Source organism: Hymenobacter glacialis, assembly GCF_001816165.1.
Taxonomy (GTDB): Bacteria; Bacteroidota; Bacteroidia; order Cytophagales; family Hymenobacteraceae; genus Hymenobacter; species Hymenobacter glacialis.
In genome coordinates, this window is the sequence record NZ_MDZC01000057.1 from 1 (window position 1) to 228,321 (window position 228,321).

Consider the following 228,321-nt stretch of genomic DNA (forward strand, 5'->3'; position numbering starts at 1 on the left):
AAGATGCTTCGACAAGCGGGCTCCGGATAAAGCATGACCGCCTTTTTAGCTACGGTTGCGTGATTACTTTGTCTGGGCAACCGACGGCGTATCACAAAAGAAGAGGCCCTGCTTGTGAGCAGGGCCTCTTCTTTTGTGATAGCTGAGATTATACTATGGAAGTGCTGAAGAGCATAGGCTGCAAAGCAGTACCCTACTTAATCATGTCCACTTCGGCCTTAATCATGGCGTTGTAGCGCCGGCCCTGGCCGTTGGCCAGCGTGAGCAGGTTCCAGCCCTTGCCGATGGTGTAGCTCCAGGTGCGGCTTTCCTTGTACTCGAAGGTAGGCCGCATAATCTGGCCGTAGGGCGTGTAGTTGTCCATGAAGTTGGTGGTGTAGAACTTGTCGCCGCCCACAATCCATTCCATGGCCACAAAGAAGCCTTCTTCCGGAGCAGCAATGTTGTAGGTGCTCAGGTCGATGGTGTACCATTCGCCACCGCGGGAAGCCGACACCACTACGTTTTCGGTGAGCAGGTCGGTGTTGGGGGCGTTGTAGTTGCCATCGGCTTTGTAAATGCGAACGCGGAACGGCTCACGGGGAAAGCCGTTTTCGCCGATGTAGAACGACACCGTGCGCACGTTGCCAAGTTTCTTCTGCTTGTCGTTTTTCACGAAGAAAGCGTACTGGCTGCCGGGCAGGCCCTGAATCATGCCTTCGCCGGGGCTATTGGACTTGGAGCCGAGCTCCAGGTTCTTCAGCTTGCCACCTTTTACCATCACGTTGTCGAGAACCACCGTGCGCTTCTTGAGCTCAATGATAAGGTCTTCGGTGCTGCCACGCTTGATGAACACAGCGCTACGCTCGTAGCCCAGAGTCATCACAATCAGGGAGTCCTGGCTGTTTTTTTCCAAGCCAGCCAGCTGAAAATAGCCGTACTCATTGGTAAGAGCGCCGGTCCCTTCCTCGCGCAGGCCAATGGAAGCAAAGGGAACAGGGTCTTTGGTTTTGGCATCTACCACGCGGCCCGTAATACGGTTTTCTTGCGCCCAGCTAAGTGCGGGCAATAGCAATAGAACCCATAAAGCAAGAAAATGTAAGCGTTTCATCATTGTCGAAAATAATATAATGAATGGTAGACTGGCAAATTTACAAATTCTCTGTCATTATATCGCCATCTCTGAGTAATGAGCGTAGTAAATGATTTACTGGTAGCAAAATAAAAACACAGCCGTAACGAATGTGCTGTGATTTTATTTCTATTAATCTATGCTATAGCTGTTTTGTTTGGCTAATTATTACTAAGCTAACGACATGACTGTTACAATAAAAAGGGCGTGGGAAATCGCCGTGAGCTTATGGATGGGGGTTTTTTGTCCTACTGTGAGTTAAAGTCGTTCAGCTAAAAAACTTTCCCCTTATTTTTCTTTGACTTTGTACTAGTGCCTGGTATTGCGGGGGGCTGCCCGTCCCCTGGAATAGGATTATAATGCGGTGGAGTGTAGCGCCGGCGGGCTCCTATGGCATCGCGAAATATGCATCGGCAGGCACAGGCCTGCAGGAGGTACACGCAAAACATAGCTAACCCTAACGGTGTGGGACGCACGTGGCGGGGAGCGCACCAAAATGCTCGCGGCGCCTACCTAATCCCTCTGGAGCTGCTTCTGGCTACGCATCGCCGCCGGCATCAATGCAACAACCTCATCTTGTTGCATTGATGCCGGCGGCGATGAGTGCGTACCTTTAGGGTGCCATAATTCAATTTAATGCGGTTATAAGATGATGAGGGGTTTGATTTCGGTTCTCGTGCTGTTGTGCTTGCTGTGCAATGGGAGCACGGAAGCCAGTGCAGGTACGCCCAGAGCAGAAGGATTTTCTTTGGGAGGAATATGGAAGGGAAGCCTGCCATTGCTAGGTGGCGAGCTGGATGTAACCATCAGCATCGTGCCGCTGGCAAACGGCAGGTATTTCGCGGCTTTGGATGTGCCCGCCCAAAAAGTAGGCCGCATGCCCACCGAAATCACGGTGCGTGGCGATTCGGTGCTGATGCGGATGCCAGCGGCTGGTAGCCGCTACGCCGCCCTGCTTGATACCGTTAAACGCGAGATGGTGGGCGTGTGGACCCAGGCCGGCGTACAGTCAAAAGTGCTGCTGCGCTACTCGCCGATGCCCACTACCTCGGGCCCCGGTACCCGCTTGGCGCCACCGTACCGCGAAGAGGAAATCGTGTTCACCAACCCGATGTCGCGCCTGAACCTGAGCGGCATGCTGACGGTGCCAGCCGGGCCGGGCCCTTTTCCGGCCGTGGTGCTGGTGAGCGACCTGGGCGCGCAGGACCGCGACGGCACCGTGGGCAACTACCACATGATGGGCTCGCTGGCCGACTACCTCACCCGCCGGGGCATTGCCGTGCTGCGCTACGACGACCGTGGCGTGGGCCAGTCGGAGGGCAGCACCGAAACGGCTACCACGCAGGCCCTGGTGAGTGATGTGCAGGCGGCCGTCAATTTTCTGCGCGCGCGGATTGAAATCAACATCAGCCGCATTGGCGTGATAGGGCACGGCGAGGGCGCCAACGTGGCCCTGCTCGCGGCTGGCCAGCCATTGCCGCCCGCCTTTGTGGTATCGTTGGCGGGCTACGGCCTTACCGGGCAGCAAACGCTGCTGGAACAGCAAGTGGCGCTGCACAAAGCCAGCAAGCTGAGCCCTGCGCTGGTACAGGCCGCCTACGAGCGCAAGCGCACCATGTACGACATCATTCGGCTGACCGCCCCGGCGCAGGCTCTCTCCATTGTGAGCAACATGCTCCGGCAGGACCAGCCCGCCCTTGATGCCTCGGCTGCACAGGCCGCCGCCCGGCACCTCCTCACCCCGTGGCACCGTTACTTCCTGTCCTTCGACCCAATTGAGCAGCTCGACCAGATACGCTGCCCGGTGCTGCTGCTGAGCGGTACCAGCGACCTGGAAGCTCCGGCGGACCTGCACCAAACCCAGTTGGAAAAGGAGTTGCGCAGCTTCAATCACAGCACCACCGCCAAGCGGCTGCCTGGAGTAAACCACCTGTTCCAGCCGCCCAAAACGGAGTGGACCCTTATGAATGGGGAAATGAAGCCATTGTTTTCGGCAGTTGCCCAGGAAACGATGCGGGAATGGATAATGGGGCTGATGGTAAAGAAATAAGGCCTCTTTTGTTGATGATTGGGTTCAAAAACAGAGACGCCCCGCTTGGGAGCGGGGCCGTCTCTGTTTTTGTTGCGCTGGGCCTGTCCGGCCCAGGCGGGACAGGCTTACTTAATCATGTCAACCTCGGCCTTAATCATGGCGTTGTAACGCAGGCCCTGACCGTTGGCGGCGGTAATAAGGCTCCAGCCTTTGCCCATGGAGTAGTTCCAGGTGCGGCTCTCTTTAAACTCGAAGGTGGGCCGCATAATCTGACCGTAGGGCGTGTAGTCGTCCATGAAATTGGTAGCGAAGAACTTGTCGCCGCTCACCACCCATTCCATGGCCACAAAGAAGCCTTCTTCGGGCGCCATGATGTTGTAGGGGGTGAGGTCGACGGTGTACCACTGGCCGCCCTGGGGCGCCGACACCACTACGTTTTCGGTGAGCAAGTCGGTGTTGGGGGCGTTGTAGTTGCCATCGGCTTTGTAGAGACGCACGCGGAATGGCTCGCGGGGAAAGCCGTTTTCGCCGATGTAGAACGACACCGTGCGCACGTTGCCGAGGCGTTTTTTCTTGTCGTTTTTCACGAAGAAAGCGTACTGGCTGCCGGGGAGGCCCTGAATCATGCCTTCGCCCGGGTTGTCGCTTTTGGCGCCCAGGCCCAGGTTTTTGATTTTGCCTGCCTTCACCACCACGTTGCCCAGGGCCACGGCCCGCCGGGGCACCTCAATGGTCAGGGTGGGCAAGCTGGCACCCCGCTTCACCAGCACCGCCTGGCGTGCATAGCCCAGCGCGGTTACGATGAGGGAGTCGGTGGCATTCTTGGTAGGGGCCGGCACCATGAACTGCCCGTGCTCGTTGCTGAGCGCACCAATCTGCTCGTTTTTCAGTCCGACAGAGGTGAACGGCAGGGGTTCTTTCGTGTCTTTATCCACAATAACTCCCTTGATTTGAAGCTGCTGAGCCCAACCGGAAGTTGTAGTACTGACTATGAATAATACTATGAGGAGTAAGCGCATTAACATATAGGTGCAAGGCAGAGTGCACAAAATTACAAATTGCCGGCAGAAAGTTATCAGAAAATATTAGCACTGGCAAACCTTGCTTTAATCCAGAAGTGTAATGTGTGCGAATTAGTCGATGAAGTGCACATAATACCGGACCAAAAAAACTCTTGGAAGGCGGTAAGCGTTTGGTGGTGTACCTTTGTTTGTATTCTTTCTAAATAAGCTTTCTCCTCTTTCCTGCCCGTGGCATTCTTCCGCAATTCCTCCCCGCTTGTTGCTGCTGGTGTGGCCGCCCGCCGCACCGCCAAAGACCTGCGTCTGGGCGAAGCCGGGACCATTTGCTGTCTCGAAGACCCCGAAATGGCGCTCAAGCTGCTGGAAATGGGGTGCGTGCCGGGCGTGCAGGTGCGCCTGAGCGGCCGGGCGCCGCTGGGCGACCCGCTTATGCTGGTGCTCGGCGACCAGGAATACACGCTGTCGGTTCGGGCCAGTGAGGCCGCTACAATTTTATTGAAAGAATAAGGCGCAGCGTATGGCGGCGATAGAGAGCAACCCCGCGACGGCCGAGTCCCTCGCCCCGCTGGCCGGCCCGGCTACCAGCCCGCGGCCGTTGCGCATTGCCCTCATTGGCAACCCCAACAGCGGCAAGACTTCGTTATTCAACCAACTCACCGGGCTCAATCAGAAGGTGGGCAACTTTCCGGGCGTGACCGTGGACCGCAAATCGGGCTTTGCGCAGCTCACGCCGGTGCAGCAGGCCGAGATTGTGGACCTGCCGGGCACGTACTCGCTCTACCCCAAGAGCCTGGACGAGAAGGTGATTACGGACCTGCTCTACGACCGGGCCGCCGGCAACTACCCCGATTTTGTGGTGGTGACCGTGGACGCCAACAACCTGCGCCGCAGCCTGCTGCTCTTCACCCAGCTCGGCGACCTGGGCCTGCCGGCCGTGCTGGCCCTGAACATGATGGACGTGGCCGAGCGCCACGGCATCCGCATCGACTTGCCGGCGCTGGAACGGGAGCTGGGCGTGCCCATAATCCCAATGAACGCCCGCAAGGGCATTGGCGTGGCGGCCCTCAAGATTGTGATGGCCCAGCGACTGGATGCGGCACCGGAACGCTTCTGGGAGCCCGATGAAACGCTGCTGCCGCTGGTGCGGCAAATCCGCTACTACTTCGACCTGCACAACGACTACCTGGCCCTGCACTACGCCCAGCAGTACCGCCACATCGGCTTCCTGAGCGCTGATGATAAGGCGTACCTGCAGGAGCTGACGCACAAGTACGAGTTCGACGCCACTGCGCGGCAGGCCGCCGAAACCATCGCCCGCTACGGCCGCATCAACGAAATTCTGCTCGAAACCGTGACGGTGACGCGCACCGAAACCCGCGAGCCGATTAGCAACCGCATCGACAAGGTGCTGACCCACCGCATTGGCGGCTACCTGATTTTTCTCAGCATTCTGTTCCTGTTGTTTCAAGCCATTTTTGCTTGGGCGCAGTACCCCATGGATTGGATTGACCAGGGCATTTCGTCCCTGAGTGCCACCATTCAGGACAATTTCGACGGGCCGCTGGTGCGCCTGCTCACCGAGGGCGTACTCGCGGGCCTGGGCGGGGTGCTGATATTCATCCCGCAGATAGCCCTGCTGTTCGGCTTCCTGGCCGTGCTGGAGGAAACGGGCTACATGGCCCGTGTTACGTTCTTGATGGACAAGCTGATGCGGCCGTTTGGCCTCAGCGGCAAAAGTGTGGTGCCCATGATATCGGGGCTGGCGTGCGCGGTGCCGGCCATTATGGGCGCCCGCACCATCGAGAGCTGGAAAGACCGGATGATAACCATTTTCGTGACGCCGCTCATGTCGTGCTCGGCGCGCATTCCGGTGTACACGGTGCTGGTGGCGCTGGTGGTGCCCGACCAGGCCGCGTGGGGCATTTTCAACCTGCGCGGCGTCACGCTCATGGGACTGTACCTGCTGGGTTTGTTTTCGGCCCTGGGCTCGGCCTGGGCGCTGAAAATCGTGCTCAAAGCCCGAGAGCGCAGCTATTTCATCATGGAGTTCCCGGTGTATCAGTGGCCGCGCTGGAAAAACGTGGGCTTGACCATCTACCAAAAAGTGCAGGCCTTTGTGATGCAGGCGGGCAAGGTGATTGTGGCCATTTCGGTGCTGCTGTGGGTGCTGGCCACCTACGGCCCCGGCCAGCAGCAGGAAACCGCCGAAGCCCAGGTGCGCCAGCAGGTAGCCACCCAGGGCTGGAACGAGGAGGAAGCCAGCCGCCGCGTGGCCTCGGCTCGCCTCGAGAACTCCTTCGCCGGCTCGTTTGGCCGAGCCCTGGAACCAGCCATCCGCCCGCTGGGCTACGACTGGAAGATTGGCATTGCGCTGCTCACCTCGTTTGCGGCGCGGGAGGTGTTTGTGGGCACCATTTCCACCATCTACAGCGTGGGGCAGGACGCCGACATGGGCACGCTGCAAGACAAGCTGCGGGCCGAGAAAGACGAGAACGGGCAGCCGTTTTTCACGTCGGCGCGGGCGTTTTCACTGCTGGTGTTCTACGTGTTTGCCATGCAGTGCATGAGCACACTGGCCGTAACGTACCGCGAAACCAAAAGCTGGAAGTGGCCCACGGCCCAACTGGTGTACATGACCGGGTTGGCCTATGCGGCGGCTTTCGTGGTGTACCAGGTGCTGGCGTAGCGAGGGCGTTGCCTGGTTGGCGCCCGAGCACGCCCGCACAATGAAAGGGCTTCGCCCAATCAACCACGACTGTCCGGTTATCGCCACAGTGTCCGCAATCGGACAAGTTTTTGGTGGGTATTTAGATTGATATTTTACCCAATTAGCTGAAAAACAGAATTATACACGAATGGCATGACGATTGGCAATAACTAGTGGAATCATACCCACTACCGCCCGAAAATGGACAGAGCCATTGCCCCATCAATTCAATCTCAGCGACAGCGGCGCCGCTGGCTGCTGGGGGCGGGCATAGTATTGGCGCTGTTGGTGGCGGTGCTGGCCTTCCGCACGGTTCTAAAACCCAGCATCAGCCGCAACGACATTCTGACGGCGCGGGTCGAAACTGGCGATGTGGAAGCTTCGCTCACGGCGGCGGGCACCATTATTCCGGGCCGGGAAGCGGTGCTAACCAGTCCCATTCAGAGTACGATTCGTCGGGTACCGGTGGCGGTGGGCGACGAGGTGAAGCCCGGCCAAACCATTCTGGAACTGGACAAGGAACTGGCCAATTCGGCCCTGGCCAAGCTCGACGACGAGCAACTGCGCAACCAGAACAAAAACTCGCAGCTGCAGCTGACCCTGGAACGCAGTCTCAACGACCTGCGGGTGCAGGCCCAGGTGCAGGCCGTGAAGCTGCGTAGTCTGCAATCGACTTTGCGCGACGAGCAGCAGCTGTTGCAGCTGGGCGGTGGCACTGCCGAAAGCGTGCGCCAGGCCGAGCTGAACCTGGCCGTGGCCCAACTCGAATCCCAACGCCTGACCCGCCAGATTCAGACCCAGCAGCGCTCCAACACTGCCGATGTGCGCGAGCTGGGCTATACCGTGTCGATGCAGCAGCGCAGCATTTCGGAGTTAGCCAGCAAGCTGCGGCAGGCCAACATCAGCAGCCAGCAGACAGGCGTGCTCACGTGGGTAAACGAGAGCATTGGCGCTACGGTGCAGGCCGGCGACCCGCTGGCCCGCGTGGCCGACCTGAGCAGCTTCCGGGTGCGGGCCACCATTTCGGACACCTACGCCGATGCCCTGCACGCCGGCGACCCGGTGGTAGTGCGCATCAACGAAACCGATTTGCGCGGCAGCGTTGCCAGTATCAGTCCGAGTGTGGACAAAGGCGTGCTCACGTTTTACGCGCGCCTCGAAACCCCCCGGCACGCGGTGCTACGACCTAACCTGCGAGCCGATGTGTTCGTGGTGACCCGCGCCCACCACGGCGTGCTGCGCCTGAAAAACGGCCCGTTTTACCAGGGCGGCAAGGAGCAGGCCGTGTACGTAGTGCAAAACGGCAAGGCCGTGCGCCGCACCGTGCGCTTTGGCGACAGCAACTTCGACCACGTGCAAATCCTTGACGGCCTGCTGGCTGGCGATGAGGTCGTGGTGTCGGACATGAAAAGCCACGCCGAAACGCCGGAGCTTCTTATTAAGGAATAACAACCGCCCGGTGATGAAACTTCGACTCCTTTTTCTGCTTGGGTTGCTGGCGCTGCTGAGGCCGCCGGCCGGTGCCCAACCCTACGCCAACGGCCTTACTTTGGACGGCGTGATTGCCCTGGCGCTCGACCAGTCGGCGGTGGGCCGGCAGGCCTACACTACCCGCGAAACCAGCTACTGGGCTTGGCGTGGCTACCAGGCTAACTATCGGCCGCAGCTGGGCATGCAGGGCACGCTGCCCAATTTCAGCCGGGCCATTGCGCCGGTGGTGCAGCCCGATGGTACCACCAGCTTCCAGTCGGTACGCATCAACAACTCGGATTTGGGTCTGACGCTGAGCCAGAACATTGGCCTCACCGGTGGGCAGGTGTTCGTGGGGTCGGTGGTGCAGCGGTTCGATGATTTCAATGGCCAGCTGCGGCGCTACAACAACCAGCCCTTCACCGTGGGTCTCGCGCAGCCGCTGGGCCAATTCAATGGTCTGCGCTGGGCACGGCGCCTGGAGCCGCTGCGCTACCAGGAAAGCCAGCGCGAGTACGTAGAAGCGCGCGAAACCATTGCCCAGCGCGTCACGGAGCTGTATTTTGATGTGCTGCTGGAGCAGGTAAATGCCGAAGTAGCCCGCCAGAATGCCGAAGCCACCGCCGAACTGCTGCGCATTGGCCAAGAGCGGTTCCGGCTGGGGCGGCTCTCGCAGAGCGACTTGCTGCAGCTGGAGCTAAACCTGCTTGACGCTCGCCAGGCCCAGACGCAGGCCCAGCTCAACGCTCAGAACGCGACCGTGGAGCTGCAAGCCTACACCGGTCTGGCCGAGGCCCCGGCCCTGGCTGAGCCGGCCCCGGCGCCGCAGCCAGTGGTGGCGCCAGCCCGCGCCCTGGAGCAGGCCCGGCTGCACCGCAGCACCACACTGGCCTTCCGGCGCCGGCTGCTGCAGGCCGAGCGCGACGTGGCCCAGGCCCGCGGCACCACCGGCTTCCGGGCCACCCTCACGGCCAACCTGGGCTACGTGAACCAGGCCACTTCTTTCACCGATACCTACGCCAACCTGCAAAATCAGCAACAGGTAGGCCTGGTATTTTCCGCCCCTCTCGTGGATTGGAGCCGCCGCAAAGCCATCGTGAAAACCGCCGAGCTGACCCGCGAGCAGGAGCAGCGCGCCATGGCCCAGGAGGAGCGCAGCTTCGAGCAAACCGTGCTCACGCAAGCCAGCCAGTTTGCGGCCCTGGCCGAGCAGCTGCGTCTCGCCGAGCGGGCCGATTCGCTGGCCCAGCGCCGCTACGACATCACGCGGGCCACCTACCTGCTGGGCCGCCTCAGCCTGACTGATTTGAGCCTGGCCTCCAACGCCAAGGACAGCGCCAAGCGTAACCGCATTTTTGCGTTGCGGGCGTGTTGGGTGGCGCACTACCGCCTGCGCGCCCTTACGCTCTACGACTTTGACAAACAGGCACCCATCGTGGCTATTCGCTGATTAAGACTTATTTGTTGCCCGCGCTTTTCACACCTTTTCTGCATCTTTCGGCTTCTGCTTATCTCTCTTTTTCTCATGGAAAACCTGCTCGCCACCCCAACTCAATCCCGCCCGCAGCCGCTTCTGACCAGCCCGGCTGCTGGGGGAACGCCGGTGCTTCAGCTCACCAACATCGAGAAGGTGTACCAGACCAGCACCATTGAAACGGTGGCGCTGAACCGGGTGAATCTGACCATTAACCGGGGCGAATTTGTGTCCATTATGGGGCCCAGCGGCTGCGGAAAGTCCACGCTGCTCAGCCTCATGGGGCTGCTCGATGAGCCCACCAGCGGCACCATCGCCGTGGACGGCCGGCTGGTGACCTCCTACTCCGACCGGGAATTGGCCGGGCTGCGCAACCTCAAAATCGGCTTCGTGTTCCAGAGCTACCATTTGATAAACGACCTGTCGGTGGTGGACAACGTGGAAGTGCCGCTGCTCTACCGGCCCGGCATGGGCGGCAAGGAGCGCCGGCAGCGGGCCCTGGCCGCGCTCGACAAAGTGGGCTTGGGCGCCCGCACCGGGCACTTCCCCGGACAGCTCTCGGGCGGGCAGCGGCAGCGGGTGGCCATAGCGCGGGCCCTGGCCGGCGGCCCCGAAATCATTCTGGCCGACGAGCCCACCGGCAACCTCGACTCGGTGATGGGCGAGGAAATTATGGACCTGCTCCTGGGCCTCAACCGCCAGGATGGCGTGACCATCGTGATGGTGACCCACGACGAGCAGCAGGCCCTCAAAACGCAGCGCGTAGTACGCTTCTTCGACGGCAGCCAAGTGGGGTGATTTTAATTATGAGTTATGAATTACGAGTTATGAATTGGGGCAGTACGTCTTCATTCAGTGGGCTTTAAAGAATTCATAACTCGTAATTCATAACTCATAATTAAAAAAGATGCTTTTCTCTTACTTAAAAATTGCCTGGAAGGTGCTCATGCGCCGCAAGTTCTTCGCCTTCATCAGCCTTTTTGGTGTCAGCTTCACGCTGATGATTTTGCTGGTGGTGATGGCTATGTTCGACCACTTGGTGGGGCCTAGCACTCCTGCCAAGCGCGTGGAACAGATGCTCTTCGTTAACAGCATCAGGCACGAAATAGTGGACGGCCGCGGCTGGATGAACATGCCGGCCAGCATTCACTTCGTGGACGACTACGTGCGGAGGATGAAAACGCCCGCAAAAGTGGGCATTAGCACGGGTGCTTCCAACGCCACTGCCTTCACCAAGAGCAAGTTGCTGCCGCTTGACCTATCATACACGGACGGCAATTTCTGGCAAATCATGGACTTTGACTTTTTAGGTGGCCGGGCCTTCACCGAGGCCGAGGTAAAAGCCGCCCAGCACGTATGCGTGCTGAATGAGGCCACCGCTCGCGGCTACTTTGGCACTGCCGACGTGGTGGGCCGCACCATCGAAATTGACTTGAAAAGCTACCGCATAGCCGGCGTGGTGCACAACGTGTCGGCCGCGCACATCTTTGCCTATGCCGACGTGTGGGTTCCCTATACCTTGAGCCCGCAATACTACAAGGACAACCGCATCAGCGGGGAGTTTCTGGTGGTGATGCTTGCCCCTTCGGCCGCGGCGGTGCCGGCGGTGCGCGAAGAATACCGCCAGATGATGCGCCGGGTAGAAATCCCTAACCCGAAGGAGGTAAAAGCGCTTTTTTCCTATGCCGACCCCATTCTGGCCAGTTTCACTCGTGCCATGCTCAACCACAAAGACCAGAGCGTTGACGACGATAACTTGGAAGCTTTTTACCTGATATGCGGCGGGCTGGCGCTGCTGTTTATGCTGCTGCCGGCCCTGAACCTAGTGAACCTGAACGTGACGCGCATTCTGGAGCGCTCGGGCGAAATTGGCGTGCGCAAGGCCTTTGGGGCGACGGGACACGATTTGGTGGGGCAGTTTCTGGTTGAAAACGTGGCGCTGGCTCTGGTGGGCGGACTGCTGGGCCTGGGGCTGGCCGCCGGCGCGCTGGCGCTGGTCAACGACGCCTACCCCATTGCCTACGCGCACTTCTCGCTGAGCTGGCGGGTATTTGGCTGGGGCATGCTACTCACCCTGGTTTTTGGGTTGATGAGCGGCGTGTACCCGGCGTGGAAAATGTCGCGCCTCAACCCCGTGGTGGCCCTGCGCGGCGGTGGTGACCAGAAGTGAGTGAAAGAATAACGCGGAGAGAACGTCATGCTGAGCGCGCCGAAGCATCTCTACTGCGACAGTAAATGATTACTACCACACGCGTAATGCTTCGGCGGCGCTCAGCATCATGGCACTTTTTGTTCCCTTCTTATTTCCACCACATGCTACGCCACTTATTCACCCTTATCTGGAACCGCAAGCGTGCCAATCTGCTGCTGATATCCGAAGTGTTTTTCTCTTTCGTGGTGCTGTTTGGGGTGAGCGCCGTGCTCATCACCACAGCCAAGAACTACTTGGCGCCGCACGGCTTCGACTACGAACAGGTGTGGCGGCTAGAAGTGCGCGCCGGGCAGGGCCTGGAGATGCCTCGCGCCGAGTTGGACGACGTGCTGCGGCAGGTAAAAGCCCTGCCCGGCGTGCAAACCGTGGCCCTCACCAGCGGCAACATGCCCTTCATCTTCAACACCAATAATTCAATATTTCGCTATAAAGGCAAGGAGTCGCCAACGACCAATGTATACGATGCCGACGACCACTACGCCGCCGCCATGCAGCTGCAGCTGCGCGAGGGCCGCTGGTTTGCGCCCACCGACGACGGCAGCAACCACCGCCCTGTGGTTATCAGCCAAGACCTGCGCGAGAGCCTGTTTGGCGACGCGCCGGCCCTGGGCAAGGTATTTACCTACGGCGTGCCCGGTGCCGAAATCAAGCCCGAAAATGAATTTCTAGTAACGGGCGTGGTCGAGAACGTGCGCATGTCCAGCGACTTCAACGCGGCTGAGCCCGCTGTATGGCTGCGCCTCTTGCCCTACGACACCACCCACTGGGAAACGGCCAACGTGCTGGTGCGCGTGGCCCCCGGCCAAGGCGGCGAGCTCCAGGAAAAAATTGCCCGCACCGTGGCCGGCGTCACCCGCCAGTGGACCACCGAAGTGCGCGTGATGAACGACGACCGCCTTAGTAAGCGCCGCTACACGCTGGTGCCGGTGGTAGGCCTGTCCATCATGGGCCTGTTTCTTATTGTGAATGTGGCGCTGGGGCTTTTTGGCGTGCTCTGGTACAACATCAGCCAGCGCCGGGCCGAAATTGGGCTGCGCCGGGCAATGGGTGCTACCGGGGCCAGCATCAGCCGGCAGTTTCTGGGCGAAATGCTGGTCGTGACCACGCTGGGCGTGCTGGGCGGCGTGCTGCTGGCCGTGCAGTTTCCGCTGCTGGGTGCCTTCGACCTGCCCGCCCAGCGCTACCTGCTGGCCATTGCGGCGGCCACGGTGGCGGTGTACGTCATCACGGCGCTGTGCGCCTGGCAGCCCAGCCGGCTGGCGGCGGCCATTCAGCCGGCCATGGCGCTGCGGGAAGAATAAACGCTCGATTAAGTCAGCTTTACCCTTTATTTTATGAGAAAGGGCAGCGAACCGTGGAATTGCAGCTGGCCAGGGCAACCCGTCGCAATCGGAACGCATCTGGGTAGTCAAACGCAGTTCTTTTTCTCATCCTTTTCTCCTTTTTTCGCATGAAAAACTTCACTGCTCTCGCTCTGTTCTGGTTGCTGGCCCTAGTGCCCGCCCTGGCCCAAACCGCGCCCGAAGTCCGCTCTTTGGGTAATTTTACCGCCGTTGATGTTTCCGGCGGGGTACAGGTAATCCTGGCTGTGGGCCCCACCCAGCGCGTAGAAGCCAGCGCCGATACCCCCGAGCTGCTGGCCCGCCTCAAAACAGAAGTGCGCGACGGCGTGCTCAAGATTAGCTTCGACCACAAGCTCAGCGAAGCCTGGAGCAAAGACAACCGCCCCCGCAACCTGCGGGTGAGCATTGTGGCCGCTCCGCTCACGTCCCTGGAAGTGGGCAGCGGCTCAAGAGTAGAAGTGAAAAACGGCTACGCCGCGGGCGATTTCCGGCTGGGAGTAGGTTCGGGCGCCGTCGTCTCGGCTCCGGATTTTACGGCCAAAAGCGTGCAGGCCCGCGTGAGCAGCGGCGGGGTGGCCACCCTGACCGGGAAGGTGGAAAGCCTGACCGTGCAGGCCTCCAGCGGCGGCGTATTCAAGGGCGACAACCTGCAGGCCACCGCTTGCGAGGCTTCGGCTTCGAGCGGCGGCACCGTGGCCGTGGCCGTGCAGGAGAAGCTGACCGCCAATGCCTCCAGCGGCGGCGACGTGCGCTACGGCGGCTCTCCGCAGGCCATCACCAAGCACACCAGCAGCGGCGGCAGCGTGAAGAAACGGTAAGTAATTAGTGGTTAGCGGTTAGTCTTTTAAAGTCATCCACAAGCCACCCGCTGACCACTAACCGTTAACCACTAACCACTAATCTTCTACCTCGTGTTGCTTATTGTTGACGATGACCTTGCTGTCCGGACTTCCCTCAGGCTGCTGCTGAAGCAGGCGGGCTACGAGGCGCAGGCCGTGGCCACTGCCGCCGAAACGCTGGCCGTGGTGCGCGCAACACCGCCCCGGCTGGTGCTGATGGATATGAATTTCTCCCTCGCCACCACTGGCGCCGACGGCCTGGCCCTGCTGCGCGAAGTGAAAGTGCTGGCCCCGCAAGTGCCCGTGATTCTCATCACCGGCTGGGGCTCCATCGGGTTGGCCGTGGAGGGCATGAAGGCGGGTGCGGCCGAGTTCGTGACCAAGCCCTGGGACAACGAAACCCTGCTGCAAACCATCCGCACGGTGCTGGCCCTGAACGCCGGCCCGACTACTAGCGAAACCGACCTCCCGGAAACCGACAGCCCGGCTGCCACCCGCCGCCAGCTCGACAAGCAGTACCGCCTGGGCGGCATCATCGGCCACGACCCGCAACTACTGCACGTGCTGCGCCACGTGGGCCAGGTGGCGTCCACCGACGCGTCAGTGCTAATTGAGGGGGAAAGTGGGACCGGCAAAGAACTTATTGCCGAAGCCATTCATCAGAACAGCCACCGCCGCCAGCAGCCGTTTGTGAAAGTGAACCTGGGCGGCATTTCGACCTCGTTATTTGAAAGCGAGATGTTTGGGCATCGGCGTGGGGCTTTTACCGATGCCAAGACCGACCGCGCGGGCCGCTTCGAGCTGGCCAACGGCGGCACCATTTTTCTTGATGAAATTGGGGAGTTGGAGTTGGCTTCGCAGGTGAAATTGCTGCGCGTGCTGCAAGACCGCACCTACGAAGTGCTGGGCGATAGCAAGCCCCGTCGCCTCGACATCCGCGTTATTGCCGCCACCAACCGCAACCTGGCTGAGATGGTGGCGCAGGGCCTATTCCGCGAAGACCTATTCTACCGCATCAACCTGATTACGGTGCGCCTACCGGCCCTGCGCGAGCGGCCCGCCGACGTGCCGCTGCTCACCCAGCACTTCGTGGACCAACTGCGCGCCACCTACCACCGTCCGGCCCTGCGCGTGAGCACCCGCGCCCTGCACTGGCTCCGTGAGCAGCTACTGCCCGGCAACATCCGCGAGCTTAAAAACCTGGTGGAGCGCGCCGTACTCGTCAGCGGCAAAGAAGAGCTGGGGCCCGAAGATTTTCAGGCCAACGCCCAGCACCTGCCCGCCCGCGCGCCCGCGCCCGGCGAACTGCCCGCACCCGGCACCATGACCCTGGACGAGCTGGAAGCCCACATGATTCGGCAGTCACTGAGCCACTACGACGGCAACATCAGCCGCGTAGCCAAAGCCCTGGGCCTGAGCCGGGGCGCACTATACCGCAGGCTGGAAAAGCACGCCATTCCCTTCGAGTAGGAACGCGCCTCGGCGCGTTCAATCGTTGAACGTGCCATATTGGGTTCCGCAACTGAACACCGCGCGTCGGGTTCAACGATTGAACGTGCCGAGGCGCGTTCCTATCAGTATGACGCTTCGTATCCAATTTCTGCTTTTCGTATTCATCATCCACGCCGTGCTTATCGCGCTGGCGGCGCAGCTGCGTACCACCAATCCAGCGCTATTTATCGCGGCTGAGGTGCTGCTTCTGGTGAGTATTGTCCTCACCATACGGCTCTACCGGGGCTTCGTGCGGCCTTTTGAATTGATTGCGGCGGGCACGGCGGCCATCGAGGCCAAGGATTTTTCGATGAAGTTCGTGCCCGTGGGCCAGCGCGAGATGGACCAGCTCATTCACGTGTACAATCAAATGATTGACGCCCTGCGGCAGGAGCGGGTGAGCCAGCATGAAAAGAGCTTCCTGCTCGAACGCCTCATTCAAGCCTCACCGGCGGGCATTCTGATTCTGGATTTTGATGGGCGCATTGAGGGCGTAAACGCCGCAGCCGAGCAGTTCCTTAATCAGCCGGGCGCGGCGTTGCTGGGCCAGTTGCCGGCAGAACTGCCGGGCGCCTGGGGCCCCGCGCTGGCTGGCCTCGCCGACAACCAGCCCCAGGCCCTGCGCCTGTCCGGCCTGCAAACGTTCCGGGCCCACGCCGCGCACTTCCTCGACCGCGGTTTCACGCGCCGCTTCATCATGCTGGAGGAGCTGACGCAGGAACTGATTCAGCAGGAAAAAGAGGCTTACGGCAAGCTGGTTCGCATGATTTCCCACGAAATCAACAACTCCATCGGGGCCATCAACTCCATTCTGCACAGCTTCCACCACTACGCCCCCCAGCTCCGCGCCACCGACCAACCCGATTTCACACAGGCCCTGGACGTGAGTATTGCGCGCAACACGCAGCTAGCCAACTTCATTGCCAACTTCGCGCACTTGGTACGGCTGCCCCCGCCCACGCCCCAGCCCACCGACTTACACGCCCTGCTGCGCGGTATCAGCCGGCTGCTTCAGCCTCAGAGCGAAGAGCGCCGCATCAAGTGGCATTTGGCGCTGCCCGCTCATCCGCTCGTCCTCAATTTCGATGCCCAGCAGCTGGAGCAAGCCCTGCTCAATATCACTAAAAATGCGCTGGAAGCCATCGGGCGCGACGGCAACGTGTGGGTACGTACCACCACCCAGCCGCCCGCCGTGTTCATCGAAAACGACGGTCCCCGCCTCACGCCGGAGATGAGCCAACGACTCTTTACTCCCTTTTTCAGCACCAAGCGCGACGGCCAGGGCATCGGCCTGACACTGGTTCGGGACATTCTCATGGCCCACGGATTCGCTTTTCAACTGAACTCAGAGAAAAACGGCCGCACTGTTTTTACCATCCGCTTCGGGTGAGTAATGGAGCGCAAACAACAGTATGAGCAGTGGCTGAGCATGACGACGCTACGTCCCAATCACAAACACCGTGGGAATCTTATGCAGTTCAGGCGCTGGCAGGCGCCGCCAGTCGCTCACGGGTAGGGTTTTGATGAACTCGCCCGTGCCGGTTACATCTGCTGCCACGCACAAGCGGGTGCCAGGCTGCAGGTGCGCCACCAAATCGGCGAACAAAGATCCGTTGCGGTAGGGTGTTTCAATAAATAGCTGCGACTGCTGTCGCTGCTGTCCTTCCCGCTCCAGCGTTTTGATGGCCGCGATGCGCGGCGCCTTTTCGATGGGCAAGTAGCCGTGAAACGCAAACTGCTGCCCGTTCAGGCCCGACGCCATGAGGGCCAGCAGCAGCGACGATGGCCCCACCAGCGGCACCACGCGCAAACCCAGGCGGTGGGCCTCGCGCACCAGCGCCGCGCCGGGGTCGGCAATGCCGGGGCAGCCGGCTTCGCTGAGGATGCCGCCGTCGATGCCCTCTTTCACCAGCGGCACCAAGGCGGCGCGCACCTCAGCATCGGTGCTGTCCTTGTCGATGACGGTGAACCGGATGTCCTCAATCACACGGGCCGGGGCCACGCTTTTTACGAAACGGCGGGCCGTGCGTGCGTTTTCTACCAGGAAGTAGGGCAGAGCCGCCACGGCTGCCAGCACCTGCGGCGGCAGTACTTGTGGGGCCGTGTCTTCGGCCAGGGGAGTAGGGAGGAGGTATAGCGTAGCAGGCATAAGCAGTGGATTGAGCGCGCAAAGGAACAGCCCAGCTGCTTGGAACCCAGCCCCAAGTTGCGCCTACTCGCTTCTACTGCTGCACAAAGGCTTTTACCAGTTGGAAAACCTCCTCGGGTTTTTCGGCGTGCAGCCAGTGGCCGGCATCCACCACGGTTTCCACCTGCGAGTTGGGGAAGAGGGCCGGGATGCTGTGGAGCTTGTCTTCGGCGGTTATGTAGTTCGACTTGCCACCCCGCACAAACAGCGCGGGCTTCAGAAATGGCTGCACGGCTGTGGTTTCCTCGCCCACGGCCGCCATGGAAGAAGCCAGGGTTTCCAGGTTGATGCGCCAGACAAAGGAATTGTCGTCGCGGCGGTAGAGGTTTTTGAGCAAAAACTGCCGCACGCCCACATGCGGAATGTGCACGGCCATGGCCTCGTCGGCTTGCTGGCGGCCTTCGAGCGTGGCCAGGGGCACGGCCTGCAGGCCCGCCAGAATGTCGTCCTGGTGCTGCATGTCGGAGAAGCGTGGGGAGATGTCCATCACCAGCAGGTTGGCCAGGCGGTCGGGGTAGTCGAGGGCGAAGCGCATGGCCACCTTGCCGCCCATGCTGTGGCCCAGCAGCGAGGTATCGGGCCCCAGCTGCAGGTGGTCGAACAGCGCCAGCACGTCCTGGGCCATAAGGTCGTAGGAGTGCTCCGGGCTTTGAAAGGAGCGCCCGTGATTGCGCAAATCCACGCTGATAACGCGCAGGTCGGCTTCGGTAGCCCAGCGCCGGGCCAGTGTCTGCCAGTTGTCGAGTGTGCCGAACAGGCCGTGAAGAATAACCAAGGGCTGGCCCTGGCCTTGGTCGAGGTAATGAAGAAGGGAGGACATGGGACAAAATTAGGGCAACTCGTGCCGGTGAGCGGCGAAAGCACTTTTCTGGGTGCAAACAGTAAACCAAGGTGCCGTGTGAGGCCCGTGTCCTGTCCCAGGTCATTGGTTAAGCTACTTGGTATTCACAGCAGGCAATCCATGCTGTCATATCGCGTGCAACGCCCCGTTGCTGGCTGCGGGGCTGATGGTTAGCATTGGCGAGTGCCTGGGTTTAGTGCATAAATCGCCACCAATAGCATCATTCAAAGTGTAAAATTCGGGCATATGAGTGGCTATTCGGGCTGCCGGGGGCCCGGCGCCGTACCTTTGCCAGACTGTTTAGCGCGCTATAATATCCCACCCAACACCACCCTGTGTATCTTCATCATGTGGCAGCCTACCTCCCGGAGGCAGTCGTAACCAATGCTCACTTCACCCGCCTGAATGGCCTTGCCAGCGAGTGGATAGTTGAGCGAACCGGCATTGAGGAGCGCCGCAAAGCCGCTCCGGGCGAAAACGCCAACACCATGGCCATTGAGGCCACCCGGGCCGTATTGGCCGCCGCGCCTTCCTTCGCCCAGGATTCTATCGACTTGGTCGTGGTGGGTACCTACACGCCGCACGATACTATTTTTACGGCCGCTCACGCCGTGCAGCGCTACCTCGGCATCAATGAAATTCCGACGGTCAGCATCTCCTCGGCGTGTTCCTCTTTGCTTAATGCCGTGGAAATCGTGGAAGGCTATTTTGCCATGGGCAAAGCCACCCGCGCCATTGTGGTGGTAACGGAGCACAACACTGCTTACAACAACGAGGAGGACACCATGGCTGGCCACCTGTGGGGCGACGGCGCCGCGGCGCTGCTTCTTTCCAAGGAGCGCATCAGCCCCGACGACCTGCACATTACCGAAGTTATCACGGGCGGGGCCGCGCCCGTAGGCAAAGCCGACGAAGCAGTGACCCTCAAGCCGGTTGAAAAGGGCATCGTGATGCCTTTCGGCCGCGACGTATTTCAGCAGGCCTGCACGTACATGGCCAAGGTGACGCAAACCCTGCTCGATAAGCACCACATTGCTACGGCCGACCTCACGTACCTCATTCCGCACCAGGCCAACCTGCGCATCTCCAAAAACGTGGTGAAGCAGCTGGGCCTCGACCCCAGCCGGGCCGTCAACAACATCGACCGCCTGGGCAACACCGGCTGCGCCGGCGCCGCCATCGGCCTCTCAGAAGTTTGGGACACGCTGAAAGGGGGCGATAAGGTGATTATCACCGTGTTCGGTGGTGGGTATTCCTACGGTGCCATGCTGCTCAAAAAGGGTTAATTTTTGATTATGGAGGGTTGAATGCCTTCGATTTTCAACGCAACGGTCAACCCTCAAAACTCAACATTCCTGCTGTGTTGCCGCCCGCTAGTGCTTTTCTGCCCGAAATAACGTTTCAAACCAGCCGCTCGAGCGGCCCCGGTGGTCAAAACGTGAACAAGGTGGAGTCGCGGGTGGAGCTGCGCTGGCATCTGCAGGATTCGCAGGTTTTAACGGAGGCGCAAAAAGGGTTGATTCTGGAAAAGGTAGCCAATCAGCTTACTGCCGAGGGCCTGCTGCTCATCACGGCCCAGGACGACCGCAGCCAGCTGCGCAACAAGGAAATTGCCCTGGCCCGCTTCCACGAGCTGCTGCTCAAGAGCCTGCGCCGCCCCAAGCCCCGTAAGGCCACCAAGCCCAGCAAAGGCGCCGTGCGCAAGCGCCTGGAAAGCAAGAAGAAAGACGGGGAGAAAAAAGCCAACCGCCGCCGGGTAGAGTAGCACTTGCTGCAACGCCGGTACCAGTCAAACTGGTCACGCCAGATGCATTACAGCCGCCTGCAAACCATTCGGATAGGTATTGCTTTGCGCTGGCAAAGGAGGTTACAGCAACGTGCCGCTTAGAAACAACAGCGCGAAAGCGAAGTAAATAACGACCCCGGTTACGTCGACCAGCGTGGCCACGAAGGGGGCCGAGGAAGTGGCCGGGTCGGCGCCGAGGCGCTTGAGCAGCAACGGTAGCATGGAGCCGCACAGCGAACCCCACAGCACGATGCCCACCAGCGACGCCCCCACCGTGAGGCCCACGCCCCAGTAGTACTCGCCGTATTCGCCCGGAAACAGCTTCGACCACAGCAGAATGCGCGACAAGCCCACCACGCCCAAAATGGCCCCCAGCATGAAGCCCGTGGCCAGCTCCCGGCGCATCACGCGCCACCACTCGCCCAGGCTCAGCTCACCCAGGCTCATGGCCCGAATGATGAGCGACGTGGCCTGCGAGCCGGCGTTGCCGCCCGCGCTGATAATGAGCGGAATAAAGAGCGTGAGTACCGCCGCTTTGGCAATTTCGTGCTCGAAGGACTTGAGCGCCGTGGCCGTAAACATCTCCCCAATCAGCAGGATAACCAGCCAGCCAGCGCGTTTCTTGAGCATGCTCAGCAGGGGCGTGGCCAGGTAGGGCTCGTCGAGGGCTTCGGAGCCGCCCAGCTTTTGCATGTCCTCGGTGTCTTCCTGCTCGCGAATGCTCAGGATGTCGTCAATGGTGACAATGCCGAGCAGAATGCCCTGGTCCGAGACCACGGGCAGGGCGTTGCGGTCGTTGCGCCGGAATACGTCGATGGCTTCTTCCTGGTCCTGCACGGCGGTGAGCTGCACAAAGCGGCGGTCCATGAGGTCGCGCACCCGAATGGTGGGCGCCGAGAGCAGGAACTCCCGAATGCGAATGTCATCAATGAGCACGCCGTGCGCGTCGGTTACGTAGAGCATGCTCAGCGTTTCGGACTGCCCGCCGTGCTGGCGCACGTAGTCCAGCACCTGCTGCACCGTCCACGTCTCGCGAATGGCAATGTAGTCGGGCGTCATGAGGCGACCCACCGATTCTTCGGGATACCCCAATAGCTGCAGGGTCACGCGGCGCTCTTCTTCCGAGAGGCTCTGCACCAGCTCGGCCACAAAGTTGGCGGGCAGGAATTCGAGCAGGGTGGTCCGGTCATCCGGCGACATCTCGTTGAGGATGTCGGCCATCTTGTCCTGGGCCAGGTTGTCGAGAAAGTGCCGCTGAATCTCCAGGTCCAGGTATTCAAACACCTCGGTAGCCAGCTTCAGGGGCAGCAGCCGGAAGATGATGAGCTGCTCTCGTTCTTCTTCCTCTTCAATGAGCGTGACCAGCTCCGAGGGTTGAAACTCGCGGAGAACCTGCTTTAGCTTGAAAAATTCGCCCTCCTGAATCAGGGACGTGATGGTTTCCACGGTCTGCGGCTGCATGTAAAGAGGAGGGAGGGTGCTTCGCTAGGCTAGCGGGATTGAGGGGAGGGAGAAGTAGCCCGACAAAAGTAGGGCTAAAGCATAGCTTTGGATCGAAAATAACCGTTAAGTGATAAAGGCGATGGCTGTGTTGTAACCAAAACCGCCATCTTGCTGACTTAAATTCATTTTGATGCCTTCTACTTCTTCTTCGGGTACACCGCGTGGCACCCTGGTCATGCTAGGCGGTGGCGACGACGACCCCATGCTGGCCCTGCTGGCCGGACTCCTTCCCGGCCAGTCGGCCATTATTGAGGTGCTCACCACCGCTACCCGACGCCAGCCGGCGCGCACCGCTGCCGCCTACGCCCACTCCTGGCACCAACTGGACTGCCCGCACGTGCGGCACCTGCGCGTAGACGAAACCCACCCCGCCGACGACCCCGCCACGCTGGCGCGCCTGCGCAAGGCCACGCTCGTCTTCATGAGCGGCGGCGACCAGGAGCGCCTCACGGAGTTCCTGCTTAACACCGAGTTTCTGACTATTCTCAAGGACAAGTACCTGCACGAAGACGGCTTTGTGCTGGCTGGCACCAGCGCCGGAGCGTCGGCCATGGCCGAGTACATGCTGGTGTACGGCCACGGCTGGCGTAGTCTGTTGGGCGGCCGCGTTGAGGTGATGCCCGGGCTGGGCCTGCTGCCCGGCGTGGTTCTCGACCAGCACTTTGCCGAGCGGGGCCGCTACCCCCGCTTAATGCACGCGGTGCTGGCCCAGCCCGGTCTGTTGGGCATCGGCCTAAGCGAAGAAACCGGCCTTATTGTGCATCCCAACCAACCCGCGGTGGTGTTTGGCGAAGAAGTGGTGGTGGTGGTAGACGCCGGCGATACCACCCACAATAATCTGCCAACCATCGCCGAAGGCCAGCCCATCAGCGGGCACGGGCTGCGGCTGCACCTGCTGGTAGCAGGCCAGCGCCTGAATGTAGCGACCCGGAGCGTGGAGTATTGACCCAAGCCAGTGGCTGCGTGGCCGCTGCCGGCCCTCCCTTTATTCACCAACTTGCTCCCTTACCAGCAGGGGCACCAAACCGGTATACCTTTACGTTAGTGCCGCAAAATCATCCCGTGCGATTCATGCCTACTTCCCGTTTGTGGCTGCGGCCGCTGCGTTTCCTGTCTTTTGCGCTGCTGCTGGCCACCTTGCTGCCGTGGGCGTGCACCCGCAAAGCGGTTTCCTTCAATAGCAATCCGGAGCAGGCCGTAACGGTGCTGGCTTCGGACACGCTCACCCGCACCGCCGACACGCTCAAAGGGAGCCCGTCGCTCAGCACGGCCCGCAAGGTGGTGATTAGCAAAGAGCAGGAGCGTGCCGCCAAAGAGGCCGAAAAGGCAGCCCAGCGCAAGCCCAGCAAGAAAAAGAAGGTGTTTCTGGGTGAAAAAATCAAAAAGGGCTTTGCTAAATCCGGTGCCAAGGGCCGCAATCAGATTATCGAAGTTTTCTACTTTCTGAAGTATCCGCTGCCGCTCAATGCCTATGCGCCGGCCCACTACTACTACGATACCAAAAAGCACAAAATTCTGAAGCTCGCGGCCATTGAAGATGACATTGCGAGCCTGAAAATTCTGCACGGCCCCTACAAAAAGCTGCAAAACAACAAGGTGATAGAGACGGGCTACTATGCCCTGGGCACCCGCCACCTGCGTTGGGAGCGGTTTGACCGAAACGGGGTGCTGCTCACCAAAATTCACTACGAAATGGGCTTCCCGCGCGACGCCAACGTGAGCTACTACGGCGAAGACCGCAGCCTCATCAACGAAGTGGTGCCCTATGTGAACGGCAAGCTGGAAGGCGACTACGCCAAGTTCCTCATCAATGGCCAGGCCGACTGGCGCGGGCAGTTTGAAAACGGCAAGCGCGTGGGCACCTGGACCAAGTACTGGGGCTTCCGCAACCGCCGCCACTACGAGTACCAGTACGCCGAGTCCGGCTACGACCCGGAAGTGACTGAGCCTGAACTCGTGCGGGAGTACAACCGCAACGCCACCATCATTTTCGATAAGGATAAAAACATCGACAAGCGCGGACAGCCTGAGGCCGTGGACCGGCCCGGCCTGCGCCGTCCCGTGCCCCGCGCCGCGCCCAAGGTGTTGCCGAAACGCGCCAAGTAAGTGGCAGTGCTACTGGGGTACATCGCCCCAACAGCTGCTGCTCAGCCATTTAATAGAACGCATCTTCGAAGTGCTCGAGGCGGAATCCCTGGCTGAGCAGGGTGAGGGCCAGGATGTCGAAGCGGATGTCGCCGCGCCAGTCCATTTCTTCCTGCAGGTGAGTGGCCGCTAGTCGGAACAGCTCCTTTTTTCGGGCCGAGACGAACGTTTCGGGTGCCCCGTACTGCCCCGAGGAGCGGGTCTTTACCTCCACAAATACCAGCAGCGCCGCGCCGCGCCGCACCACCAGGTCCACCTCGGCGCGGCCGTGCCGGTAGCTGCGCGCCACTACTTCGTAGCCCAGCGCCAGGAAATGGTCGGCCGCGGCGGCCTCGCCGGCACGGCCTAACTCGTGGGGGGCATGGGCCATTGGTCGAGAGGGCAAGGAATGAGCCGACTGCTATAAAGAAAGCGCCGGAGAGCAGCCGCAAGCTAGCCGCTGGCCGGCAAACCCCCGGCTATGTTGAGCTCGTAGGTTGCGAAGCGGAAAGCGGGAAGCCCGCAGAAGAAGGAACCGGGAAAGCCTACGGTGCTTAGTACCTTTGCGTCCCGTTACCATTTTCCACGCTCATGGCCTCCTCCGTAGACCAGTTACCCCACCAACTGCTCGACACCCTCCCCGCCGCTGAAGGCACGCCGGTTCCCGGCCCGGCCCTGCGGGTGCACCGCCTCGGGCTGGTGGAGTACGTGCCCACCTGGGACTACCAGCAAGAGCTGATGGATGCCACACTGGCCGTGAAAACCCACAACCGCCTGGCCGAAACCACCGGGGCCGCCCCGGCCCCTACGCCCAACCACCTGCTGCTCTGCCAGCACCCGCACACCTACACCCTAGGCAAAAGCGGCAAGCCCGAGCACCTGCTCCTCAACGATGCCGCTCTGGAGGTGCACGGAGCCAGCTTCCACCGCATCAACCGCGGCGGCGACATTACTTACCACGGCCCCGGCCAGTTGGTGGGGTATCCCATTCTCGACCTCGACAACTTCCGGCCCGACATCCACTGGTATTTACGTACCCTGGAGGAGGCGGTCATTCGCACCCTGGCCGAATACGGCCTGCGCGCCGGCCGCATTGCCGGGCTCACCGGCGTGTGGCTGGATTGGGAAGAGGGCGCCCCTAACCCTCGCAAGATTTGCGCGCTGGGTGTGAAGTGCAGCCGCTGGGTCACGCTGCACGGCTTCGCCCTGAATGTCAATCCCGACCTCCGCTACTTTGGCCACATCGTGCCCTGCGGCATCACCGACAAAGCCGTGACTTCTCTGGCACAAGAGTTGGAGAACGGTGCGTCCGTATCGGTTGCCGACGTTCAGGAACGGCTGGTGCCTCACTTACTCGAATTGCTCGGAGCCACCGAGGTCCGTGCGTAGCCGCCTGCAAGCGCCTGCCACCTTCTCCCAACCCGTAGAAATTGCCTAAAGTCCGCTTCCTTGAAACAAAACATTTCCTTTGACCCCGTAGAAGGCGTTTCGGTAGCCATCATTCCCGACGAGACGGCCCTAACGTCCGAAGGCCAAACTATTTGGCAGGTTTACCTGCTCAATCACAACGCCTTTCCGCTGCAAAACGTCATTGTGAATGCCAATGGCTACGGCCTAAAGGACGACGGGGAGAAGGTGCGCACATCCACGCTGCGCTACGTTTTCGAAGAAGTACCGCCCCACACCGCGGTGCCCGTCGAACCCATCGACTCGGCGCTTTTTCATCTAAATAATCAGTACTGGGTCAGCTACTACAATGGCCCCCAGATTTTTGACAAGAAATTTATTTTCGTGCCCGACTCCATCGTAGCCGATAACTTTACCCACATTGCTTTGCTCGACCGGGCAGGGGTTTTACATAGCTAAGGTTTTAATTAATGCTCCGCTTCGGTTTGTTAAAAACTTGACTTTCCCGGGTGGCCTATTGGATACTTTATGACCCATTTTGATATTCCCTTGGTACTCTCCTGGATGTGGGCGCTGCTGGTGTCCCTCTTCGCGGTGCCGTCCATCATCTACATTGCGCACCTCAAAAACATGCTCGACACGCCCAACGGGCGCACGGTGCACCAGTCGCTCACGCCGCGCCTGGGCGGCGTGGCCGTGTTTGCGGGGTTCATGTCGGCCCTCACCATTTTCGGCCCTCTCCAGAACGGCGCCAAAGAGCTGCTGGCTGGCTGTATCATCCTCTTTTTTGTGGGGTTGAAGGACGACCTGGTAGGCATGTCCGTTTCCAAGAAATTTGTGGGCCAACTCCTGGCCACGGGTATTGTGATGATAATGGCCGACGTCCGCATCACCAGCTTTCAGGGCATCCTGGGCATCTGGACCCTGCCAGTAGGCGTCAGCTTCGCTTTCACCCTGGGCGTCATCGTGGGCATTACCAACGCCATCAATCTCATCGACGGCCTCGACGGCCTTGCCGGCACCATTGTGCTCATTGTCTGCAGCACGTTTGGGTACTACTTCTTTAAGTACGGCGGCCCGGCTTTCAGCAACTACGCTTACGTAGCGGTGTGCCTCATTGGCGGATTGATGGGCTTTTTGCGCTATAATTTCCACCGGGCCCCCATTTTTATGGGCGATACGGGCTCCCTCGTGTGCGGCTTCATTGTGTCGGTGCTGGCCATCCAGTTCATCGAAATGGGTGCGCGGGTAGGAGAGCCGTTCGGCTCCTCGTCGCCCTCAGTGGCTGTCGGCATCCTATTTGTGCCACTGTTTGATACCCTGCGGGTTTTCTCCCTACGCATGCTGGCCGGGCGCTCCCCCTTCTCGCCCGATAAAAACCACATCCACCACCGCATTCTGGCTATGGGCTTTCAGCAAATCAGCACGGTGCTGCTGCTGGGCTTGCTCAATATTCTGGTTATCCTGTTCGTCATTCGGTTTGCTGCCTTGGGCAATACCGTGCTCATCGTGGCCCTGGCAGCTTTCTCAGCTCTGTTAAGCATCTTCTTTGGGGTGTACCAAAGCCGCATCTCACGCCGGCAGCTGCAGGCCGCCGAAAGCAGCAATTAACACGCTTCGTTTCATGGCACTGCCGGGCTCCTTGCGCACCTCCTGGCTGCTGGTTTGCAGTCTGTTGCTGGCTATGGCAGCCTTGGTAACGCCTGCGCAAGCCAGCGAGTACAAGCAGTTGCCGCCATCATCGCCTTCTGCCCTGTCGGAAGACTGGCTCATCCACGATGCCACGCGCAACCTGCTGGTGCTGTACCTGCCGGGGTACCACCAGCCAGCCCATGCCTACTACCAGTGGGTACGGGTCGAGCGCGACCAGTCTTTCCCGCTCTCCTTCGCGGCCCAGCCCGGCCTGAGCCTGTTTCTTGATAATCAACTCGTTTTTTCGGCCCGCACGGCCACCACGTATTCCCTCGACCTGTCGCAGCTCCTACCCGCTCAGCTTGCCCCCGGCACGCACCTATTGGCCGTGTGGCAGCCCGACGGCGAGCCGGCCCTGGCGTCCTTCTCCGGGGTGAGCGAGAGCAGCGCTGTTGCGGGTGTTCCCCGGGCTCAGGCGGGGCAAGCCCAGCCCCGGGTTCCCGGGCCGCGGGGCCAGAACGTGTACCTGGGGTTTTTGCTGGTGCTGGGCCTTTCCTATGGCGCGGTGCGCACCACCTACCAGCCCGGATTGTCCCGGGTTTTTCAGCTCGATGAGTTGTTTGGCACCGGCAGCGACCAACAGGCCTTTTTGGTTAAACCTGCTTTCTCGCTGCTGAATCTGTTGTTGGTGGTGCTCTTTGCCCTGTCGTTCGGCTTGTTGCTCACCGCTATACACACCGATTTGCAGAACCTGCCGCTATTGCGTCGTTTTTTCAACGTGCCCGAAACGGCAATCGTCGCCCGCGTTTTTCTATATACGGGGCTTATCACGGCATTTGTTTTCGCCAAGTACTTGTATGTTAATATTCTAGCTTATATTTTTGGTTTGCAGGGGTTGGTCAATGTGCAGTATCGGGAGTTTCTGCGCACCACGTTGCTCAGTGGCTTGTTTCTGCCCGTGGCGCTGCTCCTGTACCTCAGCCTCAACGCCAGCTACCCCCGCGCCGTAGCCTGGGCGGCCAGTGCGGTTATTGGCATCGTGCTTGTCGGTACGGTTCTGCGAGTTACCCGCACGCTGCACACCCACGCCTCTCTCCTGAATCTACATTTGTTTGCTTACCTTTGCGCCACTGAAGTGTTGCCTTTACTGGTTTTACTTAAACTTATCGTCTTTACATACTGATTGACTGCTGTCGATTACTGTAGCAACAACTCATACGCCTCCTCTTATTGTCCTAACATTACCCTTTATTTTCCTTTCCTGTATGGCCGAGAGTGCAGACAAGCCGGGTACAGGCCGGCATGCCAAGCGAATCAGCAGCATCCTGGTTACCCAGCCCAAACCTACCAGCGACGTATCCCCCTACTTCGCCATTGCTGAAAAATACGGCATCAAAGTCGATTTTAGAGAGTTTATTGACGTACAGCCCGTATCCTACAAGGATTTTCGGCGCGAAAAAGTAAACATCTCGGAATTCACGGCGGTGATTTTCACCAGTCGGAACGCCGTCGACCACTTCTTTCGCATTTGCCAGGAAGCCAAGTTGGAAATGCCCGCCGAGATGAAGTATTTCTGCATCTCGGAGCAGACCGCTAATTACCTGCAGAAGTACATTGTGCTACGCAAGCGCAAGCTCTTTGTGGGCCAGCGCACCGCCGCCGATTTGTTTGAGGTCATCAAGAAGCACAAGGGCGAGAACTTCCTCTACCCGTGCTCCGACATCCGCAAGGACGACCTGCCGGTGTTCATGCGTGCCAACAATCTGAAGTTTTCGGAGGCCGTAATCTACCACACAGTAGCCAGTGACCTGTCCGACCTTTCGGATGTGAAATACGACTGCCTGGCGTTTTTCAGCCCCTCGGGCATCAGCTCGCTGTTAATCAACTTCCCTAATTTCGTGCAGGACGGTACCCGCATTGCTGCTTTTGGGCCCACCACCGCCAAGGCAGTAATCGATGCGGGTTTAATCTTGGATATTGAAGCCCCGCACCCCAATGCGCCTTCCATGACCGGGGCCATTGAAGCGTATATCCGCCAGCACACGCAGGCAGAAGTTGGCAAGACCAGCCAGAAAAACGGCAATTCAAACGGTTAGCCCGGTATGGCATCGGGAACCGACTAAATTCCTGTTTGGACAGGGATTTAAGGTAGGTGTGCAGAAGCATGTTTTTGGCTTACATTTGGAAGCTAGTATCCTTCTTGCGCCCGCTACCTTTCTTTCCCACACTGCCGCCTGACCGCCCTTATGAAAGTAACGCTATTCGCGACTTTGCTGCTTCTGGCAGTAGCTGGTACTGCGCTCGCTCAGCAGCAGCCCCAGTTTACCCACTACGGGCTCAATGGCATGTACTTGAACCCGGCGTACGCCGGTATTAAAGGGCAGGGGGAAGTTGGCCTTATTCTGCGCTATCAGTACCTTAACTACAGCGGTGTGGACGCCGGCGGCTCCCCCCGCACGGGCCTTGTTACGCTTTCGCTGCCGGTGCTGGCCCTGGGCGGGGGCGTGGGCGTGGCGGTGTACTACGACCAGGCCGGCCAGGCCAAGATGACCAATGCCGCGCTTTCCTACTCGCAGCACATCAAGCTGGGCTCGGGCAAGCTGGGCGTTGGCATCCAGGGCATCTACACCTATCTGGGCAAGGGCACCTATCGTGCTATCGACCCCGACGACATTAACGTGCCCCGCGACGCTTCCGACAACAAGTTTGATTTGGGCGCCGGCCTGTGGTACGAATCGCCGAAGCTCTACGCCGGCCTCAGCCTGAACAACCTGGTCCGTTCCGAATACTCGTTCAAAAGCGCGGGCACCAGCGGCAACAAAAGCAACTACCTGGCCGAGAACCATGCCTACTTCACGGCGGGATACAATATAGACGCCACCTCAAACGTTGTGGTCACACCTATGGTGCTGGCAAAGGCCGTATTACCAGGTGATTTTTCCAGCGCCAGTAAATTTAACAACGCAAAGAACTACTCTTTCGAAGGCGGCGTTCGTGCCACTATCGACGATAAATATTGGATAGGTGCCAACTATCGGCACGAAGAATCTATCTCGGGCCTGCTTGGCCTGAGCTTTTCGAAGGACAACGCCATGCGCGTTGGCTACGCATTCGACTTCATTGCCTTCAACCAAGATGCCCGGGCGCTTAGCTCACATGAAATTATGCTCTCTTACCGGTTGCCCAAACCAGGACTCCTTATCCGGCCGGCTATCCGCACGCCACGCTACAGCTTCTAATTTTCCTATTTCTCGGCACTATATTTACGAGGCGATTATTTGCCTAGGGTAGGACAAATTTTAGGCTGCCCCAAAAAAAATAAAACAGATTAACAGAGTTATTTGCGCTATTCAGCGTGTTTGCCCCGAATTTGGCCGTGTGCAGAAAATGATAGGTATTGCACATCACCCTAAATACATGTAGATTTGCCAACCTATCCAAATGCACTTTAGCGGTATTGGTAATTAAAACAGAATTTCTAACTCTCATGAACAAGCTTCTAGCACTATCCCTTTTCGCTATCTCCGGAGCATTATTGGGTGGATGTGGATTTGGCAAAGGACCTCAGGGTGACCTGGTTGGTTCGGATGACCGGCCCATCTTTAACCCCCAGGAAGTGCCTTTTGGCATGGTTCCCTGCCCAGGTGGCACGTTCCACATGGGCCAGACGGACCAGGACATCTCCGCTTCTATGGTTAACATGAACAAGCAGGTGACTATCGCCGGCTTCTACATGGACGAGACGGAAATTACCAACAACGAGTACCGCCAGTTCATGGACGCCATCAAGATGGATTCCTTGGACGTGCTGGGCGAAGAGTATGTGATGACGGAGCTGTACCCCGATACCACGGTGTGGGTGCGGGACTTCACCTACCACATGGGCGACCCCCTGCTGGAGTATTACTACACCCACCCGGCCTTCGACGAATACCCGGTGGTAGGCGTGGACTGGTTTGCGGCTAAATATTTCTGCAACTGGCGCACCAAATTCCGGAACGCGGCACGTGAAGAAAGCGGCTACGCCAACGACCCCAACTTCCGTCTTCCCTCGGAAGCCGAGTGGGAATACGCCGCCCGCGGTGGCCGCGACCTGGCTACCTACCCATGGGGCGGCCCGTACTTGCGCAACAGCAAGGGCTGCATGCTGGCCAATTTCAAGCCCGGCCGCGGCGACTACGCTTCCGATGGTTTTTCTTACACTGCGGAAGTAGGCTCATACTTCCCGAACGACTTCGGCCTGTACGACATGGCGGGCAACGTATCGGAGTGGTGTGATGATGCTTACATGGAGGCTTCGGTGCCGGTGGTATGGGACTTGAATCCCACCAACCCCGACGACAACGAGCCCCGCAAAGTAGTGCGCGGCGGTTCGTGGAAAGACATTGCGTACTTCCTCGAAACCGGTACCCGCAACTTTGAATACCAGGACTCGGCCCGCTCCTACATCGGCTTCCGCTGCTCGATGATTCAGATTGGCATGGGTTCGAATCGTTCCCTCAACTAAGCTTTATTATAACAGCTAAGTACCTGTTTCATCACCCCCTACAACACCTACATTAACACCTTTCAATCAGTTAAAATCTCATGGCAGCTAAAGGAAGTTTTCTCTACGATACGTTGATGCCCAAAATCTATGGCATCGGTGCAGCAGTTGTTATTATCGGCGCATTGTTTAAAATCGAGCACTGGAAAGGTGCCGACGAAATGCTTATCGTAGGCCTGGGCACAGAAGCTATTATCTTCTTCCTGAGCGCATTCCAGCCCCAGTCCAAAGAGCATGACTGGTCGCTTGTTTACCCCGAGCTGAACGAAGGCTACGACCCTTCGACTGGCAACAGTGCCATTGAGAGCAGCAATGCTAAGGGCTTGACCATGAAGCTCGACGACATGCTGAAGAATGCCAACGTAACGCCGGAGGCACTCACCAACCTGGGCCAGGGCCTGAACCGCCTCAGCACCACCACCTCGCAGCTGGCGCAGCTGGGCGAGGCTACCAACGTAACCGATGAGTACACCAAGAAAGTACGCACGGCGGCCGATTCGCTGGACAAAATCAACGTGGCTTACGGCAACACGGTAGAAGCTATTTCGGCCATGTCGAACGCTACTTCGGACGCCAAAGAGTACCACATGCAGGTGCAGAACGTGACCAAGAACCTGGGCGCCCTGAACGCAGTGTACGAAATGGAACTGCAGGACGCCAACACGCACCTCAAGTCCATGAACCAGTTCTACGGCACGCTGAGCAACGCCATGGAGAACATGACCCAGGCTGGCAAAGACACCGAGCAGTTCCAGAAGCAGGTGGCTGACCTGACCGGCAACCTCACGTCGCTCAACCGTGTGTACGGCAACATGCTGAACGCCATGCGGGCTCCGGCCCAAGCCTAATTGCTGGACAGCAATTCAGTTCTTCATCCAATTTTTAGAGGAAACAGATAATGGCAGGCGGAAAAGAAACCCCGCGGCAGAAGATGATTGGCATGATGTACCTCGTGCTAACGGCCCTTCTGGCGCTTCAGGTGAACTCAGCAATTTTGCTGAAGTTCAAGTTCATCGACGACAGCTTGCTGAGCGTCAATGACAAGACCTCGGTAGCAGCCGACGGTACCGTGAAAGGTATCCAGGCGGCCGTGGTGAAAAACCAAAACCAGGCCCGCGACAAAGCAGTATTGGCCCAAAGCGAAGAAATTCGTCAGAAAACCAAGGAGCTGGTGTCGTACCTGCGCGGTGTGCGCGAAGAGCTGTTGAAAGCGACTGAGAACACCGCCACTGATGTGAAAAACATGAGCGGCGAGGACAAAGTGGCCATCACCATGCTCGGCGGCAAGAAGAACGGTATTGCTTATACCACGATGAAGCCCAAGCTGAACGAGTACGCTGCTTACATGAAGCAGTTTGTGCCCGATGCTTCTCCTTTGGCACTCGACGGCAAAGAAGATAGCCGCGTAACGAAAGACCAGCGCACCAAGAACTTCGCGGAGCTCAACTTCGAAAACACGCCGGTGGTAGCCGCTTTGGCCACCATCTCGCAGAAGGAGACCGAAATCCTGAAAATGGAAGCTGAGGCGCTCCAGAAGCAGGCGGAGAAAGTAGGTGCCAAGACCATCGTATTCGACAAAATCGGGGCCTTTGCCAGCGCCGAGTCGAACACGGTAGCCGCCGGCACCAAGTACAAAGCCGAGTTGTTCCTGACGGCTTCGGCCACCAGCATCAGCCCCCGCATGACTTTGAACGGCAGCCCGCTGTCGGTTGGTCCTGATGGCAAAGGCAAGGTGGAATTCACGGCTCGTCCCGGCAACTTTGATGCTTCGGGTAGCGCTAAAAACTCCTGGACTGGCACCATTCGCTTCAACCAGAACGGCCGCGACACCACCTTCACGGTGAAAGTGCCTTACACGGTGACCAAGCCGGTAATGCAAATCCAGTCGGCTTCGGTGCAGGCGCTGTACTTCAAGTGCGGCAACAAGCTGAACGTATCGGTGCCCGCACTGGGCGCTCAGTACAAGCCCAGCTTCTCCGCCTCGGGGGCTTCGGTGCTCTCCGGTGCTAAGACCGGTGATGTGACGCTGGTGCCTAACTCCAAAGAAGTGACCCTGAACGTGAGCAGCGGCGGCAACGCCATTGGCTCGCAAACCTTCCAGGTTCGCCCCATCCCTAAGCCTACCATTGAGTGCTTCGTGGGTGGCCGTCAGGTGAACGAAAAGCAAGGGACTCCTGGCTCTGCCATGCGCTCGATGACGCTTCGTGCCATTCCGGATGTAGGCTTTGCTACCTTCCTGCCCGACGACGCTAAGTTCCGCGTGTCGAGCTATGAGGTAACCTTGGTGCGTGGCCGTCGGCCCGCCCTGCAGACCCGCACCATCAACGGCCCTACGGCTGACTTGAGCGATGTGGTGAATGCCTACCGCGAAGGTGACCGCCTCTACATTGAAGTGAAGGGCGTGCAGCGCCAGAACTTCCAGGGTACTGTGGAGCCGGTGAATGTATCCAAGCAATTTAACGTTCCCCTGTTGTAATATCTTCGGCCCAGGCCGCGTTATCGAACTATCTTAAAGTAAATCTGCTTTTGCCTGATATGAAATCCATTCACACTTTGGCCGCTATTGCGGCAGGCTTGACGTTGTCGTTGACGGCGGCGGCCCAGGAGCAGGCCACCACGGCCAGCAGCACGGGCTCGCACCGCCCGATTCCGCCATCCGACCAAATGTTCCGCAAGAGCATCTGGCGGCAAGTGGACCTGCGCGAGAAGCAGAACAAGCCGATGTTTTCGGAAGGCAAAGAAATCAGCCGCGTTATCCTGGAAGCAGTGAAGCGCGGTGAGTTGCAGGCTTACAAGAGCGATTCGCTAACTACTACCCTTAATGCACAGGAAGTAACAGGTAATACTTCTTTCGTTGACGAAGGCTTCAAACTGAGCGACGAAGAGAAGGCAGCCGGTTTCAGCGAAAAGGACCTGAACGGCGGCGGTGATGACTGGGGCGCTCCGGCCCCCAAGAAAGCTGCTGCTGTGAAAAAGGTGGCCAAATTGGACGCTAATGGCCGCCCAATGAAGGACAAGCGAGGCAAAACCATTATGGTGGCGGCGGCTCCGGCTCCCGTAGCGGCTCCGGTTGCCCTCGGCAACCAGTACCGCTACAAGGACCTGTATTCGATGGAATTGAAAGAGGATATGATTTTCGACAAGAAGCGGTCGAGAATGTATCACGACATCAAGTCCATCACGCTGTACGTCCCTTCGACCTTGGCTTCGAATGCTTCGGGTATTGAGAAGCCAATCGCGACGTTTAAGTACAGCGACCTGGTGAAGATGTTCCGCGCCAACCCGGAAAAAGCTATCTGGTTCAACTCCGAGAACGATGCCCAGCACAAGAACCTCGCTGACGCTTTCGAGCTGTGGTTGTTCAACTCGTACATCACCAAGGTATCCAACGTAAGCGACAGCCGCCTTGATGACATCTACGGTGGTGCCCAGCAGGGCATCCTGGCTGCTCAGCAGACGGCTGCCGACCTGATTGAGTACGAGTACAACCTGTGGAGTTTCTAGACCACGGATTAGCTCGGATTTTAGCGGATTACACGGATTTTGTAGTCGGCTGCAGTTAAGCGAATGAAAAAGACCCTTGCTTGTGCGAGGGTCTTTTTTTGTTTGGTTGTGGCTAGCTAAGGGAATTGGGTTAGCTGGGGAGCTGGCGGGCGGGCATGGGGTGGGAGGGGGCGTCGTTTTGGGCGAAGTAGTTTTGGAGGACTTTGGCTTTGGCTTTGCCCACTTCGGCAATGAGTTCGGCTTCAGTGAGCTCGCGGATTTTCTTGACGGACTTAAACTTGTTAAGGAGCTTGTCGGCGGTGACGGGGCCGAGGCCTTTCACGTCGGTAAGCTCGGTTTTGAGAGTGGCGGCGTCGCGGCGGGAGCGGTGAAAGGTGATACCGAAACGGTGCACTTCGTCGCGCATGCGCTGGAAGAGGCGCAGGGATTCGCTCCGCTTGTCGATGTAGATGGGTAGCGGGTCGTTGGGTACGTAAATTTCCTCCAAGCGCTTGGCGATGCCGATGACGGGAATCTGGCCCCACAGGTTGAGGTCTTTCAGGGCCTTGACAGCCATGCTGAGCTGGCCCTTGCCGCCGTCCACGATGACGAGCTGGGGCAGGCTGGCTCCTTCATCTACTAAGCGGCGGTAGCGGCGCGATACCACCTCGTACATGGAGTCGAAGTCGTTGGGGCCGATGACGGTTTTGATGTGGTAGTGGCGGTAGTCCTTTTTGCTGGGCTTGGCGTTGCGAAAGCACACCATAGCAGCCACGGGGTTATCACCCTGGAAGTTGGAGTTGTCGAAGCATTCGATGTGCTTGGGCAGCTCGGTGAGGCGCAGGTCCTTTTTTATGGTTTCCATGATGCGCACCTCGTTCACGTCCTTGCTGCGCTCGTTCATGCTCTCCTTTTCCTTACGGGCGTAAAGCACGTTTTTGAGGGCCAGCTCAATGAGCTTGCGCTTGTCGCCGATTTGCGGGACGGAGAGGGTGACGCCAGGCAGCGGCAACTCGATGGTCACGTTGGTCATGATTTCGCGCGACTCGCTTTCGAACTCCTGGCGCATCTGCATCACGAGCGGCGCAAGGATTTCGGCGTCTTCCTCGTCCAGCTTCTTGGTAACTTCCAGGGACTGGGTGAGGATGATGGAGCCGTTCATAACCTTGAGGTAGGTGATGAAGGCCGACTTTTCGTTGCTGGCGATGGCAAACACGTCGATGTTGGTGAGCGTAGCCGAGACGATGGTGCTCTTCACCTGGAAGGCCTCAATCTTGTCGAGCTTTACCTTGAACTGGTGGGCCAGCTCGTACTGCATGTCCTGGGCGGCGGCGCTCATCTGCTCGCGGAAGTACTGCTTGGGAATGCGCAGGTCGCCGTTGAGAATGTTGCGGATTTGCTGGATGTAGCCGTTGTAGCGGGCCTCGTCCTCGTGGTTCTCGCAGGGGCCCTTGCAGTTGCCGAGGTGGTATTCGAGGCAGACTTTGAACTTGCCGGCTTCCACGTTTTCCGGGCTCAGGCGGAAGTTGCAGGTGCGCAGCGGGTACAGCGCCCGGATGAGCTCTAGCAGCACGTTCAAGGCCGTGCCGTTGGCGTAGGGGCCGTAGTAGCGCGAGCCGTCGTTAATCTTGTTGCGGGTGGGAATGAGGCGCGGAAACCGCTCATTGGTTAGGCAGAGGTAGGGGTAGGTTTTGCCGTCCTTCAGCAGGATGTTATACTTGGGCTGATGCTGCTTGATGAGGTTGTTCTCCAGCAAAAACGCATCGGACTCTGAGTCCACGATGGTGAATTCCAGGCGCTTGATATTGCGCACCAGCTGCTGGGTTTTCTTGTTGTGGTCCTGCTTGGTGAAGTAACTGCTCACGCGCTTGCGCAGGTCGATGGCCTTCCCGACGTAGATTATGCCCTCGTCGTCAAAGTATTTGTATACACCCGGCTTGTGGGGCAGGGCGTTGATGAGGGCTTGCAGTTCGGGTTTGGCTGCCATAAATCGCTGATTACCGCTGATTGATTTGATTACGCTGATTCGAAGGGCGCGTTGGAGGGAATACGGGGCGCGATTGGAAACTGCTGCAGAAGGCGCTATTTGTAACAAAAAATGACCGGCAAAAGTCGCCGGTCATTTCTGCTTAACGCTAACAAACCTGCTGCCTAACCACCTCGCCGAAGAAAAAATCAGCGAAATCACTTTAATCAGCAGAAATCAGCGATGCTAGATGTCCTCATCGCTGAGGTCGACGGGGTCGCGGCGGTTTAGCTTCTGGGCGTCAGGGATGGTATCGCGCTGGCCACCGTAGTATTTCGAGCAGTCGAGCTCGATGCCGAGCGGCGCGGCAGGCTTGGGAAACGGCGCGGTGCTGATGCCGATGCTCTTGTCCTTGTACACCTTCTGCATAAACAGGCCATAGAGCGGTAGCGCCAGGCGCGCGCCCTGGCCGTAAGTACCCGAGCGGAAGTGAATGCTGCGGTCTTCGCCGCCCACCCACATGCCGCACACCAAGTCCGGGGTGATGCCCATAAACCAAGCGTCGGAGTAGTTAGACGTGGTACCGGTTTTACCGCCTATTTCATACGGGAACTTGAATCCGGTGTGCAGAATGGTGCTGGTGCCGCCGGGCTCGGTGGTGCTGGCCTGCAGCATGTTGGTCATCACATAAGCCGTTTCTTCGCTGAGCACCTCACGGGTGCGGGGCACAAATTCGCGCAGCACATTGCCGTTCTTGTCCTCAATGCGGGTGACCATGGTGGGCGAAGTCCAGACGCCCTTGTTCACGAAGGTGGCGTAAGCGCCGCACAGCTCGTAGATGTTAACATCCGACGACCCGAAGCCGATGGCCGGCACCGCGTCAATCGGCGACTCAATGCCCATGCGCTTGGCGTAGCCGGCAATGGTTTCGGGCGTGAGCTTCATCACCAGCCACGCCGTAATGGAGTTCATGGACCGGGCCAGGGCCTGCCGCAGCGTGAACACCCGGCCCGAGAAGTTGCCCTCAAAGTTCTTGGGAGTGTAGGGTGCCCGGCCGGCCACGGCCGGGAAAGTAGTGGCCACATCGGGCCGCGGGTAGCAGGGCGAGTAGCCCTGGTCGATGGCCGCCGTGTACACAATGGGCTTGAACGTGGAGCCGGGCTGGCGCTTGCCCTGGCGCACGTGGTCAAACTTGAAGAACTTGTAATTCGGCCCGCCCACCCAGGCCTTAATCTGGCCGTTCAGGGGGTTCATGGCCATGAAACCGGCGCGCAGGTAGCGCTTGTAATACGCCAATGAGTCGAGCGGCGACATCAGCATTTCCTTTTCGCCCTGCCAGGTAAATACCTGCATCTTGTACTTCTTGCGCAGGTAGTAGTTCACCGAGTCGCGGTTGCCTTCGTAGGTGTTCATCAGCGACCTGTAGCGCTGGGTACGGCGCATGGCAATGTTCAGGAACTCGGGAATCACCTTGCCGTTTTCGTCGCGCCAGGGCAGCTGGCCTTTCCAGTGCTGGGTAAACCACTTCTGCTGCAGGGCCAGGTGCTCGGCCACCGATTTCTCGGCGTACGTCTGCATGCGCGAGTCGATGGTGGTGTAAATCTTCAGGCCGTCGGCGTACAGGTCGTGGTCGGTTTCGCGGGCCCAGGCCACCAGCGACTTGGCCACCTCCGAGCGGAAGTACGGCGCCAGGCCCTTGGTGGGGTTTTCCACGGAGTAGTGCAGCACAATGGCCTTGGCAGTATCCTGGGCCAGCTGGGCATCGGTGATGTAGTTCGACTTGGCCATCTGGCGCAGCACCCAGTTGCGGCGCTTGCGCGAGCGTTCGGGGTGGTTGATGGGGCTGAAACGGCCCGGCGCGTTCACAATACCCACCAGCGTGGCAGCTTCGGCGTTGGTTAGGTCCAGCGGCTTTTTGTTGAAAAAAGTCTTGGCGGCGGTGTTGATGCCAAACGAGTTCGAGCCGTATTCCACCGTGTTGAGGTACATGCGCAGGATTTCGCGCTTGGTGTAGTTGCGCTCCAGGCGAATGGCCAGAATCCACTCCTTGGCCTTGGTGATGAGCAGGCCCACCTTGCCGTTGCCGTTCAGCGACCCGTTATTGAGGTCTTCGGCGCGGGTCTTAAACAGCACCTTGGCCACCTGCTGGCTGAGGGTGGAGCCACCGCCGTTGCGGTTGAAAGTAACCACGCCCACCACGGCCCGGGATACGCTTTTCAGGTCGATGCCCGAGTGCTGCTCAAACCGCACGTCCTCGGTAGCGATGAGGGCATCAATCAGGTTTTGGGGCAGTTCGTTGAACTCGACCGGCGTGCGGTTTTCGCGGAAGTACTTGCCCAGCAGCACCCCATCGGCGGAGTAAATTTCTGATGCCAGCTCCGAGCGCGGGTTTTCCAGCGTTTTCAGGTTGGGCATGCGCCCGAACAGGTTCAGGAAGTTGCCGCTCACGGCCAGCACAAACAGGCCCAGGCCCACCACGCCCGCGCCAAACAGCACCCACATGGTGCGCGTGAACGCCGCAAACCGACCAGTACGCACGGGCTTCAGGGGCGTCGGCTTCGAACGGTGGGTAGGAGAGGAGGTTGGCATTTTTAGAGTTAAGGGTTAGGAGTTAAAAGTTATGAGTTAAAACTCAAGCAGGCCTAACCACGGCGCAAAGGTCCGACTGCAAACCCATAACTCATAACTCCTAAATTTTAACTCATTTATAAACGCGCTGATAAAAGCTCAAATACCCGGCCAAATCACCGGTGGCTTGCAGTAAGGTGAGATTTTCGAGGCTGATGACCACCGTCTGGTAGCCGGCCCCGCGCAACCGTGCCAGCGGCGATTGCGGCCCCCGCAGCTTGGTGGCGTAGCTCTGAGCCACCTTGGCGCCGGGCAATGCCTGCACCACCACCAGGTCCTGGTCGGTACCGAGCGGCGGTGTTTCCACGCGCAGGTTGTTGGCCCGGAAAAACCGGTTGTTGTAGGTGCCCAGCTGGGTGGTTAAATCGGCAGCGGCCGGTGCGGCCTTGGGAAACACCAGCACCACCGCATGGGCGCCGCTTAGCTGCGTGACGTAGGCCGTGGCAGGCACATCTGCAGGAGCCTCCACCGCAGCGGGAGTGGGCGCCACCAGAGTTGTCACAGCGGGCGGTGTGCCGGCCGCTGGGGGCACCGCCGCAACGGAGCCCGGCGCCGGTGCGGGAGCCTGAACAGCAAGAGCAGGGGCAGAAGCAGGAGAAACGCCCGCGTCGGGCACGGCAGCGGCTGCAGGAGCACCAGCCAGCGGCTTGGCAGGTGTGGCGTTGGTTGCGCTTGCCTTGCGCGTACCCGGCAAGCCCGCCGCAGTGGGAGAGGTAGGCGCAGGCGGCGCGGTATTCAGCGCCTTGGCAGGAGTCTCGTCTTCGCGGTACTGAATGCGCAGGCGGTTGTCTACCTCACCCGGCCGGAATACGGACACCACGGGTTTTTCGGTTGAGGCCAGTGCGCCGGCAATTTGTCCGGCTCCCTGCTTTTTGTAGGTTTCAGCCAGCGCCTGGGCTTGAGGCACGAGCGGGCTGTCGGGGAACTTAGTGTAGAACGCCTCCACCGAGGAGCGAGCCGCGAGCGGGGGCTGGGTACGAATGACCAACAGCGTTTTCAGGTAAGCCACCCGGTCAGCAAGGTCGCTCTTGGGGTACAGCTTTTCGCTGCGGGCCAGCACGGCCGTGGCCTTCCGGAATTCCTGGTTTTTGTAGAGCGTAAAGGCCGAATCCACGCGGCTTGCCACGGCGTTGTGCAGGGCCAGCTCATGCTCGCGGTACAGCGGGTCAGCAATCAGCTTGGCATAAATGGAAGTGGGAAACTCCCGTTGCAGGGCCGCGGCGTACTGGGCCATTTTGGCGGCATCGGGCTGGTCTTTGTAGTGCAGGTACAGCAGGTAGTAGGCATCGGGGGCGTGCACGCCCGTGGGATAGCGGCCCACCTGCTTCTCGTAGGTCTCGAAGCCCTTTCCCCGCTCTTTCAACTGCTCTTTGTAGATGCCGGCCAGCTCGTATAGTGCGCCCTCCACCTGCATGTTGGAGGCTTGCAGTAGTTCCGGCGTGGTGGGCAGGGTACTGCGGTATTGGGCTACCAGCGTCCGCTTTTCGGCCTCTGGGTCGGCGGGTGGGGCTGGGGCAGCAGAGGCAGATTGCCCGCCGTTCACTGCAGTCTGGTCGTTGCCGGTGATGGCAACGGGCACCCCACCGTTGGCAGTCGTATTGGGGGAGATGCTGGCTTGGCTGCTCGTGCGCCAGTTGTCCTGCAGCTGGCGGTTGCCCCACTTCCGGATAAAGTCGGCCCGGGCGGTGCCCAGCGTGGCTGGGTTGTCGAAGTACCATTTGGCTCCCGTGCCGGCGGCGGTGGGGTCGAAGGCCAGCAGGTCGTCGCTGGCCCGGCCCGTGGTCCCGTCCGGCGAGAAGCCAGCAGCGCTGCTGGTGGTGCGGGAGGCAAATTCGGCGGCCCGGTCGTTCACCTTTTGCAGCGCCGCAAGCCGGGCCACCTCCTGTTGGGCCACCAAGATAGCCGCATCAGCATACAGGTTGAGCTTCTCGTCCAGTGCTCCGGCGGGCAGCCGTGCCAGGGCCTGCAGGCTGTCCTGCGTTTCAATGATGGTGTACTGCTTCGCGAAATCCCGCAGAATGTCACTGCGCTCCTTGATGTCGGCATAGGTTTTGGCATCCTGCGCCAGGTTCTGCACCGTGCTGTCGTAGTAAGCCGCCGCGAGGCGGTACTTCTGCAGGTCTTCGTAGTAGATGCGGCCCGCCAAGAGGTAGGTGTAGCTTTTTTGCAGCCGGTTGGTGGTGGTGGCCTGCACAGATTGCCGCAGCAGCTTGAGCGCCTCGGGAATGTTCTTCTCGCGGTAGTTCAGCCGCGCCATCTCGTAGTAAATCTTGTCGCGGTAGTCCTTGTTCTTCGTGTCCTTCAGCAGCGCTACAAAATTTTTGTCGAGCCGCACCCGGTCCTTTTCGCTGAGGTCCGACACCTGCGCCAGCAGCAGCTTGGCCTGAAAATCCAGCTCATACGGCGGGTTACGCGTCAGCAGTTGGTCGAGCTGCTCGTAGGCTTTCTTGTTCTCGCCCGCGTTCTGGTAGAGCTGGGCCAGCAGGTAACGCGTCCGCGACCGTTCGTTTTTCAGCTCAATGAGCGGAATGGCCCGCTCCAACTGCGGAATGGCCTTGGCCGGCTCGTCGGTGCGGATGTAGTAGTCGGCCCGGGTCAGAAACAGTTGGCGTGCATCTTCGGGCAAGCCTTTTTCCTTGTCCAGCAGGTCCGATACCGCTTTGGCGCTCTCCATCTCGCCCTGCTCCACAAAGGTGCGCATCAGCCCAATCAGCGCTTCGTGCTTGGCATTGGGGTCTTTGCTGGTGGAGTTAACGTATTTAAAGGTCAGGGCCGCGTCGCTGAACTGCATCTGGTAAAAGCGCGACCAGCCCACCAGAATGTAGGCGTCGTCCGTCCAGTCCGACCCCGGCCGGTGCTGAATCGGCATTGATGCCTTCTTAATAACGTCGTTCAGCTCCGCGCGGTTGGCCCGTACGCTGGCACTGTCCAGCGTGGGAAACAGCGACAGGGGCTGGTTGTAGTCGTTGATGCGGCCTGCGTAGAGCTTTTCTTCCGTGGCTTGCAGCTTCTCCCGGGCAATGAAATAAGCATTGTCCCGCGCCGCCACGTTGTTGAAGGCGTGCGCCACCAGGTTTTTATCCGAAGCACAGCCTGCTACCCCTACTCCCAACAGAAAGAGAAAGAGCGCCGGCCAGCGGGGTATCAGCAGATGTTGTGTCAAAGCCAAGGAGAATGAAAAAAGGCAGCCAATTGCCTCCGCAACGCCGGAAGCAACCCGAAATGTTCGTTGTAGCAGGCAAGTGCCAGCCGGCTAACGAAGGCGAACGGGTAAAATTACGTTTTTCCCGGACCAAAAGGTCCTTCGCCCCCGCCGTACCTTTGCGCGTCGTTCCACTTCGCCCTTTCCATGCCCACTCCGCCTGTTCCTGAGCCCGCCGACAAGCCCGCCGAGGGCTCCAACCGCGTGCGCGCATTCGCCAAGTATTCGGGCATTGCTTTCCAAATGCTGGGCATCATCGGCGGCTTCACTTGGCTGGGCATGTGGCTCGACGAGCGGTACCAGTCCGAAAACCCGTGGTTCACGGTGGGACTCATGCTGGTGGGCGTATTTCTTGCCATGTTCCAGATTATCCGCAGCCTCACCAAAGAGTAGTGAACAGTGAGCAGCTATTAGTGAGCAGCAAAACAATGTTTCACTGATAACAGCTCACTGTTCACTAAACCGAACCGCCTTTCTATGATTCGATTTCTGCGCCAGTTTTTCTTGTTCGGTGCTGTGATGGGGGTGCTGCTTTACGCCTTGCATTTGCTCTACGGCCCGGCCGTTATTCACCGGTACACGGGGTTGCTGTTCGGCTTCATGGCGGGACTCACATTCCTTATCTATAGCCTCACGGCGCGCCTCGTGGCGGTCTCGCCTACCAACCTGGGCATCGGCTATCTTATTGGCATGACGGTTCGGATGCTCACTTCCCTTGCCTTGGTCACGGTGCATCTGGCCCGGGGTGCGCCCAGGAAGGGCGCGGCCTCTGGACCTTCCTTGGCGCCTTCTTCCTGCTGTACTTTTCGTGGGCTGGGTTTGAAATCTGGGCTATTTTTAGTAACTTGCGGCCGATTTCGAAAAAGCAAGTGGCGCAAACATAGCGCTTTAGCCGGAAATCTCCAATTAATTCCCTTTGAATGAAGCGTTTACTTTCGATACTTCTTTGCTTTGTATCCCTGTCCGCTTTTGCGAACGAGCCTGCCGCTGAGGCTTCCAAAGGGGAAGGCTTCAATCCCGGCGAAATGATTTTGGAGCACATCGGCGATTCGCACGAGTGGCACTTGGCTACCCTCGGCGAGGGCGAGCACGCCACTCACGTTAGCGTGCCGCTGCCCATTATCGCTTACCAGCCCACCAAAGGCCTGAGCATGTTCTCGGGTGGCCAGCTGGCCCACGGCCACAGCCACAACGGCCTGAAGCTGGAAGAAGACAAGCTGGTGGCCGAAGACGGCAGCAAAGTATACGACTTCTCCATTACCAAAAACACCGCTTCGCTGCTCTTCAGCGCCGCACTTATGCTGATTGTGTTCACGGCTGTAGCCCGTGGCTACAAGAAGAACCACGGTCGCGCGCCCAGCGGCCTGCAGTCGTTCTTCGAGCCCGTTATCATCTTCATCCGCGACGAAATTGCCCGGAAGAACATCGGCCCCAAGTACGAGCGCTACATGCCGTACCTGCTCACCGCCTTCTTCTTCATCTGGTTCAATAACCTGCTGGGCCTCATGCCCGGCGCGGCCAACCTGAGCGGCAACATCGCCGTGACCCTGGTGCTGGCCCTGATGACGCTCGTTATCACGCTGGCTTCCAGCAACAAGAACTATTGGGCGCACATTTTTGCTACGCCCGGCGTGCCCAAGCCCCTGCTGCCCATCATGATTGTGGTGGAATTCCTGGGCATCTTCACCAAGCCCTTCTCCCTGATGATTCGTCTGTTTGCCAACATCACGGCCGGACACATCGTGGTACTGAGCTTCATTAGCCTAGTGTTCATTTTCAAATCGTGGGCTGTAGCGCCGGTTACCCTGGCTTTCGGCTTGTTTATCAACATTCTGGAATTGCTGGTAGCCATTCTGCAGGCCTTCATCTTCACCCTGCTTACCGCCATGTACATCGGCGCGCCGTAGAAGAGCACCACGATGCCGACCACCAGATTGGTGGCGGCGACGGGGCCGACCAGGCCCACGCCCCTTTGCACGCACACTAATTCATACGATTTAACCAGGCGGGCCCAGTGCCCTACCTGCTGGCTGTTTTAGTCAGACCGCAGCACCCCTCCCCCCCCCGCTGCGGGATTGGCTAGCTTTTTCTCTTCCCCCTTTTTCTTTTTTTATGCTTCTTTCTTTGTTTTTGCAGGCTGCTGTTGAAATGGCTGCCAACTACGGTCCTGGTTTGGCTGTAATGGGTGCCGGTATCGGTGCAGGTTTGGTTGCTTTGGGCGTAGGCCTGGGTATTGGTCGCATTGGCGGCAGCGCTATGGATGCCATCGGCCGTCAGCCCGATGCTTCCGGTAAAATCCAGACGGCTATGATTATCGCCGCCGCTCTGATTGAAGGCCTTGGCCTGTTCGCAGTCGTAGTCTGCGTACTTATCTGGACCAAGCTCTAAGATGATTTGCCGGGCCGCAGTGCCCGGAAGTAGTTGGAAGCCCGCCGCCCGCTGCTGCCTATGCAGTTGGCGCGGCGGGCTTACCTGCTCCTACAAGATGTAGCAAGCTTAACCAGCCTCAACCGGCGGTTCCCTAATACTAAATTCCCTATGCCAGCTTTCTTAAATCCTGAACTCGGCCTGATTTTCTGGCAACTGGTTATCTTCCTGTTGGTGTTGTTTCTGCTGGGCAAATTTGCCTGGCGTCCCATCCTGCTGTCGCTCAAAGAGCGGGAAGACACCATTGACAACGCCCTGCGCATGGCCGACCAGGCCAAAATTGAAATGCAGCAGCTGAAAGCTGGCAACGAAAAGTTGCTCGCCGACGCCCGCCACGAGCGCGACCGCATGATGCAGGAAGCCACCGTGATGGCCAACCAGCACCGCGACGCCGAAAAGGCCCGCGCCACCGACGAAGCCAACCGCATTATCACCCAAGCCCGCGAAGCCATCCAGCAGGAGAAAAACGCGGCCCTGGCCGAAGTTAAAAACACCGCTGCCAAGCTGTCGGTCGACATCGCCGAGCGCATCCTGCGCCGCGAGCTCGCCGAGCCCGCCGCCCAGACGCAGCTGGTTGATTCGTATTTGAAAGACGTTAAGCTTAACTAACGTCTGTCATGCTGACGAAGGAAGCATCTTATCACGGCTGCTTTCGTCAGATTTAGTTTACCGAGCCCTGCGAACCTGATAAGATGCTTCGCAAGCTCAGCATGACAAAAAAAACAATAACCAATGGCTGACCAACGAGTAGCGGCCCGCTACGCCAAGTCGCTCCTCGACTTGGGCAAGGAGATGGGCACGCTGGAGAGCGTGAAAGAGGACATGGACCTGCTGAGCAAGACCATGGCCGAAAGCCGCGAGCTGCGGCTGTTGCTGCGCAATCCGATTGTGAAGCACGACAAGAAGCTGGCCATCCTGACCGCCATTTTTGGCGGCAAGGTATCGGACATGACCATGAAGTTTTTTGCCATTCTCACCCAGAAAAACCGGGAGTCGGCGCTGGAAGGCATGGGCACCGAGTTTCAGGTGCAGTACAACTCCATGCAGGGCATTCAGATGGCCGAGGTGACTTCGGCCACTCCGCTCACCGCCGCCTCGCGAGCCGAGATGGAAAAGCTGGTAACCCAGCAAACTGGCCTTACCGAAGTGAAACTGACCGAAAAGGTGGACGCCGACCTAATTGGCGGCTTCATCCTGCGCGTGGGCGACAACCAGCTAGACGATTCCGTGCGCACCAGCCTCCGCAAAATGCGCACCTCTTTGCAAGACACTACGTTTCAACAAAAGGTGTAAGCCGATAGTCGGTGTTGTGCGAACGCAGTTGTTCGCGTCTCCGCGCCGACAGCATTAATTCAATTGGCGCAGGCACGCGAAGCACCGCTTCGCGCTACTGACTACTCAATACTACATACTCAATTCCCAAAAAAATGGCAGAAGTACGTCCGGACGAAGTATCCGCAATCCTGCGGCAGCAACTGTCCAATTTCAAGTCCGAAGCCGAGCTGGAAGAAGTCGGCACCGTGTTGCAGGTTGGCGACGGTGTGGCTCGCATCTACGGCTTGAGCAAAGCCCAGGCGGGCGAGCTGATTGAGTTCGAGACGGGCCTGCAAGGGCTGGTGCTCAACCTCGAGGAGGACAACGTAGGTGCCGTATTGCTCGGCGACTACTCGGGCATTCAGGAAGGCGCCACCGTGCGTCGTACCAACAAAATTGCTTCCATTAAAGTAGGCGAAGGCATCGTGGGCCGGGTGGTAAACACCCTCGGCCAGCCCATCGACGGCCGCGGCCCCATTACCGGCGAGCTGTACGAAATGCCCCTCGAGCGCAAGGCTCCTGGTGTAATCTACCGTCAGCCCGTAACCGAGCCGATGCAGACCGGCATCAAGTCGATTGACGCCATGATTCCGATTGGCCGTGGCCAGCGCGAGCTGATTATCGGTGACCGTCAGACGGGTAAGTCGGCCGTGGCCATCGATACCATCCTGAACCAGCGCGAGTTCTTCGAAGCTGGTAAGCCCGTGTACTGCATTTACGTGGCCATTGGCCAGAAGGCTTCTACCATCGCCCAGGTGGTGCAGTCGCTGACCAAAGGCGGTGCCATGGACTACACCGTGGTGGTAGCTGCTCCGGCCGCCGACCCCGCGCCCCTGCAGTTCTACGCCCCCTTCACCGGTGCCGCCATTGGCGAATTCTTCCGCGATACGGGTCGTCCCGCCCTCGTGGTTTATGACGACTTGTCGAAGCAGGCTGTGGCTTACCGTGAGGTGTCGCTGCTGCTCCGTCGTCCTCCCGGACGCGAGGCGTACCCCGGCGACGTATTTTACCTGCACAGCCGTTTGCTGGAGCGGGCCGCTAAAATCAACGCTTCGGACGAAATCGCTCAGAACATGAACGACCTGCCCGAAAGCATCCGGCACCTGGTGAAAGGTGGCGGGTCGCTCACGGCCCTGCCCATCATCGAGACGCAGGCTGGTGACGTATCGGCCTACATCCCGACGAACGTGATTTCCATTACCGACGGCCAGATTTTCCTCGAGACCAACCTGTTCAACTCGGGTGTTCGCCCTGCTATCAACGTAGGTATTTCGGTGTCGCGTGTGGGTGGTAACGCCCAGATTAAGTCGATGAAGAAAGTGGCCGGTACGCTGAAGCTCGACCAAGCCCAGTTCCGCGAGCTGGAAGCTTTTGCCAAGTTCGGCTCCGACCTCGACGCCTCGACCAAGCTCACCATTGAGCGTGGCCGTCGCAACCTCGAAATCCTGAAGCAGCCCCAGTTCTCGCCTGTGAAGGTGGAAGACCAGGTGGCCATTGTGTACGCTTCTACCAACGGCCTCCTCGACACCGTACCTGTGAATCGGGTGCGTGAGTTCGAGAAGGAGTTTGGCCAGGTGATGAACTCCCGCTACCCCGACGTGCTGAAGGCGCTGAAGGCTGGCAAGCTGGAGGACGCCGGTACCAAGGCCATCCGCGAGGTAGCCAAGGACGTAGCGGCGAACTACGCGGCGAAATAAGAATTAAGTTAAAGAACGTCATGCTGAGCTTGCCGAAGCATCTCTACCGCTTCGTTGAATCAGCATTGATTACTACTGCGGTAGAGATGCTTCGGCAAGCTCAGCATGACGTTCATTTATCCCCATTATGGCAAGCTTAAAAGAAGTCCGCAGCCGCATTCAGTCGGTGAGCAGCACGCAGCAGATTACCAAAGCCATGAAAATGGTGGCGGCGGCCAAGCTGCGTCGTGCCCAGGACAACATCATCCGGATGCGGCCTTACGCGCAGCGCCTGAACACCATTCTGGCGAACCTGACGCGCACGACCGACAATGACATTGTGAGCGAATATGGCGTGGCCCGCGAGGTGCGCCGGGTGCTCATTATTGCCGTTACGTCGGACCGTGGTTTGGCGGGTGCCTTCAACTCGAACGTGTTTAAGGGTGTGAACGCGGCCATTGCGGAGCGCTACGCCAACCTGCCGGCAACCAGCATCTCGATACTGGCCATTGGCAAGAAAGCCCACGACTACTACACCCGCAAGGGCGGTGTGGTGGGCAACTTCACCCACGTATTTGCCAAGCTGTCGTTTGAAACGGTGCGCGAGGCGGCAGAGCTGGCCATGGACAGCTTCCGCAACGGGCAGTACGACGAGGTGGTGATGGTGTACAACGAGTTCCGGAACGTGGCCACGCAGATTATCCGCACCGAGCAGCTGCTGCCGCTGGTGAAGACGGAAGCGCCCGTTACGGCTTCGGCCACTGCCAACGTGGATTACGTGTTTGAGCCTTCGAAAGAAGAAATCATTCAGACGCTGATTCCGCAGTCGCTGAAAATCCAGCTTTACAAAGCGGTGCTGGAAAGCAACGCTTCGGAGCACGGCGCCCGCATGACGGCCATGGACAAAGCCACCGACAACGCCGGCGAGCTGCTCAAATCCCTCAAGCTGACCTACAACCGGACGCGTCAGGCGGCCATCACGACCGAGATTCTCGAAATCGTGGGCGGTGCCGAGGCCCTGGCGGCTGGCTAGCAGTCGAATACATAAGAAAAAGCAAAGGCCCGTCTCCGTTGGAGGCGGGCCTTTTTCGTACGGTTGAGACTATGGGGAACCCCGGTACATGAGGGGTAAGGCGGTTGTATCGGATTCGTCGCGAAATAGTACGAGTTGGGCGCGAATGTGAGCAGGTTTGACAAGGCTGACATACGGCTTGGCGCAATGTCGCGTTGAATCGGCATCGCCGCGCTGCCGGCGAAGCCGTCGCTTCTATTATTTCCACCTTATTCGCACCATGCTATGTTTGCCATCACCTCCTCCGCTATTCTAACCAGTGGGCGGCATCTGGCCATGCCGCTGCCGTTGTTTATGCTGCTGGCGGGCCCGGCGGCCCGTGCCCAGTCCCCCACTGCGCTGGCCGACCTCACGGTGTACCCCAACCCGGCCCACATTCGGGCCACGGTGGCGGTGCCGGCCGTAGCGGGCACCACCCGCGCTACCGTGACGCTGAGCGACGCCCAGGGCACGGTGGTGTTTGAGCAGCCCGTAAGCCTGACCGAGGAAGGTGGCAAAGCAGAGGTCCCCCTGTTGGGACGGGCGCCGGGCCTGTACCACGTGGTGGTGCAGGCGGGTAGCCAGCGCGTGGCCAAGACGCTGACGGTGGAGTAAGGGCTGCGGCGTGTGTTCTACAGGTTCATGTATTTCCGCTGGGCGCGCTGCTTGTCGGGCTTTGGAACTTGCGGTTGTGTCTTCAACAACTCCTGCAGCCGCTCGGGGGAGAAGCCTGTGAAGTTCTTAATGTACGCGCACGGGTTTTGGAAGTCCTTTTCTTTCAGCGAAGAGCCCACGGCTACCACGCGCATGCCCACTTTGTAGGCAGCCTGCTCGCCCAACACGGCGTCTTCAAACACGATGCAGTCCGCGGGACGGGCGCCAAGCTTAGCGGCGGCCACGGCAAAGGTGTCGGCGTGGGGCTTGCCCTTGGCCACATCGGCTTTGCCGATGACCACGTCGAAGTAACGGCGCAGGTCGAGGTGGTCGATGATGTAGCTGATGGTTTCGGGGGGCGAGCCGGTGCCAAGGGCGATTTTGTGCCCGGCGGCGCGGGCGGCCTCCAGAAACGCCACGAGGCCGGGCATGGCGCGGCGCTTGTTCCAATACAAGGTGCGATAAAGAAACTCCCGCTGGCTGGCGTATTCTTTTAATTGCTTATCAGGTATGGGGTTGTGGAACACGGTTTTAAGGATGTTGGTGGCGGGCATGCCGTTAAGGCGCTGCAGCAGCTGGCGTGCATTAGTGGTCAGGCCCAGGTCGCGAAACAGGAGCTGGAAAGCGCGGGCCTGGTAAGGCGTGTTGTCGACGAGTACGCCGTCCATGTCGAAGATGAGGGCAGGGAACATAGGGGAGGGGAGAGGTGATGAGCAAAAGGACCATCATGACGTTCAACTCAACATCACGTTCTATGAGCATCAGGGTCTTTCTACATTACTTTCTTTTTTAACGCTTGTCTTTGCTGGGGTATCTTTGCGGCCGCTTAGCATTACCTGTTTCCGCTTGAAAAAGATATTACTGTTTGCGCTCACGGCCCTGGTCGCCGTTCCCGCCCTTGCCCAGAAAGCTGGCCAGCCCGTGCCGCGCCCCAAGCTGGTGGTGGGCATTGTGGTGGACCAGATGCGCTACGACTACCTCTACCGCTACTGGGCTAAGTACGGCACCGATGGTTTCCGGCGGCTGCTGGGGCAGGGGTTCAGCTTCGAGAGCTGCAACTACAACTACGTGCCCACCTACACCGGGCCGGGCCACGCCAGCATCTACACCGGGGCCACGCCCTCGGTCAATGGCATCATTGGCAACAACTGGTTTGAGCGCGAAAGCGGCCGCGACACCTACGTGACCGAGGACAAAACCGTGCAGCCCGTGGGCGGCTCGGTGGCGGCGGGGCAGATGTCGCCGCGCCATATGCTGAGCACCACCATTGGCGACGAGCTGCGGCTGGCTACCAATTTCCAAAGCAAAGTCATTGGGCTGAGCATGAAGGACCGGGGCAGCATTCTGCCAGCCGGCCACTCGGCCACGGCTGCTTACTGGTACGACGGCACCAACGGCGCCTTCATCACCAGCACCTTCTATATGCCGCAGCTGCCGGGTTGGGTGGTGGCCTTCAACCAGCAGGAACGTGTTGCGCAATACCTGAGCAAGCCCTGGGAAACGCTGCTGCCCCTGGCCCAGTACACCGAAAGCACCCCCGACGACGTGCCTTGGGAAAGCAGCTTCCGGGGCGAGAAAACGCCCACCTTCCCCCACGACCTGCCCACCCTGAGCGCCGCGCCGCCCGCCGCCGTCACGGCCCTGACCAAAGCCGCCGGCGAGCCCACGCCCAAAGCCACTCCCCGTAACCTCGACCTCATCCGGTCCACGCCCTTCGGCAACAGCCTCACGGCGGATTTCGCCCTTGAAACCCTACGGGCCGAACAACTGGGCCAGCGCCCCGGCATCACCGACATGCTGGCCGTGAGCTTCAGCAGCACCGATTACGTAGGCCACCAGTTCGGCCCCAACTCCGTGGAAGCCCAGGATACCTACCTGCGCCTCGACCGAGACATAGCCCGGCTGCTAAGCGAAATAGACAAGGCCGTGGGCAAGGGCAACGCCCTGGTGTTCCTCACCGCCGACCACGGCGCGGCCAACGCCGTGGGCTTCCTGCAGGAGCACCGCATGCCCGCCGGGGGCGTGGGCAACACGTCCATGCGCGACTCGGTGCAAAATGCTCTCGCGCGCCGCCACGGCCCAGGCAACTGGGTGCTCGACTTCGGCAACCTGCAGGTGTACCTCAACCGCCCCCTGCTGGCCAAAAAAGGCCTGGACCTGGCCAAAACCCAGGCCGAGGTGGCCGCCCTGCTGCTCCCGTTGCCTGGCGTGGCCCAGACCCGCACCGCCACCGACCTGCAAAACGCCCACTGGAGCGAGGGCCCCGGCATGCTGCAGGAAAACGGCTTTTTCGCCCCCCGCTCCGGCGATGTGCTGGTGACGCTGCTGCCCGGCTGGCTCGAAGCCTACTCATACCCGGTTATCAAAGGCACCACCCACGGCACCACCTGGGCATATGATACGCACGTGCCGTTACTTTTTTGGGGCTGGCGCGTAAAGCACGGCGAATCGGCCACGCCCGTCCGAGTCGTGGACATCGCGGCTACCGTGGCGCGTTTCCTGCACATTCAGGAACCAAGCGGCAGCAGCGGGGTTCCACTCGTGGAAGTGCTGAAGTAGTAGCTATCCCACACTCCCTTCCTTTTTTAAGGAGGGGATGTTTCAGCCAACGGCTGAAACGGGGGTGGTCCTTCTTGTTGCACGAAACCTGGGCAACGTAGCCCTCATCGTTCGCCCATCGTTCAACGAGGGGCACCACCCCAGCCGGCGCTTCGCGCCAGCGTCTCCTCCTCAAAAAAGGAGGGGAGTTTGTTCTGTCTTTCTCAATCCATTTAAGGTTACATGAAAAATACCTATTTCAACCCCTGGCACAACGTTTCGCGCGGCGATAACAACCCACAGGTTGTGCAATCCATCATTGAAATTCCCAAGGGCAGCAAAGGCAAATACGAGCTTGACAAAGACAGCGGCCTGCTGAAGCTCGACCGCGTGCTGTTCTCGGCCGTGCATTACCCGGCCGCCTACGGTTTCATCCCCCAAACTTATTGCGACGACAAAGACCCGCTGGATATTCTGGTGCTCTGCTCGGTCGACATCGTGCCCATGTGCATCGTGGAGGCCAAGGTCATCGGCGTGATGCAGATGGTGGACCAGAACGAAGAGGACGATAAAATCATCGCCGTGGCCGCCCACGATATTTCGGTGAATCACTACAACGACATCAGCGACCTGCCCCCGCACACGCTGCTGGAGATGCGCCGCTTTTTCGAGGACTACAAAGCCCTCGAACACAACAAGCACGTGGTAGTGGAGCGCTTCATGGGCAAGGAAGATGCCTACCGCATCATCAACGACAGCATCAAGCTCTACGACGAAACCTTCGGCCAGCTGCAGGCTGCCATGTAAAGTATAAGAATGGCGGGCGCGTGTCTGCGTAGCGCCAGCTAATCTTTCTGCCTAAAGGCGAAGCACGAACGATTGACGTTCGGCTTCGCCTTTTTTGCGCTTGCTACCCAAAAGCAACCCCGTGAGTACTACCTCCGCTGAAACCAACCGGTACTGCAGACGGCGGCACTAATTTTACCCGTGGCCAATCTGCACCTGCCTGCTTGTCTTGTTGCTGCCCGCCACCCGCTGGGCCGCCTGCTCGATGCTGTGCTCTATAGCAGCGCGTGGCTGGCGGCGGCGGCGGCGGCCCAGACGGCCGCCACCCTGCACCAATGGCCGGCCATCAGCAGCGCCGGGTACCGGCTGGTGGCGCTGGTGTTTGCCGCTACACTGCTCGTCTACAACCTCGATGCTGCGCTGCCTTTTAAGAACCGCGAGCCGGCCGGTACTTCGGCCCGCAAGGCCTGGCAGCAGCGCCACCGCCCGCTTCTGCTGGGGCTGGCGGGCGGGGCGGCGGCGGCGGCCGGGTACTTCTTTTTCGTGGATGGCTGGTGGCGCTACTGGCCGGGGCTGGCGCCGCTGGTGGCGCTGGCGCTGCTGTATTCGTGGCCGCTGTGGCCGTGGCACGGGCGGCGCCGGGCCCTGCGCGAAATCCCGCTGCTCAAAGGCTTCCTCATTGCCCTGGTGTGGACGGCCGTGACTGTGGGCCTGCCGATGCTGCTATTGCGCCACTCCGTGGCTGATGTGGCCGGGCTGCTGGGCCAGCGCTTTTGCCTGATAATGGTCATCACCATCGTGTTCGACGTTCGTGATTACGGGCGCGACCGCCGGGCGGGCACCCGCACTTTTCCCGGCGTGCTGGGCGTGGCCGGGGCTCGGCGGCTGGCCCTGGGGTTCCTGCTGGCTTCGGTGGCGCTGGGCCTGGTGCGGGGCGCCCCGCCGCTGGCCGTGCTGCTGCCCGGCGCGCTCACCGCCAGCGTGGTGAGCGCCGCCGAAGAAACCCGCAGCGACTACTTCTACGCCCTGCTCACCGATGGCCTGCTGCTGGTACAGGCCGCCGCCTACTTTGTGTTTTAAGCCGGCTGGCTGCATTGGCGCAGCGCCGGGCCAATGTGGCGCACAATATCGCCGGCTACCAGCCCGGCTTCGCCGGTTTGGTGAGCAGCCAGGTCGCCGGCCAGGCCGTGGGCGAACACAGCCAGCCGCACGGCCTCGAAGGGCAGGAGCCGGGCATTGGCGCGCAGGGCCAGGAGCAGGCCGGTGAGCACGTCGCCGCTGCCGCCAGTGGCCATGCCAGGGTTGCCGGTGCTGTTGAAGTGCAGCTCGCCACTGGGTGTGGCCAGGCAGGTGTAGGCGCCTTTGAGCACCACCAGGCAGCGGTGCCGCTGGGCAAATTCGCGCAGCAGCTCCAGGCGGTGGTAGTCGTTGCGGGCGGGCCCGGTGAGGCGCTCGAATTCCTTGGGGTGGGGGGTGAGCACGGTGTTTTCGGGGAGCAGCGCCAGTAGCTCGCGGTGCTGGCCCAGCAGGTTCAGCGCGTCGGCATCGAGGACGAGGGGCAACGACTGCCCGGTTTTTTCGCGGTGCTGGCTGGCCGCTTTCAGTAACTGGCGCAACACGGCGAGGCTGGCAGCGTGCTGCCCCAGACCCGGGCCGATGGCAACCGCCTGGTACGGCTTCAAGTCAGGAAGCTCGCTGATGTGGTCGGCCTGCGGGTCGGTCAGGCACATGGCTTCGGGCTGGCTGGTTTGGATGATGTCGTAGCCGCAGGCCGGGACGTGGGCCGTGAGCAGGCCCACGCCGCCGCGCAGGCACGCGCCTGCTGCCAGCACGGCCGCGCCCATTTTGCCCCGGCTGCCGGCCAGCAGCAGCGCGTGCCCAAATGTGCCCTTGTGGCTGAACCTGGGCCGTGGCGACAGCTGGCCAGCCACAACGGGCTCATCGGTGTATTGCCAGGGCGTGGTGGCACTGGCAATAAAACCGGTACTCAGCTCAATATCTTCAACCTGCCACTCGCCCACAAACTCCGCATTTTGTGGCAGCAGGAAAGCCAGCTTGGGCAGGCCGAAGCTCACGGTGTGCTGCGCCCGCACCACGGCGCTATCGGCCGGCTGGGGGGCATCGGCGAAGAGGCCGCTGGGCATATCTACGGCCACCACGCGGGCCTGCGACTGGTTGAGGTGCTGCACCACGGCGGCGGCCAGCCCCGCCAGCGGCCGGCTCAGGCCGGTGCCAAACAGGGCATCGACCACCACGATATTGGCGGAAATGGCGGGCAGGGCTTCGGGGCTGATTTCGGTGACGGGTACGGCGGCGGGCAGGCGCTGGCGGTTGTGTTGCCAGTCGGGCGAGTAGCGACTGGCAGGCAGCAGGGCCACGCGCACCGAATAGTTGGCTTCGTGGAGCAGGCGGGCCAGTGCCAGTCCGTCGCCGCCGTTGTTGCCGGGGCCGCAGAGCAGCAGCGTGTCGGCAGGCACCCGACCATAGCCGTACTGGTCATGGAACCAGAACAGCAGCGCCTGGGCGGCGCGCTCCATGAGCTGCGCCGAGCTGAGGCCCTGCTCGGTAATGGTGGCCTGGTCGAGGGCGCGGGTTTGAGCGGCGGTGAGAATTTTCATGTGAGCGTTTGCTGGGCTTGTGTCAACCTCACGTTAACGTGAGGTTGACGTGAGGACGGTGTACTTTTATACATGCAAGAAACCACCCGCGTCTTCACCGTTCCCGGCCTCGGCAGCTCGGGCCCCGACCATTGGCAAACGTATTTTGAGCGCACGCAGCCCGACATCACCCGCATTGAGCAACGTGAATGGGACGTGCCCGACCGCGCCGAATGGGTGGAGCGCCTCGAAGCCGCCCTCGACGGCCAGGACCTGAGCCAGGTGGTGCTGGTGGCCCACAGCCTGGGCTGCATCACCATTGCGCACTGGGCCGGCAAGTACGGCCACCGCATCAAGGGCGCGCTGCTGGTGGCCCCCAGCGACGTGGAAACCGCACGTTTTGCCACCTTCCCCACCACCGGCTTCGCCCCGATGCCGCTGGCCCGGCTGCCCTTCCCCAGCAAAGTGGTGTGCAGCCAGAACGATGAATGGGTGACGCCCGCCCGCGCCCGGCAGTTTGCCGAGGCCTGGGGCAGCGAGCTGGTGGACCTCGGCGAGGCCGGCCACATCAGCACCGACAGCGGCTACGGCGACTGGCCGGCCGGGCTTACGCTGCTGCAGGACTGGTGGTAGGGAGCGCCCCAGGCCCGGCCCCACGCGGGAACCTCCCGGGGCCGGGCGCGTTTACCTTACTCCTACTGTTTCTTCTGAATAATCACTGTTGACATGCAAACCTGGAACGACGTTATCCGCCTAGCCAACCACCCCGTGCCCTCGCCGCGCCGGGTAGAGAAAACCCCCGCCGAGTGGCGCCAGCAGCTCACCGCCGAGCAGTTCCACGTCACCCGTGAGCACGGCACCGAGCGCGCCTTCACCGGCGAGTACTGCGAGGCCCACGAGGCCGGCCTCTACGCCTGCGTGTGCTGCGGCACGCCCCTCTACGACTCGCGCACCAAGTTCGAGTCGGGCACCGGTTGGCCCAGTTTCACGGCGCCTGTCGACGAAAGCGCCATCCGCTACAAGAAGGACACCAGCTACGGCATGACCCGCGTGGAGGCGCTCTGCAATGTGTGCGACGCCCACCAGGGCCACGTATTTCCCGATGGCCCGGCCCCCAGCGGCCTGCGCCTGTGCATCAATTCGGCCAGCATCAAGCTAATGACCGAAGCCGATAAGTAGCCTGCTCACTGAAAACCAGCACGTCGTGCTGAGCGAAGTCGAAGCACCTCTACCGCAGTAGCAAATAAATTACGCTCGCAGTAGAGATGCTTTGACTTCGCTCAGCATGACGCTCTACTTTTGTGCGTGTTCGCGTTTGCACGCTTTCCCGTTTCCACTCACTTTCAATCCCACCCGCGCCATGTCCCTTCTCTTCAACGATTTTGCCTCCTGGGGCGCGCACTGTGCCGAAACCGGCGAACCGCTCTACCAGGCCGTATTGGCTTACGAAATTGAGCAGAAGGGCCGCACAGAAGAAGAAATATGGAACGGCCTGCAGCGGGCCTACGATGTGATGCGTGACGCCGTGCATGAAGGCCTGACCGGCGACATGACCTCACGCTCGGGCATGATAAACAACGGGGCCAAGAAGATTGCCGCCTCGCCCGTTACCGTGCTCTCGCCCGAGTTCAAGCAGCTCATCACCCGCGCTTTGGGTGCCAAGGAGGTGAATTCCTGCATGGGCCGGGTGGTGGCCGCGCCTACGGCCGGCGCCTCCGGCATATTGCCCGGCGTGCTCGTTACCATCCAGGACCTGCACAAGCTCAGCGACCGCCAGATTCTGGAGGGCCTGCTGGTGGCGGCCGGCATTGCCCTCATCATCGAGCAGAATGCCTCCCTGGCCGGGGCCGTGGGTGGCTGCCAGGCCGAGACCGGCAGCGCGGCGGCCATGGGCAGCGGCGCCATTGTGTATTGCCTGGGCGGACCGGTAGAGCAGGTGTTTGCGGCCGTGGCCGTCACCATTCAGTGCATGTTGGGCTTGGTCTGTGACCCCGTGGCGGGCTTGGTGGAAGTGCCCTGCGTGGTGCGCAATGCTTCGGCGGCGGCCATTGCGTTTTCCTCGGCCCAGATTGCCATTGCGGGCATTGACCCCGTTATCCCCGTGGACCAGTGCGTGGCGGCTCTGGGCGAAGTGGGGCAGGCCATGGAAACCCGCTACAAGGAAACCGCCCTCGGCGGCCTGGCCAACACCACCCGCGGCCGCGAAATTGAGCAGCGCGTGCTGGTGCAGGACATCAACATTCTTCCCGACGACGGGGAGTAGCTGCTACCGCAGCGGCCGCGGCTATCGGGTGCTGCTGCTCACGCCCGAGAGGCCCGGCGCCATGGTCAGGCGTGCCAGAAATTGCAGGGCCGTTGTGTAGCGGTTCCGCAGGTCGCAGTAGTGGGTCCAGGCCGCTTCGTGGTCTTCGAGCAGCGTCAGGCCTTTACTCTGCAATTCGTGGCAGGCCGACTCAAAGTCGGCGCGGCTGGGGGGCTTCAGGCCATCGCCCGGCCCGAGGTAGTCGGGTTCGGCATTGGCTTTGTCATCGAAAAAGCGGTATACCCGGTTCAGGGCGAGGCAGCCAGCCTTGAAAGTGATTTCAACCTGCCGGGGCCGGGGGCCGTCTACTACCGCAAAGAGCAGCGCCGCCGTGTCCAGAATCAGCCCGCTGCTGGCCACCCAGGAGCGGCCGGGCTGGGGCGAGCGAAAGAAGGCAATGATGGGCAGCGACGTGTGGCTTTCTTCAATCTCCACAAACCACCGCTCCCATTCACTCCATTGCTGTTCGTCGTTCTGCACCGAGCCGTCGTGGTTGAGCCAGCCCAGCAGGCAGGCGGCCGTGGGCGGGGTGCCGGCCCGCAGTTCCAGCAGCCCCACCGTCACCTCGCGCCGCGAAAATGCCTGGTAGATAGTGGGCAGGTAGGAAAGCAGTAGGGTGAGCAGCAGCAGGCCCAGGGCCGCCTCGGAGTACGTGAGCACGGCGATGCCGATGTGCCGCGTGCTGGTGGTGCCCAGGGTCATCAGGGAGCTGCTGCTTAGTTCGTAGCAGCGTTCCCAGCTGCCCTCGCCTAAGGCCCAGTAGAGGCTGGTGTAGCCCAGGCCTACCAGCGCCTCCCACACCACCGGCAGCGCCACCAGTGCCACCGGCGCGTAGTGGGCCATGATGCGGTCGCGCCGCTCGTAGGAATTGGCCAGCTTGGCTGTGGCCTCAAACAGCACCCGTATCCACACAAAAACCTTCACGTTCATGGACACCACCTCGTTGCGGGGCAGCACAAACGAGCGAATGGCCGCCGATACCGTGGTGATGACCAGGATGACGCCTCCCAGTCCAGTGACCACGCGCAGAATAAGCAGCAGAGTTGGGTGCATAAAAGGTTAAAATGCCTGTTACGCACCACGCCACCAAATAGCTGGGCAACCAAGGGCTTGGAATGCCTAAAAGGTTGCTGCTCTGTTCTTCCACATGTCGTGGAACGAGGCCGGGGCCACGGCCAGCGCGGCGCGGCGCTTGCTCCAGCCCACCTGGCCCAACAGGCGTCCCAGGCTCCAGTCCTTCACCTTGGCGGGCAGCAGGTCTAGGGCCCAGCGGTGCTGCATGCTCCATTTCCACAGGCCAATGGCAAGCCGTTCTTCGGTGGGTGCATGGCCTTCCTCCACGCTTTGCTTGCGGTTGAGTAACAGTAAATTATGCAGGGGGATGCGCACCGGGCACACGGTGGTGCAGGCCCCGCACAGGCTGCTGGCGTAGCTTAGGTGCTTGTGCTCGGGCAGGCCGCTCAGGTGTGGGCTGATGACCGAGCCGATGGGGCCGGAGTACGTGGTTTCGTAAGTGTGTCCGCCGATGTTCTTGTACACCGGGCATACATTGAGGCAGGCGCCGCAACGAATGCAGCGCAGCGCGGCGCGCTTGTCGGGCTGGGCCAGCAGGTTGGTGCGGCCGTTGTCAAGCAGGATGACCACCATTTCCTCGGGCCCGTCTACTTCGCCGGGCTGGCGCGGGCCGAAGTACACCGTGTTGTACACCGTGACTTGCTGGCCGGTGCCGCTGGTGCTAAGCAGGGGCCAGAACAAGTCCAAGTCGGTTAGCTTGGGAATGATTTTTTCGATGCCCACCACCGCGATGTGCAGCTTGGGGAAGGTGGCCGAGAGGCGGGCGTTGCCCTCGTTCTCGGTTACGGCCACGGCGCCCGCGTCGGCAACGAGGAAGTTGCCGCCGGTCACGCCCACTTCGGCGGCGGTGTACTTGCCGCGCAGCAGGTGCCGGGCCGTGAGCACCAGCTCCTGGGCGTCGTCGGTACTCTGGGTGCCCAGGTGCTTCACGAAAATGTCGTTGATGTCGGCCTTGCTCAGGTGCATGGCCGGCGTCACAATGTGGTAGGGCCGCTCACCGTTTAGCTGCACGATGTACTCGCCCAGGTCCGTTTCCACCGATTCCACGCCCTGCGATGCCAAGTACTGGTTGAGGTGGATTTCCTCGGTGGTCATGCTTTTGGCTTTCACCACCGTTTTGGCGTTGCGAGCCTTGGTCAGCTTCCCTATTTCGGCCAGGGCCTCGGCCGCGTCTTGCGCCCAGATTACCCGCCCGCCCCGGGCCGTGAAGGCAGCTTCAAATTGCAGCAGGTACTGGTCCAGCTTTTCGAGCACGGTGGCTTTGAGGTAGGCGCCGCGGTCGCGGGCCAGCTCATGCTGGTCGTAGAGCTTGAGGCCCGCGTTCACGGCCGCGTCGTACTTGCCGATATTGAACCGGATTTTGCGGCGGTGCTCGCGGTCGAAGGCCTTGGCTTCGGCGTCTTTTTGGAATTGTTCGGCCTTCATTCGCGCAAGGTTTCGCTAAGTTTTAGAATTAAGTTTCGCTAAGACAGAGAGCAGCCAGCGCTTAGCGGAGGTTGTTGGCTAAGCGGATGATGTTGCCTTTGAGGGATTCCACATTGAAATTGAAGAGTAGGCCGAGGCGCAGGTCAGCTAACCGCAGGTAGTTGAGAAGTTGTTTTGAGTGGATGGGAATCAGGTTTTCGCAGGATTTCAACTCCAAAATGACCTTGCCTTCCACTAGCACATCCAGGCGAAAACCAATGGCCAGCTTCACGCCATCGTACACTACCGGAACGGGTACCTGCGTCTCAACTTCGAGGCCCTGCTTGCGCAACTCATGCGTGAGCGCAGCCTCATAAACCGACTCCAATAGCCCGGGGCCCAAAGCACTGTGCACCCGAAAAGCAGCATCAAGTACCACTTTCGAAATCTCGTTCTCGCTCATGAAAACAAACTTAGCGGGACTTGATTTTTAAACTTCGCGAGACTTTGCGCTCAGGGTTTGTTCGAGTCCACCACCACGCGCCCCTCGCGGTTGGCCAGTTCCCAGGCCAGGTGGAACACCAGCCGCGCGCGCTTCTCCATTTTCGGAAACTCAATCTTGCTGATTTCGTCGCTTTCCTTGTGGTAGTCGGCGTGCACGCCGTTGAAGAAAAAGGCCACCGGCACCTTGTTCACCGCGAAGTTGTAATGGTCGGAGCGGTAGTAGAAGCGGTTGGGGTCGGCGGGGTCGTCGAAGCGGTAGTCCAGGTCCAGCTGCGTGTACTGCTTGTTCTGGGCTTCGTTAATCACCTTCAGCTCCGAGGCCAGCTTGTCGGACCCGATAACGTACACGTAGTCGGGCTTGCCCTCGTGTGCCACGTCGGTGCGGCCTATCATGTCCACGTTCAGGTCGGCCATGGTCACGGCCATCGGGAACACCGGGTTTTTCGAGTAGTACTCCGAGCCGAAGAGGCCCTTTTCCTCGCCGGTCACGCTCAGGAAGAGCAGGCTGCGACGTGGGCCGTGGCCGTCTTTCTTGGCTTGCGCAAACGCCTCGGCCATGGTCACAATGGCCGACGTGCCCGAGCCGTCGTCATCGGCCCCGTTGAACACCACCCCGTTCTGAATGCCCAAGTGGTCGTGGTGCGCCGACAATACAATGATTTCCTCCTTCTTATCGCTGCCCTCAATAAAGCCCAGCACGTTCTCGGTTTCCAGCGGTACGCGCTTGCGCACGGCCTTCACCTGCATGGGCAGCACCTTGAATTTGGACGCTACCGGCTGCTTGGTCTGATTAATTTTGGCCAGGTAAGCCTTCATATCGGCTGCATTGGTGCCCAGCAGCTGCAGCGCCACGGCCGGCGCCAGAAAGAACGACGGCGTGCGGCTCGGCTTCTCGGTCACCATCACCGTGGTGGGCCGGCTGATGAACGGACCCAGTCGCGCGGCCTGCTTGGCAAAATTGGTATTCGGGTCGAAGCTCACGAAGAATACCGTGCGGGCACCTTTCTGGGCCGCCATCTGGGCCTTGGCGCGGTAGTCGTTGCCCCATTTCGTGGGCGAGCCGTCGGCGCTCAGCAGCGCTTTGCCATCGGGGGCCGTGGGTTCGCCCAGGGCAATGAGCACGTCCTTGCCGGCCACGTCCAGCCCGGCGTAGTCGGAGTAGCCGGGCTGCTCAATGCCGTAGCCCGCAAATACCGGTTTCACCGTGGTTTCCTCCGCAAAAGGCGAGTCGCTGAGGCCGTAGAAATCCACGAGCCACTTGTAGCTGGTCTTGCCAATTTTCAAGGAGTTGCCCTCGGCCCAGGTCACCTGCTCCACGTTGAAGTGCTGCTGGTAGGGGTCAGCCGAGTTGGGCATGGGACCAGTCAGGCCGGCGTTTTTGAACTGCTCGGCAATGTAGGCGGCGGCCATGTGCTGGCCTTTCATGCCGGTTTCGCGGCCCTCGTACTCGTCCGAAGCCAGCACGGCCAGGTGCGTGCGCAGGCGCTCGGCGTTCACCATCTCAGCGTATTTGGCGCTCCAGTCGGTGGCGGCGGCAATGGGAGCGGGCGCCGGGGCAGGCGCCGTTTTACCAGGCTTGTGCTTGATTTTTACCTTGCCCTGAGCGTGTGCGGGGGCCGCGCTGGCCAGGGCAAAGAAGGCGAGTAGGAGGGACGTTTTGTTCATGCGAATAGCAGGGATGGGAATTTGAAAGGTCGGATAGGCGCTGGCTGGCGCGGCCGCTAGTTTTTTTGAATGAGCACCGTGGCATAGGCGGCCACGCCTTCTCCTGTGCCCACAAACCCTAGTTTTTCGGTCGTGGTTGCCTTAATGGAAATATCGTCTTCGGCAATGCCCATCACGGCGGCCAGCACGCGCTGCATTTCCGGGATGTGGGGGTTCACCTTGGGCCGCTCCAGGCAGATGGTGGAATCAATGTTGCCCACTTCGTAGCCGCGTTCGCGCAGCAGGCGCATCACCCCGGAGAGGAGTTTTTTGGAGTCGATGCCCTTGTACTCCGGGTCGGTATCGGGGAAGTGGAAGCCGATGTCGCGCAGGTTGGCCGCGCCCAGCAGCGCGTCGCAGATTACGTGGATGAGCACGTCGGCATCGGAGTGACCGAGGGCGCCGTGGGTGTGTGGCACCTGAATGCCGCCGAGCCAAAACGGCAGGCCTTCCCGCAATTGGTGAACGTCGTAGCCGAAGCCGGTGCGAATTTTCATGAGGTTGAGTGAAATAGGGCCGACGCGGCCGCTGCAAAAGTACCCGGCGCGGCGTTCATCGGCCACAAAATGCCACGAGCCACCCTTTACAATCACCAGGTTTACGCAAGGAAGCCTTTTGGGCTAAAATGCTTGTCTTTGTAGGGCTACTATGATTAGCTGAAGATGCCAGCCGAACCGCGAATTTTCTCCGCGAGGTGTAAAGCATTCAGTAAGATTTTGCGTCATCTAATGATGAAAAGTGCCCGATACTGCTTGAAACGCTGAAAAAGAAAATGGAAACTTTGAGAACAATTAAAGTTTCCATCGTATCTTTGCAGCGTTAATTATGGAAATCAAAGACCGAATCCTGAACCGCGCGCAACAGCTTTTCATGCGCAATGGCATCAAAAGCGTGAGCATGGACGACATCGCGGCCGAGATGGCCATGTCGAAAAAGACTCTCTACAAGTGGTTTGAGAACAAGGACCAGATTGTGGAGGCCTCTATGAGCCGGCACCTGCAGGGCACGCAGTGCGACTGCACGGCAATGATGGAAACGGCCACCTCGGCCATCGACGAGCTGTTTCAGATGATGGAGTGGACACGGCAGCATTTCAGCACCGTGCATCCCAGCATTTTCTACGACTTGAAGAAGTTTCACCCCAGCACCTGGCAGTTGTGGCTGGCGCACAAAAACCAGTTCATCCTCTCCCAAATCATCCAGAATCTGCGCCGGGGCATTGACGAAGGCTTCTTTCGGGCCGACCTCGACGTGGATGTGATTGCGCGGATGCGCCTGGCCCAGATAGACATCATGTTCAATTCTGATGTGTACCCGCACCTGCTCTACCCCAGCGAGCGGGTGTCGCAGGCGCTACTCGAGCACTTTATGTTGGGCGTGGCCACCCTCAAGGGCCACAAGCTCATCAACCAGTACCGCCACGTGACCGAAGAAGAATAACCCGCTTACCCCCGACTACCCGTTTCCTTTTTGCTGATTATGAAGATGCTGTTTCGATCAAAAACCCTGCTGGTGGCGGCCCTGACTGCCGCCGTGCCGCAGGCGCTGCTCGCCCAGACGTCGGCTTCGGCGCTGCCAGCCGCTCCGCCCACCACGGGCACCATGCCCCTGAGCCTGCAACAGGCGGTGAACTACGCCGTCCAGAATAAGTCGTCGCTGCTGGCCACCCGTCTGGGCGAGGCCGCGGCGGCCGCCAAAGTAGGCGAAATTAAAAGCGCCGGCCTGCCCCAGGTGAACGTAGGCGCCACCGTGTCCGATAACTTCAAGCTGCAAAAGAGTCTGGTAAGCTTCCCGGTGCAGCAAACCGTGCTCACCCCTGGCAAAGTGGCGGATGCTTCCGGGGGCCAGGAAGTGGTGCTGGACCAGCGCCGCTTGGCCGTGCCGCCGCAGCCGTTTGCGTTCGGCCTGCAATTCGCCGGCAACACCAGCGCATCGGTATCGCAGCTGCTCTTTGACGGTTCTTACCTGATTGGTTTGAAGGCGGCTAAGGTGTACACCGAGCTGGCCAAAAAGCAAACCCAGCAGGCCGAAATCGACGTGGTGGAGCAGGTAAGCAAGGCTTACTATAGCACGCTGGTGGCCCGCTCGCGCCTCGCCCTGCTGGCCCGCAACGTGCAGCGCCTCGACACGGTGCTGTTCCAGACCAACCAAACGTACAAGGCCGGCTTTGCCGAAAAGCTGGACGTAGACCGCTTGCGCGTGCAGCGCAACAACCTGGTGGTGGAGCAGCAGAAAGCCCAGCGCCTCACCGAGTTGAGCGTGGGCCTACTCAAGTTTCAGATGGGCCTGCCGCAGCAGCAGGGCATTCAACTCACCGACTCGCTTGACGCGGCCGTGGTGGATGCCGGCGCCCTGCGCCAGCGCCTCGGCGTGGCCAGTATGAACACCGGCGGCGGTGTGAACGGCCTGGGCGACGTGCCCACCGCCCCAATCCCGTCCGGCAGCGACAACACCGCTGCCCAAAACCGCCTCGACCAGCAAAACGCGCTGTCCGGTGGCCAGCCCATTGCGGCCCGCGGCGCCCTCAACTACAACAACCGCATCGAATTCTCGACCCTGGAAACCCAGCAGGCGCTGGCAGGCCTCGACCTGCGCAACCGCCAGGCTGGGGCCTACCCGCGTCTCGTGCTCACGGGGGCCTACGGCTTCACGGGCTCGGCCAAAACGGGCAGCGAACTATTCGCCTTCCGCGGGCCGGATTCGCGCAACTCGGCCGGTTTTGCCAACCAGAACTGGTTCGGGTTCGGCAACGTGGGCCTGAGCCTGCAGGTGCCGGTGTTTGATGGCTTCCGCCGCAAGTACCTGGTGCAGCAGAGCCGCCTGCAGCAGCAAACCATCGAGAAAGGCTTCGAGACGCTGAAGCAAAGCATTGACTTGCAGGACGCCCAGAGCCGCACCACGCTCATCAACGCGCTGGACGTGTTGGACAACCAGCAGGCCAACCTGACCCTGGCCACCGACGTGGCCCGCGTCACGCGCATCAAGTTCAACGCCGGCGTGGGCTCCAACCTGGAGGTGATTACGGCCGAAACCGACCTGCGCTCGGCCCAGACCAACTACTACGGCGCCATTTACGACGTGCTGGTGGCCAAAGTAGACCGCGACAAAGCAACCGGCGAACTGTATAAGAATAGCCGTTAGCCAGCAGCTGTTAGCCGTTAGCTTTTCCCTCTGTAAAACCCAAGAATGCCCTACGATGAAATTGTCTTTCAACAAAGCGAATAGCCCGCAGCCTAAAGCTGGCAGCTTCCTTAAAAAGGCTATCAGCTACCAGCTAATAGCTATCAGCTTAATCACTGCTTCCTGCGGCGGCGACAAAGACCCCCAGGCCGAACTGGCCAAGCTCAAGAAAGAGCAAGCCGACACGCAGGCTAAAATTGCTGTCCTCGAAGCTAAAAATGGCCCTTCGGAAGCCGCTGCTGCTACTCCGGTGAGCGTGATGAATGCCAAGCCGGAAAGCTTTAAAAGCTACCTCGAAGTGCAGGGCCGCGTCGACTTTGACCAGAATGCCACCGTGGGCAGCCGCGCGGCCGGCACCCTCACCAGCCTGCGCGTGCAGCGCGGCGACCGGGTGCGCAAGGGCCAGGTGCTGGCCACCGTGGATGCCAGCATTCTGGATGCCAACGTGGCCGAGCTAAAAACCCGCATGGACCTTGCTCGCGTGATTTTCGAGAAGCAAAAAAGCCTTTGGGACCAGCAGATTGGCACCGAAGTGCAGTTCCTGCAGGCGCGCAACAACTACCGCGCCCTCCAGAACGGCCTCAATACCCTCTACCAGCAAAAGGCTCTCTACAACGTGACCGCCCCCTTCTCGGGCACCGTGGATGAGGTGCTGCCCAAGCTGGGCGAAGTAACCACGCCCGGTGCGCCGGTAGTGCGCCTGACCAGCGGCACGGGCGGCAAGATTCTGGCCGAAGTATCGGAGGCCTACAGCAACAGCATCAAGGCCGGCGACAATGCCGTGGTGACCATTCCGGACCTGGGCGGCACCGAAATTCCGGCCACTGTGCGTGTGGTGAGCCGCAACATCAACGCGACCAGCCGCACCTTCACCGTGGAGCTGCGCCTGCAGGACAAAACCACCGACCTGCGCCCCAACATGGTGGCCACGGTGCGCATTCAGAACTACGCCGCCACCAACGCCACCGTGATTCCGGTAGACCTGGTGCAGCGCGACGAGCAGAACAGCTACGTGTACGTGGTGGGCAAATCCGGTGGCAAAACGACCGCCGAAAAGCGCATCATCAAAACCGGCAATACTTACAACGGCAAGGTGGAAGTGACCAGCGGCCTCACAGCCGCCGACCAGATTATCTCGGCCGGCTACCAGAACCTGAACGACGGCCAGCCGATAGCTGTGCAAGGGGCGTAGCCCCGCCCGCCATTGAAGGATTGTTGAACGAAAGCCCCGGCGGGGCGACACATCGGTAGTAATACCGCCAAGTTAAAACAATGAAGCCCCAGTGGGGCGACACTCGCCAGACGAATGCCGCCCCGCTGGGGCTCAAATAGCAAAGCAACCGCCGCTACTACCGATATGTCGCCCCGCTGGGGCTTCACCATCACCGGCAACTAAGCAACCTCAGGCTTTTACAGAAGAACCATGCAGGACATAGAGAAGGAATTCGGGCCCACTAGTTGGTCCATTGATAACAAGACCAGCATTTACATTATCACGGTGATTTTGTGTATCGCGGGCATTTTTGCTTACCTCAAGCTGGGCAAGGAGAAATTTCCGGACATCGTGATTCCCCGCATCATTGTGGCCACGGTGTACCCCGGCACATCACCCACGGACATCGAGAACCTGGTGACGCGCCAGCTCGAAAAGCAGATCAAGAGCGTGAACGGGGTTAAGCACATCAACTCTACTTCGAACCAGGACTACGCCATTGTAGACGTGGAGTTTACCTCCGGCGTGGACGTGCAGGCCGCCAAGCAACTCATTAAGGACGCTGTGGACAAAGCCAGCACGGAGCTGCCCAACGACCTGCCCTCCGCGCCCCTGGTGAAGGAGGTGAACATCTCCGAGCAGCCCATTATGTACGTCAACCTGGCCGGCAACCTCCCCGCCGCCCAGCTCAAAAAGTTTGCCGACGACTTCCAGGACAAGATTGAGGCCCTGCCCGAAATCACCCGCGTGGACATCATCGGTGCCCTCGACCAGCAGGTGAACGTGGACGTGGACCTGAACAAGCTGCGGGCTTCGCGCCTGGGTTTCAGCGACATTTCGCGCGCCATCGGGGCTGAGAACGTTACCGTTTCGGGCGGCACCATTGACGTGGGCGGGCAGAAGCGCGCCGTGCGCGTGGCTGGCCAGTACGTGCGGGCCGAGGACATTGCCAACATCCAGATTAAGAACCTGAGCGGCGCGCCCGTGCGCCTCGGCGACATCGCCACCGTCACCGACGGCTTCAAGGACCGCGAAAGCTATGCCCGCCTCGACGGCAAGCCCGCCATTACCCTGAACGTGGTGAAGCGCCAGGGCGAAAACCTGATTGACGCCAGCGACAAAATCAAGGTGATGCTTGCCGACTCCAAAGCCAGCCTGCCCAAGGAGTTGACCATCACCGTGACCGGCGACACCTCGAATGACACCCGCGTGACGCTGCACGACCTCATCAACACCATCATCATCGGCTTTTTGCTGGTGACGTTCATCCTCATGTTCTTCATGGGCACCACCAACGCCATGTTTGTGGGCTTGTCGGTGCCGCTGTCCATGTTCCTGGCCTTCCTCATTCTGCCGGCCTTCGACTTCTCGCTGAACATGATTGTGCTTTTCGCCTTCCTGCTCGTGCTGGGCATTGTGGTGGACGATGCCATCGTGGTCATCGAAAACACCCATCGCCTGCTGCACGAGCACCCCGAGCTGAGCACCGAGAAAGCGGCCAAATTCGCCGCTGGCGAGGTGTTTATTCCGGTACTGGCCGGCACGCTCACCACCATTGCGCCGTTTATTCCGCTGCTGTTCTGGCCGGGCATCGTGGGCTCGTTTATGTACTACCTGCCCGTCACGCTCATCATCACGCTCATGGCGTCGCTGCTGGTGGCTTTCGTGATGAACCCCGTGTTTGCCGTGAGCTTCATGCAGCGCGAAGAGCATTTTGAAGAAGACCTGCACAGCCGGCCCAAGGCCACCAAGGGCTTCATCATCACCATGGCCGTGCTGGTGGCGCTGGGCGTGCTGTTCAACGTGCTGGCTTTGGGCAAGACGCCCGAAGTAGGCCCCGACGGCGAAGCCGTTGGCCTGCTGGGCCATTTCCTCGGCAACCTCTTTCTAGCCCTGGCCGCCTTCATTGCCCTCGACCGGTACGTGCTGGTGAAAATGATTGCCTGGTTCCAGACCCGCGCCCTGCCCCGGTTCCAGAACGGCTACGCCAAGCTGGTGGGCTGGTCCATTAGCCATCCGGCCATTGTGATGGTGGGCGTGCTCATTCTCTTCATCGGCTCCTTTGTGGCCGTGGGCATCCGCAGTCCCGCCGTGCAGTTCTTCCCCAAAGGCGACCCCAAGTTCGTCTACACCTACCTGAAAATGCCCGTGGGCACCCGCGTGTCCGTCACCGACTCGGTGACGCGCGTGCTGGAGCAGCGCATCTACGGCGTCATCGGTAAGAATAATGCCGACGTGGAATCGGTCATCAGCAACGTGGCCATCGGTGCCGGCGACCCCGGCGAGGCCACGGCTTCGGGCGTGTCGCAGTCGCACCTGGGCAAGATTGGGGTGGCTTTCAAGGAAATGAGCGACCGCACCGGCCCCGCCACCAGCACCTACATGAACAAAATCCGGGAGGTGGTGAAGGGCATTCCCGGCGCCGAGGTCTCGGTGGACCAGGAGGCCAGCGGCCCGCCCACGGGCAAGGAAATTGCCATTGAAGTAGCCGGCGACGACTACCCCAAGCTGGCCGTGCTTTCCAAGAAGGTGACCCGCTACCTCGACTCGCTCAACATTGGCGGCGTGGAGCAGCTGCGCTCCAACCTGGAAGACCGCAACCCCGAAATCGCCGTGAACATCAACCGCACCCGCGCCAACCGCGAGGGCATCAGCACCGGCCAGATTGGCCTGGAAGTGCGCACAGCCATCTACGGCACCGAGGCCAGCAAATTCAAAACCGCCGACGACGAATACCCCATTCAGGTGCGCTACGCCGAGCCCTACCGCTCCGACGTGGACGCCATCGTGAACGCGCCGCTCACTTTCCGCGACGCCACCGGCGCCATTCGCCAAGTGCCCATCTCGTCGGTGGCCGACGTCACCTACGGCAGCACCTACGGCGGCATCAAGCGCAAAGACACCAAGCGCGTCATCACCATCAGCTCCAACGTACTGGGCGGTTTCACCGGCCCCGACGTGGTGCGCAACATCCAGACGGCCCTCAAATCCTACCCGCTGCCGCCCGGCTACACCATCAACATGGGCGGTGCGCAGGAAAACCAGAAAGAAACCAGCGACTTCCTGCCCCTGGCCGGTATCGGTGCACTGGGCCTCATTTTCCTGATTCTCGTCACGCAGTTCAACTCGTTCAGCAAGCCGCTCATCATCCTTTCGGAGGTGCTGTTTTCCATTGCGGGCGTGTTCTGGGGCCTGGCCATCACGGGCCAGAACATCAGCATCGTGATGACGGGCGTGGGCATCATTGCCCTGGCCGGCATCGTGGTGAAAAACGGTATTCTGCTGGTTGAATTCACCGACATGCTGCGGGCGCAGGGCATGCCCCTGCGCGAGGCCATCGTACTGGCCGGCCGCACCCGCCTCAACCCCGTGGTGCTCACGGCCACGGCCGCCACGCTGGGCCTCATCCCGCTGGCCATTGGCCTGAACATCGACTTCTACGAACTGTTTGCCAGCGGCAACGCCCACTTCTTCATTGGTGGCGAGTCGGTTACCTTCTGGGGCCCGCTGGCCTGGACCATTATCTTCGGTCTGGTGTTCGCCACGCTCATCACCCTGGTCGTAGTGCCGGTGATGTACCTGCTGAGCGAAACCCTCAAGGGAAAAATAACCGGAAAAAACCCGGATGCCCTTGCAACCATTACCGAAGAGGTGGACTCTGAAGAAGTACAGGCGGCTACGCCACCGATACTAGTTTAACATTTTTTGCGTTGTTGGCACCCGCTGGCTGGTTTTTGTTGCAGCAAAAACCGCCGGTGGGCTCCTTCGCAGCAGCGTTGAGGCCAGCCTAGGCTCCACCCCTTTTTTTACTGCCTATAATGTACGTATCCGCCATTAGCCCCGCCGCCCACACGCCTACTATTGAGCAGCAGGTATTCCGTATCATCAGCAAGCGCAAGGCCATTCGGGCCAGCCGCGTGCGCAAAACCGCCAGCCTCTCCCGCGACCTCCGCTTCGACACCGTCGATGTAGTTGACATCATTCTGGAGCTGGAGCGCAACTTCAGCATCACCATCCCCGACGAAATTCCCCTAACCACCGTAGGCGATTTCGTGCGCTATGTACGCGACCACGCCGTAGCGGCATAAGCTGCGCAGCGGGTTGTCAGTTGTCAGAGATAGGTGAAATAATGGCTGACAACCAGCAACCTATTCACTTCAGAAAGGCGGCAAACAAAAAATCCCCGGCAACCTGAGTTGCCGGGGATTTTTTGTTTGCCGCCTTTCTGTTTCTAGCGAACATTGCCACCCGTATCGAGGGCGCCGGCATCTGATGCGTTGCGGCTACCGTCCCAGGTGCGCACCGTGGGGCCGTTGGTAGGGCCGGTGGGCTTGGCATCGGGGCCTGCCTCATGCACGGGGCGCGGGCTGCTGCTTTGGGGTGAACCCAGGCCGGCATCGGTGGCCGACTGGCCGCCCACCTCAGGCGCACCGGGCAGGTCGACGGTGCCATGGGACTTAGCCGATTCTTTGGAAAGTACCGCTCCCCCCGACAGTGCGGTGGTGCCAGTACCGGCATTGCGGCTACCGGCCGATGCGGCCGCCTGCTCATCGAGCGCGTCGGCGTCGTGCTTCACCTCGTTGCTAGCCGTAGCGTTGCCCGAAGCAGCTACGTCGGCGGCCGAAGCGTGCGTTTCCTTATCCGTAGCGGCATATGCATTATGGGTGCTGCCCGTGACGGCTACCACGCGGGCACTGCTGGTTTCCCAGTCCTGAAACTTGTCCATCTCGCCCTTCAACGTGGTTGAGAACCACGCCACCAGCGCCACGTCGTCGAGCAGGCCCAGCACCGGGATGAAGTCCGGAATCAGGTCAATGGGGCTCAGGAAATAAATGAGCACGGCCACGGCCGCCAGCACGGTGGTGCTGGGAACCCCGGTGTACTCGCCCGATATCGACGCTTTGATGAGCCGGAACATAGTCTGCAGCGTTTCCCAGGCTTCGTGAGCCAGTGAGCCCACGTCGTTTTTGTCGCTGGCTTTTTTGTAAGCGTCCGTCAGGAGCTGCTTCATGCGGGTGGGCTGGCGAATGTAGCCTTCGGCAGTTCCCAGGAACTTCTTGAAAATGGCCGAGCCAGCCACGTTATCGCCAGTGGGCGGGGTTTGAGAGTTTTGAGCCACGGAGTGGGGGGTTAGGTAGTGCGAAAAGAAAGGAAAAGCCAGAATCGCCTTTCCAATCCTAAATACTACGTTCGGGCAGCCAAGGTTGCTGCTGTGGCTCGCTTTTGCCCCGCCGGCGAAGCGAATGCCAGCCTAAGGGCCTGCGGCCATCAGGCAAAAGCACTCGTTGCCTCCCGCCCTAAAAAGGAAACGGCCCGTTTCTGATGAAGAAACAGGCCGTTGCAGGGGCTTGGGTGGCTGTCAGCCAAGGCGGCTATTCAAAAACCTTTACCACGAAAACGTAGTCCCGCAGCTTCGCCACTTGCTTGGGGCGCCCGGCGCCAGCCAGTTGGCCGAAGCGCGGCAAATGGTAAGGTGCGCCCGATTTGGCGGCGTCCAGGGAATCAACCAGCCGTACCAAGTACGACGACTTGGTGGCAAAAGCCGCACTCTGGGCATCGTTCTGGCGGCCGCTCACTACTCCAATCAGGTTGCCGCGCTCGTCGAGCAGCGGGCCGCCCGAGTTGCCGGGGTTCACGGGAATGCTCACCTGGTAAAAGGCCGTGTCGCCCTCAAAGCCCGAGCGGGCACTCAGCGCACCTTCGCCGTACACCACGTCCTCGCGCGGGTAGCCCAAGGTAAACACCCGTTCGCCCAGGTCGGCCTGGCCCGCCTTGATGGCGTAGGGCAGGCGGCCAAAGCCAGTGAATTTCTTGTCGGTAATGCGCAGAATGGCCAGGTCGTGCTTCACGTCGGAGTACACAGGCTCGGCGTGGTAGCGCTGCTTGTCGCGGCCCTCAATCAGCACCGAATCGGCCCCCTGAATAACGTGGTAGCTGGTCACAAGGTACCCTTCCGAAGTCAGGGCGAAGCCCGTGCCGCTAATCGTGCTTTCCTTGGGCGAAGCCGCCGCCGAGCTAGGGCGTCCGAATTGATTAAGGCTGATGGTCAGGTCTTTTTGGCTCTTTTTAATGCGCTCTACTTCGCGGCGCAGCACCGTGTAGCCATACAGCGACGGCTTGATTTTGGACGTCCGCCACAGGTCCAGGCCCAGCAGGGTGCTGAACACAGCCAGCACGGCCACCGAAGCGGCCACGCCCACCGTGGCGCGGTGGCCACTCCAGAACTGGCGCAACCGCCGCTCGGTGCGCGAAATGCTCAGCATCGGGTTTACGGTGTGGGTTAGCCTGGCCGGTTCCTCTGTGGCAACAGCGGGAGCGGCTGGCTCTTCGGCGGCCAGCATGGCGGCGTGCATGCCGCGCAGCTGCTGGCGGGTGGCCTGGCGCTGGCCGTAAGCCCGCAGGGTACCGGTCATCTCCGTGAAGTCCGCGAAGCGCAGGGCCAGAGCCGGGTCGGCGGCCAGGCGAGCTTCGAAGTTGGCACGGGAAGGCCCGGCCAGCTCGCCATGCGCGTAGGCTTCAAATAAGGCGTAGTAATCGGCTTCGGTCATCATGGGCAATACTGGCGGCGCCGGGGAGCGACGGCAGGTAACAAATGGGTGTTCCGATGGGAAAAACCCCCGCCGGCAACGGGCATTAAATGGGCTCTTCCTTGTAGTGGGTGAAGAAAAGCTTTTTCAAGCGCACGAGGCACTTATACTTTTGATTTTTAGCATTATCGGCGTTGGTATAGCCGAATTCGGTTGTCAAATCCTGCATCGATTTGTCGAGCAGGTAAAATCCTTCCAAAAGCGAACGACAAGGTTCTCCCAGGTGGTTCAGGGCCTCGCTCATGGTACTGAAGCGGCGGTCCTGCTCCTCAGCAGCCAGCAAGTCGTCCTCAGCCCCCGTGTTCAGGTAGGGGCCGTGCTCCTCATCGTCGAGCAGGCGCACGCCGAAGCGGCTTTTGCTCGTCAACCGTTTCAGCCACAGGCGCCGGCACACAGCGTAGAGGTAGGTTTTAATCTGGCAGCTAAGCTCAAGGGAGCCGTCGCGAACCTTTTCATAAAACACCACCACGCCTTCCTGGTACACGTCCTGGGCATCGTCTTCCGAACCGCTGTTTTGCAGCACGAAATGCGATACCATGGGCCAATGCAACCGGTAGAGGTGCGACAGGGCCCGCTCATCGCCGCTGCGGATAGCCGCAATCAGCGCGTCGTCGGTAGGAGTCAAAGAAGAGGAAGTTGAATTGCCCCTGCTCATTCACTTTGGGGGTTAATACAAATAAAGGCCACAAGTAACCCGGCCTGAAAAAACATTTTGCCGGGCGGGTTACCTTTTAGCTAGGACAGGATAAAGGGCGCTTTTTAGTTAACCCACTTTCAAAATTACCTCAAAATGAACAACCTGTTCAAAGTTGCTGCCCTGGGCCTGGCCCTGACCGCTGGTCTGTCGTCGTGCGAGTCGAAGACCACCGAAACCACTACCGTTGAAGCTCCTGCTGCTACCGGTATGGAAACCACCACCACTACCACCGATAGCACCATGACCACGGCTCCTGCTGATGGCGCAATGGCTCCTGCTACCACTGAGGCTTCTAGCACCACCACCACCACCACCGAGACGCCTAAGTAGTTGATTGCTGGCCCCGTGCCAGCTTCATACCACTAGCTAACATAAAAAAGCCCGGATTTTCCTGATGGAGAATCCGGGCTTTTGTGGTTTTAAGACAATTTCTGAACCAGCCTCTCAACCTCGTTTAAACAAATGGCTACGCTACCAGTCCCAGCAGGTCGGCCGCTATGCCTTCCCACGGCTGGTGCAGGTTGAGGGTGAACACTCGCACGGGGTGGCCGCCCAGGGTGTACCGCACATTCACGGCCGGGGCGGCATCTGAGTCGGGCCCGGCTGGGTAGAGCAAAATGCCCTCCAGTGCCTGGACTGGGCCGGGCCGCTGGTTCTGCAAGTAGGCGTAGAGTTGGTAGAGGTGGGGCGCAATGAGGCGCTGCCGGTCGTAGCGCGGGCGCAGGGCCGCCGCATAGTACTTGGTGTCGAGGATGATTTTTCGGTCGGCTGCCTCCAGGGTGGTGTCCGTGAGCATGGTGGGCAGCAGGGCCAAATCGTCGGTTTCGCTTTCGGCCTGCCAGGCAATGGTTTCGGCATACACGCGGTAGCGGCGCTGCTCGCGGCGGTAGAAGTTGCGCGTGAATTGCTCAAACAAGCGCGCCATCAGCACCTCGTCGCGCCGAAAGTCGGTGAAGCGGCTGCGTCCCTGGGCCGTGGGTTCGGGCAGGGCCATCTGCCACACCAGTTCGCACACGTGCAGCAGGAAGGCCGCCTGGCTGTCCGGCCGTTGCCGCCGCAGCGCCCGGAACGTGGCGGCGGTGGGGCGGGCTGCATCCGGCACGGACGGCAGCCGCTGGCGTATTTGGCCAAGCTCGCGGCGCAAAGCCGCTGGCAAGGCCGTGGCCCGCGCCAGCACGCCCAGTGTTTGGGCCAGCAGGCGGTGCAGCGCCGAATCGGTGCTCAGTTCATCGTAGGTGCAAATGGCCCGGCCCCGCTCCAGCAGCCCGCGGCCCAGGCTGGGCGCCAGCTCAATGCGTCCCCGCAGGCTGGTCAGCTCGGCCTCCTGCGTCTGAAACGTACGCGGCAATCCGGCCCGCAGCAGGCGGCGGGTGCCGTGCAGCAGTACCTGCGCCAGCAACCCCAGCGGCCGATGAAACGGCGCGGCCTCGCTGGCCTGCAGCACGGCCGGCTCGGGCAGCCGGTTCCAGGCGTAGCACAGAAAATAGTAGAGTGTAGGAAGTGGTATCACAGGGGCTGAAGCACAAGAAAGAGCCGGAAATTAAGGGCAGTAATGCAGGTGTGGTTTTTTAGCCCGCGTGCCCTACGCTAGCAGCTTGCGCAATTGTGCCGCCGCCGTGGCTGGCTGTTCGCGCCAATAGTCCGATAACAGCGGACCGATTTCCTGCTCTATTATCAGTTTCAGCCAGCGCTCAGCTTCTTTTGCCTGAGTAGGCGGCTGGCAGAAGTAGCTGTGGCCGATAACGAAGTCGGGGCCGAGCTCGGGGTCATCGGCAATGGTTTGGTTGAGTGCGGCCATGCGGGTGCACAGCTGTTCGATAAGGGTAGCGGGCACTTGCCGGGCGGCCAGAAGGCGCCGCAGCGGTGCGCCAAACTGCGGCTCAAGCCCCACGAAGGCGAAGCGGCGGCGCAGGGCGTAGTCCAGCGGGCTCAGGGACCGGTCGGCGAGGTTGAGGGTGCCGATGACGTAGAGGTTGTCGGGCACGAAAAAGCGCGGGGCATCCGGCGGGGCGTAGGGCAGGCGCAGGGCGTGGGCGGGGCCGCGCTTGTCGGCTTCGAGCAGCAGTAGCAGCTCACCGAAGATACGAGGCACGTTGCCGCGGTTGATTTCGTCAATCAGCAGAAAATACGGCCGGTCGGGGTCGAGGGCGGCGCGCTGGCACAGGAGCGGCAGCACGCCGGGCACCAAGTGGAAGCGCCCTTCGGCATCGGGCCGGAAGCCCAGCATAAAGTCCTCGTAGCCGTAGCTGGGGTGGAACTGCACCAGTTCCACCCGGCTTTCGTCTTTGGCCCCCAGCAGCAGCCAGGCCAGCCGGCGCGCCAAAAAGGTTTTGCCGGTGCCGGGCGGGCCCTGCAGCAGCAGGTTGCGCCGCCGGGCCAGGCCAGCCAGCGCTGCATCAAGCTCGGTTTCCGTGCTGAACACCTCCACCAAAGCCTCGGCACGGGTGTAGGCGGGCGCCTGGTAGGCCGTGGTGGGCTCGGCGGCGTGGGCGGGAGTGGGGTGGTCCTTGGTCTCGCGTGGCAGGCCGGTGTAAAGGTCCTCGGTCTGCTGGCGGGCGCTTTCCTCGCCGTCGTGGTTCGAGCCGGAGGTGAGCACCGGCCGCTTGGTGCTAATGGTAAAATCCAGGCCCTCCAGCAGGCTGTTGGTGGGTGCGCCGGCCGGCCGGGGCCATGGGGCGGCGGGGTTGCCGGTGGCCAGGCGGTAGGCCAGCTCGGCCACGGCGCGGGGCGGGTAGCGGCGGCCCCGGTACACCAGCTCGTACACGGTGCCCGCGGGCAGTGGCCGGCCCCCGCGCGCTATCTGGCGCAGGGCGCGCAGCACCTGCTCGCGGGTGAGCAGCGGGAGGGAAGCAACGGGGGCAGGAGGCATGGCGAGGGAGGGCCGGAATAATAAACTGCTGTAACCGAAAAAGCCCCTTGGCGGGGCCAAGGGACTTTTTCGATTTTTTTTATTCAGGGAAGCCACCTTATACGCATTCAACAAGTAGGAATGCGCAAGGGAAAGGCCCGGAAGTAAGCTACGGATTGACCGTGAACGTGCGGGTAACCGAGTTGAAGGTGCCGGGAATGAGGGTGCCGCTGCTGTTTACCAGCTCCAGCTTCACGGTGTTTTCGCCGGCGGGCAGGCCTTCCATCTGGTAAGGCAACCAGCGGTCGAGCATGAATTCGGTGCCGTTGATGGTGGCGCGTACGCGGTTTCCGCCGGGCTCCAGGGTGGTATTCACCAGGTAGAAGTCCAGCATGATGCGCTTGGCATCGGCGCCGGTGTACGTGTCTTTGGGGCGGCTATAGAACAGGTTCGGCGCATTCACGTCGACGATGGGCGTAGCGCTGGGCGTGGCATTGCCCACGTTGATAATGCGCAGGTCGTAAGCACCGCGGTGCTTCAGGCTTTCGTGGTAAGAACGCGACAGAAACGACAGTATGGCGTGCTGCCCATCGGCCAACGGCTTGCTAAAGCGGGTTTCGTAGTGCGCGGTGTAGGGCTCGTTGTCCACGATGTTGTGGATGTGCTGGCCTTTCTCCGAGTTGGCCATTAAGGCCATGTTGGGCCCGCCGCTCATTTTGGTGAGCTGGAAATTCGTGGTCTGGTAATCAAAAGGAACATTGCCGCTGGGCAGGGTGGCGCCCCCAATGGGGTTGCGCAGCTTCATTTGCGCCTCCGGAAACTTGGGCGAATCGGAGAGGGGAGTCAGCCGGATGCCGTTCGACTCCATGCTCTCGGCGTTGGTGCTGGTGCTGCCCACGGGGGCATTAACACCAGCCGAAGCGCTAACATCGGTGGCGGGCTTACTGGTCTCGCAGCTGGCCAACAGTGCCAAGGTCAGAGTCGTGCTGCAAAGCAGCCAAGTAGAACGTTTCATGTAGTAGGAATCAAAAAAAGGATGTCAGCTGTTTATACGAGAATCGAATAACAAATAAGCTGGGCTGCTTACGGCAGGTACCCGGTGCAGGGTTTTGCTTAACTTGCATCGTTGCCCATCGTGGGGCTTACTCAGCCTCAAAGTAAACCTAATTTTTCCATGCAAGACCAACTTCTTGACCAAATCCCCTCGCTCGACCTGGCCGACTTCCGTTCCGGTGACCCTGAGCGCAAGGCTCGTTTCGTGCAGCAGCTCGGCGAAGCCTACCAAAACATTGGCTTCGTAGCCCTGAAAAACCACGGCCTCAACGACGAGCAGACCAAGCAGCTGTACGCCGACGTGCAGGCTTTCTTCCAACTGCCCGACGACGCCAAGCAGCGCTACGAAAACCCCGAGCTGGCCGGACAGCGTGGCTACATCAGCAAAGGCAAGGAGCACGCCAAGGGCCGCAACACCGGCGACCTAAAGGAGTTTTACCACGTGGGCCAGGAAGTGGAGGAGGAAGACCCCATTAAGAACGAGTACCCGGACAACATCTGGCCCGCAGAAGTGCCCGGCTTCCAGAAAAGCACCTTTCTGGCCTATCGCACGCTGGAAAGCGCCGGCCAGGACGTGCTTCGTGCCATTGCCATTTTCCTGGAGCTGCCCGAAAACTACTTTGATGATAAGGTGAAGCACGGCAACAGCATCCTGCGCCCCATTCACTACTTCCCCATCGAAAACCCCGACGCCGTGCCCGCCGATGCCGTGCGCGCCGCCGAACACGGCGACATCAACCTGATTACCCTGCTCATGGGCGCCAGCGCCGATGGCCTGCAGGTGAAGCGCCGCGATGGCAAGTGGATTGCCATTACGGCCCTGCCCGACCAGATTGTGGTGAACGTGGGCGACATGCTTCAGCGCCTCACCAACGGCGTGCTCAAGAGCACCATTCACCGCGTGGTGAACCCCGCCCGCGAGAAAATGAACACCTCGCGCTACAGCATTCCGTTCTTCATGCACCCGCGCTCTGAAATGAGCCTGGCTGCGCTGGAGCACTGCGTGACGCCCGACAACCCCAAGAAAGAAGCCGATATCACGGCCGGCGAATTCCTGAACGAGCGCCTGATTGAGCTCGGCCTGAAGAAGAAGTAACATCTGGGAGGTAACGTCAAAAACTAGAACGTCATGCTGAGCTTGCCGAAGCATCTTTACCACGAGAGTAAATCATTACTTCAGCGGTAGAGATGCTTCGGCAAGCTCAGCATGACGTTCTTTATTTTTCTGCATGACCGTTCCTACGCCCCCCACTTCCCCGCCCTCCGCCGCCCCCGTTTCGCTGGAGCCGCCCCCGCGGCGGTCCGGCATCCGCACGCGGCGGGTGCGGGGTATTATTTTTTTGAAGGACGTGGCCGCGTTGGCCTTCACGGCCTTTGGGGGACCGCAGGCGCACCTGGCCATGATGTTCCGGCTGCTGGTGGACAAACGGCGCTACATCACCTCGGCTGAGCTGCTGGAGCTGCAGGCCCTGTGCGCGCTGCTGCCGGGGCCCACGTCTACTCAAACCATCACGGTTATCGGGTTTCGGCTGGGCGGGCCCAACCTGGCCTACCTCACGCTCCTGGTCTGGATGACGCCGTCCGTGACCCTGATGACCCTGGCGGCGCTCACCCTCAGCCACCTCGACCCGGTGCGCGTGGCGGCCCTGGTGCAGTTTGTGCAGCCCGTGGCGGTAGGTTTCGTGGCCTTTTCGGCCTACCGCATCGCCCAAAAAGTCATTCATACCAAAACGGCCGTCGGCCTGATGGTGTCGGCGGCATGATGGCCTATTTTTTCCAGCTGCCCTGGATGCTGCCGCTGCTGCTGGTGGCCGGCGGCGCCGTAACCACGGTGCGCTACCGCAAGCACGCCATTGTGCAGGAGAAAAAGCCCTTGCGTGTGGAGTGGGCCAATTTTATACTGTGGCTGGGGATTTTGCTGGGCGCGGCATTGCTGGGGCACTACACGCGCTGGCTGCCCGTGCGGCTGTTCGAAAACTTCTACCGCAACGGCTCGCTGGTGTTTGGCGGGGGGCAAGTGCTGGCGCCGCTGCTCTACGCCGAGTTTGTGGAGTTCAAAGGCTACCTCACCGGGCCCGAATTCCTATCGGGCCTGGGCCTGGTGCAGGCAATGCCGGGGCCCAATTTTTCGATAGCCGCCTACATTGGGGCGCTGGCCATGCGGCCGGAGGGCGGGCCGGGAATGCAGGTAGTAGGCGCGCTAGTGGGCACAGCGGGTATCTTTTTGCCCGGTACCTTTCTCATCTTCTTCGTTATTCGTTTCTGGGACCGGCTGCGGCAGTACCGCGTGGTGCAGGCTTCGCTGGAAGGCATCAACGCAGTGAGTGCCGGGCTGGTGTACGCGGCTACGTTCCTGCTCTACCACCCGCTGCCCGACAAGTACCTCGCGCTGCCCTTCCAGTGGGGGCCCGTGCATACCCTGCCGGTAAATCCGCTGCTGGTGGGCACCACGTTTCTGCTGCTGCTGTGGGAAAAAATGCCGAGCGTGGCCATTGTAGCCACGGCGCTGCTGGCGGGTGCGCTTATCGGCTAGCCGGCGTCGCTTTCGCGGGCGGGCCGGCTAGGGTTTCCATTTGAACGACTGCGCGTCCAGCGCCCGCATGGTGCAGAGCACGCCGTCGAGGTGGTCGCATTCGTGCTGCAGCAGCTCTGAGAGGCCGTCCTGCACGGGCCAGGTCTGGGGCTGCCAGTGCTCGTCGCGGTAGCGCACCGTGAGTGCGGTGTGCCGCCGCACGCGCACCAGCAGGTTGGGAAAGCTCATGCAGTCGTCCCAGAGCTCAAACTGTTCGTCGCTCGGCTCGGTCAGCTCGGGGTTCAGCAGCACCATGGGCCGGTCGATATTCAGGTACACCAGGCGCTTCATGATGCCCAGCTGCGGGGCCGCAATGCCGCGCCCAAACCCGTACCGGGCCCGTACCTCGCGCATCACATTGTCCAGGTCGGCTACCCAGCCGGCTACCAGGGGCAGGTCGGCCTCGGTTACCGGGGCACACGTTTCGTAGAGGCGCGGGTCGCCCAGCAGGAGCAGGTCAGCCAGGGTTTTCATGGGAGCCAAGGGCAGTTTGTGGAAAGCAGACAACTAGGGGTTTCGGCTAATTGGTGTAATAATGGCGATTATTACGCTGAAATTATAGCTTTGCGGGCTTGAGGATTTTTCAAGCCGGGGTACATTAGCCGTTTTCAAGCGCCACTTTTTGATTTTCAGCAGGCTCAAAATCTCCTGTTTATGCTTTGCTTTTATGCCCTTACGTGAGGAGTTTGAACGAGACGGCAACTGGCTGTTCCAGAGAAGAAGTTGGCTGCCCTTGTTCCTGTACCCCTTCGTTATAGCAGTTATTTACTTCTACCCTGGCATTGCTTACGGCCATCTCACCAGTACTTTTTGGGGGCCGCTCTGCCTGGCGGTGAGCCTGCTGGGCCTGGGGGTACGGGCCCTCACCGTGGGCTTCACACCCAAGGGCACTTCGGGCCGGAACACGGAGCAGCAGGTGGCGGAAACACTCAACGAAACCGGCATTTACTCCGTGGTGCGGCACCCGCTCTATCTGGGTAATTTTCTGATGTGGCTGGGCATCATGCTGTTTCCGGGGGTCTGGTGGTTTGCCACCATTGGGGCCCTGGCATACTGGCTGTACTACGAACGGATTATGTACGCGGAGGAAGCCTTCCTGCGGCACACCCACTCGGCCCGCTATGAGGCGTGGGCCAGCCGCACGCCGACGTTTCTGCCCCGGCTGGGGGGCTGGGTGCCCTCCCGCCTGAGCTTTTGCTTACGCAACGTGCTGAAGCGCGAATACAATGGCTTGTTTGCTGCCATCACTTCCTTCGTGCTGCTCAATGCCATCGCCCACCTGTTCGTCGACTGGCGTTTCGCCATCGACTTCTTCTGGCAAGTGGTGTTTGGGGTGAATGCGGTGGTGTTTGTGGTGCTGCGCACCTTGAAAAAACAAACCAAAATACTCGACACCGAAGGCCGCTAACGGCCGAAATCTCTCACTTATACGCCGGGCGGGAGCGGGCTGTCGCTTCCTACGGGCCGGCCCAGAAACTCGGCCCGGGCTTCCTGCAGCTGGCCCACCAGCGCGGCCCGCTGCCGCAGCAGGGCCGCTAGTTCGGTGGGAGCGCGGCGCGACAGGCGCAGGGCCCGGAGCGCTCGACGCGGGATGCGAGGCTCTCCCAATAGCCCAGGGCGTAGAACCCCGCAAAGGGCAGGCTCAGCAGGTACAGCGCCGTCAGGCGCCAGTCGTGGGTGAGCCAGTGGTTCACGGCCAGGGCTTGCAGGGCATAGGCCAAGGGAAAGGTTATCATGCCCACCACCAGCATGATGGGGGCCACAAATTCTACTTCTTTAGTTGCGCGCTGGGCCACCACCGAAGGCAAAATATAGGGCAGGAAATTATTGAGCACGCCGTAGAGCCACACGGGCAAACCCAAAACCAGGTTAAACAGGCCGGCCACGGAACCCCGCCGCTGCTCTTCCAGAGCGCTGTCGGTGAGGCCGTGCCGGCGCAGGTGGTCCAGGTAAGTCTGCAGTTCCAGGCGCATGGCCGCGAGGCGGCCGGGCGCGTGCTGCTCAAACCAAGCCAGGGCCTGCAGCAGGGTCTGGCTCAGTTGAAAATTGTCGTACAGCGTGTCGGGGTCGTCGTCCGGGTTCAGGTGGTTGGCGAAAGTCCGTTCCAGCTGCTGCACAAACGCGTCTTCGTCAGCATTGCGTGCAATGATGAGGTGCCGCTCCAGGGCTTGGCGAATGTCGTCGGTGAGCTGGTCGGCGGCGGCTTCGGGGTCCTGGGCGTACCGGGCGGCGTAGTCGGCCACCACAATGGGGCGGGCAATGTTAAGCAGCACGTCGGACCGAAAACGGGCGGGGTCGAAGTAATTGATGGCAATGGGCACCACCTTCAGGCCCAGCCGAAACCGGTACCGGGCCTCGGCGCCCAGGGCAATGCGGGCGGCGCCGGTTTTCAGGGGCCGCAGGCGGCGTTCGCTCACGCTGGTGCCCTCGGGAAAAATCATGAGGGTGCCGCCCTGGCCCAGGTAGTCGTAGCAGCGGCCGAAGGTGGCCTCGTTCTGGGCGGCAAGCTGGGCGTGCGTGGCGGGCTCGGCGCTGGGCTCGGCGTCCTGCCGCCGGTAGATGGGAATGGAGTTGCCGGACTGCAGAATGGCGCGCGACACGGGGTTTTTGAAAAACGTGCTTTTGGCCAGAAACGCCACCGGCTGGCGGCGGTTGATGGCCACCAGCAGCGGGTCCATCAGGGTGTTGGGGTGGTTGCTGGCAAAGAGCAATGGCCCCGGCAGCGCCAGCCGCTCGCGATAACGCAACTCGATGCGGTGAAAAAACACCCGCAGCGCCACCTGCACAAACGGTTTGATAACGGTATAAAAAAGCATGGACCAAAGAGCGTTAGTCCCGCTAAGGTAGGCCAGCCGCCCGTGCTGCGCGGGTCGGGACTCCCGAAACAAAAAAAATCCCCGCCACATCCGAAAAGGGTGGCGGGGACTGCTGCGGCCGGAAAGGCCGGACTGTTAGGGCTAGCGCTTGGACTTTTCTTTGTCTCTGGCCCGCTTCTCAGCGATTTTGGCTTTGTCCTCGGCCAGCTTGGCTTTAACCTTGGCTTTGCGCTCGGCGTCTTCTTCCATTTTCTTGCGCTTGCCAGGATATTTCAGGTCGAAGGAGCGGGCCTTGGAAAGGCTGTCGGCTACCACAATGGAGCGGCGGGTAGTGACCCGTCCCGTGAGCGAAACCAGGTCGCCCTCAGTCAATTGAGTGGTGGTGCCATCGGTGGCCGTCACCAAGCCAGTGGTGCTGATGACAACGCCGTTCAGCAGCTTTTTGTCGGCAGTGGTGGGGTTGCTGATGCCCAGCTCCGTAAGGATAATGCGGCCATCCTTCATGGTGAGGCCATCTTTCATGCCGGCGCCCATGTTGGTGGGGCGAGGGCGCGGTGCCACCGCGCCGGGCCGGCGAGCGGGAACGCGCGTTTGGGCCTGCGCCGTGGTGCCAGCCAGCAGGGCAATACCAATAATGAAGCTAAAGAGAAAACGAGTATTCATGGAAAAATGTAAAGTAGAATTTGTTGAATTAATATCAAAAGGCTAATAAGCGCACAATATACAGCTTATTTGTCTTGTACTATAACACTGCTATAATCTGTGAATGCAAAAAACGAGTTAAAGTCTAAATGACTCAGTTATTAACTTTCAGCAATTGCATGCGTTCAAACAACTCCTTTCTAATATGATGCCAAAACTTCGGCGCCAGCCGTATATCACCTAAATATGTGCCTGCAGCTGCGCAATACAAAAAAGTAATTTCGGGCCTGTGCCTTCCGGCAGCCGGCACGTACTGCATAAGCACAAGCCGCTTAGATTGCCAGCGCCAGCGCTTACACCCGTTTAAGGTGGAGGCGGGAAGCAGTGAAAAAAGTGCTGCAACTGCCACATTAGTGGCCTGCTGCAGATTTTAGTTTCAGAAGCCCAATACCTTGCGCATTTCGCTCAGCCATTATGGATTATAAAGACTACTACAACGTGCTGGGAGTGGAAAAATCAGCTACTAAAGAGCAGATTAAGAAAGCGTACCGCAAACTGGCCCGCCTGCACCACCCCGATGTGAACCCCGACAACAAGGTGGCCGAACAGAAATTTAAGGAAGTAAACGAGGCGCACGAAGTACTCATAGACCCCGAAAAACGGAAGAAATACGACCAGTTTGGGGCCGACTGGCAGCGCTACCAGCAGCAGCCCGGCGGCGCGGAGCGCGGCGGCCGGCCCGGCGCGGGCTTCGACTGGAGCCAGTACACCCAGGGCGGGGGCAGCCAGGGCCAGGGCAACCCCTTCGGTGAGGGCGAGGACTTTTCCGACTTCTTTGGCTCCATGTTCGGCAACATGGGCGGCGGCCGGGCGGGCAGCCGCCGGCCCGCCGCCGGTGCCGACTACCAGGCCGAGCTGGAGCTGAGCCTGGAGGAAGCCTACCACGGCGGCCCCCGCACCATTGCCGTGAACGGCAAAAACCTGCGCCTGACCATTGCGCCCGGCGTGGCCGATGGCCAGTCCATTCGGCTGCGCGACCAGGGCGGACCGGGCCGCAACGGCGGCCCCAGTGGCTCGCTGCTCATCACCTTTCGCATCCGGCCCGATGCCCGCTACGCCCGCACCGGCGACGACCTGACCCACGATGTGCCCGTGAGCGTGTACAAGGCCCTGCTGGGGGGCGAGCAAACCGTGGAAACCCTCAGCGGCCCTGTTAAAATCAACATCAAGCCCGAAACCCAGAACGGCACGCGCCTGCGCCTTCGCGGCAAGGGCTTTCCGGTGTACAAAAAGCCCGGCGAGTTTGGCGACCTGTATCTGCGCCTCAGCCTGGCATTGCCCCAGCACCTTACCCCCCAGGAAAATGAATTAATCCGGCAGCTGGCCGCCCTGCGTCCCGACGCCTAATCCCGAAGCCCTGCAAACATGGCAACTTCCATTCTCACCCTTACTTACCACGAGTGCTCGGTCCGCTACGGGCTGGGGCCGGCGGCGCTGCACGCTTTTTTGCAGGCCGGCCTGCTGCGCGCGGCGCCCGCCCCCGAAACCGTCATTGTGGACGAGCCCGACGACCTGCCCCGCCTGGCCCGCCTGCACCACGAGCTGGAACTGCCCCCCGAAGCTCTCGACGTTATCATGGCCATGCGCCAGCGGCTGGTGGAGCTGCAGGCGCAGCTAACCCACGAGCGCGCCCGCACCCGGCAGCTCGAAGACTTCTTGCGCGGCACCGGCCCCTTGGAGGAGTTGTAGCGTTTCCATAGGCAATGCAATGAGCGGCAGTGCATGGCTTTTGAAGCAGCTTTCAGGGTTGCGCTGCTACCTTAGTACCTGCTCTACTCCGAAGCCGCGCCAATGCTTTTTAGCTACAAACCACTGCCATTTGCCACTGCTTGCACGGCGCCGTTCTCGGGCCGCTACCGACTACACAACCAAATAAAGCCAGGCCTGGGCCCAGGCCTGCTGGGCCGCCGGGCTGCCTGGCAGGGGCTGTTAGCCGGACTGGTCCTGGCCTTGTCGGCTTGCAAGGCGAACCAAGCGGGCCCGGGAGCGGCGGCCCGGTTGGCTTCAACGGAAGTCGGGCGGCCTTTCGACCCCGCGGCGGTGCGGCCGCAATTAGCCCTTGCGCCGACTCAGGTACTGGTATTGGGCCTCACGCACCTTGATACCGCACCCGCTAACTTCCAGGTTTCGTGGCTGGAGCCCGTTTTGTGCAGGCTGCGGGCGTACAAACCGGATGTTATTCTGACCGAGGCCATGTCTGGGGAGCAGGTAATGGCCCTGGATGCCTACGCTGCTTACCACGGCACCGCCGGACGATACGCCGGCCCGACGCTGAGCATGGCCAAAGCCGCCCAGGCCGACTTAAAGCTTACGGCTTCCCAAGCGTTGGTTGAGGCAAATTCATTGTGCCAAAAAGGGGGATTGACGCCGGCAAACCGTCGGCATCTGGCCAGTCTATTCGTTGCCGCCGCCGAGCCTTTTTCGGCCACTGTGCAGTGGATGCGCCTAGCTCCGGCAGAGCGAATAGCGGCCGACGGTGTTTCGCCGGCGCTGGTCAAAACTCTTAATAGCTTCGCCGGCCTGCGGAATGAGATAGTATCAATGGCAGCCCGTGTGGCGGCCGACGTGGGATTGGAGCGTCTCTACGGAGCCGGCGACCACCTGAGCGACGTGGCATCGCCAAGCAGTGAGGCGATGAAGGCCGTGGTCGCCGCCGAGCCCGGCCTCACGGACTTGTTCAACCACAACACGCCCGAGTTTCGCGCCGTGCCGGAGGAAGCCATGAAGCTGGCCGCCGCTTCCGAAATCATGTCCGTTTTTAAATGGAAGAACTCCTTGCGCTTCGGCAGACTAGACGCCGACGCCCAATGCCAGTCGATGCTGCGCAGCGACAAGGCAGGCCGCACCGGCCGGCAATGGGTAGCGGCCTGGGAAGCCCAAAACTTGCGCATGGCCGTGGCAATTCGGGAAGCAACCGCGCCGATTGCGGGGGGCAGGGCGCTTCTAATCGTGGGCGCGGCCCACAAGCCCTATGTGGAAGCCTATCTGCGCACCTTCGCTGACGTGGAGCTGGTTTCGGTGCCGGCCATGCTGGAGGCCAAGCCAGCCGGCTGCGCCGAGTAGCCGCACTACGGTCATAGCAAGTGCCAGCGAGTCATTTCATCTATCATAAATCGGCTGGTTGGGGCACCCGTGGAGCGTAAACGCGGACTGCCGAACGCTTGCTTACTCAGCCATCGGCCCGCCTACGCCACGGCCAGCGCCAGCAGCAGACCGGCCAGGGTAGCGCCCAGTTTGGGCCAGTTCAGCCGGTGCTCGGGGCTGGTTTCGAACAGGATGGTGGTGGAAACGTGCAGGAAATTGCCGGCCACCAGGCCCAATAGCGCCGCGTAAAGGCCGCCGCTCAGCAGCTCCGAGAGCACCACGTAGTTGCTCAGCACAATGCCCACCGGCGAGGCCAGCGCAAACAGCAGCAGCCAGGGCCACACCCGCCGAAAGCTGCCCAGCCGTAGGCGCAGCAGCGTGGCCAGCGCAAAGGCCGCCGGAATATGGTGCAGCGCCACCCCCACCACAATGGCGTAAAAGTTCTGGCTCATGTGGCCCACTTCCGGCGCGTGCACCAAGATGCTGCCTTCCAGAATGGAATGGATGACCAGCGCGCCCAGCAGCAGAAATGGCACGCGTCCGCCCGTATCGTGCGGTCCGTGGGCGGCTTCGTGATGCACATGGCCGTGCTCCACTCCCTGCGAAAACACTTCCAGCAGCAGTTGCCCAAAAAAACCAGCCAGCACCCAGTAGCCCACCTGCGCGGGGCGGTCGGGCAGCATTTGCAGGGCCTCCGGCAATATGTGCGTGATGGTGAGGGTGAACAGGTATGCCCCGCTAAAGGCCAGCAGCGGCTTCAGCCACTGGCTGCCCCGGGCCACCGGCACCCATGCCGCCGCCGCGCCCGCGCCCAGCACCGTCACCAGCAGCAGAAAAATAGCAAACCCCATGGACGGATAGTGAAGAATGAGGAATGAAGAATGAGGAACTGCGCGGTGGGCAATTCCTCATTCCTCATTCTGCCTTCCAAGAAAGCGGCAGCTTTGCTACCGCCAGCCGGCGGGCAAAGCTGCCACCCAAATAATGTGTAGTAACGACGAAACCGGCGGCTTACTTCCGCTCAGTACCGGAGTGGGCCTCCTGGCTCGACTTGCCTGCATCGTTGAGTTTGCCACGCTTGCGCATGCCTTCCTCCGCGTTGGCGCTCATGGCGCCTTTGGCCGAGGGCTTGGCGCGATGGTCCAGGTCAACCCCGGAACTGATGGGCTCGGCAATGGCACCGCCCCTGGCTTGGTGGGGAGCGTGGGCCGCGTGCGCCTCGTCGTAGCTTTCGGAAATGCGGGTGCCAGGTGCTACCATGTCCAGCGATACTTTGTCGTCGGGGCGCCAGTCAGAAGGCTCGCTGCTGCACGAGGTCAGGGCCAGGGAGGCAGTGGCCAAAGCCAGCAACAGGGTGTGAGTCAATTTCATCAGAAGAAAAATTAGCAGGTAAACAAGGTCAAAGAAAGCAGGGATAACAACGCCGCGCCGGGCTTACACAAACGGCCTACCGTCCTAAACGGTTGTGGCGCCGGCTTCGGTGGGCAACAGGTTTTTGCGGCGCAACAAGGCCTCAAACAGCTTCACGTCGTTCGGCGAATTGAAGATGCGCTGGGGCAAATGTAAAAACACCGGCACATCGAACGTGCGCGCCACCCACAGGCGCCAGGGGGCCAGGTCGCCGGGCGGGGTGCCGGGCTTGAGGTACAGCAGGTAGGCATCGCCGTCGCGGCGGGCGCGGCCTATCATGTCCCAGGTCAGCTGCATGGCTTTCTCGGGGCCCACGCGCAACAGCAGTTGCTTCTGGTCCATCTCAAAGTTCATGCGCTCAAACAGGGGCTTGCTCTGCTCCATCTGCGTCACACCCGTCACCTGGGCCGAGCGAAACAGCACGAATAGCACCGTGAGCACCACGGCCAGCACCAGCCACCACCAGGAATGCACAAAAATGGCAGGCAGTATCCCCAGGGCAAAGGGAATCAGGGCGTACACCCAGTCTTTTTTCCACACCTCAGCCATGGCAATGCGGGTGTAGGTATTGGTGTCGAACTGCGTTTTTTTGGTGCGGATGGCCAGCGGCGAAGCCTGTTGGGCCTGGCGAAAGCCGCCGCCACCGCCGCGTTGGTTGGGTTGGTTCATTGTTAGTGGTTAGTGATTAGTGGTCAGTGGTTAGTGATAAACGGTTAGGGGAATTCAGTAATAGAATGTCCAACACTAACCGTTTATCACTAACCATTAACCACTAGTTTAATATGCTTTCAGGCTTAAGTCCAGGCTTTTCACACTGTGGGTGAGGGCACCTACCGAGATGTAGTCCACGCCGGTGTGGGCCACCTGGGCAATGGTCATTTCGGTGATGCCGCCACTGGCTTCGGTGGGGAAGCGCCCGGCCACCAGGGCCACGGCTTCGCGCAGCTGCTCGGGGCCCATGTTGTCGAGCATGATGCGGTCGATGCCGCCGGCGTCAAGGGCCTGCTGCACCTCGTCGAGGGAGCGGGTTTCAATTTCGATGGGCAGCTGCGGCCTGTTTTGGCCAGGTAGGCGTGGGTGGCGGCAATGGCCTCGGCCACGCCCCCGGCGTAGTCCACGTGGTTGTCCTTCAGGATAATCATGTCGAACAGCCCGTAGCGGTGGTTCACGCCGCCGCCAATGAGCACGGCCCATTTCTCGCAGATGCGGAAGTTGGGCGTGGTCTTGCGGGTGTCGAGCAGCTTGGCCTTGGTACCCGCCAGCAGGGTGTTGAGGTAAGCCGTGTAGGTGGCAATGCCGCTCATGCGCTGCATGCAGTTGAGCACAAGGCGCTCGGCCGTGAGGATGCTGCGCGCGGGGCCTTCCACGGTGAAGGCGATGTCGCCGTATTTCACGGGGGTGCCGTCGGCGAGCAGCGCGTGGAGCTGCAGGCTGGGGTCGACTTCGGCAAAAATGAGGGGCGCCAGGGCCATGCCGGCCAGAATGCCTTCGCCCTTCACCAGCAGGTGGGCCCGGTTGCGGGCATCGGCCGGAATCGAGGAAAGGGCCGAATGGTCGCCGTCGCCCACGTCCTCGGCCAGCGCCGTGCGGATGAAGCGAGTCAACGCCTCGGGCGTTAAATAGGAAGGAGTGGGAGTTTGCACACCGCAAAGGTACGGTCCCTGCGGCGCTAGTGAAAGCCAAGCCGTCTGTCATCCTGAGCCCAGCGAAGGAGCTTATAACTAAAGACCAATTTGCAGTAAACAGCTGCTAACACTGCCGGAATAAAGTCCTTCGGCTCTGCACGAATTATAAAATGATGGCGATTTCAAACGCACAAAAAAGCCCCGGCCTAGTGAGGCTGGGGCTGAGTTTTTGGCGAGCAGGCGGAAATTTATTCCTTCGTGAAGTCAAGGGTGTCAATCTGCGGCGCGCCCTTCGAGGGCTTCAGCTTCACATACACCCGGTACACGCCGCTGCGGCCGGTGTAGCGGCCAATGGCGTAACGGATGCCTTCCTTGCTTTCGCCCTGGTGGATGAAGTCGAAGCCGGTGGGGCCGTTTTTAGCGAAAAAGTCTTTGATGACAATCTCAGCCTGGGTTGCGTTGTAGCCCTGCTTGTCGCCATCGAAACCCACCTCAACGGTGGAGGCGAAGTACTGCGACAATTCGCGGGCGGAGCCGTTGCGCAAAGCAGAGCGCACGGCCCCGAGGTTGTCGGCCTGGGCGTGAGCAGCTACTCCGGTAAATAGAAGCATCCAGCTTAAGAATAAGGTCCTAAAAAAATAGCGTTTCATTAGTAGAGTAATTAGTGCGTCATACGCATCGAATGGAAAGCTAAAATGGTGCCAGGAAGTAAGACCATACCGACGGCCGCTGGAGAAGCCGCTCAAAAAAAGGAACGGCGGAGGAACATTCAAAGGTAGATAATTCCAACCCATGCCCGGGCTGGCCGTATCTTTGGGGCATGGATAAACAGGTTTTGTTGGTGATTCTGGATGGGTGGGGAATTCCCCAGAATGCGGCGGTTTCGGCCGTGGACGCGGCTAATACGCCGTTCTACCACGAGCTGTTGCAGCGTTTTCCGCACAGCAAGCTACAGGCCTCGGGCGAGGCCGTGGGCCTGCCAGAGGGCCAGATGGGCAATTCGGAAGTGGGCCACATGAACATTGGGGCGGGCCGCGTGGTGAACCAGGAGCTGGTGCGCATCGGCAAGGCCATTCGCGAGCGCAAGCTGGGCCAGGTGCCAGCCTTGGTGAAAGCCTTCGAATACGCCATTGCCAACGACAAGCCCCTGCACCTCATCGGCCTGCTTTCCGATGGCGGCGTGCACTCGCACATCGACCACGTGAAGGCCCTGTGCACCATTGCCCACGAAGCCGGCGTGCGGCGCGTCTTCGTGCACGCCTTCACCGACGGCCGCGACACCGACCCCAAGAGCGGCGTGCGCTACGTGAACGAGCTGGAAGAATCGATAGTGCGCAGCGGCGCCAAAATTGCCTCGGTGGTGGGCCGCTACTACGCCATGGACCGCGACCGCCGCTGGGAGCGGGTGAAAGTGGCCTACGACGTGCTGGTAAACGGCATCGGCACGCCTTCCCAAAACCTCATTCAGACCATTCAGGAGCAGTATAAGGAAGACGTGACGGACGAATTCCTGAAGCCCATCGTGAAAACCGGAGCCGACGGCCAGCCGCTGGCTACCATCAAGGAAGGCGACGTGGTGCTGTGTTTCAACTTTCGCACCGACCGCGGCCGCGAAATTACGGAGGTGCTCACCCAACAGGACATGCACGCATTCCAAATGAAGCGCCTGAACCTGCACTACCTCACCCTGACTAACTACGACGACACGTTTGCGGGCGTGACGCCGGTTTTCGAAACCGACAACCTCAACAACACCTTGGGCGAGGTGCTAGCAGCGCACGGCAAAACCCAGATTCGCATTGCCGAAACCGAGAAGTACCCGCACGTCACGTTCTTCTTTTCGGGCGGGCGCGAAAATGCTTTTGAGGGCGAAACGCGCATCATGCGGCCCTCGCCCAAGGTGGCTACCTACGACCTACAGCCCGAAATGAGCGCCGCCGACCTGGTAGCGGCCCTGGTGCCCGAGCTGCAGGCCAATGCCGCCGATTTTGTGGTGCTCAACTTTGCCAACCCCGACATGGTGGGCCACACCGGCGTGTTTTCGGCAGTGGTAAAGGCCGTGGAAACCACCGATGCGTGTGCCCGCGCCGTGGTAGAAACTGCCCTGGCAGCCGGCTACGCCAGCATCGTCATTGCCGACCACGGCAATGCCGAGTTCATGCGCAACGCCGACGGCTCGCCCAACACCGCGCACACCACCAACCTGGTGCCCTGCCTCCTGGTAGACAACGACTACGTGGGCACCCTGGCCGATGGCAAGCTGGGCGACCTGGCCCCCACCATTCTGGAGCTGATGGGCGTGGCCCAGCCTGTGGAAATGACTGGGCAGAGCCTGCTGCGCCGCAGCCTAGCCCCGGTGCCGAATGCGTAAGCGCCGCGCAGGTCTCGTCCTAAGCTCGGCGGTGCTGGGCGTGCTGGGGCTGGTGGGCTGCGCCGATGTGGGCCCGGCCGCCCCCGCGCCGCGCCGCCCGCTGTACTTCGATGTGAAGGGCCTGGTGACGCAGCAGATAGAGCAGTTGGCCCAGCGCAAAGCGGCCGTAACCAAGCAAGTGCGCGTGCGCAGCAACCCAACCGAAACCGTGCGGGTGCCCGCCGCAAACTGGAACAAAGAGCTGCAGATTTTCCTGCAGGCCGACATCAACAAAGCTGCCTTGCGCGGGGCCTACACCGTCGATTCCGTGGCTTTGCCCGGGGGCTTGCTGCGCCGCACCTACACCCGCCTGCCGGGCCAGCCCAACGCTCCGGTAGCCGTGCTCACGGTGGTGCAGCAGAGCGTGGTAGCCCAGGAGGTGACCGCCACCATTGAGCAAGACAACGCCCTGTTTGCCGCTCGCAAGCGCCTGCGCTTCCAGCTGCAAAACGGCCAGCTGCAGCGCTACGAGGTGGTGGGTACCCAGAAACTGGTATTGTTTGACACCCTGCATTACGCAGCGGCGGGGCTGGTAGAATAGCTGGCCCGCAGCCGCGTGCCGCTTACTTGGACTCGTAGGCTCCCAGGCTGGGCGCTGCGGCATTGCGCGGCAGGTTGAGAATGTCGCGGGCGGGTGCGGCCCCGGCCCGGAGGCGCTTGGGGGTGATGGCTGGCGAGGTGGGCTGCAGCATAAAATCCAACGGGCCAAAGCTGTTCAGCGGGTTGCGCTTGAACAGTGGGTCCACGTTGAGCAGGTTATCGGCGGGGCCGCCCACTACGGCGGCTATGGTAGCATATTCCTTGGTGCGCAGCAACGTGTTGCGAATGTTCAGGGAAGTGTATTCGGCGTAGTTTTTTACGAATAACTCGTCGTTCATCTCACTGCCCAGGTTGGAGCCCCACACAATGGAGTTGCGCAGGCTAAGCGTGAGGGGCAGCTTGGTGGCGGGAGCAGTAGCCTTCTCGTTGGTGAAGGTGAGGGACTGCGTGTCGCGGTTGAACCCCGGCGTGTAGTTGGCGAAGGTGCAGAAGTTGAAGTCGTAGATGCCGCCGCCCACGCCCAGCACGGCGTATTCACCGCAGTTGGTAAGGAGGCAGTTGGTGGCCTTCACATCGCCCGAAATACTTACGATGCCGCCGGGCAGCTCCAGGTTGTTGACGTAGGAGGGATTGGCACCGGAAATATTCCTGATAACGGTGTTTTCCAGCGTGATATCGGGCCGCGGCGTGCGGTTGTCGGGGTTGGAGAGAAACACCCCGGCATTGGCGTTCTTTATTTCGGCGTAGCGAATGACGTTGCCCCGGCTGGTCTCGGTGAATACGATGCCGGCCCATTGGCCCGGTACGTTGGCGTAGAAGGATTCCAGCCGGTCGCCCTGAAAACGCACGATGTCGCGGTTGTTGGCCTTCACGGTATCGGTAGCGCCGGTGCCGGGCTGGTAGCCGTCGTTCACCAGCAGCGTGCCGGCCACCACCAGGGCTGCCCCCGCGTGGCAGTAGATGCGCGCGCCCTTCGGAATGCGGAGCGTCACGTTGGGGTTCACCTGCACGCCCACCGAAAAAGTCCGGCCGCCCTGCACCACATCCGCGTTGATGATGACGTGCGGCTTATCGGTGGCCCAGGTGGTGTTCCGGCTGACGAAATCGGCCCGGTGGAAGTACGCGTTCTGGCCGTAGGCCACCAGCTTCACGTCCTGCTCGTTGCCGTTGGTGCGGAACTGCAGCTGGTCGACGAGCAGAAAAGGCTTGGCGGCGCTGCCGTTGTCGCCCAGCACGGCGCGCACCAGCACCAGTATACTGTCCTGGCCCCGAATGGTCACATCAGGCGCCGATGGCGTGGCGTCGCCGTTGATGACCAGGGAGTACGTGTTGCCAGCAGTGCCGGCCAGGTTAATGGCCGTTTTCACCGCGCCGCGGTTGCGGTTGTACACCCACAACCGCTTGGTTACGGTTTTCACCGTGGTAAACACCGTGTCGAAAACCACCGTGTCCCGGTCAAACTCCAGTCGGCCAGTTGTTTGCAGCAGGTCTACCTTCGGCTCACAGCCGGGCAGAAAAGTGAGCAGGCAGCTTACAAGCAGTAACAGCGGAAACAGGTGGCGCATAAATAGAACGTCAACTCCCCTCCTTTTTTAAGGAGGGGATGTTCGAGCCGACGGCTCGGACGGGGGTGGTGAAGTCGTTGAACGACTACGGAGCGGAAATAGTACCCGAAGTAGCGAGCCGGCGCGGGTGTCGTGCAACGACTGCACTACCCCAGCGGCTGCTTCGCGGCCGCGTCCCCTCCTTAAAAAAAAGAGGGGAGTTTGACCGTTCAACGGTTCCGGTTACTTGGCTACGCCTTCCTGCAGGCGCTCGGCGCTTTCGGCCAGGCGCAGCTGCTCTACGAAGTCGTCCACGTTGCCTTCCATTACGCTGGACAGGTTGTAGACCGTGTAGCCGATGCGGTGGTCGGTCACGCGGCCCTGGGGGTAGTTGTAGGTGCGGATTTTATCGCTGCGGTCGCCGCCGCCAATCATGCTTTTGCGCACCAGGCCGTCGGCTTCGTTCTTCTTGGCCAATTCCATGTCGTACACGCGGGAGCGGAGCACGGCCAGGGCCTTGTCGAAGTTTTTGAGCTGCGATTTCTGGTCCTGGCACTGGGCCACGAGGCCGGAGGGCAGGTGGGTGAGGCGCACGGCCGAGTACGTGGTGTTCACGGACTGGCCGCCGGGGCCGCTGGAGCAGAAGTAGTCCTTGCGGATATCGCCCATGTTCAGCTCGATGTCGAACTCCTCCACTTCGGGAATTACCACGATGGAAGCGACGCTGGTGTGAATGCGGCCCTGGGTTTCGGTGGCCGGCACGCGCTGCACGCGGTGCACGCCGCTCTCAAACTTAAGCTTGCCATACACGTCCTCGCCGCGCACGGCCACAATGATTTCCTTGTAGCCGCCGGCGGTGCCTTCCATGGCGTCGATGAGCTCCATTTTCCAGTTCTGCTTTTCGGCGAAGCGCATGTACATGCGCTGCAGGTCGCCGGCAAACAGGGCCGCTTCGTCGCCGCCCGCGCCGGCCCGGATTTCCATAATCACGTCCTTGGAGTCGTTCGGGTCCTTGGGCAGCAGCAGGTCTTTGATGAGGGTTTCGAGCCGCTCCTGCTCGGGCTGCAGCTCGTCGAGCTCGTCCTTGGCCATCTGGCGGAAGTCCTCGTCTTTCTCCGTCGAAATCACCGAGCGGGCGTTTTCGATGTTGCTGAGTACGCCCTGGTAGTTGCGGTACTCGGCCACAATCTTGCCCAGCTCCTTATATTCTTTGTTCAGGGCCTTGTAGCGTTTCAAGTCCGACATCACATCGGGCTGCATCAGCTCTTCGTTTACATTATTGTAGCGCTGGCTGATGGCTTCTAGTTTATCAAGCATCGGGTGTTCCGGATTTAGTCAATAGTCTGCAAAGATACTGAATCTAAACACCGCTATGTAGGCCGGACGTTCCGTTGGGGCCGGAAGCGGACCCTGGCCCACCACCGTGTGTGCCCCACGCACCGCGCACTACCCACCGCCTTGCGGCCGAGCTGCCCCGATGGCCGGTTGCAGACCTAAAGCAGCAGGCCATAAACTGCCCTGATTAGTAGTAGCTTGCTGGGGTAAATTCAATTTTCACTCAAATTAATTCTACACCACAAAGCAGCCCGCTGCGTGGTGCCTCTTGCTGCCTATGCGCTACTTTCTACTGCTGATGAGTTTGTGGCTGCTGGCTCCGGCTGCCGGAGCTACGGCCCTGCCACCCGATTCTACCATTCTAGTTATCAACCACCTGCCCGCCGATGGCCTGATGCTTAAAAAAGGCTGGCGCTACCACGCCGGCGACGACCCCGCCTGGGCTCGGTCCGACTTTGACGACAGCGCCTGGGACACGCTTAATCCTACCCGGCCCCGGCGCGAGTTGCCGCAGGCCCTGGGCACGGGCATCAGCTGGCTGCGCCTGCGCTTCCGGCTCGGCGACAGCCTGCGCCGGCACGACCTGCTGGTGAATTGTGGGGAACGCGGCGCCGTCGAGGTGTACCTGAACGGCCGGCTGGTGCAGCGTCAGGGAGTAATCAATGCCGACCCCGCCCAGGTAGTGCCTCGAGGCCGCTTTCCGCAGCCTGGGCAGGTGCCAGCGGGTGGGCCAGCCGAGCAGGTGCTGGCCGTCCGCTACGCGCCCTGGCAGTCGTCGCTGTTGGTGGGCATCGACCGAACCCCGCTGCTAACGTCTGTCCTATTTAACCCTCAGGTGTTTTGGGAGGGACAGGGGAAGGAAAAGAATAACTCCCAGATTTATCTGGTGCTGCTAGGATTTTCGGCGCTCCTGGCGCTCCTGCACTTTGCTTTTTATCGTTACAACCCCGCCCAGCGAGCCAACCGCTACTTTGCTCGTTTTGCCCTTGCGTCGGCGCTGGCCTCATTCGGGGCGCATTGTATGTACACCCTGACTTTCGACTCGTTAGGGCCTTACCTGGTGCTGGCTGCTACTACCAACTCGCTGGCTTCCATGACCGGCTTGTGGTCTGTGCGGGCCTTATACGCTTTGTTCAACGTCCGTCCCGGCCGCATTTACACCGGTTTATGGGTGGTTTATGGAGGCGTAGTGCTGATGTTGGCGTTGGCTCCTTATCTCCCGGCGACTATTTTTCTGTGGTCAGGCCTGAGTATCTTATTTATCGCTGAGGAACTGCGCTTAACTGTGCGGGCCGTGCGGCAACGTCGGCGCGGGGCCTGGATTATCGCAGTTGGCTTTGCGGGCGGGCTGCTGGCTGCGATAGGATATGTCGGCATACATGCGCTGTCGGTATCGGTGCTAGCGGCTAATCTCTGCATTGTAGGAATCTTTGTGTTGCGGGCGCTGGGCATCTCGCTGTTTCTAGCGCGGGAGTTTGCCCTCGATGCCGGGCTGCTACAAGTCAAGCTGGGCGAGGTGGAACGCCTTTCGGCCCAGACCATCGCGCAGGAGCAGGACAAGCAGGCCCTGCTGGCCGCCCAGAATGAGACGCTGGAGCAGCAGGTGACGCAGCGCACCGGCGAGCTGCAACGCTCCCTCACCGAGCTGCGCGCCACGCAAGCCCAACTCATTCAGAAGGAGAAGATGGCCAGCCTGGGCGAGCTCACGGCCGGCATCGCCCACGAAATCCAGAACCCGCTCAATTTCGTCAACAACTTCTCGGAAGTGAGCGCCGAGCTGTGCCAGGAAGCGCAGGAGCTGCTGGCCACGGCGGCCCTGCCGGCGGCCGACAAGGACGAGCTGACCGAGCTGCTACGCGACCTGGAGCAGAACCAGGCGAAGATTACCCAGCACGGGCGGCGGGCGGCGGCCATTGTGCGCGGCATGCTGGAGCACAGCCGCACCAGCCCCGGCGACCGCACTCCGACCAACCTCAACAGCCTGGCCGACGAGTACCTGCGCCTGGCTTACCAGGGCCTGCGGGCCAAAGACAAAACCTTCAACGCAGCCCTCCGCACCAACTTTGCTCCCGGCCTGCCCGACGTGCCGGCCGTGGGCGCCGACCTCGGCCGGGTGTTGCTCAACCTGTTTGGTAACGCGTTCTACGCCGTGCACCAGCGCCAGCAAGCGGGCGAGGCGGGCTATGCGCCCACCGTCAGCCTCTCGACCGAACGGGTGAACGGGCACGTGGCCATCCGGGTGACGGACAACGGCACGGGCATGAGCCCGGCGGTACAGGCCAAAATCTTCCAGCCCTTCTTCACCACCAAGCCCACGGGCGAGGGCACGGGCCTGGGCCTCTCGCTCAGCTACGACATCATCACCAAAGGCCACGGCGGCACGCTCAGCGTGCACTCCACCCCGGGCGAGTCCACCGAATTTACCATCACCTTACCTGTTTAGCTGTGCCGTTTTTCCTGCTACATCTGCCGCCGCGTTCCCGCCGGGGCTGGCTGCTGCCCCTGCTCCTCCTGCTGCTTAGTGGCCCGCTGGCCGCCCAAACCACGCCCGCCCACCGCTACTGGGAAGCTGATGGCGACTCGCTGCGGCGGGTGCTGGCTACGCAGCGCGCCGATACGGCCCGCCTGCGTACGCTGTTGCACATGTTTTATGTGGGGGGATATCGGTCGCCGTCCGACTACGACTCCTTATTTCAGGAGCGGATACGTCTCCTGCGCCGGCTGAAGCGGCCCGAAGCCCGCGCCCATCAGCTCTTCTACGCCGATTACCAGCTATCCAAGGTCAAAGCTGACCCCGCCACACGGCTTCGGAATCTACAAGCTACCGTGGAAGCGTTTGACAGCGTGGGCCGGCCCGCGTCGGGACCGTTATCGGGAATCGGGGCCTTGTTCAGAGAGCTCAATCAAGTGGAGGCGCGGGAGACGTATCTGCTAGCCAAGGTGGCGCAGTATGAGGCCCGCGGGGCGCGGGAGAACTTGGCCTCTTGCCACCATCTGCTGGGGTTTCCCTTTGCGAAACGGGGCGACTATAACCAAGCCATCAGCCACTACCTACGCGCGGCCGACCTATACAGCACGTTCAGAAGGTCGGGCCAGGAAAATGAGCTGAAAGTGGTGGGTGCCTCATACGCCGACTGGGGCAACCCGGTCAAGGCCCTGCTCTTTCTGCGCCAGTCGCTGGCCGTGGGTGCGAAGCTGCCCCGGCGCAAGGGCATAGACCAATACGCCTTCACCTACCGCAACATGGCCCAGGCCTACAGGCAGCTGCGCAACTACCCCGCTGCCCTGCGCTACGCCGACAAGGCCCTGGCCGGCGTACCCACCGATACCACCCAGAACTACGCGACTTTACTTCCCATTCAGCGCGCTTACGGACTGGTACTCAAAAGTGCAGTGCTGCTCGACCTGCGCCGCGGGGCTGAAGCCATCTCCCTGCTGGTGCGGGCGCAGCAGCTGGCCGATTCGGTGAAAATACCGATTAATACTACCCACGGCGACCTGGAGCTGGATGCGACCTGGGCGCGCTACTACGCCGTCAGCGGCGAGCCGGCCCGCGCTGAACAGGCCTGGCTCACGGCCTACCGCAAGGCCCGCGAGCTGAAAATTGTGCCGCTACGCCTAGCCTACCTGCAAGAGCTGGCCGACTTCTACGCCCAGCGCGGGCAGGACGCGCCCGCCGGCCGCTACGCCCGCCTCGGCCTGGCCCTGAGCGACTCGCTGCGCACCCAGCAGGGCCGGTTTCAGGTGGCCGGCTACGAGGCCGAGCGCGCCGAGCAGGCCCAGCAGCAGCGCATCGCCGCCCTGCGCCTAACCCAGGTGCAGGATGCCGCCCGCGCCCGCCGCCAGCGCTACGTGCTGGGCGCCACGCTGGCGGGACTGGCTTTGCTGGCCAGCCTGGGCTTCGTGCTCTGGCGCGCCAACCGCCAAAAGCAACAAGCCAACGAGCAACTCAGTCGGCTCAACGAGGCGGTGACCAGCCAGAAATACGACTTGCAAACCCAGCGCGACCAGCTTGATACCAGCCTGACCAAGCTGCGCGCCACCCAGGCGCAGCTGATTCAAAAGGAAAAGATGGCCAGCCTGGGCGAACTCACGGCGGGCATCGCCCACGAGATTCAGAACCCGCTCAACTTCGTCAACAACTTCTCGGAAGTGAGCACCGAGTTGCTCGAGGAGCTTGCCGAGGAACAGGCCCGACCCGCGCGCGACGCCGGTCTGGAAACCGAGCTGGTCGGCGACCTGCGCCAGAACCTAACCAAAATCACCCTGCACGGCAAGCGGGCCGCCGGCATCGTGCGCGGCATGCTGGAACACTCGCGCACCAACAGCGGCGAGCGGGCGCCGACGGACGTAAACGCGCTGGCCGACGAGTACCTGCGCCTGGCTTACCAGGGGCTGCGGGCCAAGGACAAGTTTTTCAACGCCGCGCTCCAGACCGACCTGGCGCCGGGTTTGCCCTTGGTTGAAGCCGTGGCCGGCGACCTGGGGCGCGTCTTGCTTAACCTGTTCAGCAACGCTTTCTACGCAGTGCAAAAGCGCCAGCAAGCGAGTCAGCCAGATTACATCCCCACCGTGAGCGTGTCCACGAAGCGGGTCGGCGACACGGTCGAAATCCGCGTGATGGACAACGGCACGGGCATGCCGTCAGAAGTACAGGCGAAAATCTTCCAGCCCTTTTTCACGACCAAGCCCACGGGCGAAGGCACCGGGTTGGGGCTTTCGCTTTCGCACGACATCATCGCCCTGGGCCACGGCGGCACGCTCTCCGTGGAGAGCCAGCAGGAGGGTGGGGCCGAATTTATAATCTCCTTACCCTGCTAGCGCATGTTCTCTCCCTCATTTTACCGCGTGGCGGCTGGTCTCGTGCTTGGGCTCCTGGTGCTGGGCCGTGGGCCGGTAGCGGCGCAACAATCGGCGGCTGCCCGCTACCTCTACTGGGAAGCCGACCCTGATTCGCTGCGGCAGGTGCTCAGCGGCCAGCAGGCCGACACGGCCCGCCTGCGCACGCTCATGCACCTAGCCGATGTAGCCCCCACAGCCACTTACTGGACCGCGGCAAAACCTACTCATGTGGAGGTGATGGCGGAAGCCGCCCGGCTCAGTAAACGGTTCCGTCGCCCCGAGCAGTGCGCCTACCGGTTGCTGGTGAGCGGCAACCGACTCCTCCAAGCCAACACCGTGGCTCCCGCGCTCGACAGCCTGCGGGCAGCCGTGGCGGCCTTTGACCGGCTAGGCCGGCCCATACCCACGCTGCTGGGAGCCCTCCGCGCTCCCTATGCCACGCTGAATCAGCCCGAGGCCCAGGCGCGCTACTTCCGCACGAAGCTGGCGTATTATCAGCAGCGCGGGGCCACCGAAAACATCGCCCCGTGTCTCCTCGCCCTCAGCGGCCACTATTTGAGCCAAGGCGACTACAACCAGTCTCTAAGCTACACCCTGCAAGAGGTCGCCCTCTATCGCTCCTTTCATCGATTGGCATACTACACGCAGCTGGCGGCGGTCGGCAGCCGCTATGCTGACTGGGGCAACACCGCCAAAGCCCTGCACTACCTCCAGCCAGCGGTGGCCGGTTTGCGCCAACGCGGTGGTGACCCCTTTCTACCTTACATATCCATGGCCAAAGTGTATGTTCGGCGGCATGACTACCCGGCCGCCTTGCGGACCCTCGACCAAGCGCTTCTGTCGTCCTCTAAACGGAACGTTACCCCCCCGGGCACCAAGAAAGCCAATGTCTTTGTGCTTCGCAGTGCGGTACTGCTGGCTCAGGGCCACCCGAAAGAAGCCTATCCGTTGCTGGTTGCCGCCCAGCACCTGGCCGACTCGCTGCAGCTGCGTCTCGGCAGCTTCCTAGAGTTGGATGCGACGTGGGCACGGTACTACGTGGCCCAGGGCGACGCGGCCCGGGCCGAAATGTTCTGGCTGGCGGCCTACCACAAGGCCCGGCAATTCCACAGCACGCCCCTGCAACTGGCGTACCTGCGGGAGCTGACCCGCTTTTACCAGCCGCGCCAGCCCGCAAAGGCGGCCCCCTATGCCGTGGTGGCCATGGCGTTGGCCGACTCGCTCGACACTAGGGAAGGGGCCTTGCACGTGGCCCGCTATGAAATCGAGCAAGCCGACCGCGCCCAGACTTCGCGCATTGCCGGCCTGCGCCAGGCCCAGCAGCAGGACGTGGCCCGGGCCCGGCGCCAGCGCTGGGTGCTCGGGGGCGTGCTCGTGGTGCTGGCGCTCATTGGCGGGTTCGCGTTTTTGCTGTGGCGCAGCAACCAACTCAAGCAGCGGGCCAACGCCCTGCTCAGCCAGCAGAAAGCCGAAATCCAGGCCCAGCGCGACCAAACGGCGCAGGCCCTCACCGAGCTGCGCGCCACGCAGGCCCAGCTGATTCAAAAGGAGAAGATGGCCAGCCTGGGCGAACTCACGGCCGGCATCGCCCACGAAATCCAGAACCCGCTCAACTTCGTCAACAACTTCTCGGAAGTGAGCGCCGAGCTGGTGGAGGAGCTGCAGGAGGCCCTGGCGGCCCGCGATACGGCCGAGGCCACCGCGTTGGCGACCGACGTGGCCCAGAACCTGACCAAAATCACCGAGCACGGGCGGCGGGCGGCGGCCATCGTCAAGGGCATGCTCGAGCACAGCCGCACCAGCGCCGGCGAGCGGGCCCCCACCGACCTCAACGCCCTGTGCCAGGAGTACCTGCGCCTGACCTACCAAGGGCTGCGGGCCAAGGACAAAAGCTTCAACGCGACGCTGGAAACCAAGCTCGCGGCCGACTTGCCGTTGGTCGACGCCGTGGGGTCCGACCTGGGCCGGGTCTTGCTCAATCTGTTTGGCAACGCCTTCTACGCCGTGCGCCAGCGCCAGCTGGCCGGCGAGCCCGGCTACGCGCCGGTAGTGGGCGTGCACACCCGGCGGGTGGGCGGCGGCGTTGAGATTCGGGTGACGGACAATGGCGCGGGCGTGCCGGACGATATCAAGGCCAAAATCTTTCAGCCCTTTTTCACCACCAAGCCCCCGGGGCAGGGCACCGGCCTGGGCCTCTCGCTCAGCCACGACATTGTGACCAAGGGCCACGGCGGCGCGCTTGCCGTGGAAAGCCACGAGGGCCAGGGCACCGCTTTTTCCCTGATGCTACCCAGCGCCTCCGCGCTTTAGCCAAGAGCGGGTTACGAGCCGGAAAACGGCGGCTAAAATAACGGGAGCCGTGCTGTTTTGCGTCTCCATGTTAGATTCGCTGAACTACGGCTGCTGTGGCTGTTTAGTGTTGCGATTGTGATGCGTTGCGGTGTGCTGCATGACCATTCTTTTGCCCATTTAAAATCCTTGATGCCCGATTCTGTACTCGTTCATTCTCCTGCCACGCTTTCTAACCTGGGCTGTGGCTTTGATGTGCTGGGCCTGGCTCTGGCCGCCCCCTACGACACGATTCGCGTCACCCGCGCTGCCGAGCCGGGCGTGCGCATCCGGCACCTCGACTCCTACAGTCTGCCCACCGAACCTGCCCGCAACGTGGCCGGGATGGCCCTGCTGGCTCTGCTAAAAGAAGTGCCCGAGCCGGTTGGGTTCGATGTAGAAATTACCAAAGGCATCAAGCCGGGCAGCGGCGTGGGCAGCAGTGCCGCCAGCGCGGCGGGCGTGGTGGTAGGCGCCAATGCCCTGCTGGGCAACCGGTTTACTAACCTGCAGCTGGTGGATTTTGCCATGGCGGGCGAGGTGGTGGCGTGCGGGGCCCGGCACGCCGACAACATTGCCCCGGCCATATTCGGTGGCTTCACGGTGGTGCGGGCCTTGGAGCCCGCCCTGGATATTTTGGCGCTGCCCGCCCCACCGCTGTGGGTAGCCGTGGTACACCCCCAAATTGAGGTGAAAACCAGCGACTCGCGCAAGGTGCTGCCCACCGAAGTGCCCCTGGGCCTGGCCGTGCGCCAATGGGCCAACGTGGCCGGGCTGGTGGCCGGCTTCCTCACCGCCGATTACGCCCTGATTGGGCGTTCACTTGATGACTACATCGTGGAGCCGGCGCGGCTGGCCCTTATTCCAGGGCTGGCGGAGGCGCGAAAGCGGGCCTTGGCCGCCGGGGCCATCGGCGGGGGCATTTCGGGCTCGGGGCCATCGATATTTATGCTGAACGAAACCGAGACCGTTGCACAGGCGGTAGGGGAGGCCTTGGGCAGCGTATTCGCAGAGATGGGCATTGAATTTAACGTGTATGTGGGGTCGGTGGGCGCCGCGGGTGCGCGGGTGGTTTCGGTAGATTAAAGAAAATACAAGTAGAACGTCATGCTGAGCGCAGCAAAAGAACGTCATGCTGAGCGCAGTTGAAGCATCTCTACTGCGCAAGTAATCATGTTTACTACAGCAGTAGAGATGCTTCGGCAAGCTCAGCATGACGTTCTTTTGCTCCCTGCTCCCTGCTCCCTGCTCCCTGCTCCCTGCTCCCTGCTCCCTGCCAATGAAATACTATAGCCTCCGCCACCAGTCGCCGCCGGTTGACTTTCGTACGGCCACCATCACCGGGCAGGCACCGGATGGCGGGCTCTATTTCCCCGAAACTATTCCGAAGCTGCCGGCGGGCCTGCTGCGCGAAATGCGCAGCCTGAGCAAAGCCACGGTGGCGGTGAACGTGATGCGTCCCTACGTAGGCAATACCATTCCCGACAGCGACCTGCAGCGCATCTGCGCTGAGGCCGTGGATTTTGACTTTCCGCTGGTGCCGGTGCAGGAGGGCGTGTCGGCGCTGGAGCTGTTTCATGGGCCTACGCTGGCGTTTAAGGACGTGGGGGCGCGGTTTATGAGCCGGGCGCTGGGCTACTTCGCCCAGCGCGGCGACACCCCGCCCGTGACGGTGCTGGTGGCCACGTCCGGCGACACGGGCGGGGCCGTGGCCAGCGGTTTTTTGGGCGTGCCGGGGGTGGAAGTGGTGATACTTTACCCCAAGGGTAAGGTGAGCCCCGTGCAGGAGCAGCAGCTCACCACCCTGGGCCAAAACATCACAGCGCTGGAAGTGAGCGGCACTTTCGACGATTGCCAGGCCCTGGTGAAGCAGGCGTTCCAGGACCCCGAGCTGGCGCGGCGGCGCTTTTTGACTTCGGCCAATTCCATCAACGTGGCCCGGTGGCTGCCGCAGCAGCTCTACTACTGCTTTGCCTGGCAGCAGTGGCCTGCCGGCGCGCCCGCGCCGGTGGTGGCGGTGCCGAGCGGCAACTTCGGCAACCTGTGCGCCGGGCTGCTGGTGCAGGCTTCGGGATTGCCGCTGGGGCATTTTATTGCGGCCTGCAACGCCAATGAGCCAGTGCCCGCTTATCTGCGCACCGGCACTTTCGCGCCCCGGCCGGCGGTGCCCACTTTCTCCAACGCCATGGACGTGGGCAACCCCAGCAACTTTGCGCGCATTCTGGAGCTGTTTGGGCACAACGTGAGCAAGCTGCGGGCCGCCCTGAGCGCCGATACCGTGAGCGACGCCGATACCGTGGCCGCCATCCGGCAGGCGTGGACGGAGCACGGCTACCTGCTGGACCCCCACGGCGCCGTGGCGTACGCGGCTTTGCGGCGCTACCAAACGGCGCATTCGGGCGCGGCCGGGTTGCTTTTGGCTACGGCGCACCCGGTCAAGTTTCCCGCGGTGGTGGAGCCCATCATTGGCCAGGCCATTCCACTGCCGCCCGCGGTGCAACACCTGCAAAACCGGCCCAAACGAAGTGTGCCCTTGGCGGTTGATTACGAACAACTCCGAGCCCACCTTCTGCTTTAGGAACGCGCCGGGCCGTGTTCCGGCTTTCTGCACTAGTATGTCACACCTTCTCTTGAAAAATTGGTTTTACCTGTTCGCGCTGCTACTGCTGGCCTCCGCCTGCCGGCCAGACCAAATCGAACACCTCAAAGACTCAAAGCGCATCGGCATCGAAACGGCCAATTGGGAGGTGAAGCGCATCATGCCCAAGGACTTGCTGAAGGCCGCGCGCTGGGCCGGCGACTCCCTCACGGCCACCGCCGACACCCTGCTGCGGCAAACCATGGCGCGCGAGCTGGCCGCTGGCGGGGTGGCCCAGGCCGTTGGGTTTTGCCGCCCCGAAACCTACCGCCTGGTCGATTCGCTGGCCAGCGTGATGAAAGCCACGGCCCGGCGCGTGAGTGCGCGGCCCCGTAATGTCGCCCAGCAGGCCACGCTCACGGCCGCCGCCATGCGCACCGACACCACCCGCACCATTACCCGGGAGTCGCAGGAGGTGTTTTTCTACCAGCGGCCCATTGTGCTGAACAACGCGCTGTGCCTGCGCTGCCACGGCAGAGTGGGCACCGACATTGCCGCCGCCGACTACGCCCTTATCAAAAAGCAATTTCCGCAGGACCAGGCCACGGGCTACCGCCTGGGCCAGCAAATGGGCGCGTGGCAGCTCAGCCAGCGCCGCGATGGCGTGGCGGAGTTCTGGACGATGAAAACGCGCAAGAAGTGGAAAGAGCGCAAGATGCCCAAGCTGTTTTAGGGCGGCGGCGGCGGCTGCCCGTTTTCCTGCGTAAGGCAGGGTAGCGGCTGGCACTTTGCCGGTGGCAATGGCCGTTGTTTTTCTGATTTAGGCAACATTCCCACCTGGGCCGGGTTTCTGGTGCCAGCATTTTCTTCATGAGCTCTTCAAAACCCATTATTATCATTGGCGCGGGCATGGCCGGCCTGGCCTGTGCCACGTGGCTGCACCGCGCCGGCCGGCCGGTGGTTGTGCTGGAAGCGGCCGACGCCGTGGGCGGCCGCGTGCGCACCGACGTCACCGCCGACGGCTTCCGGCTCGACCGGGGCTTCCAGGTGCTGCTTACCAACTACCCCGAGGCGCGGCGCATTTTCGATTACGGGGCGTTGAATCTAAAGGCATTTCGTTCCGGTGCCGTCATTCGGCTGGCCGATGGCTCTGATACCACCCTGCAAAACCCGTTGCAGCGCCCCACGGCCGCTTTTTCGGCCCTCACATCGGCCATTGGGTCGCTGCCCGACAAGCTGCGCATTCTCAGTCTGGTGCGCCACGTGCTCAAGCATACGCCCGAGGAACTGTTGGCCCGTCCCGCCACCGACACGCTCTCTTTTCTGCGGCGCTACGGCTGGAGCGAGCAGATGATTAACAACTTTTTCAGGCCGTTTTTTGGGGGCGTGTTTCTTGACCGCAGGTTGACCACTGCCAGCAATTTCTTCGAGTTCGTGTTTCAGCAGTTCGTGACCGGCGAGGCGGCCATTCCCACGCTGGGTATGCAGCAGCTGCCCGAGCAGCTGGCCGCCCGGCTCCCTGCCGGCGCGGTGCACCTCAACAGTCCCGTGGCCGGCATCGACGGCACGCGGGTGCGCCTCACTTCCGGGCAGGTACTGGAGGGTGCGGCCGTGGTGCTGGCCACCGACGGCCTGGCCGGCCTGCGCCTGCTGGCCGGCCGCAGCGGCAACGCCGACGAGAGCCTCGCTTCCCAGGCCGGGAGCTTCCCCACGGCGGCCCGCATCACCACCTGCACGTATTTTGCCACTCCAGGCGGCCACTCGCCCGGCCGCAACGACAAGCTTCTGCGCCTGAATGCCACGCCCGGCGCCCTGGCGCACAACGTGAGCTTCCCGGCCGATGTGAGCGGGGCGTATGCACCGGCCGGCCGGGCCCTCGTTTCGGTGAGCACCCACGGCGAGCGCAGCCTCTCAGAAGCCGAGCTCACGGCCGGGGTGCACGAGGAGTTGGTGGCGTGGTTTGGCCCGGCAGCCCGGCAGTGGCAGCACTTGCGTAGCTACCGGATTCCGGCTGCCCTGCCCCTCTACCTGGCCGGCCAGCCCGCCCGGCAGCCGCTCAAGCTGACAGAGGACCTGTACCGCTGCGGCGACTGGGCCGCGTATCCCTCCCTAAATGCCGCCCTCGCCACAGGGCGCGAAGTAGCCGAAGCATTGCTGCGTAGCTAGCGAAGCTCGACCATGACAAGGCACTATGCAGGTGCGCCTACACTTCGGGATTGGCCTGGCCCAGGGTATTATACCCCAGCGTCACGGCGGGTTCCTGCAGGGGCAGGCGGTTGTCATCGTCCACGTCTTTCACGCGTAGTGTGAGCAGGCCGGCCAGCACCATGGAAGCGCCGCCCAAGGCAATGGTGTGCAGGGTATTGCCCTGGAAAAAATGCATGGTGAAATAGCCCAGGATGGTGGCCGCCACAATCTGCGGAATCACAATGAAGAAGTTGAACACGCCCATGTAGTAGCCCATGCGGTTGGCGGGCAGCGAGCCGGCCAGAATGGCGTAGGGCATGGACAGGATGCTGGCCCAGGCAATGCCCACCATGGCCATCGACACGATGATGAAGTCAGGGTTGGTGATGAGCTGGAGGGAGAGCAGGCCCAGGCCGCCAATGAGCAGGCAGAGCATGTGGGTTTTGCGCCGGCTGGTGCGCGCGGCAATCATCGGAATGAGGAAGGCAAACAGCGCGGCCACGCCGTTGCGCACCGACGACGTGAGGCTGAGCCAGTCGGCGCCGTCGTTGAACTCCTGCTTCACGCGCTGCAGCGTGGCCTGCTCGGCGGGCGTGGGGCTGCCGTTGGTAGCGTAGTAGTTGGCGAGGTTGACGGTGAGAATTTTGTTGGGGTTTTCGGACTGAAACTGCTTGATTTCCTGGGTGTCCTGTTGCAGCGACTTCAGCTCTTTCTGCTCTTTCTCGGTGGCTGGCTGCTGGGCGCGATTGTCAATGAAGCCACTTATTTTGGTGAAGAAGGCCGTGTCGACCTTCATGTTGTAGATGTTGCTGGTGACGGCGTTGGTGGAATAAATCCACATTGAAAACAGCGCAAACCACGTGAAAAACTGCACCAGTGCCAGCTGGCGCATGGCGGTGGGCATGGAGAAAATGCCCATAAAAGACTCCTTAATGCCCTGCCCAATGCTCACCTCCGCGTTTTCACGCCGAAACTCCTCCATGTTTTCGGGTGGGGTTTCGGTGCTGGTAAACACGGTGTACATCACGGCCAGCAGGAAGGCGCCGGCGCCGAAATAGAACGACCACTTCACCGAAGGCGGGATTTCGCCGCTGGCGGCGGTATTGCTCAGGTGAAACCAGTTGGTAAACACCCACGGCAGCAGCGCCGCAATCACCGAGCCCACCCCAATGAAAAAGCTCTGCATGGCAAAGCCGGTCGTGCGCTGCTCGCTGGATAGCTTGTCGCCCACAAACGCCCGGAAGGGCTCCATGCTGATGTTGATGCTGGCGTCGAGAATCCAGAGCATGCTGCCGGCCATCCACAGCACCGACGAATTGGGCATGATGATGAGCGCCAGGGTGGCGAGCACGGCCCCAATGAGGAAATACGGCCGCCGCCGCCCCCAGTACGGGTGCCAGGTGCGGTCCGAAAAATAGCCGATGATGGGCTGCACCACCAGGCCCGTGAGCGGGGCGGCAATCCAGAGAATGGGAATGTCGTCCTTGTTGGCCCCCAGGGTTTCAAAAATGCGGCTTATGTTGTTGTTCTGCAGCTCAAAGCCGAATTGAATGCCCATGAACCCGAAGCTCATGTTCCAGATTTGCCAGAAGCTGAGGCGGGGTTTCTGCTGGGTGCTGGCCGAGGAAACGGCGGTGGATGCAGCCATTTAAGAGAAAAAGGAAAAGGTGAAGGCCGCGCGGCCCCGGAATATGGGGGCAGCACGGCCTTCAAACTTACTAATTTCGGACCGGACTCCGGTAACGCTACCGGGGCTTAATCTCGAAAATATAGGCCGAATTCGGTTCCAGGGTCAGGTTGAGCGCATTGCGTGGCTCGCCGCTGTTTAGCAGGTCGGTGTAGGTGTAAACCCGGGACGCGCTCAGACCCATGGCCCGCATGGCCGCGGCCGGTATGGTGATGACGGGCCGGTAGGTTTTGTCGGCGCTGAAGTTGACCACCACCAGCACCTGCTGGGCCGCGGTGTGGCGCAGGTAGGCGTAGAGGTGGCGCTGGTTGTACTCCTTGCCCAGGTTGTTGGCGTCCTGCAGCTCGTAGAACCGGCCCTTGCGAATGGCCTCGCTGCTGCCGGCCACGTTCAGCAGGCGCGTGTAGAAGTCGCGCAGGTCCTTTTGCTCCGGGCTGAGCCTGGCCCCGTCAAATTTGCCCTGGTTCAGCCACTTCTGGTGCTCGGGCACGCCCCAGTAGTCGAAAATGGTGGTGCGGCCGTCTGCGCCGCTGAAGCCTTCGGCCCCGTTGGCGGGCTCGCCCACTTCCTGGCCCGAATACAGCATCACGGGGCCGCTGGCCAGGGTGGCCGTCACGGTCATGGCCGGAATGGCGCGGCGCGGGTCGGTGGCAAAGTCCTTGGAAGCAATGCGCTGCTCGTCGTGGTTCTCCAGGAAGCGCAGCATTTTCGAGGAAAAGCCGTTGCTCTCCTCTTTCCAGACCTTGGTGATGTCCTCGGTGGTGCCCTGCTGCTGCATCAGCTTCTTCAGGTTGTCGTAGAGGCCCACTTTGTCGTAGAGGAAGTCGAATTCGCCCTTGGTGAGGTAGGCGTTGTATTCCTTAGGATTGTAGGCTTCGGCAATGAAAATAATGTCGGGATTAACCTTTTTCACCTCCGGAATCACGTAGGCCCAGAACTCCAGCGGCACCATCTCGGCCATGTCGCAGCGGAAACCGTCCACGTTTTTGCCGGCCCAGTACACCAGGATGTCGCGCATCTTTTTCCAGGTGTCGGGCACGGGCGCAAAGGCGGTTTTACGGCCGTTCTGGTAGTCCACGCCGTAGTTCAGCTTCACGGTTTCAAACCAGTCGTTGATGCTGGGCGCGGCCGAAAACACGTCGTTGCCGGTGGCTTTGGCGGGTACTTCAAAGAACTTGCCGTCCTCGCGCGGGCCTTTCAGCGGGCCCAGCGGGTTGTAGCCGGCGGGTACCGTAAAGCTTTTGCCGGGCAGGTAGTAGAAGTTGTTGTTCGGCGCGAAGGCCTTGGTTTTATCATCCAGAGTGCCCAGGTCCACCACGCCCAGCGGCTTGGCATCGGACCGGTAGGAGCGGGCCACGTGGTTCGGAATAAAGTCCATGAGCACCTTCAGTCCTTTTGCGTGGGTGCGCTTGATGAGGGCCTCGTACTCCGACATGCGGTTTTTTACCACCACGGCCAGGTCCGGTGCCACGTCGTAGTAGTCCCGAATGGCGTATGGCGAGCCCGCGCGGCCTTTCACCACGTCGGCGTCGTCGGCCGGAATGCCCTGGCTGGAGTAGTCCGTCATGGTGGCGTGCTCAATCACGCCGGTGTACCACACGTGGCTCACGCCCATCTTCTTGATTTCGTCGAGGGCCTTTTGGGTAATGTCGTTGAACTTGCCGCAGCCGTTTTCGGAAATCGAGCCGTAGGGCTTGTTGAGGGCCACTTTGTTGCCAAACAGGCGGGGCATCAACTGATATATAATCAGCTTGTTATCCTTCGGGACTTCGGTAGTTGTGTTGGGGTCGGTAGCAGTCTGAGCCACGGCAGTAGTTGCAGGCAAAAGGTAAGACGCCAGCACGAGGGTTCCGGCAGCAATGAAGAGATGTGTACGCATAAGGGCCGTAAGATAACGGGTTTGTCCCTTGGTAAAGCACCAATAACCCGGAATTGTGGCCGGGCAAGGGCTTGGTTATGGCCAGCTTCGCCCGGCAATAGTGCTACCACTCCTGCGTGAGGGGGTGCAGCATGAGCTCATCTATTACCACGTGGGACGGGGCCTCAAGCACGTAGCGTACGGCCTGGGCCACGTCGGAAGGGCGCAGGTGGGTCTTTTCGGCCTCCGGGCTGCCCGGGGTGGTGTCGTTGAAATACGTGTCGACCAGGCCCGGGTAAATGGTGCTCACTTTCACGCCGTGCGGGCGCACTTCTTTGCGCAGGCTGGCCAGCACGGCGTCCTGAGCAAATTTGCTGGCGCCGTAAGCCGTGCCGTGGGCAAACGTGCGCTTGGCCACGTCGGAAGTAATGCCCACGATGTGGCCTTTTTTCTGGGCTTTGAAGTGGGGCACCACCGCCTTGCACATGAGAAAGGTGCCCTTTACGTTGGTGTCGAAGATGCGGTCCCACTCCGAGGCGGTGAAGTGTTCCAGCTCATTGAACGAGCCTACGCCGGCGTTGCACACCAGAATGTCGAGCCGGCCGTAGTGCAGCAGCGTGCTTTCCACCACCTGCTGCGCGTCAGTTTCCAGGGATACGTCGGCTATCAGGCTCAGCCCTTTGGTCTTGTGGGTGAGCTCGGTTAGTTCTTCTTCGCTGCGGGCCACGGCCACCACTTTGGCGCCTTGCAGGGCCAGGAGCAGGGCCACGGCCCGGCCAATGCCGCGGCTGGCGCCGGTTACGATGGCAACGTGGTCGGTGAGGTCGGTCATTCGTTCAGGTTTTTTTAGCCCGCAGAGGGCGCAGAGGGTTGCGCGGAAGTCGCAGAGGGTTCTTCTAAGCCGTTTACTTTTCGGAAAATACCGTTTTTGATGTATGGTACATTGAAGTTGATGAGAAGGCCTAGCTTGTGGCCCGAAAGCTTCAGGTACGTGAGCAATTGCATGTGATGTACTTCGAGCAGAACCTCAACGGACTTTAACTCAACCACTACTTTTTGCTCTACCACTAAGTCCATACGAAAGCCATTTTCCAGTGTCAGGCCGTCGTACACTACGGGTAGCGCCACCTGTGTCTGCACCTGTAGCCCCAGTTTGCGCAGTTCATGGCACAGCAAGGTTTCATACACCGATTCCAGCAGCCCCGGTCCCAAAGCCACATGAATGGTGTAGGCCGCTTTCCTCACTAGGAAAGAAATATCGTTCTCGTGCTTCTGCGTCATCTGCGTAAACCTCTGCGCCCTCTGCGGGCTAAAATCCAAAAGAACAATTATTTCCGCAATTCCACCACCCAGGCCGTCCGCCCCGGAATCTTCAGCTTCCGAAGGTCCGCAAGGGCCGCACCCGAAGTCACCTCCACGCCCGAGGTGAAGCCGTTCAGCCGCTCCGCAAACCGCGTCAGGTCCACTGCTTTCTCGTCTTTGCCCGAGTTCATCATCACCATCACCGTACCGGCGTCGGAGTACCGGAAGTAGGTGTACACCCCCGCATCCGGAATAAACTGCATGAGCTTGCCGCTGTGCAGCACGGGGTGCGTGCGGCGGTAGGTGGCCAGGGTGCTCACGTAGCGAAAAGCCTCCTGCTCCTGGGCGTTGCGGCCGGCGGCCACAAACAGGTTTTTCTTATCGCCGGGCCAGCCGCCGGGGAAGTCCTCGCGCACCTTGCCGTCGGGGTCGCTGAAGTTCTTCATCAGCACCTCGGTGCCGTAGTAGAGCTGTGGAATGCCGCGGCACGTCAGCAACCAGGCCAGGCCCATCTTGTATTTCTGGAAATCTTCGCCGATTACCGAATAGTAGCGGCTCAGGTCGTGGTTGTCGAGAAACAGCACGTTGCGCATGGGGTCCTGGTACATCCAGTCGGCCTGCAGCGTGTAGTAGAGCTTGTTGATGCCTTCGGTCCAGCCCGCGTCCTTGGTCAGGGCCTCGTTGAGGGCGTAGTAGAGCTGGAAATCCGTGACGCCGGGCAGGTTGGACTTGAAGCCCTGTACCTCCGGGAAAATGTTCTGCGCAAAGTAGGCCTGCTGGGCCGTGCCCTGCACCCACGTTTCACCAAACATGCCCAGCCTGGGGTACTCCGCCTGAATGGCCGCGCCCCACTGCATCAAAAAGTTGCGCTCCGAATATGCATACGTATCAATGCGGTAGCCGTCGAGCCCCGTGTTCTCCACCCACCACAGGAAGTTCTGAATGAGGTACGTGGCCACCAGCGGGTTGCTCTGGTTCAGGTCGGGCATGTGCAGGTCAAACCATCCGTCGCCGAACAGCTTCCGGTCCTGCGTGGCGGCGTAGGGGTCGTTGAAGGCCGCGTCGCGGAAGTTGCTGCGCGTGTAGCCCGGCCACTGGTGGAACCAGTCCCGGGCCGGCCGGTCCCGAAACAGGTAGTTCTGCGAGCCCATGTGGTTGAGCACCACGTCGTGAACCACTTTCAGGCCCTTGGCATGAGCATTCTTCACAAAGCCCACGTACTCGGCATTGGTCCCGTAGCGCGGGTCCACGGCGTAGTAGTCGGTGAGGGCGTAGCCGTGGTAGCTGGCTTTGGGCTGGTTGTTTTCCACCACCGGCGTGGGCCAGATGGCCGTCACGCCCAGCTCTTTGAGGTAGTCAAAATGCTGCTCAATGCCCTTAAGGTCGCCGCCGTGGCGGGCGTACATCGAGTCGCGGGCCACATGTCCCACAAAAGTGCCCTTCACCACGTCATTCTTCGGGTCGCCGTTGGCAAACCGGTCGGGCATGAGCAGGTACACGAAGTCGGCGCTGGTCACGCCCTGGGTGCGGTTGGGGTCGGTGTTGCGGGCCCGTAGCTCGTACTCGTATTTCGCCTTTTTACCTCCCTGAAACTGCAGGGTGAGCTTGCCCGGCTTGGCCGTAGGGGCAATGGTCAGGTTCACCAGCAGGTAGTTGGGGCTTTCCATCTTCTGCACGCCGTCCAGCGTCACGCCATCGTAGTTCAGCGTTACGGTGCTGCTCCCAATGCCCGGGCCGTGCACCAGCAGCTGCAGCTTGGGGTTTTTCATGCCCACCCACCAAAAGGTGGGGTCGATGCGGCTGATGGCGGCAGGCTTTGCCACGGCCTCGGCGGCGGTGGGCGGCGCGGCGTCGGCCGTGGTGGCCACGCCCGGGGCGAACAGGGTACCCGCCAGCAGCGGCAAAAAACGGAGAATTTTCATAGGTAAGCGAAGCAACGTGGGCAAAGAACCGGCAAGGTACCCTTGCTTCATGTGGCATCCAATATCCCGCGCGTGGCTTCGGCGCACCGCCCATATGGCCATTCCCCAACTGCAAAAAGCCCCGCTACTTACGCAGCGGGGCTTTTTCTAAAAATAAAATGGGGCGCAAGGCCAGCCAGCCTTTACTGCAGGTAGGCCAGGCACCTTAGGTGGTCGGGCCGTTGTCGACCTGGGCTTCCACCGCCTGCTGCACGCTGGTGGGCAAAGCTGAAAGCACGTCGAGGCCGGTGGCAGCCTCAATGGCATCGACGCTGGTGCGATACTGGCCCCAGTTGCTGGTCAGCCCCTGCTGATTGGGCGTGTCGATGGCGATGATGCGGGTAGCAGTCGACACCCGGCTCACATCGTTGTTGCCGACGGGCAGCACCACGATAACCTTCCACACGCGTGCCGGTACCTGGATGCGGCCTTGGTCAATGGTTTCGAAGTAGCCGGCCGAACCAGTGCCGCCGCGGCCGTAAACGCCCATGATGATGTAGAGCTCGTTACCCTGGTCCATGAGCGTGCGGGAGTAGTTTTCCAGCGCCGCCCAGGTGATTTGGTTGTTGCTGGGCGCCTGGGGAATCATGTTGGTCATCAGGAACGTGGCCGAGTTGTCGGCCACGGTGCTGGTGCGGTCCGCGGAGGGGCAGTTGTGGCCACGGTCGAAGCCGGAGCCACTGTAGCTGGTGCCCTGCACCTGGTACCAGCCGGCGGGCAGGGTGTTGTCGGCCCTGAAGTCATCCTGGCGGGCGGCGGTGCCACGCCAGCTGGCATCCAGGTGCCAGCTCACCCAGGTAGGAGTGCCCCGGTCGCGGTGGTAGCTCAGCGCATACTGCGGCTTATCGAGCAGGTAGTTGGTAGTCATGCTAATGTTGGCCGCCGCCCCGCTGGGGTTACCCATGGTCAGGTGCTGGTTGTCGCCAGCCACAGGTGGTGGCGTCGTGGTTCCGCCGTATTGCTCCACCGTGATGTTATCGAAGTTGAGGCGGTTGGTGCCACCCGAGGTCTTGCGGATTTGCAGCCGTACCGTGCCGGTCAGGTTCACGTTGATGGAGGCCGTGCTAAGCGCGGTGCTGCTGGTAGTGATGGTGACGCCCTTCTTGATAAAGGTGCCGCCATTCTGGCTGGCCCACAGCTCCCACTGCGACGAGGCATCGGAACCGTACAGGGCGTGTTGCACCGTCACGACGCCCGCGCCGGTGGTCAGGTCGAAGTTGGTGGCCAGCGAACCGGTGTTGCGCACCCGCGCCGACTGCGTGCCGGTTTTGCGGTCGGAGGTGGTGTTGCCAATCAGGGCATCGTTCAGGGTCCAGGAGCCCGAGCCCAGGGTCACGCTGCCGGTGGTATAGGCGGTTTTGGTGCCGGTTTCAAATCCCTCGGGGAACCCGGCAGCAGCAATTTGCTGGGCTACAGGAGCCACCGTTGGAATCTCTGGCGTGTACTCCGATTTGGAGCAGCCGGCAAATAGTACTGCACCCAGCAGCGGAGCTACCAGGTAGCGGGCGGAAAATGACATTCGCATACGTTTCAACTAAGTTTGGTGATGGTTTAGAACGACACAAAGCTAACGCCATTAGCTAGTTGTGTAACTAGTGTTCAGATTATAAGATTGTGTCATTTTGGTTATTCAAGTACGTGAGAAGCAGTGATATTTATATGGTTTATTTAATAAATAATGTTCATTGAAAATGCCTGGTTATTAAGCTGCCGCAGCGCCCGGTAAGCCGTTGACCGGATACAAGCCTGCAACGTTTGCACATCGCCGTATGCCCCGGAGGAACACAGGTGTCAGAAAAGCCTGGCCAATGATGCACGTGGCCGAAGAAGGACCCCGCCCAACGCCGACGCTTGCCCAACAATCACAGTATTCTTTGCTTTACTTAACCGATTACTTCGGACCTTTCGGTTTCGTCAGCCTGTGGTTTAGGTGGCGTGCGTACTTCTCAAAACCAATATTTTTTAAAGCGCTGGCCGTAGCCGGCGCGTTGCATACCTATGGCTTTTACCTTTAAACCTTACGCGCCCGCTGCCAAATTCAAGACGGCGGCCGCGTATTTCTCCATGGAGTTTGGCATCGACCAGGCCCTGAAAACCTACTCCGGCGGCCTGGGCTTCCTGGCCGGCTCGCACATGCGCTCCGCCTACGAGCTCAAGCAAAACCTCGTCGGCATCAGCATTCTGTGGAGCTTCGGCTACTACGACCAGGGCCGCAACCCCAACCAGACCATGCACGCCGAATTCCGTCGGAAGCACTACTCCTTTCTGGAAGATACCGGCCTGGTGTTCCCCATCACCATTCACGGCGCCGACGTGTTTGTGAAGGCGCTGTACCTGGCCCCGGAGGTGTTTGGCACGGTGCCCATGTTTTTCCTCACCACCGACATTGCCGAGAACGACCACCTCTCGCGCACCATCTCGCACCACCTCTACGACCCGGACGCTGCCGCCCGCGTGGCCCAAAGCATTCTGCTGGGCGTGGGCGGCGGGCGCCTGCTCGACCTGCTGGGCCGCAAAACCGACGTGTACCACCTCAACGAGGGCCACGGCTTGCCGCTGGCGTTCTACCTCTACGAAAAGCACGGCCGCGACCTGGCCGAGGTGCAAAAGCGCCTCGTGTTCACCACGCACACCCCCGAGCTGGCCGGCAACGAGGAGCGCCCCATGAAGCTGCTCACCGACATGAGCTTTTTCGGCGAAGTGCCCGAGGAGGAAGTGCGCCGCGTGGCCCGCATCGAGCACGATGCGCTTAACTACACCCTCACCGCCCTGCGCTTTGCCCGCAAGGCCAACGCCGTGAGCAAGGTGCACGGCCTCGTGAGCCTCGACATGTGGGGCCACTACGAGGGCATTTGCCCCATCATCCCCATCACCAACAGCCAGAACGGCGCCTACTGGCGCGACCCGCAGCTGGCCGCCGCCCTCAAAAGCAAGGACGACGCTGCCCTGCTGGCCCGCAAGCAGGAGCTGAAAAAAGACCTGTTCAAAATAGTAGCCGACCAGACCGGCAACATCTTCGACCCCGAAGTGCTGACCGTGGTGTGGGCCCGCCGTTTTGCTGGCTATAAGCGCGCCGACCTCATCCTGCGTCACTTCGACCGCTTTGTGCAGCTGGCTACCGATTCCAAGCGGCCCATTCAGATGATTTGGGCCGGCAAGCCGTATCCGAAGGACTTCGGCGCCGTGGATTTGTTCAATGAAATCATCAAGCGCACGGCCCATTTGAAAAACTGCGCCGTGCTCACCGGCTACGAGCTGGGCCTGTCGGCCGCCATGAAAAAAGGCTCCGACATCTGGCTGAACACGCCCCGCTTCCCGCGCGAAGCCAGCGGCACCAGCGGCATGACCGCCGCCATGAACGCCAGCGTCAACCTGAGCATTGCCGACGGCTGGATTCCCGAGTTCTGCCGCGACGGCGAAAACGGCTTCCTCATCCCGCATTCTGACGAGCACCTGCCCGAAAATGTGAAAGACGACCAGGAGGCCACCGCCCTGCTCGACGTGCTCGAAAACACCGTGGTGCCCATGTACTACGACCAGCCCAAGCAGTTCCTGAAAGTGGTGAAAACCGCCATGAAGGACGTAGAGCCCGAGTTTGAGTCGGGCCGCATGGCCAAGGAGTACTACGAGCTGCTGTATAAGTAAACACTCGCAATACTGAGGTAAAAACCGGTCATGCTGAGCGCAGCGAAGCATCTTTTCACGTTTGAAATCGTTGAGGAATAGCAATTATTTCTCATCGCCGGCGAACGTGAAAAGATGCTTCGCTGCGCTCAGCATGACAGTTCTATGTGTGGCCGTTATACCTTCATCGCTCCAGCGCCTGCCGTGGAGCAGCGTTTCGACGCCCGCTTTGCGGAGCCGGCCCCCACTAACTACAACGCCGCGCCCTCCCAGCGCCTGCCTATCATCACCAACGCTACGCCCGGCCAGATTCAGCTGCTGAGTTGGGGCCTGGTGCCCAGCTGGAGCAAAGACCCTACCGCCGGCCCCAAGCCCATCAACGCCCGCGCTGAGACGCTGGCCGAGAAACCCTCGTTTCGGCAGCTGCTGGGACGACGGCGCTGCCTGGTGCTGGCCGATAGTTTCTACGAGTGGCAGGCCACGCCCGCCGGCAAGGTGCCGCACCGCATTCTGCTGCGCGACGAGCAGCCCTTTGCCTTCGCCGGCCTCTGGGACGAGTGGCTGGACCGCAGCACCGGGGAGCTGCACCCCACTTTCACCATCATCACCACCGAGCCCAACGCGCTGATGGCCAGTATTCACAACCGCATGCCCGTCATTCTGCCCACCCGCAGCGCTGAGCAAGCTTGGCTCGACGATGGCCTGGGCCCGGCCGCGCACCAGCAGCTGCTGGTGCCCTACAGCGCAGCCGCCATGCGGGAGTACGTCATCAGCAAGCGCGTGAATTCGCCAGCCCACAACGATGCCGACGTGCTAACGCCTGCGGCTTAATGAAGAGTGAAGAATGAAGGATGAGGAATTGCAGACCAGAAATGCCTCATCCTTCATTCCTCACTCTTCATTAAGCCGCAGGCGTTTACTTTGCCCGCATGAATTGGCGTAATCCCTGGCTGCTCCTGCTTCTCATCCTCGTGCTGTCCTCCGCAGTGCAGCTCGACCTGCCCTGGTGGAGCATGGCCGTGGTGGCATTTGCCATTGGGTTCGGCCTGGCGCCCTCAGCCTGGGCGGCCTTTGGGGCGGGGTTTGGCGGCACCGGCCTGAGTTGGCTGATTCCCGCCGCCTGGCTTTCGCACCAAAACGACAACCTGCTAGCGGGGCGCGTGGCTCAGCTGCTGCCGCTGGGGGGCTCGGCCGTGGCCCTGCTGCTGCTCACGGGCGTGCTGGCAGGCCTGGTGGGTGGGCTGGCGGCGCTGGCGGGCACGTGGCTACGCCAAGCGGTGCGTCCGGCGCAACAGGCTGTAAGTTAGCGCTTATGCGTCAGCTTGTTTTATTGCTTTACCTGTTGCAGTACCCACTCACTGATGCTTTCCAGTGCCTCCGATGACACCATGGTCTGCTCGTAGGCGGGCGCCTGAAAGGCGTGGTTCACACCGTCCAGCTTCAGCGTTTTCACGCGCTTGTTGCCTTTGAGGCCTTTTTCGAGCAGGGGCAGGTTGAGGGCGCTGGGTACTTGCTTGTCGGCCGTGCCGTGGAGCAGCAGCGTGGGGCAGCTCACTTTCTGAAGCTCGGGCTGGGGGTTGAAAACCAGCAGCGAGCGATACCAGGGGCTGGTTAGCTGCCCGGCCCGAATATGGGCCGTGGCGGGGGCCAGATTCGGGTAAATCTGCTTCAGCATATTGGCCACAATGGCCTGGGCCTGGGAGTTGTCCGGCGTTTGCCGGATGATTTCGAGCATGGCGTACTGGCGCTTGTACAAAGCGTCGCTGCGCTGCTTGGCCAAGGCCTCCAGGTGATATTGCTGCCGGGCCAGCTGGGCCTGGGCTGCCGGCGGCGACAAACCAACCGTCAGTTGTCTGGCGCGGTCCATCACTTGCATTTCGCGGAGCGACCACGCCGCCTGCGCGGTATCGGCCTCACCGGCCTGGTTTACCAGCGAGGTTTGCCGGGCCAGCAGCTCCTGGCCGTTTACGCCCGCCGCACCCAGTGCCACCAAAAATGCCGGAGCGGGCGCTTGCGTAGCAGCTACCAAGGCAATGTTGGCGCCCGCGCCGTGGCCCAGTATGCCCACCTGCATGGGGTCAATGCCGGAATGCGTGCGCAGGAATAGCAACCCTGATTGCGCATCGGCTACCAGCTCGGCGTTGGAGCTGGCTACTGGCAGGGCCATCGAGCGGCCCTGGCCGCGGCTGTCCAGGGTGAGCACCGCCATGCCCTGGCGCGTGAGGTAGTCGGCAAGTTCGTCGAGCAGGTTATGGCCGGCGTTGGCCGGGCTGGCCGTGCTCTCGTCTGAGAGTAGCATCACTGCCGGAAAGGGCCCTTGCCCCATGGGCATGCGCAGGCTGCCACCCAAGCCCGCTGCAACGGGGAGGCTGTTGGTGCTGGTGACTTGCACGTCTTCGGTCATGTACACAGACGTTCCTCTTGCTTCGGCGGCTTTGCGGCTTTTGGGCGACGCAGGCGAGGCGGCCCGCTCTTCTGAGGCTTGCACCCGCGCCAGCACCAACGTGGTGCGGAAACCGGGCTGCTGCCACTGGCCGCGCAACCGCTTGCCGTCGGCCAGCGGCTGGGCCACGAAGCGGTAGCCAGCATTATCGGCATAAAACACCACGCTGTCGGCGCTGCGTACCACACGCAAGGCAATGTTGTCGAGCTGTGGCTCGGCGGCGTGCAGCACCGCTGCCGTAGTGCCGTTGGCATACTGGTTGATGGTAATGGACACCGCCTGCCGGCCCCCCGGCAACGTCAGTGGGCCAGTCCAGGTACCCGTCAGGCGGGCCTGCTCGATGGTGCTTGCCTTGGCTGCGCCAGTCAGGCTGAGGCCAAAAAATGTCAGGGCACTGAATGCTAGAAGGAGTCGGGATAGATTCATAGTAGTGGTCTGGCCAGGCAACGTAACGCACGATGGCAACTTTCGCAGAAGCACTTTCATGCTGTCATCCAAAAGTATAAAGAAATGCATGTAAAATAATAAGATTTACTGTTGAATATGTGCTGGCTTCGTTAAGGCAGGTTTATTTAAAATAGGAATAGTTATACGTTGCGTTTGTTCCTTTCCCTTTTGAAGCGGATGAGGTCGGAGGCGTCCTAAATGCAGCCGAGGAGTAAGGACATAAAAAAAACTCCCCACGTGTTGCTGCTTCAAGCAGAACCGTGGGGAGGCGATGTTTCGGTGCCGTAAAACGCGCCGCAGCCAGCCAGAGGCTGGCCGCGGCGCCGGGCGCGAGCGGAGGCTATTTGTAGGTATACCAGTCCAGCACTTCTAGGCCTTTGGCGTTGTCCTCGGCTTCCACTACTTCGTCGAGGACGTACTGGATTTCTGCTTCTGACCAGCCTTCGTCTTCGGCGGCGGCCACCCACAAGTCGAGGGCGGCGTAACGATTGGTGCCGGGCGGGAGCGTCCAGCGCACTTTCTTGCGGATGTTCATAAAGGGGAAGTTGATAAAGTCGGCAATCGGGCTAGCGGGAACTGTCGGGCCGTTTGAGCACCGTGACGACCACCGGCACCACCCCGGCCTCGATGATATCGAGCTGCACGGCGGCGCGGCGCGACACGTCCACGATGTAGCCTTTGGTGTGCGGGCCGCGGTCGGTCACGGTCACGTCCACGAAGCGGCCGTTGCGGGTGTTGGTCACGCGAATGAGGGTGCCGAAGGGCAGCGTGAGGTGGGCGGCCGTCATTTCGTTGGGCCGGTAGATGGTGCCGCTGGCCGTGGCCGGCCGGCAAATTTGTTGGCGTAGTACGAGCCCAGGCCCTTCTGGGTGTAGGCACCGCGCGGAGCAGCGGGGCTCGTCGCAGGGCTTTTGGTAGCGCTGCGTGTGCTGCCGCACGAAGCCAGGAAACCCAGCACCAGCAGTGGCAGCAGGCGGAACCCCCACCGGTAAAGCTGTAAAAAACGGGTATTCACGAAGTCCTGCATCTCATCAAAAATAGCAGAAAACTCCCGGCCTGTTCCGGTTCAGACCCACCGTCGGCGCTGCTTGCCGGAAGAATTTTAATCTCAGCTTTGCGGCAACGTGCTCAGCGGTAGTTGAATTAGCGCCGAGTAGCCTTGGCTGGTGGCGCCACGGCAGCGGGCACGCGCAGGGCCTGCAAGGCTTTGAAATTGCCCTGGAACACGTTGAAATCGACCACGCCGCGAATGCCCGGCACGTAGGCTTCGTCGGAGTGCTGCCAGATTATCCACTTGGTGGAGGCCAGGGCGGGGCGTGCCACCTCGTAGTGGGCCAGCCAGAGCGGGTAGTTGTCGAAGTGCCCGGCCAGGTGGCGCTGGTAAAAGCTGTGGTTGGAATACAGAATGGGGCGCACGCCGTAGTGCGCCTCAATGAGGCGCAGCCAGCGGGCCACTTCCCGTCGCATCACGGCCACGTCGTGGAAATTGGAGGCTTCCACGTCGAGCACGGGCGGCAAATCGCCGGGCTTGAGGGGTACGGTGCGGGCAAACAAGTCGGCTTGTGCCTGGCCGCTGCGCTTGGGATGGAAGTAATGGTAGGCCCCGCAGAGCACGCCCGCCTTGCGGGCCTCGCGCCAGTTGCGGGCAAAGCGGGCGTCGCGCAGCGTAGCGCCCTCACTGGCCTTGATGAAGGCAAAGCGCACGTTGTGGCGGGCCACTTGGGGCCAGTCGATGCGTCCTTGGTAGGACGAAACGTCGATGCCGTGCACGGTGTAGCCGGCCAGCAAGGGGGTTCTTTCGCGGCCCGTGAGGCCGTCCTGCGTGAAGGTGGCCCAGGTGCGGCGGGCGTATCGGTTTATCTGCACGCGGTGGCGCAGGTAATACGCCGCGCCCAGCATCAGTCCCAGCATCAGCCCCAGCACCAGCCCGGCCAGCAGGGCGCGCCGCCACTGGCGGCGGGGCGTGCGGGGGGCGGGTTTGGCTTTGCGGGAGGCGCGAGGAGGAGGCGGCATAAGAGGGCGTGGCCCAAAAATAACGCCGGACCGGGACGCATCGTGCGTACGAGCCCGGGTTTTTGCGAACTTTGCCCTTCTTTCAGCTGCTCCTATTCCTATGTCTTTCCTCCGTGCTGCCGACGCCCGCGACGAATCCGGCCACCTCATCCGCGAGCTGCACGGCGTGACGCTCGCCCAAATTCTGGAGTATTTGGTGGCCGCCTACGGCTGGCCCGAGCTCGATGCCCGGCTGCGCATGAACTGCTTTGCCGAAAACCCCAGCATCAAGTCGAGCCTGAGCTTTTTGCGGCGCACGCCCTGGGCCCGCACCAAAGTGGAGGAGTTCTACATCAAGGCGCGCACGGCGGAGGTGCAAGGCCGCCCCCGGCACTAATTGACATGGCAGATATCAGCGAAAAATCCTCGAAATCGGCCCTGGTGGCCGGGCTGCTGTATTTTGTGGCCTTCGAAACCGTGGCTTTTTTCAGCCTGCAGTTTCTCACCTCGGGGCTGGGCGAGGCCAACCAATACCAGGAGGAAAACACCATTGTGAGCAACTGGGTGAAAACCATGGTGTTTGTGGTGGCGCACTTGCTGTTGGTTGTCGCGGCCATGCTGGTGCTCAGCAATCGGATGCCGCGCCGCTACCGGGGCCAGCTTATGGGGTGGTTTTACCTGTCGCTGGTCATGACTTTTGTGCTGATTATCCCGCTCTTCTAGACCACGGATTGGCACGGATTTAAGCGGATTTCACGGATTTTGTGCACGTCTTCGACCATTGCCGGACACGAAAGAGGCTTGCCATTTGGCAAGCCTCTTTCGTGTAACGTCACCGCTTTTCGCAGAGCCGGATGCCAACAATCGTCTACAAAATCCGTGAAATCCGCTTAAATCCGTGCCAATCAGTGGTAAAAAGCAAAACCACCGCTGTAGGCGGTGGCTCAAGGGTGAAATCTAGAAGTAGAAGTAGCACCCGGTCGGTCCCGGTGTTATGAATGGACTGCGGTGCCGGTCGGTCCCGGCGTTATCAAGCTAAATAATAATGGATGGTAAGTGTGGAAAAGCATAGCGCGCCGCGGGCGGCAACATAGCTCCCGGCTTAGTTGTGCCGAATGTCAATTTCGCGCTGCTGGTCGGTAGAGTTGAGGAAGGGAATGCGCACGCGCAACTCGTTGGCCTCGTGCACGGCATCGATGCGGGCCAGGTTGAGGTTGTCGGGCAGGTCGAGGGTCTGCACGAAGAGCGGAGCGGCCAGCTGGTCGTCGGGCTCGTGGCGGTACTCGCCAAACACGGTGAGGCGCTGGTCGTTGAGCACCACCCGGAAGCTGTCGGCGGTAACGGTGGGCATGGCCACGCGCACAATCACGCCTTTGGGGTGCTGGTCGATGCGCAACTTGGGCTGGGCTACGCCCCCGCCAATGGTGTTCAGCAAGTCAAGCTGCGGGGCAATGGTGCGGATAAATTTCGGGCTGATAAATTTCATAGTAGGGGGCCGAATTTCAGGTCGGCTTCACCCCACTATTACAAACGATGTACCAATCTGAATTCGGGGTTACCTGTGCTGTAAATCAGCCTTATTGACGTGTTTCTAATGCCGTATCTGCCCAGTTCGGTCAGGGTGGCGCACTGTTGCGGTTACGCCGAATTTTTGCAGACGAAATGGCGGGTTGCGGTAATGCCTCGACGTATTTCGGGAGGCCTTAAAACCGGCTGGTGAGGCCAAAGTGTATTTTGGAAGTGCGCAGCTCAAATGGCTGCTCGTTGGCCCGCCCCACCGAGTACACGAACTGAAAAAGCCCCGCCGCCGTGCGGAAGCTCAGGCCCGCCCCCAGCCCGGTGGGTTGGTCGGGGCCAATGGGGGAATTGGGGACGTCGTAACGCGTATAGGCCTGGTCAGCAAATAGAAACACGTACGAGTCGGTCCCAATAAACTGCCGAAATTCGGCTGTGGCCACGGCATAGGAGCTGGTGTAGAACTGGTTTTCGTTGAAGCCGCGCAGCGAGTTGAGGCCGCCGAGCCGGAACAGGTCGTTGGTAAACAGGCGAGGGTTGAGCAGGGATTCGCCCCGCAGCCGCAGGAGCAGCACCCCGGCCCGCTTCACGGGGAAGTAGCGCTCGGCCCGCAGGCCAAACGAGTACTGCGTGGTGCGCAGGGCCAGGCCACGGTAGAGTTCGGGCGCCAGCTGCGCGTTGAGGCTGATGGTTTTGGTGCCCACAGCTCCCTGGGCGTTGAGGAGAAAGCCCCGGCGCGGGAAAAACAGGTCGTCCAGGCTATTGAGCGCGTAGCCGATGCCATAGGAATTGTACTGCGAGTCCAGGTTCTGCGGGAGCCGCGTGGTGTCCTGCAGCGCGTCCAAAAAAGAGCCGCGCTGCTCGGCAAAGAAGCTCACGCGCCCCGCCCGCGCCGTGGGGTACGTGACCTGCAGCCGGGGCCGGATGGTGGTGAAGTCGTTGGTTTGCTTGTAGAGGTTGAAGCTGCCGGCCACCTCCAGCGGCGAGCCGAAGAAGTTGGGGTGCACGTACTGGGCATCGAGCAGCTGCGAAAACGCGTCGGTTTTGCGAAACTGCAGCCCAAACTGCTTGCCGCCGCCCTTGATGTTGCGCAGGTTGATGGTGACGTCGCCGGTGATTTGCACGCCGGTTTTGCTGGCATCGGCATTGGGCAGAATGCCCACAATGGCATCGAACTGGTTAGACGGCCGCTCATCGAGCAGCAGGTACACCCGGGCCTTGCCCCGCGCAAAGCGCACTTCCGGCTCGGCCTGCAGGCGTATGTAGGGCAGCTGGCGCAGGAGCCGGGCCGCCGCCGCCACCCGCTGCTGGCTGAAGGGCTGGTTGGGGAAAATCTGCAGGTATTTGGTCAGAAACCGCTTCTTGGTTTTGGTGGTGCCCACAATCTCCAGCGAGTCGAACACCACCGCCTGCCCGCGCCGCAGCACCACCCGCCCCGAAATGTCGCGGTCGCTGAGCTGAATGGAGTCCAGCCCCACGGTGGCAAACGGGAAGCCCTGGTTTTCGGCCTCGCCCAGCACCCGCTCCTGCAGCTTCACCCAGTCGGCGGGCACAAAGGGCGTTTGGTTGAAGAACTTCTCGCGGTAGCCGGCGCGTGCCAGCAGGCCGTCGCCCAGGTTGCCGTTTTGCAGGAAAGCCCAGCGGAACGGCTGGCCCACGTACAGGCGCACCCGCACCGTGTCGCGCGTCCAGCGCAGCTCGTCGGCCGAGGCCGTGAGGTAGGCATCGCCCTGCAGGCCCAGCACCAGCTCGCGCACCACGCGCAGGGCGGTAAGGGAATCGGGCACGGTGGCACGCACCTTGTAGCGGCGCAGAATGGGGCGGTCGGTGGCTTCGGTTTCCAGCACCAGCACCCGCGGGCGGCCGGGCACCCGGCGCGAGGCAGCCACAGGAGCCGGGGTGGCGGGCGGCACCGGCGGGGGCGCCAGGCCGGGCTGATTGGGAGCGTTGGGGCTCAGCGAAGGCGTTTGGGCCCACCCGGCAGACATCCCCACCAACCCGCTGAGCCCTAGCCACGCTACCCAGCACAATAGAAGCCGCTTACCCATTCGAACACACAACGCGAAAGCCGGCATTTAATTTCCCGAAGGTAACGGCCCACTCAGTCGCTTTTGGCAAGTGTTTGGGTTTTTGTTCAAACATATACTGTTAGGTGTTTCCGGGACCGAAGTCCATCCGGTAGCCGCGCGCCTTGTTGTTTGTTGAAGGGCTGTTCCGCTTCAGCCAAGCCGGGCCCGTGAAGCACACTATCCGTGCGCACGCCATCGGGCCGCCGCGCCACCTGTCCTTTCTTCGGCATGCCGGACATGGTTGGGCCACGCCCGCGAGCGCCAAGCGCTGCCCCGGAAGTGCTTGGCGCATTTCCGGGGCAGCGCCGAGGACGGTTCTTGCGGGTCCCTTGGTTGGGCGCGTGCGCTGTCTGCTCAGCGGCGGTCCTGCAGTTGCAGCGTCACGCAGGAGTCGCTGCGCAACAGCACCCGGGTGCGGTAGTAGCGCTGCCACGTCCGCTGCGCGGGCTCCCCGCAGGCCACCACCACACGGGGCGCCGCCGCCCCGGCCACAGCGCTCTCAGGCGTCACGCGGGCAACGCGGTGCCCGTGCTGGTACCGTTGGACGGCTGCGTAGAACTCGGGGCTGTCGTTGAGCCGCCCGTCGTCGTGCAACGCATAGTCCCGCAGACCGGGCAGCCGTTGGGTTTGAGCCCGCAGGTGCCCCCCGTACATCAACGCCGCTTCCTGCAAGCGTGCGTCCGTGGAACCGCGCGTGCGCACGAGCTGGGCGCTGTAGGGCACCGCGGCCACCAGCAGCACGGCCAGCAGGCGCACCGCGGGCCGCGGGTAGCGGCGCCCCTGCGCGGCCACGGAGGCGGCCACCAAGCGGCCCAGTCCGATGAGGCCGGCAGCGGCCAGCAGGGCCAACAGCGGGTACGCCGGCGCATCGTACCAACCAAGTTTGGTGGGCACCAGCGAAATAACAAGCAGCATGGTTCCGGCCGTCGCGCCAAGCACCCGGCACAACCACCACGCCCGGCTCTGGCGGGGTGCGGCCCAGCCCAGCCCCGCGCCCGCCAGCGCCGCGGGCAGCCAGTAGCTGAACTTGGCCGTGGCCAGTTCCCAGGCGTACCAGTGCACGGGGGTAGCCGTGCCCCCTCCAGAGCCCCCGCGGCCGGCCCCGCCCACTTCGTACTGCCACACCCCCGGCCAGGTAGCCCGGGCGCTGCCCGCCTCGCGCCCCCACGTACCAGGCCAGCGCGGTCCCGGCCACCACCCCCAGCCCGGCCCAGGCGCGCCGGCGCGCAGCCGCCGCAGTTGCCCCGTCAACCATAGGGCCGCAAGCAACCCGGGGCCGAAGAATAAGCCCGCGACGCCCTTGGTGAGCACGGCCAAGGCAAATGCCGCCCCGGCCCCCCAGGCGTGGCGTGCGCGGCCCGTGGCCGCGTAGGCCAGCCAGGCCAGGGCCCCCAAGGTGGTCCAGAGCGTGAGCAGGGCGTCGTAATCGCCGGTGCGCGCCACGTGCAACCGGACGTAGCCTGGGGCGGAGAGCAGCACCAGAGCGGCCAGCAGCCCCGCCCGCCAGGACCCCAGCCAGCGGCTGCCGGCGCGGTACACGGCCCCCACCGTTGCCAGCGCGGCCAGCGCCGAGGGCAGGCGCAGCGCCAGTTCGGTCGGGCCCAGCACCAACATGCTCAGCGCCTGCAGCCAAGGCAACAGCGGCGGCTTGCTGTTCCACAGGTCGGGCACGCCCCGGTGGGTGAGCACCAGCGCGTCGCCATTGACCAGGATTTCAAGCGCGTTCAGGCCCGTACGCGCCTCGTCCCACTGCTGGGCCGGCAGCCGGCCTAGCAGCCAAAACAAAGGGCCTGCCGCCGCCAGCCCCACCACCAGCCCCCGGGCCAGCCGGTGCGCGAGGGGAACAGAAGAAGCGGCGCGTGTCACGCCAACGCGCCCGAGGCGCTAAAATGTACTGCCATAGGGATAAAGAAGCGGAGCCTTCCCGCAACAAGCGGGGCTTGGCTACACCCAAAAATAAGTACGTGTCGCTGCCCGTAAAAAATTTGGAAGCCGCCACGGGTGGTCTTTCGTCACAGCCTTAATGGAACCGGCTTCGGGTGCCGCCGCCCGGCAAAGGCATGGCGGTGCCAGTTAGCGGTCGGAGAGATTTTCGGCGAAAAGCGGTTGAAATGCCTCTGAAAATAGCTTTTTAATTCCGAAGTCAATTCGCCAACAGTATCCAATAACAGGCAATTGCGTTGGATGCTTGGTTCGTTTAAATTGAGAAAGCAACGGCCAGCCAGGCGCCCGGAAAGGCAAGCACAGGCACGTTCTACTGCGGCAAAAACAGCCGAAACGTAGTGCCCTGGCCTACTTCGCTGCTGGTTTCTACGCGCCCGCCGGCCAGGTGTACCAGGCGGTTCACAAGGTACAGGCCCACACCCGACCCGGCCACGTCGGGGTGGAAGCGCCGAAACAGCTGAAACAGCTCGCCGCCGTGGCGCTCCAGGTCGATGCCGCGCCCGTTGTCCTGCACGCTCAGCACCGCCATGCCGTCGTGGTAAGCGGTGCGCACGGCTATGCGCGGGACCTGGCCCGGCTGCGCGTATTTCAGGGCGTTACTGAGCAGGTTGTAGAGCACGCTTTGCAGGCCGGGTCGCGCCATGTGCAGAGTGGGCACCGCCCCAAAATCCAAGGTAAACACCGCTTCCGGCTCGCCAACCGCCGCGGGCAGGCTGCGGATAATTTCTTCAGTGAAAGCCTGCAGCTCCACGGCCTCCGCGGGGGCCTGCTCCAGCTCCCGCTTCCGCTGCACCACTTCCGTGAGACCGTCGATGGTGGTGAGTAGCTGCTGCAGGGCTCCGTGGAACATGCCCACCATATTGCCCGAAGCCGGGTCGTGAAAGGTGGCGCTGCGCTCAAACTCCTGAAACAGGCCGGCCAGGTTGTGCACCGGCTGCCGCAGGTCGTGCGAGGCCGTGTACACGAAGCTGTCTAGGTCGGCATTGATGCGGATAAGCTCTTCGTTTTGGGTGCGCAGCTGCTCGCGCTGCGCCTCGGCTTCGGCCTTGCTCCGGAGCAGCTCCTGCTCGTACTTGCGGCGGTCGGTGATGTCGAACAGGGTCACGCGCACCACCAGTGGGTCGCCGTTGGCGTCGCGCAGCAGCACGGCGTTCAGCAGCACCGGCACGGCGGCACCGGCTTTGGTGCGCAGCGAATAGCTGATTTCGCGGATGTGGCCCTGCAGCAGGAGCAGGGGCACGCCGTGCATTTCGAAGTGCAGGCGCCCACCCACCGTCAGGAGCTGCTGCAGGCAGTGGCGCGCCACCAGCTCTTCGCGCTGGTAGCCCAGCCATTGCAGCAGGGTGTGGTTGAGCTTCACCAGCGTGCCATCGGGCAGGCAGGAGCAGTAGCCGCAGGGGGCGTTATCGTAGAGGTCGTCGAGGTTTTCCTCCGTCAGGCGCAGGTCCAGCGCCGGCATATTCATAATATCGCCCTCCTTCATACCTGCGCTATACGCGCTGGCTCCAGAAATAGGTTGATGGCGCTGATGGTTTGCTGCGGGGCACTGAGGTGGGGGCAGTGGCCCGAGTTGTTGAGAACCGTGAGCTGGCTCTGGGCCAGGTGCTGGTGCAGGTACTGGCCCACGGCCAGCGGCGCCAGGGCGTCCTGCGCCGATTGCAGAATGAGCGCCGGCGTGCGCACGTGCGGCAGGTCGGCCCGGTTGTCGGAGAGAAACGTGACCCGGGCAAAATGCTGGGCAATGGCCGGGTCGGTGTTGCAGAAGCTGTTGTTGAGCTCCTCGCTAAGCTCGGGCCGCTCGGGGTGGCCCATGATGACCGGGGTGATGCCCGCCGACCAGCCCAGGTAGTTGTTGTCCATGGTTTCGAACAACTCCTCGATGTCAGCCAGCTCGAAGCCACCGGTGTAGCCGGTGTCGTTGAGGTAGCGCGGCGAGGGCGCCACCAGCACCAGCCGGGCCACCCGTGCCGGCTTGCGAATGGCCACCAGCACCGCAATCATGGCACTCACCGAATGGCCCACCAGCACAATGTCGTGCAGGTCCAGCGCCTGCAGCACGTCCAGCACGTCTTCGGCGTGGGCATCAAGCGAGCTGTAGCGGGCCGGGTCGTAGGCGGTGAGGTCCGACTTGCCCGCCCCCACCAGGTCGAGCAGTATCACGCGGTACCGGTCTTCAAAAGCAGGCGCCACCAGCCGCCACATGTGCTGGTTGCAGCCAAACCCGTGCACAAAAACCATGGCCTGCTGGCCCGTGCCCGTCACCGTTACGTTGTTGCGATTCAAAACATCCATTGCGTCTTGCCGTTGTGTAAAGCGGCCTCTGCAGCCGCTGCCCGCTGCCAGATGAGGCATTCGAATATGAAAGGTAGCTACGGATGGCCTTGCCCTGGGCACCGGAGTTACCTTTGTGGAGCGCGGGCATTCCGTGGCTAGGTGTTACCCCGCATTTGCGCTTTCATGGCCGGCCTCTACCTCCACATCCCCTTCTGCAAGCAGGCCTGCCACTACTGCGACTTCCACTTCAGCACCTCGCTGGGGCTGAAAAGCCGCTTGGTGGAGGCCATTGTGCGGGAAATTGAGCTGCGTCGGGACTACCTGGGCGCTGTCCCGGCACTGGAAACCATCTACTTCGGCGGCGGCACGCCCTCGCTGCTCACCGCCTTGGAGCTGGAGCAGATTTTTGCGGCCATTCACCGCCATTTTGCCGTGGCGCCGCAGGCTGAAATCACCCTCGAAGCCAACCCCGACGACCTGAGCGCCACCAAGCTGCTGGAGCTTCGGCAGGCGGGCGTCAACCGCCTCAGCATCGGCCTGCAGAGTTTCTACGAGCCGCACCTGCGGATGATGAACCGCGCCCACACCGCCGAGGAATCGACCACGGCCGTGCGCCGCGCCCAGGACGCGGGCTTCGAAAACCTGTCCATCGACCTGATTTACGGCGTGCCCGCGCCCGGCCACCACATCTGGGAGGCCGACCTGGCCAATGCCTTCGCGCTGGGCGTGCCCCACGTGTCGGCCTACGCCCTCACCATTGAGCCCGGCACGGCCTTCGGTCACCGCCTGCAGAAGGGCACCTTCCGGGCCGCGCCCGATGAGTTTGTGGCCACGCAGTTTGAGATGCTGCTGGCGGCCATGCGCGCCCACGGCTACGAGCAGTACGAAATCAGCAACTTCTGCCGGCCCGGCCGCGAGAGCCGCCACAACGGCAACTACTGGCGCGGCGTGCCCTATCTGGGCCTGGGCCCCAGCGCCCACAGCTACGACGGCCGCAACCGCCAGTTTACCCTGGCCAACAACCCACAGTACGTGGCCGCTGTGCTCGAGCGCGGCGAAGTGCCCGTGACCGTGGACGCCCTCACCGCCACCGACCGGGCCAACGAGTACCTGCTTACCACCCTGCGCACCGCCCGCGGCTGCGACCTGGCCCACCTGCGCGCCCACCTCGGCCTCGACCTGCTGGCCACGCGCCCCGCCTACCTGGCCGAGCTGCAGGCCAACGGCTGGGCCCGCCTGTCCGGCGAAGTCCTGACCCTGACCGACGCCGGCAAGCTCCTGGCCGACCACATCACCCTGGAGCTATTTGTCGCGGATTGACGCGGATTTGGCGTATTTCACGGATTATTGGTTGGCGCTGACGCACTGCGCCCCGAAAAAAGCTCCTGTCCGCACAGCCAATGGCCCGCGTCATCAACCAAATCTGCCTAAATCCGTGATTCTATGAAGCTATTGAGCGACAGCATTGCCGACGATGCCGACTTCTTCGTGGAGCAAATTCACCTTGTGGCCATCGTTTTCGACAATACCGACGACGTGACCGTGTGGGCTACCACGTTTTTCGACAACGACAGCCACTTTTTCCACCTCGCCCTGCCTTTTAAGTTGCTGGACGTGCTGCTGGGCCTGGCGCACACTCGCGCCGCCGACCTGCAGGAAGAAGTGGCCGATGCCCTGGCCGCCGCCGAGTGGCCCGCCCTGCTCGAATACAACGCCGACGACAAGCTGCCCGTGCCACTGCCCAGCGTTGCCCTCAAGCTGTCCGTGACCTACCCCGCCATTGAGGACGACGAAAGCGGCGACGAAGAACCCGACGACCCCCAGCCCCACAACATCTTCTACCTCGAAGGCGTGTTTGTGCGGCTTGATACTTAAGGGCAGGGCACTGCTGCCGACCTCGCCCGGGCGCCAGAAAATGTAAAAATGGAAGCTTCACCCGCCGTCTTTTATCTCATTCCCGGGCTGGGGGCCGACGAGCGGGTGTTTCAGTTCCTGCGCCTGCGGGGCGAGGTACACGTGTTGCACTGGCTGCCGCCCCAAACCCCGCGCGAGCCGCTGCTGCACTACGCCGCCCGCCTCGCGGCGGCCGTGCCCGTAGCGCAGGCCTGCTGGCTGGTTGGCGTTTCTTTCGGGGGCGTGCTGGCATTAGAAGTAGCGCAGCTACGTCCGCTGGCCCGGGTCGTGCTGGTGTCCAGCTTTGCGGGGCCTGCCGAGCTGCCGTGGGTGGCGGACCTGGCCCGGGCCACCGGTCTGCACCACCTGCTGCCGCCGCAGCTGTTGCCGCGCCTGCCGCGGGTGGCGCAGTGGTTTTTTGGGGTGAAAAATGGTAGCGAATACCAGCTCCTTCGGCAGATTCTGCAGGATACCGACCCGGGTTTCACGCGTTGGGCCATCGCCCAGCTGGTGCAGTGGCCGGGCCGGACGCAAGCTGCCGCCGTTCGCATTCACGGCACTTCCGACCGGCTGCTGCCCAAAGGGGCCGCCCGCAGCCAGTACCGGCTGCCGGGTGGCCACCTTATTATCGTGAGCCGCGCCGCCGAAATCAGCCGCATTCTCAATCAACTGGCTGACGCCGTTCCCGTGGAGCCAGCGTAATTCTTGGTTTATTTCATCAAGCCATAGGCCGCTACGCGAGTACTCGTCCTCGGCACAACGCACCATTAATATCCGTTAGCAATGCTTCCCACTTACCCCTACGCCGGCCGCACCTACTCTTTCGACCCCGCCGCGCCCATTGATATTTCCCTGCCCCTGGCCCCCGGTCCCGACCAGGTAAACTGTTTCTGGGCCGAGCCCGTGCAGTTCGACACCATTCGGGTGGGCAGCTTTGTGGGCAGTGTGGCGCTGGGGGGCAGCACCAACTACCAGCGCGTGCACCTCACGCCCCACGGCAACGGCACCCACACCGAATGCTACGGCCACATCTCGCCCGACCCGGCCGCCACCCTCAACCAGTGCCTGCGCCGCTTCCTGTTCGTGGCCCGGCTGGTGAGCGTGGCCCCAGTGCCCCAGCCCAACGGCGACTTAGTGGTACTATTGGCCGACGTGCAAGCTGCCCTGGCCCTGCAGCCCGACCGCTCCCTGCCCGAAGCCCTGGTACTGCGCACCCTGCCCAACGACCCCGCCAAGCGCACTCGCCAGTACTCCGGCACCAACCCCACCTACATCGAGCCCGCGCTGGCGCATTTTCTGGTAGCGCATGGCGTCGAACATTTCCTCCTCGACCTGCCCAGCGTGGACCGCGAAGAGGACGCCGGCCAGCTCCTGGCCCACCACGCCTTCTGGACCTACCCCGCCGCCCCCCGCTGCAGCGCCACCATCACTGAGCTAATTTTTGTGCCCGATGAAGCGAAGGATGGATTATACCTTCTCAATATCCAAGTCACTAGCCTTGAGCTGGATGCCAGCCCCAGCAAGCCCGTGCTCTACCGCTTGGAAGTGCTGGCTACTGCCTGAATTTGGACTGTTCGTGCAACCGTGCCGGCCGCCACGGAATCTACCGCACGAACCTTTCCCTCATTCACATGCCCGTTATGCGTGCCCTTCGCCTTTTTCTGCCCGGTGTTCTGCTGGTTGCCAGCGCTATCCATAGCTCAGCCCAAACTGCGCCGGTGCCGGCAGCCACGCCGGGTGCCGTACCGTTGCTACCAACGGCGGGACCGGCCCCAACCAATGCGGCTTCCGATAAACTCTTGCTCAAAGTGGGTCTGAATGCCGGGCGCGCTATCACCATGGGGGGCTATGACGGCTTCCTGGGCCGGGTGCCGTTGTCGGTAGGAGCGGAGGTTGCGCTAAGCTCTAAGTTCACCCTGTACGGCCAGGCCGATGCCGACTTCAGCCTGCGCCGCCGCACCTTCTACGGCGGAGAGCGCAGCAACCTGATTCCCGCCGGCGCCGTGGGCCTGGGCGGGCGCTACTACTACAACCAGGCTGGCCGGGCGCGCAGCAACCGCGCCCACGGGCAGTTCATCGGCAATTACGTGGGCCTTGAAGCGCACGCCGAAATGCGCCGCCTCTACGGCCGCAGTGTCCAAACCATGCCTTCCCTGAACTTGCTCTGGGGCATGCAGCGGCGCATCAACCGCAGCCTCCTGTTTGACATCAATGCCGGGGTGGGCGCCGGAGCCAGCTACAACCGCGCCGTACTGGGCCTTTCTTCGGCCCCCCTCACCCTCACTACCCAACTCAACGCCAGCCTTTACTTTGGGCGGTAACGGCGGCAAGTGGAGTGCTACAGCATTGTGCAACAAAGCATGCACACCGACCCACAACGCGAAAAAGGCTGCTCCGTGAGGAGCAGCCTTTTCTATATCAGGCTGGCAGCAATTAAGCTGGAACCGAAACTACTTCGCGGGGCAGAACCGTTACGAACGAACGGTCTTTGCGGCCTTTCTTGAACTGAACTTCGCCGTCAACGAGAGCAAACAGCGTATGGTCCTTGCCCATGCCTACGTTCTCGCCGGCGTGGTGCTTGGTACCGCGCTGACGCACGATGATGTTGCCGGCAACGAGGGCCTGGCCACCGAAGATTTTTACGCCGAGACGTTTGGAATGCGATTCGCGGCCGTTGTTGGACGAGCCGACACCTTTCTTGTGAGCCATATTTTTAAAGAATTATGAATTACGAATTATCAATTATGAAATGGTAGAGTTGCTCGAACAGCAATTCATAATTCATAATTTTTAATTCATAATTGGCCTTAGCCAATGCTGTTAATCATTACTTTGGTGAACGACTGGCGGTGGCCGTTCATCTTCTGGTAGCCCTTGCGACGCTTCTTCTTGAAGACGAGAACTTTGTCACCCTTCACGTGAGCGAGGATGGTGCCGGTTACGGCGATGTTCAGCTCGGGGGCACCGATGGTCAACGTGCCGTTGTCGTCGGTCAGCAGGGCGTTGCCCAGCGTAACCACGTCACCGACGTTGCCGGCCAGTTTGTGAGCGTAAACGAATTTGTTGGCCTCAACCTTGGTCTGCTGGCCAGCTATGTTAACAATTGCGTACATCAGCTTTCGCGGGTTTTTCTGAAATGGGAAGGCAAAAGTACGACTATGGTTTGGGATTTCCAAGCCTAAGTTGTTAATCGTCATTGGCTGTTTGCCGGAGCTCCCGTCAGAACCGCCTTCAGGCGGAGGATGGGCGGATTACGGACACCCTGGAAATTTACACCAATACGGATGTACAGCCTGCCATTTTGGGGACAAGCGGGTTTATCCACAGTCAAAATGTGGATAAGTGGAAGAAAAGCGGCTGATTTTGAGGGTTTTTTGAGTCGCTGGAGCAAGGAAGCTTGGGCGGAATGCCGCAGTTGCCCGGTGGGAATGGATGCGTTCTTAGCGAAAAATAAACGAATAAAAAACCAAAAAACTGTGGCAATACCCCTCCCGGGTCGGGCTATATTTGGTGCTGGAAGGCTAGCTGCTTTTTTGAGACGCCAGCCAAACATCTGCCGGATAACGGCAGTTGACTGTTCCCTTTCCCCGACGAAACCTGCCACTAAGACCCCCGCTATTTATGGAGCCGCTCCTCGCCGAAAACCCCAACCGCTTCGTGCTATTTCCCATCCAGAACGATGAGGTGTGGCAGTTCTACAAGAAGTCGCAGGCCTCGTTCTGGACGGCCGAAGAAATTGACCTCTCGCAGGACCAGAAAGACTGGAACAACCTGAACGACAACGAGCGTCATTTCATTAAGCACGTGCTGGCCTTCTTCGCCGCCTCCGATGGCATCGTGAACGAGAACCTGGCCGTGAACTTCATGCAGGAAGTGCAGATGCCCGAGGCGCGCTGCTTCTACGGCTTCCAGATTATGATGGAAAACATTCACAGCGAGACTTATTCGCTGCTGATTGACACCTACATCAAAGACCCCAAGGAGAAGGACTACCTCTTCAACGCCCTCGAGACGGTGCCCGCCGTGCAGAAAAAAGGCGAGTGGGCCCTGAAGTGGATTAACTCCGAAAACTTCGCCGAGCGCCTCATCGCCTTCGCGGCGGTGGAAGGCATCTTCTTCTCCGGCTCGTTTTGCAGCATCTTTTGGCTGAAAAAGCGCGGCCTCATGCCCGGCCTCACCTTCTCGAACGAGTTGATTTCCAGGGATGAAGGCCTGCACTGCGACTTCGCCTGCCTGCTCTACAGCTACCTGCAAAACAAGCTGCCCGAAGCGCAGGTGCAAGGCATCATTGCCGATGCTGTGCGCATCGAGCAGGAATTCGTGACCGATGCGCTGCCCGTGAGCCTCATCGGCATGAACGCCAAAACGATGGCACAATACATTGAGTTTGTGGCCGACCGCCTGCTGGTGTCCCTCGGCTGCGCCAAGATTTACAACGCCACCAATCCTTTCGACTTCATGGAGATGATTTCGGTGCAGGGCAAGACCAACTTCTTTGAGAAGAGAGTCGCTGAGTATCAGAAAGCTGGCGTGATGAGTGAACGCAACGACAACGTGTTCTCGCTCGACGAGGATTTCTAGAAGCTGAATATTCAGCGTCTGTCACGCCCCCTGTCATGCTGAGCCTGCGAAGCATCCTCTCACCGCCGCACGATTCGTTGTGGCGTGAGAGGATGCTTCGCAGGCTCAGCATGACAGGGGGCAAGACAGGGGGCGTGATAGGATGCTTCCTTCGTCAGCATGACATATAGCCATGGCCTACTTCGTTTACATCACAACCAATCCGGCTAAAACGGTGCTGTATATTGGGGTGACGGGTAGCCTGAACCGCCGACTGGCGCAGCACTACGACAACCGGGGCGATGCCAAAACTTTTGCCGGGCGCTACTTCTGCTACCATTTGCTGTATGCGGAGCAGTTTGCGGATATCACCTCAGCTATTGCGCGGGAGAAGGAACTCAAGGGGTGGACGCGGGCAAAGAAAGATGCACTGATTGAGTCGGTTAACCCCGAGCGGGAGATCCTGACGTCCTATTGATGGCGTGCCCCTTGCCGTGCTGCGCCTCCTGTCATGCTGAGCGCAGCGAAGCATCCTCTCACTGGTGTACGATTCGTTCAGCGGTGAGAGGATGCTTCGCTGCGCTCAGCATGACAGGAGGCGCAGCACGGCAGTGCGCGAAATGGGTACGGCGTGAGAGGATGCTTCGCTGCGCTCAGCATGACAGGAGGTGCGAGGAGTTGCATTTTCCAAAAAGTGGCTGGGCGGCTTCCGTTGGCCGTCTGTGGAAAACTTCCCTATTTTTTCCTTGCCCCCCCCAAATCCAGGCGGTAATTTCCGGGATTGAATACCCCCGGGCCTCCACAGCCCGCTGCCTTCCCCGCTGCTATTTCCACAACTGCTTCAACGATTTGCCGCCGGCCCCGCGCCGCGCCGGCTACTTTCCATACGCAAAACCCCACACCAAAACACTACTGGTATGCTAGTAATTAAACGCGACGGCCGCCGTGAATCCGTCAAGTTCGACAAGGTAACCGCCCGCATTGAGAAGCTCTGCTACGGGCTGAACATGGATTTTGTGTCGCCCATTGCGGTGGCCATGAAGGTGATTGACGGCATCTACGACGGCGTGACCACCGTGGAGCTCGATAACCTGGCCGCTGAGACCGCCGCCTCGCTCACGACCAAGCATCCGGACTACGCTATTCTGGCGGCCCGCATTGCGGTGAGCAACCTGCACAAGGTGACTTCTAAGTCATTCAGCAGCACCATGAAGCGGCTCTATACTTACGAGGACCCCAAGAACGGCGACAACGCTTCGCTGCTGGCCACCGATGTGTGGGAGGTGATTCATAAGAACGCCGCCACCCTGGACTCGGCCATTATTTATGACCGGGACTACAACTACGACTTCTTCGGCTTCAAGACTCTGGAGCGCTCGTATTTGCTGCGCCTGGAGGGCAAGGTGGTAGAGCGGCCCCAGCATATGCTGATGCGCGTGTCAGTGGGCATCCACAAGGAGGACATTGACTCGGTTATTAAAACCTACAACTTGCTGAGCGAGCGGTGGTTTACCCACGCCACGCCCACGCTGTTCAATGCGGGCACGCCGAAGCCGCAAATGTCGAGCTGCTTCCTGCTCACGATGAAGGACGACTCCATCGACGGCATTTATGATACGCTGAAGAACTGCGCGCTGATTTCGCAGTCGGCGGGTGGTATTGGCTTGTCGGTGAGCAATGTGCGGGCTACGGGTTCTTACATCAAGGGCACCAACGGCAACTCCAACGGCTTGGTGCCCATGCTGAAGGTGTTCAACGACACGGCCCGCTACGTGGACCAGGGCGGCGGGAAGCGCAAGGGCGCGTTCGCCATTTACCTGGAGCCCTGGCACGCCGACATTTTCGAATTCCTGGACCTGAAGAAGAACCACGGCAAGGAGGAAATGCGCGCCCGCGACTTGTTTTACGCCCTCTGGACGCCCGACTTGTTCATGAAGCGCGTGGAGGAAAACGGCGACTGGACGCTGATGTGCCCCCACGAATGCCCCGGCATGGACACGGCCTGGGGCACGGAATTTGAGAAGCTGTACCTGAAGTACGAGCGCGAAGGCCGGGGCCGCAAGACCATTAAGGCGCAGGAGCTGTGGTTTGCCATTCTGGAAAGCCAGACCGAGACGGGCACGCCCTACATGCTGTTTAAGGACGCAGCCAACGGCAAATCGAACCAGCAAAACCTGGGCACGATTAAGTCGAGCAACCTGTGCACCGAGATTATTGAGTACACCGACAAGGACGAAATTGCGGTGTGCAACCTGGCTTCGCTGGCGCTGCCCCGCTACTTGGTGACCGACGCCAAGGGCAACACCACCTTCGACCACGACAAGCTGTACGAGGTGACCTACCAGGCCACGCTGAACCTGAACAAGGTGATTGACGTGAACTACTACCCGGTGCCCGAAACGCAGAAGTCGAACTTCCGCCACCGGCCCATCGGGCTGGGCGTGCAGGGCCTGGCCGATACGTTTATTGCCCTGCGCATGCCCTTCGAGAGCGACGAGGCGTGCGGGCTGAACAAGGATATCTTCGAAACCATCTACTTCGCGGCTATGACGGCCTCGAAGGACCTCGCCATCAAGGACGGGCACTACGAAACCTTCCCCGGCTCGCCCCTGAGCCAGGGCAAGTTCCAGTTCGACCTCTGGGGCGTGACGCCCGACTCGGGCCGCTGGGACTGGGAGAGCCTGCGCGCCGAGGTGGTGAAGCACGGCGCCCGCAACTCGCTGCTGGTGGCGCCCATGCCCACGGCCAGCACCGCCCAGATTCTGGGCAACAACGAGTCGTTTGAGCCCTACACGAGCAACATTTACGTGCGGCGCGTGCTCTCAGGCGAGTTTATGGTGGTGAACAAGCACCTGCTGAAGGACCTGGTGGCCCTGGGCCTCTGGAACGACGGCATGAAGCAGGAAATCATCGCGGCCAACGGCTCGGTGCAGGGCATTGCCCGCATCCCGCAGCACATCAAGGACCTGTACAAGACGGTGTGGGAGATTTCGCAGCGCCGCATCATCGACCAGGCCGCCGACCGCGGGGCCTACATCTGCCAGAGCCAGAGCCTGAACCTGCACGTGCAAAACGTGAACTTCGGCAAGCTCACCAGCATGCACTTCCACAGCTGGAAGCGCGGCCTGAAAACCGGCATGTACTACCTGCGCACCAAAGCCGCCGCCGACGCCATCAAGTTCACGGTGGAAAAGCAAGCCGCCGAAACTCTGGAGCCCATGGCCCTAGTGGAGCAAAACCAGTCCGACATGAGCTGCTCGCTGGATAACCCGGACGGCTGCGAGGCGTGTGGGTCGTAAAATGTTTTAAACTTTTAAGTGTTGAAAATGGAAACTATACCCGACTATAACATGGAACTAGGAAGTTCTTTTACGCTCCTTTTTGGCTCGCTTATAATAACTAAGGCGCAGAATGAGGTGATTATCCGGCTTCTTACTGAACAGAAAGCGAAGCAGGAAGGAAGAACGTTAGAAGAGGTTACCAAAGTCGTAGATGAGATGCTTAAGGAAGAACAGAGCGAGCAGATGCGAATTCATGAAAAGCAGATAGCGCTTTTAGGAAAAGCAGTCTAAAGACCGATAAAAAACAAAGCCCGTCTTAGCCAAGACGGGCTTTGTTTTTTATCGGTCTTTAGAAATTAGGGCTCGCAGCTATGAGTTAATAGTAGTTTGTAATCTGATTCAATATGGATTGCCAAGCATATTCAACCATTCTTCAAGGCTATTTCTTTGGTACAGGAAAAGGATGTCTTTAAAAGTGTCCTTATCGTGTTGGAGGTGTTGCCGCAGGTGAGCCAGATAACCTGGGGCAGCGGGCCGAAACGGTCAAGCAGGGGCCGAAAGTCGGCGGCTTTGGCGGCCCGGAATATTTCTTCGTCCTCGGCATCGCGCAGGCCCAGCGTGCGAAGGGGCACGGCCTCAACGGGGAACTTCCACTTTATCCACGCCGCGATGAGGGGCGAGAGATGGGCATCAATCCAGATGGTCATGCGGCCAGGCGCGGGTAGTCGAGTTAGCGGGCGGCGTATTGCAAGGCGTCTTGCAGGTCGGCCGCTTCGAGGTCGGGCATCTCGGCCAGAATCTGCTCGGCGGTGAGGCCGGCGGCGAAGAGTTGGAGCACGTCGGCCACGCGGATGCGCATGCCGCGAATGCAGGGCCGGCCACCGCACTGGCGCGGGTTGGTGGTGATGCGATGCTGCAAGGATTCCATGCGGTGAAGATACCAGCGTTTCATTCAGCCGCTGCCGCCTTGGTCGCGGCGGGTGGGCGAGTTGGGGTCAATGAGTGATAGGGTAGTTGGATAGTAATAACAATGAATTATTATATTCGACTTTCCGCTCATGCACATGGTGTTTTCCAAAACAGTAATCGGGCTGCTGGTTTTGTTCTGCTTAGGCTGGAGCAACTTAAGCTATGCCCAACAAGGGCCGCCCCTTGTTCCCCTCGCCACGAGCAGTCCCCTGCTCACCGCCGCCGACACCGTGGCGGTGCTGCAGGAATTGTTTCGAGCCAAGCGCAAATCCAGCGCGCTGTTTCTGGCGGCCTCGCCTGTGGCAATTGGCCTGACGGGGGCGGGAATGGCAGTGGCGGCTCTGGGCCAAAGCGGCAGCAGCCCGAGTACAGTTCCGATACTATTGGTTCTGGGAGGAGGCGCCACGGCCACGGTGGCGCTGCTACAACGCTACCTCCGCTATACCAAAGCCAGTGAGCGAGACCTGTTGAGCGACTACCAACGAACCCACCAGCTGCCTGGGTGGGCGAAGCGAAATCTGGCCGAGTATCGAGCCGAGAAACCCTAGCCACTTGCTGCATGGTGCCCCGCAGGCCCTTGGTGGCCACTGGTAGGCGGCTGGGGCCATGAGGCAGGGGCGGAAGCCCGCCGCCTGTCTTGCTGGGCCTGCGCAGCATCTGCTCACCGCCGCACAAGCCGTGGGGGCGGCTGGTAGTTGGGGCCGTGGGGCGGGCCTGAATGCCCGCCGCCGAGCTTATCTCAAACAACAGTTGGCCGGCTAAAGCCGTACAGGGGCTACCAATCATTCTTTGCCGCGCCCCGGCGCCCCCGTACCCCTATGATAAACCGCCTTACTTATCTCTTTGCCGCCGGCCTGCTGCTGGGCGGTTGCAGCCAGGAACAGGAAAAACAGCGTCAGGCCGACGAGGCCCGCAAAGACGCCATTGAAGCCCAGGCCAAAGCCGACGCCGAACGCGCCCGGGCCGAAGCCAAACAGGTGCTTGCCGATGCCCAGGCCCGCGCCAACGACTTGGAGCAACGCGCCGATGCCGTAGAAAAAGCGGCCGACAACCCGACCGTCATCACAGAAGAAAAAAAGACCATTCGCTACGAAACCCCGGTTCGCCGGCGCTAGGCCCGTAGTGGGCTTTGTATAAAAAGCAGCCGCTTCCGCTAGGGGGCGGCTGCCTTGCTTTTGGGGCTGCGGGCCATGCCGGCAGTCCGGTGGCGATTTGGGCTGCTGGCGTGGCCAGCCCACGGCCTGGGCAGGGACGTGGGAGCAACGGTGGGGAAGCGTGTATGGCCATGAATACAGAGACGCGCTGGCTGCATCTTTCCGGGGAATATTGCCGTAGAGGGAGCCTTATGAGCGATAAGACCACCCTCACCGAACCGTACGGAACCATTCAGCTGGCGCCCGAAGTGCCAAGCATTGTGCTGACATGGACGGGCTTTGCCAACAGCGAGCAGCTCCGCAACCTCATGGATGAAACCCTGCGCCAGTACATCGGCGAAACCAAGCGGCACAAAGGCCCGGTGGGCTGGATAGCCGACTTGCAAGGCCTAGGCGCCGTGAAACAGGTCGACCAGGAGTGGCTGCTTACCCACTGGAACCCCCGGGCCTATGTGGCTGGTGTGCGCTACATCGCCTTTGTCGAGGCCGAATCGGTATTTGGCAAGATTTCTGGTAAGCAATATGTGACCAACGTAGCCCAGAGCGAGGAGTTCACCTTCCATATCCGTTACGTGCCTACGCTGGCGGCCGCGAAAGCCTGGCTGGCCGAAGTATTACCCATTACCCCTACTGTTTAGTCACATGCGTCAGGAATTAAGAAGCTCTCTGGGAAAAACTTACCTCGCAATAGAGCCCGTCTCCACCGACCGCTGGATTGACGTAAACTGGATGGGCTACCTCACCGGCGACAACATCCGGACCGGAGCAGCGGCCTACACGGCCGCCCTGGCCGAGTCGGGCTACCACGCCGTGCTCAACGACACCCGCTCCGTGCTGGGCCCCTGGGAACATTCGCTCGATTGGGTGATAAACACCTGGGCGCCCCAGGCCGCTGCGGCGGGCCTCACCCATTTTGCCATGGTCACCACCAGCGAGTCGATGGCCGATGCCACCGCCGTGGCCTTCTACCAGCAACTCACGGCCTTCAAAGCCGAGCTATTCTCAAACATGGAAGAGGCCAAGAAATGGCTGCGGCAGTTTTCGCTGGCCCGGTAGTCCATTCGCCCTCCGGTACGCAGCGGCCGGCCGCGCCGCCGGCCCTCTTGCCGGTAGCGCCGTATAGCTGACGCATCACCCTAGCCGACTGCCATGGCCCCGCAACGGTGCGGGCCGCGGCGGGCGCTTTGCTTTTTTGCCAATGTCCTTCTATACCATCGCGCTGCTGCTGCTCGGCGTTGCCATTCTGGGCGTGGCCTGGCTGCCGTCGCTGCTGGAAAAATACCCGCTCTCGTACCCCATTCTATACATTCTGCTGGGGCTGGGGGTGTATAGCCTGCCGCTGCACCTGCCCCTGGCCGACCCACAGGCGCACATTCCGCTGGTGACGCACCTCTCGGAACTGTGCGTGATTGTGGCCCTCACGGGCACGGGCCTGAAGATTGACCGGCCGTTTTCGTTGCGAACCTGGCGCTCGCCGCTCCGGCTGGTGCTGGTGCTCATGGTGCTCACCATTGCCGGGCTGGCGCTGGCGGGCCACTGGCTGGTGGGGCTGGCCCCGGCGTCGGCGGTGCTGCTGGCCGCGGCCCTGGCCCCCACCGACCCCGTGCTGGCCGGCGACGTGCAGGTGGGCGACCCCGGCGAAGGCCGCGAAGACAACGTGCGCTTCGCGCTCACGGGCGAAGCCGGCCTGAACGACGGCCTGGCCTTTCCCTTCGTGTACCTGGCCCTGGCGCTGCTGCCCGCCGCCATGCCGCTGTCGGAGCGGCTGGTGGAGTGGCTGGTGATGGACGTGGGCTACCGCGTGGGGGCGGGCGTGCTCATGGGCTGGCTGTCGGGCAAGTTCCTGGCCTACCTCATCTTCAGCTTGCCTAAGCGGGTCAGCATCAAAACGGAAGGCTATGGCTTTGTGGCGCTGGCGGTCACGCTCACGTCCTACGCTGTCACGGAGCTGCTGCATGGCTATGGGTTTCTGGCCGTGTTCATTGCCGCCATCACCCTGCGCGGCCACGAGCGCCGGCACGAGTACCACCGCCAGATGCACGCCTTCACCGACCAGATGGAGCGCCTGTTCATTGTGGTTATCCTGCTCATGCTGGGCGCGGCCATTGCCGATGGCCTGCTGAGCGCCCTCACCTGGCAGGGCGCGGCCATGGGCTTGCTGCTGGTACTGGTGCTGCGCCCCCTGGGCGGCATGCTCTCCCTGCTGGGCTCCTCGCGAATGAGCACGGACGAGCGGGTCGTTATCTCATTTTTTGGCATACGGGGCATCGGCTCAGTCTTCTACGTGGCCTTTGCGCTGGGCAAGGCCGATTTTCCGCAGGCCCGGCAGATATGGGCCGTACTGGCCTTCACCATGCTGCTGTCCATCACGCTGCACGGCGTGATGGCCACGCCCGTGATGAACTGGCTGGACCGCCGCCACGGCCGCAAAACCGCGGCCGAGATTAAAGAAGACGCTGAAAATGAAGACACCGAGAACGAAGACGTCAAGAACGAAGCCTCCTCGGGATAATAGTCTGCACGAATAGGCTGTCATGCTGAGCGCAGCCGAAGCATCTCTACCGTGCAAGTAATCAATTTTACTATTGCGGTAGAGATGCTTCGACTGCGCTCAGCATGACGTTCTCATGCTCCGCAGGACGTTCTGGTTTGGCTTATCTGGATAGCTTCCACGTTGCGCCAGTACCGGGGGCAGCCGCTACTCCTTCATCACGCGCTGGGTTTGCTGAAAGCCCTGGCCGCGCAGCTTGAGCAGGTAGATACCCGGCGCCAGGTGGGCGGTGTAGCGGTCGAGCTCGGCCTGAAGCATGCCGGGCGAGCCCTTCAGCGAGAGCAGCCGAAGGCCCTGGGGCAGCGAAAAGTCCAGGGTGAGGCGGCCGGCACTGGCCGGTATGGTGGCCAGGCTGAAGGCCACGGGGCCGGCGGCCGGGCTAGGGTACACAAACAGGCGCGTGGTGCCCCGGGCCGTGGCCGCGTTGCTGATGCCCGCGAAGTTCACGCCAATGAGCACGGGGTCGTGGTCGGAGCTGCGGAACGGGGAATTTACATCGGTAGCCTCGCCGGCCTGGTCGTATTCCAGCATCGCGGGCTCGGCCGAGTTGATGTGCCACTTCTGCACGTCGAGGAAGCCCACCAGGTTGGACGTAATCACGGCGTGGTCGAGGGAGCCGGTGAGGCCCTTGTATACATAGGAGGCGCTGGTGGGCGGCGTGGCGGGCACCAGCCCGGCGGCCCGCATGATGTCGATGGGGTCTTCCTCGTAGTTGGCGTTGTAGTCGCCGGCGCTCACCACCCGCGTGGCCCCGGCCGGTACCACGGCCTCGTTGATGAACGCCACCAGCGCCGTGGCCTGGGCCTTGCGGCGGGCGTTGGAGCCGCCCTGCCCGTCGTTCTGGTCGGCATCGGCCCCACTGCCGCTGCCCTTGCTCTTGAAGTGGTTCACCACAAAGCCCAGCGTATCGGCCCGGGCCTTGCGCTTGGTGACGAACACCTGCGCCAGGGGCGGGCGCTCAAACACGCCCTGCACGGTGGCCACCAAAGGCGGCCCCAGCGGTGCCACCACCGCGGGCTTGTAGATGATGGCGTTGTGAATGAGGTCGGTGTTGTTGGGCTGTTTGTTGGCGTCGCCGTCGTTCACAAACACGTAGGTGTTGGCGCCCATCACCTGGTTCAGGCCGTTCACCAGGTCCTGAATAGCCGAAGTAGAGCCGTTGCCGTCGTTTTCAATTTCGGTGAGGCCCACCACGTCGGCATTCATCTGGCGAAGCGCGGCAATGATTTTGGTGCGCTGGCGCAGGAAGTCGGCCGGAGTTTTGGCTCCGCGCGCCGTGGGAAAGCCGCCGCCCTCGCCGTCGCCGTTGAAGTAGTTGAGCACGTTGAAGCTGGCCAGCTTCAAATCGAGCGGCCCGAAGGCGGGCGGGGCCGTGGGGCGCACCGTGCGCACGGTGGGCGCCTGGGCCCCGGCCAGCGGCTGCAGGCGCCACTTGCCAAAGCCGTAGCCCATGATGCCGCGCAGGTTGCTGATGGTGCTGCCCACCCGCACCGTGCCCGATTTGGGGTCGAGGTAGGGGATGGGCGTTGGGTTGGAGGCCGAACTGCCATCGTCAAGAACCAGACTGCGGTTGTCGTTGGCGGTCTGAAAGGCATTCACGGCCGCCAGGTTGCGGGTGCCGGTGCTGCTGGTGCCGGTGGCCGGGTCGTCGTTGGGGTCAATGAACTGCGTGGGCTGGTAGGTCACGCCTTCAACCGAGAGCGTGAGCTCGCCGCGCAGCTTGAGGCTGTAGTTGTCGATAACGGTGAGCGGCAACGCAAACTGCACCAGCATGCCTTCGTAGCGCTCCGCGTTTTTGGCCGAAAAAGCGTCGTTTTGGAGCATGACAAACGCTGGCAGCGCATTGCCACTGCTTAGCACGGTTATCTGCGGTTCCAGCAGCACGGCCTGGGTAAAGGACGGCGCGCGGGCATCTTCCCGCACCGAGCCGGTAATGCGCACTTTGTCGCCCACGGCCACTGTGGGGTCTTTTTGCACCACAAAAATGGCGTCGGACGTGGCGGGGTTGCCGTCGGCGGTGGCCGTTTCGTCCTGCACGTAGAAGCCAGCCGGGTTCAGGCCTTTATACACGCCCGTTACCACTGCTTCTATGGTGTGGGTGCCAGCTTTGGCCTCATTGCCAGTGCCCTGAATAGTGCCAATGGGAATGGCGCTGACCTGGGCCGCAGCCAGAAAAGAAATAGCGGAGAGGACGAGCTTGCAGCGCATCAAAAACAGTAAATAAGTGAGAATCGAAATAAATATAGGCTCCGCAATCGGACTCGCGCGGCTGGTAGCGGCGGCAGGAGGCTGGCGGCAGCGCTGCCGCCGGGCGTGAGGGTGCCGGCGGGCACGTCATGCTGCCGGTTTCTACCAGATTCACAGCAGTGAAATAACCGGTGGCCGGGGCCAGTGAAGCAAGGAGGGGACTGCGGAGCAAGCTGTGCCCGCTAGGTGCCGTTCGGGGAAGTGGCCGGAGCCGGGCAGGAAGCATGCACGCTGGTGAGCCACTCATAAGCGTCCGCTATTTCATCGAAAACCGCTACCTGGGGCTTTTGGTCGCTGAAAGACGACATGAGGCCCAGATTGGTCCGGCAGCTGAGCAGCGGGCTGCACACCCAGGCGATGTACTCCAGGCCGGCAGCGGCCACTTGCGGAATAAAATCATAGCCCACCCACCGCGTCAGGTCCCAGCTGGTTTCCGTGATGTGGGTGTTGTCGTTCAGCGCTTTCTTAGCCCCGGTTTGCTTGATAAAGACCAGCACATCCTGGCAAGCAGCCTGCACCAACTCCAACTCCTGCGGCCCTTTCCAATCCAGATAAAGCCAGGCGTTTTCGGCGTCGTAATGCAGGTCAAGTACATCAGACGTGAGCAGAAGCGCAATAGGCATGTACGGAGACCAATGGGTGCGGGTGAGCAAATCGGATGAGCAAATAAAGATACACGGAACCTTTCCAAAAAATCAGGCCCGCGCTGTTGGGGTTCAACTTTTTGCTTTGATAGGCGGTATCAGATAGAATAATGGGCTTTCGGGTGGCGCGGCGCGGGTTTCGCCGCATTCCGGCGCCCGGGCCCGGCTGGCTTCCACGTGTGCCATTATTTTTTAGTATGATTCCCTTAATCACCCACACCCCCCGCCTGCTGCTGCTGGCAGCCAGCCGCGCCCTGCTCACGGCCGAGCTGCACAAGCCCCAGTACTTTCCGGTGCTGCTGGGCGCCGCCCTGCCCACCGACTGGCCGCCCGGCCGGCACACCCGCGAAGCCATGACCTACTCGCTGGAGCAGCTCACGGCCGGGGGGCGCACCGCCGCCGGCTGGTACGGCTGGTACGCCCTGCGCAAAGCGGAAGGCGAAGTGCCGCGCACCCTCATCGGGGCGGGCGGCTTTATGGGGCCACCCGATGCGGCCGGGCTAGCCGAGATTGAGTTTTCCATTGCCGCGGAGTGGCGCGGCCAGGGCCTGGGCACGGAGCTGGTGGCGGGCCTGGTGCAACAGGCAGCCGCTACCGGTATGGTGCTGCAGCTGGTGGCCCACACCGCCACCGCCGACCTGCCCGCGCAACACGTGCTGGCCGGCAACGGGTTTGAGCCAGAGGGCACCACTCCCGATGGCCGACTGCGCTTTGAGCGCGCGGTGACGCCAGCAGCCGATGCAGCACTGGGAGCAGCCGGCGCGTAGCGGGCACAGCAATTCGGGCTTACCCGCCAGCATCCCCGGCAAGCAGAAACAAGCTGCTGCCGCAGCTAAGCGGACGCGGGCAACGTAGAAGGCAAAAAGCCCCTTCCTTCCACCCAAGCCTTCTTCGCCATGTACCGTTTCCTGTTTCTCTTACTGCTGTTGGTCTCGGTGGCCTTTGCAGGGCCTGCGGCCGCGCAATCCGGTGCCGGAGGGCTGCCGCCCCGGCCAAACCCCTTCAAATTTGTGAACGACCAGGCCGGACTGATGGAGCCGGCCGACGCCAAAAAGCTGGAAAACGGCCTGCGGCGCTACGCCGATAACACTGGCACCCAAATAGTAGTGGTAACCGTGCCCACCCTGGGCGGGCGCAGCGTGGCCGATTACGGCCGGGCCCTGGGCACAGCCTGGGGCGTGGGCCAGCGCAACAAAAACAACGGCGTGGTGGTGCTGCTCAGCGGCCAGGAGCGCCAGGTCACCATTCAGCCCGGCAGCGGGCTGGCCGGCACCATTACCCCGGCCGTGACCAACCGCATAATCTCCGAAATGACGCCCGGCTTCAAACAAGGCAACTACTTCGCCGGGCTGCGCGCCGGCCTCAATACCCTGATGGTTATGGCCAACCCGGACTCGGCCCCGCAGGCAGCCCAGTCGACTACCCCTAATTCCAACGACGCGCTGGGCGCTGCGGCAGGGACTGATGCCACTGGTGCCAACCTGTCGGGCACGGCTGAAACCCCGGTTGGCAGCACTCCCTACGACCCAATGCTGTCGTCTCCTTCCGAGCCTGAATCGACGGGGCCGGGTATGATGACGCTGCTGCTTGGGGCGCTGGCCGTGGGCGGGGTGCTGTGGTTTCTGGTGCGCATGTTTCGGCGCCGCAGCGCCGCCCCGGCAGCGCCATCCAATAGCGCGCCTGCCAGTGCTACCCCCAACTTCCTGCCCAACCGGCGCGAATCCAACGACTCCAGTGCCACCCCCAATTTCCTGCCCAACCGGCCTGGCGGCCCCTCGGGTGGCCCTGGGCAGGGCAACAACAACAACCCGAACCAGGGCAGCATGACGGGTGGCAGCGGCATGGGCATGGGCGGCATGCTGACTACTGGCGCCGCCGCCGCCGCGGGGGCCTACCTGGGCAACCGCATGGCCTCGGGCCACGACACCGGTAGCAACAGCCTGGGGAACGCCGGCAATGCCGGCAACCCGGGCGCAGGCACAGCAGCCGGCCTGGGTGGTGCCGGCTTGGGCGCCGCTGGCACCGGTGCCGCCAACGACTACTTTTCGTCGCGCGATGGCGGAGACGTCGGTAATACCGCGCCCGATTATTTCTCTGCGCAGGACACGGCCGACAATTCAGGCGACTACTTTTCTGCCGATGACAACTCCTCCTACGACGACCCCAATTCCGGCGATTCCGGCGGCGGCGGCTTCGATGGCGACGACGATAACAGTGGTTCCTGGTAGGGCCTTGGCCTTGCCTTTCTGACAAGGCGCAAAGCAATTTTTGAGTTGGTTTGACCGGTGTAGAGACGCAATGTTTGGCGTCTCTACACCGGTCGTATAGCCGTGCACAACCCTGCAATGAATCTGGGGGTTGTGTTTACAGTGCTCCGTCTTTGCTCATTCGCAGCACTGCGCTCTATCTTTCGTCCCCATTGTCGGTGCCGTGTTCGTCCTGGGTGCCAATAGGCTGGGCATCATTCACAATCCGAATTTTGCTTTGCCAGCATCGCCCGGGACGCTAACGACGGATTCTTTTCCCTTGCTTGTGAATTCAACCTCTGTTGCTTTGCCTTCGGTGCCCGTGCTGGACACCAGCCGCCTGGTGCTACGCGGCTTTCGCGCCGATGACTTCGAGCCTTGGCTTGCCCTGAGCCGCACTCCCGCTTACCACCGCTACTTCGGCCCCGAGGCCATGCCTGCCGAAGAAGTGTGGAAGCTGCTGCTGCGCAGCGCGGGCCACTGGGTGGTGATGGGGTATGGCTTCTGGGCCGTGGAGGAGAAGGCCAGTGGCCGGTTTATCGGCGCCATGGGCTTCGTAAACCTCAAGCGCGAGCTGAGCCCGTCGCTGGGCGACGCGCCCGAAATTGGGTGGGTGCTGGACCCCGCCTTGCATGGCCAGGGCTATGCTAGCGAAGCCGTGGCTGCCGTGCTGGCCTGGGGCCATGCGCGCTTCGGTCCCGTGCGCACGGTCTGCATCATCCATCCCGACAATGCGCCCTCTATGAAAGTGGCTGCCAGGTTCGGCTACCACGAATTTGCCCGCACTACCTACCACGACCAGCCCATTGTGCTGTTCGAACGCGCCGCCCTGCCAGCGGCCTGGCCTGAAAACTAACCCCCGTTTGCCTGCCCACTGGCTACACGTCGTCACTTTTTCTTGAAACCTGCTATGGCGCCACGTCCTTACATTCTGGCCGAAACCACCTGGAAAACCGTGCGCGAGGCCCACTACCAGGTGGTGCTGCTGCCCTGGGGCGCCACTGAGGCGCACAACTACCACCTGCCCTACGCCACCGACAACATCCAGAACGACTACGTGGCCGCCGAAGCCGCCCGCAAAGCCTGGGAGCAGGGTGCCAAAGTAGTGGTGCTGCCCAATATTCCCTTTGGCGTAAACACCGGCCAGCTCGACATTACCCTGGACATGAACCTGAACCCCAGCACGCAGCTGGCCATCGTGCGCGACCTGGTGCAGGTGCTGGCCCGCCAGGGCATTCCCAAGCTGGTGATTCTGAACGGCCACGGCGGCAACGACTTCCGGCAAATCCTGCGCGAGCTGCAGGCCGAGTTTCCTACGGTGTTTCTCAGCACGCTCAACTGGTTTAAGGCCGCCGACCGCAGCCAGTACTTCACCGCGCCCGGCGACCACGCCGACGCCCTGGAAACCAGCGCTATGCTGCACATTGCCCCCACCCTGGTAAGCCCCCTGGCCGACGCCGGCAGCGGGGCAGCCAAGCAGTTCCGCATTGCGGCCCTGCGGCAGGGCTGGGCCTGGGCCCAGCGCGAATGGAGCAAAGTGACGGCCGACACCGGCGTGGGCGACCCCGCCGAGGCCACTGCTGAAAAAGGCGCCGCGTTTCTGGAGGCCGCCACCACCAACATCGGACAGTTCTTGGTAGAGCTGGCTGCGGCCGACCCACAGGATTTGTACGAATAAGGAAGTGGCTCGTGCCAGCCGCCGCGCGCCAGCAGCGCGCTGCGCAACAGCCAGCCATGTTTCGGGTCCAAACAGCTACTCAAAGACTGGAACATTCGCGATGTGGTGGCCCCATTACGGCCTGCGGGCGTCTGTGAGCGTGGGCGATACCCCCGCCGAGCTAGCCGCCAGCTAAGGTGCCATTCGTATTTGCCAACTACAGCTACTGATTCGGCCAGCTCACAGCGTCCGAGGCGCCGGAGCGCAGTGCCCAGCTTAGCGACTTGCAGGTTCCGCTGTAGTAGTACCCTTAGGCGTCTGGCATTCGGTTTGCGAGCACTGGCTACGGTTCAGTATTTTTAGCCTATGAAATTCCCTGGGTTTCCTCGCATTACCATGCATCCGGCTATCTGTCAGGGGCAGCCTACCGTACGGGGTCTGCGCTACCCCGTGTGGCAAGTGCTTGATTGGATGGCGTCGGGCATGAGTGAGGCCGCCATCCGGGCCAAGTGCCCGGAGCTGGAAGCCGAAGACCTGCGGGCCTGCTTGGCATTTGCCGCCGCCCGGCTAAAACCCCTTGATTATTCCCAGAATGATTCCCAAAATGAGAAATCCGACGAGTGGGTGAGGAACCGCCAAAGACAATGGTTGGCCGAACGGAGCTTTCTTAAGCGGCTGTGGGAGCCCGGCCACCTGCCCACTTAAGGAGCTATACCCTCGGTCATGCTCACGAAGGAAGCATCTACTTACCAGTGAACAAATCCTTGTTTGATGGGGAGGTTTTTCGTCGCTGCTCTGATTATAAATTGCTCAGGATGACAAAGGGCCCAGACAGCACGCGCAGGGGAAGGGCTTTGAGAAGACCGGCATGACGTCTTGATTTACAGGAAGCAGAACCGAATAGCCGGGCAAGGTCGCAAGGCTCCCCACGCCCACTTCCCCCCAAAAAAGGCTTCATGCCTATTTGCGCTGCGATGACTCGCGCACCAGCAGCTTGGGCTTGAGCACAATGGGCTTGGGCGGACCTACGCGGTCGGGGCCGCTTTTTAGCATTTTTTGCAGGAGTTGCACTGCCGTTTTGCCCATTTGCTCGCAGCGCTGGTCCACGCTGCTCAGCATGGGCTCGGTGAGCATGGTAAACATCTCGTTGCTGAAGCCCACAATGGCCACGTCCTGGGGCACGCGCAGCCGCTGGCTTTTTACTGCCTGAATGGCCCCAATGGCGGCCAGGTCGTTGCTCGAAAACACGCCGTTTGGGCGCTGGGGGAGTTTTAGGAGGTGGCGCATGGCCTGGGTGCCGCCCTTCTGGCTCATCTCGCAGAACATAATAAGCTCCTCGTTTAGGGGCAGGCCATGGGCCAGCAGGGCGTCGCGGTAGCCCTGGTGGCGGTTTTTGTGAATGCTCAGGTGCAACGGGCCCGTGAAATGGGCAATGCGCGTGCAGCCCTGCTCAATGAGGTGCGTCACCACCTGGTAGGCGCCCTGGTAGTCGTCTACCACCACGGCGCTCACGTTGCTGCCGCTGAAATCTTCCACCACGCGGTCGAAAAACACCAGCGGAATGTTCTGCTGGCGCACGGCTTCGAAGTGGCCAAAGCTCTGGGTGGTATTGGCCAGCGAAACCAAAATGCCTTCGACCTGGGAGTTCATCAGCAGGTCGATGTTTTTCTGCTCCTGGAGGGCGTCTTCGTTCGACTGGCATATCATAACGTTGAAGCCCAGCTTGGCGGCCTCGGTGGCGATGCCGTGCACCACCTGCGGGAAAAAGTGCCCCGTGATGTGCGGCACCAGCACGCCCAGGGTGTTGCTGCGGCCCCGGCGCAGGGCGGCGGCCAGCTGGTTGGGCTGGTAGTGCAGCTCCTCGGCCAACTGGCGCACGCGGGCTTTGGTGGCCTCGCTCACGTCGTCGTGGTTGCTCAGGGCCCGCGAAATGGTGGACGGCGAAAGCCCCAGCGTTTTGGCCAGGTCAGTTATGGAAGCACGGCGATTGGCCATCTGGAGATTGTAGCGAGGTGAAAGAATGCCCGCGCCCCGGTAGTAGCGGGCGGGCCCTGGCACTACCGGAAAGGATGGGCCAATGGGCTCACCGGCGCTCCGGCCATGCGTGCTGACAAGGTGCCGAAAGCTGGCGGGCGGCCTCGTGGCAAGGCTGCCCCCTTCGGGCGTAGATGGGAATTCATCCGCAATCTACTAGCCGAACAGGAAATAGTGGCCCGGCTGCTACGGTGGCGCTTATTATACTGCTGGCGCAGGTTTCGGCCCTAGGGTACCGGGCGCCGTGCTTATTCTACTACCAGCCCGTACTTGGCCACCACGCCCAGCAGGCCGTGCAGGGTAAAACGGGCGTTGAGTAGCTGGTTGGTCTCGGGGTCGAGGGTGAAGCCGGTGGCCGAGGTGAAGTCGGCGCCCACCAGCACGGTGTTCTGGAACACGGCCCCGGCCAGGGAGCAGTCCTGAAAAACCGCGTTCGACAGGTCGGCATCGGCCAAATCGGCTTCGTCGAGGGTGCAGCGCACGAAGCGGGTGGCCGGCATTTTGCGGCCCGCAAACGAGGCGTAGCGCATCTGGCAGTTGTCAAAATGCACCCCAAACATCATGTCGCGGCACGCCGCGAACTGCAGGCCCAGCAGCTTGCAGTCTTCAAAGGCAACGTTTTGCAGCGCCGTACCCGCCAGGCGCGCCGACGACAGGTTGCAGCGCTCAAACAAACAGTCAGCAAAGCGTTTGTGGCTCAGGTCGGCCCCGCTGAAGTCGCAGTTCACGAAGCGGTATTCGTCGAACTCGGCATGGGACAGCAGCAAGCGGGCATCCCAGTTTTCCGCCACGTTCTCGGCCGGGAAATAATCGGGTTTGCGGGCAATGCTGGTTTTCCGGCGGGGTTTCATAGGCAGACAACAGATTAAGCCGCAAAATAACGGCGCGCTGGGCCATGAAAGGGGCCGTGTCCGGCAGGGGTGAGGGTACGCCCTACCGCTTCTCCACGCGCTGGGTTTGGCTGATGCCAGTGCCGCTGAGGCGCAGCAGGTAGATGCCCGGCGCCAGCTGGGCCGTCTGGCGGCCGATTTTAGCTTGCAGGGTTTCGGCGGTGCCCTGGAGGGCGAGGGCGCGCTGGCCCAGCGCCGATACCACCTCCAGCGTGAGGCGCTCGGTTTTGGGCAGGCCCACAATGCGGATACCGAAGGCACCCAAGGCGGGGTTGGGAAACACCTGCAGCTGCCCGCCGGCCTCGTTCTTCGGCTGCCCGGCGGCCGTTACCACGCCCCGGAAATTGAGCCCGATGAGGATGGGGTCGTGGTCAGAAGAGCGGAACGGGCTGTCCACCACGGTGGCCGCACCCGCCACGTCGTATTCCAGAAACTCCGGCTCGAAAGCGTTTATGTTCCACTTGGCCACCGCCGCGCGGCCCACCAGGTTGGGCGTGAGCACGGCGTGGTCGAGGGCCCCGCTCAGGCCGCTGAACACGTAGGATACGCTGCTGGCCGGGCTGCCCACCACCAGCCCGGCGGCGCGTAGAATGTCCATGGGGTCTTCTTCGTAGTTGGCGTTGTAATCGCCCACGCTCACCACGTAGCGCGTGCCGGCCGGCTTCACCGTTTTGTCGATGAAGTCGATAAGGCCGTAGGCCTGGCCCCGGCGGCGCAGGTTGGAAGCGCCCTGGCCGTCGCCCTGGTCGGCGTTGAGGCCGCTGCCGCTGGCTTTGGACTTGAAGTGGTTCACCACCACGGCAAAGGTGTCGGCGGGCTGGGTGGGGCGGGTGCTGATGAAAAGCTGGGCCACGGGCGGGCGCTCAAAAAAGCCAATGGAAGCGTCCACCAGCACGTTGCCGTAGAGCTTCACGGCCGCCGGCTTGTAAAGGATGGTGCAGCGAATGAGGTCGGTGTTGTTGGGCTGGCGCAGGGCGCCGTCTTCCACAAAGGCGTAGGTGGTGGCACCCACCGCCTGGTTGAGGCCGTTCACCAGGTCCTGAATGGCCGAAGTAGCGCCGGTGCCGTCGTTTTCAATCTCCACCAGGCCCACCACGTCGGCGTTCATCTGCACGAGGGCGGCGATGATTTTGCTGCGCTGGCGGTTGAATTCGACCAGGGTTTTGGCCCCGCGGGCCGTGGGAAAGCCACCGCCCGCGCCGTCGCCGTTGAAGTAGTTGAGCACGTTGAAGCTGGCCACTTTCACGTCGATGGCACTGAAAGTGGGCACCGCGGGGCGCAGCACCGATACCACGGGCGCATCGGCGCCGGCCAGGGGCTGCACGCGCCACCGGCTGTTGCCGTAGCCCAGAATACCGCGCAGGCGGCTCACAGTGCTACCTATCCGCACGGTTTGGGTGGTGGCGTCGAGGTAGGGAATGGGCAAGGGGTTGACGGTAGCGCGGCCATCGTCGAGAAGGAGAACACGGTTTGCGTTAGCAGCCTGGTAGGCCGTCACGGCGGCCACGTTGGTGGCGCCGACGCTGGTGGTGCCGCTGGCCGGGTCGTCGTTGGGGTCCACAAACTGGGTGGGCTGGTACACCAGGCCCTGCGGAGAAATGTTCAGCTCGCCGCGCGACTTGAGCGTGGCCACGTCCGAAACCGTGACGGGGGCCGAAAACTCCACCAGCATGCCCTCAAACGGCTCGGCCGTGGCGTTGGAATACGTGGCGTTATTGATAATGGAAAACGCGGGCGGCGCATTGCCCGCCGACACCACCGTGATGACGGGGCCCGTGAGCACGGCTTGGTTGAAAGACGGCGTAGTAGCATTTTCCTGCACTACCCCCGTAATGCGCACCCGGTTGCCTACCACCACCGACGGCGAGTTTTGCACCACAAAAAGCGCGTCGGACGTGGTGGCATCGCCGTCGGACCCGGCAGCGTCGTTCTGCACGTAGAATCCGGCCGGGCTCAAGCCCGCGTACACACCCGTCACGATGCCCTCAATGGTGAAGGTGCCCGAGGTAGCCAAAGCCCCGGAACCCTGAATAATGCCTATGGGCGTGATTTGCTGGGCCCTCGCCGCGGAGCACATCACGAGCAATACACTAAGCAGTGATAATGACTTGTAAAAGAGTTGCATGAAGCCGGGCGCGTGAATTGGAAAAATACCGAATACAAAAGTACCTGTATTTAATCCAGTGGTATCAGGTGCTCTTGCTTAACTGCGCTACAGGAGGGTTCGGTGCTGGTTTTGGGCCGTTTAACTGCCGTGTGGCTGGCAAAAAGGGCCTGCCGGAACAGGGCATCGGGAACGCCAGCTCTTAACACCCACGGCCTTCATTTAAGTAAGGCGTCATCCTGCACAAGAAACAAGAGCAAAGCCGAAATTCAGTGATTTCCTGCCAACTACCGGCGCGGTTCGTTTGGCACGTGGAAAGGCGGGCAATGAAAAAAAATGCCCAAAAGTTAACCGCAGCTACTGCTTTTGAGTTGAGGGCTGCAAACCTGTGCCAGTACGGGACAGTAGCTTTACCTGAGTTTTTGATTCGTTGATGCAGCAGCTTAACCGTTCCCTTTATTTCGAAAACAGCACCGGCCGCATTTGGGAAGAGCCCGGTGGTTTCCTGCGGCTGGAATACCGCGCCGGGGCGCGCGAAATTCTGCAGTTTCGAGCCCTGCTCACGCACCTGGCCCAGGCGCTGGCGCGGCGTAAATGGGAAAAAATACTGGTGGACCAACGCAGCATGGCCCCTTTCAGCGCCACCGAGCAGGACTGGATGACCAACGAATGGCTGCCCCGCGCCGTGCGCGAAAGCGGCTACCGCTACGGCGCCGTGCTGGTGGCCCACGACGTATTTGCCCGCCTCGCCATGAACCAGCTGGTGATGGCCACCCGCACCCTCACCCACACCTACCGCACCTTCGAAGCCGAAGACGCAGCCGTGACGTGGCTCGTGCAGCAGTAGCGCCGCCCAACCCGCAACATATTCGCATAGGGCACCGTTGGCAGGCACACTGACTCTGAACCAATCCGCACCTTTTATATGCTGAAAGCGCTAATTACCGCCCTTCTGCTGGCGGGTACTGCACCTGCCGCTTTTGCCCAAGTGGCTTCTGCCGCCGTTGCGGGTGCCAAAGCTCCTCAGTACGAGCATTGCATTTTGGTGCTCGGTGATGCCTACTATGACGGCAGGGACGTAAAACTGGAGTTTGGGCAGGGCGTGAAAGACGCACCACAAAACCCCGAATTGCTCCAGGCCAATGCCGCCGTTCGCAAGCTGCGTTCGGTGGTGGCGGCGCTGAACTACATGAGCAGTCAGGGCTGGGAGTGCATCAACGTGAGCACCCTGGAAGGTGTGACCGGACACACTGGCTATTTGCTGCGGCGTGCCAGGTAAGCAGGCCCGCGGCTAGCTCACTTTTTCGGCCACTTCGGCGTCCACCTGACCAGCCAGCAGGTCCTCAAAGGTCTGGCGGCGGCGGATGAGGCGCAGCTGCCCGCCTTCGAGCAGCACTTCGGCGGGACGGGTGCGGGAGTTGAAGCTGCTGCTCATCTCAAAGCCGTAGGCACCGGCGTTGTGGAAGGCCAGCAGGTCGTTCTCGCGAATGTCGGGCAGCAGCCGGTCCCAGGCGAAAGTGTCGGTTTCGCAGATGTTGCCCACCACGGTGTACAGCCGCCCGGTGCCCTTGGGGTTGGTCAGGTTGCTGATGTGGTGGTAGCTGTCGTAGAACATGGGCCGAATGAGGTGGTTGAAGCCCGAATTCACGCCGGCAAACACTGTGGCGGTGGTTTGCTTCACCACGGCCACGTTCACCAGCAGGTAGCCGGACTCGCTCACCAGGTACTTGCCGGGCTCAAACCAGCACTCCAGCGGCCGGCCGTATTCTTTCTCGAAGGTCTTGAAGGCCTCGGCTACCTGCATGCCCAGGGCATTCACGTCGGTTTCGGCATCGCCGGGCTTGTAAGGGACTTTAAAGCCTGAGCCCAGGTCCAGAAAGTCCAGCTCGGGGAAGCGGCCCGCGGCGTCGAACAGGATTTCGAGGGCGCGCATGAACACGCCCACGTCCTTGATTTCGGAGCCGGTGTGCATGTGCAAGCCCTTCACGTGCAGGCCGGTGCCCTTCACCACGCGCTCCAGGTGGCGCAGCTGGTGAATGCTGATGCCAAATTTGCTGTCGATGTGGCCGGTTTGAATCTTGTAGTTGCCGCCCGCCTCAATGTGCGGGTTCAGGCGCACGCACACCGGGTAGGAGCCGCCAAACGTGGCCCCGAACCGCTCCAGCAGCGAGATGTTGTCGATGTTGAGGTTCACGCCCAGCTCCTTGGCTTCCACCAGCTCCTCAAACGTCACACTGTTGGGCGTAAACAGGATGTCGCCGGGGGCAAAGCCCACGTGCAGACCCAGCCGCACCTCATTGATACTCACGCAGTCGAGCCCCGAACCCAGGCTGTGAATGTGGCGCAGGATGCTCACGTTGCTCAGCGCCTTGCAGGCGTAAAAAAAGCGCGTTTTATGTCCCGAAAAAGCTTTTACAAGTTTTTCGTACTGACCAGTGATGGTCGCGGAATTATAAACGTAAAGGGGAGTGCCGAACTGGTCGGCAGCGGCGCGCAGCGCATCGTTAATACCAGACATAAGTACAAAAGTAAGGCCCGGTACGAGGAAAACCGGCCATCAGGCTTGGGTTGCGCTCCGCCGGCCGGCACGACATTTTTTTATTAACCATCACCACTGCACTACCCCAACATGTCTACCTCCCAACCCCTGGAAGTATGGCTGCGCGGCCCCCTGCCCCACGTGCCGCCGCTGCTGCAGCCCGTGGCCCATGCCCTGCTGCAGGCCCGCGAGGAACTGAACGCTGCATTGGCCGATTTCCCGCCCGGACTGCTCAACGAGCGGCCCGCCGGCGTGGCGTCCGTGGGCTTCCACCTACAGCACCTGGCCGGCGTGCTCAACCGCCTGCTGACCTACGCCCGCAGCGAGCCTTTGTCGGAGAGCCAGTTCGCCGATTTCAACGCCGAAACCCCACCGCTGCCCCTCACCCCGGATGCAGTGACACGCCTGGTGCAGCGGTTCAATCAGGAGGTCGAAGCGGCGCTACAGCAGTTGAGCATCACTGCTGAAACCAGCTTGGCCGAAGTGCGCGGGGTGGGCCGGGCGCAGGTCCCATCCACCGTCATCGGCATCCTGACGCACGCGGCCGAGCACACCACCAGGCACCTGGGCCAGTTGCTGGTCACGGCCAGGTGGGTGAAAAGCTTGGCTTAAAATGGGTAAAATAAAAAAGTCATGCTGAGCTTGTCGAAGCATGATGCGTGGGGTAGCAAAACAATCGTTGAAAATGGATTATTGACTGCGCGCGAGATGCTTCGACAAGCTCAGTACAACTTTTTTTATCAACACAACGGCCGTTTATCAGCACAACCTTCCCCTCGATTCTACCGCTGCCCAGCGGCTGCCTGCACCCGCGGCTTGCCCCGCTCGTACTGCGCCGGCCAGGGCATTTCTACCCCCAGCTCGTGCGCCGCGAGCAGTGGGAAATAAGGTTCGCGCAGGAACTCGCGGGCCAGCAGCACCAGGTCGGCCTGGCCGTTGGCCAGAATGGCTTCGGCCTCGGCGGGCGTGGTGATGAGGCCCACGGCCCCGGTCATGATGCCTGCTTCTTCGCGGATGCGCCCGGCAAATTCTACCTGGTAGCCGGGGCCCACGGGAATGGGCGCCTTGGGCACGTTGCCGCCCGTGGAGCAGTCAATAAGGTCGACGCCGCGGGTCTTTAGGATGGAGGCCAGCTGCACGGCTTCGTCGGGGTTCCAGCCGCCTTCGGTCCAGTCGGTGGCCGAAATGCGCACGAGGAGCGGCAGGTTTTCGGGCCACACCTCGCGGGTGGCGGCCGTCACTTCCAGCAGCAGGCGGATGCGGTTTTCGAAGGAACCGCCGTATTCATCGGTCCGCAGGTTGCTCAGCGGCGACAGAAACTCGTGCAGCAGGTAGCCGTGGGCCGCGTGCAGCTCCACCACCTGGAACCCCGCCGCCAGGGCACGTACGGCGGCCGCCCGGAAGTCGGCAATGACTTTCTGAATGCCGGCTGCGTCCAGGGCCGTGGGCTGGGGGTAGTTGTCGGCAAAGGCCACGGCGCTGGGTCCTACCACGGGCCAGCCGCCTGCGCTTTCGGGCACGGCTCCTTCGCCAGTCCAGGGGCTGTAAGTGCTGGCTTTGCGGCCGGCGTGGGCCAGCTGAATGCCGGGCACGCTGCCCTGTGCCAGCAGAAAAGCCGTGATGCGCTGGAGCATGGGCACGTGCTCATCTTTCCAGATACCAAGGTCTTCGGGGCTGATGCGGCCCTCCGGCGACACCGCCGCCGCTTCGCTGATGATAAGGCCGGCACCGCCCACGGCCCGCCCGCCCAGGTGCACCAGGTGCCAGTCGGTGGCAAAGCCGTCGACGCTGCTGTACTGGCACATGGGCGATACTGCAATGCGGTTTTTGAGGGTGATACCGCGTAGGGCAAGGGGTTCGAATAGCTTGGGCATCATGTGATTTTTAATGGTTGCGAAGCTTTATCAACCCATTTCTTGGGCTTGGGGTTATGGCAGCACGGCGAACTGAAAGACAGCAATTACAGCCCGCAAAATTTGCATTTCCCGAACTCCTGCCTACCTTGCCAACGCATTCATCCACTACAGATGCTCCAGACGCGCTACTTCTTCGGCTATTATACTTTCTACGCCACCGCGTAGAACGAGCCGCCGTTTGTAGTTAATCCTCAGACAATTCCAGCGCCGCTCGTTCATCGGGAAGGCGCTTTTTTAATGCCCGTTCATTACATGGTATCCACGCAGAAGTTCTTCTTTGGTTACGGTTATTACTCCTTCTGTCTGAAGAAGCCGGCCCGCTGTTGCCAGTGTTAACCACCACACTCGCTGCCAACAACACCAGGGCCCCGCACAACGGAGGCCCTTTTTTATTGCCCAATCTCATTCAGCACCATGCCCACACACGTCTCCATTCAGGGTTTTCAGGGAAGCTTCCACGAAGTGGCCGCCCGCCAGTATTTCGGGGCCGGGCCGGCGCTGCTGCCCTGCGCCACCTTCGCCGCCGTGGTGGCCCACGTGGTGCAGGGCACCGCTGGAGCCGGCCTGATGGCCATGGAGAATTCGCTGGCTGGCAGCATTCTGCCCAACTACCTGCTGCTGGAGCGCCACGCCGTGCGGGTAACGGGCGAGGTGTACCTGCCCATCCACCAGCACCTGCTGGCGTTGCCCGGCACCACGCTGGCCGACGTGCGGGCGGTGCACTCGCACCCCATGGCCCTGCGCCAGTGCGGCGAGTTTCTGGACCAGCACCCGCACTGGAAGCTGGTGGAAACCGACGACACCGGCCACAGCGCCCAATTGCTGGCCGAAACCCGCACGCCCGGCGTTGCCGTGGTGGCCGGCGCCCAGGCCGCCGAGCAGTTTGGCCTCCAAATCCTGGCGCCCGCCATTCACGACGACCCGCACAACTACACCCGTTTCCTGGTGCTGGAACGTACCACCAACGTGCAGCCCGACCCACAGGCCAACAAAGCCTCCCTCTATTTCTACACCAGTCATGCGCCCGGCAGCTTGGCGCAGGTGCTCACCCGCGTGGCCACGCACGGCCTCAACCTGAGCAAGCTGCAGTCGTGCCCGCGCCCCAGCCAACCCTGGCACTACGGCTTTCATGCCGATGTTGAGTTTGAAACAACGACGCAGTTGGCTGCTTTACTGGCTGATTTAGCCGCCGTAACTGCGGAGTTGCGCGTGCTGGGCACCTACCGCCGCGGGCAGTGGCACACCGCGCCCACCGAAATTCCGGTAATCTCTACAGCAGCGCAATTGGCTTAAAAATCATGACGACTACTTCAGAAACCCCAATGCAAGTGCCCGTTGCCAGCCGCCTGGCTCACACCGGCGAATACTACTTCTCGCGCAAGCTGCGCGAGCTGGCGGCCCTCAACGCGGCCGGGGCCAACATCATCAACCTGGGCATCGGCAGTCCCGATTTGCCGCCGCACCCCAGCGTGACCGCCGCGCTCACGGCCACCGCCGCGCTACCCAACGCCCACGGCTACCAGGGCTACCAAGGCACCCCGGCCCTGCGCGGCGCCATGGCAGATTTCTACCAGCGCCACTACGACGTGGCCCTGGACCCGGCCAGCGAGATTATGCCGCTGCTGGGCTCCAAGGAGGGCTTGATGCACGTGGCCATGACGTTTCTTGAAGCCGGCGACGCCGTGCTGATTCCCAATCCCGGCTACCCGACGTACCGCGCCGTGGCCGAAATATGTGGGGCCGAAGTGCGCGAGTACGACCTCACGGCCGCCACCGGCTGGCTGCCAGATTTGGAGGCGCTGGCCCGCACCGACCTCTCGCGGGTGAAACTGATGCTGGTGAACTACCCGCACATGCCCACCGGCACGGCCGCCGACCTGCCTTTCCTCACGCGCCTCGTGGCCTTTGCCCGCCAGCACGAAATCCTGCTTGTGCACGACAATCCGTACGGATTCATTCTCAACGAAACGCCGCCCATCAGCCTGCTGGCCGTGCCCGGCGCCCGCGAAGTAGCCCTGGAGCTGAACTCGCTGAGCAAATCGCACAACCTGGCCGGTTGGCGGGTGGGCATGCTGGTGGGCCGCGCCGACTTGCTGGCCGACGTACTCCGCTTCAAAAGCAACATGGATTCGGGCATGTTCCTAGGGGTGCAGCAGGCGGCGGTGGCGGCCCTGGCACTGGGGGCCGACTGGTTTTCGGAGCTGAATGCTACCTACCGCGCCCGGCGCGAGCTGGTGGTGGAGCTGCTGCGCGCCCTGGGCTGCGCGCCTGCGCCGGGCCAGGTGGGCCTGTTCATCTGGGCCGCCGTGCCCGCCGAATTCGCCGATGGCTATGCCCTGAGCGATGCCGTGCTGGCCCAGGCCCGGGTGTTTCTCACACCGGGCGGCATCTTCGGCAGCAACGGCAATGGCTACATCCGCGTCAGCCTCTGCCAGCCCGAAACGGTGCTGCGCGAGGCGCTGGAGCGGCTAACAATCAGTAAGAACGGTCATGCTGAGCTTGCCGAAGCATCTCTACCGCAGTAGTAATTAATGCTGATTTAACGAAGCGGTAGAGATGCTTCGGCAAGCTCAGCATGACCGTTCTTTTGTCAAAAATTCTAATAAAATCAGATGAACGTTACCATTATCGGTCTGGGCCTCATCGGCGGCTCGCTGGCGCTCAGCCTGCGCCACCACGGCCTGGCGCACCGCCTCGTGGGAGTAGAAGCCAGCGAACCACACGCCCGCCGGGCCTTGGAGCTGGGTCTGGTGGATGAAATAGAAGCCGACCTGGTCACCGCCGTGCACCGGGCCGATTTGATTGTGGTGGCCGTGCCCATGGACGCCATGGTAGCCGTGCTGCCGCCGGTACTCGACGCCACTACCGCGCACCAGGTGGTTATCGACGTGGGTTCTACCAAGCAGGCGCTGCTGGCAGCCGTGGCCGGCCATCCCAACCGAGGCCGCTTTGTGGCCGTACACCCCATGGCGGGCACCGAGCATTCCGGCCCCGAAGCTGCCATAAACGGCCTGTTTGAGGGCAAAACCGTGGTGCTGTGCGACACCGCCAACAGCGACCCCGACGCCGTGCGCGTGGTGGAGCAGCTGTTTCACGCGCTGCCCATGCGCCTGCTCTACCTCAACGGCGCCGACCACGACCTGCACACGGCCTACGTGTCGCACATCTCGCACATCACCTCCTTTGCCCTGGCCCTCACGGTGCTCGAAAAGGAGAAGGAAGAACAGCGCATCTTCGACCTGGCCAGCGGTGGTTTCGAGTCCACGGTGCGGCTGGCCAAGAGCTCACCGGCAACCTGGGTGCCCATTTTTCGTCAAAACCGGCTGAATGTGCTCGATGTGCTGGATGAGCATTTGCACCAGCTCCAGCAACTGCGCGAGCTGCTGGCACAGGAAAACTATCAGGCCCTCACCGACAAAATTCAGCAAGCCAACCACATCCGCAAAATCCTGCCGTGAATTGTAATGCAAACCATCAGAAAACAACGTCATGCCGAGCGCAGCCGAGGCATCTCGCGTGCCACCACCAATTTTTAACGATTGGATTACTACCGCACGCGAGATGCCTCGGCTGCGCTCGGCATGACGTTCTAAAACCTTAAAAATCAACCCCATGATACCAACGATGAAATCCGCGCTGTTTAACCGGCAGCCCGACGACAAGCCCTTCCTGATTTCGGGCCCCTGCTCGGCCGAAACCGAAGAACAGGTGATTGACACCTGCCAGCGGCTGGCCGCCACCGGCAAGGTGCAGGCCCTGCGCGCCGGCATCTGGAAACCGCGCACCAAGCCCGGCATGTTTGAGGGCGTGGGCACCAAGGGCCTGCCGTGGCTGAAAAAAGCCAGCGAGCTCACCGGCCTGCCCATCGCCGTGGAAGTAGCCACCGCCAAGCACGTAGAAGACTGCCTGGCCTTCGGCGTCGATATTTTGTGGGTGGGCGCGCGCACCACCGGCAACCCGTTTTCGGTGCAGGAAATAGCCAATGCCCTGCGTGGTGTGGACGTGCCGGTACTGGTAAAAAACCCCATTCACCCCGAGCTGGAGCTGTGGGTGGGCGCCGTGGAGCGCCTGCAAAAAGCCGGTTTGCAGCACGTGGGTCTCATTCATCGGGGCTTTTCGAGCTACGGCAACACCGATTTTCGCAACGCGCCGATGTGGCACCTGCCCATTGAGATGAAGCGCCGCATGCCCGAAATGCCGCTGCTCTGCGACCCCAGCCACATTTGTGGCCGGCGCGACACGCTGGCCGCCGTGGCCCAGCAGGCCCTCAACCTGGGCTTCGATGGCAACATGATTGAAAGCCACATCGACCCCGACAACGCCTGGAGCGACGCCAAGCAGCAAATCACCCCGGAGGTGCTGCGCGACCTGATTGAAGGCCTGGTGTGGCGCCACGAAACCACCAACGAGCGCGAGTTCCTGACGGCCCTGGCCAGCTTCCGCGAGCAAATCAATCAGCTCGATGCCGAAGTGATGCAGCTGCTGGGCCGCCGCATGGCCGTGGCCGAGAAAATCGGGCAGTACAAAAAAGAAAACGACATCACCATCCTGCAAACCGCCCGCTGGAACGAGGTGCTGGAGCGCGCCACCCGCCAGGGCTCGGCTGTGGGCCTCTCCACCGATTTTGTAGAGCAATACCTCGCTGCAGTGCACTTGGAGTCCATCAACCGCCAGAGCCGGATAATGGAGTAGCGCTGAGAAGCCGCGGCCGCTTAGGTAGCTGCATTTTTTTTGTGCTTAACCACTGTCGAGCAAGCCCTGTAGCAACGGCCTGGTTCTGAATTTTGTACCGGCAGTAATGGTTGAATGCCGTGCGTCGCAAATGCTACAAAAAAGCTATACGGTTCAGTATAGGCATTTTTTTGTAGCATTTGCTCTTCAGATTGAGTAAATTAGAGTGCCTGAAGGCCCAGACTCAGGAGCGTCTTTTTTCTCACCTAAAATTTTTGTGCCATGGCCATTCAAAAGTATCAGGACTCTTTTGGCGACATGATGCCGCAGAGTTTTACGACTATGCTCGACCGGTTCTTTCAGGATTCGATGGCAGGCCGGGGGCGGGTCAGCACGTTTTCGCCGCAGGTTGACGCCTACGAAACCGACAAGGGCTACGAAATAGAAGTTTCGTTGCCCGGCCTCAAGCAAGAGGATATCAAGGTGGATTTTCAGCAGGGCCGACTTACCATTTCCGGGGAGAGGCAGTTCAAAAACGAGCAAACGGACCGCCGCTACCACATTGTGGAAAGCTCCTATGGTTCGTTTCAGCGCTCGTTTCAGTTGCCCAATACCGTGGAGCCCCGTCACATTCAGGCCCAGTTTGAAGACGGAGTGCTGCGCGTGCTGGTGCCCAAAGACGAACAAAAAACCATGCGCCATCAGATTCAAATCCAGGGCCAACAAGGCACCCAGGCCAACGGTCAGCCAGCCGGCCGCATGAACCAGCCAGCCAACGATGTGCCAGTGCAAAACAGTACCGATGAAAAGCAAGGCAATAGCGCCTTAGAAGGCGCACTCATTCATTAGTCTTGTGCTTGTTTTATACTGTTGGTATATAAAAAGGCGCCTCGATTTGCACGAGGCGCCTTTTTTGTGTGCTTGTGTGCGCTTGCTGGTCTACCAGATTACGGCTCGTTCCGCCACGGAGCGGGTCATTTTATCACCTTCTTTGCACCCAAACGCTTGCTGAAACTGCGGCATGTTCATGAGCGGGCCAATGGTGCGGTACTGGCCGGGGGAGTGCGGGTCCGTCAGGATTTGCTGGCGCAATGCCTCGGGGCGAATGTTGGTGCGGCGCAGTTGGGCCCAGCTCAGGAAGTAGCGCTGCTCGGGCGTGAAGCCGTCGTATTTCGGGCGCGGCCCGTTGCCGTAGCGTTGCTGCAATTGCTTCTGCAGGGCGCCGTATACCACGGTGAGGCCCGCAAAATCGGCCAGGTTCTCGCCCATGGTCAGCTTGCCGTTCACGTGCACCGAGTCGAGGGGCGAGAAGGCGTCGTACTGCTGGCCCACTACGTTGGCGCGCTTCGTAAACTCGGCCGCGTCGGCGGGCGTCCACCAGTCGCGCAGGTTGCCCTCGGAGTCGTACTGCCGGCCTTGGTCGTCGAAGCCGTGGGTCATCTCGTGGCCCATCACCCCGCCAATGGCGCCGTAGTTCATGGCGTCGTCGGCCTTGGGGTCGAAGAACGGCGGCTGCAGGTAGCCGGCCGGAAACACAATTTCGTTTAGCGGCGGGTTGTAGTAAGCGTTGATGGTGGGCGGCGTCATGCCCCACTCGTTGCGGTCTATCGGCCCGCCAAATTTGGCGGTCTCGCGCTTATTGTTCCACTGCCGCGCGGCCAGCACGTTTTTCAAGTAGCTCTCCCGGCTGATATTCAGGGCCGAATAGTCCTTATGGCGGCGCGCAGCGCGGCCTTGTCGCGCACGGCCGCCAGCCGGTCCAGCTCCGGTTTTAGCTGCCCGATGCCGGCCTTCTGTATGGCCATCGTGTCCATGGCGGCGGCGTAGAAATCGCCCACTTTCTGAGCGTTGCTGCCGGGCGCGGCCGTGCGGTTGGCCGCCGCGTCTTCCAGAATGCGGCGCAGCGTTTCCTGCGTGCGGTTGCCCAGCAGGTTGCGCGGCCCCCAGCTGCTGGCGTAATTCGGCACGGGGTTGTTCTTCAGCCAGTTGCCGCCCGAAAACTGAAAGAAGTCGTCGCAGGGGTTCACCGTGCGGTCCAGGTCGGCCATGTCGAGGCCCACGCCGGCGGGGTCGGCCGGGGCGGCCGCCACCGTTGTGGCGGGCGTGGTGGTGGCCACGGGAGTGGGCTTGGCGCCGGCGCAGCCGGCCAGGGCCAGCGCGCCAGCCGGCAGCCAGGGGTGCGAGTGCAGTTTGTTCATCGGGATGGAAAGTCAGGTTTGCCAGCGCAAAGTAGAAAGAAGCCGGGGCCCGGAATGAATCGCGAGCACAAAAAGCCGTTGCTTCAACAGCAGCGGCTTTTTTGCAAAATCATAACCCGACAAAAGGCGGCGGTTAGCGGGCGTTCGTCTTATACGAATCAGAGATGAAGTTCCCCTGCGCATCGAACAGCAGATAACCCGGCCGCCGGCCCAGCACAATCTCGGCTTGGTAGCGCGGCTCCCCACCATTCACGCCCGGTACTTCGCTCACGCCCAGCAACCGGGCCTCGGGGTAGGTTTTGGTGATGTAGGCCAGGGCCGAGCGGCCAGGTAGGCCACGGTTTTGGGCGTTTCGGCCGTGGCCGGTGCTGGCGTTACCGCTCCGTATTTGTCATTGAAAGCCCGCACCTCAGGCGCGCCTTGGTTTTCCTTGGTCGTGATAAGAATAACACCTTCGCTCCCGGCGTCGCCGGCCAGCTGGCGCGCGCGCTCACCCTTGAGCACATTGACGGAAGCAATGCTGTTGGGGTTGATGGCATTGAGGTCCGCACTAGTCCGCTTGCCGTCAACGTAAACAATTGGCGGTGTAGCAGCTGCCTGGCCCACAGAAGCCGAAAGGGCTTTGGTAACAACTGCTTCAGTGGGCGAGGTAGGTGCTTGGCGCTGGCTGGTGGGCTTGGAAGCCTGCACGGGCTGCTCGGCCTCGTTGAAATACAGCTGAGTACGCCGGTCACCTTCTTTCACGGCGGCCAGGTATTTAACAAAAGGAGCCTTAGCGCTGGCTTTGTTACTGATGGCCCAGCTCACCAGCTTGGCTTTTGGATACGTTTTGGCAATGTAGGCCTTGATGCCGGAGGGCAGCTGGTTTTTGGCCGGACCCGCAGCGGGGCCTAATTCAACCTTGAGGTGCAGGTCCTGCGCCCCCGCCGCATCAACTTTTTTATTCAAGGCCAGCACATCGGCCCGGCTACGGTTTTTGTTGGTCGTGACAACATGAACTACATCAGCGCTGATGTCCTCGCCAAATACTTGTTGTACCTGGCTGCCTTTAAGAACTTTCATCGTTGCTATCCCCACAAAAAAAGCATCGTCGCCCACCAGTTCATTTGTTAGCTGGCCATCCACGCAGTAGACAAGGGCAGGGGTAGCCGCCTGGTCAGACGCAGCCCGCACAGCAGCCGGCACCACCGGCCCGGCTCCCTGCGCCTGCGTCGCCGAAAAGCCCAGTGCCAGGGCCAGCACCAACGGCCCGGCCACAATGTAGCGGGCCAACTGCCCGGTCGAAGAAAGCGGAGTATTCATCATGGCAACGCGGTTTTTGAGGGTGGGAAATGTGAAATGAGAAACCAGGGAAGGCCCAGCCACGCCGTGGCTCAGGCGCAGCAGGCTGTATTGGTAGGCCCGGCGGTCGAGGCCGGTTTGCAGAGCGGCGTGGTCGGCCAGGTACTCCAGGTTGTCGAGCAGGGCGCGGCGCAGCAGCCACGCGGCCGGGTTGCACCAGGCCAGGGCCTGCGCCACCTGGGCCAGCAGCACGTCCAGGGTGTGCCACTGCTGCACGTGCACCTGCTCGTGGCGCAGCACGGCGGCCAACTCCGGGGCCGGGTGCCGGGCCGGGTTGAGGTAAATGGTTCGCCAGAATGAGAACGGGCTTATGGCCCCTGCCAGCGTGCGCACCGGCTGCCCCTGCAGCACGGCCGGCTGCGAGCCGCGCCGCACCCGCCACAACGAAAGCAGCTGCAGCAGCAGCCGGGCCAGCAGCACCACCGCGCCGCCGGCGTACAGCGCCAGGCCCACGGCCTCCCAGTCGATTGGCGCCGCCACCGTCACTGGGGCCACTTCGCTCGGCCCGCCAGTGGCCGCCAGCACCGTAAGCGCTACCGGCAGGCTTGCTGCTTCCGGAAACAGCGCTGGCAGGAGCAGCACCGGGTAAACGGCCGCAAACACCAGCGCAAATAGCAGGTAAAAACGATTGAGCGTGAAGAACGTGAGCCGGCGCAGCAGCCCGAAATACGCCACCGCAAACAGCAGCAGTGCCACGTTGGCCTTCAGCAGGTAGAGCAGGGTGGGAGCCATGGCTACTGGGCTTTTTTGCTTTCGATGAGCTTGATAATCTCCTGCAAATCAGCAGCGCTGATTTTCTCCTCCTGCGCGAAAAACGACACCAAGTCTTTGTAGGAATTCTGGAAGTGCTGCTGCACCAGCGTGCCCAGTGAGCGGCGCTGGTAGTCGTCGGCCGACACCAGGGGCGCGAAGCGGAATGAATTACCCAGCTTTTCGGCGCGCACGTAGCCCTTGCGTTCCAGGTTGCGGAGCGTGCTGGCCAGCGTGGTGTAGGGCGGGCGCGGGGCGGGCAAGCCCTCCAGTATTTCCTTCACGAAGCCCCCGCTGGGCAGGGGCCAGAGCACGCGCAGGGCGTCTTCTTCGGGCTGGGTGAGGCGTTCCATAAGAATTGATACGGTGTGTTTACGATTGTGTCGTAATTCTACGAGTAATTCGTAATAAGAAAAAATTTAATCTCCTGAGAATATTTCAAAATCAACAAAAAAGCCTTTTTCACTACGAAAAAGGCTTTTTTTGTAAAGAAAAAAAATTAATGGCGCAGGCACCCTTGGTCGCCCTCAGGGCGATGGGGTTAGTACCGGACTTTATCCGTCTGCTGAATTTGCAGCCAGCGGATGGCGGCCCCTTCGTCGCCAAAAAAGGAAATGGCGTACGGCTTGTCATCATAGGCCTGGGCCGAAATATAATCCGGCTGGTTGATGATGGACTCGTGCAAGGCCGGGCCCACGAGGTAGGCCACAAACAAGCGGCCGCCCAGGCGTTGCGCCGTTTCCGGGAAATACTTACTGAGCAGCCACTGCGTGGTGGCGGGGTCGTTGAGGGTGCGGCGGCGAATGTCCTGCAGCCAGAACCGGGACTGCTTCTCAAAGGCCACATCGGTCATGTGCTGGTACACGGCCGGCAGCTCGCGCGGGTCGGGCTGGTATCCCCAGCGGCCCACCATAATGTCGAGGTCGGCGCGGTGAGAGAAGTCGAGGAGAGGTGCAGGGAGTTCCGAGGACATGAGTAAAGGCAGGTATTGGGGCAAATTACGCAGGATATCAAGCCGAAGCGTACCGGCGCATTCGGCTAGTGTACGGGCACGGCTTCGGCGGGGGCAATGCCGGCCTCTACCGGTGGGTGCCGGCGCAGGGAGCGCACCGCCAGGGCCACGCTGGCCAGCGTGAGCACCGCCCCCAGCAGAAAGGGCGCGCCGGGGAACTGCACCGGCGCCGTGGGCCGCGTGAAATAGCCAAATAAGTACGTCATCAGCAGGGGCCCCACCACGCCCGTGGCGCTGATGAGGCTGGTGAGCGAGCCCTGTAGCTCGCCCTGTTCCGTGGCCGGCACCTGCCCCGAAATGGTGCCCTGCAGCGCCGGCCCGGCCAGACCGCCCAGGCAATAGGGCGCCAGAAATACCAGCATGAGCCAGCCGCTGGGAGCAAACGCAAACAGCACGAAGCCCACCGCGTAGCACGAGAGCCCAATGATAATGGCCCGCGCCGCGCCCAGCTTCGGAATGGCCACCCGCACCAGCCCCCCCTGCACCAGCCCCGAAAACAGCCCCACCACCGCCAGCGAGATGCCCACCAGCTTTTCGGTCCAGCCAAACTTGTACATGGTGTAAAACGACCAGACCGACTGCGTGGCCGAGCCCGCCAGGTAAATGAGCACCAGCGAAGCCACCAGCCCCAGCACCGCCGGGTAGTTGCGCAGCCGCAGCAGCGAGGCCACGGGGTTGGCCCGGCGCCACTCAAACGCCCGCCGCTTATCGGCCGGCAATGACTCGGGCAGCACAAAGTAACCGTACAAGAAGTTGCACAGGCTGAGCCCCGCCGCTACCATAAACGGCACCCGCGAGCCAAAATCGGCCAGCAAGCCGCCCACCGCCGGCCCAATGATAAAACCCATGCCGAAGGCCGCGCCCACCAGCCCAAAATTCTGGGCCCGCTTCTCGGGCGTGCTGATATCGGCGATGTAGGCGGTGGCCGTGGTGAAGCTGGCCCCTGTGATGCCCGCAATCACGCGGCCCACAAACAGCCAGGTCAGGGTGGGCGCAAAGCTCAGAAAGATATAGTCCAGGCCCAGGCCCAGCAACGCCGCCAGCAGCACTGGCCGCCGCCCCAGCTTGTCGCTCAGCCCGCCTATCACCGGCGCAAAACAAAACTGTGCCGCCGCGTAGGCAAACGTGAGCCAGCCCGAGTACTCCGATGCCCGGCTTAGCCCCTCGCCCGTGAGCTGCTGAATGAGCTTGGGCACCACTGGAATGATAATGCCCAGCCCAATAACGTCAATCAGAATGGTGACGAAAATGAAGCCAAGGGCAGGAGAGCGTTTATCAGACATTCGAAAAAACCAGGAAACGGAAAGGAGGAATAAGGCCCGGTGCAATAGCCGGAGCCGGCACGTGAGCTTAAGCGCTAAGCCACGTAATGGCCGCATTTTCTTCCGTAAACCGCTCGGCAACGTAGGGCTTGTCAGCAAAATATGCCAGGGTCGGAAAAGCCGCGTCGGCAGCTTCATCGCGCAGGTAAACGGGCGCCAGGAGGTAGGCCAGCCGGGTGCGGCCCCCCAGCCGGGGTTCCAACTGCGGCAGCCAGGTGGTCAGCATCCAGTGGGCGCCTACCTGGTGGGTGTTTTGCCGTCGGCGCACGTCCAGCAGCCAGCGGCGGCAGCTGCCTACCTGGGCAGCATCGAGCAAGAGCTGGTAGCCGAGCTGCATTTCCGGCAACTCAACGGGGCGCAGCCACCGGCCCACCAGCAAGTCCAGGTCGGCTCGGTAGCTGATTTCCAGAAAGTCCTGCACCAGGATGGGGTTCATGCGCGGCAAGCAAATAATAGCGGGCCCCAAAGGTACGGGATAGCCCTGCCGCCTGCCAATGCCACGAAAACCGCTGGGCGGATTTGGCGCGGGCGGCTGTCGGTGCTTCTGGTTTTGTGCGTTTGTCGCGTCGTGGCGTTGCCAGCGGGGGGGGCTACACGGGGGCGCTGGCACCCAGGGCTGCCAAGGGCAGCGGCCCCGAATCCACGATGCGCTGCTGGGCGCTCAGGCCCACGTCCAGCAGGTCCTGAATCAGGCCTTCGCCAATGGTTTCGCGCGTGTAGGTGTCGTTGCTGGTGCTTACCACCAGCACCGGGCGCTCGGGCAGGGCCACCAAGGTAGCCCGCCGGTCAATCTCAATCGGGAACACGGGCGCGCACAGTATCAGCCGGGTATAGTCCACGGTGTTGCCGGCCAGCCAGCGGCAAGCTGCGGCTGCCCCGTGCCCAAAGCCAATGACCGTGACCGGTGTGCCCGGGGCACACCGGGCCAGCACTTCCTGGGTCAGCGCATTGAGGTAAGTGGCGAGGTCCGCCAGGTCGGCTAGCAGCGAATCGGGGGCAAACCACGCGGCACCGGTGCGCGAGGCCGCGCCATCGGCGGGGGCAAGGGCGTGGCGGCTCAGGGCCTCGGGCAACAGCAGCAGGCGCTCGGGGGTGTCGAGGTTGCGGAGCTGCTCAACCAGGTTGGCAAGGGGTTGGTCGTGGCCGTGCAGGCACACCCATACCTGCTCAATGGCGGGTCCGGGCTCGCCCAGGCTGATGTAACGGGCGGTGCGCGGCGTGGTGAAGAAAAGAGGAGTCATTCGTCAACGTGAAATCAAGGGTGAGCGCCCGGTGTACGGCCGCTGGCGGTTCGTAGGTGGCCCAGGGGGCAGGCCCCTGCCGGAAGCGGTGCCCGCTGGCCCGCGTCCTGGGCGTGCTGATACCGGCAATATAGGCACTTGGCGAGAGCAGTGCCGCAGCACTGGCAATCGTGCTATGCTGTGCCAGTGCTGCTCAAGAGGGAACGGCCAGGCCAGATTTGGCTCGCGAGCGGGTTCACTCACTGCGGGGCGGCCCACCGTCACCAGCGTCTGCCTATTGCCCTGGTTCTATCTATTTACTGATGATTACCGTATGATGGGGCACTCCTGAGTTTTCGGGACCTTTGGCTGCACTTATTCATTTCAACAAATCTTATGAACCAGAAACGCACTTTTGGCACTATTCTCACCATTTTGGGCATCATTGGCATCATCGTCGGGGCCCTTGCCTTTTTGGGCATTGGCAGCATCGGCCTCAGCAAGATGAATTCTGCGGTTCCGTTTGTGGTGGGTCTTATCTTCTTTCTGGCCGGCATCAATCTGGTGAAGACCACCGGCGACCGAACCTAGCGCCGGTCATTAGAAAAATACTCGTCTGGTAGTCAGTGGCTCACTGGCTACGGGCGGGTTTTTACTGCAAAAGGCATTGCCTTCCCGGAAAAGCACCTTACCTTTGTATCACAAACAGTGCGGGGTGGAGCAGTTGGTAGCTCGTTGGGCTCATAACCCAAAGGTCACTGGTTCGAGTCCAGTCCCCGCTACCTAAAAGGCCGTTTTCCTAGTGGAAACGGCCTTTTTTTGTCCAAAAATCGAGGTATAAATCATTCTCAGCCGACTTGGCATCGGCAAGTAGGTTTGTGGTTTTAAACCCGCTGTCTTGCAATGGGTGAAATCTGACGTGGCGTATTTGCGCTGGTCTCATCGGCGGGCTGCATGGATACAATAGTTGAATTGGTACTAGAAGTGCTGTTTTCTTATCCTGGTGCTGGTCTGCGCTGGCTTTGGCACGGTGGGAAGAAATCGTGTAAAAGCTTGATAAAGGATGACTTCACGTATAACACCTTCGTGTTCTTGGTTTTTTTGACTGGTGTCGCAGTGCTCATCAATGTGGTGCTCCTTAATTCCTAATGGAGATTAGTACGCTTGTCCTCCCAGTCATTAGAGTAGACCAAAATCCGTTCACGGAAAATGTCCGAATGATACAGCAAGCGTTTATAGGCTCGCTTAGCTATCGGACCACTTCCACAGACGGGTTGATAAATTGAAGCAGTAGATACCGGTCATCAATGGTGTTGACTACCAGTTCCAACTGCTCTTTGGTCCACTCGAAAAAGTGAATCATGCTGATAATGCCCATACTATCTTCCAACGGAAAAAACTTGGGGGGAGGCACGTTGCCTTGTCGGTGGCTGGCGTTCTGGCATCGGGCGTCAGTCCACTGGTGAATCAACAAATAGCAAGGGCCTTCAAGGTGCTGCTGGGTAGCGTTTTCCCAACACCGGGTAAAATGGATTTCCAGGCGCTTGTTGTCTAGGTCGTAGCAAAACTTGGTAGCGACTTCGTCGTCAAACGAATAAGCGAGGTCTTGTGGCATCGGGGTAGTGGAAGAAGGGGGCAGGCGGTGTATCTACGGAATCTGAAAATTGCCGCTCCCTGCGCAGGACTCGTTCACTTGGCTGGTGTTAAAAAGATAGAGTTGGGTATTATACTTTTCTAACGATTCTGGCCAGCACGTGACCACGTCGTGGTCTTCGGCGAGGTCGGCGAGCTCCTCAAAGTCAAGCTCTGCCACCACGCTAGAAAAGATGTCGACCGCGATAATGAGGACCAAGCCGGTATCCGAGCAGAACTGCCGCACATTGTCCGCGGCCGCCGCCTCGCTGCCGATGGGCTGGATGCTAGATAAGTCAAAACCCTCGTGTTCAGCCGTCACTACGGCATAGGGGTTGATTGCATCTGGGAATACGATATGCCGTAGGGCCACCAATTCGTGGTGTAGCAAGCTCGAATCGGGTCGGGCCTTGAACTCCTCGAGATACAACGCATCAATGAACAGGTATTCTTTTCCGGGTGCCAGACGGATTAAGGGAGCCATTTAAGCGGAGGGTTGTTGGTTTAGATGGGGAAACGCGCCGAGCGAGTAGGGCTGTTTCCACAAAGGCAATGAGGACTTTGCTCGGGATATTACCTTGGGCATATTGACCTGCGTGAGCCACTGCCGTGCCCCGCCGGAAAAGTACACCGCAACTTTTAAAAAATGGTGGCGGGCCCGGTACCTGCGTTTATGCTGGACGCCACTAGTAGAGATGGTTGTAGATGGGTGCGCCAAGTGGCAGTGTTGGCTTCAGGCAGCTACAGAGGGGCGCTTTGCCCCGCAATAACCCGATGCGTTGCCGTGTGGTTACTAAGGAGCGCGCTACCGCAGCTTGCTCAAATCCAACGACACTACACAAACCCCATATGCTCCACATAGCCAACGACAAGACCAACACCGACTCCTTTGAAATGGGCGGCAAATGCCCCTTCGGCGGCGACAGCATCGGCGGGGCAACAGGCACGCCGCCCGCTCTCTCCGACTGGTACCCCAATCGGCTGAAGGTGGAGCAGCTGCACCAGAACGGCCCGAGCGCCAATCCGCTCGGCGAGGACTTCAACTACGCTGAAGCATCAACGCCCTTGATTTGGAGGCGCTGAGGCAGGAAATCAAAACATTTCTGACCACTTCGGTGGCCTGGTGGCCGTCGGACTACAATAACTACGGCCCGCAGATGGTGCGAATGGCCTGGCACTCGGCTGGCACCTACCGCATTGCCGGCGGCTGATGCGGGCTTTACCACGGCCGTTCCCTTCACGCCGGGCCGCCGCGACACCACGCAGGAGCTGACCGACATTGAGATGTTTACGTGGCTGAAGCCGGTGGCCGATGGCTTCCGCAACTACCTCGACCCCGAGTTTGCAGCCATTTCGCAGGACGTGGCCCCGGAAGTGATGTTCCTTGACAAGGCCCAGCTGCTCTCGCTCACGGCCCCGGAGTGGGTGGCGCTGATGGGCGGCCTGAAGGCCATGAACACCAACCACGACAGCTAGGCGCACGGCATCTTCACCGACCACGTGGGCGTGCTCACCAGCATGGATTTTGAGTGGAAGAAGACCGACGCGCAGGGCACGAGCTTCTCGCTCAATGACCGCGAAACTGGCCAGCCGCGCTTCACGGCCACGCGCTCCGACCTCGTGTTCGGCGCCAACAGCCAACTGCAGGCCGCGACGGCCACAAGCGCTTCGTGAAAGCCTTTGTGAAGGCCTGGGACAAGGTGATGATGCTTGACCGCTACGACGTGAAGGTTTCAGCTTAACAACTTGCATGTAGCTGCCTGAAAACCGCTCCGCACAACGGGTTGAGGTTTTTAGAACAGGATACCAAACAAGAAGAGCGCGCCAATTGGCGCGCTCTTCTTGTTTGGTAGCGGGACTTCATCAATCGATAACGGCTTGATTTTGCGGCAGGGCTACCCGTGCTACCACGGCATAAAGCGGGTCGGAGCGGCCGGGGGCGGGGCTGCGGTCCAGCAGGGTGATGGGCTGCCAGCCACCCGCTTCTTCCAGATACCGCTGCACCAGCGCCAGGTGCCCGCGGTCGTCGAGGGCGTGCCAGGCGGCAATGGCCTTGCTGGGAAAGCAGCGGTTGGAAAACGTAACAACCAGCGGCGCGCCGGGGCGCAGCACGCGGGCCAGCTCGCGCAGCACCGCTACCGGCTGGGTGAGGTAGTCGATGGACACGCAGATGGCTGCGCCGTCGAATTCCTGGTTTTGAAAGGGTAGTCCGGGCTGCTCGTTTAGGTCCTGCACCACGTGGGCGCTGAGGCGCGGGTTGGCGAGTAGCTCGGCCGCGTTCATGCCCAGGCCCACCACGCGGCGGTAGGGGATTTCGGCGGGCAGGTGGCTTATCCAGCTGCTCATCAGGTCGAGCAGGGCGCTGTTGGGCGGGAAGTATTCGCGGTAGAGTTGCGTGACGGCAGCAATGGCGGCATCGTCGATGTGCGCGACGAAGCGCGGGTGGTGGTAGAATTCCGCGTCCGGCGTTTCGTCCTGGCGCTGGAATAGGCTAGCGGGCAACGGGCTATTGGGGTCCATGTCGGGTATTGGGTAGGTGACTTTTGGCTTGCTTTGGCAGGGGGAAACCACCCAAGCCGGAACCCAACAACAAGGTTTCCATAATTATCAGAGCACCGGACCTGCCTGGGGGTGTAGAAACGCCTGCAGATAAGGCGCGGTACGGCTGCCTTTCGCTGTTGCTACCTTCCGGGGCGGGCCGGCGGCCACCACGCGCCCGCCTTCGTCGCCGGCACCGGGGCCGATATCTACCACCCAGTCGGAGCCGGCTACTACGCGCATGTCGTGCTCCACCACGATGACCGTGTTGCCGGCGGCCACCAGTCCTTCGAGCTGAAGCAGGAGCTTTTCCACGTCGGAGGGATGCAGGCCGGTGGTGGGCTCGTCGAGGACGTAGAGCGTGTTGCCACGGCCGATGCGCTGCAGCTCGGTGGCAAGCTTGATGCGTTGGGCTTCGCCGCCGCTCAATTCGGTGGCGGGCTGGCCCAGGCGCAGGTAGCCCAAGCCCACTTCGCGCAGGACCGTGAGGGCGCGGTGTACGGGCGGCTCCTCGGCGAAGAATGCCCAGGCATCGTCCACGGTCAAGGCCAGCACCTCGGCAATGTTCTTCTCATGGTACTTGATTTCGAGGGTTTTGGCGTTGTAGCGTGCTCCGTGGCACACGGAGCAGGGCGCGTACACGCTGGGCAGAAACAGTAGCTCCACCATCACGAAGCCTTCGCCCTGGCAGTTTTCGCAGCGTCCTTTGGCTACGTTGAAGGAGAAGCGGCCGGCGTCGTAGCGGCGCTTGCGGGCCTCGGGCGTGGCCGCAAACAGCTTGCGCACGTGGTCGAAGAGGCCGGTGTAGGTGGCCATGTTGGAGCGCGGCGTGCGGCCAATGGGCTTCTGGTCGACGCGCACCAAGCGCTTGATGGCTTCCATGCCGCCCGTGATGTGGCCGCCGAGCGTGGCCGGCGCGGGCGCGGCCAGTGGGTCGGCTTCCTCTTCTTCGGAGGCTATTTCCTGACCCAAACTTTCGGCCACCAGCTCCACCAGCACTTGGCTTACGAGGCTGGACTTTCCCGAACCCGACACGCCCGTGACCGTGGTGAACACGCCCAGCGGAAATTCCACGGCGAGGTTTTCGAGGTTGTTGCGCGTCACGCCGGCCAGCTTCAGCCAGCTGGTGGGCGTGCGCAGGGGCTGGGTGGGCAGTGCCGGCGTCTCGAACAGAAACTGGCGCGTCTGCGAAGCGGCCACGGCTTTCAGCCCTGCGGGCGGGCCGCTGTAGAGAATTTCGCCGCCTTTTTCGCCCGCGGCCGGGCCCACGTCCACCAGCCAGTCGGCCTGGCGGATAACGTCCAAATCGTGCTCTACCACAAACAGCGAATTGCCCGCGCCCTTCAGCCCCGCCAGGGCCGTGAGCAGGGCCTCGGTATCGGCAGGGTGCAGGCCAGCGCTGGGTTCATCGAGCACATACACCACCCCAAATAGATTGGAATACAGCTGCGTGGCCAGCCGCAGCCGCTGCAGCTCGCCCGGCGAAAGCGTGGGCGTGCCGCGTTCCAGCGACAGATAACCCAGGCCCAAATCCAGCAATACGGCCAGGCGGGCAGCCAGGTCTTCGGCAATGCGCCGGGCCACAATGGCCTGCTCGGGGTGCTGCTGGTCGTGGTGCTGCCGGGCGGCCGTGCCCTGGGCAAACGGCTGCAACAGCGACGCCAGCCGCTTGAGCGGCAGCCGCGACATTTCGGCAATGTCCAGCCCCGCAAAGGTGACCGACAACGATTCTTTCCGCAGCCGTTTGCCCTGGCAGGTGGGGCAGTCACTGCCCAGCATGTACTGCGCCACCCGCTTCTTCATCAGGGCGCTTTGGGTGGTGGCGAAGGTGTGCAGCACGTGCCGTTTCACGCCCGTGAAGGTGCCCATGTAGTTGGGCTGCTCGCGGCGCTTGAGGGCGCGCTGGGTTTGCTCGGGCGAGTAGCCGGGGTACACCGGCACCACGGGCTGCTCGTCGGTGAAAAGTATCCAGTCGCGGTCTTTTTGGGGCAGGTCGCGCCACGGGGTGTCCACGTCGTAGCCCATGGTCACGAGGATGTCGCGCTGGTTTTGGCCGCCCCAGGCCTGGGGCCACGCCGCAATGGCGCGCTCCCGAATGGTAAGCGAAGGGTCGGGCACCATGCTTTGCTCGGTCACTTCGTACACCCGGCCCAGACCGTGGCAGGTGGGGCAGGCGCCTTCGGGCGTGTTGGGCGAAAAGGCCTCGGCGTAGATGATGCCCTGGCCGGATGGGTAGTCGCCGGCCCGCGAGTATAGCATCCGCAGCAAATTCGAGAGTGTCGTCACCGAGCCCACCGACGAGCGGGTGCTGGGCGCGCCGCGCTGCTGCTGCAGGGCCACGGCCGGCGGTAGCCCGTCGATGCTCGTGACTTCGGGCACGGCCATTTGGTGAAACAGGCGGCGGGCGTAGGGCGACACTGATTCCAGGTAGCGGCGCTGGGCCTCGGCGTAGAGCGTGCCAAACGCCAGCGAGGATTTGCCGGAGCCCGACACGCCGGTGAATACCACCAGCGCATCGCGCGGAATGTCAACATCAACGTTTTTGAGGTTGTGCTCGCGGGCACCGCGCACGCGCACGAAGCCGGTGAAGCTGGTAGGTGTGGTTGGAGACAGGGAAAGCGGCATGGCGTGTTCACGGGCAGAGTTCGAGTACGCACATACGTAAATCGCTGCTAAAACACCTGTTCACAGCTGTAGTGCAACGCCTGGCTGCAACGGCTTCGTACCAGATGGTGGTGAAAACCAAGCCGTGGCGGTGGTGAAGTAGCAGCGCAATCACCCCTGGGTTTTGAGTTACCAGGGCGAGGCTTTTGCCTAATACAACCGATTCCCAGATTGCCTATATGGCTTTAAAATCCATGTATTTAATATTTTAACAAAAAAATTAAATACATATATAAGAATTTTATTGGATGAAACTTAAATTTTTATTATCTTTAAATAAATCAAATAAACCTCCGCAGTATTATATACATGACTGTGGCCCCGACCTCCGACAGCCCGTTGAATTGGGCAGATTGTTTGGCGAAGTTGCCGTTTACGGACCCAGCAAGCCTAGCTGTAACCTTATCCGCCGCATCTTAACGCTCCTGGACCTGACTACGATTCGGTTCAAGTGTAGGTAAACCTTCATTGAAACTACTCTGGGGTTTTCCATCGCTCTACAGCCTCCCCGCCGGAGGCTTCTCGCTCCACTATTCCTAGTCTACTTATACCATGGCCCCTTTTACGAGGCCTCGGTCTGCTGCTACTTCCAGCAGCAAATCCTGACGCGAGAAATTCCCACATCCGTTCATTAAATGTCATGAACACAGCATGTAACACACCCGGATTTCTGCATGCTAAACATCCTGCCTGTCTAGTCACTACGACTTGTGCCAGGGTTGCGGCTACTAGTTGGCTGCGCTTTTTGGTGGTAGTAGTTGCGGCACTTTCCTTTTCCGGAGTTGCACAAGCGCAGTAACAAAAAGCTGAACTTTTCTAACCCCATTCCCCCCCCTCACTGCTATGTTGTACAGATATATGTTTCTTCGTGTTGGCCTTGTGTGCATATGCGCCGCTTCATTCAGTTCCTGTGACAAAGAATCTGAACTGTTGTCTTTAGAAAAAGACTTGGCATTAAATAAAGCGAAAGGCCTGTCAGCCGGTTCTTCCTTAAGTCCAAAAGCTCAGCTTGGCAAGCTGATTTTTTTCGACGACAATCTTTCGGAATCACGTCTTGACGCCATCTTTTCGGAATCAGGAATTGTCACGCTGAAGGTTCAGGCTTGTGCTTCCTGCCATGTGCCTTCTCAGGGCTTTGCCGGGTTTAGTGATAAGGACCTGGGCGGGATTCCAAGAGGCTTTGTTGCCGGTTTTGCGGAAGGTGCGGTTAAAGACGTTATTGGCGGCCGCAGAACTATTGGCGGCCGTAAAGCACCAAGTGCCGCTTACGCAACGTTTAGCCCTATACTGCATTTAGAGACTGACCCAGAGAAAATAAAAGCAAAAGCAAAATTTAAATTAAAATCAAAAAAAGATGAGCCTGATTTTATAGGCGGAATGTTCTGGGATGGCAGGGCAACCGGAAAAAGGCTGGGCAGCCCGACTGCGGAGCAGGCATTGGGCCCATTTCTCAACCCTGTTGAACAAAACCTTCATGATGCCAAAACAGTGCTGGAAAGAATTAAGGCCAACAGCGAATGCACTGAGCTCTGGGAGAAGGTTTGGGGAAGCCCAATTAGCACAGCTACGAAAGAAGACATAGACCGCAATTATGACCGTGTGGGCTTTTCCATTGCAGCTTTTGAAGCTTCGCAAGAAGTGAACAAGTTCTCCTCGAAGTTTGACAGGTACCTGAATAAACAAGAAAAGCTGACTTCAATAGAAGCAGACGGCTTGGCCCTGTTTATCGGCAAAGCAGATTGCAACAGATGCCACAATGAAAAGGGCGAAAACGGCAATCCTCCTTTGTTCACAGACTTTAGTTATTACAATATCGGTACTCCAAAAAATGACAACACAGAATACGCTCCATCATCGATTGATTATGGATTAGGCGGTTTTCTCCAAAAGCTTGGACCTTCTGACCCCTGGTACAGACTGGCTGGCGAAAACATGGGGAAAGTTAAAACGCCAACCCTGCGGAACGTAGCCAAAGGCGCCGACAATAAACGGTTCATGCACAATGGTGCGTTTAAAACCTTGGAAGAAGTGGTACACTTTTACAACACCCGTGATGAGCCCGGGGCTGGCTGGCCCGCACCCGAGGTCGGGGAGAACGTGAGTGAAGAATCAAGGGTGGGTAGGCTTCGATTGACAAGTAAAGAAGAAGCTGCCCTTGTGGCTTTCATGAAAACACTGAGCGACAAGGACTAAAGCTGATTGGTTATAGTGAAACCTAAGAGTAGCGCCTCATCAAAAGGAGCTGCTTTCAGGTTCTCAAAATCCTTCGCTGTACATGCACCAGAACAAAAGATAAGGGCTTGAATAAACAACGGGTATCACAAAACACCCGACGGATATATCGAAGCTGCTTAGAAAGCTCTCCAAGCCGTCATGCTTGGACAGGCTCAGCACGACGGTCTGATAGTTTCTGGTGACTTCCTAAAATGAGCGCCACGCCGGTCACGCGCACGTTGCTGCGCGGCGAATTGCGCTCGGCCAACAGCTTTTATACCTGGCCATAACGAGCTGCGCGCTCGGCTGCGGTGGGTACGAACAGTGCTTGGTGCCCGCAGCCGTTGCAACGGTAGCACGCATGCCCACAGTCGTGGCCGTCGCGGTGAATGTGCTCGCTGCCGCATTTGGTGCACGTGTGTTGAGTCGTCAGCCTCAACCTCATACGAATCCCATCCTTACTAAGACCACCGCCTTTTTCCTCGTCTGGTCCATGATTCAGTACTTTAATGTTCTCAGCCTCAGTCACCAGCAAGCCCCGATTGCCATCCGGGAGCAGCTGGCGCTAACCGAACCTGACTGCCGCGCCTTACTGCTGCTCCTAAGCCAGGAACTGAAGTTGGCTGACCTGCTGGTGTTGAGCACCTGCAACCGAACGGAGGTGTACTACCGTGCCACCCAGGACCAGAGCGCGGCCATCCTGGTTGCCCTGGCCAACCTCAAAAGCCTCCCCGACGCCCGCCGGCTTGCTCCTTATTTCGTCCGTCTCACCGCCACCGCTGCCGTGCAACACCTGTTTAAAGTAGCCATGGGCTTGGATGCACAGGTAGTCGGCGACCAGCAGATTAGCCACCAAGTGAAGCAGGCCTACCAATGGTCGGTGGAAGCCGACGCGGCGGGACCCTTTCTGCACCGGCTGCTGCACACCGTGTTTTTTACCCACAAGCGGGTGCGCCAGGAGACAGGCTTCTGCGACGGCGCCGCCTCGGTTTCCTACGCCGCTCTGCAGCTGGTGGAAGACCTTACGGCCCACCTGCCCAGCCCCCGGGTGCTGCTGCTCGGCGCGGGTGCCTTCGGAGCTGACTTGGCCCGGTATTTTGGGGCCAGCGGACGGTTTGCGCACGTTACTGTCTGCAACCGGACCCGCGCCCGGGCCGAGGCCCTGGCGGTTGAGTGCGGGCTGCTCGTGCTGGACTTTGCTGATTTAACCCAAGGCATTCGGGAGGCTGATGTCGTCATTTCTTCGGTGGCGGCTCAAACGCCCCTCGTCACGCCGGAGCTATTGGGCAATCAGCCTTTGCACAGCCATAAGTACTTCGTTGACCTGTCCATGCCCCATAGCATCGCCGCGGCAGTGGAAACAGTGCCCGGCGTGCTGCTTTATCCGCTCGAAGCCATCCAGAGCAAGGCCTCGGCGGCCCTGGAGCGCCGACTGGCGGCCGTCCCGCAGGTGCGTGCCATCATTGCCGAAAGCATGGCCGGCCTGCTGGACTGGAGCGAGGAAATGGAAGTATCGCCCACCATCCAAAAGCTGAAAAACGCCCTCGAGCAGTTGCGACAGGGTGAAATGAAGCGCTACGGCAAAAAAATGAGTCCCGCCGAAGCCGAGATGCTGAACGAAATCACCCGCTCACTGATGCAAAAGGTGCTCAAGCAGCCCGTGCTGCAACTCAAAGCGGCCTGCAAGCGGGGCGAGCCCGGCCAATTGGTGGACCTGCTCAGCGAGCTGTTTGACCTGGAGCGGCAGCCGGGCGAGGCATTGACCGGCGAGTTTTTTCCTACCGCAACCAGCGGCAGGTGGTGAATTGGATAAGCCAGCGGCTTGTTGTCGAAGTGGCGCAGGCGCTTCTTGCTCCACTCGTAACCGAAACAGCCGGAACGTAAAAGGTGACGTCAGCCAGCACCTTGGCCAGCATAATGCCGGCCGCAGAGTGGCCCAGCCAGCGCGGCAGATGATACATTAGCGCCAGCCGAATCAGGAAGCTGGCCAGCAACTCAGCCGGGCCAAATTCTACGGCCAGCGCCCGCAGGTTTTCCCCTAAAGTACGCCGCGTGTACGGCTGCCCGCGCTGCTGCCGCACCTTCGCAAGCAAGTAACCGCCCCTGTTTGCTCGTTAAGCGGCAGCTACGGCAGGGCACTTGCCGGCTCCAGTTTAACCAAGCTGGCGGAGTTGATGCAGTAGCGCAGGCCACTGGGTTCCGGCCCATCCGGAAATACGTGGCCCAGGTGGCCGTCGCACACGTTGCAGCGGGCCTCCATGCGCTGCATCCCAAAGCTCTCATCGAAGGCGTAGCGGATAGCGGCGCGAGTGGCCGGCTGCCGGAAGCTGGGCCAGCCCGAAATGGCGTGGTATTTCGTTTCAGCGGCGAAAAGCAGGCTGCCGCAGCCCGCGCAGGTGTATTCGCCCGGCGCGTAGGTGCGGCAGTAGGCGTTGCGGTAGGGCGGCTCGGTGGCGTGCTCGCGCAGCACCCGGAATCGTTCGGGCGGTAGCAGCTCGGCCCATTCGGCTTCCGAATGCTCCACGCGCCGGGCCGGTTCGGGGCTGCCGTATTTGGCGAAGATGACGAGGTCTTTCCAGCGGAGCATGAGAAAAAAGGAGCGGAGGGCCTGCGCCGCTTACCCCACCCCCGTCCCCTCCCCGTGGGGAGGGGCGCGTTCTGGTTGGCCTTGCGTCTGGCACCCCCTCCCCACCGGGGAGGGGACGGGGGTGGGGTTAAGGGCGGCTCAACTTGTTGTCTGGGCGTCCTTAAACTGAAGGGGCTATCAGAAGCGCCACCACGGCGGCGGGGTCGGCTACTTCAATGATTAGCCGCTGGTACTCCTCATCCCGGAGGTCAATAATCACGGTTTGGTCGGGGTTGACCATGTCAATGAAAGCGGGCTTCGGGCCCGGTACGCCATCGAGGTAAAAGGTGCCGGCTTTGAGGCCCCACGGCACGGCAGTGCCCAGGGCGCGCAAGCCCGTCAGGTTCCGCGCCGCTTCCGGGTCCTGCCGCGCCCCGGCAATGTGGGCGCGCGGAATGGTGAGCGAGCTTTTGAACGCCCACAGCTTGTGCAGGCCCTGTACTTCAAACAGCACGCCGTCGCCTTGTTGGGTCACTTCAACCATGAAAATTTACTGAACAAGCGAATGAGAAGCGGCAGCCACCGGCACGGACGCCGCCGCCGGTTGCCCGGCGCGTTGGGCGCGCATGAGCAGCAGATAAACACCCCCCGAAACCAGGAAGCCCACAAACCACGCGTAGTTGTACACCGCCACCAGGCCGGGCCACACCGTGCCTTTGTCGAGCACGCCGATGGCCGTGAGGAAGCCCGGCACGTTGGGCAGAATGCCGACCACCAGCGCCACGAGGGCCGCGATATTGAAACCATTGCGGTAGGCGTAGCGGCCGGTGTACTGGTAGAGGTCGGGCACGTCGAGGTGCTGCTTGCGAATGAGGTAGTAATCGGCAATCATGATGCCGCCGATGGGACCCAGCAGCCCCGAATAGCCCACCAGCCAGGTAAAAATATAGCCCGAAGGGTCGGCAATGAGCTTCCAGGGGAAGATGAGCACGCCGAGCACGCCGGTGATGTAGCCGCCCATCTTGAAGCTGATGCGGGTGGGCGAGAAGTTGGCGAAGTCGTTGGCCGGGCTCACGATGTTGGCCGCAATGTTGGTGGCCAGCGTGCTCAGGGCCACGGCCAGCATGGCCCCGCTCACCAGCAGCCGGCTCTCAAACTTGGCCGCCAGCACCACCGGGTCCCAAATGGTTTTGCCATAGATGACGAACGTGGCCGAGGTCACGACCACGCCTACGAAGGAAAACAAGGTCATGGATGTGGGCAGCCCGATGGCCTGGCCCATCTGCTGGGCGCGCTGGCTGGTAGCGTAGCGCGTGAAGTCCGGAATGTTGAGCGAGAGCGTGGCCCAAAACCCCACCATGCCCGTGAGCGAGGGAAAGAAAAACGCCCAAAACGCCGCACTGGTCGTGAATTTGCTCGGCTGTGCCAATATCGGCCCCAGCCCGTTGCCCGCCGCTATGGCCCACCACAGCAGCGCCACCGCCGCCACCGGCAGAAAAAATGCCTTGAACACCAGCAGCTTGCGGATGCTGTCCACGCCCAGGTACACCACGTACATGTTCAACAGCCAAAACACCAGGAACACCAGTGCCGGTCCCGTGGCCAGCTCCCAGCTGGCCGGGAACACGGCCGGCAGCGTGGCCAGCCCCGGCCACCACAACACCGCCATTTGGTAGAGGGCATACCCCCCAATCCAGGTCTGGATGCCGAACCAGCCGCAGGCGATAATGGCCCGTAGCAGGGCCGGCACGTTGGCCCCGCGCACGCCAAAGCTGGCCCGCGCAAACACCGGAAACGGTATGCCGTACTGCGCCCCCGCCCGGCCATTAAGCAACATGGGCACCAGCACAATGCTGTTTCCCAGAAAGATGGTGAGCAGCGCCTGCCACCAGTTCATGCCGCCTTCTATGAGCGAGCTGGCCAGCATGTACGTCGGGATGCACAGGCTCATGCTAATCCAGAGGGCGGCGTAGTTGCCGGTGCCCCAGGTCCGCTCGGCCGGCAGGGTAGGGGCCAGGTCGGCGCTGGTGAGGCCGGGCGCGTAGGCTTCTGGATTCGAGGAGTTCATGGCGGTTGAGGCAAAAGATGGCACAATCAGAACGTCATGCTGAGCACAGCCGAAGCATCTCTACCTCAATACTAATCTAATCAATTGAATTCAGCACCCGCACACAAGTAATCGAACACAATGGAACGGTCATGCCGAGCGCAGCCGAGGCATCTCGCGTGTGGTAGCAAACCAATCGTTTAACGGTGCGAGCGAGATGCCTCGGCTACGCTCGGCATGACGTTCTGCTGCGCTCAGCACGACGTTCTGTTATTGGAAACTGCTTACTCAATCCAATAAATAGCCGCGCGCCAGCTCACCGAACTCGGCTACCTGCCGTGCCTGCCATGCCTCATCAAAGCCCAGTTCCTGGGCCAGCAGCGCCGCCACTGTTGGCGCCACGCGCACCGCTGCTGCTGCGTCCAGAAACAGCAGCCGCACCCGGCGCGCCAGCACGTCCTCAACCGTGCGGGCCAGCTCAAACCGGGTGGCCCATACCACTTCGGCCTGCACGAATTCCACCCCGGCATCGAGCTTCGCGCCCAACGCTGGATGCTCGGCCAGCAGCTGCCGCAGCCCGGCGGCGTCGCTGCCGTAGTGCGCGAAACCGTCTGTCAGATTGCCAGCGGTGTTCATTGTTTCAGCGCCGTGAATGGTCAGACTAGCCGTCTGGCTGGAAGCTGCGGGCAACTGTCCAAGCGCAATGGCCTTGTCGATGGTGTCCTCGCCCATGCGGCGGTACGTGGTCCACTTGCCGCCCGTGATGGTGATGAGGCCGCTGCGCGAGGCCAGAATCTTGTGGCTGCGCGAAATCTCCTTGGTTTTGGTGCTGCCGCTGGGGGATGCGGCCAGCGGGCGCAGGCCCACGAAGGCACTGAGCACATCGGCGCGGGATGGTGGCGTGGTGAGGTACCGGGCCGCGGTGCGCAGCAGGAAATCAATTTCGGCTTCCTGCGCCCGGGGTTCCAGGCTGGCAGTGGGCACGGGGGTATCGGTGGTGCCCAGCACCACGCGGCCCTGCCACGGCACGGCAAACAGCACCCGCCCGTCTTCGGTGCTGGGAATCATGAGGGCCGCGGAGCCGGGCAAAAACGACCGGTCGAGCACTACGTGCACGCCCTGGCTGGGCTGTACCAAGGGCTGTGCGCCGGGCTCGTCCAGTCGCCGCACATCGTCCACGAAAACACCGGTGGCGTTCACCACGGCTTTGCCGCGAAGCTCGTAGGCGAGGCCGGTTTCCCGGTCGGTGGCGCGCACGCCCTGCAGGCGGCCGCTGGCATCCTTCAGCAGCCCCTGCACGGAGCAGTAGTTAAGGGCCGTGCCACCATGGTCGATGCAGGTTTGGGCCAGGTTCACGGCCAGGCGGGCGTCGTCGAACTGGCCATCCTGGTAGCGCACGCCGCCGCGCAGGCCTTCCGGGCGCAGGCCGGGCAGCTGCTGCAGCGTTTCGGCCTTGCTCAGGTGCACCGATGTGCCCAGGCTCAGGCGCCCGGCCAGCAGGTCGTATAGCTTCAGGCCGATGGTGTAAAAAGGGCCGCCCCACCAGCTGTAGCTGGGGATGATGAAGGCCATGTTGTGGCACAGGTGCGGGGCATTTTGCAGCAGCAGGCCGCGCTCGTGCAGCGCTTCGCGCACCAGCCCTACATCGCCCTGCGCCAGGTAGCGCACGCCGCCGTGCACCAGCTTGGTGCTGCGGCTGCTGGTGCCCTTGGCAAAGTCAGCCTGCTCCAGCAGCAGCGTTTTATAGCCGCGGCTGAGGCCATCCAGCGCCACGCCCAGCCCCGTGGCCCCCCCGCCAATGACAATGAGGTCCCAAACGGGCACCGCGGTGAGCTGCTGTACCAGAGTTTCGCGGCGATAGGGGTTGAGGGTAGCTGTGGAAGGCATAAATGGGTACTTGACTAAAATCAGAACGTCATGCTGAGCTTGTCAAGCATCTCTACCGCTTCGTTGAATTACTACTGCAACGAAGCGGTAGAGATGCTTCGACAAGCTCAGCATGACGTTCTTTTTGCTCACCGCCTCACCGCCTCACCGCCTCACCGCCTCACCGCCTCACCGCAGCAATCCGCCCACCTGCTCCACCAGCAGCGGCACGCTCAGCCCACCCATCACCACCACCACCACCCAGCCGGCGGCCAGCATCCAGCGGGGGTGGCGGTAGCCGCGCATGAGGCGGGAGTTGGTGGCGGCTATGAGCACGATGGCCAGCGCGATGGGCAATATCAGGCCGTTGATGAAGCCGGCAAAGACCAGCAGCTGCGTGGGCTTGCCGACCAGCACAAAAATGGCCGTGGACAGCACGATAAATACCGAAATGCACAGCCGCTCGTAGCGCGCAAACACGGGGTGGAAGGTCTTGAAAAACGACACCGACGTGTAGGCCGCGCCCACCACCGAGGAGATGGCCGCGCTCCACAAAATGACGCCGAAAATGCGGAAGCCAATCTCGCCTGCCGCCGACCTAAACACACTGGCCGCCGGGTTGTCGGGGTCCAGCACCGCGCCCTTGCTGAGCACACCTACGATGGCCAGAAACAGCACAAACCGCATGATGGTGGAAATAACAATGCCACTAATAGCGCTGCGCGTGACCACCCCCTGCTGGTCCGGGCCCTTAATGCCTGCATCCAGCAGCCGGTGCGCGCCCGAAAACGTGATGTAGCCGCCCACCGTGCCGCCCACAATGGTTACAATGGAGGCCGCGCTAATCTGCACCGGCAGCAGCGTGTGGTGCAGCGCCTGCAGCACCGGCGGGTGCGCGCTGAAAGCAATGATGAGCGTGAGCAAAATCTTGACCGTGCCCAGAATCTTGGTGAAGCCGTCAAGCATCTTGCCCACCTCGCGCACCCAGAAGAGCACCAGCGCCACCCCGCAGCTAATGAGGGCGCCCTGCTCAAACGACATGCCCGTGAGCACGTTAAGGCCCAGTCCACAACCGGCAATATTGCCAATATTGAAGGCGAAGCCGCCCAGAATCACCATCGCGGCCAGGAAGTACCCCAAGCCCGGTACCAGTCCGTTGGCCAGGTCCTGGGCGCGCAGCTCGCTCACCGTGAGAATGCGCCAGGTGTTGAGCTGGGCGCCCACGTCCAGCACCACCGATATTAAAATCACGAAGCCAAAGCTGGTGAGCAGCTGCTGGGTAAACACCGTGGTTTGGGTGAGAAACCCCGGCCCAATCGACGAGTTGGCCATCAAAAATGCCGCCCCCAGGCTGGCCCCGCCAAACCAGCGGGCTTTCGGTAGCGGCCTCATGCGGTGGGGGCCGTTTGGCCGGCTTGCAGCGTCACGCCTGCGTCGCGCAGCGCGGCGCTCAGGCGTTGGGCAAATTCTAGGGCGTGGGCGCCATCGCCGTGAATGCACACGGTATCGGCCCGAATGGCCACGTCGTGGCCTTGCTGGGCGCGCACTAGGCCGGCCTGCACCATGCGCAGCACCTGCGCAATGGCGGTGTCGGCATCGGCAATAAGGGCGTCGGGCTGGCGGCGTGGCGTGAGGGTGCCATCCGCCTGGTAGGTGCGGTCGGCAAATACTTCGTGGGCGGTGCGCAGGCCCAGCTTTTCGCCGGCTTTAGTGAGCGCGCTGCCGGCCAGGCCGTAGAGCGTGAGCTCGGGCTGCACCCGGTACACGGCCTCGGCAATGGCTTCGGCCAGGGCGGCGTTGGTGGCGGCCATGTTGTAGAGCGCGCCGTGGGGCTTGAGGTGGTGGAGGTGGCCGCCCTCGGCCCTGGCCACGGCGGCCAGGGCACCGAGCTGGTACACCGTCATGTCGAATGCTTCTTCGGCTGAAATATCCAGATTGCGCCGTCCAAAACCAGCCAAATCCGGCAGGCCGGGGTGCGCCCCGATGGCCACGCCGTGGCGCAGAGCGGCGCGCACGGTGCGTTTCATCACGGCCGGGTCGCCGGCATGAAAGCCGCAGGCAATGTTGGCCGAGGTCACAAAGGGCAAAATGGCTTCGTCCTGGCCCATGTTCCAGGCGCCGAAGCTCTCGCCCATGTCGCAGTTTAAATCAACGGTAAGGGGTGGGAGCATACAGGATAGGAGGGTGGTGTAAGGGAAAACAACGTCATGCAGAGGGAAATGAACGTCATGCTGAGCGTAGCCGAAGCATCTCTACCGTAGTAGTAAATGAGACTAGTAGCGCGGTAGAGATGCTTCGGCTACGCTCAGCATGACGATTTTCAATGTGGTCATCATGTCAATACCCTCAGTTCAATGCCGCGCCTAAGTGCCCGCAGCTGCTGTTCCTGCGCAAGATACAGCGCTTGCGCTTCGGCCAAAGACACTTCGGCAAACCGAAAGGACTGCCCCGGCGCCAGCTGCGCAAGCACCGAAAAATCGGCCGTGATGACTTGGGCGATGCGGGGGTAGCCGCCGGTGGTCTGGTGGTCGGCCAGCAGCACAATGGCTTGCCCACCCGCCGGCACCTGCACCGTGCCGAAGGCCACGGCAGTAGACAGCAGCTCATTCGTGATAGCACGCTCCAGCAACGGCCCTTGCAGCCGGAATCCCATGCGGTCGGCCTCGGTGGTCACCGTGAGAGGCTGTTGCCAGAAGTCCTGTTGGCTTTGGATAGAAAATGAATCGAATTCCAGCCCCTGAATGGCCCGGACGATGGGGCGCCGCGCCGGCTTCGGGCGCAGCTCGGGGCCGGGCATCCAGCGGGCTTGCGCCCAGCCTGCTGCGGCTCCCTCACCCAGCTGCCGGGCCAGCTGCTGCCCAACTGTGCCGGGGCGGCCCACGGGCAGCGCATCGCCGGTCTGTAGCGCCCGGCCGTGCAGCCCGCCAAAGCCCGCCCGCAGGTACGTAGAGCGGCTGCCCAGCACCGGCGCGTGGCCAGGCCGCCCGCCACCGCCAGGTATGCCCGGCTGCCGGCCACGGGCGCCCCAAAGGCCAGCTCCGTGCCCGCCGCTACCCAGGTGGCCCGGTGCAGGCGCACCGGCTGGCCATTGAGCGTGGGCGAAAGATTGGCGCCCGTAAGGGCAACGAGGTGGTCGGTTTCGAAACGAATTTTGGGACCCAGCAGGGTGATTTCGAGGCCGGCAGCTTCTTCTGAGTTGCCCACCAGCAGGTTGGCCACGCGCAGGGCTGTGGCGTCCATAGCACCGCTCACGATGATGCCGTCTTTTTGGTAGCCGTGCCGGCCGAGGTCTTGCACGGTGGTGAGCAGGCCGGGCCGCAGTATGCTAAGACTCATGCTGCTGAAGTCGCCGAAATTCGGCGGCGCTGATGGGCACGAAACGCAGGCGCTGGCCCGCCTGCAGCCGGCTGGGCTGGGCCCAGGCCGGGTTGAAGAGCCGCAGCGGCGTGCGGCCAATGAGCTGCCAGCCGCCCGGCGTCGGCAGGGAATAAATACCTGTTTGCGGGCCGGCTATGCCCACCGCGCCGGCTGGCACCAGCGGGCGGGGCTGGGCTTTGCGGGACGTGGCCAGCTGCGCATCCATCCCGCCCAGGTACGGGAAGCCGGGGGCGAAGCCAATCATGTGCACGAGGTAGTCGGGGGCGCTGTGCCGGGCAATTACTTCGTCAAGGCTGAGCTTGGTGTGGCGGGCCACGAAATCCAAATCAGGGCCGAACGCGCCGCCGTAGCACACCGGGATATCCACGGTTTCGGTTTCGGTGGCCGCTTGGGCAGCGGCAGGAACCGCCAGCAGCGCGCGCAGCTGGTCGGCTACCCGGTCGTGGGGAGCGTAGCGGCCGTTTTCGCTGGCCAGCCAGGGGTCGTAGTACACGGTGAGGGTGGTGAAGGCGGGCACCACCTCGCGCAGGCCCACGCAGGGCTGCCGCGCCAGCCGGGCGCTGAACGCCGCAATGGCCGCGTGCGTGGCTGCGCTGATGCCGCCGCCGAATTCGAGCACAATGGCAGCGTCGCCTAACGCATAGAGCCGGACGGGCGAGGCAGCAGTAACAGTTGGGTCAGTGCTCACGCGCTTGCGGTTACATTTGGAGTTCTCAGCCCTCACTCGCTCTTGATGAATTTTAGCTTCCGTAAATATGGCAGGGCCGGCGCGTTTCTGCTGGCCGTGCTGGCCACTGCCTGCCAGCGCCAGCCCCTGTCGCGCGCTACCGCGCCACCCGCCGCCGCCGTTTCGGAGGCTGCCGTGCTCCCCGTCACCACCGGCGTTTCCGAGGACCTGGCTGTGGCCCGCAAAAAGAACATCAGCCGCATTGCCTACGACCTCAACCTGACCATTCCGGCCTCGAAAGCAGAACCCATTGCCGTAGTGGAGCAGGTGGCTTTCACCCTGCGTGACCACCAGCAAGCGGTGCAGCTTGACTTCAAGGCACCCACCGCCAACCTGCAGGGCCTTACCGTGAACGGCCAGCCCGTGGCCATCGACCACCGCAACGAGCACCTCGTGCTGCCCGCCGCTGCCCTGCGGCCCGGCCGCAACGTAGCCGAAATTCGCCTCGCCGCCGGCCAGCAGTCGCTCAATCGCAACGCCGACTACCTCTACACCCTGCTGGTGCCCGACCGCGCCCGTACCGTAGTGCCCGTCTTCGATCAGCCCGATTTGAAAGCCACGTTCACGCTGGCCCTCACCGTGCCCCAGGGCTGGCAGGCCATAGCTAATGCCCCGCTGCGCGACTCGGTAAGCAGCGGCGGTACCACGCGGTTTGCCTTCGCTACTTCCGACAGCATCAGCACTTACCTGTTTTCGTTCGCGGCCGGCAAGTTCACGCGCCTCACACGGCAGCTGAACGGTCGCACCATGACCTTGCTGCACCGCGAAACGGACTCCACCAAGCTGCGGCTGAGCCTGGGGCCCATCTTCCAGCTGCACGCCGATGCGCTGCAGTTTATGGAGCAATACACCGGCCTGCCCTACCCGTTTCAGAAGTTTGATTTCGTGTCGATTCCTGACTTTCAGTACGGCGGTATGGAGCACGTAGGGGCCATCGACTACAAGGCCTCGACGCTGTTTCTGGACGAGGGCGCCACACAGGACCAAATCCTGGCCCGCTCCAGCCTGGTGGCCCACGAAACGGCTCACATGTGGTTCGGCGACCTCGTGACCATGCAGTGGTTCAACGACGTGTGGATGAAGGAGGTGTTCGCCAATTTCATGGCCGATAAAGTGACGCAGGTGGCCGTTAAAAACTCGAACTACGACCTCAAATTCGTCATCGACCACTACCCCGCGGCCTACGGCATCGACCGCACCACCGGGGCCAATCCCATTCGCCAGCCGCTGGCCAACCTGCAGGACGCCGGCTCGCTCTACGGCAACATCATCTACCACAAGGCGCCCATTATGATGCGGCAGCTGGAGCGGTTGATGGGACCGCCGGCCTTCCAGCAGGGCCTGCAGGAATACCTGCGCAAGTACGCCGGCGGCAACGCCACTTGGCCCAACCTCATTGACATTCTGGATGCCCGCACCCCCGCCGACCTGCAGGCCTGGAACCAGGTGTGGGTGAACCAGCCCGGCCGCCCGGTTTTCAGCTACGACCTCCAAACGGCGGCCGGCAAAATCACCCGGCTCAGCCTTGCCCAGCGCGCCGAAGACGGTTCCGACCGCCTCTGGCCCCAGCTGTTCGAAGTGCTGCTGGTATACCCCGGCGGCCGCACCAAAGAGCTGACCGTGAACATGGACCAGCAAACCGTGGCGCTGCCCCTGGCCGTGGGCCAGCCGGCGCCCAGCTTCGTGCTCTTCAACTTCACCGGCCTGGGCTACGGCGTGTTTCCGGTGGCCGGGCAGCTCCCCACGCAGCTCGCGGGTTTGAAGAACCCGGTGGCCCGTGCCGCGGCCTACGTCAACCTCTACGAGAACATGCTCAACGGCCAAATCATTAAGCCGCAGGAGCTGCTCTCGGTATACCGCCAGGCCCTCACCCGCGAGCCCGAAGAGCTGAACCTGAAGCTGCTGACCGGCCAGGCCAGCAACATTTTCTGGCAATTCCTCAGCCCGGCGCAACGCGTGGCCGTAGCGCCCGCGCTGGAGAAAGACCTGTGGGCCGCCCTGCAGAAAAATCCATCGGCCAACTCCCGGAAGCTGCTCTTCAAAACCTACCAGTCCATTGCCCTTACCCCGCCGGCGCAAGCCCGCCTCTACCAAATCTGGCAAACAGAAGAAGCCCCCACCGGCGTAAAGCTGACCGAAGACGACTACACCGCCCTGGCCCTGGCGCTGGCCGTGCGCGACTTTCCTGCCGGACAGGGCGCTGCGTCGCAGCCCATTTTGCCCCGGCAGCTCGCCCGCATCAAAAACGTGGACCGCCGCCAGCGCCTGCAGTTCTTAATGCCCGCCCTGGCCCCCGACGTGGCCACCCGCGACGCCTTTTTCGCCTCGCTGGCCGATGACAAAAACCGCGACAAAGAAGCCTGGGTGACCTCCGCGCTGGGCTACCTGCACCACCCGCTGCGCCACGCTACCTCCGAAAAATACCTGCCCCAGAGCCTGGAGCTGCTGGAAGAAATCCAGCTGACTGGGGATATTTTCTTTCCCTATTCCTGGCTGCAAGCCTCGCTGGGCGGCTACCAGACCGCCAGCGCCGCCAGCGTCGTGCGCACCTTCCTGCAGGCCCACCCCGACTACAATCCCAAGCTGCGGGCCAAACTATTGCAGGCGGCCGACGACTTATTTCGCGCCGAGAAGCTGGTGCAGTAAGGGCATGTTCGAATAAGTCCTGTCATGCTTAGCGAAGCGTCCTATCAGGGCACCTGCCAAGCGTGGTTTTGGAATTATTGCTTGCTGGTGTGCCTCACCGGCTACGCTGTGCAATGCGTTTTCGGAGGGGTTCTTCTATCCACCAGTAAACGATGATGGAGACAATGATTAACTCCACTAGTTTGATGGGGGGATGACCAATCATGAATACGCTGATGCAGCTGCTGATAAATCCCAGATGCAGCAGGTAGAACGCGTAAGAACTCCGGCCCAGCAGGTCGAAAAGTCGCGTTTCGAGCACACTACGTAGCCAGCTGCGCTCGTAAACCAGGCCATATAGCAGCAGCACGATGCCCACCGGCAGCACGAAATTGTAAATAGGAAGGCAGAAGTGATACTTTGTCATCTCGCTAAAAGGCAGCGTGCTCCGAAGTGTTGCTGTTAAGGCGGTGCCCACAATTATCCAGCCCACTCCCAGCAGTGTGAAGGGGCCAGGTTGGGAGCAGGAAGCAGCTGGCGGTGGCCGGCGGGTCACGTATAAGGCCAAGCCCATGCCCGCGAGAAATTCAGCGCACCGCCCAAAAAATGTGTAGCCGAGCATGAAGGGAACAGAGGAGATAAATCCACCCGAGCCCAGTACGGGCACATTTTTCACCAATTGGCCCACCCCGACAAGCAGAAATCCGGTGCCCAACAGGCCAGCCGCGTACAGCAGCAAGCGCCAGGCGTTGGCACGCGCGCCGATTAGCAGCATAGGTGCCGCCAGGTAAAAGCATTCCTCCGCAGTAAGGGACCAGCCTTGCATCACCCCGCTGAAAATGTGCTGTTCAAAAAAACCGCGCAGCAGCGTCAGGTTTAGCACCAGTTGCAGGGCCATCTTCTGGCCGGTGCCCGGAGCAGCGCTGGCCCAGGGCGTATGCCATGCAGCCACACCAAAGGCGAGTAGCGTGAGCAACGCATAGAGGGGGTAAATGCGCGCAAAGCGGTTGCGCAAGTAGGTTCCCCACCAGGCACGGGTGGGGGTGGCCTGCACTTGGTAGCGCGTGGCAATAAGGAAGCCGCTTAGAACGAAAAAGATGGATACACCCACGCCCCATTCCTCCATAAACCGCGACAACCACGATTGCATGGGCAGCCACCGCCAGTCGATGCGGTCGGGCGCATTATGACAAAAGAATACCAGATACGCCGCTACGGCCCGCAGCCCGGTCAGAGCCGGGTAATAAGGTTTGGGTGCATTCATGAATTACCCGTAAAGGTAGAGGTCGTCAGGGATGCTTAAAACCGAATTATACCCCAGGCCAGCGTTAGCAGGCGGTAAAAGCACGTCGGACGCACTGCAAAGCAATAGCAAGGCGTGGCCGTCATTCTCCCCATTCCAGGCACTGGGATGGCTCAGTTCAGCGGCTTCTCCAATACCAGCAGCGTCAGCGGCTGCCGCGGGATGCCGTAGCGCGGGTCGGTGGGGAAGGGTTCGGTTTCGCCGGTCTGGCGGTAGCCCAGCCGCTCGTAGTAGGCAAGGAGTTCGGGCCGCACCGAAATAACGGTCATCTTGCTCGTGGTGCAGCCGTGCTGTCGGCCGTATTCTTCGGCAGCTCGAATCAGGAATTTGCCCACGCCCTGGCCCTGGCCGGTGGGCGCCACGGCCAGCATGCCCAAGTATATTTTGTTGCCGTTGGGGTGGGCGTAAAAGCTACCGCGCAGCTCGTCGTTTTCGCCAAGGCACAGAAGCATGGCGGCGGCGGGCACGGCCAGCATCTCCCGCATTCCGGCCTCGTCGATGCGCTGGCCGTCGAGGAGGTGGGCTTCGGTGGTCCAGCCCTGGCGGGAGGCGTCGCCGCGGTAGGCGCTGTTCACCAGGGCGGTGAGGCGGGGCGCGTCGGCAGGGGTGGCGGTGGTGAGGCGGAAGTTCATAGCAAGTATTCGCACAGAGTTCACAGAGGTTCACAGAGAAAACTCCTTTAACTCTGTGAACTCTGTGCAAAATTACTTAATCCCGCAGGTACTTCCCCAGGTCCGATACGCTCTCTATCCCCAGTTGCTGCGCCTGCCGCTGCCGCATGAGCAGCGCATAGGTGTTGTTGAAGCCCAGCGGAGCCAGCCACTCCAGCCGGTAGCGACGCCGGAATTCGCGGCGCACGTAGTGGAGCACGGCATCGGGCCGGCCGCCCAGGGAATCAACCACGGCGGGCGTGGGCTGCAGCAGCACCAGCAGGCCGGTGCCGGTATACTCGGGGTACATATCAATGGCGCCGTCGCGCAGGGCCTCGAAGCAGATGGTGGTGCCGCCGAGGCCGGTTTTGGTTTGCACCGCGAGCATGGTGTTGCCACGAATAAGGGCGGCGTACATTTCGGCCAGGATGTACTGCTCGGCGAAAATCTTGGAGCCCAGGCGCACCACGGGCGCACTTGTCCCGGCCGGCCGGGGTGCCCGCCATAGCCCGCGCCGTCGCAAAAAGCCTTCGGCAATGGCCTGGGGCGACTGGTGCAGGTAGTCGGCGCGGTAGTTCAGGTTGGTCATCACCGAGTCTGAAATCTGGCCGTCGAGCAGAGCCAGCACGGACGCCAGCTCCGGGTGCTCGCGCAGCAGCGCCGGCCGCACCACGGGCACGGCGTAGTAGGGCGGAAACACGTGGCGGTCGTCGCGCAGCACGCGCAGGTTGTAGGCCCGAATGCGGCCGTCGGTGGAGTAGCCGTCGATGACGTCGACGTTGGCGTTGCGGGCGGCTTCGTACACCAGCGCGGGGGCCAGTACCACGCTGGGCAGGCGCGTGAGGCCGTAGGTTTTGGTGAGGCTGGGCAGGCCATCGGCCCGGCCCACAAACTCGGGACTGAAGCCCGCCAGCAGCTTGCCGCTGGCGCGCGGCAGCAGGTAGAGCGCGCCCAGTAGCGGCAGCGCCACCAGCAGGCCCACGCCCACCCGGCCCAGGCGCCGGGCACTCAGCCGCTGCACGGCGCCCAGCGCGGCATCGAAGAGCAGCGCCAGCCCGGCAGCAGGTAGAGCACCGGCCAGAATCATGGCCGGATTATTCAGGGCAATGCCTCCAAAGATGAACTCGCCCAGCCCGCCCGCCGCCACGTAGGCGGCCAGCGTGGCCACGCCCACGTTGATGACCGTGGCCGTGCGAATGCCGGCCATGAGTACCGGCAGCGCCAGCGGCAATTCCACGCGGTGCAGCACCTGGCCGTCGGTGAGGCCCAGGCCGCGCGCCGCTTCTACCACAGCTGGCGCCACCCCCTGAATACCGGCCAGCGTGTTGCGAATAATGGGCAGCAGCGAATAGAGGAACAGTGCGAAAATGGCGGGCTTCGGGCCAATGCCAAGCAGCGGAATCAGGAAGCCGAGCAGCGCGATGCTGGGCACCGTTTGGAGCACGCCAGCCAGGCCCAGCACCGCCGGGGCCCAGCGCGGCCGGCGCGACAGCCACAGCCCCACGGGCACGCCCAGCAGCACCGCCAGCAGCAGCGAAACCGCCGTCAGGCCAATGTGCTGCAGCGTTTGCTCGCCGAGCTTGCCGGCCTGCTCGCGCCAGAAGGTGAGCAGCGCGCTTAGCGTTTCCATGCGTCCTCCTCTCGTTGCAGGGCCTGCCCAAACGCCGCCATGAGCTCCGCCACCGTGAAGGGAAGTGCCGACGGCGCGGTATCGGTGCTGGTCAGTGCTTCCAACGCTTCGTTTACGGTGGTTTGAGTATTGAAATTGTCCGGGGTGCGGCAGTTGGCACCGGCGGTATTCCAGCGTGGAGTTTCGCCAAAAACGTCCTCCAGCGTAAGGGTGCGCAGCTGCAGCGCCAGCCGCTCGGCGGCGAAGAAGCGGCGCACGAAGTCGTTGGCCGGCCGGAACAGCAGCTCGCGGGGCGTGCCTAATTGCTGCATCCGGCCGGCGTCGAGCAGCAGAATCCGGTCGGCCAGCTCGAAGGCTTCGGTCACGTCGTGGGTTACCAGCACCATCGTTTTGCTGCGCAGCTCTTCCAGCTCCCGGAACTCGCGCCGGATGCTGGCGCGGGTCAGCGGGTCGAGGGCGCCGAAGGGCTCATCGAGCAGGACAATGGGTGGGTCGGCGGCCAGGGCGCGGGCCAGGCCCACGCGCTGCTGCTGCCCACCCGAAAGCTGGTGCGGCAGCTGCCCGGCGAAGCGGGCGGGCGGCAGGTGCAGGCGGGTGAGCAGCGCGGCGGTGCGGTCGGCAATGGCGGCCGGCGCGTGACCCAGCAGGCGCGGTACCACTGCTATGTTTTCGGCCACGGTGTAGTGCGGCAGCAGCCCCACCTGCTGAATAACGTAGCCAATGCCGCGCCGCAGGAGTTCGGGCCGTTGCGCCAGAACGTCCTGGCCGTTGATTTCTACTGTGCCGGCATCGGGCTCAATCAGCCGGTTGAGCATTTTGAGCAGCGTGGTTTTGCCGCAGCCGCTGGGCCCGAGCAGCACCAGGGTTTCGCCAGCCGCCAGCTCAAACGAGACGTCCTGCACCACGGCATGCGCCCCAAAGTGCTTGCTAAGGCGAGAAACGCGAACAACGGGCGGCTGATTGGTTGGCATGGGGCAGGAGGAAGGCAAGGTAAACCCGGCGGATTGATTTGGGTTTAGCGGCCTGGGATTGCCCGTGGTTTTTCGCCGCGTAACTTGGTAGCATCATTCCCATCTCACCCGCTTTCACATGGTTTACAGATACCTGCTCTCGTTCCTGCTGCTTCTCTTGTTGCGCCTGCCCGCTACGGCGCAGATGTACTCCAGCACCGACCCTTTTGCCCACACCTTCAGCATTGTGGCGCGCGACCCGGCAACCGGCGAAATGGCCGTGGCCGTGCAGAGCCACTGGTTTTCGGTGGGCACTTCCGTGAGCTGGGGCGAAGCCGGAGTGGGCGTGGTGGCCACGCAGTCCTTCACCAACAAATCCTTCGGCCTGCGCGGGCTGGCCTTGCTGAAAAGCGGCAAATCGGCCCAGCAGGCGCTGGATGAGTTGCTGTCCAACGACGAAGGCCGCGACGTGCGCCAGGTTGCCATTCTCGACAACCAGGGCCGCGTGGCCACCCACACCGGCAAAAAGTGCGTGGACATGGCCGGTCACCAGCAGGGCGCCCAGTTCTCAGTGCAGGCCAACATGATGCTGAATGCCACCGTGTGGCCCGCCATGGCCAAAGCTTACGAACAAAGCGCTAAGCTGCCCCTGGCCGAGCGGGTGCTGGCCGCCCTCGACGCGGCCGAAGCCGTGGGCGGCGACATCCGCGGCCGGCAATCGGCCGCGTTGCTGGTGGTGCGTGGCACCGCCACCGAAGGCCCTGGGCCGACCGCCTCGTGGACCTGCGCGTGGACGACAGCGCCGCCCCACTCCCCGAGCTGCGCCGCCTGCTCAGCCTGCACCGCGCCTACGAGCACATGAACGCCGGCGACCTGGCCGTGGAGAAAAACGACATGCCCGCCGCCATCCGCGAGTATGAAGCCGCCGAAAAGATGTTTCCCAAAAACCTGGAAATGAAGTATTGGCACGCCATCACGCTGGCCAATAAGCAGCAGGTGCCCGCCGCGTTGGCCCTGCTGCGCCCCATTTTCAAGCAGGAGCCCAACTGGCGCGTCCTTACCGAGCGCCTGCCTAAAGTAGGCTTGCTTACCGTGACCGCCGCCGAGCTAAAGCAGATTCTGGCGCTGAAATAGAGACCTTACGCATAACCGTCTTTCCCGCAGAGGTCGCAGAGGTGAAACCGCAGAGGCACGCAGAGATGGCCGCTAAAAATCTGCGACCCTCTGCGGTTTCACCTCTGCGACCTCTGCGGGAAACGTCCGTTTGTTTAACGTGCACAACTCGTTGTTTGAATATGAAAACGCTCTTTCTGAAAACGGCACTCGCCAGCTTACTTATGGCCAGCCTGGCCCACGCGCAGGCCCCGCTCACCGTGCCCAAGCCCGTGGTTGCGGCGCTGGCTCAGGTGCAGCCCACAGCCATTAAAGCCCACATTGCCTACCTGGCCGATGACAAGCTGCAGGGCCGCCAGGCCGGTACGCCCGGCTACCAAATGGCCGTGGACTACGTGACCAAGCAGCTGAAAAACCTGGGTGTGCAGCCTGCCGGCGATGCGGGTACATACCTGCAGAAGGTACGCTTGCGCAAGGCCTTTCTCCAGCCTGGCGCCACGTTTGCAATTACGGGCGCGCAAGGTGCTATGCCCCTCACCGCCGGCCAGGACTACGTTGTGTACCCTGGCCCGGAGCTGCCCGCCACCAGCGTGCAGAATGCGCCGCTAGCCTTTGCCGGCTTCGGCATCAGCGCGCCCGAGCTGGGCTACGACGACTACGCCGGCCTCGATGTGAAGGGCAAAGTGGTGGTAGTAGTGCGTGGGGCACCCGGCACGTTTGCTTCTACGGTAGCCGCGGCTAGTCAGGATTTGTCGGGCATTTTGCAGGCGGCGGCCCGGCACGGCGCCGTGGGGCTGGTGGTGGCTTCAACCCGTGCCGGCACCCTGCCCGACCTGAAGCGCGGCACCTACAGCGTGCTCGGGCCCAACGGCAAGGTGGCCGCCTCGCGCACCTTTGCCGTGGGCAGCCGCCAGCAGCTCTACGCGGCCGTGAACGCCGCTACCCTCCAGCGCCTCATGCAAAGCGCCGGGCTGGACACGGCGCAGGTTTTTTCCTCCATAAAGAGCGGCAAGCCCGCTTCGGCTCCGCTGAAAACCGCCGTGAGTGCCAGCGCTAAATCCACGTATCAAGACATTGAGAGCTACAATGTAGTAGGCAAATTCACGGGTGCTGATGCCAAGCTGCGCGATGAGTACGTGGTGCATTCGGCCCACCTCGACCACCTGGGCATCACCGCCCCGGTGCAGGGCGACTCCATCAACAACGGCGCGCACGACAATGCCTCGGGCGTGGCCTGCGTGCTCGAAATCGCCAAAATCTACTCCAAGCTGAAAGAAAAGCCCAAGCGCAGCATGCTCTTTGTGCTGATGACCGGCGAGGAGTTGGGCCTGCTGGGCTCGGCTGCGTTCGCCGCCAGCCCCACGGTGCCCCAGGCCAGCATTGTGGCCGACGTGAACATGGACATGCCCACTATTATCGCACCGCTGCTGTCGGTGGTGGCGCTGGGCGGGCAGCATTCTAGCCTGCTGCAACCCGTGGCCAAGGCCGCCGCTTACATGGGCATCACCCTGGAGCAGGACCCCGAGCCGGAGCAGAACCGCTTTATCCGCAGCGACCAGTACAGCTTCGTGACGGCCGGCATCCCCGCCCTGCACATCAAATACGGCAACAAAACCGCCGACGGCAAAAACAACCACAACGAGACCGTGCAGAAGTGGCGCGCCGTGACCTACCACAAGCCGCAGGACGATATCAACGGTGTTTTCGACTTTGAAGCCGGCAAGAAGTACGTGCAGCTCTGCTTTCTGATTGGCTACCAGGTGGCGCAGAACCCGGTGCGGCCCACCTGGAACAAGGGCGACTTCTTTGGGCAGCGCTACGGCCGCCGCTAATCACCCGCCCCGAAACTTTCCCAGCCGGCTAATGCTTTAGCCATTCGTACTTTTGTACTGCACGCGGCTCCGCCGCTTTTTAACTATAAGACAATGGCAGTTTATCCCGAATACATGGTGGCGCCCATCCGCCAGGACCTCACCGAGGTTGGTTTTGAGCAATTGATGACCCCCGAAGCCGTGGATTCCGCGCTGGCTTCGAACGAAGGCACCGTGCTGGTGGCCGTGAACTCGGTGTGCGGCTGCGCCGCCGCCAAGGCCCGTCCGGCCCTGAAGATGGCCCTGGCCAGCGCCGACAAAAAGCCCGGCAAGCTCGTGACCGTGTTTGCCGGCATGGAAACCGAAGCCGTGGCCAAGATGCGCGAGCACCTGCTGCCGTACCCTCCCTCGTCCCCCTGCATCGCCCTATTCAAAGACGGCGAGCTGGTGCACATGATTGAGCGCTACCACATTGAAGGCTCCGACGCCATGCGCATCGTGAACAACCTGCAAGGCGCATTCGACGAATATTGCTAGACCACGGATTAGCGCGGATTTTAGCGGATTTCACGGATTTTGTGGACGGCTCCTGTACTGGGGGCCGTCCTCTTTTTTTGTGATACTTCTTTAGACTGGGCGAATTGGATTATGCAGAAAGCGCCGGTGGCGGAGGCTGGCTTCGCCGAAATTGACGAGTAAGGCCACTTCCAACCGATATGCTTTCAGGTAATTGACGACTTGCGCGAAGTGAGCATCGGCTAACTCGGCAACTGCTTTTAACTCAACCAACACCTGACCCTCCACCAGGAAGTCTGCCCTACGGGCACCAATGCTGGTGTTCTTGTAAAAAACCGGAAGGTGTACCTCTCCCTGAAAATCCAGTCCGGCCTCACGCAGCTCAACCGCCAGCCCGCGCTGGTATATCAACTCCAGAAACCCACTACCCAATTCGCGGTGCACACTCATGGCACAACCAATTATTGTCTTGGTGACGTCGTTGAAGCGGGAATCAAGTAACATAGCACAAATTATAAAACCAGAGCGCAAATTCACCAAAAAAAGGACGGCCCCCAGTACAGGAGCCGTCCACAAAATCCGTGAAATCCGCTAAAACCCGCGCTAATCCGTGGTCTAGTTGGCTACTTCACTAATGAATTTGATGCGCACCAGCCGCAACTCCTCCTCGCTGAATTCGTCGCCCAACTCCTTCATGGCCACCGCAATGTTGTCGGTGCTGGCCGACATGAAGTAGTCGTAAATTTCCTCTTGGCGGTCTTCCTCCACCATTTCGTTGAGGTAGTAGCTAATGTTGAGGCGGGTGCCTGAATAGCAGATGTGCTCAATTTCCTCCATCAGCTCGCCCATGCCGATGCCTTTGGACGAGGCAATGTCCTCCAGCATCATCTTTTTGTCGATTTGCTGGATGATGTAGATTTTGATTTTTGAGCGGTTCACCGCCGACTTTACCACCACGTCTTCGGCGGTTTCAATGTCGTTGTCTTCCACGTATTTCTTGATGGCGGCCACGAACGGCGCGCCAAACTTCTGGGCCTTGCCCTGGCCCACGCCCGACACGTGCGTGAGGTCGTGCAGCGTGGTGGGGTAGGTGGTGGCCATCTCCTTCAGGCTGGGGTCCTGGAAGAGGACGTAGGGAGGCAGGTTTTTCTGCTTGGCTACCTGCTTGCGCAGCTCTTTGAGCTGCGTGAACAGGGCTTCGTCGTGCCCGGCGGCGTGCTGTACTTCCTCCTTTTCCTCGTCGGCCTTCTGCTCCTCGTCGAAGTTGTGGTCCTTGGTGAGGGTGATGGAGCGCGGGTCTTCAATAAAATCGATGCCCTTGTCGGTGATGCGCACCAAGCCCAGGCTGTCGATGTCCTTCTCCAGAAAGCCATTCAGCAGGCACTGGCGCAGTACCGAGTGCCAGAACTGCGCGTCGCCCAGTACCTTGCCCTGGCCGTACACCGGCAGGGCATTGTGGGCGTAGCTCTCGATGTGGGGGTTGCTCAGGCCCAGCAGCACCTGACCGATGTGCGTGAGGTTGAAGCGGGCTTCGGTTTGCACCACGGCGCGCAGGGCCAGGCCCACGGCGGCTTCGCCCTCAAACCGCTCCTTGGGGTGGCGGCAGTTGTCGCAGAAACCACAATCCGTGTTCAGTGTTTCGCCGAAGTAGTGCAGCAGCTGGCGCCGCCGGCACACCGACGACTCGGCGTAGTTCGTCATCTCGGCCAGCAGCTGGTGGGCGTTGTCGCGCTCCGTCACCGGCTTGTCTTTGCTGAATTTTTCCAGCTTCAGAATGTCGTCGTAGCTGTAGAACATCAGGCAGTTGCCTTCCAGGCCATCGCGGCCGCCGCGGCCGGTTTCCTGGTAGTAGCCCTCAATGGATTTGGGCGCGTCGAAGTGAATCACGAAGCGCACGTCGGGCTTATCGATGCCCATGCCGAAAGCAATGGTGGCCACAATCACGTCGCACTCCTCATTGAGGAAAGCGTCCTGGTTGTCGATGCGCACCTGCTGGTCCAGGCCGGCGTGGTAGGGGCGGGCGCGCACGTCGTTCACGCGCAGCAGCTCGGCTATTTCCTCCACTTTCTTGCGGCTGAGGCAGTAAATAATGCCGGCCTTGCCCTTGTGCAGCTTCACGTATTGAATGAGCTGCTTTTTGGTGTTGTGCTTGGCGCGTACCTCGTAGTAGAGGTTGGTGCGGTTGAAGCTGGTTTTGAAGACGCTGGCGTCGTCCATCTGCAGGTTCTTCTGGATGTCCAGCTGCACTTTGGGCGTGGCCGTGGCCGTGAGGGCAATGATGGGTACGTTGCCGCCCAGGTTATCGATAATGCCGCGAATCTTACGGTACTCGGGCCGGAAGTCGTGGCCCCACTCCGAAATGCAGTGGGCCTCGTCGATGGCTACGAAGCTGATGGTTGATTTCAGTAGAAACTCAATGGTGTCATCCTTGGTCAGGCTCTCGGGCGCCACGTACAGCAGCCGCACGTCGCCGCTGATAACGTCCCTCTTCACCCGGTTCATTTCCGTCTTGGTCAGCGTCGAATTATACACCTGCGCGTTCACCCCAAACGCTCCCAGCTGGTCTACCTGGTTTTTCATCAGGGCGATGAGGGGCGAAATGACAATGGCCGTGCCCGGCAGCACCAGCGCCGGCAGCTGGTAGCACAGGCTCTTGCCCGCGCCCGTAGGCATGATGACGAACGTGTTGTTTCCAACCAGTATGTTCTGAATGACAGCTTCCTGCGTCCCCCGAAACTGGCCGAAGCCGAAAACCTCCTTTAGTGTGTGTTTTAAATCGGCAACGAAGGTTGGGGCTTCTTGGAGGGCTAGGGCAGCAGATGGCATAAGACGTAAGCTCAGGTGGCTGGCGGGCAGATGGCCCGGTTCTTAACGAAGATAAGCACAGGCCTAGTTTTTCGACATAAAAAAATGTTGTTTTTCGTGAATTGTGGAAAATAATTTAGTCGCGTAAAATCGCCGGAATTCCGCCCAAGGGAAAGTAAAAGCTAGCTGAATGGCCCCATTGCGGGGGCGTGCCAGTACTAGACGATTCTGAGACTGGCCGTCGCGCTTGGTCTGCTTTGTACCGATGTTGGGAGGCAGCGTGCGCGCTGGGAGTGGGGCTTAGGTTCTTTTCCGCAATTTTGTAGCTCCATTTTCTGCTTCGTCCATGCCCGCTTCCGCTCAATTTGCCGACTCCTCTCTTGCTGGCCTGGTCCCGGCTTCTGCCGATGTGCTCGCCATTGCCCGCCAGGTGCTGCACGCCGAAGCCGCCGCCCTGCACGACGTGGCCGATGCCCTCGCCGCCACACCCGACTTTGTGCGCTGCGTGCAGGCTATTCTGCAGCTCAAGGGCCGCGTGGTGGTCACGGGTATTGGCAAAAGCGCCCACATTGCCGGCAAAATAGTGGCCACGCTCAACAGCACCGGCACGCCGGCCCTGTTCATGCACGCCGCCGACGCCATTCACGGCGACTTGGGCATGATTCAGCCCGAGGATTTCGTAGTAGCCATCAGCAAGAGCGGCGATACGCCCGAAATCAAGGTGCTGGTGCCGCTGCTGCGCCGCAAGGGTGTGCCGCTGGCCGCGCTGGTGAGCAACGCCGACTCCTACCTCGGCCAGCAGGCCACCTACATTCTGCACGCCCCCGTAACGAAGGAGGCCTGCCCCAACAACCTGGCCCCCACCACCAGCACCACCGCGGCCCTGGCCCTGGGCGATGCCCTGGCCGTGTGCCTGCTTGAAAGCCGCCAGTTCTCGGCCGCCGACTTTGCCCGCCTGCACCCCGGCGGCACCCTTGGCAAGCGCCTTTACCTGAAAGTAGGCGACCTGAGCCGCCAGAACCAGCGCCCCCAGGTACTGGCCGATTCCCCGCTTAAGGAGGTGCTGCTGGAAATATCCGGCAAGCGCCTGGGGGCCACGGCCGTGCTCGACGCCGCCGGCCAGCTCGCCGGCATCATCACCGACGGCGACCTACGCCGCATGCTCGGCAGCTTCTCTGATTTGGAAACGCTCCGGGCCCGTGACATCCTCACGCCCCACCCCGCCACCATCGACGTGGAAGACTTTGCCGCCGAAGCCCTGGCGCGGATGCAGCAGCGCAACATCACCCAGCTGGTGGTGACGGAAGAAGGCCGGTTTGCCGGCTTCATCCATCTGCACGACTTGCTGAGAGAAGGGCTGGTGTAGGGCATATGTTGCAGCGCAACCTCCGGGCAGCCGGCGGCCCACCGCTTTCGCCTGCGATTTGAGCCAGCGCTTACCTTTACCGCTATGAATTCTACTTACCTCATTGTAATGGCCGGCGGTATTGGCAGCCGGTTCTGGCCCTTCAGCCGCACCCATCACCCCAAGCAGTTTCATGATGTACTGGGGGTAGGGCGGTCTATGCTTCAGCTTACCGTGGACCGGTTTGCCGGCGTTTGCCCGCCCGAAAACGTGTTTGTGGTCACAAACCGCGACTATACCGACTTGGTGCATGAGCACCTGCCCGAGCTACCGCTGGACCAGATTCTGGGCGAGCCCATTGGCCGGAACACGGCCCCGTGCATTGCCTACGCCAGCTACCGCATTGCCCAGCGCGACCCCCAGGCCACTATTATCGTGACTCCAGCCGACCACGCCGTGATGCGCGAAGACGAGTTCCGCCGCCTCATTGGCGTTGCCGTGGACGCCGCTCAGGCTAGCGACGTGCTCATTACGCTCGGCATTCAGCCCTCACGGCCCGACACTGGCTACGGCTACATTCAGTACATGGACGACCAGTCCTTGCCCGGCGGGCAGCTGCACAAGGTAAAAACCTTCACCGAAAAGCCGAATCTGGAACTAGCTCGGATGTTCGTCGAGAGCGGAGACTTTCTCTGGAATTCCGGCCTGTTTGTGTGGCGCGTCGAGGTTATCATTGCCGCCTTCCATCACTACCTGAGCGACATTGCCGAGGTATTCGAAGAAGGCGCTGCCATGTTGGGTACGCCGCAGGAAGAAGCGTTTATCAGCCAGGCGTACTCGCGCTGCCGCAACATCAGCATTGACTATGGGGTGATGGAAAAGGCTGACAATGTGTACGTACTGCCCGCCGACTTCGGCTGGAGCGACGTGGGTACCTGGGACTCCCTGCACCGCATCGGCCAGCGCGACGAGAACGACAACGTGGTGAGCGGCGACGTGCTACTCTACGACACCAGCGGCTGCGTCATCAAAACACCTCCCGAGCGCCTCGTGGTAGTGCAGGGCCTGGAAGACTACATCGTGGCTGAGTACGACAACGTGCTGCTCATCTGCAAGCGCAGCGAGGAGCAGCGCGTGAAGGAGTTTGTGGCCGATGTGAAGGCGAAGAAGGGTGCGGGGTATAATTAAGGACGGTGCGGCTGGGGAACCTCACCTCTGCCGGGCACGGCCCCAGGCCCTCTCCAAACGAGAGGGAAGCCTGACGATTCAATAATAAAAAAAGCCTGCTGTTCAGCAGGCTTTTTTTGTGGGCATTTTGGCGATGCCTATGCCTTCGGGGTTTTGTAAACGCTGAGCGAAATAGCTATAATTAAGCCGATTGAAGCGGATTTAAGGAAGAGTAATTGCTGGTCAAGCTGCTGGCCGCGTACCCGGACATTGGCAAGCTCCACCTGGGAGCCTCCGGTTGCAAGCAACTTCTTTTCGGCAAACTCAGCTTCGTATTTGTAGCTGATTCGGTTGTCGAACCAACCATAAAGACTCAAGAGGAAAAGGCCTGCCAGCAGCCAGCTCAGCTTTCTCATTTGCCCGAAAAAACCCGCTGGCGGGCCACCTCAAACAGCATGATGCCGGCCGCTACGCTCACGTTCAGGCTCTGAATCTGGCCGCTCATGGGCACCTTGAGCTTCACGTCGGCCAAGTTCAGCAGGTCGGGCGAAATGCCGTCTTCTTCCGAGCCCATGAGCACGGCTACTGGGCCGGTAAAATCTATTTCGGCGGCGCCCACGGCCTCGTCGGCTTTCTCGGTACAGGCCACCACGGTCACGCCGGACTGCTGCAGAAAGCGGATGGTTTCGTGCAGGTTATTCTCACGGCACACGGGCAGAATGTTCAGGGCGCCAGCCGACGTTTTCAGGGCGTCGCCGTTGATTTGGGCGGCGCCGCGGCTGGGCACCACAATGGCTTGCACGCCCAGACACTCCGCCGTGCGAGCAATGGCGCCGAAGTTGCGCACGTCGGTAATACGGTCCAGCAGCAGCAGAAACGGCACTTTGCCCTCTTCAAACAGGCCGGTCACAATGGTATCGAGCGGCGCGTAGTCGATGGGCGACACGAAAGCTACTGCGCCCTGGTGGTTTTTGCGGGTGAGGTTGTCGAGCTTTTCGCTGGGCACCAGCTGCACCTGGATTCCCGCTGCCCGGGCGGCGCCGAAATATCCGTCACGAGGCTGTTCTTGGTGCCGCGCAGCAGGAAGATTTTCTCCAGCGTACGGCCCGCGTTCAGCGCTTCCTGAATGGGGCGCAGGCCAAACAGCATGTCGATGCTGGCGGCCTGGGCCGGGCGGTTTTCGTAGCGGGGGCGGTCGTTGCCGCCGCGCTCGCCGCCTTCATTGCTGCGCTCGCGGTAGGGGGGGCGGCTTTCGCCGCGGTCCGAGCGGCCGGTGCGGTCGCCAGCGGCTTCGTCGCGGTTGTCGCTGCCGCCGCGGCCTTTGGGGCGGGCGGGGCGGTCGTCAAACTCGCTGCCGCGCTCGGGGCGGAACTGCTTGGGGGTGACGGGGCGGTTGTCGCCGTCGTAGAAGCGGCGGCCGGCTACCGGGCGCGCGGGACGTTCGGGCCGGTCAGGGCGGTCGGTGGGGTTCTCCATTTTTCAACGGCGGCATACCAGAGCAATTCGTACTCGGGCCGGCGCACCAATTCGTAGTAATCAGGCGCAAAGGTACTAGGCCGGGGCCGGAAGGTGTAGGTGATGGGCCCGCCGTTCACGCCGCCTTCGGAATAAAACCACCGTTCCTCGCCGTTAAACAGGCGCCGCACGCTGGGCGGCGGCCCCAGCACCACGTACAGCAGGCCCCGGTCGGTGAGCCAACCGGCCTTGTGGGCCGCAAACAGGCGGTTGGCAGCCGTCACGCGGCCGTAGTAGCGGCGTATCAACTCTTTGCCCAAGGTTTGGTTGCCCTGGGCAATGTCGAGCCAGAATTTATCCACGGCGCGCTTGGGGTCGGCCGCGTTGGTGAGGCGCTGGCGCTCCTCGCTGGTGGTGAGGTAGCGCAGCGGCTCAATCAGCTCGGCGGCGGTGGTCAGGGCTGGGTACTCATTTTCCGCCACCATTACCGCCAGCGGGCCCGCCCCGCCCACGCCCGCCCCGCCCACGCGCAGGCTGTACAAGCCGGGTTCATCCAGGCGCAACGGCTCGCCCGGGCGGGTAGTGGCAGAGTCCAGCACGGGCAGCACCGCCGGCCCACCGGACGTGGCGTTGGGGCGGCTCATGGGCGGCAGGGCCGCCACGGGGTTCACAGCGTAGCGTTTCCAGCGCACGGGCTGGTAAAGGCCGTAGCGGTCCACCCCAAAAGCTTCGCCGGCCTGCACGTAGCGGCGCAGCAAAGGCCGGCCGAGGGAATCGATGAGCACAAACGGGCGCGTCAGGATGGCATCGGTCAGGCGCAGCCAGGCCGTGGTGGTGAGCTCCTGGTAGTCCTCTTTGGCATCGGCGGGGCTGGTGCGCAGCTCCAGCACGGACCCGCGCGGCAGGCGCGCCGCCGCCACGCAGAAGCTAAGCCGGGTGGCGTCCGCTTCGGGGCGCGGGTGCTGCTGGCGGCGCGGGATGCTGTCCTGCCACAGCGGCACCTTGGCTTCGTAGCTGGGCCACGCCGTGAGCTGCAGGGCGTGGCCGGGACCCAGCCGGGCAGGCGCGGGCAGCCGCAGGTAGAAGCGCAGGCTGTCGCCCTCGCGGCGCGTGTCCACTTCCAGGCGCGGGCCGTCGCGGTAGAGGCCCGCGTAGTCGAGGCGCGGGGCCGGGGGGGCGGGCTGAGATGTTGGCACCGCCGCTGTTAGTGCCAAACAGCCAATGACGCAGTACCCAATTATTCGTTTCATGGCGCTACGGGGATTGGTAAGTGCGCAAACGTAGCTACGTCATAGCCTGCCGAGTAGCTGGAAGTTAAAATAAAAAACCAAGCTGCAAATCGGAACCGGTGGTAACGTGCACATCTTGACCTCCCTTGTTGGGCCGTTGAAAATTGAGCGGGACCTGCCGACGACGTGTGAAATCGAGCCCAGTGCTGCCACTGAGCAGCCACCGCTTTTTTCGCAGTTGATAGCCCACGCGGGTAGACAGAGGCACGTGCACTTGAATGTTGCTAACGTAGCCGTATGGGCTGTTGCGGTCTTCACTAAACTCCTCCGCTACCAGTTGCAGGCCTGCTCCCACAAACAAGCCCGCCCCAGCTTGGCGTCCCGGCCGCACTATGTACCGCAGCTGCGAAATGAGCAAGGCGCTGTTGTAGCGCCCCACGCTTTCTACCGTTTGTTGGTACTGGCCCGTGGCAGGGTCTAGTATCACGGTGTAATGGGAAGTGTTGCGATGCACACCTCCGATGCCCAGCCGGGCACTGAAGCGGGCAGTCAGTTGCCGCTCATACGCCAGCCCCACGTAATGCCCACCCCCGCCGTACTCGGCACTGTGCACACCAACATACACGGCCCGTCGTAAGTCAGCAAGAGCAAGGGTATCGGGTGGAAAAAAGGTTTTTGACGCAAATAGCAAACTCGTGGTGAGCAATTGGAGCATAGCAGCAAAGTGACTTTAGAATGATTTTGCCAACGCAAAAAGTCGTTGTTATTGCTTGGCTGAAGTCAGAGCCAGCTAAAAAGGCCGGTTCGCACACTGCGAACGGCCTTGTAGGTTTCTCACGTTATCCGCCTACTAGCGGGGGTAAAACTGCTCCATCAGCCCGCGGGCCTTGGTGCTGCGGGCGGCATCGCCGCTGCGCTCCGCTGCCTGGTATACGCTTTGCAGGCCCAGGAGGTAGCCGCGCTGGTCGTCTTCAAACAGGCTGGCGTCGGGCTTGGTGGAGTAGTAGGCCAGCATCTGTTCCGAGCGGCGCGTCATGGTGTCGAGGATTTCGTCGGCGCGCTTCTTTTCGCCGCCGGCTACCAGGGCCGGTACCAGCTGGGGCGAGTAGTAGTCGTAGGGAATGGTGTTGTCCGGCATCAGCTCTAGCGCTTTCACGGCCACTTCCCGGGCCTTGGCCACGTTGCCTTCGGCCAGATAGGCGTTGGCCAGGCGGGCAAACTTGTCGCGGTAGTTGGCGGGGAAGCGCAGGTGATTTTCGTCGTAGAAAATGGTGGGGTCCTGCAGGCCGCGGTACTGGAAATCCTTCAGCAGGTGCTGGTAGGTGATGTCCTTTTCCACATAGCCTTCGTCGCCGCTGCGCGGGTCGTAATTCGGGTCCTTCAGCGGCAGCAGGCGGTAGGCCATGCCTTCGAGCTGGAAGTAGGGCTGCAGGTTCATGTAGTCGCCGGGGTTCACCGTGGAGCTGAAGTAAATGGGGCGCTCCCAGTTGTTGGTGGCAATCATGTCGAGAATCACCAGGTTTTTCTTCTCAATGGCGCGCTTGCCCATGCTCCACTCCATGCGCGACACCAGCTGCTTCTCGCGGCCCTTGGGGATGATGCCCAGCTTCTTCACCGCCGCCGTGTCGATGGGCAGGTAGAAGTTCGGCGTGGGGAACGACATCATGCCCGGGCCGCCTTCCTGGTACTGCACCTGCAGCAGCGGGTTGTTGTTGGATACCAGCTGAATAAACTCCTTAAGGTTCACGCTCTGCACCGACGGGTTGGCCGCAAAGGGCAGCATGTCGTTGGTGCCCTGGGCGTACCGGTCTTCGCCCATGCTGATGGGGAACGGCGCCGACTTGTAAGAGCGGCGCTTCATCTGGGCAATGTACCAGTCGGTGTTCAGGTAGCTGAGCACGGCCACGCGCACGTCCGTGCGGATGCCCTCCACCTCCTGGGCGTACCACAGCGGGAAGGTGTCGTTGTCGCCGTTGGTGAACAGAATGGCGTTTGGCGCGCAGCTGTTGAGCAGGTTCTTGGCCGAGTCCACCGAGTTGTAGCGGTCGGAGCGGTTGTGGTCGTCCCAGCCCTGGGCCACCATAATGCCGGGCACGAGCAGGCCCGCCGCCAGGGCCAGGCCGGCCCGCAGGCCGTCGGCCTTCACCACTTTGCGCAGTAGCTCGGCCACGCCCAGCACGCCCAGGCCTATCCAGATGGCAAAGGCAAACGTGGCCCCCGTGAAGGTGTAGTCGCGCTCGCGCGGCTCGCGCGGCGGCTGGTTGAGGTAGAACACAATGGCCAGGCCGGTCATCAGGAACAGCAGGCCGGTCACCCAGGCGTCTTTGCTGTTGCGGCGGCTCTGGAAATACAGGCCGATGAGGCCCAGAATAAGCGGCAGGGCCAGAAAGTTGTTGTGCGCCGGGCTCTCGCCAATGCGCGGCGGCAGGTTGGCCGCGCCGGGGCTGAAGGGCGTGACCACGCCCGCCTGCTGTATGTCGGACTCGCGCCCCACGTAGTTCCACATAAAGTAGCGCCAGAACATGTGGCCCATCTGGTAGCGGAACATGAAGCCCAGGTTCTGGCCCATGCTGGGCTTCACGCCGTCCTGAATGTCCACCCACTTCTTGTAGTTGGCCACTTGGTCGGGCTCGTAGTTGTAGATGCGCGGCAGCAGCATCTTGTCGCCGTCGGGGTAGCCAGCTTCCTGCTGGCGGGGCAGAATTTCCTTGTAGGTGCCGGTTTTCAGGTCGCGGGCGTAGCGGGGAGAGCCTTCCTCGTAGTGGTCGGGCTGCGAAAACAGGTGCGGGCCGTAGAGCAGGGGCCGCGAGCCGTACTGCTCGCGCTTGAGGTAGCTCACAAACGAGAGGACGTCCTCGGGGTCGTTTTCGTTGATGGTGGGCTTAAACGAGCTGCGAATCGGCACGATGAGGTAGCTCGAATAGCCAATCAGGATAAACACGAAGCACAGCATGGCCGTGTTCAGCAGCTGGCTGCGGTGCTTGAACGACTGCCGGAAGCCAAAATAAATCAGGCCCGCAAACAGCACCAGAAAGAGTATCAGGCCCGAGTTGAAGGGCAGGCCAATGGTGTTGACGAAGAATACTTCAAACGCGCCCGCCAGCGTGGGCAAGCCCGGAATGATGCCCACCATGATGGACGCCACAATCACCATGCTCACCACTAGTACGATAATGCCGCCTTTGGTGGTAGGGTTGGCCGTGCGGCGGTAGTAGTAGATAAAGCCCAGGGCCGGTAGCGTGAGCAGGTTCAGCAAGTGCACGCCGATGCTCAGGCCGATAACGTAGGCAATGAGGATGAGCCACTTGTCGGAGTCGGCCTCGCTGGCGTGGGCTTCCCACTTCAGCATTATCCAGACCACGGCCGCCGTGCACAGGGCCGACATAGCGTACACCTCGCCCTCCACGGCATTGAACCAGAACGAGTCGGAGAAGGCAAAGGCCAGTGCGCCCACCACGCCCGCGCTCAGAATGAGCAGGGTCTGCGAGCCGCTGGGCTCCACCGATTCAGCGGCCAGGTTGTTGGTGGCCGCGTCGCCGCGCAGCACCAGTTTGCGGGCCATGCGGGTGATAATCCAGAACAGAAACAACACCGTGAAGGCGCTGCTCAGGCCCGACAGAGCGTTGATGAGCACCGCCACCTTGGTCACGTCGCCAAAGGCGAGCAGCGACATCATGCGGCCCAGCAGCAGGAAGGTGGGCGCGCCGGGGGGATGCGGCACCAGCAGCTTGTAGGAGCAGGCTATGAACTCGCCGCAGTCCCAAAACGAAGCCGTGGGCTCCAGGGTGAGGAAGTACGTGGCGGCAGCAATGGCGAAAACGAGCCAGCCAACGAGGTTATTCAGGCTTTTGAAGGAACGCATAGAATCAGTAAGAGCGCAGGCCCCAACGGCCAACGCAACAGGCAGAGGGTCGGGAAACGAAAGTTGGGAAAGTAGCTAAAGGTCAAAAGTAGGCATTGCAACGTTGCAGTGGCACGATGTTCGGCCTTCATAGTTAAGGGCTAATCAGCGCTCTGGTCCGCGCCACCCCGTTGGCAAACCGGAACAGGCCCCCAGTGCGGCTGCCGAACAGGCCAAAAACACGAAAAGCAGCCATAAGCTGCTTTTCATTTTTCTATTTCCGGGAAATTAAGGTCAGTTCTGCAGAACCAGCCGCTTGGTGGAGGCTACTTTGCCGTCTATCAGCAGGCTGTAGAAGTACACGCCGGCGCGCAGGTTGCTCAGGTCCACGGGCAGGCCGGCGGCGGTGAGCTCCGGCTTGAGGGCAATGGTGCGCAACTCCTGTCCAATAATGTTGCTCACGCGCAGCTTGTAGTCGGTGCCGGGTTTCTGGTTCAGCTGCACCGTTACCTGGCCGCGGGTGGGGTTGGGGTACACGTTCAGGGAGATGCCCGCCGTGCGCGCATCGAGCGCGGCCGAAGGGGTGGCCACCACCGTGAGCACGCCGTACTGCCCGAAGCCGGGCGCCCCGTGGGCCTGGCAGTGGTACGGAAACACGCCGGGGGTGTTGAAGGTGATGGAGCGCGTCTTGTTGGCGTTGTCCATCGCGAAAGTGGGCCAGGCGCCAATGTCCGATACCGTGGGGTGACTGGACTGGCCCACGTAGCTCCAGGTCACCACGTCGCCCACGCTGATGGTGCGCAGGTCGGCCGTGCCCGTGGCGTTGCCCGGCCCGCGGTAGTAGTTGTCGCCCACCAGAATGGTGATGTTGGCCGCTACCGACGGCACCAGCGGCAAAGCCAGCAGGGCGAAGAAGGCAACAAACTGAGTAAAGAGTTTCATATCGAAAGCAGAAAAAGGTGAGCCAAAAGGGGCATGAGCCCGAATAGGACAAAGACAAGCACCGTGCCGGAATCGTGCCCCCAACGTAGAACTAACGCAAGACGCCGCCCCACGGATTGATAGACCACCAAAGGAGCCAAAAGTTGCTTGGCCGATGAATAAATAACCCGGTAAGAAGCCCGCCGGATGCCTGCGCAATTAATTTATTTAAAAATTTAAATGCTCAGAACCTTGATGCCAAAAAGGCCGAAAAGGTTGCTATAGGTGCCGGATTTCCTGCATGCCGAAGCGCCGCAGCTCGTTTCCGACCGCCACGGCCAGGCGGCCGTCTTCTTCTACCCCGACAATCTGGCCACTTACCGGCCGGCCCTCCACCGAAAATAAATGCGTCTCCTGGTAGCGGTATAGCGCCTGCAGGTACGCCTGCCGCAGCTGCCCCACCTGCCCGGCTCGTAGCTGCAGGTAGCGCCGCTCCAGGCACTCCAGTAGGCGCGCCGCCAGCACCTCGCGGGCATAGGAGCGCCCCGTGAGCTGGCTGAAGGAGGTAGCCGCGGGCAGTGCAAACTGCTGTTGGTTGATATTCAAACCGATACCAATGATACTGTGTTGAATTTTTGTGCCGCTCAGGCTGTTTTCAATGAGCACACCGCCCAGCTTTTGGTCGCCGTAGTACAAGTCATTGGGCCATTTCAGCTTGAGTTTGGGGCTAGGGCCGAGTAGCGCACCAGCCCAGTCGTGCAGGCCCAGAGCCACCGCCTGGCTCAGTAAAAACTGCTGGGCGGCGGCCAGAAACCTAGGCTGCCACACCACCGAAAGCATGAGATTTTCGGCGGGAGCGGCTTCCCACTGGTTGCCGCGCTGGCCCCGGCCGGCGGTCTGAAAGTCCGTAATTACGGTGCAGCCGTCGCTGGCCCGGTTTTGGACTATGAGGGCCTGGGCCTCCGTGTTGGTGGAGGCGCACACCGGCAACCACAGCAATTGCTGGCCCGTGAACAAGGTTTGGGGGGTAACAACCACTTCCTTCTTTCGCGTTTCGTTAACTTCGTAGACTTTCGGCTGCAAAGCTTAAACCTAATACCTCAATATGAAAAGCACGTTGGTCCGTCAGGATTCAGACACATTGGCAGATTTGGTCATCCGCGGGATGCAGGACAAGAAGGCGTCCGACATCGTGGTGCTGAATTTGAAGGAGCTCAAAAACGCCGTTGCCGACTATTTTATCATCTGCTCGGCCAATTCCGATACGCAGATTGAAGCAGTGGCCCGCTCGGTAGAAGAAGAAATTGAAAAGGTAACCGGCGAAAGCCCCTGGCAAACCGAAGGCCGCACCAACCGCGAGTGGGTGCTGCTGGACTACGTCGACGTGGTAGTGCACGTGTTCCTGCGCGACCGTCGCAAGTTCTACGCCCTCGAAGAACTGTGGGGCGATGCCGATATCAGCTACATCGAAGCCGAGCCGGCCTAATTACGCCGGCCCGGTTAAAATAAATACGCTGGTGAAGCGTCTACTCCAATCCGAACATTTGCTTTCGGCGGGGTGTTGGGCCTGTAGTTATACCTGATTTAACTAGCTATTTTCATGTCGGATAAAAATCCTAATAACAATAAGAAAAAGAAGCCCCTGATGCCCGCGCCCACTCCCCGGCCCGGCATGCAGCTGTGGGTGCTGGCCGGCTTGCTGTTGTTTCTGGTGGGGGTGATGTGGGTGAACAACACCAACTCGCCCACCAAAATCAACCAGCAGCGCTTCGAGCAGATGCTCACGGCGAGCGACGTGCGCGAAATCACCATCATCAACGAAAAAATGGTGGAGGTGAGCCTCAAGCCCGAGGCCCTGCGCAAGACCGAATACGCCCGGGAGCTCACGCGCCGCACGCCGTTTGGCACGGCCACTACCGGCGCGCAGTTTTACTTCCCCATCGTGGACGCTAAAGCGTTTCAGGAGAAGCTGGAAGAATTGCAGAAGGACGTGCCCGCTACCGAGCGCCTGGCGCTCAACATTGACTCCCGCCAGAGCCCCGGCGACTACATCGGCACCTACGGCTTCATCATTCTGATGATTGTCGGTTTCTGGTTCCTGATGCGCCGCATGGGCAGCGCCGGCGGCCCCGGCGGCCAGATTTTCAGCATCGGCAAGAGCAAAGCCGCGCTGTTTGAAGGCGGCGACAAGGTGAAAACCACGTTCAAGGACGTGGCCGGCCTGGAAGAAGCCAAGGAAGAAGTGCAGGAGATTGTGGAGTTCCTCAAGAACCCCAGCAAGTTCACCATTCTGGGTGGTAAAATCCCCAAGGGTGCCCTGCTGGTGGGCCCTCCCGGCACCGGCAAAACCCTGCTGGCCAAAGCCGTGGCTGGCGAGGCCGACGTGCCGTTCTTCTCGCTCTCGGGTTCCGACTTTGTGGAAATGTTCGTGGGTGTGGGCGCGGCCCGGGTGCGCGACTTGTTTAAGCAAGCCAAAGCCAAAGCGCCCTGCATCATCTTTATCGATGAGATTGACGCAGTGGGCCGTAGCCGTTCGCGTGGTTCCACGCCTGGCGGCAACGACGAGCGCGAGAATACGCTAAACTCGCTGCTGGTGGAAATGGACGGTTTCGGTACCGACTCGGGGGTTATCATCCTCGCCGCTACCAACCGCCCCGATACCCTGGACTCCGCTCTGCTGCGTCCCGGCCGTTTCGACCGTCAAATCAGCATCGACAAGCCGGATATCAACGGCCGGACTGAAATTTTCCAGGTGCACCTCAAGCCGCTCACGCTGGGCCCCGACGTGGATGCCCGTCGCCTATCGGCGCAGACGCCCGGCTTTGCCGGCGCCGAGATTGCCAACGTCTGCAACGAAGCGGCCCTGATTGCTGCCCGTCGCGACAAGAAATTCATCACCGACCAGGACTTCACCGACGCCATCGACCGCGTGATTGGGGGCCTGGAGAAGAAGAACAAAATCATCTCGCCCGGCGAAAAGCGCATCGTGGCCTACCACGAAGCCGGTCACGCCATCGCGGGCTGGTTCCTGGAACACGTCGACCCGCTGGTGAAGGTGAGCATTGTGCCCCGCGGTGTGGCGGCCCTTGGCTACGCCCAATACCTGCCCAAAGAGCAATTCCTGTACAACACCGAGCAGCTGATTGACGAGATGTGCATGGCCCTGGGTGGCCGGGCCGCCGAGGAGCTGGTGTTTGGTAAGATTTCTACCGGCGCCCTGAGCGACCTGGAGCGCATCACCAAAATGGCGTACTCCATCGTGACGATGTATGGCATGAACGCCAAGCTCGGCAACGTGTCGTTCTACGACTCCAAGGGCCAGAGCGAGTACGGTTTCTCGAAGCCGTATTCAGAAGCCACGTCGCAGATGATAGACGAAGAAGTTCGCACCATCATCGAAAACGCCTACACCCGCACCAAGGAACTCCTCACCGAGCGCCGCCACGAGCTGGAAGTAGTGGCCAAGGAACTGCTGGAAAAAGAAGTACTGCAGCAGGAAGACCTGACCCGTCTGGTCGGCCCGCGCCCCTTCGACACCCAGACCAACTACCAGGCCCACATGGCCGGCACCGACCGCAGCGAAACCGCCTCGGAAGTGCGCGGCGAGCAAGCCGCCGCCGGTGTCATCAGCGACCTGCCTGAGCTGCACCTGCCCGGCATCGACGACGACCGTTCGACGCGTCCCGGCAACGATGTGGAAGCCGGCAGCGCCGCTTCGCCCATGTAAGCCAATGCTTCTTGCATACTAAAAAAAGCCAGCCCGCAACGGCTGGCTTTTTTTGTGGGCTTTGCGGGGCTGCGCGCTGCTATTGCCGGGCCGGTTACCTTTGACTTTCTTTTACCCGCTTCCCTTTCTATGGCAGAATCATCGCGCGAGGCCATTCTGACCCGCATCCGCCAAGGGCTGGCGCAGCCTGCGCCGCTGCCGCCCCGGCCCGATTTTGCCGCGCCCGTGCACCCGCCGCTCACCAACCCCGACGCGGTGGTGGCGTTTGCCGAGAGCTTCCAGCGCGTGGGCGGCGAGTTCTACTACTGTGAGTCGCCGGCGCATCTGGCCGAGCAGCTGACGGCTTTCCAGAAGCGCCGGCAGGTGGGGGCGCCCTACGTGTGGGAGCCCGAACTGCAGGCCCTGCTGCAGGCGGCTGGCGTTGCCTTTTTAGCCGATGAAACCCGGTTTGTGGAGCAGGCCGACCTGGGGCTGACGTCCTGCGAAGCCTTGGTGGCCCGCACGGGCAGCATACTGGTGGCCGCCGCCACGGCCAGCGGCCGCCGCCTGAGCATCTACCCCGACCAGCACCTGGTGGTGGCCCGCCCCAGCCAGGTGGTGGCCGAAATCGGCGATGCGCTGCGCGTGGTACAGGCCCGCTACGGCAAGCAGATGCCCTCCATGATTTCGCTTACTTCCGGCCCCAGCCGCACCGCCGACATTGAGAAAACGCTGGTGCTGGGCGCCCACGGCCCGCGCCGCCTCGTGTTGTTTCTGCTGGAAGAAGACGAAGTTTCAACGCCCGCATCCTGACCCAACGCGCCGGGATTTCCCGCGCGCAACTCTTTTACCCTGCACTGATTGCATGAAGCCACCCCGCACGTTACCCGACTTGGCGCTGCTGCCCGGCCGCCGGGTGTACTTCGCCTCTGATTTTCATCTGGGGGCGCCCGATGCGGCTTCGTCGCTGGAACGGGAGCGGCGCATTGTGCGCTGGCTGGACGAAGCGGCCAAAGACGCCGCCGCCATTTACCTTTTAGGCGATATTTTCGACTTTTGGTTTGAGTACAAGCACGCCATTCCGCGCGGCTTCAGCCGCCTGCAGGGCAAGCTGGCCGAGCTAACTGATGCGGGCCTGCCCATCACCATCTTCACCGGCAACCACGACATGTGGATGTTTGGCTACTTCACCCAGGAAATGGGGATTCCGGTGCTGCGCCATGAGGTGACGCAGCGCATCGGCAACCAGCTCTTTCACATCGGGCACGGCGACGGGCTGGGGCCGAAGGACTACAGCTACAAGGCCCTCAAGCGGGTGTTTTCCTCCTCGCTGGCGCAGTGGCTGTTTGCGCGGCTGCACCCCAACTTTGGCATTGGCTTGGCCAACAAGTGGAGCCGCCGCAGCCGCATGCAAACCGGCAAAGACGACACCAAATACTTCGGCGACGAAGAATGGCTGCTGCAGTACTGCCGCGAGCAGGAAACGCGCCTGCACCACGATTACTACGTGTTCGGCCACCGCCACCTGCCTCTGGATGTGGCCGTAGGCCCCGGCAGCCGCTACGTCAACCTCGGCGAATGGGTCAATTATTGCTCTTACGGGGTGTATGATGGTAGCGAGCTGGCCCTTCGGCATTTTGAGAAGTAAGCACAATGAACAATAAAAAGAACGTCATGCTGCGCTTGCCGAAGCATCTCTACCGCGCGAGTAATCTAGTTACTGCTGCGGTAAAGATGCTTCGGCAAGCGCAGCATGACGTTTCCTCTGGGTTAGTTCTTTCCTTGTGCCTGCTCACCACCGCTGCCTGCGCCCAGGTCGCGGCGCCCTCCGCGGCGTCTGTGGCGCCCGCGGCCAGGCAGATAGCGGCGCCCGTGCAAGCCGTAGCGGTACCTGCGGCTGACGGTGCATCTGCCGCCGCCTGGAAATTTATCCGCCTCATCAAGCTGCGCAACCCCGGCGCGGCGTCGCTGGACCGACGCGGTGCGCTCTACGTGGCCGATGCCGACAACAACCTGCGCCAGTACAGCCCCCAGGGCCTGCTGCTGAACACCTACGCGCCTGCCCAGCCCGGCAACGTGGCCCAGGTAGAGGCCTGGAACGTGACCACCACGCTGGTCTTTAACGACGACCGGCAGCAGCTGGTCCTGCTCGACCGCTTCCTGACACTCATCACCGAAATGCGTCTGGCCGACTTCCTGGACGGCACGGTGCGTGTGGCCACGCTAGCGCCCGACAACCGCATCTGGCTGCTCGACGAAAGCAACCTGGTGCTGCGCGAGTTCGACCCCAACACCCGGCTCGTCATTCAAAATACCCCGCTGGATTTGATTATTGGCCGCGCCCGGCCGGACTTCCGCTTCCTGCGGCAGTACCAGAACAATACCTACTTAGTGGACCGGAACACGGGCATTTACGTGTTCGACAACCTGGGCACGTACCGGATGAAGATGCCCATCGCCGGCCTGAACATGGTAGGCTTTCGGGGCGATGAGCTGTACTACTTCGCCGACGGGGCGCTGCACTTTACGCACCTCTACAACCAGACCGAACGCCGCGTGGCCCTGCCCGCCGACGTGCCGGCGGCCGAGGTGCGTCAGGTGCTGGTAGGGGAAGGGTTTGCGTATATTTTCACTGCAGCGGGAGTGTCAGTGTATCAATGCAACTAGCGGCTGGTAGTGATGAGCTAGGGATAATGGAGGCGAGGTCAGGGGTAACCTCTGGAAAAGTAGGTGCGTTAGGTTTAGCCAGTCCTTCCATCTTCCATTATTTCCACTTTTCATGAAAGCACTCCGAATTCACGGCATGCGCGATGTTCGCGTGGACACCGTAGACGACCCCAAACTGCTTGATTCCCGCGACGCCATCATTCGCGTGACCAGCACGGCCATTTGCGGGTCCGACCTGCACATCTACAACGGCAGCATTCCGCAGCCCCGGCCCATGGTGCTGGGCCACGAGTTTATGGGCATTGTGGAGGAAGTAGGCAAGGGCGTGGGCAACCTCAAGCGCGGCGACCGGGTGGTGGTGCCGTTCCCCATTGCCTGCGGGCACTGCCTGTTTTGCAACCACGAGCTGCCCGGCCACTGTGAAAACTCCAACCCCGAACACTACGGCCCCGAGGGCGGCCTGATGACCGAAAAAGGCGGGGCTCTCTTCGGCTACACCGACCTGTACGGCGGCTACGACGGCGGCCAGGCCGAGTACGCCCGCGTGCCCTACGCCGACTTCGGCCCCCGCAAAGTGCCGGACAACCTCACCGACGAGCAGGTACTGTTTCTCACCGATATCTTCCCCACCGGCTACTCTGGCATCGACTGGGCCAATGTGAAGGGTGGCGAAGTGGTGGCCATTTTTGGCGCTGGGCCGGTGGGCATCATGGCGGCCAAGTCGGCGTGGCTGCGCGGGGCCAGCCGCGTCATCATCGTCGACACCCAGGCTTACCGCCTCGACCTGGCCGCCAAAGCTGCCAACGCCGAGGGCATTCTTTGGGAAAACCACGACCAGGTGGTGGACGAAATCCGGAGCAAGAGCCGCGGCTACGGCGCCGATGTAGTGGTAGAAGCCGTGGGCTTCGAGCCCGACCGCAACCTGCTCGACCGCGCCAAGGCCGTAATCAACGTGGAAAAAGGCTCCGACAAGGTGCTGCTGGCCTGCCTGAGCGCCGTGCGCCGCGGCGGCTACGTGTCGGTGCTGGGCGTGTACTCCTCGCCCTTCGACAACTTCCCCATCCATCAGTTCTTCGACAAAGGCCTCACCATTCAGGGCGGCCAGGCCCCGGCCCACAAGCACATCGACAAGCTGCTGAAGCACGTGTCGGACGGCGACGTGCGCCTCGACGACATCATTTCGCACCGCCTGCCACTCAGCCAGGCCCCGCACGGCTACGACATCTTCCGCAACAAAAAGGACAACTGCACCAAAGTGGTGCTGAAGCCCGGCGCCTAGCGCCTGCCGCGGAACGCTCACGCGACAAGTTCTCACCGGAACGATTCCATAAAAAAGGAACCTGCTCACTGCAGGTTCCTTTTTTTGTGGACTGCGGCGTTGTAAGACAGCCGGAATAATCTGGTCTGGTTATCTTTGACTAGAGACGAGCTAAGCTGATTTTTCTACCAGGAAACCTGCCTACATGGGAGCACCACAACGCGGGCCTACGGGCTGCAACACAACAAGCAGCACGCTGCGGCGGGGCACAAAAGCGGCCCTGCTTGCGGTGCTGCTTTCGGCGCAGGCCGTGGTGGCCCAAACCCAGCTTCGGCCCGAGGTGCAGGCCAAGTTGGCCCCCGGCCTTCAGGCCATCGCGCTGCAGAAAACCACCCGCTCCGTACGCGTGCGCGTGACCGACCCCGCGGCTTTCCGGCAGTGGCTGGGACAGCACCTGCCCGCCGCCCGCGCCACGCAGCCCACGCCCGCGGCCCGCACCCTCACCGTAGCGAACCTGAGCGGTGCCGCGCTGGCCCAGCTGGCGGCCTGCCCATTGGTGAGCTTTGTGGACGTAGCCGACCGTCCCGCCCACCAGGAGCGGCAGCTGAACAACTCCGACCTGTCGGTGAATGCCATTGCGGCGGTGCACGCCCGCTTTCCGGAGCTGGCGGGGCAGGGCCACACGGTTTCGGTGAAGGAACTGCCCTTTGATGCGACCGACATTGATTTTAAGGGCCGGGTGGTAGGCGCCAACGGTTTTCCGAAGCCGCCTTCGCCCCACGCCACCGACATGGCCACGCTCATCGGCGGTGCCGGCAACTCCAGCCCCCAGGGCCGGGGCGTGGCCCGGCAGGTGCGGCTGGCCACTTCCAACTTTGCCCGCCTGCTGCCCGACGAGGACCAGCAACTGGTGCCGGCCGGCATTTCGGTGCAAAACCATTCTTATGGCACGGGCATCGAGAACTACTACGGGCTCGAATCGCAGGACTACGACCGGCAGGTGCGGGCCTATCCGACCCTGTTGCACGTTTTCTCCTCCGGTAATTCGGGCCTGCTGACCAGCGACGCCGGTCCGTACCGCAACATTCCCCGCGTAGCCAACCTCACGGGCCAGTTCAAGATGTCGAAGAACACCCTGAGCGTGGGCGCCACCGGCCCTGCCGGACAAGTTGATGTGCTCAGCTCGCGCGGCCCGGCCTACGACGGCCGCGTGAAGCCGGAGCTGGTGGCCTACGGCGAAGGCGGTTCTTCCGAGTCGGCGGCCCTCGTTTCAGGCATAAGCGTGCTGCTGCACCAGGTGTACCGCGACCAGAACAACGGCGCACTGCCTTCCGCCGCCCTTGTTAAAGCTGTGCTGCTGAACAGCGCCGACGACATCGGCCGGCCCGCGGTGGACTTTGTGAGCGGCTTCGGACAGGCCGATGCCCTGGGTGCCATTCGCACCATGCGCAACAAGCAGTATTTCAGCGAAACGGTCACCACGGGCTCGCAGCAGCTCTTCACCATCTCGATACCGGCTGGCACGGCGCAACTCAAGGCCACCTTGGCATGGAACGACCCCGAAGCGGCTGCCAACGCCACGGGCTCGCTCGTCAATGATTTGGACCTGGCCGTTCTGGACCTGAGCACCGGCAAGGAAATTTATCCTTGGGTGCTGAGCACGTTTCCCCACGCCGATTCGCTGGCGCTGCCCGCCCGCCGTGGGCTCGACCGGTTGAACAACGTAGAACAGGTGACCGTGAACCTGCCGGCGGCGGGTACCTACGTTCTGCGGGTGCGGGGCACCAGCGTGCTCCAGGGCCCGCAAGCCTTCAGCCTGGCCTATGAGATAAACGCCCCTGGCCTGGAATGGACGAGCCCACCCACCGTAGGCAACGTGCGGCCCGGCGCCACCACCACCCTGCGCTGGCAGTGGCACGGTCCCGCCACCGCCGCCCGGCTGGAATACCGGCCCGTGGGCGCAGCGCAGTGGCGCGTGGTGAACCCCGGCGTGGCCCTCGCCGAAAACCGCACTGCCTGGGCCGTGCCCGATACCACCACACTGGCGCAGTTGCGCCTGGTAGCAGGCAGCCAGGTCTTTACCTCCGATGAATTTGCCATTGTGCGGGTGCCGCCCGTGCAGGTAGGCTACGCCTGCCCCGATGAGGCGCTGCTGCAATGGGCCCGGGTGCCCGGCGCCACGCAGTACCAGGTGTACCAGCTCGGAGCTACCATGCTGGAGCCCCTCTTACGCACCGCCGACACCACCCTGGTGCTCAGCCGCACCCAGCTGGCCACCCGGCACTACGCGGTAGCGCCGGTGCTGCGGGGCCAGCTGACCGAGCCCGGCAGTACCATCGACTACACCACCCAGGGCACCGCGTGCTACTTCCGCTCGTTTCTGGTCCGGCAGCTGGTCGGCGACGTGGTGCGCTTCGACGTGGAACTGGGGAGTGTGTTTCGGTTGAAGTCGGCCACCCTGGAGCGCATGGGCACGGGTAGCTTTGAAGCTGTGCAAACCATCTCACCGGTTGCCCAAACCCGCTTTCTGATGACCGATGTGCCGCCAGCTGCCGGCCGCTACCTCTACCGCGTGCGGCTGGAAAACCTGGCGGGCCAGCTGTTCTACAGCACCGTGGAAGAAGCCTTCCTGTTGCAGTCCGGTGCCGCTCAGGCATACCCCAACCCCGTGCCAGCCGGCGACGTCCTGAAACTGGTGGCCAACACCAGCGCCGCGGTCAGCATTCAGCTATTTGATATGCTGGGCAAATTCCAGCGCGAAACCAAAGTCGATGGGGTCATCAACACCATTGA

The 228,321-nt window shown here is 61.3% G+C and carries 206 protein-coding genes, 1 tRNA gene and 3 pseudogenes (1 of these 210 only partly in view); 116 read left to right on the top strand and 94 right to left on the bottom strand.

Going from position 1 to position 228,321, the window contains the following annotated elements; genetic code table 11:
- Positions 1–193: 193 nt before the first annotated feature.
- Positions 194–1,048 carry a carboxypeptidase-like regulatory domain-containing protein gene (locus BEN48_RS07865; protein WP_070734049.1) on the bottom strand — a complete coding sequence of 285 codons (855 nt, stop codon included), beginning with the start codon at positions 1,046–1,048 and terminating at the stop codon, positions 194–196.
- 811 nt (positions 1,049–1,859) lie between these two features.
- On the opposite strand from BEN48_RS07865, the gene BEN48_RS07870 reads away from it, so the two are divergent.
- Positions 1,860–3,161, top strand: coding sequence for an alpha/beta hydrolase family protein (locus tag BEN48_RS07870; RefSeq protein ID WP_158010125.1), 1,302 nt, complete (start codon positions 1,860–1,862; stop codon positions 3,159–3,161).
- A gap of 107 nt (positions 3,162–3,268) precedes the next feature.
- On the opposite strand, the gene BEN48_RS07875 is transcribed toward BEN48_RS07870, so the two are convergent.
- A complete protein-coding gene (locus tag BEN48_RS07875) occupies positions 3,269–4,168 on the bottom strand; it encodes a carboxypeptidase-like regulatory domain-containing protein (protein WP_083320880.1) in 900 nt (299 codons plus the stop codon).
- A gap of 225 nt (positions 4,169–4,393) precedes the next feature.
- On the opposite strand from BEN48_RS07875, the gene BEN48_RS07880 reads away from it, so the two are divergent.
- From BEN48_RS07880 to BEN48_RS07925, 10 genes are all read left to right on the top strand, one after another.
- Positions 4,394–4,672, top strand: a complete 279-nt coding sequence (locus BEN48_RS07880; protein ID WP_241502213.1) for a FeoA family protein — start codon at positions 4,394–4,396, stop codon at positions 4,670–4,672.
- A 10-nt stretch (positions 4,673–4,682) separates the two neighbouring features.
- Positions 4,683–6,851, top strand: coding sequence for a ferrous iron transport protein B (feoB, locus tag BEN48_RS07885; RefSeq protein ID WP_083320881.1), 2,169 nt, complete (start codon positions 4,683–4,685; stop codon positions 6,849–6,851).
- A gap of 222 nt (positions 6,852–7,073) precedes the next feature.
- Positions 7,074–8,321 (top strand): efflux RND transporter periplasmic adaptor subunit, encoded by a 1,248-nt coding sequence (locus BEN48_RS07890; protein WP_070734053.1) that lies wholly within the window; start codon positions 7,074–7,076, stop codon positions 8,319–8,321.
- Between the two features lie 13 nt (positions 8,322–8,334).
- A complete protein-coding gene (locus tag BEN48_RS07895) occupies positions 8,335–9,792 on the top strand; it encodes a TolC family protein (RefSeq protein ID WP_070734054.1) in 1,458 nt (485 codons plus the stop codon).
- Between the two features lie 153 nt (positions 9,793–9,945).
- Positions 9,946–10,614: an ABC transporter ATP-binding protein gene (locus BEN48_RS07900; RefSeq protein WP_070734222.1), complete on the top strand. Its 669-nt coding sequence runs from the start codon at positions 9,946–9,948 to the stop codon at positions 10,612–10,614.
- A 109-nt stretch (positions 10,615–10,723) separates the two neighbouring features.
- Complete coding sequence (locus tag BEN48_RS07905; protein ID WP_070734055.1) at positions 10,724–11,986, top strand: ABC transporter permease; 1,263 nt, start codon at positions 10,724–10,726, stop codon at positions 11,984–11,986.
- Between the two features lie 143 nt (positions 11,987–12,129).
- Entirely contained in the window at positions 12,130–13,329 is a 1,200-nt protein-coding gene (locus BEN48_RS07910; RefSeq protein WP_070734056.1) for an ABC transporter permease, read from the top strand.
- A gap of 149 nt (positions 13,330–13,478) precedes the next feature.
- Entirely contained in the window at positions 13,479–14,189 is a 711-nt protein-coding gene (locus BEN48_RS07915; RefSeq protein ID WP_070734057.1) for a head GIN domain-containing protein, read from the top strand.
- A 93-nt stretch (positions 14,190–14,282) separates the two neighbouring features.
- Positions 14,283–15,680, top strand: coding sequence for a sigma-54-dependent transcriptional regulator (locus BEN48_RS07920; protein WP_070734058.1), 1,398 nt, complete (start codon positions 14,283–14,285; stop codon positions 15,678–15,680).
- Between the two features lie 109 nt (positions 15,681–15,789).
- Positions 15,790–17,091: a sensor histidine kinase gene (locus BEN48_RS07925; RefSeq protein WP_070734059.1), complete on the top strand. Its 1,302-nt coding sequence runs from the start codon at positions 15,790–15,792 to the stop codon at positions 17,089–17,091.
- A gap of 48 nt (positions 17,092–17,139) precedes the next feature.
- On the opposite strand, the gene BEN48_RS07930 is transcribed toward BEN48_RS07925, so the two are convergent.
- Both BEN48_RS07930 and BEN48_RS07935 read right to left on the bottom strand, forming a co-directional pair.
- Complete coding sequence (locus BEN48_RS07930) at positions 17,140–17,850, bottom strand: SAM-dependent methyltransferase (protein WP_070734060.1); 711 nt, start codon at positions 17,848–17,850, stop codon at positions 17,140–17,142.
- 73 nt (positions 17,851–17,923) lie between these two features.
- Positions 17,924–18,709 carry an alpha/beta fold hydrolase gene (locus BEN48_RS07935; protein WP_070734061.1) on the bottom strand — a complete coding sequence of 262 codons (786 nt, stop codon included), beginning with the start codon at positions 18,707–18,709 and terminating at the stop codon, positions 17,924–17,926.
- A 356-nt stretch (positions 18,710–19,065) separates the two neighbouring features.
- Here BEN48_RS07935 and BEN48_RS07940 point away from each other — a divergent pair, with 356 nt between their 5' ends.
- Both BEN48_RS07940 and arfB read left to right on the top strand, forming a co-directional pair.
- On the top strand, positions 19,066–20,016 hold the full coding sequence (locus BEN48_RS07940; RefSeq protein ID WP_070734062.1) for a 3-oxoacyl-ACP synthase III family protein: 951 nt from the start codon (positions 19,066–19,068) through the stop codon (positions 20,014–20,016).
- A gap of 74 nt (positions 20,017–20,090) precedes the next feature.
- Positions 20,091–20,495 (top strand): alternative ribosome rescue aminoacyl-tRNA hydrolase ArfB, encoded by a 405-nt coding sequence (gene arfB / locus BEN48_RS07945; RefSeq protein ID WP_070734223.1) that lies wholly within the window; start codon positions 20,091–20,093, stop codon positions 20,493–20,495.
- A gap of 102 nt (positions 20,496–20,597) precedes the next feature.
- On the opposite strand, the gene mgtE is transcribed toward arfB, so the two are convergent.
- Positions 20,598–21,977 carry a magnesium transporter gene (gene mgtE / locus BEN48_RS07950; protein ID WP_070734063.1) on the bottom strand — a complete coding sequence of 460 codons (1,380 nt, stop codon included), beginning with the start codon at positions 21,975–21,977 and terminating at the stop codon, positions 20,598–20,600.
- Positions 21,978–22,149: 172 nt separating this feature from the next.
- Here mgtE and BEN48_RS07955 point away from each other — a divergent pair, with 172 nt between their 5' ends.
- Both BEN48_RS07955 and BEN48_RS07960 read left to right on the top strand, forming a co-directional pair.
- Complete coding sequence (locus BEN48_RS07955) at positions 22,150–22,965, top strand: cyanophycinase (RefSeq protein WP_070734064.1); 816 nt, start codon at positions 22,150–22,152, stop codon at positions 22,963–22,965.
- Between the two features lie 125 nt (positions 22,966–23,090).
- A complete protein-coding gene (locus BEN48_RS07960) occupies positions 23,091–24,125 on the top strand; it encodes a toxin-antitoxin system YwqK family antitoxin (RefSeq protein ID WP_125932533.1) in 1,035 nt (344 codons plus the stop codon).
- 49 nt (positions 24,126–24,174) lie between these two features.
- On the opposite strand, the gene BEN48_RS07965 is transcribed toward BEN48_RS07960, so the two are convergent.
- Positions 24,175–24,534, bottom strand: a complete 360-nt coding sequence (locus BEN48_RS07965; RefSeq protein WP_070734066.1) for a YraN family protein — start codon at positions 24,532–24,534, stop codon at positions 24,175–24,177.
- 200 nt (positions 24,535–24,734) lie between these two features.
- Between BEN48_RS07965 and lipB the strand changes: the two genes are divergently transcribed.
- From lipB to porN, 10 genes are all read left to right on the top strand, one after another.
- Positions 24,735–25,532 (top strand): lipoyl(octanoyl) transferase LipB, encoded by a 798-nt coding sequence (lipB, locus tag BEN48_RS07970; RefSeq protein WP_083320883.1) that lies wholly within the window; start codon positions 24,735–24,737, stop codon positions 25,530–25,532.
- 60 nt (positions 25,533–25,592) lie between these two features.
- Complete coding sequence (locus BEN48_RS07975) at positions 25,593–26,009, top strand: hypothetical protein (RefSeq protein WP_070734067.1); 417 nt, start codon at positions 25,593–25,595, stop codon at positions 26,007–26,009.
- 69 nt (positions 26,010–26,078) lie between these two features.
- Positions 26,079–27,161 (top strand): MraY family glycosyltransferase, encoded by a 1,083-nt coding sequence (locus tag BEN48_RS07980; RefSeq protein ID WP_070734068.1) that lies wholly within the window; start codon positions 26,079–26,081, stop codon positions 27,159–27,161.
- A 73-nt stretch (positions 27,162–27,234) separates the two neighbouring features.
- Positions 27,235–28,365 (top strand): DUF4271 domain-containing protein, encoded by a 1,131-nt coding sequence (locus BEN48_RS07985; RefSeq protein WP_158010126.1) that lies wholly within the window; start codon positions 27,235–27,237, stop codon positions 28,363–28,365.
- 82 nt (positions 28,366–28,447) lie between these two features.
- Complete coding sequence (locus BEN48_RS07990; protein ID WP_070734070.1) at positions 28,448–29,278, top strand: uroporphyrinogen-III synthase; 831 nt, start codon at positions 28,448–28,450, stop codon at positions 29,276–29,278.
- A 150-nt stretch (positions 29,279–29,428) separates the two neighbouring features.
- Entirely contained in the window at positions 29,429–30,421 is a 993-nt protein-coding gene (locus BEN48_RS07995; protein ID WP_070734071.1) for a PorP/SprF family type IX secretion system membrane protein, read from the top strand.
- Positions 30,422–30,669: 248 nt separating this feature from the next.
- Complete coding sequence (gene porK / locus BEN48_RS08000) at positions 30,670–31,689, top strand: T9SS ring complex lipoprotein PorK/GldK (protein WP_070734072.1); 1,020 nt, start codon at positions 30,670–30,672, stop codon at positions 31,687–31,689.
- A 116-nt stretch (positions 31,690–31,805) separates the two neighbouring features.
- Complete coding sequence (porL, locus tag BEN48_RS08005) at positions 31,806–32,576, top strand: type IX secretion system motor protein PorL/GldL (protein WP_193408665.1); 771 nt, start codon at positions 31,806–31,808, stop codon at positions 32,574–32,576.
- Between the two features lie 50 nt (positions 32,577–32,626).
- Complete coding sequence (gene porM / locus BEN48_RS08010; RefSeq protein ID WP_070734074.1) at positions 32,627–34,204, top strand: type IX secretion system motor protein PorM/GldM; 1,578 nt, start codon at positions 32,627–32,629, stop codon at positions 34,202–34,204.
- Positions 34,205–34,263: 59 nt separating this feature from the next.
- Positions 34,264–35,232, top strand: a complete 969-nt coding sequence (gene porN, locus BEN48_RS08015; RefSeq protein WP_070734075.1) for a type IX secretion system ring subunit PorN/GldN — start codon at positions 34,264–34,266, stop codon at positions 35,230–35,232.
- A gap of 130 nt (positions 35,233–35,362) precedes the next feature.
- On the opposite strand, the gene uvrC is transcribed toward porN, so the two are convergent.
- The 3 genes from uvrC to porW form a co-directional block, all read right to left on the bottom strand.
- Positions 35,363–37,198 carry an excinuclease ABC subunit UvrC gene (uvrC, locus tag BEN48_RS08020; protein ID WP_070734076.1) on the bottom strand — a complete coding sequence of 612 codons (1,836 nt, stop codon included), beginning with the start codon at positions 37,196–37,198 and terminating at the stop codon, positions 35,363–35,365.
- Between the two features lie 225 nt (positions 37,199–37,423).
- Positions 37,424–39,766: a penicillin-binding protein 1A gene (locus BEN48_RS08025; RefSeq protein ID WP_241502214.1), complete on the bottom strand. Its 2,343-nt coding sequence runs from the start codon at positions 39,764–39,766 to the stop codon at positions 37,424–37,426.
- Positions 39,767–39,878: 112 nt separating this feature from the next.
- A complete protein-coding gene (gene porW / locus BEN48_RS08030; RefSeq protein WP_125932534.1) occupies positions 39,879–42,968 on the bottom strand; it encodes a type IX secretion system periplasmic lipoprotein PorW/SprE in 3,090 nt (1,029 codons plus the stop codon).
- A 186-nt stretch (positions 42,969–43,154) separates the two neighbouring features.
- Here porW and BEN48_RS08035 point away from each other — a divergent pair, with 186 nt between their 5' ends.
- From BEN48_RS08035 to BEN48_RS08075, 9 genes are all read left to right on the top strand, one after another.
- Positions 43,155–43,400 carry an AtpZ/AtpI family protein gene (locus BEN48_RS08035; protein ID WP_070734078.1) on the top strand — a complete coding sequence of 82 codons (246 nt, stop codon included), beginning with the start codon at positions 43,155–43,157 and terminating at the stop codon, positions 43,398–43,400.
- Between the two features lie 84 nt (positions 43,401–43,484).
- Positions 43,485–43,931, top strand: a complete 447-nt coding sequence (locus BEN48_RS08040) for a hypothetical protein (RefSeq protein WP_070734079.1) — start codon at positions 43,485–43,487, stop codon at positions 43,929–43,931.
- Positions 43,928–44,914, top strand: coding sequence for a F0F1 ATP synthase subunit A (gene atpB / locus BEN48_RS08045; RefSeq protein WP_317043690.1), 987 nt, complete (start codon positions 43,928–43,930; stop codon positions 44,912–44,914). The genes BEN48_RS08040 and atpB overlap by 4 nt, the downstream gene beginning before the upstream one ends.
- Positions 44,915–45,119: 205 nt before the next feature.
- Positions 45,120–45,395 (top strand): ATP synthase F0 subunit C, encoded by a 276-nt coding sequence (gene atpE / locus BEN48_RS08050; RefSeq protein ID WP_035561068.1) that lies wholly within the window; start codon positions 45,120–45,122, stop codon positions 45,393–45,395.
- Between the two features lie 150 nt (positions 45,396–45,545).
- Positions 45,546–46,043, top strand: coding sequence for a F0F1 ATP synthase subunit B (atpF, locus tag BEN48_RS08055; RefSeq protein ID WP_070734226.1), 498 nt, complete (start codon positions 45,546–45,548; stop codon positions 46,041–46,043).
- Between the two features lie 123 nt (positions 46,044–46,166).
- Positions 46,167–46,727 (top strand): ATP synthase F1 subunit delta, encoded by a 561-nt coding sequence (gene atpH / locus BEN48_RS08060; protein ID WP_070734080.1) that lies wholly within the window; start codon positions 46,167–46,169, stop codon positions 46,725–46,727.
- Positions 46,728–46,861: 134 nt separating this feature from the next.
- On the top strand, positions 46,862–48,445 hold the full coding sequence (gene atpA, locus BEN48_RS08065) for a F0F1 ATP synthase subunit alpha (protein ID WP_070734081.1): 1,584 nt from the start codon (positions 46,862–46,864) through the stop codon (positions 48,443–48,445).
- 127 nt (positions 48,446–48,572) lie between these two features.
- Entirely contained in the window at positions 48,573–49,457 is an 885-nt protein-coding gene (atpG, locus tag BEN48_RS08070; protein WP_070734082.1) for an ATP synthase F1 subunit gamma, read from the top strand.
- Positions 49,458–49,721: 264 nt separating this feature from the next.
- Complete coding sequence (locus BEN48_RS08075) at positions 49,722–50,090, top strand: T9SS type A sorting domain-containing protein (RefSeq protein WP_070734083.1); 369 nt, start codon at positions 49,722–49,724, stop codon at positions 50,088–50,090.
- Between the two features lie 17 nt (positions 50,091–50,107).
- On the opposite strand, the gene BEN48_RS08080 is transcribed toward BEN48_RS08075, so the two are convergent.
- A complete protein-coding gene (locus BEN48_RS08080; protein WP_070734084.1) occupies positions 50,108–50,821 on the bottom strand; it encodes an HAD family hydrolase in 714 nt (237 codons plus the stop codon).
- A 154-nt stretch (positions 50,822–50,975) separates the two neighbouring features.
- On the opposite strand from BEN48_RS08080, the gene pafA reads away from it, so the two are divergent.
- The 3 genes from pafA to BEN48_RS08095 all read left to right on the top strand — a co-directional run bounded on the left by pafA (position 50,976) and on the right by BEN48_RS08095 (position 54,533).
- The gene (gene pafA / locus BEN48_RS08085) at positions 50,976–52,688 is read left to right on the top strand and encodes an alkaline phosphatase PafA (protein WP_070734085.1); all 1,713 of its coding nucleotides are present in this window, start codon (positions 50,976–50,978) and stop codon (positions 52,686–52,688) included.
- Positions 52,689–52,910: 222 nt separating this feature from the next.
- Positions 52,911–53,474: an inorganic diphosphatase gene (locus BEN48_RS08090; RefSeq protein WP_070734086.1), complete on the top strand. Its 564-nt coding sequence runs from the start codon at positions 52,911–52,913 to the stop codon at positions 53,472–53,474.
- 180 nt (positions 53,475–53,654) lie between these two features.
- Complete coding sequence (locus tag BEN48_RS08095) at positions 53,655–54,533, top strand: UbiA prenyltransferase family protein (RefSeq protein WP_070734087.1); 879 nt, start codon at positions 53,655–53,657, stop codon at positions 54,531–54,533.
- On the opposite strand, the gene BEN48_RS08100 is transcribed toward BEN48_RS08095, so the two are convergent.
- Entirely contained in the window at positions 54,530–56,071 is a 1,542-nt protein-coding gene (locus BEN48_RS08100) for a bifunctional ADP-dependent NAD(P)H-hydrate dehydratase/NAD(P)H-hydrate epimerase (RefSeq protein WP_070734088.1), read from the bottom strand. The two genes, BEN48_RS08095 and BEN48_RS08100, sit on opposite strands and share 4 nt — an antisense overlap.
- 72 nt (positions 56,072–56,143) lie before the next feature.
- On the opposite strand from BEN48_RS08100, the gene BEN48_RS08105 reads away from it, so the two are divergent.
- The 3 genes from BEN48_RS08105 (at position 56,144) to sdaAA (ending at position 58,313) form a co-directional block, all read left to right on the top strand.
- Positions 56,144–56,683: an RBBP9/YdeN family alpha/beta hydrolase gene (locus BEN48_RS08105; RefSeq protein WP_070734089.1), complete on the top strand. Its 540-nt coding sequence runs from the start codon at positions 56,144–56,146 to the stop codon at positions 56,681–56,683.
- A 93-nt stretch (positions 56,684–56,776) separates the two neighbouring features.
- Positions 56,777–57,229 (top strand): peptide-methionine (R)-S-oxide reductase MsrB, encoded by a 453-nt coding sequence (gene msrB / locus BEN48_RS08110; protein ID WP_070734090.1) that lies wholly within the window; start codon positions 56,777–56,779, stop codon positions 57,227–57,229.
- A gap of 181 nt (positions 57,230–57,410) precedes the next feature.
- Positions 57,411–58,313 carry an L-serine ammonia-lyase, iron-sulfur-dependent, subunit alpha gene (gene sdaAA, locus BEN48_RS08115; protein WP_070734227.1) on the top strand — a complete coding sequence of 301 codons (903 nt, stop codon included), beginning with the start codon at positions 57,411–57,413 and terminating at the stop codon, positions 58,311–58,313.
- 21 nt (positions 58,314–58,334) lie between these two features.
- Here the strand turns inward: sdaAA and BEN48_RS08120 are convergent, their stop codons facing one another.
- The 5 genes from BEN48_RS08120 to ispF form a co-directional block, all read right to left on the bottom strand.
- Positions 58,335–59,405, bottom strand: a complete 1,071-nt coding sequence (locus BEN48_RS08120; protein ID WP_070734091.1) for a hypothetical protein — start codon at positions 59,403–59,405, stop codon at positions 58,335–58,337.
- Between the two features lie 66 nt (positions 59,406–59,471).
- On the bottom strand, positions 59,472–60,851 hold the full coding sequence (locus BEN48_RS08125) for a LutB/LldF family L-lactate oxidation iron-sulfur protein (RefSeq protein ID WP_070734092.1): 1,380 nt from the start codon (positions 60,849–60,851) through the stop codon (positions 59,472–59,474).
- Between the two features lie 61 nt (positions 60,852–60,912).
- Positions 60,913–61,293, bottom strand: coding sequence for a GxxExxY protein (locus tag BEN48_RS08130; protein ID WP_070734093.1), 381 nt, complete (start codon positions 61,291–61,293; stop codon positions 60,913–60,915).
- Between the two features lie 50 nt (positions 61,294–61,343).
- On the bottom strand, positions 61,344–62,999 hold the full coding sequence (locus BEN48_RS08135) for a M28 family peptidase (RefSeq protein ID WP_083320885.1): 1,656 nt from the start codon (positions 62,997–62,999) through the stop codon (positions 61,344–61,346).
- A 56-nt stretch (positions 63,000–63,055) separates the two neighbouring features.
- A complete protein-coding gene (gene ispF, locus BEN48_RS08140; RefSeq protein ID WP_070734229.1) occupies positions 63,056–63,535 on the bottom strand; it encodes a 2-C-methyl-D-erythritol 2,4-cyclodiphosphate synthase in 480 nt (159 codons plus the stop codon).
- 328 nt (positions 63,536–63,863) lie between these two features.
- Here ispF and BEN48_RS08145 point away from each other — a divergent pair, with 328 nt between their 5' ends.
- From BEN48_RS08145 to BEN48_RS08165, 5 genes are all read left to right on the top strand, one after another.
- On the top strand, positions 63,864–64,478 hold the full coding sequence (locus BEN48_RS08145) for a TetR/AcrR family transcriptional regulator (RefSeq protein WP_070734094.1): 615 nt from the start codon (positions 63,864–63,866) through the stop codon (positions 64,476–64,478).
- 45 nt (positions 64,479–64,523) lie between these two features.
- The gene (locus BEN48_RS08150; RefSeq protein WP_158010127.1) at positions 64,524–66,179 is read left to right on the top strand and encodes a TolC family protein; all 1,656 of its coding nucleotides are present in this window, start codon (positions 64,524–64,526) and stop codon (positions 66,177–66,179) included.
- A gap of 55 nt (positions 66,180–66,234) precedes the next feature.
- Positions 66,235–67,410 carry an efflux RND transporter periplasmic adaptor subunit gene (locus BEN48_RS08155; RefSeq protein ID WP_083320886.1) on the top strand — a complete coding sequence of 392 codons (1,176 nt, stop codon included), beginning with the start codon at positions 66,235–66,237 and terminating at the stop codon, positions 67,408–67,410.
- Between the two features lie 231 nt (positions 67,411–67,641).
- Complete coding sequence (locus tag BEN48_RS08160) at positions 67,642–71,130, top strand: efflux RND transporter permease subunit (RefSeq protein ID WP_070734096.1); 3,489 nt, start codon at positions 67,642–67,644, stop codon at positions 71,128–71,130.
- Between the two features lie 119 nt (positions 71,131–71,249).
- On the top strand, positions 71,250–71,519 hold the full coding sequence (locus tag BEN48_RS08165; RefSeq protein ID WP_070734097.1) for an acyl carrier protein: 270 nt from the start codon (positions 71,250–71,252) through the stop codon (positions 71,517–71,519).
- 668 nt (positions 71,520–72,187) lie between these two features.
- On the opposite strand, the pseudogene BEN48_RS20165 reads toward BEN48_RS08165, so the two are convergent.
- The 3 genes and pseudogenes from BEN48_RS20165 to BEN48_RS08180 form a co-directional block, all read right to left on the bottom strand.
- Positions 72,188–72,289: pseudogene (locus BEN48_RS20165) on the bottom strand (YkvA family protein); the annotation flags it as partial.
- Positions 72,290–72,803: 514 nt separating this feature from the next.
- On the bottom strand, positions 72,804–73,982 hold the full coding sequence (locus BEN48_RS08175; RefSeq protein ID WP_083320887.1) for a S1 family peptidase: 1,179 nt from the start codon (positions 73,980–73,982) through the stop codon (positions 72,804–72,806).
- A gap of 82 nt (positions 73,983–74,064) precedes the next feature.
- The gene (locus BEN48_RS08180) at positions 74,065–74,643 is read right to left on the bottom strand and encodes an RNA polymerase sigma factor (protein WP_241502215.1); all 579 of its coding nucleotides are present in this window, start codon (positions 74,641–74,643) and stop codon (positions 74,065–74,067) included.
- 165 nt (positions 74,644–74,808) lie between these two features.
- Here BEN48_RS08180 and BEN48_RS08185 point away from each other — a divergent pair, with 165 nt between their 5' ends.
- Entirely contained in the window at positions 74,809–75,045 is a 237-nt protein-coding gene (locus tag BEN48_RS08185) for a hypothetical protein (RefSeq protein WP_070734100.1), read from the top strand.
- 136 nt (positions 75,046–75,181) lie between these two features.
- Here BEN48_RS08185 and BEN48_RS08190 read toward each other — a convergent pair whose 3' ends face one another.
- The 3 genes from BEN48_RS08190 to BEN48_RS08200 form a co-directional block, all read right to left on the bottom strand.
- Positions 75,182–76,225 carry a 5-methylcytosine restriction system specificity protein McrC gene (locus tag BEN48_RS08190; protein ID WP_070734101.1) on the bottom strand — a complete coding sequence of 348 codons (1,044 nt, stop codon included), beginning with the start codon at positions 76,223–76,225 and terminating at the stop codon, positions 75,182–75,184.
- A 72-nt stretch (positions 76,226–76,297) separates the two neighbouring features.
- Entirely contained in the window at positions 76,298–77,584 is a 1,287-nt protein-coding gene (locus BEN48_RS19090) for an AAA family ATPase (protein WP_070734102.1), read from the bottom strand.
- A 148-nt stretch (positions 77,585–77,732) separates the two neighbouring features.
- Complete coding sequence (locus BEN48_RS08200; RefSeq protein WP_070734103.1) at positions 77,733–78,578, bottom strand: hypothetical protein; 846 nt, start codon at positions 78,576–78,578, stop codon at positions 77,733–77,735.
- A 159-nt stretch (positions 78,579–78,737) separates the two neighbouring features.
- On the opposite strand from BEN48_RS08200, the gene BEN48_RS08205 reads away from it, so the two are divergent.
- The 3 genes from BEN48_RS08205 to BEN48_RS20090 all read left to right on the top strand — a co-directional run bounded on the left by BEN48_RS08205 (position 78,738) and on the right by BEN48_RS20090 (position 81,149).
- A complete protein-coding gene (locus tag BEN48_RS08205) occupies positions 78,738–79,712 on the top strand; it encodes an isopenicillin N synthase family dioxygenase (protein ID WP_070734104.1) in 975 nt (324 codons plus the stop codon).
- A 133-nt stretch (positions 79,713–79,845) separates the two neighbouring features.
- Positions 79,846–80,379, top strand: coding sequence for a chromate transporter (locus BEN48_RS20085; RefSeq protein ID WP_317043691.1), 534 nt, complete (start codon positions 79,846–79,848; stop codon positions 80,377–80,379).
- Positions 80,376–81,149 (top strand): chromate transporter, encoded by a 774-nt coding sequence (locus BEN48_RS20090; protein WP_317043692.1) that lies wholly within the window; start codon positions 80,376–80,378, stop codon positions 81,147–81,149. Before BEN48_RS20085 ends, BEN48_RS20090 begins: the two co-directional genes overlap by 4 nt.
- Positions 81,150–81,176: 27 nt before the next feature.
- Here BEN48_RS20090 and BEN48_RS08215 read toward each other — a convergent pair whose 3' ends face one another.
- Complete coding sequence (locus BEN48_RS08215; protein ID WP_070734105.1) at positions 81,177–81,662, bottom strand: peptide deformylase; 486 nt, start codon at positions 81,660–81,662, stop codon at positions 81,177–81,179.
- A gap of 193 nt (positions 81,663–81,855) precedes the next feature.
- Between BEN48_RS08215 and BEN48_RS08220 the strand changes: the two genes are divergently transcribed.
- Positions 81,856–82,596: a methyltransferase family protein gene (locus tag BEN48_RS08220; RefSeq protein ID WP_070734106.1), complete on the top strand. Its 741-nt coding sequence runs from the start codon at positions 81,856–81,858 to the stop codon at positions 82,594–82,596.
- Between the two features lie 127 nt (positions 82,597–82,723).
- Here BEN48_RS08220 and BEN48_RS08225 read toward each other — a convergent pair whose 3' ends face one another.
- Both BEN48_RS08225 and BEN48_RS08230 read right to left on the bottom strand, forming a co-directional pair.
- A complete protein-coding gene (locus BEN48_RS08225) occupies positions 82,724–84,004 on the bottom strand; it encodes a lysophospholipid acyltransferase family protein (RefSeq protein ID WP_070734107.1) in 1,281 nt (426 codons plus the stop codon).
- A gap of 141 nt (positions 84,005–84,145) precedes the next feature.
- Positions 84,146–84,667, bottom strand: a complete 522-nt coding sequence (locus tag BEN48_RS08230; RefSeq protein WP_070734108.1) for a DUF6799 domain-containing protein — start codon at positions 84,665–84,667, stop codon at positions 84,146–84,148.
- A gap of 453 nt (positions 84,668–85,120) precedes the next feature.
- Between BEN48_RS08230 and BEN48_RS08235 the strand changes: the two genes are divergently transcribed.
- The 3 genes from BEN48_RS08235 (at position 85,121) to BEN48_RS08245 (ending at position 87,769) form a co-directional block, all read left to right on the top strand.
- Positions 85,121–86,053, top strand: coding sequence for a DnaJ C-terminal domain-containing protein (locus BEN48_RS08235; RefSeq protein ID WP_070734109.1), 933 nt, complete (start codon positions 85,121–85,123; stop codon positions 86,051–86,053).
- An 18-nt stretch (positions 86,054–86,071) separates the two neighbouring features.
- Entirely contained in the window at positions 86,072–86,395 is a 324-nt protein-coding gene (locus BEN48_RS08240; RefSeq protein WP_070734110.1) for a hypothetical protein, read from the top strand.
- A gap of 504 nt (positions 86,396–86,899) precedes the next feature.
- Positions 86,900–87,769, top strand: a complete 870-nt coding sequence (locus BEN48_RS08245; protein WP_158010128.1) for a DUF5694 domain-containing protein — start codon at positions 86,900–86,902, stop codon at positions 87,767–87,769.
- Between the two features lie 122 nt (positions 87,770–87,891).
- On the opposite strand, the gene BEN48_RS08250 is transcribed toward BEN48_RS08245, so the two are convergent.
- The 5 genes and pseudogenes from BEN48_RS08250 to BEN48_RS08270 form a co-directional block, all read right to left on the bottom strand.
- A complete protein-coding gene (locus BEN48_RS08250) occupies positions 87,892–88,641 on the bottom strand; it encodes a ZIP family metal transporter (RefSeq protein ID WP_070734112.1) in 750 nt (249 codons plus the stop codon).
- 160 nt (positions 88,642–88,801) lie between these two features.
- Positions 88,802–89,161, bottom strand: a complete 360-nt coding sequence (locus BEN48_RS08255; protein WP_070734113.1) for a hypothetical protein — start codon at positions 89,159–89,161, stop codon at positions 88,802–88,804.
- Positions 89,162–89,245: 84 nt separating this feature from the next.
- Positions 89,246–89,869: a hypothetical protein gene (locus BEN48_RS08260; protein ID WP_070734114.1), complete on the bottom strand. Its 624-nt coding sequence runs from the start codon at positions 89,867–89,869 to the stop codon at positions 89,246–89,248.
- 108 nt (positions 89,870–89,977) lie between these two features.
- Positions 89,978–90,843: pseudogene (gene nadC, locus BEN48_RS08265) on the bottom strand (carboxylating nicotinate-nucleotide diphosphorylase).
- Between the two features lie 230 nt (positions 90,844–91,073).
- The gene (locus tag BEN48_RS08270) at positions 91,074–91,436 is read right to left on the bottom strand and encodes a DUF4783 domain-containing protein (protein WP_158010129.1); all 363 of its coding nucleotides are present in this window, start codon (positions 91,434–91,436) and stop codon (positions 91,074–91,076) included.
- 209 nt (positions 91,437–91,645) lie between these two features.
- Here BEN48_RS08270 and gpmI point away from each other — a divergent pair, with 209 nt between their 5' ends.
- The gene (gpmI, locus tag BEN48_RS08275) at positions 91,646–93,196 is read left to right on the top strand and encodes a 2,3-bisphosphoglycerate-independent phosphoglycerate mutase (protein ID WP_070734116.1); all 1,551 of its coding nucleotides are present in this window, start codon (positions 91,646–91,648) and stop codon (positions 93,194–93,196) included.
- Positions 93,189–93,776: a hypothetical protein gene (locus BEN48_RS08280; RefSeq protein WP_125932537.1), complete on the top strand. Its 588-nt coding sequence runs from the start codon at positions 93,189–93,191 to the stop codon at positions 93,774–93,776. The genes gpmI and BEN48_RS08280 overlap by 8 nt, the downstream gene beginning before the upstream one ends.
- A 22-nt stretch (positions 93,777–93,798) precedes the next feature.
- Here the strand turns inward: BEN48_RS08280 and BEN48_RS08285 are convergent, their stop codons facing one another.
- Both BEN48_RS08285 and prfA read right to left on the bottom strand, forming a co-directional pair.
- Complete coding sequence (locus BEN48_RS08285; RefSeq protein ID WP_070734118.1) at positions 93,799–95,340, bottom strand: hypothetical protein; 1,542 nt, start codon at positions 95,338–95,340, stop codon at positions 93,799–93,801.
- 222 nt (positions 95,341–95,562) lie between these two features.
- Complete coding sequence (prfA, locus tag BEN48_RS08290; protein ID WP_070734119.1) at positions 95,563–96,636, bottom strand: peptide chain release factor 1; 1,074 nt, start codon at positions 96,634–96,636, stop codon at positions 95,563–95,565.
- Positions 96,637–96,931: 295 nt separating this feature from the next.
- On the opposite strand from prfA, the gene BEN48_RS19695 reads away from it, so the two are divergent.
- The 7 genes from BEN48_RS19695 (at position 96,932) to BEN48_RS08325 (ending at position 108,568) form a co-directional block, all read left to right on the top strand.
- Entirely contained in the window at positions 96,932–99,097 is a 2,166-nt protein-coding gene (locus BEN48_RS19695) for an ATP-binding protein (RefSeq protein ID WP_070734232.1), read from the top strand.
- Positions 99,098–99,099: 2 nt separating this feature from the next.
- The gene (locus BEN48_RS08300; RefSeq protein ID WP_070734120.1) at positions 99,100–101,475 is read left to right on the top strand and encodes a tetratricopeptide repeat-containing sensor histidine kinase; all 2,376 of its coding nucleotides are present in this window, start codon (positions 99,100–99,102) and stop codon (positions 101,473–101,475) included.
- A 3-nt stretch (positions 101,476–101,478) separates the two neighbouring features.
- Positions 101,479–103,806, top strand: a complete 2,328-nt coding sequence (locus BEN48_RS19700; RefSeq protein WP_070734121.1) for an ATP-binding protein — start codon at positions 101,479–101,481, stop codon at positions 103,804–103,806.
- Between the two features lie 171 nt (positions 103,807–103,977).
- A complete protein-coding gene (locus BEN48_RS08310) occupies positions 103,978–104,910 on the top strand; it encodes a homoserine kinase (protein ID WP_070734122.1) in 933 nt (310 codons plus the stop codon).
- Positions 104,911–105,103: 193 nt separating this feature from the next.
- Positions 105,104–106,402: a threonine synthase gene (thrC, locus tag BEN48_RS08315; RefSeq protein WP_070734123.1), complete on the top strand. Its 1,299-nt coding sequence runs from the start codon at positions 105,104–105,106 to the stop codon at positions 106,400–106,402.
- A gap of 37 nt (positions 106,403–106,439) precedes the next feature.
- Positions 106,440–107,135: a c-type heme family protein gene (locus BEN48_RS08320; protein WP_083320890.1), complete on the top strand. Its 696-nt coding sequence runs from the start codon at positions 106,440–106,442 to the stop codon at positions 107,133–107,135.
- 137 nt (positions 107,136–107,272) lie between these two features.
- On the top strand, positions 107,273–108,568 hold the full coding sequence (locus BEN48_RS08325; RefSeq protein ID WP_070734125.1) for a protoporphyrinogen/coproporphyrinogen oxidase: 1,296 nt from the start codon (positions 107,273–107,275) through the stop codon (positions 108,566–108,568).
- Between the two features lie 37 nt (positions 108,569–108,605).
- Here BEN48_RS08325 and BEN48_RS08330 read toward each other — a convergent pair whose 3' ends face one another.
- The 6 genes from BEN48_RS08330 to BEN48_RS19705 all read right to left on the bottom strand — a co-directional run bounded on the left by BEN48_RS08330 (position 108,606) and on the right by BEN48_RS19705 (position 116,916).
- Complete coding sequence (locus tag BEN48_RS08330) at positions 108,606–110,237, bottom strand: MFS transporter (protein WP_070734126.1); 1,632 nt, start codon at positions 110,235–110,237, stop codon at positions 108,606–108,608.
- Positions 110,238–110,334: 97 nt separating this feature from the next.
- Positions 110,335–112,155, bottom strand: coding sequence for an alpha-amylase family glycosyl hydrolase (locus BEN48_RS08335; RefSeq protein WP_083320891.1), 1,821 nt, complete (start codon positions 112,153–112,155; stop codon positions 110,335–110,337).
- Between the two features lie 103 nt (positions 112,156–112,258).
- On the bottom strand, positions 112,259–112,966 hold the full coding sequence (locus BEN48_RS08340) for an SDR family oxidoreductase (RefSeq protein ID WP_070734128.1): 708 nt from the start codon (positions 112,964–112,966) through the stop codon (positions 112,259–112,261).
- A 14-nt stretch (positions 112,967–112,980) separates the two neighbouring features.
- Positions 112,981–113,415: a GxxExxY protein gene (locus BEN48_RS08345; RefSeq protein WP_070734233.1), complete on the bottom strand. Its 435-nt coding sequence runs from the start codon at positions 113,413–113,415 to the stop codon at positions 112,981–112,983.
- A gap of 47 nt (positions 113,416–113,462) precedes the next feature.
- Positions 113,463–115,358, bottom strand: a complete 1,896-nt coding sequence (locus BEN48_RS08350) for a glycoside hydrolase family 13 protein (RefSeq protein ID WP_083320892.1) — start codon at positions 115,356–115,358, stop codon at positions 113,463–113,465.
- A gap of 205 nt (positions 115,359–115,563) precedes the next feature.
- The gene (locus BEN48_RS19705) at positions 115,564–116,916 is read right to left on the bottom strand and encodes a DNA/RNA non-specific endonuclease (RefSeq protein WP_070734129.1); all 1,353 of its coding nucleotides are present in this window, start codon (positions 116,914–116,916) and stop codon (positions 115,564–115,566) included.
- A 479-nt stretch (positions 116,917–117,395) separates the two neighbouring features.
- On the opposite strand from BEN48_RS19705, the gene glgP reads away from it, so the two are divergent.
- From glgP to BEN48_RS08370, 3 genes are all read left to right on the top strand, one after another.
- The gene (gene glgP, locus BEN48_RS08360) at positions 117,396–119,042 is read left to right on the top strand and encodes an alpha-glucan family phosphorylase (RefSeq protein WP_070734130.1); all 1,647 of its coding nucleotides are present in this window, start codon (positions 117,396–117,398) and stop codon (positions 119,040–119,042) included.
- Positions 119,043–119,186: 144 nt separating this feature from the next.
- Positions 119,187–119,852, top strand: coding sequence for an SOS response-associated peptidase (locus BEN48_RS08365; RefSeq protein WP_070734131.1), 666 nt, complete (start codon positions 119,187–119,189; stop codon positions 119,850–119,852).
- Between the two features lie 98 nt (positions 119,853–119,950).
- Complete coding sequence (locus BEN48_RS08370; RefSeq protein ID WP_070734132.1) at positions 119,951–120,328, top strand: hypothetical protein; 378 nt, start codon at positions 119,951–119,953, stop codon at positions 120,326–120,328.
- A gap of 20 nt (positions 120,329–120,348) precedes the next feature.
- Here BEN48_RS08370 and BEN48_RS08375 read toward each other — a convergent pair whose 3' ends face one another.
- The 4 genes from BEN48_RS08375 to BEN48_RS08395 all read right to left on the bottom strand — a co-directional run bounded on the left by BEN48_RS08375 (position 120,349) and on the right by BEN48_RS08395 (position 123,924).
- On the bottom strand, positions 120,349–121,890 hold the full coding sequence (locus tag BEN48_RS08375; RefSeq protein WP_158010130.1) for an alpha/beta hydrolase family protein: 1,542 nt from the start codon (positions 121,888–121,890) through the stop codon (positions 120,349–120,351).
- Between the two features lie 361 nt (positions 121,891–122,251).
- Positions 122,252–122,446, bottom strand: coding sequence for a hypothetical protein (locus BEN48_RS08380; protein WP_070734134.1), 195 nt, complete (start codon positions 122,444–122,446; stop codon positions 122,252–122,254).
- Positions 122,447–122,477: 31 nt separating this feature from the next.
- The gene (locus BEN48_RS18105) at positions 122,478–122,849 is read right to left on the bottom strand and encodes a septal ring lytic transglycosylase RlpA family protein (RefSeq protein ID WP_241502216.1); all 372 of its coding nucleotides are present in this window, start codon (positions 122,847–122,849) and stop codon (positions 122,478–122,480) included.
- Between the two features lie 205 nt (positions 122,850–123,054).
- Positions 123,055–123,924 carry a glycoside hydrolase family 25 protein gene (locus BEN48_RS08395; RefSeq protein ID WP_070734137.1) on the bottom strand — a complete coding sequence of 290 codons (870 nt, stop codon included), beginning with the start codon at positions 123,922–123,924 and terminating at the stop codon, positions 123,055–123,057.
- A 100-nt stretch (positions 123,925–124,024) separates the two neighbouring features.
- On the opposite strand from BEN48_RS08395, the gene BEN48_RS08400 reads away from it, so the two are divergent.
- Complete coding sequence (locus BEN48_RS08400; protein WP_070734138.1) at positions 124,025–124,300, top strand: VF530 family protein; 276 nt, start codon at positions 124,025–124,027, stop codon at positions 124,298–124,300.
- Positions 124,301–124,305: 5 nt separating this feature from the next.
- Positions 124,306–124,626, top strand: a complete 321-nt coding sequence (locus BEN48_RS08405) for a hypothetical protein (RefSeq protein ID WP_070734139.1) — start codon at positions 124,306–124,308, stop codon at positions 124,624–124,626.
- A 379-nt stretch (positions 124,627–125,005) separates the two neighbouring features.
- On the opposite strand, the gene BEN48_RS08410 is transcribed toward BEN48_RS08405, so the two are convergent.
- The 5 genes from BEN48_RS08410 to BEN48_RS08430 all read right to left on the bottom strand — a co-directional run bounded on the left by BEN48_RS08410 (position 125,006) and on the right by BEN48_RS08430 (position 131,723).
- Positions 125,006–125,389 (bottom strand): Hsp20/alpha crystallin family protein, encoded by a 384-nt coding sequence (locus BEN48_RS08410; RefSeq protein WP_070734140.1) that lies wholly within the window; start codon positions 125,387–125,389, stop codon positions 125,006–125,008.
- Positions 125,390–125,606: 217 nt separating this feature from the next.
- Entirely contained in the window at positions 125,607–127,406 is a 1,800-nt protein-coding gene (locus BEN48_RS08415) for a BamA/TamA family outer membrane protein (protein ID WP_158010131.1), read from the bottom strand.
- 435 nt (positions 127,407–127,841) lie between these two features.
- On the bottom strand, positions 127,842–129,353 hold the full coding sequence (locus BEN48_RS08420; protein ID WP_125932538.1) for an ArnT family glycosyltransferase: 1,512 nt from the start codon (positions 129,351–129,353) through the stop codon (positions 127,842–127,844).
- A 388-nt stretch (positions 129,354–129,741) separates the two neighbouring features.
- Positions 129,742–130,890: a PAS domain-containing sensor histidine kinase gene (locus BEN48_RS08425; RefSeq protein ID WP_206599832.1), complete on the bottom strand. Its 1,149-nt coding sequence runs from the start codon at positions 130,888–130,890 to the stop codon at positions 129,742–129,744.
- Positions 130,891–130,910: 20 nt separating this feature from the next.
- Positions 130,911–131,723, bottom strand: coding sequence for an alpha/beta fold hydrolase (locus BEN48_RS08430; protein WP_070734144.1), 813 nt, complete (start codon positions 131,721–131,723; stop codon positions 130,911–130,913).
- Between the two features lie 165 nt (positions 131,724–131,888).
- On the opposite strand from BEN48_RS08430, the gene hemW reads away from it, so the two are divergent.
- From hemW to BEN48_RS08455, 5 genes are all read left to right on the top strand, one after another.
- The gene (gene hemW, locus BEN48_RS08435) at positions 131,889–133,025 is read left to right on the top strand and encodes a radical SAM family heme chaperone HemW (protein ID WP_070734145.1); all 1,137 of its coding nucleotides are present in this window, start codon (positions 131,889–131,891) and stop codon (positions 133,023–133,025) included.
- Positions 133,026–133,148: 123 nt separating this feature from the next.
- Positions 133,149–133,580: a hypothetical protein gene (locus tag BEN48_RS08440; protein WP_070734146.1), complete on the top strand. Its 432-nt coding sequence runs from the start codon at positions 133,149–133,151 to the stop codon at positions 133,578–133,580.
- A 48-nt stretch (positions 133,581–133,628) separates the two neighbouring features.
- Positions 133,629–134,300 carry an alpha/beta hydrolase gene (locus BEN48_RS08445; protein WP_070734147.1) on the top strand — a complete coding sequence of 224 codons (672 nt, stop codon included), beginning with the start codon at positions 133,629–133,631 and terminating at the stop codon, positions 134,298–134,300.
- Positions 134,301–134,381: 81 nt separating this feature from the next.
- Positions 134,382–135,161 carry a cyclase family protein gene (locus tag BEN48_RS08450; RefSeq protein ID WP_070734148.1) on the top strand — a complete coding sequence of 260 codons (780 nt, stop codon included), beginning with the start codon at positions 134,382–134,384 and terminating at the stop codon, positions 135,159–135,161.
- Between the two features lie 68 nt (positions 135,162–135,229).
- Complete coding sequence (locus tag BEN48_RS08455) at positions 135,230–135,919, top strand: hypothetical protein (RefSeq protein ID WP_125932539.1); 690 nt, start codon at positions 135,230–135,232, stop codon at positions 135,917–135,919.
- Positions 135,920–136,031: 112 nt separating this feature from the next.
- Here the strand turns inward: BEN48_RS08455 and rpmA are convergent, their stop codons facing one another.
- Together rpmA and rplU are read right to left on the bottom strand one after the other, a co-directional pair.
- A complete protein-coding gene (gene rpmA, locus BEN48_RS08460) occupies positions 136,032–136,307 on the bottom strand; it encodes a 50S ribosomal protein L27 (protein WP_070729322.1) in 276 nt (91 codons plus the stop codon).
- Between the two features lie 98 nt (positions 136,308–136,405).
- Positions 136,406–136,711: a 50S ribosomal protein L21 gene (rplU, locus tag BEN48_RS08465; RefSeq protein WP_035560717.1), complete on the bottom strand. Its 306-nt coding sequence runs from the start codon at positions 136,709–136,711 to the stop codon at positions 136,406–136,408.
- A 508-nt stretch (positions 136,712–137,219) separates the two neighbouring features.
- On the opposite strand from rplU, the gene BEN48_RS08470 reads away from it, so the two are divergent.
- From BEN48_RS08470 to BEN48_RS08485, 4 genes are all read left to right on the top strand, one after another.
- The gene (locus BEN48_RS08470) at positions 137,220–138,179 is read left to right on the top strand and encodes a ribonucleoside-diphosphate reductase small subunit (RefSeq protein ID WP_070734150.1); all 960 of its coding nucleotides are present in this window, start codon (positions 137,220–137,222) and stop codon (positions 138,177–138,179) included.
- Between the two features lie 172 nt (positions 138,180–138,351).
- Positions 138,352–138,636 carry a GIY-YIG nuclease family protein gene (locus BEN48_RS08475; RefSeq protein ID WP_070734151.1) on the top strand — a complete coding sequence of 95 codons (285 nt, stop codon included), beginning with the start codon at positions 138,352–138,354 and terminating at the stop codon, positions 138,634–138,636.
- A 439-nt stretch (positions 138,637–139,075) separates the two neighbouring features.
- Entirely contained in the window at positions 139,076–141,457 is a 2,382-nt protein-coding gene (locus tag BEN48_RS08480; protein ID WP_070734152.1) for a ribonucleoside-diphosphate reductase subunit alpha, read from the top strand.
- A gap of 27 nt (positions 141,458–141,484) precedes the next feature.
- Positions 141,485–141,730 (top strand): hypothetical protein, encoded by a 246-nt coding sequence (locus tag BEN48_RS08485; RefSeq protein WP_125932540.1) that lies wholly within the window; start codon positions 141,485–141,487, stop codon positions 141,728–141,730.
- Positions 141,731–141,861: 131 nt separating this feature from the next.
- On the opposite strand, the gene BEN48_RS08490 is transcribed toward BEN48_RS08485, so the two are convergent.
- Positions 141,862–142,146 carry a DUF5615 family PIN-like protein gene (locus BEN48_RS08490; protein ID WP_070734154.1) on the bottom strand — a complete coding sequence of 95 codons (285 nt, stop codon included), beginning with the start codon at positions 142,144–142,146 and terminating at the stop codon, positions 141,862–141,864.
- Between the two features lie 23 nt (positions 142,147–142,169).
- Positions 142,170–142,367: a DUF433 domain-containing protein gene (locus BEN48_RS08495; RefSeq protein ID WP_070734155.1), complete on the bottom strand. Its 198-nt coding sequence runs from the start codon at positions 142,365–142,367 to the stop codon at positions 142,170–142,172.
- A 136-nt stretch (positions 142,368–142,503) separates the two neighbouring features.
- Here BEN48_RS08495 and BEN48_RS08500 point away from each other — a divergent pair, with 136 nt between their 5' ends.
- The 5 genes from BEN48_RS08500 (at position 142,504) to BEN48_RS08520 (ending at position 146,074) form a co-directional block, all read left to right on the top strand.
- Positions 142,504–142,956, top strand: coding sequence for a hypothetical protein (locus BEN48_RS08500; RefSeq protein WP_125932541.1), 453 nt, complete (start codon positions 142,504–142,506; stop codon positions 142,954–142,956).
- A gap of 270 nt (positions 142,957–143,226) precedes the next feature.
- Entirely contained in the window at positions 143,227–143,523 is a 297-nt protein-coding gene (locus BEN48_RS08505) for a hypothetical protein (protein ID WP_070734157.1), read from the top strand.
- A 230-nt stretch (positions 143,524–143,753) separates the two neighbouring features.
- Positions 143,754–144,200 carry a hypothetical protein gene (locus tag BEN48_RS08510; RefSeq protein ID WP_070734158.1) on the top strand — a complete coding sequence of 149 codons (447 nt, stop codon included), beginning with the start codon at positions 143,754–143,756 and terminating at the stop codon, positions 144,198–144,200.
- 4 nt (positions 144,201–144,204) lie between these two features.
- Positions 144,205–144,618: an STAS/SEC14 domain-containing protein gene (locus BEN48_RS08515; protein WP_070734159.1), complete on the top strand. Its 414-nt coding sequence runs from the start codon at positions 144,205–144,207 to the stop codon at positions 144,616–144,618.
- Positions 144,619–144,760: 142 nt separating this feature from the next.
- On the top strand, positions 144,761–146,074 hold the full coding sequence (locus tag BEN48_RS08520; RefSeq protein ID WP_070734160.1) for a cation:proton antiporter: 1,314 nt from the start codon (positions 144,761–144,763) through the stop codon (positions 146,072–146,074).
- Between the two features lie 186 nt (positions 146,075–146,260).
- Here the strand turns inward: BEN48_RS08520 and BEN48_RS08525 are convergent, their stop codons facing one another.
- Both BEN48_RS08525 and BEN48_RS08530 read right to left on the bottom strand, forming a co-directional pair.
- The gene (locus tag BEN48_RS08525; protein ID WP_070734161.1) at positions 146,261–148,321 is read right to left on the bottom strand and encodes an ExeM/NucH family extracellular endonuclease; all 2,061 of its coding nucleotides are present in this window, start codon (positions 148,319–148,321) and stop codon (positions 146,261–146,263) included.
- Positions 148,322–148,542: 221 nt separating this feature from the next.
- Positions 148,543–148,983 carry a hypothetical protein gene (locus BEN48_RS08530; protein WP_070734162.1) on the bottom strand — a complete coding sequence of 147 codons (441 nt, stop codon included), beginning with the start codon at positions 148,981–148,983 and terminating at the stop codon, positions 148,543–148,545.
- A 218-nt stretch (positions 148,984–149,201) separates the two neighbouring features.
- On the opposite strand from BEN48_RS08530, the gene BEN48_RS08535 reads away from it, so the two are divergent.
- The 5 genes from BEN48_RS08535 to BEN48_RS08555 all read left to right on the top strand — a co-directional run bounded on the left by BEN48_RS08535 (position 149,202) and on the right by BEN48_RS08555 (position 153,612).
- On the top strand, positions 149,202–149,771 hold the full coding sequence (locus BEN48_RS08535; protein WP_070734163.1) for a GNAT family N-acetyltransferase: 570 nt from the start codon (positions 149,202–149,204) through the stop codon (positions 149,769–149,771).
- A gap of 129 nt (positions 149,772–149,900) precedes the next feature.
- Positions 149,901–151,232 carry a TPM domain-containing protein gene (locus tag BEN48_RS08540; RefSeq protein ID WP_070734164.1) on the top strand — a complete coding sequence of 444 codons (1,332 nt, stop codon included), beginning with the start codon at positions 149,901–149,903 and terminating at the stop codon, positions 151,230–151,232.
- A 304-nt stretch (positions 151,233–151,536) separates the two neighbouring features.
- Positions 151,537–152,106, top strand: coding sequence for a GNAT family N-acetyltransferase (locus tag BEN48_RS08545; RefSeq protein WP_070734235.1), 570 nt, complete (start codon positions 151,537–151,539; stop codon positions 152,104–152,106).
- A 54-nt stretch (positions 152,107–152,160) separates the two neighbouring features.
- On the top strand, positions 152,161–152,928 hold the full coding sequence (locus BEN48_RS08550) for a creatininase family protein (RefSeq protein WP_070734165.1): 768 nt from the start codon (positions 152,161–152,163) through the stop codon (positions 152,926–152,928).
- A 375-nt stretch (positions 152,929–153,303) separates the two neighbouring features.
- Positions 153,304–153,612, top strand: coding sequence for a DUF433 domain-containing protein (locus BEN48_RS08555; RefSeq protein ID WP_241502217.1), 309 nt, complete (start codon positions 153,304–153,306; stop codon positions 153,610–153,612).
- A 255-nt stretch (positions 153,613–153,867) separates the two neighbouring features.
- Here the strand turns inward: BEN48_RS08555 and BEN48_RS08560 are convergent, their stop codons facing one another.
- The 3 genes from BEN48_RS08560 to BEN48_RS08570 form a co-directional block, all read right to left on the bottom strand.
- Positions 153,868–154,902: a LacI family DNA-binding transcriptional regulator gene (locus BEN48_RS08560; protein WP_070734167.1), complete on the bottom strand. Its 1,035-nt coding sequence runs from the start codon at positions 154,900–154,902 to the stop codon at positions 153,868–153,870.
- Positions 154,903–155,189: 287 nt separating this feature from the next.
- A complete protein-coding gene (locus BEN48_RS08565; RefSeq protein ID WP_083320896.1) occupies positions 155,190–155,792 on the bottom strand; it encodes a pentapeptide repeat-containing protein in 603 nt (200 codons plus the stop codon).
- A gap of 82 nt (positions 155,793–155,874) precedes the next feature.
- The gene (locus tag BEN48_RS08570; protein WP_094122944.1) at positions 155,875–157,956 is read right to left on the bottom strand and encodes an ExeM/NucH family extracellular endonuclease; all 2,082 of its coding nucleotides are present in this window, start codon (positions 157,954–157,956) and stop codon (positions 155,875–155,877) included.
- Positions 157,957–158,368: 412 nt separating this feature from the next.
- Here BEN48_RS08570 and BEN48_RS08575 point away from each other — a divergent pair, with 412 nt between their 5' ends.
- Both BEN48_RS08575 and BEN48_RS08580 read left to right on the top strand, forming a co-directional pair.
- Positions 158,369–158,782 carry a hypothetical protein gene (locus tag BEN48_RS08575; protein WP_070734169.1) on the top strand — a complete coding sequence of 138 codons (414 nt, stop codon included), beginning with the start codon at positions 158,369–158,371 and terminating at the stop codon, positions 158,780–158,782.
- Between the two features lie 78 nt (positions 158,783–158,860).
- A complete protein-coding gene (locus tag BEN48_RS08580; protein WP_070734170.1) occupies positions 158,861–159,214 on the top strand; it encodes a hypothetical protein in 354 nt (117 codons plus the stop codon).
- A gap of 12 nt (positions 159,215–159,226) precedes the next feature.
- On the opposite strand, the gene lysA is transcribed toward BEN48_RS08580, so the two are convergent.
- Positions 159,227–160,453 carry a diaminopimelate decarboxylase gene (gene lysA, locus BEN48_RS08585; RefSeq protein ID WP_070734171.1) on the bottom strand — a complete coding sequence of 409 codons (1,227 nt, stop codon included), beginning with the start codon at positions 160,451–160,453 and terminating at the stop codon, positions 159,227–159,229.
- Positions 160,454–160,564: 111 nt separating this feature from the next.
- Between lysA and BEN48_RS08590 the strand changes: the two genes are divergently transcribed.
- The gene (locus tag BEN48_RS08590) at positions 160,565–161,086 is read left to right on the top strand and encodes a DinB family protein (RefSeq protein WP_070734172.1); all 522 of its coding nucleotides are present in this window, start codon (positions 160,565–160,567) and stop codon (positions 161,084–161,086) included.
- A 170-nt stretch (positions 161,087–161,256) separates the two neighbouring features.
- On the opposite strand, the gene BEN48_RS08595 is transcribed toward BEN48_RS08590, so the two are convergent.
- On the bottom strand, positions 161,257–162,348 hold the full coding sequence (locus BEN48_RS08595) for an NADH:flavin oxidoreductase/NADH oxidase (protein WP_070734237.1): 1,092 nt from the start codon (positions 162,346–162,348) through the stop codon (positions 161,257–161,259).
- Between the two features lie 456 nt (positions 162,349–162,804).
- Here BEN48_RS08595 and BEN48_RS08600 point away from each other — a divergent pair, with 456 nt between their 5' ends.
- From BEN48_RS08600 to BEN48_RS08620, 5 genes are all read left to right on the top strand, one after another.
- Entirely contained in the window at positions 162,805–163,683 is an 879-nt protein-coding gene (locus BEN48_RS08600) for a prephenate dehydratase (RefSeq protein WP_070734173.1), read from the top strand.
- A 5-nt stretch (positions 163,684–163,688) separates the two neighbouring features.
- On the top strand, positions 163,689–164,915 hold the full coding sequence (locus BEN48_RS08605; protein WP_241502218.1) for a pyridoxal phosphate-dependent aminotransferase: 1,227 nt from the start codon (positions 163,689–163,691) through the stop codon (positions 164,913–164,915).
- Positions 164,916–165,002: 87 nt separating this feature from the next.
- Positions 165,003–165,848, top strand: a complete 846-nt coding sequence (locus BEN48_RS08610; RefSeq protein WP_070734175.1) for a prephenate dehydrogenase — start codon at positions 165,003–165,005, stop codon at positions 165,846–165,848.
- Between the two features lie 154 nt (positions 165,849–166,002).
- Complete coding sequence (locus BEN48_RS08615) at positions 166,003–167,082, top strand: chorismate mutase (protein ID WP_206599833.1); 1,080 nt, start codon at positions 166,003–166,005, stop codon at positions 167,080–167,082.
- A gap of 261 nt (positions 167,083–167,343) precedes the next feature.
- Positions 167,344–167,910, top strand: coding sequence for an Hsp20/alpha crystallin family protein (locus tag BEN48_RS08620; protein ID WP_070734177.1), 567 nt, complete (start codon positions 167,344–167,346; stop codon positions 167,908–167,910).
- 90 nt (positions 167,911–168,000) lie between these two features.
- Here the strand turns inward: BEN48_RS08620 and BEN48_RS19710 are convergent, their stop codons facing one another.
- The 9 genes from BEN48_RS19710 to BEN48_RS08660 form a co-directional block, all read right to left on the bottom strand.
- Positions 168,001–168,726, bottom strand: coding sequence for a M13-type metalloendopeptidase (locus BEN48_RS19710; protein ID WP_241502223.1), 726 nt, complete (start codon positions 168,724–168,726; stop codon positions 168,001–168,003).
- Positions 168,727–168,755: 29 nt separating this feature from the next.
- Positions 168,756–169,259: a hypothetical protein gene (locus BEN48_RS19715; RefSeq protein WP_070734179.1), complete on the bottom strand. Its 504-nt coding sequence runs from the start codon at positions 169,257–169,259 to the stop codon at positions 168,756–168,758.
- 133 nt (positions 169,260–169,392) lie between these two features.
- Entirely contained in the window at positions 169,393–169,530 is a 138-nt protein-coding gene (locus tag BEN48_RS19095; RefSeq protein WP_158010132.1) for a hypothetical protein, read from the bottom strand.
- Positions 169,527–171,332, bottom strand: a complete 1,806-nt coding sequence (locus tag BEN48_RS08635) for a M56 family metallopeptidase (RefSeq protein WP_070734180.1) — start codon at positions 171,330–171,332, stop codon at positions 169,527–169,529. The genes BEN48_RS19095 and BEN48_RS08635 overlap by 4 nt, the downstream gene beginning before the upstream one ends.
- Before the next feature lie 2 nt (positions 171,333–171,334).
- Positions 171,335–171,703: a BlaI/MecI/CopY family transcriptional regulator gene (locus BEN48_RS08640; RefSeq protein WP_070734181.1), complete on the bottom strand. Its 369-nt coding sequence runs from the start codon at positions 171,701–171,703 to the stop codon at positions 171,335–171,337.
- Between the two features lie 188 nt (positions 171,704–171,891).
- On the bottom strand, positions 171,892–172,323 hold the full coding sequence (locus BEN48_RS08645) for a hypothetical protein (RefSeq protein WP_070734182.1): 432 nt from the start codon (positions 172,321–172,323) through the stop codon (positions 171,892–171,894).
- Positions 172,324–172,388: 65 nt separating this feature from the next.
- Positions 172,389–173,645, bottom strand: a complete 1,257-nt coding sequence (locus BEN48_RS08650; protein WP_070734183.1) for a TCR/Tet family MFS transporter — start codon at positions 173,643–173,645, stop codon at positions 172,389–172,391.
- Positions 173,646–173,712: 67 nt separating this feature from the next.
- A complete protein-coding gene (locus tag BEN48_RS08655) occupies positions 173,713–174,120 on the bottom strand; it encodes a hypothetical protein (RefSeq protein WP_070734184.1) in 408 nt (135 codons plus the stop codon).
- A 154-nt stretch (positions 174,121–174,274) separates the two neighbouring features.
- Positions 174,275–174,925: a hypothetical protein gene (locus BEN48_RS08660; RefSeq protein ID WP_070734185.1), complete on the bottom strand. Its 651-nt coding sequence runs from the start codon at positions 174,923–174,925 to the stop codon at positions 174,275–174,277.
- A gap of 375 nt (positions 174,926–175,300) precedes the next feature.
- Here BEN48_RS08660 and BEN48_RS08665 point away from each other — a divergent pair, with 375 nt between their 5' ends.
- Together BEN48_RS08665 and BEN48_RS08670 are read left to right on the top strand one after the other, a co-directional pair.
- On the top strand, positions 175,301–175,495 hold the full coding sequence (locus tag BEN48_RS08665) for a hypothetical protein (RefSeq protein WP_070729251.1): 195 nt from the start codon (positions 175,301–175,303) through the stop codon (positions 175,493–175,495).
- Positions 175,496–175,613: 118 nt separating this feature from the next.
- Positions 175,614–175,686 (top strand) — tRNA-Met (locus tag BEN48_RS08670).
- A 467-nt stretch (positions 175,687–176,153) separates the two neighbouring features.
- Here BEN48_RS08670 and BEN48_RS08675 read toward each other — a convergent pair.
- Positions 176,154–176,519, bottom strand: a complete 366-nt coding sequence (locus BEN48_RS08675) for a hypothetical protein (RefSeq protein ID WP_070734186.1) — start codon at positions 176,517–176,519, stop codon at positions 176,154–176,156.
- Positions 176,520–176,552: 33 nt separating this feature from the next.
- Positions 176,553–177,020 carry a hypothetical protein gene (locus tag BEN48_RS08680; RefSeq protein WP_070734187.1) on the bottom strand — a complete coding sequence of 156 codons (468 nt, stop codon included), beginning with the start codon at positions 177,018–177,020 and terminating at the stop codon, positions 176,553–176,555.
- A gap of 365 nt (positions 177,021–177,385) precedes the next feature.
- Between BEN48_RS08680 and BEN48_RS19290 the strand changes: the two genes are divergently transcribed.
- The 4 genes from BEN48_RS19290 to BEN48_RS19385 are packed head-to-tail and all read left to right on the top strand — an operon-like array spanning position 177,386 to position 178,210.
- On the top strand, positions 177,386–177,619 hold the full coding sequence (locus BEN48_RS19290; protein ID WP_070734188.1) for a hypothetical protein: 234 nt from the start codon (positions 177,386–177,388) through the stop codon (positions 177,617–177,619).
- Positions 177,607–177,747 (top strand): hypothetical protein, encoded by a 141-nt coding sequence (locus BEN48_RS19375; RefSeq protein ID WP_206599834.1) that lies wholly within the window; start codon positions 177,607–177,609, stop codon positions 177,745–177,747. Before BEN48_RS19290 ends, BEN48_RS19375 begins: the two co-directional genes overlap by 13 nt.
- A complete protein-coding gene (locus tag BEN48_RS19380) occupies positions 177,734–178,012 on the top strand; it encodes a peroxidase (RefSeq protein WP_070734189.1) in 279 nt (92 codons plus the stop codon). The genes BEN48_RS19375 and BEN48_RS19380 overlap by 14 nt, the downstream gene beginning before the upstream one ends.
- Positions 178,013–178,042: 30 nt before the next feature.
- Positions 178,043–178,210, top strand: a complete 168-nt coding sequence (locus BEN48_RS19385) for a hypothetical protein (RefSeq protein ID WP_206599835.1) — start codon at positions 178,043–178,045, stop codon at positions 178,208–178,210.
- A gap of 189 nt (positions 178,211–178,399) precedes the next feature.
- Here BEN48_RS19385 and BEN48_RS08695 read toward each other — a convergent pair whose 3' ends face one another.
- Complete coding sequence (locus BEN48_RS08695; RefSeq protein WP_070734190.1) at positions 178,400–179,056, bottom strand: class I SAM-dependent methyltransferase; 657 nt, start codon at positions 179,054–179,056, stop codon at positions 178,400–178,402.
- Between the two features lie 87 nt (positions 179,057–179,143).
- A complete protein-coding gene (uvrA, locus tag BEN48_RS08700; protein WP_070734191.1) occupies positions 179,144–181,699 on the bottom strand; it encodes an excinuclease ABC subunit UvrA in 2,556 nt (851 codons plus the stop codon).
- Between the two features lie 897 nt (positions 181,700–182,596).
- On the opposite strand from uvrA, the gene BEN48_RS08705 reads away from it, so the two are divergent.
- Positions 182,597–183,931, top strand: coding sequence for a cytochrome-c peroxidase (locus tag BEN48_RS08705; protein ID WP_070734238.1), 1,335 nt, complete (start codon positions 182,597–182,599; stop codon positions 183,929–183,931).
- Between the two features lie 514 nt (positions 183,932–184,445).
- Positions 184,446–185,756: a glutamyl-tRNA reductase gene (gene hemA, locus BEN48_RS08710; RefSeq protein ID WP_070734192.1), complete on the top strand. Its 1,311-nt coding sequence runs from the start codon at positions 184,446–184,448 to the stop codon at positions 185,754–185,756.
- Here hemA and BEN48_RS08715 read toward each other — a convergent pair.
- The 9 genes and pseudogenes from BEN48_RS08715 to pxpB form a co-directional block, all read right to left on the bottom strand.
- Complete coding sequence (locus BEN48_RS08715) at positions 185,731–186,045, bottom strand: hypothetical protein (protein ID WP_070734193.1); 315 nt, start codon at positions 186,043–186,045, stop codon at positions 185,731–185,733. The two genes, hemA and BEN48_RS08715, sit on opposite strands and share 26 nt — an antisense overlap.
- 32 nt (positions 186,046–186,077) lie before the next feature.
- A complete protein-coding gene (gene msrB, locus BEN48_RS08720) occupies positions 186,078–186,539 on the bottom strand; it encodes a peptide-methionine (R)-S-oxide reductase MsrB (protein ID WP_070734194.1) in 462 nt (153 codons plus the stop codon).
- A 160-nt stretch (positions 186,540–186,699) separates the two neighbouring features.
- Positions 186,700–187,062 carry a hypothetical protein gene (locus BEN48_RS08725; protein WP_070734195.1) on the bottom strand — a complete coding sequence of 121 codons (363 nt, stop codon included), beginning with the start codon at positions 187,060–187,062 and terminating at the stop codon, positions 186,700–186,702.
- A gap of 6 nt (positions 187,063–187,068) precedes the next feature.
- A complete protein-coding gene (locus BEN48_RS08730; RefSeq protein ID WP_070734196.1) occupies positions 187,069–188,586 on the bottom strand; it encodes an NCS1 family nucleobase:cation symporter-1 in 1,518 nt (505 codons plus the stop codon).
- Between the two features lie 267 nt (positions 188,587–188,853).
- Entirely contained in the window at positions 188,854–190,452 is a 1,599-nt protein-coding gene (locus BEN48_RS08735) for a glycerol-3-phosphate dehydrogenase/oxidase (protein WP_070734197.1), read from the bottom strand.
- Between the two features lie 168 nt (positions 190,453–190,620).
- Positions 190,621–191,823 carry an NRAMP family divalent metal transporter gene (locus BEN48_RS08740; protein WP_070734198.1) on the bottom strand — a complete coding sequence of 401 codons (1,203 nt, stop codon included), beginning with the start codon at positions 191,821–191,823 and terminating at the stop codon, positions 190,621–190,623.
- Positions 191,820–192,602, bottom strand: coding sequence for a LamB/YcsF family protein (locus tag BEN48_RS08745; RefSeq protein WP_070734199.1), 783 nt, complete (start codon positions 192,600–192,602; stop codon positions 191,820–191,822). Before BEN48_RS08745 ends, BEN48_RS08740 begins: the two co-directional genes overlap by 4 nt.
- 161 nt (positions 192,603–192,763) lie before the next feature.
- Positions 192,764–193,767 (bottom strand): annotated as a pseudogene (locus BEN48_RS20170) (5-oxoprolinase subunit C family protein).
- A complete protein-coding gene (pxpB, locus tag BEN48_RS08755; protein WP_070734239.1) occupies positions 193,757–194,497 on the bottom strand; it encodes a 5-oxoprolinase subunit PxpB in 741 nt (246 codons plus the stop codon). The pseudogene BEN48_RS20170 and the gene pxpB overlap by 11 nt, the downstream one beginning before the upstream one ends.
- Before the next feature lie 45 nt (positions 194,498–194,542).
- Here pxpB and BEN48_RS08760 point away from each other — a divergent pair, with 45 nt between their 5' ends.
- Positions 194,543–197,182 carry a M1 family aminopeptidase gene (locus BEN48_RS08760; RefSeq protein ID WP_083320897.1) on the top strand — a complete coding sequence of 880 codons (2,640 nt, stop codon included), beginning with the start codon at positions 194,543–194,545 and terminating at the stop codon, positions 197,180–197,182.
- A 94-nt stretch (positions 197,183–197,276) separates the two neighbouring features.
- On the opposite strand, the gene BEN48_RS08765 is transcribed toward BEN48_RS08760, so the two are convergent.
- From BEN48_RS08765 to BEN48_RS08780, 4 genes are all read right to left on the bottom strand, one after another.
- On the bottom strand, positions 197,277–198,425 hold the full coding sequence (locus BEN48_RS08765) for an acyltransferase family protein (RefSeq protein ID WP_070734200.1): 1,149 nt from the start codon (positions 198,423–198,425) through the stop codon (positions 197,277–197,279).
- A 152-nt stretch (positions 198,426–198,577) separates the two neighbouring features.
- The gene (locus BEN48_RS08770; protein ID WP_070734201.1) at positions 198,578–199,096 is read right to left on the bottom strand and encodes a GNAT family N-acetyltransferase; all 519 of its coding nucleotides are present in this window, start codon (positions 199,094–199,096) and stop codon (positions 198,578–198,580) included.
- 76 nt (positions 199,097–199,172) lie between these two features.
- Positions 199,173–200,744: an ABC transporter permease/substrate-binding protein gene (locus BEN48_RS08775; RefSeq protein WP_070734202.1), complete on the bottom strand. Its 1,572-nt coding sequence runs from the start codon at positions 200,742–200,744 to the stop codon at positions 199,173–199,175.
- Complete coding sequence (locus BEN48_RS08780; RefSeq protein ID WP_083320898.1) at positions 200,732–201,715, bottom strand: ABC transporter ATP-binding protein; 984 nt, start codon at positions 201,713–201,715, stop codon at positions 200,732–200,734. Before BEN48_RS08780 ends, BEN48_RS08775 begins: the two co-directional genes overlap by 13 nt.
- Positions 201,716–201,833: 118 nt before the next feature.
- Here BEN48_RS08780 and BEN48_RS20095 point away from each other — a divergent pair, with 118 nt between their 5' ends.
- From BEN48_RS20095 to BEN48_RS08795, 4 genes are all read left to right on the top strand, one after another.
- Positions 201,834–202,556: a DUF1028 domain-containing protein gene (locus tag BEN48_RS20095; RefSeq protein ID WP_317043693.1), complete on the top strand. Its 723-nt coding sequence runs from the start codon at positions 201,834–201,836 to the stop codon at positions 202,554–202,556.
- Positions 202,484–202,828, top strand: coding sequence for a hypothetical protein (locus BEN48_RS20100; protein WP_317043694.1), 345 nt, complete (start codon positions 202,484–202,486; stop codon positions 202,826–202,828). The genes BEN48_RS20095 and BEN48_RS20100 overlap by 73 nt, the downstream gene beginning before the upstream one ends.
- 161 nt (positions 202,829–202,989) lie before the next feature.
- Positions 202,990–204,639 carry a M28 family peptidase gene (locus BEN48_RS08790; protein ID WP_083320899.1) on the top strand — a complete coding sequence of 550 codons (1,650 nt, stop codon included), beginning with the start codon at positions 202,990–202,992 and terminating at the stop codon, positions 204,637–204,639.
- 93 nt (positions 204,640–204,732) lie between these two features.
- Positions 204,733–205,155, top strand: coding sequence for a BrxA/BrxB family bacilliredoxin (locus BEN48_RS08795; RefSeq protein ID WP_070734203.1), 423 nt, complete (start codon positions 204,733–204,735; stop codon positions 205,153–205,155).
- Positions 205,156–205,245: 90 nt separating this feature from the next.
- Here BEN48_RS08795 and BEN48_RS08800 read toward each other — a convergent pair whose 3' ends face one another.
- Both BEN48_RS08800 and recQ read right to left on the bottom strand, forming a co-directional pair.
- A complete protein-coding gene (locus tag BEN48_RS08800) occupies positions 205,246–205,638 on the bottom strand; it encodes a GxxExxY protein (protein ID WP_070734204.1) in 393 nt (130 codons plus the stop codon).
- A 111-nt stretch (positions 205,639–205,749) separates the two neighbouring features.
- Positions 205,750–207,960: a DNA helicase RecQ gene (gene recQ / locus BEN48_RS08805; RefSeq protein ID WP_070734205.1), complete on the bottom strand. Its 2,211-nt coding sequence runs from the start codon at positions 207,958–207,960 to the stop codon at positions 205,750–205,752.
- Between the two features lie 325 nt (positions 207,961–208,285).
- On the opposite strand from recQ, the gene BEN48_RS08810 reads away from it, so the two are divergent.
- On the top strand, positions 208,286–209,305 hold the full coding sequence (locus BEN48_RS08810; RefSeq protein WP_070734206.1) for a KpsF/GutQ family sugar-phosphate isomerase: 1,020 nt from the start codon (positions 208,286–208,288) through the stop codon (positions 209,303–209,305).
- Positions 209,306–209,389: 84 nt separating this feature from the next.
- A complete protein-coding gene (locus BEN48_RS08815; protein ID WP_070734207.1) occupies positions 209,390–210,472 on the top strand; it encodes a mannose-1-phosphate guanylyltransferase in 1,083 nt (360 codons plus the stop codon).
- A gap of 137 nt (positions 210,473–210,609) precedes the next feature.
- Here the strand turns inward: BEN48_RS08815 and BEN48_RS08820 are convergent, their stop codons facing one another.
- The 8 genes from BEN48_RS08820 to BEN48_RS08850 form a co-directional block, all read right to left on the bottom strand.
- Positions 210,610–210,867 carry a hypothetical protein gene (locus tag BEN48_RS08820; RefSeq protein WP_070734208.1) on the bottom strand — a complete coding sequence of 86 codons (258 nt, stop codon included), beginning with the start codon at positions 210,865–210,867 and terminating at the stop codon, positions 210,610–210,612.
- Positions 210,864–211,457, bottom strand: a complete 594-nt coding sequence (gene rlmB, locus BEN48_RS08825) for a 23S rRNA (guanosine(2251)-2'-O)-methyltransferase RlmB (protein WP_241502220.1) — start codon at positions 211,455–211,457, stop codon at positions 210,864–210,866. Before rlmB ends, BEN48_RS08820 begins: the two co-directional genes overlap by 4 nt.
- The gene (locus tag BEN48_RS19730) at positions 211,403–211,927 is read right to left on the bottom strand and encodes a hypothetical protein (RefSeq protein ID WP_241502221.1); all 525 of its coding nucleotides are present in this window, start codon (positions 211,925–211,927) and stop codon (positions 211,403–211,405) included. The genes rlmB and BEN48_RS19730 overlap by 55 nt, the downstream gene beginning before the upstream one ends.
- On the bottom strand, positions 211,873–213,156 hold the full coding sequence (locus BEN48_RS08830) for a GWxTD domain-containing protein (protein WP_083320900.1): 1,284 nt from the start codon (positions 213,154–213,156) through the stop codon (positions 211,873–211,875). Before BEN48_RS08830 ends, BEN48_RS19730 begins: the two co-directional genes overlap by 55 nt.
- Before the next feature lie 64 nt (positions 213,157–213,220).
- Positions 213,221–213,850, bottom strand: coding sequence for a hypothetical protein (locus tag BEN48_RS08835; protein ID WP_070734210.1), 630 nt, complete (start codon positions 213,848–213,850; stop codon positions 213,221–213,223).
- Positions 213,851–213,985: 135 nt separating this feature from the next.
- Positions 213,986–216,997: a protein O-mannosyl-transferase family gene (locus BEN48_RS08840; protein WP_070734211.1), complete on the bottom strand. Its 3,012-nt coding sequence runs from the start codon at positions 216,995–216,997 to the stop codon at positions 213,986–213,988.
- Positions 216,998–217,270: 273 nt separating this feature from the next.
- The gene (locus BEN48_RS08845; protein ID WP_070734212.1) at positions 217,271–217,918 is read right to left on the bottom strand and encodes a T9SS type A sorting domain-containing protein; all 648 of its coding nucleotides are present in this window, start codon (positions 217,916–217,918) and stop codon (positions 217,271–217,273) included.
- A 258-nt stretch (positions 217,919–218,176) separates the two neighbouring features.
- The gene (locus tag BEN48_RS08850; protein ID WP_083320901.1) at positions 218,177–218,980 is read right to left on the bottom strand and encodes a biotin--[acetyl-CoA-carboxylase] ligase; all 804 of its coding nucleotides are present in this window, start codon (positions 218,978–218,980) and stop codon (positions 218,177–218,179) included.
- Between the two features lie 22 nt (positions 218,981–219,002).
- Between BEN48_RS08850 and rsfS the strand changes: the two genes are divergently transcribed.
- The 7 genes from rsfS to BEN48_RS08885 all read left to right on the top strand — a co-directional run.
- Complete coding sequence (gene rsfS / locus BEN48_RS08855; RefSeq protein ID WP_070734213.1) at positions 219,003–219,383, top strand: ribosome silencing factor; 381 nt, start codon at positions 219,003–219,005, stop codon at positions 219,381–219,383.
- Positions 219,384–219,497: 114 nt separating this feature from the next.
- Positions 219,498–221,624, top strand: coding sequence for an ATP-dependent zinc metalloprotease FtsH (ftsH, locus tag BEN48_RS08860; RefSeq protein WP_070734214.1), 2,127 nt, complete (start codon positions 219,498–219,500; stop codon positions 221,622–221,624).
- A 129-nt stretch (positions 221,625–221,753) separates the two neighbouring features.
- Positions 221,754–222,416: a LutC/YkgG family protein gene (locus BEN48_RS08865; RefSeq protein ID WP_070734215.1), complete on the top strand. Its 663-nt coding sequence runs from the start codon at positions 221,754–221,756 to the stop codon at positions 222,414–222,416.
- Between the two features lie 52 nt (positions 222,417–222,468).
- Entirely contained in the window at positions 222,469–223,251 is a 783-nt protein-coding gene (locus BEN48_RS08870; protein WP_070734216.1) for a UDP-2,3-diacylglucosamine diphosphatase, read from the top strand.
- A gap of 134 nt (positions 223,252–223,385) precedes the next feature.
- Positions 223,386–224,270, top strand: a complete 885-nt coding sequence (locus tag BEN48_RS08875) for a hypothetical protein (RefSeq protein WP_070734217.1) — start codon at positions 223,386–223,388, stop codon at positions 224,268–224,270.
- Between the two features lie 112 nt (positions 224,271–224,382).
- The gene (locus tag BEN48_RS08880) at positions 224,383–225,549 is read left to right on the top strand and encodes a zinc-dependent alcohol dehydrogenase (RefSeq protein ID WP_070734218.1); all 1,167 of its coding nucleotides are present in this window, start codon (positions 224,383–224,385) and stop codon (positions 225,547–225,549) included.
- Positions 225,550–225,733: 184 nt separating this feature from the next.
- Positions 225,734–228,321 carry the 5' portion of a S8 family serine peptidase gene (locus BEN48_RS08885; RefSeq protein WP_083320902.1) on the top strand. It continues 88 nt past the right edge of the window, so the window shows 2,588 of its 2,676 coding nt (coding positions 1–2,588); it begins with the start codon at positions 225,734–225,736; its stop codon lies off the right edge, out of view.

Bases quoted from the DNA above. Each gene is read 5' to 3' on its own strand.
- BEN48_RS08520 (WP_070734160.1), top strand. From the start codon at position 144,761: ATGTCCTTCTATACCATCGCGCTGCTGCTGCTCGGCGTTGCCATTCTG.
- BEN48_RS08475 (WP_070734151.1), top strand. From the start codon at position 138,352: ATGGCCTACTTCGTTTACATCACAACCAATCCGGCTAAAACGGTGCTG.
- BEN48_RS08640 (WP_070734181.1), bottom strand. From the start codon at position 171,703: ATGGAACGCCTCACCCAGCCCGAAGAAGACGCCCTGCGCGTGCTCTGG.
- BEN48_RS08415 (WP_158010131.1), bottom strand. From the start codon at position 127,406: ATGTCTGCCGGGTGGGCCCAAACGCCTTCGCTGAGCCCCAACGCTCCC.
- BEN48_RS08780 (WP_083320898.1), bottom strand. From the start codon at position 201,715: ATGCCAACCAATCAGCCGCCCGTTGTTCGCGTTTCTCGCCTTAGCAAG.
- BEN48_RS08090 (WP_070734086.1), top strand. From the start codon at position 52,911: ATGAAAAATACCTATTTCAACCCCTGGCACAACGTTTCGCGCGGCGAT.
- BEN48_RS08815 (WP_070734207.1), top strand. From the start codon at position 209,390: ATGAATTCTACTTACCTCATTGTAATGGCCGGCGGTATTGGCAGCCGG.
- BEN48_RS07930 (WP_070734060.1), bottom strand. From the start codon at position 17,850: ATGCCTGCTACGCTATACCTCCTCCCTACTCCCCTGGCCGAAGACACG.
- BEN48_RS08620 (WP_070734177.1), top strand. From the start codon at position 167,344: ATGGCCATTCAAAAGTATCAGGACTCTTTTGGCGACATGATGCCGCAG.
- BEN48_RS08695 (WP_070734190.1), bottom strand. From the start codon at position 179,056: ATGGACCCCAATAGCCCGTTGCCCGCTAGCCTATTCCAGCGCCAGGAC.
- BEN48_RS08650 (WP_070734183.1), bottom strand. From the start codon at position 173,645: ATGTCTGATAAACGCTCTCCTGCCCTTGGCTTCATTTTCGTCACCATT.
- BEN48_RS08125 (WP_070734092.1), bottom strand. From the start codon at position 60,851: ATGAAGGCCGAACAATTCCAAAAAGACGCCGAAGCCAAGGCCTTCGAC.
- BEN48_RS08590 (WP_070734172.1), top strand. From the start codon at position 160,565: ATGTCTACCTCCCAACCCCTGGAAGTATGGCTGCGCGGCCCCCTGCCC.
- BEN48_RS08260 (WP_070734114.1), bottom strand. From the start codon at position 89,869: ATGAACCAACCCAACCAACGCGGCGGTGGCGGCGGCTTTCGCCAGGCC.
- BEN48_RS08540 (WP_070734164.1), top strand. From the start codon at position 149,901: ATGTACCGTTTCCTGTTTCTCTTACTGCTGTTGGTCTCGGTGGCCTTT.
- BEN48_RS08370 (WP_070734132.1), top strand. From the start codon at position 119,951: ATGAATTGGCGTAATCCCTGGCTGCTCCTGCTTCTCATCCTCGTGCTG.
- hemA (WP_070734192.1), top strand. From the start codon at position 184,446: ATGATTCAGTACTTTAATGTTCTCAGCCTCAGTCACCAGCAAGCCCCG.
- porL (WP_193408665.1), top strand. From the start codon at position 31,806: ATGCCCAAAATCTATGGCATCGGTGCAGCAGTTGTTATTATCGGCGCA.
- BEN48_RS08600 (WP_070734173.1), top strand. From the start codon at position 162,805: ATGCCCACACACGTCTCCATTCAGGGTTTTCAGGGAAGCTTCCACGAA.
- msrB (WP_070734090.1), top strand. From the start codon at position 56,777: ATGCAAACCTGGAACGACGTTATCCGCCTAGCCAACCACCCCGTGCCC.
- BEN48_RS08245 (WP_158010128.1), top strand. From the start codon at position 86,900: ATGTCTGGGGAGCAGGTAATGGCCCTGGATGCCTACGCTGCTTACCAC.
- BEN48_RS08675 (WP_070734186.1), bottom strand. From the start codon at position 176,519: ATGCCACAAGACCTCGCTTATTCGTTTGACGACGAAGTCGCTACCAAG.
- BEN48_RS07960 (WP_125932533.1), top strand. From the start codon at position 23,091: ATGCCTACTTCCCGTTTGTGGCTGCGGCCGCTGCGTTTCCTGTCTTTT.
- BEN48_RS08335 (WP_083320891.1), bottom strand. From the start codon at position 112,155: ATGCGTACACATCTCTTCATTGCTGCCGGAACCCTCGTGCTGGCGTCT.
- BEN48_RS08205 (WP_070734104.1), top strand. From the start codon at position 78,738: ATGCAAGACCAACTTCTTGACCAAATCCCCTCGCTCGACCTGGCCGAC.
- BEN48_RS07985 (WP_158010126.1), top strand. From the start codon at position 27,235: ATGGCAGCCTTGGTAACGCCTGCGCAAGCCAGCGAGTACAAGCAGTTG.
- BEN48_RS08615 (WP_206599833.1), top strand. From the start codon at position 166,003: ATGATACCAACGATGAAATCCGCGCTGTTTAACCGGCAGCCCGACGAC.
- glgP (WP_070734130.1), top strand. From the start codon at position 117,396: ATGGCTTTTACCTTTAAACCTTACGCGCCCGCTGCCAAATTCAAGACG.
- BEN48_RS08705 (WP_070734238.1), top strand. From the start codon at position 182,597: ATGTTTCTTCGTGTTGGCCTTGTGTGCATATGCGCCGCTTCATTCAGT.
- BEN48_RS08380 (WP_070734134.1), bottom strand. From the start codon at position 122,446: ATGAACATCCGCAAGAAAGTGCGCTGGACGCTCCCGCCCGGCACCAAT.
- BEN48_RS08845 (WP_070734212.1), bottom strand. From the start codon at position 217,918: ATGAAACTCTTTACTCAGTTTGTTGCCTTCTTCGCCCTGCTGGCTTTG.
- BEN48_RS19730 (WP_241502221.1), bottom strand. From the start codon at position 211,927: ATGGAGAACCCCACCGACCGCCCTGACCGGCCCGAACGTCCCGCGCGC.
- BEN48_RS08270 (WP_158010129.1), bottom strand. From the start codon at position 91,436: ATGCTTCTATTTACCGGAGTAGCTGCTCACGCCCAGGCCGACAACCTC.
- BEN48_RS07925 (WP_070734059.1), top strand. From the start codon at position 15,790: ATGACGCTTCGTATCCAATTTCTGCTTTTCGTATTCATCATCCACGCC.
- gpmI (WP_070734116.1), top strand. From the start codon at position 91,646: ATGGATAAACAGGTTTTGTTGGTGATTCTGGATGGGTGGGGAATTCCC.
- BEN48_RS08505 (WP_070734157.1), top strand. From the start codon at position 143,227: ATGATAAACCGCCTTACTTATCTCTTTGCCGCCGGCCTGCTGCTGGGC.
- BEN48_RS08450 (WP_070734148.1), top strand. From the start codon at position 134,382: ATGCTTCCCACTTACCCCTACGCCGGCCGCACCTACTCTTTCGACCCC.
- BEN48_RS07955 (WP_070734064.1), top strand. From the start codon at position 22,150: ATGCCTTCTACTTCTTCTTCGGGTACACCGCGTGGCACCCTGGTCATG.
- BEN48_RS08635 (WP_070734180.1), bottom strand. From the start codon at position 171,332: ATGGCTCCCACCCTGCTCTACCTGCTGAAGGCCAACGTGGCACTGCTG.
- BEN48_RS08485 (WP_125932540.1), top strand. From the start codon at position 141,485: ATGGAAACTATACCCGACTATAACATGGAACTAGGAAGTTCTTTTACG.
- rpmA (WP_070729322.1), bottom strand. From the start codon at position 136,307: ATGGCTCACAAGAAAGGTGTCGGCTCGTCCAACAACGGCCGCGAATCG.
- BEN48_RS08525 (WP_070734161.1), bottom strand. From the start codon at position 148,321: ATGCGCTGCAAGCTCGTCCTCTCCGCTATTTCTTTTCTGGCTGCGGCC.
- rsfS (WP_070734213.1), top strand. From the start codon at position 219,003: ATGAAAAGCACGTTGGTCCGTCAGGATTCAGACACATTGGCAGATTTG.
- BEN48_RS08835 (WP_070734210.1), bottom strand. From the start codon at position 213,850: ATGCTCCAATTGCTCACCACGAGTTTGCTATTTGCGTCAAAAACCTTT.
- BEN48_RS20090 (WP_317043692.1), top strand. From the start codon at position 80,376: ATGATGGCCTATTTTTTCCAGCTGCCCTGGATGCTGCCGCTGCTGCTG.
- BEN48_RS08280 (WP_125932537.1), top strand. From the start codon at position 93,189: ATGCGTAAGCGCCGCGCAGGTCTCGTCCTAAGCTCGGCGGTGCTGGGC.
- BEN48_RS08680 (WP_070734187.1), bottom strand. From the start codon at position 177,020: ATGGCTCCCTTAATCCGTCTGGCACCCGGAAAAGAATACCTGTTCATT.
- BEN48_RS08160 (WP_070734096.1), top strand. From the start codon at position 67,642: ATGCAGGACATAGAGAAGGAATTCGGGCCCACTAGTTGGTCCATTGAT.
- atpF (WP_070734226.1), top strand. From the start codon at position 45,546: ATGCCAGCTTTCTTAAATCCTGAACTCGGCCTGATTTTCTGGCAACTG.
- msrB (WP_070734194.1), bottom strand. From the start codon at position 186,539: ATGCTCCGCTGGAAAGACCTCGTCATCTTCGCCAAATACGGCAGCCCC.
- BEN48_RS07905 (WP_070734055.1), top strand. From the start codon at position 10,724: ATGCTTTTCTCTTACTTAAAAATTGCCTGGAAGGTGCTCATGCGCCGC.
- BEN48_RS08595 (WP_070734237.1), bottom strand. From the start codon at position 162,348: ATGCCCAAGCTATTCGAACCCCTTGCCCTACGCGGTATCACCCTCAAA.
- BEN48_RS08230 (WP_070734108.1), bottom strand. From the start codon at position 84,667: ATGAATACTCGTTTTCTCTTTAGCTTCATTATTGGTATTGCCCTGCTG.
- BEN48_RS08325 (WP_070734125.1), top strand. From the start codon at position 107,273: ATGAGCTCTTCAAAACCCATTATTATCATTGGCGCGGGCATGGCCGGC.
- BEN48_RS08375 (WP_158010130.1), bottom strand. From the start codon at position 121,890: ATGAATCTATCCCGACTCCTTCTAGCATTCAGTGCCCTGACATTTTTT.
- BEN48_RS08025 (WP_241502214.1), bottom strand. From the start codon at position 39,766: ATGCCAACCTCCTCTCCTACCCACCGTTCGAAGCCGACGCCCCTGAAG.
- BEN48_RS08730 (WP_070734196.1), bottom strand. From the start codon at position 188,586: ATGAACTCCTCGAATCCAGAAGCCTACGCGCCCGGCCTCACCAGCGCC.
- BEN48_RS08235 (WP_070734109.1), top strand. From the start codon at position 85,121: ATGGATTATAAAGACTACTACAACGTGCTGGGAGTGGAAAAATCAGCT.
- recQ (WP_070734205.1), bottom strand. From the start codon at position 207,960: ATGCCATCTGCTGCCCTAGCCCTCCAAGAAGCCCCAACCTTCGTTGCC.
- BEN48_RS08445 (WP_070734147.1), top strand. From the start codon at position 133,629: ATGGAAGCTTCACCCGCCGTCTTTTATCTCATTCCCGGGCTGGGGGCC.
- BEN48_RS08830 (WP_083320900.1), bottom strand. From the start codon at position 213,156: ATGAAACGAATAATTGGGTACTGCGTCATTGGCTGTTTGGCACTAACA.
- BEN48_RS08130 (WP_070734093.1), bottom strand. From the start codon at position 61,293: ATGAGCGAGAACGAGATTTCGAAAGTGGTACTTGATGCTGCTTTTCGG.
- atpB (WP_317043690.1), top strand. From the start codon at position 43,928: ATGAAGCGTTTACTTTCGATACTTCTTTGCTTTGTATCCCTGTCCGCT.
- BEN48_RS08605 (WP_241502218.1), top strand. From the start codon at position 163,689: ATGACGACTACTTCAGAAACCCCAATGCAAGTGCCCGTTGCCAGCCGC.
- BEN48_RS08575 (WP_070734169.1), top strand. From the start codon at position 158,369: ATGCAGCAGCTTAACCGTTCCCTTTATTTCGAAAACAGCACCGGCCGC.
- BEN48_RS08735 (WP_070734197.1), bottom strand. From the start codon at position 190,452: ATGCCTTCCACAGCTACCCTCAACCCCTATCGCCGCGAAACTCTGGTA.
- atpH (WP_070734080.1), top strand. From the start codon at position 46,167: ATGGCTGACCAACGAGTAGCGGCCCGCTACGCCAAGTCGCTCCTCGAC.
- BEN48_RS07915 (WP_070734057.1), top strand. From the start codon at position 13,479: ATGAAAAACTTCACTGCTCTCGCTCTGTTCTGGTTGCTGGCCCTAGTG.
- BEN48_RS08320 (WP_083320890.1), top strand. From the start codon at position 106,440: ATGTCACACCTTCTCTTGAAAAATTGGTTTTACCTGTTCGCGCTGCTA.
- atpG (WP_070734082.1), top strand. From the start codon at position 48,573: ATGGCAAGCTTAAAAGAAGTCCGCAGCCGCATTCAGTCGGTGAGCAGC.
- BEN48_RS08745 (WP_070734199.1), bottom strand. From the start codon at position 192,602: ATGCTCCCACCCCTTACCGTTGATTTAAACTGCGACATGGGCGAGAGC.
- BEN48_RS08155 (WP_083320886.1), top strand. From the start codon at position 66,235: ATGAAATTGTCTTTCAACAAAGCGAATAGCCCGCAGCCTAAAGCTGGC.
- BEN48_RS08820 (WP_070734208.1), bottom strand. From the start codon at position 210,867: ATGAGAAAGCTGAGCTGGCTGCTGGCAGGCCTTTTCCTCTTGAGTCTT.
- BEN48_RS08790 (WP_083320899.1), top strand. From the start codon at position 202,990: ATGAAAACGCTCTTTCTGAAAACGGCACTCGCCAGCTTACTTATGGCC.
- BEN48_RS19290 (WP_070734188.1), top strand. From the start codon at position 177,386: ATGCTCCACATAGCCAACGACAAGACCAACACCGACTCCTTTGAAATG.
- BEN48_RS08220 (WP_070734106.1), top strand. From the start codon at position 81,856: ATGCCCTTACGTGAGGAGTTTGAACGAGACGGCAACTGGCTGTTCCAG.
- BEN48_RS08500 (WP_125932541.1), top strand. From the start codon at position 142,504: ATGGTGTTTTCCAAAACAGTAATCGGGCTGCTGGTTTTGTTCTGCTTA.
- BEN48_RS08035 (WP_070734078.1), top strand. From the start codon at position 43,155: ATGCCCACTCCGCCTGTTCCTGAGCCCGCCGACAAGCCCGCCGAGGGC.
- BEN48_RS07980 (WP_070734068.1), top strand. From the start codon at position 26,079: ATGACCCATTTTGATATTCCCTTGGTACTCTCCTGGATGTGGGCGCTG.
- porN (WP_070734075.1), top strand. From the start codon at position 34,264: ATGAAATCCATTCACACTTTGGCCGCTATTGCGGCAGGCTTGACGTTG.
- BEN48_RS08430 (WP_070734144.1), bottom strand. From the start codon at position 131,723: ATGGATGTTTTGAATCGCAACAACGTAACGGTGACGGGCACGGGCCAG.
- BEN48_RS08185 (WP_070734100.1), top strand. From the start codon at position 74,809: ATGAACAACCTGTTCAAAGTTGCTGCCCTGGGCCTGGCCCTGACCGCT.
- BEN48_RS20095 (WP_317043693.1), top strand. From the start codon at position 201,834: ATGGTTTACAGATACCTGCTCTCGTTCCTGCTGCTTCTCTTGTTGCGC.
- BEN48_RS08145 (WP_070734094.1), top strand. From the start codon at position 63,864: ATGGAAATCAAAGACCGAATCCTGAACCGCGCGCAACAGCTTTTCATG.
- BEN48_RS08255 (WP_070734113.1), bottom strand. From the start codon at position 89,161: ATGAAATTGACTCACACCCTGTTGCTGGCTTTGGCCACTGCCTCCCTG.
- BEN48_RS08765 (WP_070734200.1), bottom strand. From the start codon at position 198,425: ATGAATGCACCCAAACCTTATTACCCGGCTCTGACCGGGCTGCGGGCC.
- BEN48_RS08165 (WP_070734097.1), top strand. From the start codon at position 71,250: ATGTACGTATCCGCCATTAGCCCCGCCGCCCACACGCCTACTATTGAG.
- BEN48_RS08610 (WP_070734175.1), top strand. From the start codon at position 165,003: ATGAACGTTACCATTATCGGTCTGGGCCTCATCGGCGGCTCGCTGGCG.
- BEN48_RS08410 (WP_070734140.1), bottom strand. From the start codon at position 125,389: ATGAAATTTATCAGCCCGAAATTTATCCGCACCATTGCCCCGCAGCTT.
- BEN48_RS08120 (WP_070734091.1), bottom strand. From the start codon at position 59,405: ATGCACCCAACTCTGCTGCTTATTCTGCGCGTGGTCACTGGACTGGGA.
- mgtE (WP_070734063.1), bottom strand. From the start codon at position 21,977: ATGCAGCCGCAGACCGTGGAAACCATCACGTCCCTGATTCAGGAGGGC.
- ftsH (WP_070734214.1), top strand. From the start codon at position 219,498: ATGTCGGATAAAAATCCTAATAACAATAAGAAAAAGAAGCCCCTGATG.
- BEN48_RS08760 (WP_083320897.1), top strand. From the start codon at position 194,543: ATGAATTTTAGCTTCCGTAAATATGGCAGGGCCGGCGCGTTTCTGCTG.
- BEN48_RS08550 (WP_070734165.1), top strand. From the start codon at position 152,161: ATGGCGCCACGTCCTTACATTCTGGCCGAAACCACCTGGAAAACCGTG.
- BEN48_RS19700 (WP_070734121.1), top strand. From the start codon at position 101,479: ATGTTCTCTCCCTCATTTTACCGCGTGGCGGCTGGTCTCGTGCTTGGG.
- BEN48_RS08530 (WP_070734162.1), bottom strand. From the start codon at position 148,983: ATGCCTATTGCGCTTCTGCTCACGTCTGATGTACTTGACCTGCATTAC.
- BEN48_RS08580 (WP_070734170.1), top strand. From the start codon at position 158,861: ATGCTGAAAGCGCTAATTACCGCCCTTCTGCTGGCGGGTACTGCACCT.
- BEN48_RS08655 (WP_070734184.1), bottom strand. From the start codon at position 174,120: ATGAACCCCATCCTGGTGCAGGACTTTCTGGAAATCAGCTACCGAGCC.
- BEN48_RS07935 (WP_070734061.1), bottom strand. From the start codon at position 18,709: ATGTCCTCCCTTCTTCATTACCTCGACCAAGGCCAGGGCCAGCCCTTG.
- BEN48_RS19705 (WP_070734129.1), bottom strand. From the start codon at position 116,916: ATGTCATTTTCCGCCCGCTACCTGGTAGCTCCGCTGCTGGGTGCAGTA.
- BEN48_RS08240 (WP_070734110.1), top strand. From the start codon at position 86,072: ATGGCAACTTCCATTCTCACCCTTACTTACCACGAGTGCTCGGTCCGC.
- BEN48_RS08250 (WP_070734112.1), bottom strand. From the start codon at position 88,641: ATGGGGTTTGCTATTTTTCTGCTGCTGGTGACGGTGCTGGGCGCGGGC.
- sdaAA (WP_070734227.1), top strand. From the start codon at position 57,411: ATGTCCCTTCTCTTCAACGATTTTGCCTCCTGGGGCGCGCACTGTGCC.
- BEN48_RS08105 (WP_070734089.1), top strand. From the start codon at position 56,144: ATGCAAGAAACCACCCGCGTCTTCACCGTTCCCGGCCTCGGCAGCTCG.
- BEN48_RS08330 (WP_070734126.1), bottom strand. From the start codon at position 110,237: ATGGCTGCATCCACCGCCGTTTCCTCGGCCAGCACCCAGCAGAAACCC.
- BEN48_RS08840 (WP_070734211.1), bottom strand. From the start codon at position 216,997: ATGCGTTCCTTCAAAAGCCTGAATAACCTCGTTGGCTGGCTCGTTTTC.
- BEN48_RS19695 (WP_070734232.1), top strand. From the start codon at position 96,932: ATGCGCTACTTTCTACTGCTGATGAGTTTGTGGCTGCTGGCTCCGGCT.
- BEN48_RS08200 (WP_070734103.1), bottom strand. From the start codon at position 78,578: ATGAAACGTTCTACTTGGCTGCTTTGCAGCACGACTCTGACCTTGGCA.
- BEN48_RS08425 (WP_206599832.1), bottom strand. From the start codon at position 130,890: ATGCCGGCGCTGGACCTGCGCCTGACGGAGGAAAACCTCGACGACCTC.
- BEN48_RS08490 (WP_070734154.1), bottom strand. From the start codon at position 142,146: ATGACCATCTGGATTGATGCCCATCTCTCGCCCCTCATCGCGGCGTGG.
- thrC (WP_070734123.1), top strand. From the start codon at position 105,104: ATGAAATACTATAGCCTCCGCCACCAGTCGCCGCCGGTTGACTTTCGT.
- BEN48_RS08440 (WP_070734146.1), top strand. From the start codon at position 133,149: ATGAAGCTATTGAGCGACAGCATTGCCGACGATGCCGACTTCTTCGTG.
- BEN48_RS08880 (WP_070734218.1), top strand. From the start codon at position 224,383: ATGAAAGCACTCCGAATTCACGGCATGCGCGATGTTCGCGTGGACACC.
- BEN48_RS08345 (WP_070734233.1), bottom strand. From the start codon at position 113,415: ATGACGCAGAAGCACGAGAACGATATTTCTTTCCTAGTGAGGAAAGCG.
- BEN48_RS08405 (WP_070734139.1), top strand. From the start codon at position 124,306: ATGGCAGATATCAGCGAAAAATCCTCGAAATCGGCCCTGGTGGCCGGG.
- BEN48_RS08665 (WP_070729251.1), top strand. From the start codon at position 175,301: ATGAACCAGAAACGCACTTTTGGCACTATTCTCACCATTTTGGGCATC.
- BEN48_RS08810 (WP_070734206.1), top strand. From the start codon at position 208,286: ATGCCCGCTTCCGCTCAATTTGCCGACTCCTCTCTTGCTGGCCTGGTC.
- BEN48_RS07965 (WP_070734066.1), bottom strand. From the start codon at position 24,534: ATGGCCCATGCCCCCCACGAGTTAGGCCGTGCCGGCGAGGCCGCCGCG.
- BEN48_RS08645 (WP_070734182.1), bottom strand. From the start codon at position 172,323: ATGTCCTCGGAACTCCCTGCACCTCTCCTCGACTTCTCTCACCGCGCC.
- BEN48_RS08555 (WP_241502217.1), top strand. From the start codon at position 153,304: ATGCATCCGGCTATCTGTCAGGGGCAGCCTACCGTACGGGGTCTGCGC.
- BEN48_RS08040 (WP_070734079.1), top strand. From the start codon at position 43,485: ATGATTCGATTTCTGCGCCAGTTTTTCTTGTTCGGTGCTGTGATGGGG.
- BEN48_RS08740 (WP_070734198.1), bottom strand. From the start codon at position 191,823: ATGAGGCCGCTACCGAAAGCCCGCTGGTTTGGCGGGGCCAGCCTGGGG.
- BEN48_RS08135 (WP_083320885.1), bottom strand. From the start codon at position 62,999: ATGAACAAAACGTCCCTCCTACTCGCCTTCTTTGCCCTGGCCAGCGCG.
- BEN48_RS08510 (WP_070734158.1), top strand. From the start codon at position 143,754: ATGAGCGATAAGACCACCCTCACCGAACCGTACGGAACCATTCAGCTG.
- BEN48_RS08865 (WP_070734215.1), top strand. From the start codon at position 221,754: ATGGCAGAATCATCGCGCGAGGCCATTCTGACCCGCATCCGCCAAGGG.
- BEN48_RS08395 (WP_070734137.1), bottom strand. From the start codon at position 123,924: ATGCCGCCTCCTCCTCGCGCCTCCCGCAAAGCCAAACCCGCCCCCCGC.
- lysA (WP_070734171.1), bottom strand. From the start codon at position 160,453: ATGTCTGGTATTAACGATGCGCTGCGCGCCGCTGCCGACCAGTTCGGC.
- BEN48_RS07990 (WP_070734070.1), top strand. From the start codon at position 28,448: ATGGCCGAGAGTGCAGACAAGCCGGGTACAGGCCGGCATGCCAAGCGA.
- BEN48_RS07890 (WP_070734053.1), top strand. From the start codon at position 7,074: ATGGACAGAGCCATTGCCCCATCAATTCAATCTCAGCGACAGCGGCGC.
- BEN48_RS08515 (WP_070734159.1), top strand. From the start codon at position 144,205: ATGCGTCAGGAATTAAGAAGCTCTCTGGGAAAAACTTACCTCGCAATA.
- prfA (WP_070734119.1), bottom strand. From the start codon at position 96,636: ATGCTTGATAAACTAGAAGCCATCAGCCAGCGCTACAATAATGTAAAC.
- BEN48_RS07910 (WP_070734056.1), top strand. From the start codon at position 12,130: ATGCTACGCCACTTATTCACCCTTATCTGGAACCGCAAGCGTGCCAAT.
- BEN48_RS08150 (WP_158010127.1), top strand. From the start codon at position 64,524: ATGCTGTTTCGATCAAAAACCCTGCTGGTGGCGGCCCTGACTGCCGCC.
- BEN48_RS08560 (WP_070734167.1), bottom strand. From the start codon at position 154,902: ATGGCCAATCGCCGTGCTTCCATAACTGACCTGGCCAAAACGCTGGGG.
- BEN48_RS08310 (WP_070734122.1), top strand. From the start codon at position 103,978: ATGCCCGATTCTGTACTCGTTCATTCTCCTGCCACGCTTTCTAACCTG.
- BEN48_RS08565 (WP_083320896.1), bottom strand. From the start codon at position 155,792: ATGAAACCCCGCCGGAAAACCAGCATTGCCCGCAAACCCGATTATTTC.
- atpE (WP_035561068.1), top strand. From the start codon at position 45,120: ATGCTTCTTTCTTTGTTTTTGCAGGCTGCTGTTGAAATGGCTGCCAAC.
- BEN48_RS08455 (WP_125932539.1), top strand. From the start codon at position 135,230: ATGCCCGTTATGCGTGCCCTTCGCCTTTTTCTGCCCGGTGTTCTGCTG.
- ispF (WP_070734229.1), bottom strand. From the start codon at position 63,535: ATGAAAATTCGCACCGGCTTCGGCTACGACGTTCACCAATTGCGGGAA.
- BEN48_RS08800 (WP_070734204.1), bottom strand. From the start codon at position 205,638: ATGTTACTTGATTCCCGCTTCAACGACGTCACCAAGACAATAATTGGT.
- BEN48_RS08795 (WP_070734203.1), top strand. From the start codon at position 204,733: ATGGCAGTTTATCCCGAATACATGGTGGCGCCCATCCGCCAGGACCTC.
- BEN48_RS08470 (WP_070734150.1), top strand. From the start codon at position 137,220: ATGGAGCCGCTCCTCGCCGAAAACCCCAACCGCTTCGTGCTATTTCCC.
- hemW (WP_070734145.1), top strand. From the start codon at position 131,889: ATGGCCGGCCTCTACCTCCACATCCCCTTCTGCAAGCAGGCCTGCCAC.
- BEN48_RS08660 (WP_070734185.1), bottom strand. From the start codon at position 174,925: ATGACTCCTCTTTTCTTCACCACGCCGCGCACCGCCCGTTACATCAGC.
- BEN48_RS08225 (WP_070734107.1), bottom strand. From the start codon at position 84,004: ATGCTTTTTTATACCGTTATCAAACCGTTTGTGCAGGTGGCGCTGCGG.
- BEN48_RS08100 (WP_070734088.1), bottom strand. From the start codon at position 56,071: ATGAAAATTCTCACCGCCGCTCAAACCCGCGCCCTCGACCAGGCCACC.
- BEN48_RS08535 (WP_070734163.1), top strand. From the start codon at position 149,202: ATGATTCCCTTAATCACCCACACCCCCCGCCTGCTGCTGCTGGCAGCC.
- BEN48_RS08285 (WP_070734118.1), bottom strand. From the start codon at position 95,340: ATGCGCCACCTGTTTCCGCTGTTACTGCTTGTAAGCTGCCTGCTCACT.
- BEN48_RS08775 (WP_070734202.1), bottom strand. From the start codon at position 200,744: ATGGAAACGCTAAGCGCGCTGCTCACCTTCTGGCGCGAGCAGGCCGGC.
- lipB (WP_083320883.1), top strand. From the start codon at position 24,735: ATGGCCTCCTCCGTAGACCAGTTACCCCACCAACTGCTCGACACCCTC.
- BEN48_RS08080 (WP_070734084.1), bottom strand. From the start codon at position 50,821: ATGTTCCCTGCCCTCATCTTCGACATGGACGGCGTACTCGTCGACAAC.
- BEN48_RS08340 (WP_070734128.1), bottom strand. From the start codon at position 112,966: ATGACCGACCTCACCGACCACGTTGCCATCGTAACCGGCGCCAGCCGC.
- BEN48_RS08480 (WP_070734152.1), top strand. From the start codon at position 139,076: ATGCTAGTAATTAAACGCGACGGCCGCCGTGAATCCGTCAAGTTCGAC.
- BEN48_RS08215 (WP_070734105.1), bottom strand. From the start codon at position 81,662: ATGAAAACCCTGGCTGACCTGCTCCTGCTGGGCGACCCGCGCCTCTAC.
- uvrC (WP_070734076.1), bottom strand. From the start codon at position 37,198: ATGGCAGCCAAACCCGAACTGCAAGCCCTCATCAACGCCCTGCCCCAC.
- BEN48_RS19715 (WP_070734179.1), bottom strand. From the start codon at position 169,259: ATGAACAAACTGCACTCGCACCCCTGGCTGCCGGCTGGCGCGCTGGCC.
- BEN48_RS19090 (WP_070734102.1), bottom strand. From the start codon at position 77,584: ATGCCTCCTGCCCCCGTTGCTTCCCTCCCGCTGCTCACCCGCGAGCAG.
- BEN48_RS07995 (WP_070734071.1), top strand. From the start codon at position 29,429: ATGAAAGTAACGCTATTCGCGACTTTGCTGCTTCTGGCAGTAGCTGGT.
- BEN48_RS08725 (WP_070734195.1), bottom strand. From the start codon at position 187,062: ATGGTTGAAGTGACCCAACAAGGCGACGGCGTGCTGTTTGAAGTACAG.
- BEN48_RS08075 (WP_070734083.1), top strand. From the start codon at position 49,722: ATGTTTGCCATCACCTCCTCCGCTATTCTAACCAGTGGGCGGCATCTG.
- BEN48_RS07895 (WP_070734054.1), top strand. From the start codon at position 8,335: ATGAAACTTCGACTCCTTTTTCTGCTTGGGTTGCTGGCGCTGCTGAGG.
- BEN48_RS08495 (WP_070734155.1), bottom strand. From the start codon at position 142,367: ATGGAATCCTTGCAGCATCGCATCACCACCAACCCGCGCCAGTGCGGT.
- porK (WP_070734072.1), top strand. From the start codon at position 30,670: ATGAACAAGCTTCTAGCACTATCCCTTTTCGCTATCTCCGGAGCATTA.
- BEN48_RS08400 (WP_070734138.1), top strand. From the start codon at position 124,025: ATGTCTTTCCTCCGTGCTGCCGACGCCCGCGACGAATCCGGCCACCTC.
- uvrA (WP_070734191.1), bottom strand. From the start codon at position 181,699: ATGCCGCTTTCCCTGTCTCCAACCACACCTACCAGCTTCACCGGCTTC.
- porM (WP_070734074.1), top strand. From the start codon at position 32,627: ATGGCAGGCGGAAAAGAAACCCCGCGGCAGAAGATGATTGGCATGATG.
- atpA (WP_070734081.1), top strand. From the start codon at position 46,862: ATGGCAGAAGTACGTCCGGACGAAGTATCCGCAATCCTGCGGCAGCAA.
- BEN48_RS20085 (WP_317043691.1), top strand. From the start codon at position 79,846: ATGACCGTTCCTACGCCCCCCACTTCCCCGCCCTCCGCCGCCCCCGTT.
- BEN48_RS08570 (WP_094122944.1), bottom strand. From the start codon at position 157,956: ATGCAACTCTTTTACAAGTCATTATCACTGCTTAGTGTATTGCTCGTG.
- BEN48_RS08350 (WP_083320892.1), bottom strand. From the start codon at position 115,358: ATGAAAATTCTCCGTTTTTTGCCGCTGCTGGCGGGTACCCTGTTCGCC.
- feoB (WP_083320881.1), top strand. From the start codon at position 4,683: ATGGCGGCGATAGAGAGCAACCCCGCGACGGCCGAGTCCCTCGCCCCG.
- BEN48_RS08770 (WP_070734201.1), bottom strand. From the start codon at position 199,096: ATGAACTTCCGCCTCACCACCGCCACCCCTGCCGACGCGCCCCGCCTC.
- BEN48_RS08870 (WP_070734216.1), top strand. From the start codon at position 222,469: ATGAAGCCACCCCGCACGTTACCCGACTTGGCGCTGCTGCCCGGCCGC.
- BEN48_RS08365 (WP_070734131.1), top strand. From the start codon at position 119,187: ATGTGTGGCCGTTATACCTTCATCGCTCCAGCGCCTGCCGTGGAGCAG.
- BEN48_RS08175 (WP_083320887.1), bottom strand. From the start codon at position 73,982: ATGATGACCGAAGCCGATTACTACGCCTTATTTGAAGCCTACGCGCAT.
- rplU (WP_035560717.1), bottom strand. From the start codon at position 136,711: ATGTACGCAATTGTTAACATAGCTGGCCAGCAGACCAAGGTTGAGGCC.
- BEN48_RS07875 (WP_083320880.1), bottom strand. From the start codon at position 4,168: ATGTTAATGCGCTTACTCCTCATAGTATTATTCATAGTCAGTACTACA.